This window comes from Burkholderia sp. MSMB1078WGS, from assembly GCF_001528895.1.
Classification (GTDB): domain Bacteria; phylum Pseudomonadota; class Gammaproteobacteria; order Burkholderiales; family Burkholderiaceae; genus Burkholderia.
Genome location: NZ_LPDI01000101.1, coordinates 1 through 230,686, shown reverse-complemented (window position 1 = coordinate 230,686; position 230,686 = coordinate 1). Strand labels below are relative to the sequence as shown.

The following is a 230,686-nucleotide window of genomic DNA, read 5'->3' as shown; positions in this document are numbered from 1 at the left end:
CGGATCGGACGCGTAGCTCGCGATCCGTTCGGGATCGTGCGTGAGGAATTTCGGCTTCACGTAGCTGTTCACGTAGAACAGCCCGCGCAGCTTGTGCATCAACCGCAGCCCCGGCCGCGCGAACGGCACGTAGAGCTTGATGTGGAACGCCGGCGACGCGACGACGAGCGCGCGGATCGGCGGCGCATAGTCGTGCGCCCAGGTTGCCGCGAGCACCGCGCCGACGCTCTGGCCGACCACGGCCATCTCCTCGATCGCGATGCCGTGCGTGTCGCGAATATGCTCGACGAAGGTCTGCAGGTCGCGCACCGACGCAGCCGCACTCGGACTGTAGCCGCGCGCGCCCGGCGAGCGGCCGTGGCCGCGCGCGTCCCATGCAAAAAATGCAAAATCCGGCAGGTCGAGCTCGTCGACGAGGTGCGCGACGCGCGCCGAGTGTTCGTGCCCGCGATGTAGCAGCACGATGGCGCCGCGGCAGCGTGCGCCCGTCGCGGGCCAGTGCCGATAGAACAGCGTTTCGCCGTCGTGCGTGACGAAGTCAGCCTCACGGGCCATGCGTGTGCTCATGCGATCTCTCTCGTTTCGTTGTTCGAATCGTGTGGCGCCGCCCTCCGGCGCCCGGCCCGTCAGCCGCCCGCTTCGGCAATGCCCGCCTGGACGCGCCGCACCGCCGTCACGATCGACAGCACGATCAGCAGCCGCCACAGCCACGCGGCGACACTGCCGACCGGCAAACCGAAGCCGATCCACAGCGCGAACGCGCCGAGGGCCAGCGCCCGGTCGCTCTTGCCGAACGGGCCGTCGTAGCGGCGCGTCGCGCCGACGAGCGGGCCGATCAGCCCCGCGCATTCGACGATCACCGCTGTCAGCGCGAACAGCCAGACGTCCGCCGGCGCAAACGCGGGAATGGCGAGGAACGGCAGTACGAGCGCGACATCGGACACGATGTCGCCCAGCTCGTTCAGGTACGCGCCGAGCGTGCTCTTCTGCCCGTGCTCGCGCGCGAGCATCCCGTCGATCGCATTGAGCGCCATCCGCGCGAACAGCCACAACGGAATCAGCAGGAACAGCACGCGGGCGAACACGCCGAGCCCCGCGAGCGCGCCGACGACGATCGAGCCGCCGGCCGCGAACAGCGTGACCTGGTTGGCGGTGACGCCGCGTTCGGCGAGCGAATTCGCGAACGGGCGCAGACGGTCCTGGAATTTGGGTTTGAGTGCGTAGAGGCTCATCGTTTCGTATTCGTATTATTCGCGCGGCACGATCGGATACGTTTCCCGCCGCCATGCCCCGGGCGGCGAAACGGCCGTCGCCGGCCTGGATTGAACGGCCCTCATCGTCGCCGAGCGGCCTCGCTGCGTCAAGCATGCGGCCCGGGCCCCGGCGGCGCCAATCTGGCGTTTTTCGTCGAAACTCGCGATAATCCGCTGGCCCGATCGCAGCGAGATCGATTCGAACTGCAAACGGGCACTCGTGCAACAGCCGATTATCACGCCGCCGACCGGCGCATTCGCCGCGACGCAACAGCGTGCAACGGCGAATCGTCCGATTATCGCGGACCTGCGACAGGCAGCCACGAACTTGAAAAAATCTAAACGAGAGCGATCCGGTGCGCATCCTGCCGCGCCGACATTCCGGGGTTCCGTCCGCCGCGCGTGCGCAGCGGGCCGGGCATGCATGCAGGAGCCGGCGCACCGATGAACATTCTCAACGTCTGGCAGCGCGACTTCCTGCTGTCCATCGTGCGGCTCGTCGCCGGCGCGTATCCCGTCTGGCATCAGGCGCCGCCATCGCCGACGCAGAAGATCTATTTCTCGAACCATACGAGCCACATCGACACGCTCGCGATCCTCGCCGCGCTGCCGCGCGACGTGCGTGCAGTCGTGCGGCCGGTCGCCGCGCGCGACTACTGGGACAGCAGCGACCTGAAGCGCCACATCGCGCAGAAGCTGCTGAACGTCGTGCTGATCGACCGTCATCGCGAAAGCGGCGGTGATCCACTCGACCCGGTGCGCGATGCGCTGCGGCAGGGTCACTCGATCATCATCTTCCCTGAAGGCACGCGCGGCGCCGACGTGCTGCCGCAGCCGTTCAAGAGCGGGCTGTTCCATCTCGCAACGGAGTTCCCGGACGTCGCGCTCGCGCCCGTCTATCTGGAGAACCTGCAGCGCATCATGCCGAAGGGTGCGATCTGGCCCGTGCCGCTGATCTGCAAGGTGCATTTCGGCGCGAACGAAGCGCTCGGCGCTCAGGAAGACAAGCCGACGTTCCTCGCCCGCATGCGCGACGCGGTCATCGCGCTCGCGCCGCCGCAGCGGCCGGCCGGCTGAACGCGGCGCCCCCTCCTCCCTTTTCCGGATATCAACCATGCGAACCCTCTTCTGGGAACTGGTCGCGGGCGTCACGGGCGTGCTCGTCGTCGCGACCGTGATCGGCGCGATCCTCGGCGCGCGCAGCGGCGGCACGAGCGCGACCATCGTCAACCTGAACCAGCGCATCCGCGCATGGTGGGCGATGATCGCGATCATGGCCATCGCGATCGGCCTCGGCAACAACGTCACGTATCTGGTGTTCGCGCTGCTGTCGTACCTGACGCTGCGCGAATTCATCACGCTCACGCCGACCACGGCGAGCGACCATACGACGCTCTTCATCGCGTTCTTCGTCGCGATCCCCGTGCAGTACCTGCTGCTCGGGATCAACTGGTACGGGATGTACTCGATCTTCGTGCCCGTGCACCTGTTCTTCGCGATGTCGCTCGTATCGGCGCTCACGCAGGACACGCGCGAATTCCTGAGCCGCAACGCGAAGATCAACTGGGCGCTGATGGTGTGCGTGTACGGGCTGAGCCACGCGCCGGCCGTGCTGATCCTCGACATTCCGCACTACGCGGGGCAGAACGCGCTGCTGCTGTTCTTCTTCCTGTTCGTCGTGCAGATCAGCGACGTGCTGCAGTACGTGGTCGGCAAACTGTTCGGACGCCGCAAGATCGCGCCGCAGTTGTCGCCGTCGAAGACGATCGAGGGTTTCGTCGGCGGCGGCCTGCTGGCCACGCTGTGCGGCGCGTCGCTGTATCGCGTGACGCCGTTCGGCTTCGGCGCGGCGTTCGGGATCTCGCTCGCGATCGTGATCGCCGGCTTCGTCGGCGGGCTCGTGCTGTCGGCCGTCAAGCGCTCGCTCGGCACGAAGGACTGGGGCTCGATGATCGCCGGCCACGGCGGCATGCTCGATCGCGTCGATTCGATCTGCTTCGCCGCGCCGGTGTTCTTCCACCTTGTACGCTACCTGTACGTGTGATGCGCGGGCGGCGTAACGCCGCCCGTTCCGGCGCGCGACGACTCAGTATCCGTCGCGCAGCGCCTTCGGCACGACTTGACGCCCGCACGCGTCGTCGAATTTCACTGTGTAGTGCGTATGAATGGTCTTGTCGCCGCGCGTGCCCGATTCCGTGAGCGCCCGGCCCCGTCCCGGCACTACGCCAGCGTTACGCCGGATCCGGCACCTCGATCGCGAGCAGCGCCGAACTGATCGACTTGCCGTGCGCATCGAGCGCGAGCGAGCGCGTCACCCCACCGCCGAGCGCATCGCGCAGCACGAAGTTGAATGCGCCGAGCGCCGGCAACTCGTAGCGCACGACGTCGCCGTGGACGATGCCCGCCAGCCATGCCTTGACCGCCTCCGCATCCAGATGCGTGCGCAGATGATCGTAATGACGCGGATCGCGGCAGATGACCGACACGTTCAGCGTATTGCCCTTGTCGCCGGTGCGCGCATGCGCGAGTTCACGCAGTTGCATCAGGCCTCCACGAATGAAAACGACGGCGTCACGGCCGCGCGCGGCAGCAGCACCGATTGCACGGCGATCACCTCGCGCGTCGACTTGAACGCGCCGCCGCCGCCGGCCGGCCCGTTCGTATAGAGCGTCTCGACTTCGTTGCCGATCCGCGCGGCTTCGGCGGCGTTCGCCGCCCGGCCGGCCACCCGCACGCGCACCTCGGCCGGCTCGCCGCGCGCGGCCGGCGTCGCGTCGCCATACAGCGCATCGACGCCGATCAGGTCGAAGCGCAATTCGCTCGCCGCGACGCCGGTCAGCGCGAGCCGCTCGCGAACGATGTCGAGTGCAAGACGCGCACGGGCGAGCGCGCCCGGGCCGCCGTACGAGATCTGGCCTTCGCCGATCCAGCCGTCGACATACGCGACCGACACCTTCAGCGTATCGGGCCGCGCGGTGCCGCGCCCGCCCGTCACGCGCACGCGATCGGCCGCTTCCTCGGCGACTGCCACGCGCGTGAAATCGGCCACGACGTCGGGCTGCAGATATCGCGACGGGTCGTGAATCTCGTAGAGCAGTTGTTCCTTGCAGGTCGCCGCGCTCACGCGGCCGCCCGCATGCGGCACCTTCGTGATCACGACCGAGCCGTCGGCCGCGACCTCGCCGATCGGGAAGCCGAGCCGCGCGAGATTCGGCACGTCCTTGTAGCCGGGATCGGCGAAATAGCCGCCCGTCACCTGCCCCGCGCATTCGAGCAGATGGCCGACGACGGTCGCCTGGCCGAGCGTGTCCCAGTCGTCCATCCGCCAGTCGAACGCATGGATCAGCGGCGCGGCGAACAGCGACGGGTCGGCGACGCGGCCGGTCAGCACGACGTCCGCGCCGGCCGCGAGCGCATCGACGATCGGCGCGGCGCCGAGATACGCGTTCGCGGACACGATGCGGTCGCGATACGCGGCGACTTCATCGCCCGATTCCTCGAAACGGAACGCGCCGCGCAGCACGACGTCGAGCACGTCGTCGCCTTCGACCGCCGCGACTTTCAGTCCCGCGATGCCGAGCGACTGCGCGATCTGCGCGGTACGCCGTGCGGCCGCGCGCGGGTTCGCCGCACCCATGTTCGATACGATCCGCACGCGCCTGGCCGCCGCGACCGGCAGCACCGCCTGCATCCGCGCGTCGAGCAGCGGATCGTAGCCAAGCGCGGGATCGTTGCGGCGCGCCTGCTGCGCGATCGCGATCGTGCGTTCGGCCAGGCACTCGAACACCAGATAGTCGAGCTGCCCGTGTTCGGCCAGTTCGACCGCGGGCTCGATCCGGTCGCCCGAGTAGCCGGCGCCCGCGCCGATTCGCACGCGTCGTTCAGTTTGCATGGCTGTCATGTCCGTACCGTCGTCCGGCGAAATGCGCCGCCGGGAAGAATCAAAAGATGCCGAGCGCGACGCTGGCGATCGTCATCACGATCGACGCGCCGAACAGCAGCGGAAACGTGAATTTCTGGTGCTCGGCCAGCTCGATCCCGCACAGGCCCACGACGAGGAACGTCGCGGGCGTGAGCGGGCTGACCGGGAACCCCGTCGTCATCTGGCCGAGCAGCGCCGCCTGCCCGACCTGCACGGCCGGCACGCCGAGCTGGCCGGCCACTTCCGCGATCACCGGCAGCACGCCGAAGTAGAACGAATCGGGATCGAACAGCATGCTGAGCGGCATCGACGCGAGACCGAGCGCCACCGGGATATGGCCCGCCATCGACGGCGGCACGAAGCCGACCGCCGCCTGCGCCATCGCCTTCAGCATCCCGCTGCCCTGCATGATCCCGGTGAACACGCCGGCCGCGAGCAGGATGCCGGCCATCATCAGCGCAGCGCGCGCATGCGCGTCGATGCGCTTTCGCTGCATGTCGACGTCGGGGTAATTCACCATCAGCGCGACGCACAGCCCGACCATGAACATGATCGCGGGCGGAATCTTCTCGCCCATCACGACCATCGTGCCGAGCACGACGAGCGTCAGCACGAGGTTGAACCAGAACAGGCGCGGCCGGCGCAGCGCCTGCTCGTCGGCCGTCAGCTCGCGTTTGGGCAACGGAATCGACGCATCGTTGCGCGACAGCCCGAGCCGTTTCTCCTCGCGCCGCCCGAGCCAGTACGCGACGCCGAACACGAACACGAGCCCGATCGCCTGCACCGGAATCAGCGGATTGAACAACGCCGACACCGGCAGGTGCAGCGACGCGGACGCGCGAATCATCGGCCCGGTCCACGGCAGGAAGTTGATGCCCGCGGCCATCGACACGGCGGCGGCCAGCACGCGCCGGTCCATCTTCAATCGGTCGTACAGCGGCAGCACGGCAGGAATCGTCACGAGAAAGCAGACGGCACCCGAGCCGTCGAGGTGGATCAGCAGCGCGAGCAGCGTCGTGCCCATCACGATGCGCGTCGGCCGCGTGCCGACCGCGCCGAGGATCCGGTCGATGATCGGATCGAGCGTGCCGGCGTCGGTGATCGTCCCGAAATACAGGATCGCGAACACGAACATCCCGACGACGGGCGCGAGCCCCTTCAGCCCGTCGATGACGAATTTGCTGGTGTGCAGCCCGAAGCCGCCGAGCAGCGACGCGGCGATCGGCACGACGATCAGCGCGACGAGCGGCGACATCCGCTTCGACAGAATCGCGGCCAGCAGCACGACGATCGTGCCCAGCCCGAGTAACGGCAGCATCGGTGTCTCCTACCTTGTCTTTTGTTGGAGACGAGCGTAAGGTCGGCGCAGCGATAGCACAATTGAAATGATTTGATCGCAGCAATCACGAAGCATTATGGATCTGAATCTTCGCGACATTCGCGCGTTCGTCACCGTCGCGCACGCCGGCAACTTCACGCGCGCCGCCGCGCGGCTGCATCTGTCGCAGCCGGCGCTGACGGTGCAGATTCGCCGGCTCGAGGACATCGTCGGCGCGCGCCTGTTCGACCGCAACAGCCGCAGCGTCGCCCTCACGCAGACCGGGCGCGAGTTACTGCCGCTGTTGCAGCGCTCGCTCGACGACATGGAGCGCGTGCTGCGCGATGCGCGCGCGCTCGGCGAAGGCACGAGCGGCACGGTGCGGCTCGCTTGCCTGCCGACCTTCGCGTCCAGCGTGCTGCCGGAGCTGATCCAGTCGTTCCGGCGCGACGTGCCGCGCGCGGGCTTCGAGATCCGCGACGGCGTCGCGAGCCTCGTCACCGCGCTGGTGCGCAACGAGGAAGCCGATCTCGGGCTGACCGGCGGCGACACGTTCGATGCGACGCTGGAGGTGCTGTACGCGGGCGCCGACCGGCTCGTCGCCGTATGCCCGAAGGATCATCCGCTCGCGCGCAAGCGCCGCGTGAGCACCGCCGACGTCGCCGGCGTGCCGCTCGTGCTCACCGCGCAGGGCACGAGCGTGCGCAGCGTCGTCGATGCCGCGCTGAAAGCGGTCGGCTGCACGCCCGATATCGCATGCGAGCCCACCTACATGATGACGGCCGTCGCGATGGTGCGCGGCGGCCTCGGCGTGACGATCCTGCCCGCGACCGCACGGGAGGTGCGCGCCGAGCCCGACCTGATCGCGAAGCCGATCGACGATCGCGCGTTCGTACGGCCGATCGCGCTCGTCGTGAAGCGCGGGCGCACGCTGCCGCGCGTCGCGCAGGCGTTCGCCAACCTCATGCTCGCGGAATTGAAAAAGCGCGCATGAAGCGCGCCCGATCCGCGACAGTGCGTCCGGCGCTTACTGCGCGTCCGGATCGACGTGCAGCGATTCGCCGATCGCATAGAAATTGCCGCCCGCGATGTAGTGCAGGCTGCGCAGCGCGGGGTCGGCCGATTCGAAATACCAGTGGCCGTCGCGGAACACGCGCGTGTCGGACCATGCGCCGACCACCTCGCCGATGAACAGATCGTAGGTCTGCTGATTGTGCGGCTCCGGAATCAACCGGCACGCGAGCCATCCCGAGCAGCCGGCGACGAACGGCAGGTCGTGACCGGCGACGTCGAACAGCGTGACGCCCGCTTCGCGCAGCTTGTCGGGCCGCTGCGCGAGGCTGTGGCTGCCGACCGCATGCGTGAGCTGCAGTTGCGCGGCCGTCGGCACCTGGATCACGAACGTGCCGCTGCGCTCGACGAGTTCGCGCGTCTTCGCGGACTTGTCGAGCACGACGGTCAGCTTCGGCGGCAGGAAATCGAGCGCGCACGCCCAGGCGGCGGCCATCACGTTGTCGACGCCGTCGTGGCGGGCCGACACGAGCACGGTCGGGCCGTGATTGAGGAGACGGTAGGCTTTCTTCAGCTCCACCGGAGCGATGTGACTGTCCATACGGGTTCCTTGGAGAACGGCGCGCACGGACGGATGCCGTGCGGCGCTGGCCGTCGCACCTGCGCGCTCGGGCCGCCGGCTGCATTCTCTCATCCGATTTCGATCGGCGCCGCGCCGCTGCCGGTTACTTCGCGAACAATTGGCCGATGTCGCGGAACGCCTTGAATTCGAGCGCATTGCCGCACGGATCGAACAGGAACATCGTCGCTTGTTCGCCGACCTGCCCCTGGAACCGTACATACGGCTCGATCGCGAACGTCACGCCGAACGTGCGCAAGCGTTCGGCCAGCGCTTCCCAGCTCGCCCAGTCGAGCACGATCCCGAAATGCGGCACCGGCACGTCGTGACCGTCGACCGCATTCGTATGCGCGCCTTCCTGAGATGCGGTTTTCGGATGCTCGTGGATCACGAGCTGATGCCCGTAAAAGTCGAAGTCGACCCACTGTGCACTCGAGCGCCCCTCCGCGAGCCCAAATACGCGACCGTAGAAATCGCGTGCGGCCGGCAGGTCGTAGACCGGAATCGCCAGGTGAAACGGGGAAAGACTCATGATGGCCTCGTGAAGAAATGCTCGCGTGGCGCGAGGACCGCACCATGTTAGACAAGGCCGAGCAAAAATTAAATCAATATATAATTTTGCGATTCACAAACGGAATCGATGAATGATCCGCGAGCTGAAAACCCTCGTCGCCGTCGCCCGGGAAGGCACCTTTGCCGCGGCCGGCAATCGTATCGGACTCACGCAAGCGGCCGTGAGCGCGCAAATGCAGCGTCTCGAAGCCGAACTCGGCTTCGCGCTGTTCGATCGGCAAGGGCGATCGGCGCGGCTCAACGAGCGGGGCCATCACGTGCTCGACCAGGCGCAGGCGCTGATCGGCCTGTACGAGAACCTGAGTTCGACCGCGCCCGGCTCGCCGGCCGCCGTGCGCGTGACCATCGGCGCGATCGCATCGGTGCAGAGCGCGCTGCTGCCTGCCGCGCTGGCCGAGTTTCATCGCCTGCATCCCGCGTGCCGGACACGCGTGATACCCGGGCTGTCGATCGAGCTGGTCAACCGGGTCGATGCGGGCGAAATCGACATGGCCGCAATCATCCGGCCGCCGTTCGCGCTGCAGAGCGACCTGCACTGGACGACGCTCGCGCAGGAGCCGTTCCGGCTGATCGTGCCGCGCGGCGTGAAAGGCAAGGACTGGGCCGCCCTGCTCGCGCGCGAGCCGTTCGTGCGCTACGACCGCGCGTCGTTCGGCGGCCGCCAGGTCGACCGCTTTCTGCGCAAGATGCACATCGCGGTGCGCGACACCTGCGAACTCGACGAGCTCGACGCGATCGTCAAGCTGGTCGAAAACGGCGTCGGCGTCGCGATCGTGCCGCAGACCGCCGGTTATCGCCGCTGGCCGGCCGGCGTGCGCGCGATCGACCTCGGGCATCACACGTTTCACCGCGACATCGGGCTCGTGCATCGCGCACGGCGCACGATGTCGGAACCCGCGCAGACGCTGGCGCAACTCATCGACGCAGCGTCGCGGCGGCGCCCGTTGCCGGCCGCGTGATCGACGCGTGGCGGCTCAGCGCCGCCCGGCCGCCCAATCCACCGCCGCGTCGAACAGCGCGATGCCGGCCGGCGACAGGTTCGTGAACGTGTCGTTGTCGAGGAAGAACATCACGCGGCGCGCCGGCGCGAGCGTTTCGTAGTCCATCGTCGCGCCCTTCTCGTATGCAAAGATCGCGGCCTTGTCGGGTTGCCCGTACACGGTCGCGATGGTGATCGCGCCGAGCCCCGGCTTGCCCCAGCTCATCGGCGCCTGCTTGCCGTACGCGTTCGTCGCGCCGGCCGGCAGCCCGGCCGCCATCGGATGCGGCGCATTGACGAGCCACAGGTAGCGCTCCTTGCCCGTTTCGCCGAAGTCGACGTCGTGCCGCTTGCCCGTCATCGCGAGATCGTCGAGCAGGTCGTTTTCCCACGTCACGAGCGGCTTGTCGAGCGTGCGCCAGCCGGGCCGCACGTTCTTCGACGATACCGTCGACGAGATCACCACCAGATCGGCGTCGCGCGCCGCATCGGGCGTGGCCGCCTCGTCGATCAGGCGCACCGCGTAGCCGCGTTCGCCGAGATGCTGGCCGATGCGTTCGTCGACCTTCAGGTTCGGGCCGTGCAACTGCACGAGCATCGCGACGCGCGTGACGGGCTGCGGCGCATCGGCGGCGAATGCGGGTGCCGACGCGCCAGCGCTGATGCCGAGGCCCACGGACAGCGCAAGCACCGCACCGGCGATCGTGCGCAACAAGCGGCGGCGCGCGCCGGTCTTCGTCTTCAGATTCATCTGGATTCCTGTCGAAGCCGCGCGCCGGCGTAACGGCCGCGGCGATTGTATGGTCGGACCTGCAGCGTGGTCAGCCGCGCAGCCACACGTGGCGGCCGGCATGGAGGGCGTCGATTTCTCGATGGAGGGACAGCTTGTCAGCGGACATGGCCGGGTTCCGGGGTGCGCAGGCGTCAACCATTTTGTAAATGAGAATGATTATTATATATAAAACGACATGGTGACCGCGGTTTCGGTACGCGAGCGACGCTGACGCAGCGACGGATGGCGAAGTCGATACCGCCGCCGGATGCGAATCGCGCGCGGTTATCACATTCGTTCCGGGCCGGCCAATTCGATTCGTTAAATAATGATTTGACGGATCGATAACAATATCGCGCCTGCGGGCATTCACCCGAATATCGCGCCGAATTATCGCGCCCCGCGCAAAACGCAATGGAAAAATCGAGAAACGGCAATCCATTGATACACACCGCTCAATAATCCAAATCCCTCAAAAGTGAGTTTCCGGGAATGTTCCTGTCGGCATCAGGCCACAACGAAGAATTTCATTTTTGCCGTTTTATTGCGGCTCTGTAGTCTCCTGCCATTCCGAATCACGAACCCACACCCATGCGCAAGGAGATGAAAATGAAACGCACGACCCTCTCGCTGATTTCGCTCGCGTCGATCACGGCGATGCCCGTCGCGCATGCGCAGTCGAGCGTCACGCTGTATGGCGTGATCGACACGTCGCTCACCTATGTGAACCATGCGCAAGGCAAGGACAACGCGTGGATGCTCGGCAACAGCAGCGCGGGCAATCTGGCCGGCAGCCGCTGGGGCGTGAAAGGCACCGAGGATCTCGGCGGCGGGCTGAAGGCGCTGTTCCAGTTGGAGAACGGCTTCGACCCGAGCAACGGCCGGCAGGGCCAGGGCGGCCGCCTCTTCGGCCGGCAAGCCTTCGTCGGCCTGACGAGCGACCGCTACGGCACGCTCACGTTCGGCCGCCAGTACGATCCGCTCGTCGATCTCGTGCAGGGCATCACCGCCGACAACTACCTCGGCAGCGTGTTCGCGACGCCGGGCGACGTCGACAACTACGACAACAGCTTTCGCGTCGACAACGCGGTGAAGTACACGTCGGCCGTCTATGCGGGCCTGCAGTTCTCGGCGATGTATTCGTTCGGCGGCATCGCCGGCAGCACCGGCGCCGCGCAATCGTACTCGGCTGCCGTGTCGTACAACAACGGGCCGTTCAGCGTCGCGGGCGGCTACTTCCACGCGACCAACAGCCCCGCGTCGAACGGCTTGCGCAACGGCTGGACCAGTTCGTCGGACGGCACGTTCGACGGCCCGATCAACAGCGGCTATGCCAGCGCGCACTCGCTCGGCATCGCCCGCATCGCGGGCCAGTACGTCGCCGGCCCGTTCACGTTCGGCCTCGGCTACAGCAACGCGCAGTACCGCCGCGACGCAAGTTCGGTGTTCGGCTCGAACGAGCACTACAACACGGGGCAAGGTTTCGTGAACTATCAGGCGACGAATGCGCTGCTCGTCGGCGTCGGCTACAGCTACACGCGCTCGGGCGGCGACACGTCGGCGACCTATCACCAGGTATCGGCCGGCGCCGACTACAGCCTGTCGAAGCGCACCGACGTCTACCTGACCGCCGCGTACCAGCACGCGAGCGGCCAGACCGGCGACGGCAACGGCGGCTCGATGGCCGCGCAGGCATCGATCGGATCGTACGGTTATGCGGGCACGAGTTCGCAGACGATGGTCAACCTCGGCCTGCGTCACCGCTTCTGACGGCATGCTCGAGACGGCCGGCTGCGCGCGGCGTGGCCGGCGCCTTCGCATCGCGCACACGGCGGCTTCGGCCGCCGTTTTTCATGCCGCTTTCCTTCGCTCCTGCAACGGCCGTTGGACGATTTCCCCTTTTCGCTCCGTTCATCGCCAGTTTCATCGCGCAACTGACGTAATACGTCAGGATCCAGTCGCTGCCGTTGTAATCGCATGCGCGCAAATGCCAGCCATATTTACCGACCGGCCATCGTCTCGACCCGTGATCCGGCGCGATAAAAATGCGCGGCGCATGCGTGGACAAATGCAAAGGAAAGTTTGACGCGAGCCATTTGCCCGCTTGCTATGGCACACTTCGCGTCTGCGTAATTTCCTTGCACCGGGCGGCCGGATTCCGCCCCATCCTGCCATGCCGCGTCATATCACTCGCCCGCTCAGCCGCGACACGCTGACAGTCGCCTCGACGATCGCGCTCTCGTGCGCGCTCTGCGGCGTCGCGCGGGCCGATTGCCTGGACGACGCGGCCGCGTTCCAGCACGTGAGCGTCAGCCTGATGCGCGGCATCGCGCAGGTCGAATCGGGGATGAATCCGAACGCGGTGAACACGAATACCAACGGCACGGTCGACATCGGGCTGATGCAGATCAACAGCACGTGGCTGCCGACGCTCGCGCGCGAAGGCATCACGCGGGAAAGCCTGTTCGATGCGTGCACCAACGCGTACGTCGGCGCGTGGATCCTGTCGCAGAACATCCGCCAGTTCGGCCCCAACTGGAACGCGATCGGCGCGTACAACTCCGCGTCGCCCGACAAGCGCCTCGCGTACGCGCGCAAGGTCTATGATGCAATCCGGACCATGCCGGATTCGCCGGATACTCCCATGCCCATCCTTCCACCGTCCTTCACGCCGCCGCAACAGGCGCAGACGTACAACCCGTTCGCGAGCCTGAGCGTGTCGGCGCCGCCCGTCACGCGTGCACGGTCGATATCGCCGGCCGCGCCGCCTCCGCCGCCGCAGGGCGGCCCCGCCGGGCCTGCCGGTACGTACAACTTCGGATGGACGGTGACCGGCGCCGACCAGGCCAAGCCGACCCAGGTGTTCGACGACGGCGCGCGGATCTACGTGCAGTTCAGCGACATGAAGCACGTACCGGCGATCTTCACCGAAACGTCGTCGGGACGCGTGCTGATGTCGTGGGAGCTGCAATTCCCGTATGCCGTTCTGACACGTCCCGCGCAAACGTTGATCTTCCAGCTCGGGCCGTTCGAAGCGCGCGCGCAGCGGGGTGCGGCAGGGATGACCGCTCAGGGCGGGGCTGGAACGGGAACGCAGCGTTCGGGCGCGACGACGGCAACGGCTGCAGCCACTGCGCCGGCGGCGAAACAACAGGCCGCGAATGCATCGACCAAGCGCACGGCGTCGGCCGACGCACTGTGGTATCTGAATACGCCGTCGACGTCGGGATCGGCATCGACAGCGAGCACGGCGAATGGCGCGCCCGCGTCGGCGCCATCGAACATGCCGGCCACGTGGCCCACCGCGGTAACGTCGAATACGCCGCCGCCGGCGATGCCCCAGGCGCCGGCTGCTGCAACGCCGGCTACGCGCGTCAGCACTGACGCGCTCTGGTATATCTCGAAGTAACGTACGGGCCGGTTGCGTCTCGGCAATCGGCGTGAGTCGGCAAGCGGCAGACTATCGAACGACCGTCGTGCCGGACGGTGCCGATACGGTCGATACCAGCGACTGGTACACGTCCGCGACTCGGTCCAGGAACGACTTGTCGGGTGCGGTCGCGATTTTCTGCATTGCCCGCGTGTTCATGTAGTTCTTGATCGACACGAGGTGGCTCCACACCGCCTCGACATCGCTCTCGGCCATGCTGTCGTGCACGTGCTTCACGAACAGCGGATACATCGCCTCGACCTGAGGCAGGCGTTCGCCCGGATTATTCCAGAGCCAGAACAGCGCTTGCGCCTGCGGATCGGTGTTGAATATCGACGGTGGCAGTTCGCCGCCGAGCTGCTTCATTGCCTGCTTGCCATCGAACCCGTATCCCGGGCGCGTACCGTGCTGCTTCTGGTAATCGATCTCGCGCACCAGCTTCTCGTAACGTCCGTACGCCAGCGGATTGGCCGCACCGCCGAGCCAGCCCGGCTTGCGCTGTGCCGCGGCCGTGCGATTCTCGGCCTGGTCGTACCACATGCGCAGCCACTGGATATATACGACCATGTGGCCCTTGAGTTCGCCCTGAATGTCCTTCGGCAGATCGGTCACGACGATCGGGCGCGGCGGCGCGGGATCGGGCACGCGGCAACCGTCCGTCATGTCAGGCACGGGCTTCGGATTGAGGAAATCGAGCGGCCCGATCGACGGTTTGAGCGTCGCCGACGGATAGCCGATGCCCGTGCCCAGTGGCGTCAGCGGCGGAATCTCGCGCGTCGTCGCCACGAGCTTCTTGACTGCCAGCCGGTAGTCGAGCTGGAAATTCTGGATCTCGAGCGGCGCGACGATCTGCTGATACAGCGCACCGTCCTCGTTCGCCAGCGCGGTCAGGCTCGGCATCGGAACGCCCGCGCCGTACGCGCGGTGGTACATCATCTCGAGCGGCACGCGCGCCAGCTTGTCGGAAATACCGTCCTCGCCTTCGATCGCGCCGCCGCCCACGTCCACCTGCGCGCCGGGAAACAAGCGTTCCTGCCGCCGACCGCGCATGTCGGACGGGTCGACACCGAGCATCGTCAGCGGCTTGTACACGCGCAGTTCGTGGGCGGCCGCGTAGTGCACGCATTTCTCGATGTCCGGCGACAGGATCAGATCCGACGACACCGCGTTGCTCAACGGGATGTAGCCCGTCAGCAGGTTGTCGTCGAAGCGGTTCGTCACGCAATCGAACAGCCCCATGAATTTGATCTTCACCGGTACGCCGTCGTATTTTCCGCCCTTGGCCACCTCGTCGAGCAATTGCTTGGCAAAGGCCAGTGCAAGGCCGCCGCCCATGTCGTAGCCGAAGATCGCGACATGGATCTTGTTCACCGTGCCGGCCTGCTTCGCGCCGGCCACCGCCGCCTTGAAATCCTCTTCGGCCGCCTTCAGGCGCGTATCCACGCCCGTATTGAACAGTGCGGCGCCCAGCTTCGTATCGCGCGTGAGCCGGAACGACTCGGCCCCCGCGCCCAGTGTTTCCTTGCCGACCTCCTTCAGCACGGTTTTCGGAATCCGGTACGGATACTTGACGACGTCGCGCCAGAAGCCCTTCCATTCGTGCCGCAGATAGCGCAGCGCGCGATTCTTTTCCGACCCGGGCCGCTCGATCACGCGCTCGATCCGCTTGCGCGCGTCGCCCAAGCCGTCCTTTGCCTTGCCGACCAGCGTATCGAACGTGTCGCTCACACGATTTCCGAACGTCGGATTGCTGATCTTGCCGCTCTGCTTCCACGCATCCTCGGCCGCCTTCTGCGCCTTTTCCTTGGCCTTGTCGACCGTCTGCTCCTTGAGCTTGTCGCCGGCCTTCTCGCTGACCGTATCCGTCGCCTTGTCCTTCAGGACCTCACGCAGCACACCGGCCTCGGGGTCGAAATCCGCGCCGAGTCCCGGATAGTAGAAGCGCCGCATGTTCTTGTTCTTCTTGTCGTACGCGGCGTTGAACAGCTTCAAGATATTGGTTCGCGGCCCGTCCTTCTCGCCGAAGCCGAATCCGTCGAAATAGAAACTGACCCACAGCATGTGTTCGCATGCGGGACACATCTGCTCGGCCTCCGCCTTGACGCGGTCCGTCTCTGCGGAGACGGCGTCCTTCTTCAGGTTGATTTCGGCCATGGCAGTTACTTCTCCTGCGTCGGTTTGAGCTCGGGTGCATTCATGTCGTCGACCCACTGCAGCTCGGCCGTGCCGTTCTTGCGGAAATACACACGCAAATAGCGCGACGTCGGCGATTCCGGCTGAGGAATGGTCACGTCGATCGTCTTGCGCTCGGGCTGGATACCGCGCTGAATGTCGTCCAGCGGCTGCGCGAATTCCCAGAACAGCTTCACCTTCTGCCCCGGCGTCACCTTGCAGCCGCAGGCGAAACCGCCGCCACCGCCGAATGCCTCACCGTCCTCGCGTGCCGACGGATTGCCGAAGCATCCTGACTTATGCTCGTTGTCGAGCCAGAATTCGTGGAGCTTGCGACCGTACTCGTTGTATCCGGTGACGCACACGTTATGCGGCTCCGCCGATACGTCGACGCCGTGCTTGCCGCATGCGGCAAGCACACCGAGCCCGACCAGCGCCAAAACGTGCATCCCTGCTCTGAATTTCATCGATACCCTCACACACTTCTGTCGTTGTTAGCTGCATCCGGCGATGGCGGACCGAACCGGTTGCGCGCGTCGTCCCCGCGATAGAACCCGTTCATCGCAATGGCGATGAACGCGCCTCCGACCGGGATCGCATGAAGAAGCGTCCACCATCCGGACTTGCCGATGTCGTGCCATCGCCGGACCGACACCGCCACGAGCATCCAGATCATCACGATCGCGAATGCCCAGCCGACGACATCGACGAACGTCTGGGCCCGCTGCGCGGTGGGTAAATCGGCGAGCGCATCGAGCGCGGAGCCGGCGAGCAACAACGGCACGGTCACGCACCACCATTGCAAGCGCCCGGCCCGGCCGCGCAGTGACAACAACGCCGGCACGCTCATCGCTGCGCCCCCTGTTTCGTCTCGGCATCCGCGGGGTCGCTCTGATCGATCAGGCGATCGAGCAATGCGTCGCACAACGCGTCGTGATCATGCCGATACGCAGCGATGCACTCGGCGACGACGCTCTCATCGCCAAGCTCCACGTGGCCAACCATCGCTAGCGTCGCACCGATCCGGTAAGCGAGTCGATCGTCACTCAACCCCTGCGCGTCCAGCACACCGATCAGACGGCGCATGCGCGCGTAAGTGTCGAACGGATCCGCGTCGACGGGGATCCGGCCGTTGCGTCGCAATTCGGCGAGTACGGCGTCGGGCCGGCTCTCGTGCCGCAAAGCGTCGAGTTCGCGGGCATCCACGCATGCGTAGAAGATTCGTTCGTGCCGGCGCGGATGCCGCACCGTACCGACGGCGCCATCGCGACGCACCCAGGTCCACGACACGCACGGCGACAACAGCGCCTGATAGCGCGACTCGGACAGCGCGCCCGCCAGTGTCTGGAACACCGCCGCGTCGTAGAACCGCAGCAGCCCGTCGCGATCGTCGGGCAGGGTCACGCGCGTCCTGACGCCGAGTTTCGGCACGAGTTCATCGAGCGGATATACGCTGACCAGCGACAGAAACGCGAACGGCCGCCGCACAAGTTGCCGTTCGAGCAACGCCGGCACGTGCGGCGCACGATAGTCGCACACCAGCGCGCAGACCTCCGGGTTGCTCGCCTCGGGCTGGCCAGCGAGCACGTTGTGAACCTGTCCTTGCGCAATCAACTCGCGCCAGGGCGCCGCGTTGATCGGCAACTGCGACGCATCGGTCAACAGATAGCGATGGGCATCCGGAAACGCCGCATGCTCGGCCGCCGCCGTCGTTTCCCATGCCTGGAGCAGCGCGGTCATCGTCGTCATCCGCGCGTGGCAATCGCTTCGTGGCGATGCGCGAGATCCCGCATGCATTCGACGCATGCGGGCTTGTTCATCGACGGCAACTGGACGTTCGCGGACCGCGGGCCGGTCAGCGTGTGCTGGGCCGCATGGAACGTCGCCTTGCCCGGCGCGCCGATCACGATATCGTTGCCTTCCATCTTCAGGAACGCGTTGGCCGCCGTGAGCAGCAGCCGTTTCGGCGACTGCAGCGCGACACTTGCCTGCGCGCTCGATACAGTCACCGTACGCTGCGCCCTGGCGTCGAGCGTCCCGGCATTCTGCGCCTGCACGGTGACGGCGCCCGTCGCAGCGTGAAGCGCAATCCCGGCGGCCGGCACGGGACGGCTGCCGCCCGGGATCCCGTGCGTGTACAGCGCGATGCCTTCCTTCGCGACGATGCTCGACTTGCCCTCGACCGTGAGCTGCACGTCGCGTCCGGCGCTCAGCACGGTTTGCGTGCCCGACGTCCACACGTGGCTTTGCGCCGTCAGCGCGGCGACGCCGGCCGCGCCGTGCGCGACGAGATGCGGATGCTGCCACGCAACCGCACCGCCGCCGCCGGCACCGCCCGCGCCGCCGCCTTCCCGCGTTGTGCCGATCGACACCTGGCTTTGCCGCAGGCCCTCGATCGCCGCGAGTTGCGATGTCGTGCCGTCGACGGTCGCGCCACGTGGCTGCGCCGTGCTCGTGCCCGGCTCCGCACCCTGCTTGCGCGCTGAATTCGCGAGCCCTTGCAGCATCTCGCGTTGCTGCGCGAGCAGCTGGCTCGCGGCACTCGCGTCCATCTGATTCACGCCAGGCGCCGTGCTGATCAGCAAGCCGGCGCCCGCGCGCAGCGCAGCGGCCGCCTGCGTCGACAGTTCGGCGCCGTAGCCGCGATCGGCCAAACGCCGGTTGTCCTCCACCTGCTTGATGTGCCCGAGCGTCAGGCTGCTGCCATGATCGGTCGTATAAAGGCGCGCACTCGACTGGCCGGCCGTATCGTCCAGCATGAATTGCCGCGAGCCGCCCGTGCCGGTCTGGCTCGCGCTCAGGTCCTGCGTCTTGAAGCCGGTCAGCACGGCCGCGTGGTCGTTACCGGCAAACCAGGATGCCGCATTGGCCGTGCTGCCGCTCGGGCCGCCCGCCAGCGCATTGTGCTGCGCGTCCATGTTGCCCTGTCCGTTGTACAGCGCAGCGACGGCGACCGGCCGGTCGGGCTGGCCTTCCAGCCATTCGGTCCAGACTTCCTGACCGACGCGCGGCACGCTCACCCCACCCCAATTGTCGCCGCCGACTGGCGTCACCATGCGCGTCCAGGTGCCCGCGCCGCGGTCGGCCGGCGCGTTCGACGCGCGCGGGTGTTCCTCGCGACTCGCGGAATTCTGCCCGCGCTGCGCATGATGTTGAATCCGGATCCGGTGATCGCGTTCGGTATGAACCGGATCGCCCCCGCCGACCACGATGCTCGTCTGGGCGCCCGGCATCACCGCGACCGGATGCACGCGTGCACCGTGCCCGCTCGGCGCCAACGGCCGGTAAGCCTGGTCGAACGGCAGCGCGGCGAAGCGGTTCCGGTACACCTCGTCGCCGTCTACCAACGCGCCGCCAGCATGCGTCGTGGCGTCGAATGCCGCGTGCAGCGCCTGCGCGCCGCCCGGCTCGCCGGGCGCGGCATCGAGCATCGGCGGAATCGCGCCGAGCCGTTGAGCGATCGCGCCGTGCACGTCGGCGCTCACGTTCGCACGCGCGTCGTGCTCGACGCGCAAGCACACGAACGCACGCGATGGATCGAGCGACGGATGCTGCGACATCGCAAAGTGCAGCCCCGGCCGCAAATCGCGACGCGTGCCGCTGCCTTCGGTCTGCAGCGCCGCCACGCGCTGCGCGTCGAGTTGCTGCTGCGCGCGCTGGTCGCCGATTGCAGCGGTCTGGAACGCGTACGGGCCTGCGACATCGCGATCCTCGCCCGGCGCGACCGCGCCGCTCGCGCGCACGCCGGACGGGCGGGTCGACAGGCTTCGATGATCCCAGCTGGCGCGCGCCACGCTGCCGATGCGCCAGCGGCGCGCGTTCAGGAATTGCCGAATGCCGCCGCGCGGGTCGCCGTCGCTCGTCTGGTGGAAACCGATGACTTCGGGTTCAGCGGGCGCGAAGCGCTGGTTCGTATCGGCCAGCACGAGCGTGTGCTTGCCAAGGTCCGTCGACTGCGCGTCGCCTTCGTGTTCGAACCAGTAGAAGATGCCCTCTTCCGCCCACAGTCGTTCGAGAAACGCGAAGTCCGATTCGCCGGCTTGTGCAGTCAGGCTGCGGTTCGCATATTTCGTCGGGTCGGCGAGCGCCCAGCGCCATGCCGGCGCGATCGCGCCACGCGCGTAGTGCGCGAAGATCTGCTCGCTGATCTCGACCACGCTCGCGTTCAGGAAGTTGTAGCTGTCGACCCGCTGATGCAGCAGCGCGAGCCATGGTTCGACGACGAGCCGCACGCGCGCAAGCCCGCCGTTGTAGCCGACGAGTTCCGCGGCCGTCACATGGCCGTGGAACGGGCGCCGCGTATCCTGCCCGTCCGCGCCCTGCCACTCGACGAGGATCGGCGCACCGATCAGCTTGTCGAGCGGCACGTCGGGCCGCTCGGTCAGCGCGGTGATCTGAAACCGGAAGCCGCCGCGATCGAGCGACTCCCATCCGCGCAGGCTCTCGGCGACGAGCTTGTCCACGCCGAGGGGCGTGGTCAGCCACAGGAACCGGTCGTGCTGCGACCAGCCGCGGAAGAATGTCTGGATGAGGTTAGATTCGGTCGACATGATGGGTGAGTTCAGGGTTCGCGGGGCTATGTCTCAAATCAGTTCTGCCGTGTATTTTTCGATGCCCGCATACTTCGCCGGCGGCATGATGTCCATATCCCGATCGGCACCACACACGACGAAACGTCAATCTGCATCACGCCGCTCCCGCGCTGTTGCTCTGCCAGCCTTCGACTCATTGCCGACTCGGGATCGCAAGATTGTTTGCCCACATATCCGGTCCATCGATGCGCATCTCATGCCGCTTTCGCTCCTGGATTCGAGTTCGACCGGCATGCGATTCGAATCGGAGCGAATCGACAATTCGGGGCGAAGATCCGCGTAGCCTGCATCACGTCAGGATCACTTCCCCGTCAGTTTCACGTTTTCCAGCCGGTCCATCGGCGTAAAAAACCGCCCGTCCATTTCCTGCGGACGAAGGATGTCGAGGTTCACCGTGCCGACGAAGAGGTAGTTCCCGGCATCGACACGCCGCATTGCCGAATGATCGGTAAAGGTCAGCGCTGCGTACGGCACGACAAATTCCACCCGCTCGGGCTGGCCCGGCTTGACGACGATTTCGTGGCGGTAACGGCGGGACGTGTCGCTCAGATATTTGCTGACGAGCCTGACGTCGAATTCCACATTGTCGCTGCCGCCACCGATCTGCACATATTGCAAATCGGGACGCGCCAAATCCGCCGACCAACGATCCGGACCGTCGACCGTCACGTCCTGCTTGCCATCGTTCGAGAACGTTACCTCGATCACAAGATGCTCTTGCGCGGGCCGCACCGAGAATGTCGGATGCAGATTGATTTCCGGGGTGCCGTGCGCCAGCAAATCATGGGCAAGATCGTAAAGTACCGAGAGCTTGTCGTTGAATTGATCGTCGAACTGGTAGTTGTACGTACCCTCGTAATGGTGGCCGCCCTTGTCAAACGAATAGACGAGCACGGCCCCCTTATTGACTGCATGGATCTGGGGAATCGCCCTACTGCTCAACGTCGCCTTCACCAGATCGACATGCTGGCGATAGGTTCCTGTGAGACTCGCCGTATATTTTCCGATTCCAAAGTAACTCGATGGCGGCATCGGGTCGATATCCCGACCCCGCGAAAAATACGACACCTTGTGGCCATCGGCTGTGAAGACCATCGACGGCGACGGATTCATCTGCCCCTGTCCACTACGAATCTCGAAATAATCCGCGCGATCTTGTGCAAGCGCCATGTCCAACACTCCGAAAGAAATCATCGACATCACAACGACGAGAAAAGAGCGCTTCATTTCAGCACTTCCCAGTCAATTCCGGTCTTTTCGTTGAACCAGTCACGGAAGCCGTACATGTAGTACTTCGGAATTTCCGGCTTTTGCTGGAACATTCCGCGGCCCATCAAGTTCGTTTCGGTGGAGCGTTGCCAGTTGTCGTCAAGCTGCGCCATCGTCACGTCGACCAGATGTCGCGAGTTGATGTACTTCCCGAACACGGCGCCACCGTCAGTAAAGTACTCATCCGGCCAGCCAAACAGATGCCCGCTCTCATGCGCGATCGCATTCTGGGTCGATACCGGGACATACCGTTGCTGCCGCGGGTTCCACTCGACTTGCACTTCCCCCCAATTCGCCGAGTTCGCCCGCGTCACCTTGGGAAAGAGATTGATCTCAGCATGGCATCTCCCGGTTTGAACGAGCTCGACTTCAAGTTTCACCTTGACCTTGCATGTACATGCCTTGCCGAGCGGACACGCCTTCGGCTGCATCGAGTAATTCCCCCGGTTCAGTCCTTCCTCGATGCGCTTCTTGAAGCCCGACACGGCAGCAAGACCACCGGGTCGATCCACTACCCTGATGATCAAGCCTTCTCGTATGCCGTCGCTGTTGTACGGCACCGAAAACGGCTTGCCCGTCGACGGATCCATATGGACGCGCCCCTGGTTGATCCAGTATTGATCTTTCAAATGAACCTTGATACGGACGGTAGCCGTCAACGTCGCCGTCGCAGGTGCATAGCCGATATCGTACGTCCCGGTCGATGCCGCATATTCAAGCCAGTTGGGTTTCCCATCCTTCAACTTCGGATTGCCGCCCTCGTCCGTCTCATAATAGTCCGCGGCCCCCATACTGACGGTGTGCTCTTCCTTCTTGATCGCGGGAACGTGAAGGTTGCACGGCCCACTGTGCGCAGCCGCACCTTTTTTCGGCATGCCCCCCAGTTCTCCTGACACAGGTGGCGGCGTCGAATAACCGAGCGAGGGACCCGATCCCCCATCCGCCACCGTGGGTGCGGCCGCGGAAGGCGCGGGCAGCGGTTGACCGGGCGCACGGGAAAATGCCTGCGCCGCGCCGACGGCACCGCGCGGTGTCGGTAGCGTCGCACCGGCGATCGAGCTCGCCGCACCCGCCGCACTTCCCCCCGCCACCGCCCCTCTCCCCGCCGGACTCGCCGCCAGCGCCTGCACGAGAAAGTCGCACGGATCGCCCTGCGGCAACACCGGCAGCGCCGGCAGCTTCACGCTCGTCGCGCGCGGCCCCGGGAATGGATGCCCACCTGCCTTCACCGCGAACTGCCCCGGCGTCTCGACGACGATGTCGCCACCTTTCAGCGTGATCCGGTTCGGCCCCTGCTGAAGCACGATCGCTTCCTGCGCGAGCACGTCGACGCGCTCGTCGGTCGACGTCACGCGCACGGTCTGGTCGGCGAGAATCTCCATCGTCGACGCATGCGCCTCGACGCTCACCGGCCCTTCCCCCGCGATCGCCTTGAGCCCGCCCGCCACGCTGTACAGGCTCATCGCATCGCCCGTCGCCGCGGCCACGGTGGCGCCAGCGCCCACGTGCGCGTCGCCTTGCGACGTCAGATGAACGTGCTGCGCCGCATACGACACCGCGCTGTCCGGCGTCGTCACCACGATGTTCTCCGGCGACTCCATCAGCACCGCGGGCGTCGCGAATCGCTCGACGGGATCGCCGCCGTCGCGCTGCGTCCCGGTCGGCTTGGTCGCGCTCTGACCGCCCACGCTGCCCGCATACTTGCCGTCCTGCGCAGGATCGATCGCCTTGAGGAAATCGGTCTGCACCTTGTTCGCGCTCAGGCCGACCGCCTGCGCACCGATCGCCGCCGTGTCGAGTTCCTGCGCCGTTTTCGCCGCGTCCTTCAATTGCTCCACGCGTTCGGCGACATCCATCTGCGTCGACGCGCCGAGCCGGCGCGCAGTACTCGACAGCAGCACGCCCGCGCCGGCCCGCACGGCACCCCAGCCCTGCGTCGCCAGTTCGAAGCCTTCACCGCGATAGGCGCCGCGCATCGTACCCTGCTGGTCGATCAGATAGCCCTGCGCGAGGCGCGTGTCGGCAGTCGAATTGCTCAACTCGTGACGCAGTTGTCCGGCCGCATCGTCCATCACCCAGCGACTGCCGGGTTGCCCGTCGAGGGTTTGCGTCTGCAGGCCCGTCAGCGTTCCCGAATGGTTCGCGTCGCTGCCCTCGCCGGCCGAGAACGGCGGACGCACGCGCCCGCCGTACACCTGGCCGAGCACGACCGGCGCATCGATGTTGCCCGACTCGAAGCCGACCACCACTTCCGCCCCCACACGCGGCGCAAACACATGACCGAAATTCGGCCCGGCCGCCTGTTCGGCGACGCGAGCCAGGATGCCCGAACGGTGATCGCCCGGCGCGTGGCCGGCCGGATTGGACCGGCTTGCCGTATCCGTCAAGCCGCCCGGCAGCGGCGCGACACCGCGCATCCACGGAAACTGGATGCGGACCTGGTGATCGCGCGTGCTGCTGACGCGCCCACCCGGCTCGCCGACCACGATTGCGGTCTGCACCCCGTACACAGTCGGCCGGTCGCGGAACGGCGGCACGATCGGCGTGCCTTCCGGCACCGCGACGAAGCGGTTGCGATACAGGCCCTTGTCGAGCTCGCCGCGTCCGAACAACTGCCCGATTTGCGCGCCGAGGTTGTTCACGGCCTCGTGCTCGATCGACAGCGGCACGAATCGCAGGGGGCCTCCCAGATAGTCGTTCAGCGTATGGACCTTGCCGGTCTCGAGCGTGCGCGACGAGCCGCCGCCACGGTAGATCCGCTTCGCGAGCTGCAGCGCGTCGAGACGCTGTTCGGCGTAACGCTGCGCATCGCCGCTCGTGTCGAAGCGGCCGGCGCGCTGGCCGTCGTAGATTTCCCGCACCGGCAATAGCGGCGCGCCGGCATCGGCGGGCTGCTGAGCATGGCCGGCAAGCGCATGAAGTTCCCTGGCTTTCCAGCTCGTCGCCACCACGCGATCCGGCACGAGCTGACGCCGATCGGAGAATTGCGTCATCACGCCGTCCGGATCGCCGACGTCCTGCGCATTGAATGCGATCGCGCTGCCGTCGGGCAGCCGTGCATGGCGGTCGAACACAACGACGGTATGGTCGCCCGACGGCGCCTTCCCCGCGTCCTGCCCGTGCTCGATGCGAAACGACAACCCGGCCTCGGACAACTGCCGCAACACGAAATCGAGATCGGTTTCGCGATACTGGCCACGCAAGCGATACGATCGCAGCGGTTCGACGCGTTCATAGCGCCAGTGCGCTTCCGGATAGTCGCCGAACACGCGCTCGCAGATCCCCTCGGCATCGAGGTCGACGAAATACAGGCAATTGCGGCGCAGTTGCAGCAGCGCGAGCCACGATTCCATCGTGAGCCGATAACGCGTGAACTCGCCGTCACTCTCCGCATAAGCGGCATGCGTGACGTAGCCGTTCCAGCATCGTTCGCCCGCCGCCGTCGCGAGACGCAGCCGCGAGGCGCTGCCGATCAGCGGCGCGAGATCGAGAAACGGCTCGCTCGACAGCACGTCGATCTCGAACCGGAACGATTCGCTGATCCCCTCACGACCGTGAAAGCGCTCGACCACGAAGGCGCCCGGCATCACGGTATCGATCTGGATATGACGGGTCGCTTGCCCGTACCCCGTTAATGCGGCAACTAGATCCATGTCGTTTCTCGGCAATCGCGCGCGAATGCGTGTCGCGCCGGCTGGTTCGTATCCAATCGGTTCATCGGAACAGCTTGCTCATGTCGACGTTGCGCTGCATCTGCTGACGCATCGCCTCCATGTCTTCCTGCACGCTCGGCACATGGGGCGCGTCCCAGCGTACGCCGTTCACGTAGACGGTGCGCCAGCGCAGATACCCCCAGACGAACGAAAACTCGCGCCCCGAATCCTGCAGCGCGAGGCCGCCGGTGACTTTCGGGTCGGTCAACACGGCGCTGTCGGTCGGCGCGGTGGCATCCCGGGCCGCGCGGGCTTTCCGTGCAGCCTGCTGCGCGGCGTCGTAACGTTTCAGGATGTCGGCCTGCTGCGCGGTCAGCGGCGAACGCGGTTCAGGCTCCGGCGCGACGTTGGCGGCCGGTCCGAGCCCGAGCGCACCCGCCCCCATCATCTGCATGATCTGCGACGGTCCCGGCATGCCGAGTTGCTGGCGCTTCTTCCATTCGGCGTGCTGGCGCTCGAACTCGGCCTGACGGGTTTTCAGCGCCTTGATCTGCTTGAGGTTCCACACATCGTCATCGTCGCCCAGCGGCTTGAACCACGCGCGCGAGTCATGCATGAAGTTGTCGTACAGCGCGCTGATCGGCGCTTGCGGCGGCCCCATGTTCCAGTCGCCCCGCACCTCGAGCCACTGCTTCCATTTCTCTTCGAGCTGCAACTGGAAGAAATCCTCGGCACGCTTGGCGCTCGCGCGCACCAGCGGGCCGACGAACGGAATCGCGGACTGCAGGCCTGCGGCGATCGGCAGGACGGCCGGCGAAATGACGGCCGCCGCCTTCGGGTTCTGCGTGATCTTCCGGCTGACCGTGTTGCCTGCGTACCGACTCACCGTCGGTCCGCCTTCCTTCTCGCACTCGAGCAGGTCGCGCCATTCGAGCCGCAGCTCCTCGTTCGCGCTGTCGAGATCGACGGCATCCTGCGGATAGGCAGCCTTGGCGGCGAGAAACGACGGTTGCGAACGCAAATTGTCGAGCCGCATCTTGCGCCAGCGCAGGTAAAGCCCGTAGTGCGCGCGCATCAGGCCCGGCGTGCCGTGCTCCTTCGCGTAGTAATAGTCGGCGCTCGTGCTCACATAGGCGGAAAACGCGCGCTTGAGCGCGGGAGAAATCGCGAACGCCGCCGCCGCTTCGGCAGCGACACCGGGCCCCTTGATATCGAGTGGCACACCGGCCTTGCGCGCTTCGCGATACATGTCGAGCAGCGGCACCTGCGACAGCTTGTCCGCATCGCTGGTGCCGCGCCCCTGCTCGCCCGGCCCGTAACCGCCGCCGACGTCCGAATGCACGCCCGGATAGACGATCTCCTCATGCCCGTCCCGCGACGCATCGATCAGGTCGAGCGGGAACGATCCGCGCGGCTCGTGGGCCGCGACCATATGGACGCAGCGGCGCACGTAGTGCGGCACGCCCATCAGTTCCTTGCGCCCCCAGCCGCCGTGCCCGTCGAACAGCGTCGCGGCCGTGCTTTGCGCGATGCCGACCGAAGCGACCGTATCGAAGATGCCGAGGAAGTCGTACGACACGGGCACGCCGCACAGGCTGAAATCGGGGTCCAGCGCGTCGGCCAGCCAGTTCGAGAACGTGCGGGCCTCAGCCGCCCCGCGCGAAAAACCGAACACGTACAGGCGAATGCGCTGCAGTTTCGGCTTGCCCTTCACCAGCAGATCTCCAACGCGCGCCTGCAGCTGCGCGCACCGGGCCCGCAATGCGACGCGGCGTTTCTCGTCCCACGCGCGCATCGTCGCGGTCCAGTTCGCCGTATCGACTTCGCCCTTGAGCTGCGCCCAGATCGTGTCGCGATCCCACGTCAGTTCGATCCCGTTCTGCTCGGCGGCCATCAGCTTGAGCGCACCGACGCTCGAACTGCCGCGCGCGTTGATGTCGCCGAGACTGCCCGGCTTGGGTGGGTTGCCGCCGAGATCGATGCCCTTGAAATTCAGGTCGACGCTGACGGCCTTCGCGAGTTCCTTGTCGCTCTTGCCGAGCGCCGCGGACAGCGAATTGCCGAACGCGTGCGCATGCACGACGTTGTGGATCTGCAGCAGCGCCCAGTTGATGCGCCCCTCGCCGGCCCATCCCGTCGCGGCGCCGGCGGCGGCCTGCAGCCCAACGCCCTGGTCGCCGATCTCGTCGACGAACGGCGTGCCGACGCCGGCCACGTAAATGGCACTGTGATACTTGTCGCGCGGAAACACGTCGAACAGCCGCGCGACGTTGCTGTGCTTGCCGCCCGCGCGATCGCGATCGGCGTTGTTGCGCGTGCCGTCGAAAAAGATACCGACATGCAGCGTCTTGCAGCAGCTCATCCCGTCGTCGTCGTGCAGCCGACGCATGATCGCGTCCTGCTCCTCGCGTGTGACGACGCCGACGTCAGGTCGGTCGGCGCTCGCGAAGCGGAAACTCATCGCGTGATCCTCTTGTCGGGATTCCGGCACTGCGGGTCGCTGTTGCGCAACGTGAAGTTCCCCGGGCACGCTTCGTCGGGCGCCTGGAGATTTTCAGGAAAGCCGCGGTAGCCGGGCATCCACTGAGACGCATAGACCTTGATTCGATCGTGCGGAAAGAACAGGACCCACAGGAAGCCGTCCGAGAATGTGTCGTAGCGCTCGACCGGTACGACCCGGCTCGCAAGCGCCTTCGGATCCTTCCTGTACAGGTCGTCGTCCCGCCACTGCAGGTTGACGGTCAGCCCCGGATGCCATTGTTTCGGCAACGCGACACAGCAGATGATCGCGCCGCCGCCGCTGCCGATACGCGCCGGTACCGTCCCGCCCCAGGTGCCGTCGACGTAGAACGTGCCGATCGGAACGTCGGTGTAGTTGAGGGCATTCAGCTTCAGCCCCAACGTGCCGGATGCGGCCACCGCGCTCGCGACGCTCGACGCCCCGGCTGCACTGGACTCGGCAGGCGATACGTCGGTCGCGCGCGAGCATCCGGCCGTCCCGAGCAGGATGGCCGTGAACATCAGCAGCCGAGCGGCAAACGTCGTGGAACCGGCATTCAAACTCATCTTTTCATCCTCTTCTCCGACGCCGTCCGGCGCGGATCGCTATCAACCACGTGCGCTGTCGCATGCACGCGAACCCGCATCGTTCTATGTGGACGACATCGCCGGCGCGAGCTCCGTCACCAGATACCCGGCCGCCACAAGTGCATCGAGCGCGGCTCGCGACGCCGCCGCCGGCGGACCGTCGTGCCGCGCCCATGCCGCACTCACACACGCATGGACTTGCGAGGGCGCAGCCACCAGACGGCCGAAACTCTCCGGACGCTGGCGAACATGAAAAATCAGCGTGTCGATCTTCGCAGCCTGTCGAAGCCGTTCGATCTGTTCGTCGTCGAGCAAGTATGGCTCGCCGTCGCGCCCGGCGCCCGCATCGCCGCCCGCCGCCTCGCCCACGGTGTCGAAATCGAGCGCAACGAGCGCCCCGGTGCGATCGAATACGTGCCACGCGTCGATGCCGTCCGTGAAGCGGCGGCGCTGTGCGGGCGTCAGCGCCGCGAGCCATGCGGGCAGGCAACGCGTATCGGCGAGACGCACCAGAAACGCTTCGCCGTCGGCCGCCGCACTCGCCTCCATCTGTCCGCGCAGATGCGCGGCGAGTGCGGCCGTATCGCGCGCGCCGCGCAGCAGGCTCACCATCGGTCGTCCGGACGTCTCGCGCAGCACGGTGTCCAGCATCGCCCGGCGCGCCGCCGCGTCGGCCGGCAACGGCACGAGGCACGGCGACATCGCCAGCAGGTCGTCGCCGTCGTACACACCTTCGTACAACACGACGACGGCATCGTCGCGCTCGACCGCGGGCATCCGGTCACGCAGCGCCGGCGCGAAACCCATGTCGAGCAGCAGGTGCCAGCGCCGGTCGGCCGGCACGCGCTCGAACAGCGCATTCAGCCGGTCCGGCGTGTCGTCGGGATAGTGGTCAATCCAGTCGGTCGTCTCGATCGTCATGCTCAGATCGCCTTGCCTGCGAGTGCGCTGCCCGACTGCATCGCGTGCAGCAGGCATTCGACACAAACCTTTTCGGGAAACTGCGGCAACGGCGTATTCAGTTGCTCAGGGCCCACGAATGCATGCTGCGCGGCATACACGACGAATTTGCCGGGGCAACCGAACGTGACGTCGCCACCTTCGATCGTCACGTGCGCCCCCCCGCTCACCGCGAGATGCACGGTCTTCTTCGCGGCGATCTCGACGTCCGCGCTCGCGGAGGCGAGCTTCAGATCGTCGCGCGCGCGCAGGCCCAGCACATCGCGCTGCGCCTGCAACGTCAGTCCGTCCTTGCCGGCGATCATGCCGATGCCGACACCCTGTGCATGGCTCGCGCCGGCCAGCCAGCCGATGCCCTGCCCGCTGTGAATGCGCAGCTGCTGCGCAGCGGCGAGATTGAAGTCGCCACCGCTGCCGAGCGACAGCGTTTCGCCGGCCGCCCATTGCAGCGCCTGCCCGGCAACCAGCCCGTACCCGCCCCGTGCCTCGATGCCGAGCACGGCGTCGCCCGTGTGCGGCAATGCGTTGCCCGTCGACCGCCGGGCGGCGTCGGCCGACGCCTGCGCGTAACCGTCCGCGCCGACCGTCGTCGCGAAACTCTGCGCAAGCGCATCGAGCGGCGCGGCGCTACCGTTCAGCGACGACTGGCCCGCCTGTTCCACGCCGCGCTGCGCGGCGAACGGCAGCGTCCCATGCGTATCGGCCGTCCGGTCGAATCGCCGAACCAATGCGGTGTGCCGCGCGAGCAGCCCCTGCAGCGCGGACGCATCGCCCACCGGCTGCGCGGCGCCAGCGGGCGCATAGCTCGACACCAGCAGGCCGCGCGTCGCACGCATCGCACCGTATGCGTCCGAACGCAATTCGACGCCCTGGCCACGGAAACTGCCGAGATAGTTGTCCGCCTGATGACGCAGATGACCGAGGTTCAATTGCGTGGCTGCGTGCGTGGTCGCCATCTGCAGGCGTCCCATGCCGTCGGAATCGTCGGCGACGAGCTGGTTGTGGCCTTGCCCGTCGAAACCCTGACTCTTGAAACCCGACAGCGCGCCGGCGTGATTGTGGCGATCCGTGCCGCCGCCGGCGCCATGCCACGCGGGGCTCAGCCCGCTTGCCAGATTGCCCTGCGCGCTCGGCGCATGATCGCCTGCCTGCGTGTAGATCGACGCGTCGAGCGGCTTGCCGGCCGCTCCGCCCGGCGAAGGCGACTCGCCGCCTTCGCCGCGGCCATTGAACAGACCGCCGAGCACGATTGGCCGGTGGATCAGCCCGTGGTGAAACTGCACGAGGACTTCATGGCCGATGCGCGGTACCTGCTGAAGGCCGTGCCCGTCGCTCGCGAGACGTTGTATGGCGCGCGTCGGATACGTACCCGCATCGTCTTGCGCCTGCCAGTGGAAGCGAACGCGTAACCGCCCCTGCGCATCGACGTGCACCGGTCCCGTCGAACCGGGCCGCGCGTCGCCTGCCGGCCCGACGACGATCGCCGTCTGCGCGCCCAGCGCCGTCGGAACCGGATTGAGTCGCTGCCCGGTTTCGTCGGCCAGCGTGGGCCGCCAGACCTGCGTTCGCGGCACCGCATCGAACCGGTTCGCATAGCCGCAAGCCTGCGCTTGCCGAACCACGCGCGGATCGAGCGCCGTCGCCGGCAACGGCCCGAGTTGCCGTTCGATGGCCTCCATGACGGTGGACGGCAGATTGTTGATCCCGACATGCTCGACGCGCGTCAGCAGAAAATCCTCGGGCGCCGCGACGCCGCGCACGGGCTGCCAACCGGCATCGACGAGTTTCAGCGCGCGTCCTGCGCGCGCCGTGCGCAGCGTGCCGTAGCCGGTCCAGAAACTGGCGCGCGACACGATCGCATCGGCCTGGCGCCGTACCGTATCTTCCGCTTGGCGCAAGCTGTCGAACGCCTCCGGCCCGACGTCGTCGTAGAGTTCCCGCGCGCCGCCCGGACGGCCGAGCGTCGTACTCGCGGTAGTCGCCCGGTTCACGCGATAGTCGCTGCTGATCAGCGTGATGCGATCGGCCGTCAGCGACAGCGACTGCCCGATTCCGAGGATCACGTCGTCGGTGCCGGTCGCCGTCCCGCTCGAGCGGCGCGGTACCCCGCCGCGTCGCGCGGACGTATCGTCCTCGGCCAGTTGCGCGCTGTCGTCGAAGACCAGCATCGTGTGCCCGCTAGGCGCGTCCTCGTCTTCGACGAAACAGAACCCGAGGCCAGCCTCGGCCAGCAGATGCTGCACGAATTCGTAGTGCGTATGGGTTCGATACTGCACGCGATACGCAACGGGCTCCAGCGCATCGAGGCGCCGGCTGGCATCCGGCGTGAGGCGCCACCGCGCGATCCCGGCGTACGGCGCGAACACCGTGTCGAGCACGTCGGCAAGCGTCTGGTTCACGAAGGTTCGCTCGTCGCGCGCATGCGTGAGTGCGGCGAGCCACGGCACGATCTGCAGATGATAGCGAGCGAGGCCTGCGTCGTAACCCCTGCACTCGGCCTCGGCGACGAGACCGCTGCGCAGCGTCGTCGTGCCGTTCGCGAGCGTGGTACGAATCGCGACACGTTGCCCGAGCATCGCGTCGAGATCCAGTGCGGGATCCGTCGACAGCGCATCGACGTTCCATTCGAAGAGATCGGAGAGCGATTCGCGGCCGGTCCAGCGCTCGATTTGAAACGCGGCCAGCGCGCCGGATCCGTCCAGCGAATACAAGCGATTGAATGCGCCAAAAAGAGACGCAAATTCCGTGATGACGCTCATGCGGTCCCGCTCTCTCAGGATTTGACGTTTTTAAATTAGATATTGGTGCGACCAACACGGGATGATGCACGATTGCCGGCCTCGCGATCGCCATGCCGAACCGGCAGGACACACGCGGCCCCGCAGCACCGTCCACTGTCTGGCTGAACGCACGCCAACTGGACCAGATGATGCGACCCCTATTTCAAGCTTACTATTTTAGATTACGTAGGCGGGCTGCACCATAGGCAAACGGACCTAGATTTAAAAAAGCAGCCCTTGACGTGCGGGCATCACGTCCGATAATGACGGCCTTCGGTTCGAAAGCTATATTACGGCTCAATCGGAAACAGGCAATTATTGCCGAAAGGTAATAAATGCCCGATTTAGCCGAAATCGATTCGAAAAACGTTGCCGATGACCGATGCGCTCCCGCACCCGGCGGCGAAAGTCGCGATGCATCGTCGATGATTCCAGCCAGGAGGCCTATCCGGATGACCCAACCCTTCATCGTCCTTGGGGACAAGCACAGCCATGGCGGCACCGTGACCAGTGCGTCGACGCTGTCGTCGGTCGACGGCCGGGGCATTGCGCGCCGCAACGACACGGTGACGTGTCCGATCCACGGCCCGAATTACATCGTCGACGGCGACGATACGATGATCGTACAGGGCGAAGGCGTCGCGCGCGACGGCTACAAGACGGCCTGCGGCGCCGTGCTGCTCGCAAGCCGGACGGCGGGCAGCGACGGCAATTGATACGCGACGCCGCATGTCACGGGGAGAATCGACGGAAATGATCACGCGCTTGCGCAAGACGGCATTCGTCGCCGCGCTGTTCATCGCAGTGTGGATCGCCGTATTCGTCTGGTGGAAAACGACCCGGCATGCACCCACCACCAGGGAACTGGTGTTGTGCGGGCTCGTGCTGCCGGCGGCCCTCGCCGTCTGCGTGGCATGGCTGCGCCGGGGGCTCGGCCCGCATCCGGCGCTCGCGGCCGCCGCACCGCCGAGTTCGTCCGCATCGACGGACGCCTCTGCCCCGCGGGATTCAACGTCGCACACGTGGTCGGCCCTGCTGCTCGACAGCAGCGTGAGGCTGCCGACGGGGGCGACGACCGCAGACATCGATGCGGCGGCCCGTGAAGAGCGTTCCGTCGCGCTTCATCCCGAACTGCAACGCCCGGACGGAACCGGCGTATTCGCGAGCACCGTCGAATCGGTGTCGCTCGACCGGTTCGATACGAGCCTGCTTGCGCCCGACGCGCAGGAAACGCTGCAGGACGAGCACTGGCGCGGGCTGCTGCTGGCCGCCGACGCACTCGACGAATTGCGCGAGCGTCATGCCGTGTTGTCCGGCGCGGCCGCCGACGCGCCGCCGCTCAGGCTCCATCTGCTGATGCCGGAGCGCTGGCAACCGGTCGCCACCACGCTCGCGGCATGGCTCGATGCACATGCAGCGCGGGAAGCCGTCGCGCCTGGCATCGTCCGTGCGCAACTGCGCACGGTCGCCGATCCCGTGCAAGCATGGGCAGTCGTCGACGAACTGATCCAGGCGTTGCACCTGCAATCGTCCGGCGAGCTGCACGTCGTCCTCGCGTTCGACTCCACCGCAAGCCAGGACGCAGTCGACGCGCTGGATCGCGCAGGCCGGCTCTACGGCCGCGATCGGCCGAACGGCATGATGCCCGGCGAAGGCGCATGTGCGTTGCTGCTCGGCCATCCCGACACACCGCATGCGATGTCCGTCCCGTCGATCCACCGGCTCGCGGCCGCGCGCCGCGCGGGTTCCGCCGATCACGGCAAGGCCGAAGCGACGACGCTCGAACAGTTGCTTGTTGCGGCGGGTACGCGCTTGTCGACGTTACGCCCCGACCTGTCGACACCCGGATTCGTCACCGACGCCGATCAACGCCGCAGCCGCCGCACCGAAGTCATGACGGTCAGCGAGCAGATCTGGGGCGATGATGCCGCCGAGCGCAGTCGCCACCTCGGGCTCGCCAACGGGACAAGCGGCGCGGCGCTCGCGCTCGCTGTGCTGGCCGTCGCCGCCGATCACGCGACAGAGGAAGGACAAGCGGTATTGACGGCATCGGTCAGCGACCCGCTCGCACGGGGCGTGATGCTCGTCACGCCGGCGACGACTGTCGACACCACTGCATCGGTGCCGCAATCCGGAACGGTCGCGGCGTGACGGGACGCGTCGTGCGTGCCCCGTCTACAACGGATGCGGCGCCCGACCGCCGCAGCCATCGATACCGCGCCCGCAGCGATGAATCGCGACGCGTGCTGCCGACCGATCGGCCGCGCGATGTGCATACCCGCAATAGCCGCACTCACGGAAGCGACATCAACCGCAACCGATTTTCGTCGGCGGCCGAATGCCTCACCCGCGCCGCACCCAGATCACTTTCCCGTCGCGAATGCCGAGATTGCGGCGCTCCTCCCGGTAATCCATCGTGCCCGGTAACGACTTCCCGTCACGCTCGAGCACGCGCCACAGACAGCCGTCGAGCAGCGCGGTCGCATCGGTCTCGGTCTTGCCGACCAGCGCATCGTCCGGCGCGGCATTCGCCTTGCATACCTGCGCGGCGCCCGGCGCCAAAGGAGGTCTGGCCGCGCCGCCCGCGGTAGCGTTGGGGTGCTTCGTGTCCATGTCCGCACATCCTGCAAAGGTTGCACCTGCAACGAGTGCAACGAGCATCGCGATCGTGTTCTTCATCGGTTTCTCCCTGTCGCGGCCCGGCGGTCCCTGTGCGGCATTCGTGCACGACCGGGCATCGCATGCGTGATCGGTTCCGCACGCTGCCGGCCGTTTCCTGATGGAGCCGGTCGGCGAACGGCGGCTTTTCGCGACCCGGCCGAGCCGCCTCGGCGCACCGGCGTCGCAGGGCCGGCCTGACGCCGAACCCGCCCGCATGTTACCGCACGCGGCTCGCAGCGACGGCGCGACGCAGCTGGATCCTGTGCACCTGCGCGCCGGCCCGCGCCGGCAATCCGCTCAGAACTTGTACGTCACGCCCGCGATGCCGTAGTAGGTGTTGCGCGACTGCACGATCGGGCTGTCGCCGGCGCGGCCGAGCAGCCGCGTCACGCCGCCGGTCGCGAGCACCGACCAGTGCCGCGTCAGCGTCCAGTTCCACGCCACCGCCATCGCCGCGCTGTCGATCCCGCCGCTCACCGAATACGGCCGGAACCGGCTCGTCATCGATTGCGCGTCGGTCACGCCGTAGAAGGTCTGCATGTAGCGTCCCGAGCCCGCATGCACGGTACCCGTCACGACGATCTGGTGCTGCGACGTCTTGAGTACCGGCACCGCAAGATCGACGTGCCCCGACACGCCGCGCGACGTGTGAGTCACCGGCGTGTCGACCGTGATGCTCAGTTCCGCCGCATCGAAGAGCGTCACGCCGGCGCGCACGCCGACGAGCACCGAGCCGGGAATCCGGCCCATCCCCTTCAGATAGTCGGAGCCCGGCAGGTCGAAGCGGTTCTCGTCCGCGCGGCCCGCGTCGTAGCTCACCGCCGCCGAAACGAACGCACCGTGCGGCAGGTTCAGCCGGTAGCCGGCGCCCTGCGTGCTGTCGACGAAGAAGCCGTTGCCGAACGTGGCGGAAAACGACGGCGCGACGACGCCGCGATACTGGTTGCTGCCCTGATAGCGCGGTGCGAATCCGCCGCCGAGCGACAACGAGTACTGGTTTTCCGCGTGGGCGGCGGCGGCGAGGGTCAGGCCGGCGAGCGGCATGCAATAGCGGTAGCGGCGAAGGGATGGGCGCACAATATCGAGATCCGAGTGACGAAGCCCGCAGTCTAGGGGCCGCCCTGCGCCGAGACTGTCCTGAATGTGCGGAGAATCTGTGCGCAATTGTGTTCGATTGTTCGAGATTGTCGCCCCGCTGCCCCGGCAGCCGGTCCGCCGGATAGAATTCGCGTGCCGCACCGTGCATCGGGCTGCCGGGAACGAGATGGCGCGCGCATCCTGAGGAGACCATGAACGAAGTTCCGCTCAAATACCGTGTGCTGCTGATCGAGGACGACGATCGCCTCGCGCAGCTCGTCCGCGAATACCTCGACGGCTATGAATTCGCGGTGACGGTCGTGCGGCGCGGCGACCTCGCCGTCGCTGCGGTGCGCGAGCACCAGCCGGCCCTCGTGATACTCGACCTGATGCTGCCGAATCTCGACGGCATGGAAGTCTGCCGGCGCATCCGCGCGTTCACCAATGTCCCCGTGCTGATCCTGACCGCGCGCGCGGACGTGTACGACCAGGTCGCCGGGCTCGAAACCGGCGCCGACGACTACGTGACGAAACCGATCGAGCCGCGCGTGCTCGTCGCGCGCGCCCGTGCGCTGTTGCGCCGCGCGCAGCCGGCCGCGGCGGAAGCGAGCGCCGTCGCGCCCGACGCGCTCGTATTCGGCGAACTGACGATCTCGCCGCCGAACCGCACCGTCACGTGGCGCGGCGAGCCTGTCGAGCTGAAGACCGCCGAATTCAACCTGCTGCTGATCCTCGCGCGCGCGGCCGGCACCGTGCTGAGCCGCGACGACATCCTCAAGCAATTGCGCGGCATCGAATTCGACGGGCTCGACCGCTCGGTCGATTCCGGCATCTCGAAGCTGCGCCGCCGCTTCGAGGACGCGTCATCGGAGCCGCACAAGATCAAGACGATCTGGGGCCGCGGCTACCTGTTCAGCCCTTCTGCGTGGGACGAGTAAATGCTGCGCCCGTTGCTCCGGTTGTACCTCGTCGTGATCCTGTGCGTCGGCGCGTCGATCGTCTTCATCCAGCTGTCGTTCGACCGGATCTTCTACGAGCGCGTCGCGCAGGCGCAGCGCGACTCGCTGACGACCTATGCGTTCGTGCTGAACGATTACCTCGAGCGCCATCCGGGCGCGCAGCGCGAGCTCGCCTTGCGCGAATTGGCGTTGCACGGCCGCGAAGGGTTCGGGTTCATGTCGATGGCCGACGCGCGTGCGCAACTGAGCGGCGCGCCGCTGCGCGATCTCGATGCCGGCCGAATCGCGATCAGCTACGACGGCAAGGATTACTACATGCCGCTCGCGGACGGCTCGGTGCTGCATGCGCGGCCGATCGAGGCGCCCGACCTCGACATCCGCATCTATGCGTACATGCTGCTCGCGCTCGCGACGCTGTTCGCGGTGGTGCTCTGGATTCACCATCACTGGCGCGACATTCGCCGGCTGCAGGACGCCGCGCGCGCATTCGGCGCCGGGATGCTGTCGACGCGCGTGAAGCTGTCGGGCAAGTCGAACATCTACGAGCTGTCGCAGCAGTTCAACGACATGGCCGCGCGCATCGAGGCGTCGATCAAGCAGCAGCGCGAAATGATGCACGGCATCTCGCATGAACTGAAAACGCCGCTCGCCCGGCTCGAATTCGGGCTCGCGCTGCTCGCCGATTCCGACGAAACGGGCCGGATGCGCGAGCGCCGCGACGCGCTGCGGCGCGACGTGCGCGAACTCGACGAGCTCGTCACCGAGCTGCTGACGATCGGCCGGCTCGAACAGGGTGCGAGCGAGCTCGCGCCGATGGAGGTCGTCGTCGACGCGCTGCTCGACAGCGTCGCCGGCAACGTCGCGGACGACATCGCCGATCGCGGCATCGCACTCGACGTGTCGACGCTCGACGCGCCCGCGACCCACGTATGCGATCCGAAGCTCGTCGCCCGTGCCCTGCTGAACCTGATCCGTAACGGCGCCCGCTATGCGTCGCGCAAGGTCGTGCTGGCCGCCACGCGAGATCGGTCCGGGGCGCTCGTGCTGAGCGTCGACGACGACGGGCCGGGCATCCCGGCCGCCGAGCGCGCCCGCGTGTTCGAGCCGTTCCAGCGGCTCGACTCGAGTCGCGACCGGCAAACCGGCGGCTTCGGGCTCGGGCTTGCAATCGTGCGGCGCGTCGCACAGGTGCACGGCGGCGACGTGCGGCTCGAGGATTCGGCGCTCGGCGGCGCACGCTTCGTGATCACGCTGCCCGTACGTGCGCTGCCGGACAGCCTCTTCGACGTCGCGCAGGACGTTGCGACCCCGCACGCCGATAGGCGCCGCCGCAGCGGCACGGACACGGTCATCCCGTTTCGATGAAGACAGGCCACGGGATTCGGCCCGCCCTCGCCTGACGGCGCCTGCGCTCAGCACCGACGCAGCCGCACGGCGAAGAACAGGCTGCCGAACAGTGCGGTCACGATGCCGATCGGCAGATCCTCCGGCGCCGCGAGCGTGCGTGCGGCGACATCGGCCCACACGAGCAGGATCGCGCCGGCCAGCGCGGCGGCCGGTTTGTCGCCCCCTTCGCGGCCGGTTGCGCACCCCGAACGCGCGCTTGCTGCGCGGCTCGTCGACGCTTCGCACGGCCTCGCGCGCAGGTTCCGCAGCGCAGCCGCGAGCCGGCTACGCCATAGCCCCACCCTGTTCAGCCGCCAGTCTTGAACGCCGGCAACTGCTGCCCGAGCCGCGCGCCCATTTCCGCGCCGAGCGCCTGCAGCGCATTGAACGGCCGGATCATGACCTCGAACTCGACGATCCGGCCGTCGTCGTCGAAGCGGATCATGTCGATTCCCTTCAACGCCTTGTCGCCGACGGTCGCGCCGAACTCCAGCACGACGCTCTTGCCGTCGTCGGACACGAACTGGCGGTGATACGTGAAATTCTCGAGAATCGTGATCACCGTGCGCAGCGCCATCAGCAGCGCGGGCGCCGGCCCGTACGGCTTGAACGCCATCGGCGAACGGAACACGGCGTCCGGATGGACGATCGATTCCAGCGCGCCGAAATCCTTGCGCTCGACCATCGCATGCCATGTCTCGAGCGATTTCGCGACAGCGGGATGAAGATGCAGCGGGGCGTGTGTCATCTGAGTCTCCAGCATCGAGGTTGGACGGAACGGAAACCGGGTCGCGGCTCTTTACAGCAGGTCGCACCGTGCCCGCTTTCATGAAGAACCCGCCGCGCGGCCTGCTTCGAATCGCCGCGCGGCGAAACCGGATCACGCGTCCGGAAAAATCACCACCTTGCCCTTCACCTGCCGGTTCGCCATCCGCGCGATCGCGTCGGCCGCGCCGGCCAGCGATACGCGTTCGGTGATCGCGGGCCGCACCTTGCCGGCCGCGAACCATTCGGCGAGCAGCCGCATGTTCGCGGCATGCTGCGCCGGATCGCGCCGCACCGCATCGCCCCAGAACACGCCGAGAATGTCGCGCTCCTTCAGCAGCGCGAGGTTCAGCGCGATCTTCGGGATCTCGCCGGCCGCGAAGCCGACCACGAGGAACCGGCCACGCCACGCGGTCGCACGCAGCGCCGCTTCGCTGCTGGCGCCGCCCACCGGATCGTAGACGACGTCGGCGCCGCGTCCGCCGGTCAGCTCGTCGACGCGGCGGCGCAGGTCTTCGGTCGTATAGTCGATCGTCTCGTCGGCGCCCGCTTCGCGACACAGCGCGAGTTTGTCCGCGCTCGACGCGGCCGCGATCACGCGTGCGCCGAGCGCTTTGGCGATCTCGATCGCGGCGATCCCGACGCCGCCGGCCGCGCCCAGCACGAGCAGCGTCTCGCCCGCCTGCAGGTGCGCGCGCTGCTGCAATGCGTGCAGCGACGTGCCGTAGGCGAGCACGAGCGCCGCGCCCTGCTCGAACGTCATTCCCGGCGGCAGGGCGGCGAGCTGGTGCGCATCGGCCACGCACTGCTCCGCGAACCCGCCGTGTCCGGTAAACGCCATCACCGAATCGCCGGGTCGCCACGCGGTGACACCCTCGCCGACCGCGTCGATCACGCCGGCAAACTCGGCGCCCGGCGAAAACGGCAGCGCCGGTTTCACCTGATACAGCCCCTGGACGATCAGCGCGTCGGGAAAATTGAGCGATGCCGCCTTCACCTGGATCCGGACCTGCCCGGCAGCCGGTTCGGGAATCGCGACGTCCTCGATGCGCAAGCGATCGATCGGGCCGAATGCGGTACACAACAGGGCTTTCATGCGCTTCTGTCTCCTTGCGCGGCGTGGCCGCGCATCGGTGCGGTGGGCGGGATCCCCCCGCGCGGCCGGTTCACGACGCGCATGCGATGGCCATCGGCATCGGCAAGATCGTCTGCATTCCGGAATATCGTCGAAACCACGTTCAGAACCACGCGTCGCGCATGTCGAGCGTCGTCGTGTCGACGCTCGACAGCAGGTCGAGCTGCGCATCCACCTTCGGCAGTTCCCAGCGGAAAAAGTACCGGGCCGCCGCACGTTTGCCGTCGTGGAAATCGCCGTCGTGCCCGTGCGCGGCGAGCGTCACGTCGAGCCACAGCCATGCGACGACGAGATGGCCGAACGCTTCGAGATACACGCTCGCGTTCGCCAGCCGCGTCTGCGGATCGCCGATCGCGCTCAACTGGCGCGTCACGTCGCACAGCCTCGTCCAACGCCGGGCCAATGCATCGGCCTGCTCGCGCGTGCCGGCATCCAGCGCTCGCGCGCGCTCGACGGTCGCGCCGATCCGCACATCGAGCGCGCGCAGCGACGCGCCGTCGTCCTGACTCACCTTGCGGCCCAGCAGGTCGAGCGCCTGGATCCCGTGCGTGCCTTCGTGAATCGGATTCAGGCGATTGTCGCGATAGAGCCGTTCGACCGCATAGTCGCGCGTGTAGCCATAACCGCCGTGCACCTGGATCGCGAGATCGTTCGCGGCAAGACACCACTGCGACGGCCAGCTCTTCGCGATCGGCGTCAGGATGTCGAGCAGGCGCGCGGCATCGGCGCGCACCGCCGCATCGTCGTGCGCGCGCGCTTCGTCGACCTGCCTCGCGCAATACAGGATCAGCGCGAGACCGCCTTCGACATAAGCCTTCTGCGCGAGCAGCATGCGCCGCACGTCCGGATGGCCGACGATCGGCGTCTGCGGCGCGGCCGCATCCTTGCCGCCCGGCCCGAGCGGGCGCCCTTGCGGACGGTTGCGCGCATAGTCGAGCGCGTGCAGATAACCGGTATAGCCGAGCGCCACCGCGCCCGCGCCGACCCCGATGCGCGCTTCGTTCATCATGTGGAACATGTACGCCAGCCCTTGATTCGGCTGGCCGACCAGATAGCCGATCGCGCCCGCACGCCCTTGCGGCCGATAACGCGTCCCTTCGCCGAAATTCAGCAGGCAATTGGTCGTGCCGCGATAGCCCATCTTGTGGTTCAGCCCGGCGAGCACGACGTCGTTGCGCTCGCCGTTCGCGCCGGCATCGGCGCCGGTCAGGAACTTCGGCACGATGAACAGCGAGATGCCGCGCGTGCCGGGCGGCAGCCGGCCGTGTTCGTCGGGAATCTTCGCGAGCACGAGGTGGACGATGTTCTCCGCCAGCTCGTGCTCGCCGCCGGAAATCCACATCTTGTTGCCGGTCAGCCGGTAGCGCGCGCCGAGCGGCGAATCGCGTTCGAAATCGGCGCGTGTCGCAATGTCGGACAGCGACGAACCGGCTTGCGGTTCGGATAGACACATCGTGCCGAGGAAACGCCCTTCCAGCTCCGGGCGGGCGAATGCGTCGATCTGCGCGGCGCTGCCGTGCGCGACGAGCAGGTTCGCATTGGCGACGGTCAGGAACGGGTACGCGGCCGTCGCGATGTTCGCGGCCTGGAAGAACAGGAACGACGCGGCTTCGACCAGCTTCGGCAAGCGCATGCCGCCGAGCGCTTCGTCGTGACCCGCGGCGATGAGCCCGGCGTCCGCGAACGCGCGCACGGCCGGTTCGACCTCCGGAATAAGCGTCACGCGTTCGCCGTCGAACCGCGGCTCCTCGCGGTCGCCGCGCGCCGCGTGCGGCGCGAACAGGTCTTCGGCAATCCGCTCGCTGGTGTCGAGCACCGCATCGAACGTCTCGCGACCGTGCTCCGCGTAGCGCGGCAGCGCGGCGAGCGCCTCGGCGTCGAGCCAGTCATACAGCAGGAACGCGAGATCGCGTCGCGACATCAACAGGCTCATCGTGCTGCCTCCCGGGGTGCCGGCCATGCCAGCCGAATGTAGGGTTGCGTGACTGCAAGTGCTGGCAGGAATTTAGCACGGTCGTTCGTAAACGACAACGCCGAGCATCGGGGCCGGTTCACGCCAATCATGGGTCCCGGTGTTCGGGGCTTCGAGAGGGGGCCGGGCCGCACGATGCGGCCCGGCGCGGGACAGATACCGCGTCAACCCGCCTGCGGTTTCGCCAGCTGGTCGGCAATCGGCAGGCTGCGGATGCGCGTGCCGGTCGCCGCGAAGATCGCGTTGGTCAGCGCCGGCGCAACGGGCGGCAGACCCGGCTCGCCGACCCCGCCGAGCGGCGTCGCGAAATCGTCCGGCGCAACGAGATGCACGCGGATTTCGCGCGGCGCCTCGTTCATTCTCAGCACCTGGAAGCCGTTGAAGTTGCTCTGCTCCGGATGGCCGTCCTTGAACGTGATCTCGCCGTGCAGCGCGATGCCGAGCCCCATCACCACCGCGCCCTCGAGCTGCGAGCGCACCCGCTCCGGATTGACCTGCGGCCCGCAATCGATCGCGATGTCGACGAGCGGCACCGAAATCCTGCCGTCCGCATCGACCTGCACCTCGCACACCGCGGCCGTGTACGACACGAAGCTGCGATGCGCGGCGATTCCGAGCCCGTGCCCCTTCGGGAGCTTGCGCCCCCACCCGGCTTCGCGCGCGACCGTCTCGATCACGCGCCGCAGGCGCCCGGTGTCGACCGGATACAGCGCGGGATCCTCGCCGTAGTTCACGTTCTTCACCGTGATGTGCGGCTCGAAACGCCGCGCAGGCCCGATCAGTTCGAGCAGGAAATCCTTCGGATCGCGACCGGCGGCATGCGCGAGTTCCGACACGAAACTCTGGATGCCGAACGCATGCGGGATGTTGTACACCGAGCGGAACCAGCCGATCCGCGTGTGCGCTTCCGCAGCCGGATTCTCGATCCGCACGTTCGGAATCGCGAACGGCAGATCCGCGATGCCTTGCGCGAGCTCGCCCGGCTGCTCGTGCACGACGCCGGCCCGGAACGTCGACTGGATCGACGGCGCGACCGTGCGATGCTGCCACGCGATCACCTTGCCCGACGCATCGATCCCGCCGTCGAACGCTTCGAGCGACACCGCGTGGAAGTAGTCGTGCGCGATGTCGTCCTCGCGCGTGAACGTCAGCTTCACGGGCGCGCCGACCGCCTTCGACAGCAGCGCGGCTTCCACCACGTAATCGGGCTTCGACTTGCGGCCGAAGCCGCCGCCGAGCAGCGTCACGTTGACCGTCACGCGCTCGGTCGGCAACGCGAGCGCCTTCGCGATCTCGTCGCGCGTGGTCTGCGGGGCCTGCGTGCAGGTCCACACTTCGCAGCGCCCGTCGGCCACCCGCGCGACGGCCGCTGGCGGTTCCATCGTCGCATGGGCGAGATGCGGAATGTAGTACGTCGCACGCACGCGTTTCGCGGCGCCGGCGAGCGCGGCGGCCGCGTCGCCGTCGTTGCGGATCACGTCGCCCGGCTGCGCGGCGGCCGCTTCGAGCGTCTTGCGATACGCAGCCGAGTCGTAGTCCGCATGCTGCCCGCGCTTCCAGTCGATCTTCAACTGCGCGCGTGCCTGGATGGCCGTCCACGTATCGCGCGCAATGACGGCCACCCCGCCGAGCGGCTGGAAGCCGGACGGCAGCGGCGCCGACGCCAACTGCACGACCTTGACGACACCCGGCAGCTTCTCGGCGGTCGATGCATCGAACGACGCCACCGTGTCGCCGTAGGCCGGCGGCCGTGCGACGACCGCATACAGCATGCCGTCGAGCCGCGTATCGATCCCGTACTGCGCACGGCCGCCGACGATGTCGCGTCCGTCTATCAACGCCGTCTTGCCCTTGCCGATATAGCGGAATTCGGCCGGCGCCTTCAGCGCGAGCGTCTTCGTATCCGGCACCGGCAGCGCGGCCGCTTTCGCCGCCAGCTCGCCGAAGCCGAGCTTGCGCCCGCTCCTGGTATCGACGACCTCGTGCACCGTCACCTTCACCTGACCCACGTCGACGCCCCACACGGCAGCCGCCGCCTGCGCGAGCATCGTGCGTGCGGCCGCGCCCGCGCGGCGCAGCGCGGCGAAGCTCTGGCGCAGGCTGCGCGATCCATCGGTGTTCTGGTTGCCGTAGCGCGGCTCGTCGCCGACCGCTTGCGCGACCTTCACGCGCGCCCAGTCCGCGCCCAGCTCGTCGGCCACCACGAGTGCGACGCTCGTGCGCACGCCCTGCCCCATCTCGGAGCGGATGCAGGTCACCGTGACGGTGCCGTCCGCTGCGATCGCAACGAACAGGTTCGGATCGTCGCGCAATCCGTGCGGCATCCCCGCGCCGCCATATTGCGGATTCGCGCTGACGGGCGGCTGCACCGGGGCAGCCGCGTGCGCCAGTGACGGCACGCCGAATGCGAGCAACAGCCCGCCGGACGCGAAACCGAGCAGCAGCGCACGACGGCTTTCGTTGCGGACGGAGAGTTCGGGCGCGCTCATGCGTCACCTCCGCGGCGCACGGCAAGCTTGATCGCCGCGCGAATGCGCGTATAGGTGCCGCAGCGGCAGATGTTGCCGGACATCGCATCGTCGATATCGGCGTCGGTCGGATGAGGATTCGTCTTCAGCAGCGACGCGGCCTGCATGATCTGCCCGGACTGGCAGTAGCCGCATTGCGCGACGTTCAACTCCTGCCACGCCTGCTGCAGCGGATGCGTGAGGTCCGTCGACAGCCCCTCGATCGTCGTCACGCGCTTGCCCGACGCCGCCGCGACCGGCGTGATGCACGACCGGATCGCCACGCCATCGAGATGCACGGTGCACGCACCGCACAGCGCCATCCCGCAGCCGAACTTGGTGCCGGTGTGGCCGAGAACATCGCGCAGATACCAGAGCAACGGCATGTCGGGATTGCCGTCGAAGTGCTGCTCGCTACCGTTGACGGTCAGCGTGATCATCGTTCACCTCCTGGTTGCGATGCCCGCCGGGCAGGCATCGGGTGGGGATTCGAACGGCGCGGCTCACGTTCCGGACGATCAGGCAGGCGTGGCGCCGTTTCGTCGACCGTGTCGCGTGCAGGCACGGTCGGGCAGATGCCGCGAACGCCGCTGTCGGCCGGTTGCCTGCGCAACCTTTCAATCTCACTCCGGCCAGCCGTTCGTCCGCATGGATCGCCGTCCGCATTATCGAGCCATTTCGGATTCGGCGTCGGATCGGCGCGATTCGGGCTTTTCAGGCAAACGGGGAGAAAGCACGCGCCGGAACGGGGCGTGTCGGTGGCGTGACTTTGAATGCGTCGGGGAAATTCGCTTCGGGTCGTCACGTGCGAGCATCGGCCCGACCTAACGGCCGGACCGGATGCGCGACGTCCACACCGAAGGCGCCCGAGCAGGCTACCGCGCGCTCCGTGTCACGGCGACCGCAACGCCTGCAACCCGAGCGTGAGCGCGTTGAACGGCATCTCCGTGGCGCCCATCGAGAAACTCGTCGTCTTCGTGGGCGCCCCGGGCGTACGCATCAGCGCATGAACGATCCGCTCGCTCGCATGGCCGTCGCCGTATGGATTGCTCGCATGCGACATTTCCTCGTACGCGCTCTCGCTGTCGAACAGCCGCGACGCCTCCCAGACGATCCTGTCCCGATCGGTGCCGACGAGCCGCGCGGTGCCGGCCTGAATCGCCTCGGGCCGCTCGGTCGTCTCGCGCGTGACGAGCACCGGCTTGCCGAGCGCCGGCCCTTCTTCCTGAATGCCACCCGAATCCGTGATGATGAAATAAGCACGCGACATCAGGAATACGAACGAAAGATATTCCTGCGGCTCGATCAGGTAAATATTGGGAATATCGCCGAGCCGTGCGCGCGCCGGCTCCCGCACGTTCGGGTTCAGGTGCAGCGGATAGACGAACTGCGCATCGCGATAGCGGTTCGCCAGCGTGCACAGTGCATCGCAGAAATGCCGGAACGGTTCGCCGAAACTTTCCCGGCGGTGGCCGGTGATCAGCACGACGCGCCGCGACGGTTCGAGAAACGGAAAGTACGCGGCAATCCTGTCCGACAGCGCGGCGGTGCGATCCAGCATGCGCTTGACCTCGTGCAACGCATCGATCACGGTATTGCCGGTCAGCGACACCGCGCCGCCCGGCACGCCCTCGCTCAACAGGTTGTCGCGCGCCAGCCCGGTCGGCGCGAAATGCCATGACGACACCGCATCGGTCACGCGGCGATTCAGCTCCTCCGGCCACGGCGACCAGATGTCGCCGCTGCGCAAGCCGGCCTCCACGTGACCGACCGGCAGATAACGATAGAACGCCGCCAGGCTCACGGCGAGCGTGGTCGTCGTATCGCCGTGTACCAATACGACGTCCGGCCGAAATTCGTCGAAGACCATGCCGATCGCCTGAAGAATGCCGGTCGTCACGTCGGTCAGCGTCTGGCCTTGCCGCATCAGGTTGAGATCGTAGTCGGGCTTGATGTCGAACAGCGTCAGCACCTGGTCGAGCATTTCCCGATGCTGCGCGGTCACGCATACCCGGGCGTCGACATCCGTCTGCGCCTTCAGCGCGCGCACCAGCGGTGCCATCTTGATGGCCTCCGGCCGGGTCCCGAACACAAGCAAGATCTTCTTCATCGTTATCCTCGTTTTAGCCGCTTCGTGCCCGGCGATCCTGCACACGGCGCGAAGCATGTATTCGGGCCGCGCATCCCGTACTCGCATGCGATCGACACGCGGCGGTGCTGCGGGGCGAGCGCGCTGCCTCGTCCGCGCGGTCCGGGCCGCGTGAATCGTCGTGCTACCGGGGCGTCCCGTCGTATCGAAGCGATCACGTCATGAGCCGTTCCTCGCTGTGTCGAGCGTCAAGTCCTCCCAATACAGCAATATTCAAACCAGCCGGCCCGCATCCCGGCTTGCTTCGTTCCACGGCCATCGCGTGCGGACGGCGCGATGCGGAATGTTTCACAACTGCTACGGACCCTCGCATCGCCGGTTCGACGCGACGACGACGAACGGCCGGACGCTCGCACGATCCGTCTGACGACGTCGTCCGATGAATCGCACGTGCATGTCGAGTACCCGTGACGAAGCGAATCGCGTATACCTTTCGACGCGCTTTGCGTCGCCTCGATTCGCCACTTTCGTCTGTGCAGTGCGCGGCACGCACCCGAGCGTCGACTACCGTCGCGCGCACTGGATTTCCTGCCACCCGACGGGGCTTGCGTCACACGAATCGCGGTTGTGGGAAATGTTGCGAATCTGTAACGCCGAGCCGAAACCGGCAAATACATCGGAGTCCGGTCCATTCGTCTCACGTGACGGCGGTTCCCGTTTCGACCGCTCGACCGACCCGCACACGATGCACGACGCACGGCGATCAATCACGCCAAGCCGCACCCGGCACGGCAACATCGACAGGCCGGACGACCCGGTCGCCGCGCGCCCTGCTCGCTGCGTGCGATCGGCCGTCGGGAGCGAACGCGACGCGCGCACGCTGATTCGTCGATGAATCAAAACGCGTCGACTGCACGTCTGCCGCATCCGTTCCCCGTGCGTGGCCCCTTGCTGCGCGGGGCATCGCGGCAGATGGCTCACGCCTTGCTTAACGTCAGACGGGTGGGTCCCGAAACACTCGCATGGCAGCAGACAGATGGGGACGCCACAGCAACGAAGCCGGGAGGCGACGCCACGCGTCCGTCCGGGGGCAACCGATCACCGCCCCAGTGCGACGAATGCGCGACCGCTTCCCATTGACATCCGCGCGATCCACGGAGCGCCTTCAGCTCTCATCGGTCGTCGTTGCGGGCACGGGGACCAGAACATGAAGCAAACGCGGATGGCGTCACTCTGCGAGCAAGGCATCCTGCTGCTGATCGTGCTTGCCTGCTCGCTGATCGCGCGCGACACCGCATCGCAGGCGATCGCCGAACCGGCCCGGCTCGACTTGCCCGCCGCGACCGCCACCAACGCCGCGACCGCCCGGATCGCGATGGAGCGCACCGCGCTCGGCAGCGCGACGCTCCCGTTCGCCGCACCGGCGTCGCCCGATCCCGATGCGTCGCGCGCGCCGCCGCCCGCCGCCACGCCAGACCTCGCGTTCGATCCCGAACTGCTGCTGATGCCGTGCGTCGCGTATCTGTGGCTGTTCACGCTGTTGACGTGCGGGTATGCCGCACGGCATTACGTATTCAGCCTCGACCGCCTGTTCAAGCCGCAGCGCGCGCCCTACCGGACGATGACGCACGGCGATTGGCCGCGGCTCACGGTCTTCGTCGCCGCCCACAACGAGGAAACCGTCATCGTCGATTGCCTGATGGCGCTGCTGGCCACGACCTATCCGCGCGACCGGCTGACGATCGTCCCGGTCAACGACCGCTCGACCGACAACACGCGCGCATTGATCGACGAAGTCCGGGCACTCGCGCCCGAGCTGATCCGGCCGTTTCACCGCGATACCGGCAAGCCGGGCAAGGCAGCCGCGCTGAAGGACGCGCTGCGCTTCATCCGCGGCGACATCATGGTGGTATTCGACGCCGACTACCTGCCGCGTCCGGGGCTGCTGAAGGAACTGGTCGCGCCGTTCTTCGATCCGGAAGTCGGCGCGGTGATGGGCCGCGTCGTGCCGCAGAACGCCGACAGCAACCTGCTCGCGCGGCTGCTCGATCTCGAGCGCGCGGGCGGCTACCAGGTCAATCAGCAAGCCCGCAACAATCTCAACCTGGTGCCGCAGTACGGCGGCACGGTCGGCGGCATTCGCAAGAGCGCGCTCGACGCCGTGGGCGGCTGGTGCGACGACACGCTCGCCGAAGATACCGACATGACCTACCGCCTGCTGCTGAGCGACTGGCGCACGGTCTATCTGAACCACGCCGAATGTTACGAGGAAGTGCCGGAGCGCTGGGCCGTCCGCGCCCGGCAACTGACGCGCTGGGCGAAGGGCCACAACCAGACGATGCTGCGCCATCTGGTCCCGGTACTGCGCAATCCGCTGATCTCGCGACGCTGCCGGCTCGACGGCGCGCTGCTGCTCGGCGTGTTCGCGATGCCGGCGCTGCTCGCGCTCGCATGGAGCGCCGCGCTCGCGCTCTACCTGTTCAACGGCGTCAACTCGACCGCCCTCGGCCTGCTCCTGTCGCTGTTCGCGCTGTTCTCGTTCAGCACCTTCGGCAACTTCGGCGTGTTCTTCGAGATCGTCGTCGCCGCACGGCTCGACGGCCGCTCGACGCGCCTGCGGCTCGTGCCGGTCAACGTCGTCGGCTTTTGCGTGACGATTGCGGCGGTCGTCTCCGCACTCTGGGGACTCGCGCTCGACGCCGCGTTCCGCCGCGAACTGAAATGGGACAAGACCGAGCGTTTTCGCCGGCAGTTGAAACCGGAGCGATGAGCGATGACGACCTTCAATGTGATGGTGCCGGTGGCCGGCGTGCTCACCCTGCCGTTCCTGCCGATGCTGCATGAACTGATCCGGCGCAGCGACGTCGCGGCGCTGCCGATCGGCGACGGGCCGTTCGTCGATCAGGCGCTGCTCGCCGCGCGCTGGCACGACGCGCTGCGCGCGCACGTGGCCGGCACGCCACCGGCGGATGCGTCCGTCGCGCCGCCGTGGCAAGCGCTCGGGCTGGCTGTCGAGCATGACGAGACGATCCATGTCGCACGCGACGCGCATCGCGACGACGTGCTCTACGCCAGCCGCGCGATCACGCTCGACGATGGCGCACGCGCGGCATACGCGTTCGCCGACGAGCACATCGACATCCGCGCCGGCGCGACGATCGGCACGCTCGCGCATGCGCCGCTGATCGACGTCGACGACGCGGTGCTCCGTGGCGTCGTGGTCGGCGACACATTGCGCCTGCGCGGCGCCGGCGGCTTCGCGTGCCTGTATGGCGAGCCGATCGTTTTCGGCGCGGCGCCCCGCGCGCGACCCGCGGACACGCCGCCCGCCCCGCGCCGCGCGGTCTCGCTCACCCGCCACTTCGCATCGCTGCCGCATCGCTTCCTGCACGGTCGTTACCTGCTGCCGTGCGACGTTCGCCTGCCCGCGCACACGGTCGTGCAAGGCAACCTGATCGTCGAAGGGACGCTCGTACTCGGCGAAGGCTGCGTGCTGCGCGGCAGCGTCAAGGCGCATCGCGTCGAACTCGAACGTCACGCGTTGCTGCATGGCGCGGTATTCGCGCGCGACGACGTGTTGCTCGCCAACGCGAGCTGCATCGACGGCGTCGTATCGGCCGGCGGCTTGCTTCGGCTGACGGGTGCGCGCATCGGCGTCGCCGGTCATCCGGTCAGTGCGTGTGCGCGCGACGTCTCGGTCGTCAATCATGCCTGCGTGCATGGCGATCTCGTTGCATGGCGCAGCGGTTGGTTCCACACATCCCGTTAAGGAGCGCCTCATGTCCGATCGCCCCAGCCATCGCGGCCCGCGCGTGCCGGTTGCCACCCTCGCGATGCTGTGCGGCGTCGCCTTCGGCGCGCCCGCGGCGCTGGCGGCGCAGCCGGACGATGAGGTCGCCATGCCGACCGTGCAACCTCCGCCCCCCACGACCGTCATCACGCCACGGCAGCGCGACGAATCGATGTTCGTGCGCGTGGACGCCGAAGGCCTGCCGGACGGTGTGCCGCTCGCCGAGTTCACGCCCGAGGATACGAACCGGCCGCCGCTGCCCGATGCAGTCGTCACACATGTGCAGGCGCCGCAGGCGTCCCACACCGAATTGTCGCTCGGCTATTCGAGCGCACACCTGACGCACGGCTACGGCGACTGGTACGGCGTGCACCTGCGCGGCGTCTATCAGGATGGCGGGCGCACCGTGCTCGGCGAACTGGCGCAATTGCACCGCTTCGACGAGAACACGCAGCTCGGTGCGCTGACCTACGTGCAGGACCTCGGCCCCGACTGGTTCGGCGGAATCGGCTTTTCCGGCACCACCTCGGGCACGATCCTGCCGAGTGCCCGCGTCGACGTGTCGATCAATCGCAAGCTATTGTCCGATCGTTCGCTGGTCGTGTCGCTCGGCGCCGGCTACGCATGGAACCGCAGCGGCCACCGCGATCAGCTCTATCACGCCGGCGTGATCTGGTATGCATTGCCGAAGTGGATTTTCGAGGCGGGCGCGAACTATACGGTCGATTCGCCCGGATCGGTGAAGGCGCCCGCCTACTACGGCGCCGTCACCTACGGCGAAGTCGGCAAGAGCGTGATCGTGCTGCGCGGCGGCGTCGGCCGCGAAGCGTACCAGGTCACCGGTTCAGGCACGCAGATCGCCGATTTCCGCAGCCACGAGATCACCGCGAAATGGCGCTACTGGTTCACGCGCAAGTGGGGGACACAACTCGAATTCGTCTATTACCACAACCCGTACTACTCACGAATCGGCGGCGAACTCAGCGTCTTCTATCGCTGGTAACCGGGCGGGCGCCATGCACACGCATCCCGTCCGTCCTCCCGTCGATCGTTCGCTGCGCACCCACGCGCACCCGCAACGCTGGCTCTTGTCGATCGCGCTGCTGACGCCCGCGCTGTACGCGTCGCTGTGGTTCGGATTGCCGCTCGCGTGGCGCTACTGGCGCGCGGTCATGGCGTGGGGCGCGCAGCAGATCGATCCGGCACTTCATGTGATCGTGATCGGCTATCCGCCCGATGCGCCGCGCGTGCCGCTGCTGTCGATCGACGTCGCCGCCCGCTGGCCGGGCGGCATCCTGCTCGCCGCCACCGCCGCGCTCTGTGCGACCGGCTTCGCCGCATCTTTCATCCGGCGGACGAACTGGTTGCCCGTTGCATATCTGTTACGTATCGCGAGCTTTACCCAACTGCTGATTTGCGCGTACTTCTGGCTCGCGCCCGGCACGTTCTCGTATGTCCCGCAACTGCATCTGCGCGACATGTTCGTGCTGCACGGCGCAGCGATCGCGCTGGTTCCGCTGGTCATGGCCGCGCTGTACTACCCGCTCGATTTCTCGCTGCCGCAAAAAGCCGTCGCATCGCTGCTGATGCTCGGCTACTTCGTGTTCGCGCTGCCATTCGTGATGCTGCTGCACGCGACGATCATCCATCACGGCTCGCTGCTGTTCCTGCCGTTCTGCTATTTCCTGCTCGGCGGCCCGCTGCTGATCGGCCTGCTGGTGACGCTCTATACCTACTGTGCAAGCTGGCCCGGCGCGCTGACGCGCGATCGCGATTCCGTCTGCTGATAGCGCGTCCAAACGCACCGTATCAGCGATGAAACGATTCCGCCGTGTTTCCGAACGCGCCGCGCGACGCGCATCGCAGGAAGCCAGCAGGACCGGGCTTCCTGCGCCAATGGCACGTTGTTCGCTTCTTCCAAAACGTCGCATCGAGTCCTCTCACCGGCGAAGGCTGCGCGGCAGACCGGCGCATTGGCGCAATCCGGCCGGCGTCTACACGCACCGCTCGATACCCGACGAACCGGACAGCCGCACACACCTACGGGGCTGGATTGGTCGACCTGGCGACACCGCATCCCGGCTGCCGCACGCCCCCATTCCTTGAGCGAGGAGCACACCATGTTGGCAAAGTCAGGCAAGTTCTTGCGGATCCTGTTCGCGCTGTTCGCGCTCGCGTTCGCATTCAGTCCAGGCGGCGCTCGGGCAGCCAGCAACCAGCTTCTCCTGTTGGTGCCCGACACGCTGACGCTGCCCGATTCGCGCGTGTCGGCATGGCTCGACAGTGCCCAGGAGGAAGGGTTGCAGATCAAGGTGATGACCGACAGCCAGTTCATGGCGGCCGGCGCGTCGCTGTCGCAGTATCCGGGCCTGATCCTGCCCGACCAGGTGCATACGACGGCCGACGACACGCTCGTGACGGCGATCCAGAACTATGCGCTGAACGGCGGCAAGGTGATGCTCGTCTACGATTTCGGCGTCCTGAACGCGGCCGGCTTCTACGTCAGCCCGAAATCGCGCTTCAGCAGCATGGTCGGTGTGGACTATGTGCTGTACGACCAATACGGCGGCAACATGATCGGCCTCGGCAACGTGACCGGCATGAGCAGCTGGCTGCGCACGCTCCAGGTGCCCCCCGGCAAGTCGATGGCATGGACCACGGCTTCGTCGTCCCCCACGACGGCGACCGCGCTCGCATCGACGAGCACCGCGGGCACGTCGACGAGTTCGACGTCGACGTCGGGCAGCGCCCTGTTTCTGGCCGCCAGTCCGTCGAATCCGGGTGGCCTCGTCAATTACAACCACGGGGCATGGTTCCAGTACACGACGCCGCCCACGGGCAGCGGCGTGTTGAGCCAATCGCTTCCGAAGCTTACCGGCACCGTGACCGGCAAGCTGAAGAAGACCACGACGTATACCGCCAGCTCGCTCCTGAGCACGTCGACCGGCAAGAAGGCCAACACGCTCGCGTCGACGCTGGCCACCAGCACCGACACGCTCGAAGGCATCTCCGGTTACGTATACGGCTTTCTCACCTATCCGAGTTTCGTCACGCAGGGGACGTATACCGGCACGACGATCCTGACTTCACCGACCTTCGGGCTGGTGTCCGGCTACAACACGTACGGCAACGGCGGCGTGCTGTTCGTCAACCTGCCGCTCGCCTACCTCGACGGCCAGACCGACGGCATGCTGATTCACGGCTACCTGCATTATTTCGGCACGCAGATGCTGAACCTGGCGTCGCTGTCGCCGCTGCCGAAGGCAATGCCGGGTCTCGTATTCAACTGGCACTTCTGCGCGGGCGACCAGATCCAGCCGGCGCTTTACCTGAAGAGCCTCGGCGTCTGGAACAACGGGCCGTTCTCGCTCGTCATCACGGCCGGCCCCGATGAAGCGACATTCGGCGACGGCAACGGCATCAACCTCGCCAACAACCCCACCGCGCAGAATCTCGTCAAGTATTTCGTGACCAAGGGCCAGCACGTCGGCAGCCACGGCGGCTGGATCCACGATTACTGGGGGGCGAATGCGAGCGAAACGAACGCGAGCACGTTCACGCAGTACCTGGTGATGAACCACCAGGCCGTTCAGGCCGCGACGGGCTTGCCCGATGTCGAGTATGCGGCGCCGGAAGGCAACACGCCGACCTGGTCGGTCAACTGGCTCGAAAGCAACGGCTTCAACGGCTACTACTTCACCGGCCACACCGGCTCGCCGCCGACCCGCGCATACCGCAACGGCGCACTGCTGAACCCGGGCCTGTGGGCATACCCGGTGATGCCGTTCGGCAAGTACGCGACGTTCGAGGAGTTCCAGCAGTACGCGGTGCCGACGAGCGACGTGAACAACTGGTACGCATCCTTGATGAACTTCGTCGTCGCGAACCGCACGAGCCGGCTGATCTACGCGCACCCGCTCGGTGCGTCGTCCTACACGTCGACGTTGTCCGCGATCTTCTCGCAAGCCAATACGCTGAAACTGATGGGTCAGTTCAGGTGGTACACGATGAGCGACATCACGATCTTCGACCGCGCGCGCCTGAACGTCACATGGTCGGCCACCGACACGGGCAGCGGCTGGACGTTCGCCGCCAGCCACCCGACCAGCCTCGCGAACATGACGTGGCTGCTGCCGAAGAAGGGCTTCGCACTGCCGTCGATCACGCAAGGCACCGGCAGCGTCGTCATCACCGACGCGACCTACTGGCTCGTGACCGCGAACGGCGGCACCAGTCTCACGTTCACCAGCGCCAAGGTGCACTGAGCCGCGACATCGACACACCCGCCGGCGCGCGACGCGGCCAACGCCGCACCCGGCGGGATTTGCGCAGGACCACCGCGCAGGAGCCCCCAGATCATGAACCGGCCCGCGCTTTTCCCGGCCGCACGCGCACGCGCGGCGGCCACCGCCCGGCTATGCCGCCGGTGGTGCGTCGCCTGCTGTGTTGCCGCATGCGGCGTCGCGCTGCATGCGAACGCTGCCGAACTCCAGCTCAACGGACTCTACCAGCGCCCCGACGGCGCGATCACCGTACGCCTGAACGGCTCCGGCATCGATCCTTATTTCGCGGCGAAGGCGCTGCTCGGCGCCGCCGATGCCGGGCTCGACGCCCATCAGGCCGCGCTCGCATGGATCGCATGGCTGTTGCCGCGCCAGCGTCCGGACGGCGGTTTCGATCGCTACTGCGTGAAGAGCGGCCAGTACAGCGCCTGTGCCGAAGCCGACGCCGACGACGCGATGATGGCGACCTGGATCGAACTCCTCGCCCGCTTCGCACCGCCCGACGGCCTGCCTGCCGCATGGGAACTCAGCCTCAATCGCGCAGGTGCGCATCTCGACACGCTGCTCGGCAAGCCCACCGGCGTTTATCAGATCTCGTCGACGCTGCACGTCGCGCTGCTGATGGACAACGTCGAGGTGCACAGCGCGTTCCGGGCGCTCGCGGCGTATTACGTCCGGCATGCCGATTACGCACGCGCCGGCCCGTGGAGCCAGCGCGCCGACCGGCTCGCGTCCGCGATCCTGAAGGTGTTCTGGCGCGGCATGCAGACCGGTTTTCGCGCGAGCACGCAGCGCATCAGCGACACGACGTTCTATCCAGCGAAAGTCGCACAAATCTTTCCGCTCCTGTCGGGTATTCAGGTTCCCGAACAATCGAACGAGACGATCTATGCGCAGTGGATGCAGAAGTACGGCAAGACCTGGCTTCAACTCGCCGGATCCGATTATCCGTGGGGCTTGATCGCACTGGTCGCATTCAAGATGAACGACAGGAGCACGGTCGCGTGCTGGCATGCGCGATCGGGCCCGTACCGGCACGGCGCGCACTGGAACGTACTGGAGGAGGCGCTTTACCTGGCATTCGAAAGCCGGATGGCCGACCCGGTCGCGCCCGCTCAATGCGGCTTCACGACGGCGGCGACGACGGAGACCGCGTCGCGCTGATCCACGCGTGCGCACGGTTCAGGGACATCTACAGGGAAGGAGACGAGTCATGTGTGGCATCGTCGGCGCGGTCGCGCAACGGGATATCGTCCCGATTCTGATCGAGGGTCTGCGCCGCCTCGAATATCGCGGCTACGACTCATGCGGGGTGGCGACGGTCGTCGACGGCCAGGCACGCCGCGAGCGCAGCATGTCGCGCGTCGCCGATCTCGACGCCCACGTACGCAGCGCCGGCCTGACCGGCAGCACCGGCATCGCCCACACGCGCTGGGCAACCCACGGCGCGCCCGCCACCTGCAATGCGCATCCGATCTTCTCGCGCGACGAAATCGCGCTGGTTCACAACGGCATCATCGAGAACCACGAAACGTTGCGCAAGCAACTTTCCGACGCACACTACGAGTTCGACGGTCAGACCGACACCGAAGTGGTCGCGCATCTGATCCACAGCAAGTATCGCGGCGACCTCCTCGCCGCCGTACGCGATGCGACCTCGCAACTGCACGGCGCCTATGCGATCGCGGTGTTCAGCAAGCACGAGCCGCAGCGGCTGATCGGCGCGCGAGCCGGCTCGCCGCTCGTCGTCGGCGTGAAGGACGGCGAATGCTTTCTCGCGTCCGACGCGCTTGCGCTCGCCGGCATCACCGACCGCTTCATCTTTCTCGAGGAAGGCGACATCGTCGAACTGACGCCGGGTGGCGTACGGGTGCTCGATCGCGCCGGCGCGCCGGTCGAACGCGCGATACAGACCGTTTCGTCCGCGCAAGGCGTGGTCGAACTCGGGCCATACCGGCACTTCATGCAGAAGGAAATCTTCGAGCAGCCGCAGGCCGTGGCCGCGACCATTCCCGATGCCGGGCTGTTCGATCCCGCAGTATTCGGCCCGGACGCCGCGCGCGCGTTCGAGCAGATCGACAACGTGCTGATCCTCGCGTGCGGCACGAGCCACTATTCCGGCCTGACTGCGCGCCGCTGGCTCGAGACGATCGCGCGCATCCCCGCGCAGGTCGAGATTGCGAGCGAATACCGCTACAGCGACGCGCTCGCGATGCCGAATACGCTGGTGGTCAGCGTGTCGCAATCCGGCGAGACCGCGGACACGCTCGCCGCGCTCAAGTATGCGCAGGCGCTCGGCCACATCGACACGCTGGCGATCTGCAACGTGCCGACCAGCGCGATGATGCGCCAGACCGGCTTGCGCTTCCTGACACGTGCCGGCCCGGAAATCGGCGTCGCGTCGACCAAAGCGTTCACGACGCAGCTCGTCGCGCTGTTCATTCTCGCCGTCACGCTCGGGCGGCTGCGCGGCTACGTCGACGACGCGCAGCTCGCGCGCTACACGATGCAGTTGCGGCGCCTGCCGGGCGCGCTCGAAGACGTGCTGGGGCTGGAGCCGCAGGTCGCGCGCTGGGCCGCGGAATTCTCGCGACATGAAAACGCGCTGTTTCTCGGGCGCGGGCTGCACTACCCGATCGCGCTCGAAGGTGCGCTGAAGCTGAAGGAAATCTCGTATATCCATGCGGAAGCGTATCCGGCCGGCGAGCTGAAACACGGGCCGCTCGCGCTCGTCACGCATACGATGCCCGTCGCCACGATCGCGCCGAACGACGCGCTGCTCGAAAAGCTCAAGTCGAACATGCAGGAAGTGCGTGCGCGTGGCGGGCAGCTTTATGTGTTCGCGGACGCCGATACGCGGATCGATAACGGCGAAGGCGTGTCGGTGCTGCGGATGCCGGACTACTATGGGTTGCTGTCGCCGATTCTGCACGTCGTGCCGTTGCAACTGCTCGCGTATCACGCGGCGTGCTTGCGGGGTGCGGATATCGACAAGCCGAGGAATCTGGCGAAATCGGTGACGGTGGAGTGATGGGCGGTTTGCCTCTCGCATTCGCTTCAACTGATCGAGTGACAACGTTGCTGCTCCGCTAAATTCTTTTCGTTGGCCTACCCGCGCATAGAGGCCAAGAAGCTGACCACCCCCAACGTATGATTCTCGCAACTTACTCTCGTGAGATCGAAGCAGCCTGCACCAGGCTCGGACCAGTCACACAGAGTTGCTAAACCCTATTTATCAGACTGAGAAATAATCTCGCTGAAATCGAACCCCTTTAGCCTATTTTGCTCTACAAGCTCTCTAAAACGCTCGGATACGAATACTGTAGCAGGACTTTCTTTTAGGCGAAATATATCAACCCCTTCAATTTGACTCTTCAGAAGAAATATTTTATTAAAAACCGTTGCCCGAGGATAGACTTTGAATTTTGATGCAGCCATATCGACAGCATTCTCTATCACCCGGGTTACATGAAATCCGGACATGTCTTTTATCGGGGCATCGACCTGCAATATCTCCCCGCTGTCACGAAGTACCGGCGCCAATACATCCAGCGCCCTCTCACTAAACACGAGAAACGGAGATAGCATCGTATGAACGTCGCTAGTCTTTTTTCTGCGCGAAGTGTCCCACGTAAGCTTAACGGGGTCGTAGTCGCGGCCAAACCCTCGCCCACATAGCGTGGTTGCTCGTATAGCTACGCTCTTGTCATATGCGATTTCACAGTCATCATCGACTTGAACGAGAGGCTGAAATGCTTCATCCTGCCTCAAACCGTAAACGTCACTCACGCATTGCCTCACATCCAAATCATAGCGCCCAGATAAATAGCGGCCTACGGTGCCTCACCCCAAGGGTCATAGGAATAGCTTTCATCGATCGGCGAAAAATCAATACCTTTCAATGCGCATCGCTCCACTTCCGACTTAAACCCCTGACTACATACCAGCTCCATTGTTTCGGTACATCTAAAAAGATTGCCAGCACAGTCGTCGCGCGGAATGAAGGTTTTGATCCAACTATACATTGGAGTCCCTGGAAACAACTTATTCTCGGCGACCTCTTTTGTTTCCAGATCCCGGTCCTCGGAATAGTCCGACTTTTGTCGATCAAGCAGAGACTCATGATCTGCCGGCAAGAAAATTGAATACGCCTTATTACCCACTGGCTTTCCACCCGCAACGATGCCAATGGGGACCGCCCTATATCTAACCCCCAATTTTTCACACGCAGCCAAAAACTCTTTTGACACGTAATTCGTTTGCGCTCCATAGAAATCGAAATCAATCGAAATCGATGGATCTGATAGCGTGAAAATATATTCATGCTTTACATCGACGCCAAACGGATCAGCCACATACATCGGCCACTCCCATTCATCACGGTTCAATTCTCCCGATAGGTATGGAGGGCAGCCTGGGTCTCCAGCGCGGTATTTAACAACAAAGAAACGTGCATTCATCAAAGTAACCTTCCCGTTATTGCATCAACCAAATATTTACCGGACTCCAATCCTTCTCTCGCCATATTTTGAATGCGCCCGACACCGAGCACAAGTTGCGTATCACTGAGACGGCCCGCCAGGAATTGTTGGTTAAGTTTCGTTAGCTCAGTTTCAATGGCCGCAGTGTATTGCCCGTGGTTCGACCAATGCCCAGGGAGCTCCAGCGTTTGGGCAAGCTTGGAGCTACCGGGCAGGAATATGCCATTAGACGCACCATCGCCATCGAATCCCATCCCGCGCAACCGGCTGAACATAGCCGCAAAGTCAGGGTGCTTCATGAGTTCTTCAGGAATCAGATGGTGGTTCGCCATACCATCATGCGGGCGAGCCCCCATATTTTCCCCGAGCTTTGTGGAACACCACCCCATCGGATCGATTCGGGTCAATGGGTTTGATGCGTACGCGTACAAATTGTCGCCGCCCACCAACCCAATCGGATCCTGATTGATGAACCGTCCCACGTCCGGATCATAGAACCGGAACGTGTTGTAGTGTAGCCCCGTACTTTCGTCGGCATACTGACCGGCATAGCGCAACGGCTGATCTGTCCGCGCGGTCGCGAGTTGCCGCTTGCTCGGCTCGACTTTGCCCCACGCCGTGTATTGCCCCGCCCAGGCGAGCTCGCCAGCCTCGTCGGTGACCTCTTGCGGCGCCCCTGCCAGATCCGTATGGAAGTGGTAGATCCGCGACGCGCGCTTCGCCGTATCGATCGCGGCCGCGGCCAGGGCCTCCGCGATCACCGCATCGACGCGGGCAGCCGGTGAGTACGCATCATCAGGGCTGTACACATAGCTGCTCACGCCTGTCTCGCGCACTTCCTGCGCGAGGCGCAAGCCTTCCCATACGAACCGTTTCGTCTCGCTGCGCAGTTTCACGCCACGCAGGTCGAAAGTGGTATCGGTCTTCGAAATACGCCGACCCAGCGAATCGTACTGGAAGCGCGTTTCGACCACGCCACGCGCGTCTTGCGTACGCACCGCGATCAGTCGATCCTGCCCATCGTAAGTGAAGCGCTGCTGCTGGTTGGCTCCGCGTAACTTCGTCGCCAGATTGCCGAACGGATCGTATTCGAAGCGCAGGTCCTGCCACATTCGCAGACGGTTGCCTTCGACGTATCCGCGACTCTTGCCCTGTGCGCCGTCGAGCATATTGCCCGCGGCATCCCAGGCAAATTCCTCGAGCTCACGATCCATGGTGTTCACACGACGTGTCAGCTGTCCGACCGGATCATAGCTGTACTGCGTGCTGCCACGCAGGCTGTCGCTGGTCTCGATCAGTTCGCCCGTCGCGTCGTACCCGTAGTTACGCCACAACTGGCCGCGTCCTCGGCCGAGTGCGTCCGGTTGGAAGCCGGCGGACTGCCAGACTCTTCGGCCAAGCGGATCGTAGGCAAAACGCTGAGTCAGCCTTCCCTGCGTTCTTGCGATCTCACGATGCAAGTCGTCACGCTCGAAGTCGCTCACCACCTGATCACCACAGCGGATCTGGTGAACGTGACCGGAGCCATAGCGCAGCATCTGTAGCGTCTGGTCGTTCGGTAGCTCGAGCGATATCACGTTGCCCAGTTCATCAAGGTTGTATTCGACGTCGCCATTCGCACCGTGCTCGGCGACAAGACGACCAACCTTGTCGTACTCGAAACGCACCACGTCCACCGTGATGCCGAGTGCTGCACCGGCGGCCGTCGGTGTACGTTCGACTCTCACCAGTTGGTCATTCTTGTTACGCTCGTAACGTGTAACGTCGGTCGGCGTATGCTGGACCTTCAGGTTACCCATCCGGTCGCGTTCGAATCGGATCGTACGGATCGGGCGATCCGCCGTCGCATGACCGTCCGGCGAGCCCACGATGTCCAGCCCCAGCAATTCACCACCTTCGCCATACTCGAATCGCCGCTGGACACCGTCGGGCCTCGTTTCGGTCAACAGACGGCCGCCGGCGCTGTACGTGAACACGTAGCGTGCGTGGCCCTGCTGGAGTTCGCGCAGGCGCCCCGCTACATCATAGTGATAGCGGGTCCGTCGTCCGGCAGGATCGATCGCTTCGACAAGTTGACCGCGGGCATTGCGCAGTGACTGTTGCATCCGGCCTCCGAGGCCGACATGCCGCACGACGAGCCCAGCCGCATCGTATTCGAAAGTCTCCGTGCTGCCATCGGGATACGTGATGCGACGTGGCTCGCCGGTCGGACGTATGTCATATACGACGCGCTGCCCCAGGGCATTCTCCCGTGCAAGCGGCAGTCCGAACGCGTCGAAACTGCTGCGCGTGGTTTTACCAGAGCAGTCCGTATAGGCAACCAACTCTCCGAGACGATTCCACTCGAGCGTCTTGCGTCCGCCACGCGCGTCGATATGTGCGATCGGCAACGCAGTCAATCCCTTCGGATACTCGTAGCGATTCTCGTGGCCAAGCGGATCCTTGGTCGACAGCAACCGGCCTTGCGGATCGTATTCCGCCCGCCAAGCGCCGCCGTCGGCCCCGACGACTTCCACGGGCCGCATGCTGTTGCCGTCGTAACGAGTCCGAGTCGTACGGCCCAGCGGATCAGTCTCGGCGACGATCCGGCCTGCGTCGTCGTACTCGAACTCGACCGTGCGCTCACCCGGCAGCATCAGCATCACCGGCATGCCTGCGTCGTTGTACTTGATCCGGTAGAGTCCTCCGTCGAAGTCGGTGTACTCGACAATCTGAAACTGTGCGTCGAAGCGCCAATGTGCGGTGCGGCCATCGGCGTTCCGAACACACGTCTGCCGCCCGCCGATGTCGTATTCGAACGACCAATCCTCGCCTTCGCTGGTGCGCGTCGCAACCACGCGCGGCTGCCCTTCGATCACCGACCATGCGTAGCTCGACGTAAAGCCCAATGCGTTCGTATGGCTGGTCATCAGGCCACTGGTATACATGAACTGGCGCACGACGGCCCCGTTTGCGTCCGTCACCGACGCCAGTTGGCCGTTCTCATCGTATCCGTAGGCGACGGCCAGTCGGCGCTCATCGCCATGAACGAGCGTGACCGCGCCAAGCCGCCCGTGCTCCTGCTCGTAATCGAGAACGGCATTCAATCCGCCGCACGTCAGAATCTCGGTGACGCGGCCGCGGCTATCGCGCTCAAACTGGCACCACTGCCCAGCCTGATCCTCGATGCGGCGCACCCAAGCGATGCGGCCGGAGTCCGGCTCGTATCGGCCGAAGTCGTAATACGTCTCGCCAATGTCATGCAGGATGTAGCGCCCGTCGGGCGTACAGGTAAGATACCGTTGCTCCGCCTCGCTGAATGCGGCTTGCCCGGCACGCAGCAACGGAAATCCGCTCTCGCGCCCTTGCGCGTCGGTGTACCAGAGGTGCCCGTCGCGGGCATGCAGACGAAGCTCCCACGGCGCCACCCAGCCGCGGCCAAGCGTCCCTGCATAGTCGATACTGCTCGAATAGAAACGCTTGATCGCGACCGGCATCGGGCTCGGGATCACGAAGTCCGTTTCCGATTCGGCCAACAGGATCTTTCTTCCGGTCGTGACGTCGACCGGGTTGCCGAACATCCCGCCGAGCGCCTTGTTAATCGCTGGCCCGGCAACGTACCGCCCGAACGCCTCACCGAGCACGTACCCGCCGATGAACTTCGCAGCGCACGGCAGGACCGCACGCGATAGCCCGCCCGCCTGCTTCAACAACCCGCCTAGCCCGCCGACCAGCCCCGCCAACACGAACGCCCATTCCGTCGCCGTTCGCAGCCACGGCGGCACCTCGTCGTCGACCGGCAGGTATGTCTGAGTGCCACCGTGAAAGAACGTGTCGTGCGAACCGTCACCGATCGTCGCGCCGCAGGTAATCTTGTCGTCCTTGCGCGCCGCAGGCCGCCCGTTGATGAAGATATTCGTCGATCCTTGCGCGACAAGCGGAATGGGATTGTGCTTGCTGCAGGCCACGCCGCTCAGCGTCGCATAGGCCGCCGAAAGGGAGTTGACGTAGACGTCCGGCGAACCAGTAATGATGTTGCCGGATTGCGAGCTGAACATCTTGCCAATCGACTCGCCTATTGATAGGAGAGCCTGCGCTCCGATACCGGCCATCATGCCCGCCAGCAACGCCACGCCGAATCCACATGTGAAAGTGGCGAAGGCGACTGCGGCGATCAGGGCAATGCCCAGCACGGCGCCGACCAGAAAGCCCGCCAGCGCGCTGGTGTGATCGATTGGATCGGTGACTCGTGCGGCTTCGTACACGATGATTGTCCTTTGCTGTTGTTATGCCGACTCTTGTTCTGCAGGACGGTAGCCGTCGAGCCAGTTGCGCCACAATGCATCGAGCGTTTCGCCGAAGCTCTTCGCGCTCGACGCGGTAAAGATCAGCACGCGTCCTGGGGCAACGATGAATGCGCCTTGCCGTTGAAAAACGGTCTTCGGACCGTTCCTATAGGCGGCGTCGATACGCTCCCCAGGCATTCCATCAGTTTCAGGCCCAAGCCGTTCAGCCTGGCGCGAAAGCACCCGATGTCCCTGCAACCTCGATTTGAGCAGCGCGATCTGCCGATCGATATACGGCGCAAGGGTCTCTCCGTCCTTCAGCCAGTCGCGTGCGACACTGAGGTTCGGCTGTGCGGCTGTATCGGCCGGCACGAACAGGTTGGTCGTGCGATCCTCGAAACCGTTCGGCAGAACGATGCTGCCTTCGTGAATCCGGATACGGTTTTCGGAATCCGTCATGCTGGTTCTCTCGTGATGTGTAGTTGTTGGAATGAGTGGAAATAAGCGCCCACTCGCGCCACCACTCATTTTCCTTGCAGCGCGACCGCGCTTTCCCGGCGCAAGTGCAAGCTGCCCGCTAGCAATACGACATGTGCGACGAGCCACGCGTAAAACGCAACGCCGTAGCCGGATATCGGCGTCGCGTCTGCTTCGTTGAAGTACCACTTCGTCGTGAGCAGTGAACAGAGCGCACACGCGAGCGCAGCGGCAGAAAGCTGGCTCGCGCGGGTATATCGGCTCCGAGCAAGCTGGACGGCCGCGGCAACGTAGAGCGGATTGGCCAGCCATGCTGGATTGAGCATGAACAGTCCCCACCAGCCCTGGGCCAAAACCGACAGCCCACTGAGCGACGCTTCCTTTTCGAAATGCATCGCAGGCAAAGTCAGCGAGAGGAGGTACAGCGCCCCGGATACGCCGAGAACCGTCTCTCGCCTGATACGCGGCGTCGAATCAAAAGCGTTCATCATTTCCCGAATCCATTGGACGTCGCTACAGCCATCACGCGTGCGTTCAATCCGTCTGGCCGGCCGGCGTCACAACCTTCTCGCCGCGAGCGCGCATCGCTGCGCGTTGCGCCTTCGGATCGAGCGGCGGCCACGGCGCGCCGGCCGTTACGATCTTGCGGCGAATCTCTTCGATGCGCGCACGCGCCGGCGAATCCGAGGTCGTATGATTCTTCAACTCGTTCTGCAGCACCCAGCCGTACGACACGCCGAGCTGGCTGGCAATCTTCGGATCCGCGCCGTGCGAGAGCAAGTAGTCGACGACATCCCACTGCTGAATCATCGTCGCCTCGAAGAGTGCCGTCTTTCCGAGCGAATCGCGGGCATTCACGTTCGCCTTGTGCTCGATCAGCAGCTTCAGCTGAGGCAGCAGCCGGTTCTCTGCAACCGCGAAGATCATCGGTGTGTCGCCGTTGTACTGCCAGTTGGGATCGAGCCCGCTGTTCAACAACACGCGCAGAAGGTTGGGCGTATCGGCCCGCAATGCGACGTCGACCACCGATCCGCCGCTGGCACCGACCGGCGCCTTGGGGTCCGCGCCGTTCTTCACGAGCACCGAGATGATCTGGTAGCGCGGATTGGACGCGTCATTCTTGACCGGAACGATTTCCTGCACGGCATACGACAGCAGCGTCGTATTCTTCGCGCCCGGCGCATTCAGATCTGTCTTCGGCGCGAGCTGCTGGACGCGGCTGAGATCGCCGTCATGAATGGCCTGCGCCAACGTGAGTTGCTGCCCCGAAAAGAAATCTTCAGGTGCGTATCGCTTGAAGCCAGTCATGTTCGTCCCTTGGGCTTGAGTGGGCCACCAGAGCGGCGAGGACACTCCAACGAGTGCAGCAATCGCGCCGGCGGTTATCGCTTTTTTATATCGCATCAGTGAGATGAATTCAGTTGGGAGACCAGGTCGAGTTGATCTTTCGCGACCTGCTGGTTGATCCCGTTCGTCACGTCACCCATCAGGTGACGGCCGACCGTGGTCACACTCTCACCGTCGAGCGTGACGGGGCTGCCAACCGCCTTGGGCATCAGCGCCGCCGTACCGTCGCTGATCGGCCCGAGCCGGCCTTCCTGCAGGCCGGTCAGGATATCGCCGTCGACGCGGTAGGCCGTGATGTTGGCCGGCTGGGCGGTCCCGCCGTATTGCGCGACGGTCTCCGGATTGAGGCCAGCCGCATTGAAGGTCACAGCCGAACCGCCGCTGGCCTCGGCTGCAGCGGACGCCAGGCCACCGCCGAGCGAATGCCCGGTGAAATCGACGCCGGCCGACGCGCCCGTGGTCTCGATGTTCTTGCCGATCGTGACCGCATTGCGGTAATACGGCGCATCGGCGCCGAGCCCCTGCGCCATATTGTTGCTCATGTCTTCGCCGAAGAGCTGCTGTGTCCCCTTGAACGCGACCGTCGGCTTCATGCTGTCGCCGAAGACATTCGGATCCGGGATGTACATCTGCGATCCGAAGTTACTACCGCTTTTCTCGAAGTCGCTCGGCTTGAGCCCGAAAGCCTTCAACGCTTCCGGATCGTTGGTCGCCATCTTCCACCCGGTTGGCGGCGGATCGTTCGGGTGATACACGTGATCCGCGAGTTTCGCGAGTTGCTGCGCCTTCAGCGAACTCGCCAGCTTGGCCGCCGCCGCGCGCGTCGCCGGATCGGGGCTCGCCAGCCCCTTCGCGATCGTCGCCTGCTCCGCCGCCCACTCGAGCGCGAGCGCCTGTTCCGCGGACTGCGCACTGCCGCGATTCAGATGGATGACCGGCCCGTCGAGATAGATGCCGTTCGCGTTGATGACGATCGTTGACGGACCGAAGGTCAGCTTGATGCTGTCCGGCGTCATCGTCACGACGCCATCGCCAACACGATGCTCGATGCCGTCGCTCGCCTGATGGCTTTGCATTCCGGGCCCGGCCTTGCTCGCGATGGCCTTGGTATTGATCACGTTCGCCGTCGTGTCGCGAGTCAGCGCAATGGTTTCCTTCAATCCACCCTGCGCGATCTGCTTCGTCTCGCTGCCCTTGAGCAGCGACACCGTGCGTCCGCCGGCTTCGACCGTATGCGTCTCCGAATCCTTGATGACCGTGTTCATGTCCTTCTGCGCGTGCAGAAAGACCTCTTGCGCGCCGTTCACGTCGGAGAACCGCAGTTCGTTAGAGCCGGTGCCCTTGTGCGTCTGGCTCTTGATCCCCATCGTCTGCCCGGCAGCCCCGTGATAAGGGTTGCCCTGCTCGCCGTTGTAGACGCGGCCCACGATGACCGGATTGTCGGGGTCCCCTTGATTAAACGCGACCAAGACTTCCTGATTGATCCGTGGGATGGCGGCCGCCCCCCACCCGTCGCCCGCCCAAGGTTGGGACACACGGATCCACATCGAATCCGATCCGTCCAACTTGCCGCGACGGTCCCACAGGAAGTGCACCTTCACGGCACTGCCGTTCGTGTGAATTTCTTCGCCCTTTGGGCCGACCACAATAGCCGACTGCGTGCCGTGAATGACGGGCTTTGGGGTATTCCTGGCCGAACGATACGGAAACTTCTTCGGGAGCAGAGAAAATGTGTTGCGGTACGGAAGTTTTGCGTTGTGTTCCGTGTAGTCGTTCACGGCCTCGTGACGAACGTGCAGGATGGCGTATTCCTGATTGTTGGCCATGACCGGATGGTTCGTCACCGTCACGCTGCCCGCAGTAGTCATCCGCCACGCGTAGCCGCTACCCGTATAGCGATGTGCACTCGCCTCTTCGGCCTGCATCGCGATGCGGGCGTAACGGTCGCCGTCATCGCCGTGGTCGAACAACGACTGGTGTTCGAACCGCTCCGTCGTCTCGAGACCCGCATGGCGGAGATTCTCCGGCTCGGCCTGCGCCAGCATCAGCGGCGACGAGGGGTTCTGGTGATTGAAGTCGCGAAAAGCGATCTTGCCGACACCGAAACGCCGGCCTTCATGCAACTGGTCGATACCGTTGTCTTCACTCGCCGCGCTGGCGGCATAAGGCAAGTTGGCCAGCCCGTCGATCGGGCGAAAAACGAAATTCGTATCGCCGATGACGAGGAAGTGCTTTTCCTTCTCGTAGCGGTGCGTCCAAATCAGGCCTTCCTGCTCCATCAGACGCGCACAGAAGTTGTAATAGGACTCTTGGTACATCACGATGTATTCGAGCGGCTTCTGCGCGGTCCGGATGTCGAACTCGAAATCGGTGAACCCGTGATCCTGGAAAATCTCGGTGAGGATGTCCTGAGCGGTCTTGTTCTGGAAAATCCGGCAGTCCGTCGAACGCGTCAGAAACCAGAACCACGGCGCCACCGTCATTTGATATTGCGTCACCTTGCCCGGGTTGCCCGCCCGGTCGAACGATGTGACGTATCCGTCGAAGTAGCGAATGCTGTCGGCCCCACCTGACGAGACGATGCGCTCGAGCGTGGATTGCCGGGCGCTTTGGTCGAATCGAATCTTGATCGGTTGCCCGATCAGCTGATCGGGCACCAGATCATGTTGGTGCGACAGCAAATCGAGGTGGATTTCCGGCAATCGATTGACGTGTTCATCAATGACCGCCGTGCTGACCAGCAGTACGTCCGGACCGAGCGGCGAGTCAATGGTCACGTATCGATTTAGCTGAGTCAGTCGAGCAATGCCGCCAGTCGCATTGTTGAGCGCGTCCGCAATCGCTGCCGGCGTTTTGTTCATCAGCGAAAAACCGGTCTGCGCAAGCTGAACCGCACGTTGCACGGTGTCGATATGACTCGCGACGCCGGCGAGCGGGCCAATCTGGCCTGCCACCGTGGATGCGACCGGCCCGGCAAGGCCGCCAAGCGCGCTCAGCGAGCCCAACAGATTCCCGCCGGAACTGGCCGGAATACCGCCATTCGGGGCGAAACTCATTTGAATTCCCTTTATTTTCGTCTCAGGTTCTGTCCTCAATTGGCTCACCAGCTTGAGGCCCCGCTACTGTAGGACAAAACGTTTGCCAACGAAAGATACCTGAAATTCCTTTGCAATTTCCCTACTGATACCCTTTCCACCCGCCAATCAAATTAGCGGTTGGGAACCATCGCACGGTTCACCGCGTCGCAGTACCGCACCGGTCTCTGCCGAGACCAATACGATTTGCACGAAGCTGGTGACTGGAACGTACGGGGAAAATAGTCGATCCATCACGCGCCCCAATCCGGCGAGACTGAATTGGACGAAACGCTGCTCGTCGATCACGAGCCTGACCTCCAATCCTTGGACGAACGCTGAAGCCGGCTTGCCTGGCATCCAGCGCCGCACCCATTCAGTCGAGAGCGACACGAGCGCGTCGAATCTCCGGCCGGCGTCGGGCGCGGACATGCCGAAGCGGGTGCACAAGCGCTTGAACTCATTGAGGCCTTCGGCGTTCAGCCGTGCTGCCTGCGGAACCAGGCACGACAGCAGTTCCCACTGGTCACCGCGGCGAAGAATCGGCGCGGGACTTGCACTGGGCTGAGCCAACATCTCGATCTCGTCACCAGAGTCCCCATCGCGCACGGCTAACTGGCGCTCGCGCATGTCCGCCAGGTTGCCATTTGTGCAAGACAGCACGATGTCGAGTTGGCGTTGCGCAGCCGGATCGACGGGCTCGCCGCGAGCGTTCACAAGCGCGAGTTCCAAGCCACGCAATCCGTCTGCGCGCGCTCCAGTTGCCTGTCCGCGCAGCGCTTCCTGTCCCGTCTTGCCGGGCTCGGAAGGCGGCTTCGGCGCACGCTGGGCTTCGTCGCGCAAAACAACCCAATACGGGCCTGGCGCTGCGCCAAGCGCGTGCTGCAAGGATTCGAATGGCGGCAGAAGCGCGGCACCCTGGGCGGTCGTTATACGGACCTGATCAACTGACCAGACTTCGGTCGTAGCTGCAGTCTTGAGCGAAAACGGTTTCAGCGCATAGTATGCGTGTCCAGCCTTCGTTTCGATTGGCTCCGCATTGCTCGAGAACAAGTTGACGACTGGTGTGCAAAACAGCCGGAGATTGTCGGCCGACGCTGCGCTCAGCCGTTGAGCGCGACGTGAGTCGGGGTGGACGCCGGCAAGGGCCAAATGCAACGTGATCCGGCGCGCACCGCCCGCCAACCGTTTCAACCGCGCCAAATCCAGATCGAGGTTGTCAAATCGAGCGGGAAACGCGCCGTACTCCATCAACAGATGAAACGGAGCAATCGCGTTGTCGCGAGGCGGCGGAAGCAGCGCGTCGGCATCGTCGAAACCTGCGGCCGCCAGCGGCATTTCCACACGACGCCAGCGCCCGTTGCCGTCCAGTTCAACGAAGGCACGCGTGGCGTGCATCAGCACGCCGTCGGCGAGCGCAGCCACCACCTCCCTCTCCCCCGCCAAATGTATCCGCAGCATATCGGGAGCGATGGAGAACTGGGCTGACGGTGCCGTGAGCTCAAGGGTGAAAGACAAAATCCCCGTCGCGTCGGAAGGCAGTGTCGTTTGCATCGGCGCGACGGTCGACGTCGCGTAACGTACAGCGGAAACGGTCAACGGCGCCAACGTGACGTCGGCGGCAGTGCGGAACACCAGGCGGCTATTCGGCGCCACCAATTGGGTGCCGCGTGGAACTATTCGCGGCTCGGTCTGCTTGCTGTCTCGATCCACGCGAAATTGGGCCATCGCACAAGACGGAAACGGCCGCAGCAACGGTCCGTGGATTGCGGCAATCAACGCGTGAGTAAACTCTGGCACCTCATCTTCGAGTCGGATGTCGTGCCGAGCGCACATCAACGCGAACGATTGCAGCAGCCGTTCGACGTGTGGGTCATCCGAGTGCTCACCGGACATCGCAAGACGAGCCGCGATTTTGGGGTAAAGCTCGGCGAACGCACGCGTCGAGCGGCGCAGCAGACCCAACTCACGCTCAAAATGCGGTAGAAGATCCTCGGGTTCCATGGCCATACGCGTTTCAGATGGTCACGCCGATCTTTCAATCGGTACCGTGCTCATGAGTAGACGCAGCGATTCTAACCGGGCGTCGCGCACGGTTATGAACGAATGCAACCTCAAACTAACGTTGGGTCGATTTCTCAGATTCTGATAGCACTCGACCTCTGCCTCGGCACAAGCCAACCGTTTACAGACAGCTCATCGCAAGAGCCATATTGCACACCTAGCCGAGACACCCGCTTACCACAAAGGCAATCGCAGGCTCGCCTGCATCGCTCGCGAGTGGCGTCAGCATGAGATTTGCCTCGGTTGACGTAGACGCAATCTGGTTACACAGCGGTTACACAAAGAATTTTGGGCGAGATGAAGACTGGCGAACAGGCACGCAAGCACTTGATTTGACTGGCCCGCCCTACACGATTCGAACGTGTGACCTACGGCTTAGAAGGCCGTTGCTCTATCCAACTGAGCTAAGGGCGGTCGAGGGAGAAAAGACACGGCCTGACGCGGACCGCATTGGAGCATCGGGCTTTTGAGCGACGAGCAGCGGCAACACCGCCCGCAACCACAACCACTCAAACCCCCGAAACAAAACGGGCCCGACACGAAGCCGAGCCCGAAATTATACCCGATCATTGCGCCGGATCACGCGAGACCGGCGCCCGCGGCGTCAAACCGGCTGCGGATGCAGCATGAACCAGCCGAGGCAGAACACGCCGGCGATCACACAATACACGCCGAACGACGCGAGCCGGCCGCGCCCTTCGAAATAGCGCATCAGGAACCGCACGCTCAGGTACGCGGCGATCGCCGTCAGCACGCCGCCGAGCAGCGCATCGGCGAGCTGATCGCGCGCATGGAACAGCTTCGGCAATTCGAGCACGCCCGCGGCGAAGATGATCGGCGTGCCGAGCAGGAACGAGAATTCCGCCGCCTTCTCCGCCGTCAGCCCGGCCGCGTTGCCGGCGATCATCGTCAACCCGCTGCGCGAGAAGCCCGGAATCAGTGCGCCGATCTGCGCGAGGCCCACGAAGAACGCCTGCTTGAACGTCATCTTCTCGGGCGGCCGATGCGCGCGGCTGCGCTGAATACGATCGCCGAGCCACAGCAACACGCCATTGACGATCAGCGCGATCGCGACGATCCGCAGATCGTGAAACACGCGTTCGATGCGCTTCTCGAGCAGCAGCCCGACGATGCCGGTCGGAATCGTGCCGATGATCAGCGCCCACATCAGGTGCCCGTCGTCGTTCTTGCGGCCGCCGAGCTGCGCGAAGAAGCCGCCGATCAGCGCGATCCAGCGCGCGCGGAAGTACCACAGCAGCGCCAGCGCGGTGCCGAGGTGGAGCGCGACGAGAAAGGGCAGCAGTTGCGGCGCGTGCTTGTCGATGTGCATGCCGAACAGCGCCGGCACGAGCAGCGTATGGCCAAGACTGCTGACGGGGAAGAGTTCGGTAACGCCCTGCAGGACGCTCAGGAATACCAGAAACCAGAGGCTCACGCGTCGGTCCTTTTAGTGAAGATTAAGCGGGAAGGAAGGCGGACGACGCGATGCGCGTCCTGAAAAACGCGCCCCGATTATGCCGAGGCAGGATTACTGCGCCAAGGCATTTGGCAGGATATTGCGGCAATGCACACAAACGCTTGCAATTTGTAAGCGCTCAGAAAGCAAAAAGCCCGCCATTTGCATGGCGGGCTTGTAGGCTTCGGCAGAAATTGCCGTCAGCGGCCGAGCTGATAGAAAAATAATACCGTGCTGCCAGTAAACATGCCGAACAGTGCGATTCCCATTGCCATTGCCAGATCCATGGCCCCCTCCGCGAAGTGTCATGACCCGGCAACATCACCGGTTTAGAGGCATTATCCAGACCGTCGACAGCGTTAAAAACTCGCAATTTCCCGAGAAGGGTTTTCCCCGACCGCCCGCGGCCCGATAATGGAACGCACGTTGCTCCAGTCACTTCCAACCCGATTCGCCATGCCCACCTTCCAGCAACACGACATTCACGAACTTCACGCCGGCCCGTCGCTCGCCCGGGTCGCTCCGCAATTCGGCGGCCGTCTGCTGTCCTGGCACGTCGATGGCGAACCGGTGATCTTCTGGCCGGAAACCGCCGATTGGAACAACCTCGCCCGCGTGCGCGGCGGCAATCCGCTGCTGTTTCCGTTCCTCGGCCGCCACCGCGTCGACGGTGAAATCGGTCGCTGGCGCGACGCCGCCGGCGTGGTTCGCGATCTGCCGATGCACGGTTTTGCGCGCGACCTGCCGTTCGACGCGCACCCGTCGGCCGACGGCGCCGCGCTGACGATGACGCTCGACGCAAACGACGCGCTGCACGCGAGCTACCCGTTCGATTTCCGGTTCGAAACGACCTACCGGCTGGCCGACGCGCATACGCTGGAAGTCGCGCTGACGACCGCCAATCGCGGCGACACGCCACTACCCTATTACGCCGGCCACCATTTCTACTTCGCGCTGCCGCACGACGAGCGGGCCGACACCCTCCTCGAGCTACCGCCGACCCGCCGTTGCCAACAGCGCGCGGACGGCTCGATCAGCCCGCTCGAACCAGGCGAAGCCCGTTACCGCCTCGACAATCCGGACATCCTCGATCGTTTCCACTGTCTCGACGGCGAGCCGTCCGCGCCGGTGCGCATCGTGATGCCGGGCCGCCGTCGCACGATCGAGATCGCGCTGGACGTGCCGGGCTCGATCCCATGGTATGCGGTCACGACTTGGACCGAAAAGCCGGATTCGGACTTCTATTGCGTCGAGCCGTGGCTCGGCCTGCCCGATGCGATCCACAACGGCCTCGGGCTGCGCATGCTCGCACCGGGCGCGACCGAAACGGCCACGCTGCGGATCCGCGTCGCCCCGCTCGCCGGCTGATTCGGCACGCATCGAACCGGGGCGCGGCGGCCCGCCTGCGACCGAAACTGCGGTGCGCGGGTCGAACCCGTTAAAATCGGACGTTTTGTGTTGCCTGCCGCGTCACGCGCGGCAGGGTTTTGCGAGGTTCAATGTTCGGAACAACAACGAAGCGACTCTTCGCAGCCGCCTGCGCCGCCCTGCTCGTCGCGTGCGGCTCCGCGCCCGTCGGCCCCGGGTTCTATCGCGTCGAGCGTGGCGACACGCTCTACAAGATCGCGCGTGAAAACCGCACGTCGGTACAGAGCATCGTGCGCTGGAACCAGATGACGAACCCCGATGCGATCGAAGTCGGCCAGGTGCTGCGCGTCGCACCGCCGCCCGGCACGGCCACCGCATCGACGCCATCGACCACCGGCACCGGCAGCGCGGGCCGCGCGCGGCCGGCCCCTTCCGCGCCAGTCGAATCGGCCGTGAAACCGGCCACGAGCATTGCGCTGATCTGGCCGGCGGCCGGCAACGTGGTGCGCACGTTCGACGGTTCGAAATCGAAGGGCATCGACATCGCGAATTCGCCGGGCACGCCCGTGGTCGCGGCCGCACCGGGTGTCGTGGTCTATGCCGGTAACGGGTTGCGCGGCTACGGCAACCTGATCATCCTGAAGCACAACGCCGATTACCTGACGGCCTACGCGCACAACCGCGCGTTGCTGGTGAAGGAAGGCCAGTCGGTCACGCAAGGGCAATCGATTGCCGAGATGGGCAACAGCGACAGCGATCGCGTCGCGCTGCATTTCGAGCTGCGCTATGGCGGCCGCTCGATCGATCCGTCACGCTACCTGCCGGCGCGCTGAGCGCGCGATGGACGACACGCGACGCCGGCGCGCATCGCGTGCCGTCACGGCGAAAACGGAAAAAATCGAGTCAGCGCTTGCGCAGACGTCCGGTGAAACGGCCGGACAACGGATCGACATGACGAGCAAACGCCACCAGCACACCGATTCCGATCAGGCTGAACCCCGCAGCTATCAGAAGCAAATCCATGGTCACACCACTGTTTTGTCTTGATCTTATGCGTCATTGTGGAATCGTGCACTGAGCCGTAACTGTTGGACGAGTCAGAACATTCCCTATCAGCGAACACCATTGTGAATTCGTCTGCGTGAAATCCTGATGTAAGCCGTTCACCCGACGCCACGCCGACATCCGGGAGACCATGCGATGCTGCCCGCCGCCGACCGCTACGACCACCTCCTCTCCCGCTTCCACTGGGACATTCCGACGCATTACAACATCGGCGTGGACGTGTGCGACAAATGGGCCGACGGCAGCGGACGCCTCGCGCTGATCCACGAAACGGCGCAAGGCGACGTCTCCCGCATCACGTTCGACGACCTGAAGAATGCTTCTAACCGGCTCGCGAACAGTTTTGCGCGCGCCGGCCTGCGGCGCGGCGACCGGATCGGCATCTTTCTCGCGCAGGGCCCCGAAACGGCGATCGCCCATCTCGCCGCGTACAAGTTCGGCGCGATCGCCGTGCCGCTCTTCACGCTGTTCGGCGTCGATGCGCTCGAGTACCGGCTCGCGAACAGCGAAGCCGCCACGCTCGTCACCGACGCGGCCGGCTACGCGAAGATCGCACCGCTGCGCGCACGGCTGCCGGCACTGCAAACCGTCTACTGCATCGGCGACGATGCGCCCGATGCGCCGGGCGTGCTTCGCTATGACGCGGCGCTCGCCGCCGAATCGCCGGACTTCGTGCCGGCCGATACGGCCGCCGACGATCCGGCCGTGATCATCTATACGTCCGGCACGACGGGCAAGCCGAAAGGCGCGCTACACGCGCATCGCGTGCTGCTCGGCCACCTGCCGGGCGTCGAGATGTCGCAGCAGTGCTTCCCGCGCGACGCACGCCTGTTCTGGACGCCCGCCGACTGGGCATGGATCGGCGGGCTGCTCGACGTGCTGCTGCCGTCATGGCATCACGGCGTGCCGGTACTCGCGCGCCGCTTCGAGAAATTCGACGGCGACGCGGCGTTCGCGCTGATGGCGCGGCACGGCGTCACCCACGCGTTTCTGCCGCCCACCGCGCTGAAGCTGATGCGCGCCGTCGCGGCGCCGCGCGAACGCTACGCGTTGTCGCTGAAATCGGTCGCAAGCGGCGGCGAATCGCTCGGCACCGAATTGACGGCGTGGGGCCGCGACGCGCTCGGCGTGACGATCAACGAGTTCTACGGGCAGACCGAGTGCAACATGGTGCTGTCGTCGTGCGCGGCGCTGTTCGATGCGCAGCCCGGCGCGATCGGCAAGGCGGTGCCCGGCCATGCGGTCGCGATCGTCGACGCTGAGGGCGCGCCGCTGCCGCCCGGCGTCGAAGGCCGCATCGCGGTGCGCCGCCCCGATCCGGTGATGTTTCTCGAATACTGGCGCAACCCCGGCGCGACGCGCGACAAGTTCGCGGGCGACTACCTGCTCACCGGCGATACGGGCACGATCGATGCCGACGGTTTCGTGCGCTTCGTCGGCCGCGACGACGACGTAATCACGAGCGCCGGTTACCGGATCGGCCCGGGCCCGATCGAGGATTGCCTGCTCACGCATCCGGCGGTGCGAATGGCGGCCGTCGTCGGCGTGCCCGACGCGACGCGCACCGAAATCGTCAAGGCGTTCGTCGTGCTGAACCCCGGCCACGCCGGCGACGCTGCGCTCGTGAGCGCGCTGCAGGAACACGTGCGCAAGCGACTCGCCGCGCACGAGTATCCGCGCGCGATCGCGTTCGTCGACAGCCTGCCGATGACCGCCACCGGCAAGATCGTGCGCCGCGCGCTGCGCGACGCGTGAGCGGCCCGCTCGCTCGGCCCGCCCGGCCGGATGGTTTATAGTGGCGCCACGCAGTTTTTCCAAGAAACCGATGTCCTCTGATCAACACTCCGCCACGGGCGCGCCGCACAGCCCGCTCTACGCCAAACTCCTCGGCGAGACCGCCAAGATCGACTGGTGCGATCTCGAGCGCTTCTTCGCGCAGGGCAAGCTGCTGTCGGTTGCGCGCGACCTCGATCTCGTCAGCGTCGCGGAAGCGGTCGCCAGCGACGATACCGAACAGGTCACGCGCTGGCTGTCGTCCGGCCTCGTCGCGCGCATGCCGGCCGAGACCGCAGCCGACTACGCGGCGCGCAATCCGGAACTGTGGGCGGTCGTCGTCTCGCCGTGGGTCTGCGTACAGGAACGCGCCTGACGCGTCCGCCATGTCCGAATCCGCCTTACCTCACGGGGCCGGCGGCGCTGCGGCCGCCGTCACGCATCGGCACGTCCTCGCGCTCGCGTTCCCGATCGTCGTCGCGAACCTGACCCAGCCGATCCTCGGCGCCGTCGACACGGCCGTCGCCGGCCACCTCGACGGGGCGCAATATCTCGGCGGCGTCGCGCTCGGCGGGCTGTTCTTCAATTTCGTGTTCTGGGGCTTCGGCTTCCTTCGGATGGGAACCACCGGCCTCGTCGCGCAGGCGCATGGCGCCGGCAACGCCGCCGGGATCCGCCTGAATCTGCTGCGCGCGCTGATCGTCGCGTTCGCGCTCGGCGCCGCGGTGCTCGCGCTGCAGGCGCCGCTGCTGTCGTTCGCGCTGTCCGCGCTCGGCGGCAGCGACGCCGTCCACACGACGGCGCTCGCATACAGCCACGCACGGATCTGGAGCGCGCCGTTCGCGCTCGCGAACTACGTGGTGCTCGGTTACCTGCTCGGCGTGCAGCGCGTTCGGCTCGCACTCGTCGCACAGGTGTTCATCAATGCGGTGAACATCGGCGCCGTGCTGCTCTACGTGTACGGTTTCGGTTGGGGCATCGCCGGCATCGGCGCCGCGACCGCCACCGCGGACGCGTGCGGCTTCGCGCTCGGCGCGTGGATGCTGTGGCGGCTGCGGCCGCGCGGCCTTGCACCGCTCGCGGTACGCGCGCTTGCCGATCGGGTCGCGCTCAAGCGGCTGATCGTGCTCAATCGCGACATCTTCCTGCGCACCCTGTGCCTGCTCGGCGCATTCGGGTGGTTCGCGCATCTCGGCGCAAAACAAGGCGACGCGACACTCGCCGCGAATGCGCTGCTGCTGAATTTTCAGACCTTCATGGCGTACGGCCTCGACGGCTTCGCGCATGCGGCCGAGGCGCTCGTCGGCGCGGCGGCCGGCGCGCGCGATCGCCACGCATTCCGGCAAGCCGTGCGCGTCACGCTGCTCTGGTCGGCGCTCGGTGCGCTGCTGTTCGCGCTCGTTTACTGGGCCGCGGGCGGCTGGATCGTCGCGCGTCTGACCGATCAGGCCGAGATCCGCGCCGTCGCGCTGCGCTACCTGCCGTGGGCCGCGATTTCGCCGATCGTGTCGGTCTGGGGCTTCCTTCTCGACGGCGTGTTCATCGGCGCGACACAGACGCAGTCGCTGATGCGCGCGATGGTCGTGTCGTTGTCGATCTTCATCGCGGCCACGCTCGCCGCCGTCGACACGTTCGGCAATCACGGTCTCTGGTTCTCGCTACTGCTGTTCATGGCGGCGCGCGGCGCGACGCTCGCGCGCTACCTGCCGGCGCTGTTGCAGCGCATTGGCGCGGACCCGCAAGCCGCATCCGCGGCCCGCGCGTGACAGCGGGGCCGAGCGACCGTTACTGCACGGGTTTCGGCGACGGCGCGTCGAGCATCGACGGCGGCGTCATGTCGGTCGGCACGCCGCGATAGTCAGCCGGATCCTCGGGCGGGTGACCGCGGCGCGCCTGGCGGGGATCGCTGCTGCAGGCGGCAAGAAGGGATGCGACCAGCACGGCCAGCATGATACGGCTCATCAGGTAGGGCTCCAGAAAACGGCGCGCCCATCGCACGCCGGGACCGCGCCGAGTCTAGCGGAAATCCGGTTTCGGGGTTGCGCCGTCCATGTCCTACTATGTACGCATGGCGCTGTGCCGTTGAAAGGAGGCTGCCATGTCGTCTGAGGAAATTGCGGGCCTGATCGGTCTGTTCATCGGTGTGATGGTACTGGTCGCGCTGTCGTACTTCGAGTCGCGCGAATACAAGCGCAGCCACGAAGGCGAAGGGATGATCCACCACTGGATGGCGGAACACCACCTGCTCGACTGGCGGCGCAAGCACTGAGCGCGCGCCGCTGCCGTACGGCCCTCCTCCGGGCCGCCGCGAACGTGCCGCCCCGCGGCACGGTGATCGCTGCGTATCGCTGAAATTATCAGGGGCCAGGTACGCACACGTTAACCGCATACACGAACGCCGTCGCGCGGCACAGGCCACGCGACGGCGTTCGCTTGCGCGCGCCGCACCTCGGAAGGTGCGACGCGATTCGACCCGCTCAGCCCAGGAAGTGGCGGGCGTAGCGCGCGTTGATGTCCGACAGGCGGAACAGCGTCAGGAAATCCGCGCAGTTGAAGTCGGGATCCCAGGCCGGTGCGCCGCAAATCTTCGCACCGAGACGCAGGTAACCCTTGATCAGCGGCGGCGGCGCGACCACGGTGCCCGTCTGCAGTTCGTCGACCGGCAGCGCCGTGTGCGGGAACGCGCGATACTCGGGCGCCGTCAGCGAGCCTGCCGACAGCGACTGGTACAGGTTCGCCGCATAGTGACCGCCATCGGCCATCGACACGCTCGCGCAGCCGAGCATCGTTTCGTAGCCGTTCTGCATCATGTACGCGCCGAGGCCGCCCCACAGCGCCATGATGACGGCGCCGCTGCGGTAGTCGCTGTGCACGCACGAGCGGCCGACCTCGACCATCTTGCCGCGCAGGTGCGTGAGCCGCGACAGGTCGAATTCGCCTTCGGCGTACAGGCGGCCGACACGCGCCGCCTGGTGCGGCGGCAGCACGCGGTACGTGCCGACGACTTTCAACGTGTCGAGATCGCGGACCAGGAGGTGGTCGCAATACGCGTCGAACGGATCGACGTCGAGCCCGGAAGGGCCGCTGACCTGCGCGCCCATCTCTTCGGCGAACACGCTGTAGCGCAGGCGCTGGGCTTCGCGCAATTCGTCTTCCGTACGCGCCCATGCGGCGCGCAGGCGATACTCCGATGTGACGGTTTCACTGGCGCGCGGCAGGTGACGCCGCGACGTGTCGAGGGGCAGCGAGGCAAAAGGGAGCGTAGGCGTCGGCAGTTCTCGCATTAGGCTTTCCTGGTCGTAAGGAATAGGACGACATGCCCGCCAATGTAGTAATCGGCCGTGACCGTTATGTGGCACGACCGTGTCCTTTCAATGACGTGTCGCCGATTTGACTTTAGCAGAAAGCTCGCGAAACGGTATGATCAATCCCTTCAAACCAATTCAGACGGGCCTTACACCAGTTCGGGCGTCAGGACCGCCCGCAACACGGCCTGCCGGCTGCCGTCGCGCGTGCGGCTCGCCAGCCACACGATTCCGCCCTTCTTGATGCTCCAGCTGTCGTCGCCGCCGGCGATCAATTGCGCGGCGACGCTGCCGAGCGTCGGCTGATGGCCGACGATCACGACCGTCGGGGCGATGCCTTCCGGCCAGCCGGCCGCTGCCAGCACGTCGTCGACGCCGCCGCCTGGGGCAAGCGCGTCGACGGTACGGTACTGGTCGGTCAGTGCCTCGACGGTCTGTACGGTGCGCGCCGCCGGGCTCGCGAGGATCACGGTATTCGTCTCGAGACGGCCGCGCAGCCATTTGGCCATTGCCTGCGCATCCTTGCGGCCGCGCACGGTCAACTGGCGCGCGAGATCGCTCGTCGCGTAATCTTCGGCCTCGGCGTGGCGCCACAGGATCAGGTTCATCATGATGTTCTCCTTGCTTCGGCGCGCGGGGCGGCCGATCTCACGAGAATTGTCGCAAATCGCGGCCGGTTCGCGGTCGGGGCATTTACCCGCATATCGTGATTGACCGAATCGGTCATTCGACGTTATTATCTTTGGCTCGTCGGAGCGTAGCGCAGCCTGGTAGCGCATCTGATTTGGGATCAGAGGGTCGAAGGTTCGAATCCTTTCGCTCCGACCAAAGGAATCAAGGGATTACGGTTGAACACCGTAATCCCTTTTTCCGTTTACGGGCGATTTTTGCCGGCATCTTGGATGCTCACCCGTTTTCGGCACGCGCGGCGCGCGGTCCGGGCACGGATCAACCACCGCATCGACGCGCCCGCGCATACACCGCCAAGCCCGCGCACGAAACTTGCTGGAACACGCGATAATACGAATGAACAACCCGCAACCGCGCATGAAAAACAACGTTCTCAAGCCAGCCCTCTGCGCGTCGCTGCTCGTGCTCGCCACCGCCGGCTCTGCGTCGGCGAAAGCGCTCGACGACGCGCTCGACTGCCATTCGACCGGCCACAAGTTCGTCGCGCCGCTGCTCGCCGCCGGCGACATCCAGTCGGAGCCGATGCACGTCGAATCCAACTCGGTCAATGCGTTCCGCACGAACCGCCCGCTGACGGCCTACGGCTTCGGCGTCTATGTCGTGCTCGGCTACCAGGCGAATGACCCGATCTTCCGTCCTGGCGACGGCACGCCGATCGGCGACTGGGCTTACGGCGTCGTCGTGCGCGGCACCAAGAGCTCGGTCGAGGAAGCCGTGCGCAAGGCCGGCAGCGACGCAACCGTCAAGCAGGCGTTCCCGTTCCTGACCGCGATCGTCTGCTCGTCGGACTGAGCGGACCGCCGGCACGCTGGGGCGGCCGCGCCTGACGGGTGCGCGCCGCCGGCATCGCTCCACCCGGAGCCCACGCGCCTTCCGGCCCGCTATCGCCCCGTCACGCGCCGGTATACACCACGCGATACGGGATACCGACCTTCTCCCACTCCGCCGCCTCCTGGCTGAGGCTGTAGTCGGTCAACGGGTTCTGCTCGACCCAGGCGTTCGGCAGACGCACCTCATAGCCGCCCTTCTTCATCTGCGAAACGGAAATGTCGGGCAGCCCCGCGTCGGTCCGGCGCCGGCACAGCAGCGCCGCGAGCCGCAAGCAGAACAGCAGCGGCCACTCGACCTCGCGCGCCTGCGACAATTTCCCGAGCTTGCCTGCATGGCCGAGCACGAGCGCGGCAAGTCGCGCCTGGTCGGTGCGCGAAAAACCCGGCATGTCCGCGTTGCTCGCGATATAGGCCGAATGCTTGTGATACGCGCTGTGCGAGATCGACAGACCGATCTCGTGCAACGCGGCCGCCCAGCCGAGGAACATCCGCCCTTCCTCGCGCGCTTCCTCGTCGTCTTCCTCGAGCTCGTCGTAGAAACGCCCCGCGAGCGCGCCGATCCGCTCGGCCTGCGCACGATCGACCCCGTAGCGGCGCATGAAACCCTCGACGGTCACCGCACGCATGTCCTCGTGCTGCGTCCGGCCGAGCAGGTCGTACAGCACCCCGAGGCGCAGCGCGCCGTCGGTCGTATCGACGTAGTCGACGCCCAGTTCCTCGAACACCGCGAGCATGATCGCCAGACCGCCCGCGAGCACCGGCACGCGGTCGGGCTTCAGCGCGATCAGCTTCAGCCGGTTGACGTTCTCCGCCTTGATCAGCGCACGCTTGAGCCGCTCGAGGCCGCCGCGCGAAATGCCGTGCGTGATGCCCGGATCGTTGAAGCCGTTCGCCTCGACGAGTTCCGCGAGCGCGCGCGCGGTGCCGGACGACCCGATCGCCTGGTCCCAGCCAGCCTTCTTGTATTCGCTCGAAATGATCTGGATCTCGCGCTTGGCCGCGAGTTCGGCCTGCCGCATCGTGTATTCGTCGACGTTGCCGGCCGGAAAGAAGGCGCGGCTATGGCTCACGCAGCCGATATATAGGCTCTCCATCACGATCGGCGTGTAGTGCGAACCGATGATGAATTCGGTCGAGCCGCCGCCGATGTCGACGACGAGCCGCTTGCCGGCGCTCGCCGGCACCGAGTGCGCGGCGCCCGCATAGATGAGGCGCGCCTCTTCGCGGCCCGCGATCACTTCGATCGGGAACCCGAGCGCCGCCTCGGCCTCGCCGAGGAATTCGGCGGCGTTCTTCGCGACGCGCAGCGTGTTGGTCGCCACCGCGCGCACATGATCGGGATGGAAATCGCGCAGGCGCTCGCCGAACCGCTTGAGCGCCTCCCAGCCACGCTCCTGCGACGCGCGATCGAGCATCTTGTCGCTCGACAGGCCGGCGGCCAGCCGGACCGGCTCGCGCAGCGCGTCGACGGGATAGATCTGGCTGCCCGCCGGCGTTTCCTCGACGCGCCCGACGATCAGCCGGAAGCTGTTCGAGCCGAGATCCACGGCAGCCAGCAAGTGGGGAGTTGTAACCATCAGAAGGGGGCTCCGTGCGCGTTCTTCCGCGGCAGCCGTTCCGGCAACCGCGGGCGATCAATCAAAGGCGACATTTTAAGCGTGGAACGCTTGCCGTTGCCACGCTTCACGGGCATGCACACGGCTCGATTCCATATAGCCGAAACATTTATGCGACGAAACGGTTACGGCGTAGAATTTCCCGATATAAAACCATTGTTGTCATCAGCACGTCATCGTACCGTGAGAGTTTCCGAGCGTCCTTTCGATTCATCGCCTGAATTCCCCCCTACTCTGCCGATGTCCGTCCGTTACCCGCTTCTCAATCGTGAACTCGGCATCCTCGGTTTCAACGAGCGCGTGCTGGCCCAGGCGGCCGATCCGCAAGTGCCGTTGCTCGAGCGCCTGCGCTTCATCTGCATCACCAGCAGCAACCTCGACGAATTCTTCGAAGTCCGGATGGCCGGCCTGCAGGAACAAATCCGCGACAACCCCGGCGCGCTGACGCCCGACGGCATGTCGTTACAGCACGCTTACGATCTCGTCGTCGAACGCGCGCAGCGGCTCGTTCATCGACAGTACACGATGCTGCACGAAACCGTGCTGCCGGCGCTCGAACAGGAAGGCATCTACTTCCATGCGAGCGACTCGTGGAACGACGAGCAGCTCGAATGGGCGCGCCACTACTTCCTCGACGAGCTGCTGCCCGTGCTGACGCCGATCGGCCTCGATCCCGCCCATCCGTTCCCGCGCGTGCTGAACAAGAGCCTGAACTTCGTCGTCGAGCTCGAAGGCCGCGACGCGTTCGGTCGCCAGGCCGTGATGGGCATCGTGCAGGCGCCGCGCGCGCTGCCGCGCGTAGTGCGCATGCCGCATGCGCTGTCGGGTTTCGAGCACGGCTTCGTGCTGTTGAGCTCGTTCATGCAGCGCTTCGTCGGCGAACTCTTCCCGCAACTCGTCGTGAAGAGCTGCAACCAGTTCCGCATCACGCGCAACAGCGAGCTGTTCGTCGACGAAGACGAAATCACGAACCTGCGTGTCGCGCTGCAGGGCGAACTGCCCGCGCGCCACCTCGGCAACGCGGTACGCCTCGAAGTGTCGGCCGACACGCCGCTGCACATCGTGCGACGCCTGCTCGAGGAAAGCGAACTCGGCGACAAGGACTGCTATCGCGTGGCCGGGTCCGTGAACCTCGTGCGCCTGATGCAGATTCCCGATCTCGTCGACCGACCCGACCTGAAGTTCACGCCGTTTACCGCATCGACGCCTGCCGCCATCACCAACGCGCCGACGATGTTCGACGCGATCGACGCCGGCGACATCCTGCTGCACCACCCGTACGAGAGTTTCCAGCCGGTGCTCGAACTGCTGCAGCAGGCCGCGAGAGACCCGAGCGTCGTCGCGATCAAGCAGACGATCTACCGCACCGGCACCGACTCGCCGCTGATGGACGCGCTGATGGAAGCCGCGCGCAACGGCAAGGAAGTGACCGTCGTCGTCGAGCTGCTCGCGCGCTTCGACGAGGAAACCAACATCAACTGGGCGTCGCAGCTCGAAGCCGTCGGGGCGCATGTCGTGTACGGCGTGGTCGGCCACAAGTGCCACGCGAAGATGATGCTGATCGTGCGACGCGTGGTGCAGGCCGGCAAGGCGTCGCTGCGCCGCTACGTGCATCTCGGCACCGGCAACTACCATCCTCGCACCGCGCGCCTCTACACCGACTTCGGGTTGATGACGGCCGACCAGAAGATCTGCGAGGACGTTCATCACGTATTCCAGCAACTGACCGGGATCGGCGGCGAACTGACGCTGCACGAGCTGTGGCAGTCGCCGTTCACGCTGCATCCGCGCATCATCGATTCGATCCGCGCGGAGATCGTCAATGCGCAGGCCGGCAAGCGCGCGCGCATCGTCGCGAAAATGAACGCGCTGCTGGAGCCGTCGGTGATCGCCGCGCTGTACGAAGCGTCGCAGGCCGGCGTCAAGGTCGACCTGATCGTGCGCGGCGTCTGCGCGCTGAAGCCCGGCGTGCCGGGGCTGTCGGAAAACATCACGGTGCGCTCGATCGTCGGCCGCTTCCTCGAACACCACCGCATCTACTATTTCCACGCGGGCGGCGCCGAGGACGTCTATCTGTCGAGTGCCGACTGGATGGACCGCAACCTGTTCCGCCGCGTCGAAGTCGCGTTCCCGATCCGCGAGCGCAAGCTCAAGCGGCGCGTGATCGCCGAAGGGCTGTCGGTGTGCCTCGGCGACAATCAGTCGGCATGGCAGATGCACAGCGACGGCCACTATCGCCGCCGTCGCACCGGCAAGACGATCCGCAACGCGCAGCTCGGGTTACTCGCGAAATTCTGCTCGTGAGCCCTCGGCGCGATGCGGGTCGAGCGCCGCTTCGCCAAAAAAAAGCAGCCCGCGGGCTGCTTTTTTTACGCCGGCCGCTACGCGATCATGCCTCGTAAGCGGCCGGTCGGATCGCAATGATGCGCGAGCCCGGGAACCGTGCGGTGAACGTACTGCCGCGCCCTTCCTCGCTCTGCACGTACAGATGCGCGTCGTGCCGCTGCAGCACGTGCTTGACGATCGCGAGCCCGAGGCCCGTGCCGCCCGTATCGCGCGAACGGCTGCGATCGACGCGGTAGAAGCGCTCGGTGAGCCGCGGCAGGTCCGCGGCCGGAATCCCGAAGCCGCTGTCCGTGACGGAAAACACGCCCTGCGCGCCTTCGCGCCGCCACGACACGACGATCTTGCCGCCGTCCGGCGTATAGCGGATCGCGTTCGTGACAAGATTCGCGAACGCGCTGAACAGTTCCGTCTGCGCGCCCGTGACGCCGAGCGTCTCGTCGATCGAGAACGCGATGTCGTGATGCCCGTTCGACAGCGTGTGCGCATCCTCCTTCAGATGATCGAACACCGCACGCATGTCGATCGCGTGATCGACCGGCGGCTTGCTCTCGCCTTCCAGCTTCGCGAGCACCAGCAGGTCGGTCACGATGTGCCGCATCCGCGATGCCTGCTGCTCCATCATGTCGAGATAGCGCGCGCGATCCTCCTCGTTCAGCGGCAGCTCGCGCATCGTCTCGAGAAAGCCCGACAGCACGGTGAGCGGCGTCTTCAATTCGTGCGACACGTTCGCGACGAAGTCGCGCCGCATCGCGTCGGTGCGCTCGAGCTCGGTGATGTCCTGCGTGAGCAGCAGCTTGCGGTTCTCGCCGTACGGAAACACCTGCACGGCCAGCACGTTCTGCCGCGAGTCGCCCATGCCGCGCATCACGAGCGTCTCGTCGTAATGCTGCGCATTCAGGTAGCGGACGAAATCGGGATGGCGCACCAGGTTCGTGATGTGCTGGCGCAGGTCGCGCTTCGCATCGAGCCCGAAATGGACTTCGGCGATCGCGTTGCACCACTCGATCTGGTCGTGGTCGTCGAGCATCGCGACGCCGTTCGGCGATGCCTGGATCGCCTGGATGAAGCGCGAGTGCTGCTGTTCGACCTGTCGCACCTGCGCATGCCACTGCTTCGCGAGCTTGTGCAGCCGATAATAGATTTCGCCCCAGATGCCCGGCGCGCTCGGCACTTCGCCGTAGACCGGCGCATCGAGCAGGCGCCACAAACGTTGCGTATGGAAAGTGCTGAAAAAGCCCTGCGCGACCAGCATCACGACCACGAACGCAAGACCCGCGGTCGGGCCGGCGAAGACGCCGACCAATACGCCGATCAGCACGAGCAGCACGAGCGACACCAGAAAGCGCGCCCAGATGATGTTCATGATTCAGCGTCCGAAAGAATGAACGGCATGCCGCGGCACACGGCATGCCCGAATACGTTACGCGTGCTTGGCGAGGCGGTAGCCGCTGCCGCGCACGGTTTCGATCATCGCATCGCAGCCGGCCGGTTTCAAGGCCGCGCGCAATCGTTTGATGTGCACGTCGACGGTACGCTCCTCGACGAACACATGGTCGCCCCACACCTGATCGAGCAGTTGCGTGCGGCTGTGCACGCGCTCCGGATGCGTCATGAAGAAATGCAGCAGGCGGAACTCGGTCGGGCCGAGATCGAGCTTGATCTCGCTGCCGTCGCCGTGTGCGGCGACGCGATGCGTGGCCGGATCGAGGCGCAGCCCATTGATCGACACGACGTCCTCGGTCAGCTGCGGCGCGCGGCGGCGCAGCACGGCCTTGATGCGCGCCATCAGTTCCTTCGGCGAGAACGGCTTCGTCACGTAGTCGTCCGCGCCGATCTCGAGGCCGAGCACCTTGTCCTGCTCGTCGCCGCGGGCGGTGAGCATGATGATCGGGATGTGCTTGGTCCGTTCGTTGTTGCGCAAGTCGCGCGCGAACGCGATACCGGACTTGCCCGGCAGCATCCAGTCGAGCAGCACGAGATCGGGCAGCACGTCGCTGATCAGGTTCTGCGCCTGTTCGGCGTTGTACGCACGGATCGGGCAGTGACCGGCGTGCTGGAGATTCACCGAGATCAGTTCGGAAATCGCGGGCTCATCTTCAACGACGAGAATGTTGCTGGGCATCGGCACCTCTGTTCTTCCTATACGGAGTCGATTAACTGTTGGCTTCGCGATCGAGCGTGTCGCGCGGCTGGTGCCGCACGTCGGTGCCCTTCACGATGTAGATGATGAATTCGGCGATGTTCTTCGCGTGGTCGCCGATCCGTTCGATCGCTTTCGCGATGAACAGGTAATCGAGGCCGACCGAGATCGTGCGCGGATCTTCCTGCATGTACGACACGAGCTTGCGCACGAACGCGCGAAACTCCATGTCGATCTCCTTGTCGTCCTTGACGATCTGCGCGGCGGCCACCGTATCGAGACGCGCGAACGCGTCGAGCGCGCGGCGCAGGATCGTCACGGCCATCTCGCCCGACACCTTGATCTCGGCGATGTTGACCGCGCGCGCGGCCGGCTCGTCGACCAGGCGGCGCACGCGCTTCGCGATCTTCTCGGCCTCGTCGCCGGCGCGTTCGAGGTTCGTAATCGTTTTCGAAATCGACATCAAAAGACGCAGGTCGCGCGCTGCGGGCTGCCTCCGCGCGATGATGTTGCCGCACTCCTGGTCGATGTCCACTTCCATCGCGTTCAGCGTTTCCTCGGCCGCGATCACCTTCTCGGCCGCACCGCGATCGAATTCGTTCAGCGCGTGCATCGCGCCGACGATCTGCGACTCCACGAGGCCGCCCATTTCCAGCACTTTCGACGACACGGCATTCAGGTCCGCATCGAACTGGCTCGACAGATGTTTATCCGACATGACTGTTGTTCTCCGTCATCAACCGAAGCGGCCGGTGATGTAGTCTTCCGTTTCCTTGCGCACCGGCTTGATGAAGATCTTTTCGGTCTCGCCGAACTCGATCAGCTCGCCCAGGTACATGTAGGCCGTGTAATCCGAGCAGCGTGCGGCCTGCTGCATGTTGTGCGTGACGATCACGACCGTGTAGTCGCTCTTCAGCTCCGCGATCAGCTCTTCGATGCGGCCCGTCGAGATCGGGTCGAGCGCCGAGCACGGTTCGTCGAGCAGCAACACTTCCGGACGGATCGCAATGCCGCGCGCGATGCACAGACGCTGCTGCTGGCCGCCCGACAGCCCGTAGCCGCTCTGGCTCAGCTTGTCCTTCACTTCGTTCCACAGCGCGGCCTTCGTGAGCGCCCACTCGACGCGGTCGTCCATTTCCGAACGCGTGAGCTTTTCGAACATCTTCACGCCGAACGCGATGTTGTCGTAGATCGACATCGGGAACGGGGTCGGCTTCTGGAACACCATGCCGATCCGCGCGCGCAGCAGCGAGATGTCGCGCTTCGTCGTCAGCAGGTTCTCGCCGTCCATCAGGATTTCGCCTTCGGCGCGCTGCTCCGGATAGAGCGCGAACATCTTGTTGAACGTGCGCAAGAGCGTCGACTTGCCGCAGCCCGACGGGCCGATGAACGCCGTCACCTTCCCTTCGGGAATGCGCAGGTTGATGTTCTTCAGCGCGTGGAACTTGTTGTAGAAGAAGTTGAGGTTGTTGACCTCGATCTTCGCGTTCAGCGGCGCGAGCGGACGGCCGTTCGCCGCATCTTGCGTGCCGGTGGGCGCAGCGTTGCGCTCGACGGGATTCAGGTGGCTTTCTGCCATATTCATCGGATTGCTCCGCCGTTACTTTTTCGAGAAGATCGAGCGCGCCAGGACGTTCAGTCCGAGCACCCCGAGCGTAATCAGGAACACGCCCGCCCATGCGAGCGACTGCCATTCCGCGAACGGGCTCATCGCGAACTTGTAGATCGTGACCGGCAGGTTCGCCATCGGCTGGCTCATGTCCCACGAGAAGAACTGGTTCGACAGTGCGGTGAACAGCAGCGGCGCCGTTTCGCCGGCGATCCGCGCGACCGCGAGCAGCACGCCCGTCACGATCCCGCCGACCGACGCGCGCAGCGTGATCTTCAGCACCATGCGCCACTTCGGCGTGCCGAGCGCGACGGCCGCTTCGCGCAGCGCATTCGGCACGAGCTTCAGCATGTTCTCGGTCGTGCGGATCACGATCGGGATCTGCAGCAGCGCGAGCGCGATCACGCCGGCCCAGCCCGAGAAGCGCCCCGACTTCGCGACGACGATCGCGTACACGAACAGGCCGATGACGATCGACGGCGCCGAGAGCAGGATGTCGTTGATGAAGCGGATCGTGCTCGCCAGCAGGTTCTTCTGGCCATATTCGGCGAGATAGACGCCCGCGAGGATGCCGATCGGCGTGCCGACCAGCGTGCCGAAGCCGCAGAGCAGGAGGCTGCCGACGATCGCGTTCGCGAGACCGCCGCCTTCCGTGTTCGGTGCCGGCGTCGATTCGGTGAACAGTTGCAGCGACAGGCCGCCGACGCCGAGGTGCACCGTCGTGTAGAGAATCCACACGAGCCACACCAGGCCGAAGGCCATCGCGCCGAGCGACGCGGCGAGCGCGATCGCGTTGACGGCCTTGCGCTTGCGCTGCAGGCGGTTGCGCATCGCGTCGAGCGCGGCGCCGTCCGGCCCCGGGAAATTCATGATGGGCTCGCTCATTTCTTGCCCTCTCCCTTCTCGAGACGAAGCAGCAGCAGTTTGGAGATGGACAGCACGATGAACGTGATCACGAACAGGATCAGGCCCAGTTCCATCAGCGCCGACGTATGCAGGCCCGGCTGCGCTTCCGCGAATTCGTTCGCGAGCGCCGACGTGATGCTGTTGCCCGGCGCGAACAGCGACACGCTGTCGAGCAGGTTGGTGTTGCCGATCACGAAGGTCACGGCCATCGTTTCGCCGAGTGCGCGGCCGAGGCCGAGCATCACGCCGCCGATCACACCGGTCTTCGTATAGGGCAGCACCACCTTCCACATCACTTCCCAGGTCGTGCAACCGATTCCGTATGCCGATTCCTTCAGCAGCACCGGCGTGACCTCGAACACGTCGCGCATCACCGATGCGATGTACGGGATGATCATGATCGCGAGGATCACGCCGGCCGCGAGGATGCCGATGCCGATCGGCGCGCCGGACGTCAGCGGGCCGAGCACCCACACGTCCTTGAACAGGCGGCCGATCGGTTTCTGGAAGTATTCGGCGAAGATCGGTGCGAACACGAGCAGCCCCCACATGCCGTACACGATCGACGGAATCGCGGCGAGCAGCTCGATCGCGATGCCGAGCGGACGGCGCAGCCACACGGGTGCGAGCTCGGTGAGGAACAACGCGATGCCGAAACTGACCGGCACTGCAATGACGAGCGCAATGATCGACGTCACGATGGTGCCGTAGATCGGCACGAGTGCGCCGTAGATGTCCGAGTTGGGATCCCACTCGGATTGCCACAGAAAGCCGAGGCCGAACTTCTGGATGGTCGGCATCGACGCAAAGATCAGGGAAACGATGATCCCGCCCAGCAACAGCAGGGTCACGATCGCGGCGAGCCGCGCAAGGCCGCCGAACAGGACATCCCCGAGACGGCTCGGCGCGCGCTGTGCACTGTCGGGCGATCGGGAGGACGTGTATGAAATATCAGACATGGGTGCCTGCTTTTGATCGCCGGGCGCCGTAACGCCCGGCTTTACCGCACACACTGCCCGACCGGCACGGCCGGGCAGCGAACCGCTGGATGGCTTACTCGGCGGCGACCGGCTTGCCCGAAGCGTCCGTCACCTTCGTCTTCCACTGCTTGCGGATTTCCGTCTCGACCGACGCCGGCAGCGAGATGTAGTCGAGGCTGTCGGCAGCCTTCTCGCCGTTCTTGAACGCCCAGCTGAAGAACTTCAGCGTTTCCGCGCCCTGCTCCGGCTTGTCCTGCTTCGCGTGCAGCAGCACGAACGTCGCGCCGACGACCGGCCACGCTTCCTTGCCCGGCTGGTTCGTCAGGATCTGGTAGAACGACTTCGACCAGTTCGCGCCTGCTGCTGCGGCCTTGAACGTTTCCGTCTTCGGCTCGACCACCGTGCCCGTCGAATTCTTCAGGGCCGTGTAGGTCATGTTGTTCTTCTTCGCGTACGCCCACTCGACGTAGCCGATCGCGCCCGGCAGGCGCTGCACGAAGGCCGCGACGCCGTCGTTGCCCTTGCCGCCCGTGCCCGTCGGCCAGTTGACCGTCGTGCCTTCGCCGATCTTCGACTTCCACTCGTCGTTGACCTTCGACAGGTAGTTCGTCCAGATGAAGCTCGTACCCGAACCGTCAGCGCGGCGGACCACGGCGATGTCCGTATCCGGCAGCTTGACCTTCGGGTTCAGCGCGACGATCGCCGGGTCGTTCCACTTCTTGATCTTGCCGAGGTAGATGTCGCCGAGCACCGGGCCCGACAGCGTCAGTTCGCCGGCCTTCACGCCCGGCACGTTGACGACCGGCACCACGCCGCCGACCACCGTCGGGAACTGGAACAGGCCTTCCTTCGCGAGCTCTTCGTCCTTCAGCGGTGCGTCCGAACCGGCAAAATCGACCGTCTTCGCGACGATCTGCTTCAGGCCGCCCGACGAGCCGATGCCCTGGTAGTTGACCTTCGAACCGCCGGACTGCTGATAGTCCGCAGCCCATTTCGTATAGATCGGCATCGCGAACGTGCTACCTGCGCCCGTGATGTCGGCAGCGTGGGCGGCGACGGCGAAAAGCGCGCCAGCCAGGCCGGCAATCGCGGTTTGCATCAATTTCATGAGACCTCCAGTGTGTGAGCGGATGACTACGGCACCGCGAAGGTTAGGGGCTCCTCATGACGGTAATGTGACAATCGATGAAACTGGCGTGACAGTAACATGACTGGTTGAAAGGGAGTATCGGGTGGCGCGGCGAGGCGCGGGAACGGCGCTGGCGCAAGAATTGCCTGACTCGGAAGGGAAGATGGACCGCCCTTTTCCCAGGGCGTGCGGGCGCATCGTAGCGCAGCATCGGCCGGACGGGAAGCCCGGGCCGGCAGCAGGTTTGATTGTGGGGTCGGATACCTGATTCGATCCGAAAAGCGCGTTTGTCGAATGTTGCCTCATCAGGCAATGGCAAACCTTTGCGTCAGACGAAACGACGGCGCCCGAGGGCGCCGCACGCATATTCACCGGCAGCCGGCGCGCGGGCCGGTCGGATCGCCGCGCGCCCCAGCCCCCGGTCAGGTCGTCGCCGCGCGCACCGCGTCGGCGATCGTCTCCGCATGGCGCACCGCATCGGCCGCCTGCTGCGCTTCGACCATCACGCGCAGCACGGGCTCCGTGCCCGATGCGCGGATCAGCACGCGGCCGCTGCCGGCGAGCGCGGCTTCGGCTGCATCGATCGCGGCGCGAATCGACGCGCTGCCCTTCCAGTCGGCGCCCGGCTTCATCCGCACGTTGATCAGCTTCTGCGGGAACAGCGTGACGCCGTCGAGCATCTGCGCGAGGGTGCGGCCGCTGCGCTTCAGCGCGGCCAGCACGAGCAGCGCCGACACGATGCCGTCGCCGGTCGAGTGCCGGTCGAGCGACAGGATGTGGCCCGACCCTTCCGCGCCGAGCTGCCAGCCGCGCTCGCGCAACTGCTCGAGCACGTAGCGATCGCCGACCGCCGCCCGCACGAATTTCACGCCCTCGCGCTGCAGCGCGACTTCGACGGCGAGGTTCGTCATCAGCGTGCCGACCGCGCCATCGACCTTGCCGTCGGTCGCGATCCGGTCCTTCACGAGCACGTAGAGCAGCTCGTCGCCGTTGTACAGGCGGCCGGTCGCGTCCACGACCTGCAGGCGATCGGCGTCGCCGTCGAGCGCGATGCCGAGATCGGCGTGGTTCGCCCGCACCGCGCGCACCAGCGCGTCCGGTGCGGTCGCGCCGACGCCGTCGTTGATGTTGAAGCCGTTCGGCGCGACGCCGATCGGAATGACGTCCGCGCCGAGTTCGTGGAATACGTGCGGCGCAACCTGGTACGCGGCGCCGTGCGCGCAATCGATCACGAGCTTCAGCCCGCGCAGGTCGAACGCGGCCGGGAACGTGCTCTTGCAGAATTCGATGTAGCGGCCGCCTGCGTCGTCGAGGCGGCGCGCCTTGCCGAGCCCGTCCGACGGCGCGCATTCGAGCGGCTTGTCGAGCCATGCTTCGATCTCGGCTTCGGTGTCGTCGGGCAGCTTGTTGCCGTCAGCCGAGAAAAACTTGATCCCGTTGTCGTGATACGGGTTGTGCGACGCGCTGATCACGACACCGGCCGACAGACGCAGCGCACGCGTCAGGTACGCGACGCCGGGCGTCGGCATCGGGCCGGCCAGCATCACGTCGACGCCGGCCGCCGAGAATCCGGCCTCGAGCGCGGCTTCGAGCATGTAGCCCGACACGCGCGTGTCCTTGCCGATCAGCACGGTCGGACGCGAGCCTGCCGCGACGTCGGCCGAGCTGGCCAGTACCTTGCCGGCCGCATAGCCGAGACGCAATACGAAATCCGGCGTGATGGGCGCGTCGCCCACCGTGCCGCGAATGCCGTCCGTGCCGAAATATCGACGTCCCATGGGATCCTTCCTCCTTCGTCTTTCTGACTTGCTTATCGTTGCCGCGCGGCTGCGCGCACGGCATTCCATACTTTCAGCGCGTCGACCGTCGCCGCGACGTCGTGCACGCGCACGATCGCGGCGCCGCGCTCGACCGCACACACCGCGGCCGCCACGCTCGCCGCGACGCGCTCCATCGGCGGCTTGCCGCCGATCACAGCGCCGAGCATCGATTTGCGCGACATGCCCGCGAGAATCGGATAGGCGCGCCCGTCGGGCCGCGCAGGCGCCGTGTCCGGCAATGCGGCCAACAGCGCATAGTTGTCGTCGACGACCGCCTTGCCGAACCCGAAGCCGGGATCGACGCAGATGCGCTCCGCCGCCACCCCCGCGTCGCGCAGCGCCTGGGCGCGGGCCGCGAGAAAATCGCGCACGTCGGTCACGACGTCGCCGTAGTCGGGTTCGCCGACCTGCATCGTCTGCGGCTCGCCGAGCATGTGCATCGCGCACAGGCCGCTATTGCCGTCGCGCACCGCGTCGATCGCGCCCGGCTGGCGGAACCCCCAGATGTCGTTGATCAGGTCCGCGCCGGCGGCCAGCGCCGCGCGCATCACGGCCGGCTTGTAGGTATCGATCGACAGCGGCACATTCAGCGGCCGCAGCGCCTCGACGAGCGGAATCACGCGCGCGAGCTCGTCGTCGAGCGGCACGGGGGGCGCGCCGGGGCGCGTCGATTCGCCGCCGATGTCGAGCAGATCCGCGCCGTCGGCGATCATCCGCTCGGCCTGGCGCAGCGCATCGTCGCGCGCAAAGAAGCGGCCGCCGTCGGAAAACGAATCGGGTGTGGCGTTGAGGATGCCCATCACGAGCGGACGTTCGAACGTCAGTTCGAAGCGGCCGCACCGGAGCGGCGCGGGAATGAACGGGGACACTGCGGAATCGGACACGAGCAACGGGCGTGGATGAATGCAAAACGGGCCGGTGTGAAGCCACACCAGCCCGTGAACGGTGCTAAAGCGGAGATTATGCCGCCGGCGTAGCCGGCGCCGGCGCGCTGCCGGGCTTGACCTCGGCGCTGCCGCCGCCCGACGAATCGCCGCCGACAGCCGGCGAGCTCTTCGGCGAGCGCGGCGGACGGCCTTCCATGATGTCGTTGATCTGATCGGCGTCGATCGTCTCCCACTCCATCAGCGCGGCCGTCATCGCCTCGACCTTGTCGCGGTTCTCTTCGAGCAGGCGGCGCGCGAGGTTGTACTGCTCGTCGAGCACGCGGCGGATTTCCGAGTCGACCTTCTGCTGCGTCGCTTCCGAAATCGTGCGCGTGAAGCCGCGGCCGAACGGCGACGCATCGTTCTCGTCGTCGACGTAGACCATCGGCCCGAGTGCGTCGGTCATGCCGAAACGCGCAACCATCGCACGCGCCGTCTGCGTGGCCTTGTTGAAGTCGTCCGATGCGCCGGTGCTGACGAGATTCATGAACAGCTCTTCGGCCACCCGCCCACCGAACAGGATCGCGAGGCGGTCCAGCAGGTAATCCTTCGAATACGTCTCGTTGTCATGCTCCGGCAACTGCCAGGTGACGCCCAGCGCGCGACCGCGCGGAATGATCGTGACCTTGTGCACCGGGTCGGCCTTCGGCAGCAGCTTCGCGATCACCGCGTGGCCCGACTCGTGATACGCGGTTGCGCGCTTCGCTTCCTCGCGGATCACGGCCGACTTGCGCTCCGGACCCATGAAGATCTTGTCCTTCGCGTCCTCGAAATCCTGCATCTCGACGATGCGCTTGCCGCGACGTGCGGCGAACAACGCCGCCTCGTTCACGAGGTTCGCGAGATCGGCGCCCGAGAAGCCCGGCGTGCCGCGCGCGATCACCGCCGCGTCGACGTCGTTCGCGATCGGCACCTTGCGCAGGTGCACGCGCATGATCTGCTCGCGGCCGCGGATGTCCGGCAGGCCCACATACACCTGACGGTCGAAACGGCCCGGACGCAGCAGCGCCTTGTCGAGCACGTCGGAACGGTTGGTCGCGGCGATCACGATCACGCCCGAGTTCGCCTCGAAGCCGTCCATCTCGACGAGCATCTGGTTCAGCGTCTGCTCGCGTTCGTCGTTGCCGCCGCCCATGCCGGCGCCGCGATGACGGCCGACCGCGTCGATTTCGTCGATGAACACGATGCACGGCGCATGCTTCTTCGCCTGCTCGAACATGTCGCGCACACGGGCCGCGCCGACGCCGACGAACATTTCGACGAAGTCCGAACCCGAGATGCTGAAGAACGGCACCTTCGCTTCACCCGCGATCGCGCGAGCGAGCAGCGTCTTGCCGGTACCCGGGGGCCCGACCAGCAGCACGCCGCGCGGAATGCGGCCGCCCAGTTTCTGGAATTTCTGCGGATCGCGCAGGAAGTCGACGAGCTCGGACACTTCCTCCTTCGCTTCGTCGCAGCCCGCGACGTCGGAGAAGTTCACCGCGTTGTTGTTCTCGTCGATCAGCCGCGCACGCGATTTCCCGAACGAGAATGCGCCGCCTTTGCCGCCCCCCTGCATCTGCCTCATCATGTAGAACCAGAACACGATGATCAGGATCGTCGGCCCGAGGTAGTACAGCGCGGACATCAGCGCGTTCGGCTCGTCGTCGGCCTTGCCGCTGACCTGCACGCCGTACTTCATCAGATCGCCGACCATCCAGATGTCGCCGGGCGACACGATCTGGTATTTCTGGCCATCAGCCGGAGTGACGGTGAGGTTGCGCCCCTGAACGATGACGTTCTTGACCTTGCCGTTCTTGGCGTCGTCCATGAACTGCGAATAGGACACGCCTTCCTGGACGCGGGGCTTGTCGAACTGCTTGAACACCGTAAACAGCACCAGTGCGATCACCAGCCACACCGCTGCCTTCGAAAACATATTGTTGTTCAAAGCACCACTCCTTCACTCGTAGACGAGCGCCTACATTTTCCTTGCGGCGCCCCTCGGTCATTCTAATCCAGTCCGACCACCCCTGCCATAAGCATTGACAACCGCCGCGATAGCGCTTCGCTTGTCTGGCAAGGGCCGGAGCCCGTTTGCGCATCAGCGCGGGTGCTTCAGTTGCCGACCCAAAATGAACGTTTCGGACGATTTGTCGCGGGATGCCTTGGGCTTGCGCGGCGCGACGACCTTAAACTGCTGTTTGAACTTCTCGACGATCTGGCTGTAGCCGCTGCCGTGAAAACACTTCACGAGCAGCGCACCGTCCGGCCTCAGATGATTCTGCGCGAATTCGAGCGCCAGATCGCAGAGATGCTCGATGCGCGCCGCGTCCGCCGAGGCCACCCCGGACAGGTTGGGGGCCATGTCGGAAATAACAAGGTCCACCGCGCGGCCTTCGAGCACCTCCTCGAGCTGGTGGAGGACATCGTCCTCGCGGAAGTCGCCCTGCAGGAAGTGGACGTCGGCGATCGGCTCCATCGGCAGGATGTCGAGCGCAACGATCGTGCCGTCGATGCCGCCTTCGCGCTCCGCGTCACGCTTCTTGCCCTGCGCGAGCTTGTTGCGGGCATACTGGCTCCAGCTGCCCGGCGTGGCGCCGAGATCGACGATCACCTGGCCCGGACGGATCAGCTTGTCCTGCTCGTCGATTTCCTTCAGCTTGTACGCGGCGCGCGCGCGATAGCCCTCCCGCTGCGCCATTTTGACGTACGGGTCGTTGATGTGGTCGTGCAGCCAGTGCTGGTTGAAGCGGTTTTTTGCCATTCGAGAGAGAGATTGCTGCCAATTGCTTCGTGAAGCCGCGCTTTTAGCGGATAATACGCGTCTTCTTCGCGCGGCTGCGGCCCCTTTTCAGGCCCAAGCCGCGATTTTACGTGGTTTCGGCGCACGGCTGACGCGGTAACGTTCCGCGATCGCTATCCAGTCGGCGCGCCCTTATTAAGATTTCGACATTTCCATGCCCGCCCTTTCGCTTTCTCCCGCCGAGCGCTCCGCGCTGCGCTCCCAGGCCCATGCGCTCAAGCCCGTCGTGCTGATCGGCGCCGAAGGGCTGACCGACGCCGTACTGAAGGAAATCAAGGTGCACCTCGACGCGCACCAACTGATCAAGATCCGCGTGTTCGGCGACGAACGCGACACGCGCGTCTCGATCTACGACGAGATCTGCGACCGCCTGAACGCCGCGCCGATCCAGCACATCGGCAAGCTGCTGGTGATCTGGAAGCCCGAGGCGGCGGTTGCGGCCCCGACCCGCGGCCGCCGTGCCGGCGCGCTGCCGAGCGCGGCCGAAGCCGCCGACGACCGCAAGGGTCGTGCGCCGCGCACCGTCAAGGTCGTCAAGGTGTCGCCGAACGCGAGCCCCGTGCGCCGTCCGCGCCCGGTCAAGGTCACCGTGCGCGGCAACGAACGCGTGACCGCAGGCGGCACCGTGAAGCGTGCGAAAAAGCGCCAGGCCAGCACCAAGCGGCCGTTCCAGGACAAGTAACACGCCGGTGCGGCACGGATTCCCGTGCCGCCCTGCCCCGGCGCGCCGCTCAGGCGTCGCGCGCCGGCAGACGCCAGATCAGCATCAGCCCCAGCACGCTCTCGACGAGATAGAACACGCTCGAGACGCCGTGCAGCAGCCCGAAGCGGCTCGCATACGGCGAATTCGCGATATCGGTGCCCGCATCCATCGCGGCCACCCGCAGCGCGTTCATGAACGGCTGCAACGCGAAATACCCGACCAGCACGCACACGACCATCGCGGCGACGATCCAGCGCACGCGGCGATATTCGCTGCTGCCGCGCCGCACCTGCTGGTTCGACAACGCGAGCAGCAGCACGCCGCACACGACGCCGAGGATCGCCTCGATGCGGAACAGCTGGGCGGCGACCGAACCGGCCGTCATCCGCTCCAGCGTCTTGAACAACACGGGCGCGACCGCATACCCGATCGTCAGCAGGCTGCCGACCCACACGGCCGACAGCAGACGGAACACGCGATGCGGCATCACGTCGCCCCGCTTCAGATGTAGCTGACCGAGATGATTTCGTACTCGCGCACGCCGCTCGGCGCCTGCACGGCGGCGACGTCGCCTTCGGACTTGCCGATCAGCGCGCGCGCGATCGGCGAGCTGACCGAGATCAGGCCGTGATCGATATCGGCTTCGTCGTCGCCGACGATCTGGTACTTGACGGTATCGCCCGACTCGAGATCCTCGAGCTCGACCGTCGCGGCGAACACCACGCGGCCATCGGCGTCGAGCACCGTGGGATCGATGACCTGCGCGGCGGACAGCTTCGATTCGAGTTCGGCGATGCGCCCCTCGATGAAGCCCTGTTTTTCCTTCGCGGCATCGTATTCGGCGTTTTCGGACAGGTCGCCCTGTGCGCGGGCCTCCGCGATCGCGTTGATCACGGCCGGCCGCTCGACGGACTTGAGGCGCTGCAATTCATCGCGCAGTTGCTCCGCGCCACGCTTTGTCAACGGAATGGTGCTCATAAACGGCTCAATCGCTAAAAACGGCTATAAAAAAAATCACCGCGATTAAGCGCGCTTCCGATGCACTGGAAACACCGCCTAATCGCGGCACGTGTTGCTTCGACAGGTAACTGACCGCTTAGTTTAGGCGAGCGTGAAGACCTTGTAAATCATAGACTTCCAGATCCTTCAGGTAGCGCAAGCCCTCGACGGCCGCGCGCGCGCCCGACATCGTCGTGTAGTACGTGACCTTGTGCGCCTGCGCGCTCATGCGGATCGAACGCGAATCGGCGATCGCCTGGCGCGTCTCGTCGACCGTCGTGAACACGAGTGCGATCTCGCCGTTCTTGATCATGTCGACGATGTGCGGACGGCCGTCCTTCACCTTGTTCACGACCTTCACCGGCACGCCGGCCGCTTCGATCGCGGCAGCCGTGCCCTTGGTCGCGACGATCGGGTAGCCGAGGTCGTGCAGCATGCGCGCGACTTCGACGGCCTTCGGCTTGTCGGCATCCATCACGGTCAGCAGCACCGTGCCCGACTCCGGCAGGCGCGAACCGGCCGCGAGCTGCGACTTGAACAGCGCTTCGCCGAACGTCCGGCCGACGCCCATCACTTCGCCGGTCGAACGCATTTCGGGCCCGAGGACCGGATCGACGGTCGGGAACTTGACGAACGGGAACACCGCTTCCTTCACGCTGAAGTACGGCGGCTCGACTTCCTTCGTCACGCCCTGCTGCGCGAGCTTCTGGCCGACCATCGCGCGCGCCGCGATCTTCGCGAGCGGCAGGCTGGTCGCCTTCGACACGTACGGCACCGTGCGCGACGCGCGCGGGTTCACTTCCAGCACGTAGATGATGTCCTGCTTCGAACCATCCGCCTGCGGCACCTGCTGGATCGCGAACTGCACGTTCATCAGGCCGACCACGTTCAGCGCCTTCGCCATCGCGCCCGTCTGGCGCTTCAGCTCGGCCACGGTCTCCTTCGACAGCGAATACGGCGGCAGCGAGCACGCCGAGTCGCCCGAGTGAACGCCCGCCTGCTCGATGTGCTCCATCACGCCGCCGATGAACACGGCTTCGCCGTCGCAGATGCAGTCGACGTCGCACTCGATCGCGTCGTTCAGGAAGCGGTCGAGCAGCACCGGCGAATCGTTCGACACCTTCACGGCCTCGCGCATGTAGCGCTCGAGGTCGCGCGGCTCGTGGACGATTTCCATCGCGCGGCCGCCGAGCACGTACGACGGACGCACGACCAGCGGATAGCCGATTTCGTCGGCCAGCGCGAGCGCTTCGTCTTCGGCGCGGGCGGTGCGGTTCGGCGGCTGGCGCAGGCCGAGGTCCTGCAGCAGCTTCTGGAAGCGTTCGCGGTCTTCGGCCGCGTCGATCATGTCCGGCGACGTGCCGACGATCGGCACGCCGTGCGCCTCGAGGTCGAGCGCGAGCTTCAGCGGCGTCTGGCCGCCGTACTGGACGATCACGCCGACCGGCTTTTCCTTGTCGACGATCTCGAGCACGTCCTCGAGCGTCAGCGGCTCGAAGTACAGGCGATCGGACGTGTCGTAGTCGGTCGACACCGTTTCCGGGTTGCAGTTGACCATGATCGTTTCATAGCCGTCCTCGCGCATCGCGAGCGCCGCGTGCACGCAGCAGTAGTCGAACTCGATGCCCTGGCCGATCCGGTTCGGGCCGCCGCCCAGCACCATGATCTTCTTGTTCGTGGTCGGCTGCGCCTCGCACTCTTCCTCGTAGGTCGAGTACATGTAGGCCGTCTTCGTCGCGAACTCGGCCGCGCACGTGTCGACGCGCTTGTAGACCGGGCGCACGTTCAGTTCCACGCGGCGCTTGCGGACGTCTTCCGGCGTCGCGCCAAGCAACTTCGCGAGGCGGCGGTCGGAGAAGCCGCTCTGCTTCAGGTAGCGCAGCTCGTCGAACGTCAGCGACGCGAGCGTGCGGCCCCCGAGCGCCTTTTCCTTCAGGATGATCTGCTCGATCTGCTCGAGGAACCACGGGTCGATCGCGGTTTCCGCGAAGATTTCCTCGGCCGTCATGCCGATGCGGAACGCATCGCCGACGTACCAGATGCGATCCGGGCCCGGCTCGTGGATCTCGATCGCGATCTCGTCGCGGTTGGTCGACTTCTCGTCGAGGCCGTCGACCCCGACTTCGAGGCCGCGCAGCGCCTTCTGGAACGATTCCTGGAACGTGCGGCCGATCGCCATCACTTCGCCGACCGACTTCATCTGCGTGGTCAGGCGCGAATCGGCTTCGCGGAACTTCTCGAACGCGAAACGCGGAATCTTCGTGACGACGTAGTCGATCGTCGGCTCGAACGACGCCGGCGTCTGGCCGCCGGTGATTTCGTTCTTCAGCTCGTCGAGCGTGTAGCCGACCGCCAGCTTCGCGGCGACCTTCGCGATCGGGAAGCCGGTTGCCTTCGACGCGAGCGCCGACGAACGCGACACGCGCGGGTTCATCTCGATGACGACCATGCGGCCGTCCCTCGGGTTGATCGAGAACTGCACGTTCGAGCCGCCCGTGTCGACGCCGATCTCGCGCAGCACCGCGAGCGATGCGTTACGCAGGATCTGGTACTCCTTGTCGGTGAGCGTCTGCGCGGGCGCGACCGTGATCGAGTCGCCGGTGTGCACGCCCATCGGGTCGAGGTTTTCGATCGAGCAGACGATGATGCAGTTGTCGGCGCGGTCGCGCACGACTTCCATCTCGTATTCCTTCCAGCCGAGCAGCGACTCTTCGATCAGCAGCTCGCGCGTGGGCGACAGGTCGAGACCGCGCTTGCAGATCTCTTCGAACTCTTCGCGGTTGTACGCGATGCCGCCGCCCGAGCCGCCGAGCGTGAACGACGGGCGGATCACGACCGGGTAGCCGCTGCCGCCCGTCTCCGCCATGATCTCGGCGTGCACCTTGGACGCTTCTTCCATCGAATGCGCGATACCCGACTTCGCGGAGCCGAGACCGATCTTGGTCATCGCTTCCTTGAACTTCTGGCGGTCTTCCGCCTTGTCGATCGCTTCCGGCGACGCGCCGATCAGCTCGACGCCGAACTTCTCGAGCACGCCGTGGTGGTGCAGGTCGAGTGCGCAGTTCAACGCGGTCTGGCCGCCCATCGTCGGCAGGATCGCGTCCGGGCGCTCCTTCTCGATGATGCGCGCGACGACTTCCCACGTGATCGGCTCGATGTAGGTCACGTCGGCCGTGTTCGGGTCGGTCATGATCGTCGCCGGGTTGCTGTTGACGAGAACGACCTTGTAGCCCTCCTCACGCAACGCCTTGCAAGCCTGCGCGCCCGAATAGTCGAACTCGCACGCCTGGCCGATGATGATCGGGCCGGCGCCGATGATGAGGATGCTCTTGATGTCTGTGCGTTTTGGCATGGCTTGTGAATTCAATAAGTAATCGTTGTCGTGGGTCGGCCGGCGGCGCTCAGCTCATGGTCGCGAGCGCAAGCTTCACCGAGAAACCGATGAACAGGCCGCCCACGCTGCTCGCCGCGCCTGCCGCGAGCTTGCGGCGGCGACGGAAGTGCTCGGCGAGCCGCGCCCCCGCGAAGATCAGCGTGCTCAGGTACAGGAAGCTCGCGCATTGCGCGATCGCCCCGAGCACGACGAACGACAGCGCGGGATGCGGGAATGCCGGGTCGACGAACTGGATGAAGAACGAGATGAAGAACAGGATCGCCTTCGGATTCAGCAGGCTCACGATCAGCGCCTTGCGTAACGGCCTGTCGAAAGACCGCTCGCCGTCGTCCGCCTGCGGCGCCTCGATCGGCGCGTCGTCGCTGCGCGCGCGCAGCTTGCTCCATGCGCTGCGCAGCATCCCCGTGCCGATGTACAGCAGGTACGCGGCGCCGCCGTACTTGACGACGGAAAACAGCAGCGGGTTCGCCTTCAGCAGCGACGCGACGCCCGCGGCGGACAGCACCATCAGCACGGTATCGCCGACGAACACGCCGCAGGCCGCGCGATAGCCGGCCTTCACGCCGCGCTGCGCGGCGAGCGACAGCACGTACATCGAGTTCGGCCCCGGCAGCAGGATGATGAAGATCACGCCGAACACGTAGGTCCAGATATCCGTGATGCCGAGTGCGTGGCCGAACATGATGCGAATCTCCCGTCCTTCGGTTGCGTCGATGACGTTAAGCGTTGCGCTGCTTCGCCGCGTCCATCAGCGCGGTGAAACGGTCGAACAGGTAGCCGATGTCGTGCGGGCCGGGCGACGCTTCCGGGTGACCCTGGAAGCAGAACGCCGGCTTGTCGGTCAGCTCGAAGCCCTGCAGCGTGCCGTCGAACAGCGATACGTGCGTCACGCGCGCATTGGCCGGCAGCGAATCGGCGTCGACCGCGAAGCCGTGGTTCTGCGACGTGATCACGACACGGCCGTCGCCGAGATCCTTCACCGGATGGTTCGCGCCGTGGTGGCCCGTTTTCATCTTGAGCGTCTTCGCGCCCACCGCGAGGCCCATGATCTGGTGGCCGAGGCAGATGCCGAAGGTCGGCACGCCGCGCTCGATGAATTCCTTCGTGGCCGCGATCGCGTAATCGCACGGCTCCGGATCGCCGGGGCCGTTCGACAGGAACACGCCGTCCGGATTCAGCGCGAGCGCATCGGCCGCGCTCGCCTGGGCCGGCAGCACCGTCACGTGGCAGCCGCGCTCCGCGAGCATGCGCAGAATGTTGTACTTGACGCCGAAGTCGTACGCGACGACGCGATACTTCGGCGCTTCCTGCATGCCGTAGCCGCCTTCGAGACGCCACTCCGTCTGCTTCCACTCGAACGGCTTCGCGGTCGACACGACCTTCGCGAGATCCATGCCGGCGAGGCCCTCGAACGAGCGCGCGAGCTCGATCGCCTTCGCTGCGTCGTCGGAACCCGTCAGGATGCAGCCGCTCTGCGCGCCCTTGTCGCGCAGGATGCGGGTCAGCTTGCGGGTGTCGATGCCGGCAATCGCGACGACGCCTTCGTCGCGCAGGTAGTCGCCGAGCGTGCGGTCCATGCGGAAGTTCGATGCGAGCGTCGGCAGATCGCGGATGATCAGGCCGGCGGCATGGACTTTCGTGGCTTCGACGTCTTCGGCGTTCACGCCGACGTTGCCGATATGCGGATAGGTGAGCGTGACGATCTGGCGCGAGTAGCTCGGATCAGTCAGGATTTCCTGATAGCCGGTGATCGCGGTATTGAACACGACTTCGCCGATCGTATGGCCTTCGGCCCCGATCGAATAACCACGAAAGACCGTGCCGTCGGCGAGTGCAAGCAAGGCGGGAGAAAAAGACGGCAACACGGGAGGCTCCTTGGGGAACACCCTGCTGCCGACCTGTTTACCCTGCCGCGCGAGCGCCGCGCTGCGTGGGCGCGCGCGGTCGCTAGCTGGACGCGGCCTGCGTTGTCGAGACGCGAACCCGGCGCATGGCGCACGAGGCTTCGCGGCATCGCCCGACAGGCGGCGTGCGGCGGATGAACGGGATGTATGAGGTAGGCGCTAGGGTGCGAGGTTGATCAGCACAAACTTTCAAATTATAGCCTGAAAATGGGCCTATCTTCAATTGATATGGCCGTCCGATCGAGGTTGCGCCGCGCCCCGCGGCGCCGCGCGACGTGCTGCGGCCCCGTTTCCGGGGCTGCCCTACCCGCCAGCGTACCGCCGGATCAGTGCGCTTGGCCAGTGCCGCGCGCGGGCCACGCGTACCAGACCGCACTCGCGAGCTGCAGCGCGAGCAGCACGCCCCAGGCGGTGAAGTGCGCAGCCGCCGGATAACGGCCGTCGACCGCCGGCCAGTGCGACAGCACGGCGCCGACGCCGATCTGGAACGCGAAGATCAGCAGGAAGATCACGAGCGTGAGCGTCGTGTTCGCGCGGCCGATCAGATGGGCGGGAAAATGGCCGGCCATCACCGCGTAGGTCAGGATGCCCACGCCGCCGAACATGCCGTAGGCGGCCCACAGCAGGGCCGGCGGCAACGGCACGCGCGCGACGATCGCGAGTTGCGTCGCGACGAACAGCGCCATGCCGATACCGCACGTTGCGTAGACCGACACGCCGCGCCGCTCGAGCACGCGCGCCGCCGCGCCGAAGCCGACGCAGCCGGCCATCATCGCGAAGCCGAGCACCGACACGAGGCGCGCGGCATGCGGCGCATCGAACCCGCCGACATCGCGCAGATACGGGCCGACCCACAGCGATTGCATCGCATAGAACACGCCCTGCGTGACGACGGAAAACGACGCGATCTTCCAGAACGCGCGGCTGCTCAGGATGTGCCACGTGCCCTTGAACTGGCTGACGAGCCCGCCCTGATGGCGTGCCTGCTGCGCGTCGGGCGCGCCGACACCGATCGACGCCGCCACGACCACCGTCAGCGCCGCGAGGCCGAAACAGATCGTGCGCCAGCTCGTCCAGCCGAGCAGCCAGGTCAGCGGCGAGCCGACCATTACGCCGCCGAGGCCGCCCACGGCCATCACGAGGCCGTTGACGAGCGGCAGCCGGCCGACCGGAAAATGCTGCGCGAGCGCCTTGAACGCCGCGCCGAGACACACCGACACGCCGACGCCGATCAGCAGGCGGCCGACCATCATCGTGCCGATGCCGTGCGCCGCGCCGAACACGGCCGCGCCGGCCGCCGCGAACAGCAGCATGCCGGCCGTCACGCGGCGCGGGCCGAAGTGGTCGAGCATCACGCCGGCCGGAATCTGCGCCCCGGCGAAGCCGAGGAAATAGAGGCTGGTGAGCAGGCCGAGATCGGCGGCCGACAGCCCGAGCTCATGCGTGACGAACGGCGCGAAGCCCAGATTGACGCCGCGAAACACGTACGACACGAAATACCCGACCGAAAACAGCGCGAGCACCCTCACCTGCACCGACGACATCGCTTCCCCTTGTCATATGAAGACGCACGACGCCACGCTGCCGCGCCGCGCACAAACGAAAACGCCGTCACCTCGGTGACGGCGTTTCGTCGAATTCGTCGGATGATAGCGCAATCGTGCGGGCCTTACCGGCCGCCACGCTGCGCGCACCCGCCGCGCTTACTTCTTCTTGCCCTTGTGCGCGGTGGTCTTGGCCGGCGCGGCTTTCGCGGCAGCGGCTTTCGCGGGAGCGGCCTTCGCCGGCTTCGCCGACGACTTGGCGGCGCCGCGCTTGCCGTGCGACTTGCCGCCCACCGCCAGGCTCGCGCGCTCGATGTGCGCACCGCCCGTCGACGTCGCGATCCGCTCCGGGCCGGGTTCCGCCGGCACCGCACGGCCGACCGGCACGTGCAGCACGAGCGCCTGGCCCGGCATCGCGAGATCGCGGTGCGTACGGTTCCACGCCTTCAACTGACCGACCGACACGCCGTAGCGGCCGGCGATCGCCGCCATCGACTGCTTGCGGCGCACGCGGATCAGCATCTTGCGCGTATCGGGTACGTCCGGCTCCATTGCGAGCGCGCCGTTTTCGGCGACGTCGGCGCTGATGTCCTCGTCGTCGTCGTCGCCGCGCGGCACGACGATCGTCGAGCCCGGCTTCAGGCGCATGCCGGCTGGAATCTTGTTGACCGACATCAGCGTATCGGCGTCGACGCCGATCTTCTCGGCGATCGCGGCCGGGCGTGCACGCTCGCTGACCGTGTAGGTGGTCCACGACGACAGCTGGCCGCTGTAGGCTTTCAGGCTCTTCTCGAACGCGGACGCGTTGTCGAACGGCAGCAGGATCTGCGGCTCGGTCGCGCCGAGGATCACCGGTTTCGAGAACGACGGGTTCAGCGAGCGGAACTCGTCGAGCGGCAGGTTCGCGAGCTTCGCGGCCACCGCCACGTCGATGTCGCGCGACGTCGTGACCGTCACGAAATACGGGTGGTTCGGGATGTCGGGCAGCGTCAGGCCGTACTGCTGCGGGCTCGCGATGATGTTCTTCACCGCCTGCAGCTTCGGCACGTAGTTACGCGTCTCGTTCGGCATCCGCAGGCTCTGGTAGTCGGTCGGCAGGCCGGCCGCCTGGTTGCGCGCGATCGCGCGCTGCACGTTGCCTTCGCCCCAGTTGTACGCGGCCAGCGCCAGATACCAGTCGCCGAACATGTCGTGCAGGCGGGACAGGTAGTCGAGCGCGGCGCTCGTCGAGGCGAGCACGTCACGGCGCTCGTCCTGCCACATGTTGCGCTTCAGGTTGTACGTGCGGCCGGTGCCGGGCATGAACTGCCACATGCCGGCCGCTTTCGCGACCGACAGCGCCTGCGGGTTGTACGCGGACTCGATGAACGGCAGCAGCGCGAGCTCGGTCGGCATGTGACGCGCCTCGAGCTCCTCGACGATGTGATACAGGTACTTCTGCGAGCGCTCGGTCATGCGTTGCACGTAATCGGGCCGCTGCGTGTACCAGGTCGTCTGCATGTCGACGAGATCGCTCTGCAGGTCGGGCATCTGGAAGCCGCGGCGGATGCGCGCCCAGAGATCGGAGTCTGCACTGGTCAAGTCGCCGACGGATTGCTTGTCGACGTCGACAGTTTCTTTGGCGGTGGCTGATTTACGGAGGTAGTTGGACGTCGCCTGCGAATCGGCGGCGTTGTTGGCGACAGGGGGCTGGCTCGCACACGCGGCGAGTAGTAGCACCACCATCGCACTCAATATAAGTCGCATGAAAATCTCGGCTTCCGACGGCTGGAAATTGCAGGCGATACTACGGAAGTGCGTGCTTCACGTCAATAAAAACACCGAAAACTCAGCGAAATCCTACATTTGGAGCAATTTTTACAGACACCGCTTGAGCTTTGGAGTCCTCCGGAAAACGTCATCGAAACCGGTTTTTCCATTCGCGCATCAGCGTGAACGCCGCCAGACGATCCGTCACCGTTTCGTGCAGCTCGGCCTCGAGCGTCGCACGGATCGCCGCGCTGTCCGCCCGCATGAACGGGTTAACGGCACGCTCGTGAGCGATCGTAGTGGGCAGCGTGGGCACGCCGCGCGCACGCAGCGCCTGCGCGTCGTCGCGCCACGCGGCGAGTGCCGCATTGCCGGGCTCGCACGCGAGCGCGAAGCGGATGTTCGACAGCGTGTATTCGTGTGCACAATGCACGCGGGTGTCGCCCGGCAGTGCCGCAAGCGCATCGAGCGACGCGAGCATCTGCGCGGGCGTGCCTTCGAACAGGCGGCCGCAGCCGCACGAGAACAGCGTGTCGCCGCAAAACACGTGCGGCACCGCATTGCCCTGCCCGACCCGCTGGAAATACGCAATATGGCCGCGCGTATGACCCGGCACGTCGAGCACGTCGAATGCGACGGCCAGTGCGTCGAGCGTCACGCGATCGCCGCCCGAGAGCGGCCGCGTGACCACGTCGATCGCCTCGGCCGCGGGGCCGTAAACGGCGAGCGGAGCATCGGCCGGTTGGCTATTGCGCAGCGCCTCGACACCGCCGACGTGGTCGGCGTGGTGGTGCGTGAGTAAAATAGCGGACAACCGCCAGCCTCGTTCGGCAAGAACCCGGCGTACGGGCGCGGCTTCACCCGGGTCGACGGCGATCGCATCGCGGCCGTCCGAGACGAGCCAGATATAGTTGTCTTCGAATGCCGGAACCGGCACGTATTCCAGCTCGTTCATGGGCGCGCAATCATCGTTATGTCTGACCGTCAAATTATAGACTGGCCCGCCTGGACCGACTCGCCGCCCGGCCGCTACGTGCTGGGCTGGGAACAGGCGCAGCTCGACCGGATCGTGTCCGACGTCTTCGGCTTCCACGCGCTGCAGCTCGGCTTGCCGCAGCTCGACGCGCTGCGCGAGAACCGCATGCCGTGTCGCGGCCTGGTGCTCGACCCGGCGAGCGGCGCGAGCGCGCCGTATCAGTATCCGCGGGCGCGCGAAGCGCACACGGCGGCCCACGCACCTGCCGATCGCAGCACGATCTGGTGCGACCTGCTCGACCTGCCGTTCGAGTCGCAGAGCGTCGACCTGATCGTGATGCCGCACACGCTCGAATTCACGTCCGATCCGCACCGCCTGCTGCGCGAGGCCGAGCGTGTGCTGATGCCGGAAGGCCAGCTCGTGATCACCGGCTTCAACTCGCTCAGCCTGTGGGGCATGCGGCAGTCGTTCGGGCGCATGGCGAACCGCCCGTTCGTGCCGGCCACGCGCGACCAGATCGCGTTCATCCGGCTCAAGGACTGGATCAAGCTGCTCGGCTTCGACCTCGAACGCGGCCGCTTCGGCTGCTACCGGCCGCCGCTCGCCACCGACCAGTGGCTGGCCCGCTACGGCTTCATGGAGGCCGCCGGCGACCGCTGGTGGCCGATCTTCGGCGCCGTCTACATGGTGACGGCCGTCAAGCGCGTGCGCGGCATGCGTCTCGTCGGCCCGATCAGGATGAAGAAGCCCGTGCTCGCACCGGGCCTGACGCCGGCGGCCTCCCCGACCACCCATCAAGAACGTTCATGACAACCGACACCATCGACATCTATACCGACGGCGCCTGCAAGGGCAACCCCGGCCCCGGCGGCTGGGGCGCGCTGCTGCGCTACGGCGCCCAAGAAAAGGAACTGTTCGGCGGCGAGCCGAACACGACCAACAACCGCATGGAGCTGATGGGCGTGATCGCCGCGCTCGAGGCGCTCAAGCGGCCGTGCCGGGTAATCGTGCATACCGACTCGCAATACGTGCAGAAAGGCATCAGCGAGTGGATCCACGGGTGGAAGAAGAAAGGCTGGGTCACCGCGGCGAAGACGCCCGTGAAGAACGCCGACCTGTGGAAGCGGCTCGACGCGCTCGTCGTGCAGCACGACGTCGAATGGCGTTGGGTGAAGGGCCACGCGGGCCACCCCGAAAACGAACGCGCCGACGCGCTCGCGAATCGCGGCGTCGAATCGCTCGCGGCCTGAATCCGGGCCACCCCCCTCTCTTTCCCGATTTATCCGCCGATTTATCCGACATGCGCCAGATCATTCTCGATACCGAAACCACCGGCCTGAACGCCCGCACGGGCGACCGCCTGATCGAAATCGGCTGCGTCGAGCTGCTGAACCGACGGCTCACCGGCAACAATCTCCACATCTATGTGAACCCCGAGCGCGACAGCGATCCGGGCGCACTGGCCGTGCACGGCCTCACGACCGAGTTCCTCAGCGACAAGCCGAAGTTCGCGGAAGTCGTCGACCAGATCCGCGACTTCGTGAAGGGCGCCGAGCTGATCATCCACAACGCGCCGTTCGACCTTGGCTTCCTCGACGCCGAATTCGCGCGGCTCGGCCTGCCGCCGTTCACCGAGCATTGCGGCGGCGTGATCGACACGCTGGTGCAGGCCAAGCAGATGTTCCCCGGCAAGCGCAATTCGCTCGACGCGCTGTGCGACCGCTTCGGCATCAGCAACGCGCACCGCACGCTGCACGGCGCACTGCTCGACTCGGAGCTGCTCGCCGAGGTGTATCTCGCGATGACGCGCGGCCAGGACAGCCTCGTGATCGACATGCTCGACGACACGGGCGCCGACGGCGGCACCGCGAACGGCCAGCGCGTGTCGCTCGCCGCGCTCGACCTGCCGGTCATCGCGGCAAGCGACGACGAGTTGGCCGCGCACCAGACGCAGCTCGACGAACTCGACAAGTCGGTCAAGGGCGCCTGCGTGTGGCGCCAGTCCGCCGACACGGAAGCAGCGGACGCCGCCCAGGCCGCCTGACGCGGCACCCACCCCGCCGCGCGTGCGGCCGCGCCTACGCGCGCGGCTGCAGCGCGATCACCGCCATCCCGCCGAGCGCGAGCACCGCGCCGGCCACGTCCCAGCGGGTCAGCGCGACGCCGTCGACCACCCGCAGCCAGATCAGCGCCACCGCGATATACACGCCGCCGTACGCGGCATAAGTGCGCCCCGCCGCGCTCGGGTGCAGCGTCAGCAGCCACGCGAACAGCGCGAGCGACAGGGCGGCCGGCACCAGCAGCCACGCCGGGCGCCCGGCCTTCAGCACGAGCCACGGCAGATAGCAGCCGACGATTTCGGCCAGCGCAGTAGCGGCGAACAGCGCCGCGATCCTCATCAGTTCGGTCATCCGGTTCCTCGCGAATTCAGCCCCGTCGCGACGGGCGGCGCGGCCGCGCCGCGCGCCGCCGATCATACCCGAGCGGGCCGCGCCGGATCCCCCGCCAGACGGGCGACTCCGGTCAATTTGCACGATCGTCCGTCATCGTGCTATCATGTTGCCTGTTTCAACATTCAATCTCTTTCTTTTCGATTTTGAGAGAAGTCCGTCCGCCCGCTGCGGGCCGGTGCCTCGATCGAAATTGCATCCACAGGAAAGCCCGCCCGACAGGCCCGCTTTTCTCGTTTCGCTGCCCCTCCGGGGCGTTGCCGGAACGCCGGACCACCGTCCGCACCGGCATCTGCCGCCTGCATCACGCGGCCCTTTCTTCATGAGCGCACTGTCGCGACGGCCCATCGGGCCCGCGTCGAAGCAGCCCCTTGGCCCTTTGCTGCGCCTTGCGCAGTCAGTGCTTGATGGTCTGCCCCGACGCGCAGCACACGACCCCGCGCTCGCCGGCAAACCGTGTCGGACGGCCTGCCCGTTCCGGCGCTGTCAAAGGAGTGCATGACCTTGACCGCAACACACGTCAGCCCGACCGCTGTCTCTTCCCCCGCTTCGTCGTCCGCCGAAGCCCCGCTCGCCGTGGACGACATCACCGTCGTCGACCAGAGCCTGCTCAAGCGCGCCGTCAGCGCGATGGCCATCGGCAATGCGATGGAATGGTTCGACTTCGGCGTCTACAGCTATATCGCCGTCACGCTCGGCAAGGTGTTCTTCCCGTCCAGCAGCCCGTCCGCGCAGTTGCTCGCCACCTTCGGCACGTTCGCGGCCGCGTTCCTCGTGCGCCCGCTCGGCGGCATGGTCTTCGGCCCGCTCGGCGACCGCATCGGCCGCCAGCGCGTGCTCGCCGCCACGATGATCATGATGGCCGTCGGCACCTTCGCGATCGGCCTGATCCCGAGCTATGCGTCCATCGGCATCATGGCGCCCGTGCTGCTGCTCGTCGCCCGCCTGGTGCAAGGCTTCTCGACCGGCGGCGAGTACGGCGGCGCCGCCACCTTCATCGCCGAGTTCTCGACCGACAAGCGCCGCGGCTTCATGGGCAGCTTCCTCGAATTCGGCACGCTGATCGGCTATGTGCTGGGCGCGGGCGTCGTCGCGCTGCTCACCGCGTCGCTGTCGCAGGAGGCGCTGCTGTCGTGGGGCTGGCGCGTGCCGTTCCTGATCGCCGGCCCGCTCGGCCTGATCGGTCTCTACATCCGGATGAAGCTCGAGGAAACGCCCGCGTTCAAGCGCCAGGCCGAAGAGCGCGAAGCGCAGGACAAGGCCGTGCCGAAGGCGCGCTTTCGCGAAACGCTGCTGCGCAACTGGCGTGCGCTGCTGCTGTGCGTCGGCCTCGTGCTGATCTTCAACGTGACCGACTACATGGTGCTGTCGTACTTGCCGAGCTTCATGTCGTCGACGCTGCATTTCGACGAATCGCACAGCCTCGTGCTGGTGCTGATCGTGATGGTGCTGATGATGCCGATGACGCTGTACGCCGGCCGCCTGTCGGACAAGGTCGGCCGCAAGCCGGTGATGCTCGCCGGCTGCGTCGGCCTGCTGGTGCTGTCGATCCCGTCGCTGATGCTGATCCATGCGGGCACCACGGCGTCGGTGTTCGGCGGCCTGCTGATCCTCGGCGTGCTGCTGTCGTGCTTCACCGGCGTGATGCCGTCGGCGCTGCCCGCGCTGTTCCCGACCGAGATCCGTTACGGCGCGCTCGCGATCGGCTTCAACGTGTCGGTGTCGCTGTTCGGCGGCACGACGCCGCTCGTCACCGCGTGGCTCGTCGACGTGACGCACAACCTGATGATGCCCGCGTACTACATGATGGGCGCCGCGCTGATCGGCGTCGTGTCGGTCGTCGCGCTCGCCGAAACCGCGCGCCAGCCGCTGAAGGGCTCGCCGCCGGCCGTCGCGACGCGCCACGAAGCGCACCAGCTCGCGCGCCAGTTGCGCGAGGAGAACGACGAGGCGGACATCTACGGCATCGCGACGCCCGCACGCGCATGAGCGTCACCCAATGAAAAAGCCCCGGCCGAAGCCGGGGCCCGATCGAACCCGATCCGCCCGACCGGCTTGCGCCGGCCGGGCTTTTTTTCATTCGCGCGCCGCGAACGTGCTCATGCGTGCGCTTCGCAGTGACGGCAGAAGATCAGCGCGCGCGAGCGCGACACGGCCGCCTGCGCGCCGCGCGCCGCGACGATCAGCCCGACCTGGCCGAGATTGAAATCGCGCTCGACCATCAGCTGCGCCAGCGCGGCAAGCGGCAACACGACGGACGGGTGGTACAGACTCGATTCGATCAGGGCTTTCATCATCGGCTCCATCTGGCAACGCGTAATTCGATGGAGTGGATTCTAGGGATCGGTCGCCTCCGGATAAACAGCGCGAATGCGAAGTCACTTGTCAGCCGCCGAGAACAATCGGCCGCGACTGGCCGGACAAGGGCCGGCGGCGTTCAACGTCGTTATGCGACGGCCCGGCGCGCGAATCCTAGACGAGCGGCGTTTCGACGAAGGCCGGCAGCGCTTCCGCCCGCGCGGAATGCTCGGCGAGCGCCGGATAACGGGCCGGATCGATCCGCGCGAGCACCGGGTAATCGGCGGCCATGAATTGCGTGAAACGCCACGCCACCGCCACCGTCACGTCGGACTGCAGCAGCCGCGCGCCGCCGAACCAGCCGTTGGTGGCCGCGACCAGCGGCTCCAGTGCGCCGTATGCGGCTTCGAGCTGGCTCAGCACGCGCTCGACCCACGGTTCGTGCTGCTTGTCCGACGGCCGCAGCGCCTGCTCGTAGACGACCTGCACGGTTTTCTCGGCGGCGGCCAGCGCGAACCCGATCGGCACCAGCGCGCGCAGCCGGGCATCGACGGCGTCGGGCAGCAGGCGCCGCTCCGGCGCGGCCAGGTGGTCGAGATAGTCGACGATCAGCGACGAATCGATCAGCGTCGCGCCGCCGTCGGTCACGAGCGTCGGCGCCTTGACGACCGGGTTGATCGTCCTGAATTGCTCGACATGACGAAACACCGAGATCGACTCGTGTTCGAACGGCAGGTCGAGCAGCTTCGCCGAAATGGCGACACGGCGCACGAACGGGGAATCCAGCATGCCGATCAGCTTCATCGCAAACGCTCCGCTTCGAGGAAATGGGACCGACGACTGTAGCAGCGTCGCGCGGCAGTGCCTAGCGTGCCGTTCGCTCGACACGCATCGGCCGGCCGCGCATCGGGCTCGCGTTGCCCGTCCACAGTGACCATAATGCAGGTTCACGCTCCTTCCGCCCCAGGGTCCGCCATGTGGTATGCCGTCGTCGAGCAGCAGCGGGAATGGATGCGCGCATGGCGCGCGGCGACGCGATACGCGTTCGATGCGTGGCCCGCGGCGTCGCTGCCGCATGCCGCGTCGTCGTGCTACGACGACCTGTTCGAACCGCTGCTCGGGCCGCAGGCCGCGCCGCCGGGCTTCGACCTCGCGTGGCCGGACGTCGGCGAGCAAGTCGTCGAGCACACGCCGTTTTGCGATTTGCGGCGCTTCGCGCACGCCGATGCGCGCCGCACGGTATTGCTGTGCGCGCCGCTCGTCGGGCACGCGGCCGTGATGATGCGGGAAACCGCCGAAACGCTGCTCGCCGATGGCGACGTCTGCGTGACCGACTGGCGCAATGCGCGCGACGTGCCGCTCGCGGCAGGCCGTTTCGGGCTCGACGAGTACGTCGCGATGCTCGACGGCTTCGTCGGCACCCTCCAGCGCGACGATCGGCCGCTGCACGTCGTCGCCGTGTGCCAGGCGACCGTCCCGGCGCTCGGCGCACTCGCGCTGCGTGCCGCGCGCGGCCTCGCGCCGCCCGCCAGTATCACGCTGATCGGCGGCCCGCTCGACGCGCGGCTGAACCCCAGCGCGCTTGGCGCCGCAGCCGCCGCCCATTCGCTCGACTGGTGCCGGCGCCACCTGATCGACATCGTGCCGCCCGGCTTCGCGGGGCACGGCCGCGCCGTGTTCCCGACCTATCTGCAACAGGGCGAGATCGCGCTCCTGTATCCGCAACGCTTTCTGACGCTGATCGAAGCCTACGCGCTGGCGGCGTCGCGTTTCGACATGAACGGGCTTGCCGACGCCCGGCGGGCGCTGCACGAATACACGGCGCTGCTCGACATGCCGGCCGACTATTTTCTCGACACGATCGACGTCGTGTTCCAGCGCATGCTGCTCGCGACCGGCGCGTGGCGCGTGCGCGGCCGGCGCGTCGAACCCGCCGCGCTGCGCGACGTCATGCTGCTGACCGTCGAAGGCGCCCGCGACGCGGTCACGGGCGCCGGGCAGACGCATGCGGCGCTCGGCCTGTGCAGCGGCCTGTCGGCCGACGAGCGTCATCGCGTCGACATCGACGATTGCGATCACTACGGGCTGTTTACGGGGCCACGCTGGCACGGCAACGTCCATCCGGCGCTGCAGCGCGTGTTCGCGCTGGCGGAAGCCGGCCGAGCGCGCCCGCGCCGGAGCCGTCGGACGTGACGCCGCGTCAGGGGCGCGCCGCGTCGAGCAGCGCACGCACCTCGTCGTCGCTCGTCTGCTCGAAGCGCACGTAGAACTGGCTGATCCCGAAGAACCGCAGCGGCTGCGACACCGTGACGAACGCGTCGGCCAGGCCGTCGAACGCGTGCGCCGCACCCGCCGGCGCGACCGGCACCGCCGCGACGATGCGCGCCGGGTGGCGCTCGCGCAGCGCCTGCAGCGCGACGCGCATCGACGCGCCGGTCGCGACGCCGTCGTCGACGACGATCGCAATGCGTCCGTCCACCGCCTGCGGCGGCACCGCGCCGCGATACAGCGCTTCGCGGCGCTGCAGTTCGGCCGTCTCGCGCGCGATCACGTCGGCGAGTTGCGTATCGGATACGTCCATCGCGCGGATCACCGAACGTTGCAGATGGGTCGCGCCGCCCGTCGCGATCGCGCCCATCGCGAACTCGGGGTCGGACGGCACGCCGAGCTTGCGCACGACCAGCACGTCGAGCGGCGCGTGCAGCGCGCACGCGACCGGATACGCGACGGGCACGCCGCCGCGCGGTAACGCGAGCACGACCACATCGCTTCGCCCCGCGTATTCGCGCAACGCGTCCGCCAGTTGGCGGCCGGCATCGGCGCGATCGGCAAAACTGCTTTCGGTCACGATCGACTCCCTGCCGTTGCGCCGGGTGCGCACAACCCGCGCCGGCGCCTGTCAACGAGGATGGTTCATCGCTCGCGCCGATGCAAGCAGGGTCATACCGGCGCGCGATGCGCCGCGGAAAGGGTCAGAGGCCGCCGGCCTGCCGGTACAGCCGCCAGAACGACTGCGCGTAGGACTGTGCGAGTTCGGGCGCGCGCCGGAACACGTTCACCGTGTCGGCGTGCTCGGCCGCACCGTCGGACAGGGTCGTCAACGCGACGCTGTCGTCGACGATCGCGAAGCGCGACGCGGGGCCGCCGTGCCGGGAATCGATCGCGACGTCGATGCCCGCGGATTTCAGATAGCCGGCGCCGCTGTACCGGCCCGCACGCGGCGGGCGCACCAGCACGACGCGCACTTCGATCCCGCGCGCGCGGGCCGAGCGCAGCGCGCTCGCGACAGCCGGCGGCACCTGCGTATAGCCGGCCAGCAGCACGCGGCGCTGCGCCTGTTCGATCAGATCGACGGTCGCGTCGGCCGCCGCGCTGTCATACGAAAAGTACGTGCCGACCGATGCGGCGTCGGACGGAATGTGGCTGGCGTGGACGCTCGTCGCGCAGCAGAACGCGGCGAGAAAGAAGGCGGCTGGTCTCATGGCGGGCGCCATTGTAGCGACGCCAATTCGCGTGGCAAGGGGGCGGCTGCGACGCTGCTGCGCCGGCGCAACACACGGTGCGAAACAGGTGCCCGGCGGCGGGTTTCAGCCGGGTTTCAACCCGCCGATCAGCCGGCCGCGACGCGCGCGAGCCAGCTCGTCACGCCTTCGACGGAACGGAAATCCGCGAGGCTGCGTGCCGGCAGCGCAGGATACGCGCCGGCGGCCATCTCGGCCAGCGCGCGTCCGGGGCCGAGTTCGAGAAACGCGGTTGCGCCGGCCTCCACGCACGCGGCGAGACAGGCCGCCCACTCGACCGGCTCGTCGATCTGCCGCGCGAGTTTGTCGAGGCCCGTGTCGACATCGAGCACCGACGCGCCGTCGATCCCCGAAAACAGCCGCGTGCCGGGCACCGGCCGGCGCACGGGCGTCGCGGCCAGCGTCGCGCGGAATGCGGGTACGGCCGCCGCGAGCCGGCGTGTGTGCGACGCGATCCGCACGCAGACGGGCGCGACGCGTAGCGCGCCGGCGCGCGTCGCGTCGTCGGCCACGGCATCGACGTCGGCGCGTCGCCCCGCGACCACGAACGCATCGCCGGGATTCGCGATCGCGATGGCCGCGTCGCGACCGTCGCATAGCTGCGCGAGTTGCGGGCGCGTCAGACCGCGCACGAACACCATCCGCTCGTCGCCGCCGCTCGCGGCATCCATCTCGCGGGCCCGCGCGGCGGCCAGATCGAGCGCATCGCGCGGGTCGATCATCCCCGCGACGCTCCACGAGCCGACCTCGCCGACGCTGTAGCCCGCGACGCAGCGCCGGCGCGGCCACACCGCATCGAGCAGCGCCGCCGCCGCGAGCGCCTGGACCGTGCAGAGAATCTGAGCAGCGCGGTTTTCCGACAGCGCGTCGGGCCCGGCGTGCCGGACCCACGCACGTGGATCGTCGCCGAGCAGGCGGCCCGCATGCACGAACAGTGCGTCGGCCTGCGGCGCCGAACCGGTCAGGTCGAACATGTCGGCGCGTTGCGCGCCCTGCCCCGAGCACAGGATGGCCAGCGTCATCGCGCGTCCCCTTCGGCTTCGAGCGCATCGACGAATACGCTCATCGCGAGCAGGTCGGCCGCGCCGCCCGGGCTCAGCCGGCGCGCGACGAACGCACGATGCGCGGCCGCCGCGCGCAGCCGCCAGTCGCACGCCCGCACACCGCCGCGCGCGACGAACGCGCGGGCGGTCGCGCGGGCGAAATCGAGGCCGCCCTGCCCGCCCCGATGCAGAAGATTCGTGTCGTCGAGCACGGCGATCAGCGCGAAGCACGCGGCGACCCGCGCGGCTTCCGGATCGTCCGGCAGGTCGCGCCGTGCGCGGCGCAGCGCGGGCAGCCCGACCGCGTACACGGACGGGAAGCCCTCGGCCGCCTCGCGACGCGCTCCGCCGACACCGTAGCGGCGGCTGGCGCGCTCGCCATGGCTGTCCGGCAAACGCGGGCCGCCGAGGATCTCGGCGCCCCAGCGACCGGCCACGAACGCACCGAGCGTGGTGCCATCCGGCATCGCGTCCGGCCGCGCACGCCGGCCGGCGGCCGCGCACAGCAGCCCGAGCCCGAAGATCGCGCCGCGATGCGTGTTGACGCCGCCGGTCACGGCGAGCATCGCGTGTTCGGCACGCAGGCCGATCTTGCGCAGCACGGCGATGTCCGCGTCGCGCGCGCCCGCGTCGGCGAGTTCCGCGAAATACGGCCGCAGCACGGCCGCGCTGCGCGCGAACGTCGCCGCGTCCATGTCCGCGTGACTGCCGGTGTCGACGTGACTGACGAGGCCCGGCTTCGGATAGGTCTCGATCTCGAGCACGAGGCTGCGCTCGGCCAGCGCGGCGATGCGCTCGGCATCGGACGGCGCCGCCAGGCGGCAGGCACCCCGTGCGCTCATCGCGTACCTCCGGCAAATGCATCGGCGCGCATCAGCTCGACGGCCAGCGCGGTCTTCACCGCGACTTCGGGCAACCGCGCGTGCAGTTCGCGCCAGTTGACGCCCGCGCCGTCGTCGCGCAGCAGTTCGCCGTCGATGCGCATCGGCGCGCGCGCGTCGATCGCCGCGAGACCGTCGAGCAACGGCGCGAGCGATGCGGGATCGGGCAGCGGGAATACGATGTCGAGATCGGATGAGGCGCTCAGGTAAGGCTCCCCCGTCAGCGCCTGCCATGCGAGGCTGCCGAACACGCGGCCCTGCACGCCGCAGCGCGCGCCGAGCGCATCGAGATCGCGCAACGGCGCCTGCCATGCGGCGGGCGCGGCGGCGCGCACGTCCGTCAACGTCGGCAGCGGACCGACCGTCGCGAGCGCATCGGCGGCCACGTTCAGCGCGATGCGCCGCTTGCCCGCCGACGGCGGCAGCGGCAGACCGAGCGGCACGCGGCCGGCATCGGCTTCATCCGGCGACGCGCGACGCACGATCAGCGGCCAGCCGCGTGCGGCCCATGCGCGTACGAGCGGGTCGCCCGCGAGCGCGGGGTCGCGGGCAAATGCCGCGCCCCACCCGGCCGCCGTCAGCGTGACCAGCGTGTGGCGGCGCAGCGGCAGCTCAGCGGGCGGCACGCGCGAGTGCCTCGACGCGGGCGGCGACGTCGGTCGCGACCGGCCGGCCGCGCGCCGCGCGCCGGTCGATGCGCTCGGCCGGCTTGCCGAGCCATTCGCCGACCTGCGCGTCGAGCGCGCGGGACGGATCGAGCACGGCGTCGACGGCGCCCATCTTCACGAGATTGTCGAGCCCCGGCGCGAACACCGGTGTCGAACGCGCCATCTCCTTCAGCACGTCGATCGGCAGCTTGGTCACGCGCGACATCGACGGCAGATCCATCACCTCCGGCTCGGCGCCCGGCACGGCGAGCAGCGTGCGCGTCGCGAGCGCGGTCGCGATGAACGCGCCGGCGGCCGTGTGGCCGTACAGCACGCCGATCGTCCGGTGCCCGGCAAGATCCGCGTGCATCAGGCACTTCGCGAGATGCGACAGCCCTTCGTTCAGGCCGAGCAATTCGTCGCGCTTGCTCATCCGCTGGCTGTCGCTGTCGACCAGCACGAGGATCGGCGTGTCGCCGCCGCGCGCGACCGTATCGAGCACGTGCGACGCGAGCGTCAGCGCCTCGTCGATGCCGAACGGCAAGCGCTCGGCAACGCCGATCACGTCAACGCGCACGCCGGCCAGTTCCGCGTGGCCCGTCAGCAAGCCGCCGTTGCGCGCAATCGCATGGCCCGCGGGAAACAGCGCGTTCAGTACTTCATCGAGCGTCATGCTGCCTCCCGACGGGCCGCGCCAACGGAGGCAGGCGCCCCTTCGGGGGGCAGCGAACGAAGTGAGCGTGGGGGTCGTTTCATTTCTGCTCCTGTAACTGGTCGGCGAGCGTGGCGAATTCGTCGTCGGGCATGCCGGGAATCGCTTCCGGCCGATCCGCGCCGAGCATGCGCCACACGTCGAGCGCATCCTGGCAGGCGCCGAACCGCTCGACCCGTGCTTCGAGGCGCGCCTGCTCCGCGCGCAGCATCGCCGCATCGAACGCCGGCGCTCGGTCGATCAGCTCGAGCGCGGCCGCGCGGAACGCGTCCGGCGTATCGGCCACGTAACGATCGGCGCCGCCGATCAGCCGCCGGTGCTTGCCGCCCATCGTGCGCCAGATCAGCGCGCGATCCTTCGAGTCGAATTCCTCGACGCCGCGATTGGTCTCGATCACTTCGGGGCCCGACACGCTGATGCGCCCCTGCTCGGACACCGCGAGCGCCGAACAGCACGCGGCGAGCAACCCGCCGCCGCCGTAGCAGCCCGCCCGCCCGCCGATCAGCCCGATCACGGGCACGCCGGCCGCACGCGCTTCGACGAGCGCGCGCATGATCTCGGCGATCGCGAGCTCGCCCGCGTTCGCTTCCTGCAGCCGCACGCCGCCCGTATCGAACAGGATCAGCACCGGCTTGCCGACTTCGCGCGCGGCGCGCAGCAACCCGACGAGCTTCGCGCCGTGCACTTCGCCGAACGCACCGCCCATGAAGCGGCCCTCCTGCGCGGCGACCAACACCGGCCGGCCGTCGAGCCGGCCGTGGCCGACCACCATCCCGTCGTCGAACTGCTGCGGCAGATCGAACAGCGGCAGGTGCGGGCTCGTCACGCGCTCGGCCGGCCCCAGGAATTCGCCGAAGCTGCCTGCGTCGAGCAGCCCGTCGATACGCTGCCGCGCCGACGCTTCGTACCAGCTCGCCGCGTTCGCGACGAACGCCGGCGCGTCGTGAATCACGTCGCTCATCATGCGTCTCCCTCGATCGCGCGCACGGCCTGCGCGAGCCGCAGCGACACCATGTCGGGGCGCGCGCCGCCGTCGTTGATCGACAGCCTCAGGCCGCCCGGCGTGCGCCGTTCGACGAAATCCGACACGACCGCCTGCCAGACCGCGCCGAAACCGACGGCCGCGGTGCGGATGTCGATCTCGCATTCGTTGCCGGGCAGCACGCGCTCGACCAGCACCTCGAGGTTGCCGGACGCGACCACGCCGACGAGCGCCGCGGGCTGCTCGCCCTTCGCGCGTTCGCGCGCGGTGAAGCGATAGTTCAACTGTTCCATGCCCTCTTCCTCACCAGTTGCGGAACCGGGCCGGCGGCGCATAGAGCCCGCCCGACCAGTGCACGAGATCCTTGATCGAACGCGCGGCAAGCCAGCGGCGGTCGGCGTCGAGCGGATCGATGCCGAGATCTTCCGGGCGGCGGATCACGCCGCGCTCGCGCAGCCGCTCGACCAGCTTCCGGTCGCGGCCGCGGCCGACGTCCGTATAGCCGGCGACGCCGCGGATCGCGTGCTCGCGTTCGTCCTTGTCGCGGCACATCAGCAGGTTCGCGATCCCTTCCTCGGTGACGATGTGCGTGACGTCGTCGCCATACACCATGATCGGCGCGAGGTCGAGCTGCAGCTTGTCGGCGAGCTTCAGCGCGTCGAGCTTCTCGACGAACATCGGCACGTTCTTGTCGCCGAACGTCTCGCCGATCTGCACGACCAGCTTGCGGCCACGCCGCAGCGCGGCCGGCGTGTCGGGGTCGGCTTGCGCGCCGGCCTTCAGCCACGGCTCGCTCGGATGGCGGCGGCCGCGCGCGTCGCTGCCCATGTTCGGCGCGCCGCCGAAGCCGGCGATCCGCTCGGCCGTGACCGTCGACGAATGGCCTGCCAGGTCGATCTGCAACGTCGAGCCGATGAACATGTCGCATGCATAGAGGCCGGCCGTCTGGCAGAACGCGCGGTTCGAGCGCAGCGAACCGTCGGGGCCCGTGAACCACACGTCGGAGCGCGCACGGATGTAGTCGTCCATCCCGACTTCGGAGCCGAAGCAGTGGATCTGCTCGACCCAACCCGATTCGATCGCGGGAATCAGCGTCGGGTGCGGATTGAGCGCCCAGTGCGTGCAGACCTTGCCCTTCAGCCCGAGCTTCTCGCCGTAGGTCGGCAGCAGCAGCTCGATCGCGGCCGTGTTGAAGCCGATCCCGTGATTCAGGCGGCGAATGCCGTAGGGCTCGTAGATGCCCTTGATCGCGAGCATCGCGGTCAGGATCTGCGTTTCGGTGATCGCGGCCGGATCGCGCGTAAACAGCGGCTCGACGTAGAACGGCCGGCCGGCCTCGACGACGAAATGCACGCGATCGCCCGGGATGTCGACGCGCGGCACCTTGTCGACGATGCGGTCGACCTGCGCGATCACGATGCCGTCCTTGAACGCGGTGGCCTCGACGACGGTCGGCGTGTCCTCCGTGTTCGGGCCGGTATACAGGTTACCGTCGGCATCGGCGCTCACGGCCGCGATCAGCGCGACCTGCGGCGTGAGGTCGATGAAGTAGCGGGCGAACAGTTCGAGATACGTATGCACCGCGCCGAGCGCGATCTTGCCGCCGAACAGCAGCTTCGCAATGCGCTGCGACTGCGGGCCCGAATACGCGAAGTCGAGACGCTTCGCGATCCCGCGCTCGAACACGTCGAGATGCTCGGGCAGCACGACGCCCGACTGCACCATGTGCAGGCCGTGGATCTTCGCGCTGTCGACGTCGGCGAGCGCGGTGGCGAGCAGATCGGCCTGCTTCTGGTTGTCGCCTTCGAGGCAGACGCGGTCGCCGGGCCGCAGCACCGCTTCGAGCAACGCGACGGCGTCGCGCGCATCGACCCGCTTGCCCTGCGCGTAGGCCGCACCGGCCGCGAGGCGTGCATCGCGCGCCTGCCGCGCGTGATTCCATCCCGTCATGAACAGTTCTCCGCTTCGATGGTTCAGCGGCATTCTAAGCCTGGCGCCGCCGCCGATTGATGATGATGCAGAATGCGACTCAGAGGGCGCCGCGATGGATGCGGCCCGCGCGCGGGTCGCATCCATCGCCCTAGGGCCTGTTCACGCTAATAACGGGCTTGCGAACGTGCCTTTCCGCCCGCAGGGCAAGGAGAAAGGAGGCGCAATAGCCGTAGCTATTGCAACGACGAACGACGCCGCCATGCGGGCGGAAAGGCACGTTCCCCTGTTTGGAAAAAATTCGTTCGCGGGGCTGGCCCCCAGAAGGGCCGAGCGCCGCGTCACGCTCCTCGCGAATACGTCGAGTATTCGCTTCGTCGCAATCCTTGCGCTCGGCCCTTCTGGGAGCCAGCGCAAGCCCGTTATTAGCGTGAACAGGCCCTAGGCACCGACCAGCGCGCGCGTCGTGAAGAACAGCAGCGAAGGCCCGAGCAGGCAGCCGACGCCGGTATGGAACGTCGCGACCAGCGCGCCGTACGGAACGAGCCGGCGGTCGGTCGCGGCGAGCCCCGCGCTCACGCCGCTGACGGTGCCGGCCAGCCCGCCGAAGATCATCGCGGAGCGCGGCGTCTTCAGGCCCATGAAGTTGGCCGCAACCGGCGTGCCGACCATCACGATGATCGCCTTGACGAGCCCCGTCGCGATGCTGAGCGCGATCACGTCGGAGCTCGCGCCGATCGCCGCACCCGTGACGGGCCCGACGATGTAGGTGACGGCGCCCGCGCCGATGGTCGTCATGCTGACCGCATCGGTATAGCCGAACGCGCGCGCGACGCACGCGCCGACGATGAACGGCAGCACGGTGCCGAGCAGCAGCGACACGACGCCGACGAGCCCGGCCTTGCGCGCCTCGGCCGGCTGCACTTCGAACGCGGTCGCGACGATCGCGAAATCGCGCAGCATCGCGCCGCCCATCAGGCCGATGCCGGCGAACAGCTTGACGTCGGCCAATCCCTTCTCGCCGCCGGTGAATGCGCCGCCGACGTACGCGAGCACGAGACCGATGACGATCGCGATCGCCGAGCCGTGCACGCGGCCGAACGTGAGCTTGCGCGACGCGATCGACGACAGCCACATGATCAGGCCGACCAGCGCGAACGACGCGACGAGCCCGTTGTGGGCGACGGTTTTTTCGAGCATCTGCAGCATGGCGGCCTCCGTTACTGTTCTTCGAATTGCGGCACGCCCGCGAAGGCCGTGTCGTCGCGCCCCATGCGCGCGAGTACCGCGATGCAGCATGCGCAGATCGCGACCGCGCCGACGGCGGCCAGCAACGCGACCGGGCCGCCCTTGAGCGCGGCGACGACGTTCTGGTTCGCGGCCATCGCGACGACGACCGGGATGTACATCGCGCCCCAGAAACCGACGCCGGCCTCGGTCTCCTTCGGCAGCCAGCCGCGCCGGTGCAGCCACAGGCGCAGGCAGATCAGCAGCAGCATCGCGATGCCGACGCCGCCGACGTTGGTCTTCACGCCGATGGCTGCGCCGAGCAGGTCGCCGAGAAACAGTCCGGCCAGGTGGCAGAACGCCAGCAGCGCGGTTCCGTAGATGATCATGAGTCGTCTCCAGTCTCTTCGTGACGGGCGCCTGACGCGTGCGGGAGCCAGGCCCGCACGCCGATCCCGGGCGGACTGTTTGTCTCCTGCGGCGGGGCGCCGCGGCCCGGCGGCTCGTCGTGCGAGCGCGTTCTCGGGGTCGATGGGATGATGCGGGTTCGGGCCGGACGCCGGATGGCTTAGACTGACCGATGCAGCCGGCGGCGCGACACGGGCTACGCGTCCGATGCCCCCTTCGCAGAGGCCGCACTGGCGCGTGATCCGATACTAGCGCCGCAAAATCCGGCCATTTATGAAGTTGTCGAAACCGATTCAGTGGATTTAGCAATGCGTCCGTTACCGCCCGAGTTGCTGCGCAGCTTCGTCGCCGTCGCCCAGTCCGGCAGCTTCACCGCCGCGTCCGAGCGCGTGAACCTGTCGCAGTCGACCGTCAGCCAGCATATCCGCCGCCTCGAGGAGCTGCTCGACCGGCCGCTGTTCGAGCGCGACACGCGCAACGTGCACCTGTCGCAGCACGGCGACGCGCTGTTCCGCTACGCGGTGCGCATCCTCGAACTGATGGACGAGGCCGTCACGTCGGTATGCGGGCCGCCGCTGTCGGGCAAGGTGCGGCTCGCGATGTCGGAGGATTTCGCGTCGGCGCACCTGACGGCCGCGCTCGCGAGCTTCGTGCAGCGCAACCCGGACGTCGAACTCGCGATTTCGACCGGGCTGTCGGGCGACCTGTTCGACGCGCTCGACGAAGGCCGGCACGATCTCGTGTTCGCGAAACGCATCGCCGGCAGCCGGCGCGGCCGCGTGATCCGCAGCGAACCGCTGTACTGGTGCACCGGCCCCGATTCGCGGATCACCGGCCACGAAGCCGTGCTGCCGCTCGCGATGCATCCGGAGCCGAGCGTGTCGCGCCGCCGCGTGCTCGAATCGCTCGAAGCCGTCGGGCGCCCGTACCGGATCGCCGTCGTGAGCAGCAGCATCGCGGTGTTGCGGGCGGCCGCGAGCGCGGGGCTCGGCGTCAGTGCGTTCGCCGGCTACGTGATCCCGGCCGGGCTCGCACGGCTCGAGGCGGGACTGCCGGAACTCGGCGAACTCGAATACGTGATCGATCGCCCGGCGGCCGCGTCGCGCTCGACGCTCGCGCTGGAAGCCACGCTGATCGCGGCGGCGGCCGAGCTGTAACGGCGCCGTGCGCGGTCGCGCCCGCACCTGACAGCTTTGCCCGGCACGCGTCATCGTCCGCGCAGCACCCGCTCGCGACAATGGGACCCATCGGAGGCGCACCGCACATCGCCGCGCGCCTCCGGTACCCCGTCCCCTTGATCGGAGCCCGCCATGAAGACCGTCCTGCGATTCGCCGTCGCGACCGCCGCAGCCGCGCTGCTGTCCCCAGCCTTTGCCCAGACCGACGCGTCGGCTCCCGCTCCGGGCCTGACGCGCGCGGAAGTCGTCGACCAGCTCAAGCAGGCCTATCTCGACGGCGAACTGCCGACGAACGACGGCAATTACCCGCCGGACGCCGCGACCCGCGCGCGCAACCGCGAACTCGTGCAGGCCGCGAGCCCCGCGTGGCTGGCCCATGTGCCGCCCGCGCCTCAGGCGGCGTCGCAGCAGTGACCGGCGCCGCCGCCGCGCGCGATTCAATCGGGATCAGGGCAGGAAGCTGCGGCGCCGCGCGTCGATCAGCTCGACGAGCAACCGGTCGCGCTCCGCCGCCAGCTCCTGCATCGAGCGCTCGCCCTGGATCGCGCGCAGCGCGTCGTTCAGTTTGCGATCGACTTCCGGATCGAACGAAGGCGTGCCGAGGTCGTCCCACCAGCTCGTGATCGGCCCCGACAGGTGTTCGAGAAAGTGCGCGATTCCGCCCGCGCCGCCGCCGAGGTGATAGGTCAGGCACTGCCCCATCAGCCCCCAGCGCAGGCCGGGGCCCCACGCGACAGCCTTGTCCGCGTCGGCGACGCTCACGACGCCTTCGCCGACGAGGTGATACACCTCGCGAAACAGCGCGGCCGCGAGCCGATTCGCGACGTGGCCGGTCATCTCCTTGTTCAGGACGATCGTCTGCTTGCCGAGCCCGTCGTAGAAATGCTTCACGCGCGCGATCACGTCCTGGCCGGTCGCATCGCCGCCGACCAGCTCGACGAGCGGGATCAGGTGCGGCGGATTGAACGGATGCGCGATCAGGCAGCGTTCCGGGTGCTTCGCGCACGCGGTCTGGATATCGGACATCTTCAGGCCCGACGAGCTCGACGCGATCGGCACGTGCGCGGGCAGCACGTCGTCCATCTGACGATAGAGCGCGCGCTTCAGGTCGAGTCGCTCGGGGCCGCTCTCCTGCACGAAGTCGACGCCGTCCAGCGCACGCACGAGATCCGCGTCGAACGACAGCCGCGCGGCAAGTTCGGCGGCCCGCTCGCCGAGAAACGCGGCCAGCGCGTCGTGCAGCCGCGCATCGGCCTGCGGGGCCGGGTCGGTCGCGACGACGTCGAAACCCTGCGTCAGGTAGAAAGCGGCCCAGCTCGCGCCGATCACGCCGGCGCCGATGATCGCGATACGTCGAATGTCCATGGTTGTCCCGTGTGGTTGGTCTGCGGATATGCCGCGCCGATTGTCGCATCGAATCCCGCGCGCACGCGTCGGCGCAGATCGCGCAATCCCTCTTGAAATGCGCGACGGCGGCCACTAATTAAGCGTCGTCGGGCAGTGCCTCATGCAACGCACCGCCCCCGTATCGATCCAGTGGAGCCACCCGTCGCGCCCGCCGCAGGCGTCGCGCCGTCACGTCTCCCGCGTTCCCTGTTCAGGAGGACCAACATGAGCGGTATCCATTTCGGCAACGACCTGTTCGACGAATTCGCCCGTGTGCAACGGCAGATGGCGAGCCTGCTCGGCGAGCGCCCGTCCGGCATCCGCGCGGTGCGCCCCGGCGCCTTTCCCGCACTCAACGTCGGCGCCACCGACGATGCGATCGAGATCGTCGCATTCGCGCCCGGCATGGCCGCGGCCGACTTCGACGTATCGATCGACAAGGATCTGCTGACGATCAGCGGCGAGCGCAAACCGGCGCCGCGCACCGAAGGCGACGACGTGCGCACGTATGCGCAGGAGCGCTTTCACGGCGCGTTCCGCCGCGTGGTCGAACTGCCGCGCGATTCGGACCCCGACCAGGTCAGCGCCCGCTACGAAAACGGCTGCCTGCTGATTCGCGTCGGCCGGCGCGAAGCATCGAAGCCGCGTGCGATCACCATTCAGTAACCTTCAGGATACCGACATGAACACGAATCCGACTCTGGCCGAACGCCACCCGGGCACCGTTCACGCTGCCGCCGCCGAAGCCGCCCGTCGGCCCGCGATCGCCCCGTCCGTCGACATCGCCGAGGATCCGCGCGGCGTCACGCTGCGGGCCGACCTGCCCGGCGTGCCGCGCGAGAACCTCGACGTGAAGGTGCACGACAACACGCTGACGATCGAAGCCGCGACGCACATCGATGCGCCGTCCGACCTGCGCGTACGGCACGCGGAAATGCGCGCGACGCGCTATGCGCGATCCTTCGTGCTGAGCGCCGATCTCGACACGTCGCGGATCGACGCGAACCTGCGCGACGGCGTGCTGACGCTGACGATTCCGCGCCGCGAGGAAACGCGTCCGCGCCGCATCGACGTGACGGCCGGCAATGCGTAAAGGTCGATGCGTGTCCTGACGCGACGCGCGTGAAAAAGCCCCGCACCGGCGCGATGCCGGGCGGGGCTTCATTGCATCGGGCCGCGCGCATTCAGGCGCGCGGACGGCAGATTCAATCGAAATCGAACAGGTCGAACACCGACTTCTTGCGACGCCGGCCGTCGTGCCGGTATCGCTCGTCGTGCGAGCGGCCGTCGCGCCCCCAGCCGTCGTCGCGGCCGTGCTGCGCGTGCGCGTGCGCGTCGCGTTGCGCCGGCGCGGCGTCGCGGCGAGCCGGCGCGTCACCGGTTTCGCGGGCGATCAGCTTGTCGAGTTCGCCGCGATCGAGCCACACGCCGCGGCAAGTCGGGCAGTAGTCGATCTCGATCGACTGGCGCTCGGCCATCAGCAGGTCGGGCGTCTTGCAGACAGGACATTTCATCGCATTTCTCCTTTCCGTTCGAATCTCATTCGGATTCCGTATGAGGTGCGCGAGCCGGCCGCCGCGGCGGCCGGCGTCACGCATGCCGCGTCAGTCGCGCGCCACGTGCGCCGCCCGCTTCGCCTTCGCGCGCCGCGCCAGCATGTTCATGCCCTCGACGAACGCCGAGAACGCCATCGCCGCATAGATGTACCCCTTCGGCACGTGCGAACCGAATCCTTCGGCTATCAGCGTCATGCCGATCACGACCAGGAACGACAGCGCGAGCATCACGATCGTCGGGTTGCGGTCGATGAAGCGGGCGAGCGGCTGCGCGGCGAACAGCATCACGGCGACGGCGACGATCACGGCGACGAACATGATCGGAACGTGCTCGGTCATGCCGATCGCGGTCACGATGCTGTCGATCGAGAACACGATGTCGAGCATCACGATCTGGCCGATCGCGGCCCACACCGTCAGGCCAGCCGCACCGACAGCCCCGCCCGCGCCGTTACCGTCGTGCGACACGTGGTGATGGATCTCGGTGGTCGCCTTCCACACGAGGAACAGGCCGCCCGACAGCAGGATCATGTCGCGCCACGAGAACGCATGGTCGAACAGCGTGAACACGGGTTCGGTGAGGCTCGCGATCCACGCGACGCTGCCGAGCAACGCGAGGCGCATCACCAGCGCGAGCGCGATGCCGAGGCGTTGGGTACGCGCGCGCTGCGCCTCGGGCAGCTTGTTGCTGAGGATCGAGATGAAGATCAGGTTGTCGATGCCGAGCACGACTTCCATCACGACGAGCGTCAGGAGCGCGGCCCAGACGGCGGGGTCGGTGGCAAGCGTCAGCAGGTAGTCCATGGGATGGGCCGATACGAAAGTGGAAAACCCGATGATATGCCGCCCCACACTTCGGAAAAATCAGAGAGAATCTGATCTTAGGTTCGGTTTTTACGATATATCCTGCTCCGATGCTGAATTTTCGACATCTGTACTATTTCTGGGTCGTCGTAAAGGAAGGCGGCTTCGCGCGTGCGGCCGCCCGACTGGACATGGCCGTGCAGACGATCAGCGCGCAGGTGCGCGAACTGGAGAAATCGCTCGGGCACCAGTTGCTGCGGCCGGCCGGGCGCGGCGTCGCGATGACCGACGCGGGGCAAGCCGCCTTCGCGCGCGCGGAGGTCATCTTCGAGATGGGCCGGCTGATTCCCGACGACGTGCGCGCGGCGGCCAGCCAGCCGACCGTGCGGCTCGCGGTCGGCCTCGCGGACGGCATCTCCAAGCTCGCCGCGCACGCGATCCTGGCCCCGGTGCTCGACACGCCCACACTGCGGCTGCTGTGCCACGAGGGCGAGCACGACGCGCTGCTCGCGGAACTCGCGCTGCATCATCTGGATCTCGTGCTGGCCGGTCAAGGCGCGCCGTCCGGGTCGAACCTGCGCGTGACGAGCGAGCGCCTCGTCGCGTCGCAGGTCGACTGGTACGGGCCTGCGGTGCTCGTCACGCCGGCCGCCCGGCAGCGCTTTCCGCAGTGCCTGACCGGCCTGCCGATGCTGCTGCCGACCGCGCATTCGGCATTGCGCGCGCGTCTCGACCTGTGGCTGGAAAGCGAGCGGATCGTGCCGCGGGTGGCCGGGGAATTCGAGGACAGCGCGCTGATGGCCGTGTTCGCGGCGCGCGGCCTCGGCGTGTTTCCGCTGAGCGAACTCGGCGCGAACGATGCGTCGCTGTTGCGCGGGCTCAGGCGGCTCGGCCGGGCGGGCGACGTGACCGAGGAAATCCACGCGATCCGCTCGCGGCGCGGTGAACATCACCCGCTGACGTCGCGATTGCTGGCCGCGGCGCACGGCGCGCCGGCCGTCTGAAGCGAGCGCGACATCAAACGAAACTATAATGTCGCCCCGGCCACACGAGACGTGTGTGCACGCCCATCCGGGCACCACCCTTGCGCCGCCTCTCGCCGAGCCTTCTGAAAGACGCCATGCACAACCGATTTCGCCTGTTTTCCGTTTCGTGCGCGCTCGCGGCCGCGACCGTGCTGGCGGCATGCTCGTCGCAGCCCAAGCCGATCTACCAGCAGGAACAGTTCGACGCGACCAGCAGCCCGTATGCGCATACGTTCCCCTCGAAATCCGACGCGGCCTGCGAGGCCGCGCGGCGCGCACTGCTGAGCCAGGGCTACGTGGTGTCGTCGTCGCGCAACGACGCCGTCGACGGCAGCAAGAATTTCCAGCCGAGCAACGACATGCACGTCGTGATCGAGTTTCACGTCGTGTGCGCGGATGCGAATGCGGATGGCTCGTCGAGCATCGCGTACGTGAACGCGGTGCAGGACCGCTATACGCTGAAGAAATCGAATACGTCGGCCAGCGTCGGCCTCAGCGTGTTCGGTTCGCTGTCGCTGCCGATCGGGTCGAGCGACGATGCGCTCGTCAAGACCGCGAGCGAGACGATTCCCGCCGGCGTGTTCTACGAGCGCTTCTTCAATCTCGTCGACCATTTCCTGAAGATCGACCCGGCGCGCCGCGACCGCGCGACCGTGAAGGCCGCCGAGAAGGAGCCCGTCGCGCCGCTGCCCGAGCCCGCGCCGACACCGCAAGGCGAGCCGATGAAGATGACGACGCCGGTCGTGCCGACGCCGCCCGCGGCGCCCGTGCCGCTTTCGGCGCCGGGCGTCGCGCCGGGGTCGGGCGCGAATGCCGTGCCGTCGGCGGCATCGGCCGTCGCGGCGCCTGCAACGCGCGCTGCCGCGCCGGCGGCGGCGTCCGGGTCGGTGCCGGCTTCGGGAGCGGCGCCCGCAGCGGCGTCCGCACCTGCGCCCGCTTCGGCGGCCGGTCCGGCGCCTGCGTCGGTGCCTGCTCCCGCGTCGGCGCCTGTGCCGGCTTCCGGTCCGGCAACCGCGCCCGCCCCTTCGTCGACTTCCGGTTCGACGGCCGCACCGGCTTCCGCGCCCGCGTCTGCTCCACGTCCGGCAGCGCCGACCGCCGCCGCTCCGTCGTCGGCCGCGCCCGCGCCTTCGTCGGCAGCATCGGCACCTGCGTCGGCATCGGCGCCGTCGAGCGCATCGCCTGCGCCGGCTGCCGCCGGTCCGGTCGCATCGTCCGCGTCGTCCGGCGCGAGCGCGCCAACCGCGCACTGATCGCGCTCCCGTATCGTCGCGCCCGCGCGGATGCACCGTAGCGCGACGGTACGCCTCCCTTCCGCGTCATCCCCGAAACCGTTCATGCCCATGCGGCCGTACGCCCGCCGCGCATGGCCGCGCGGGATTGAAGGGATGACAAGGACAACGCCGACGCATCGCCGCTGGCTGCACGCGGTCCAAGCCCGCAGTACACCACACACGACGATCGCAGGCGGCCCGTCGTCTCGCGACTGTGCTGTCTGCCGGCGCCCTCGCCTACCGCAACGTCGCGCGCAGCGTCTGCAAATGCTCGACGGTCGTGGTCACGCCGCCGCAGACGATCACCGCGATCTCCGCTGCCGACGCGAGCACCGGCACCGGCCGCTCCAGCGCGGCCAGCGCAGCGCCGCACGCAGGCTCGACGACGATCCTGTGTTCGTCGAGAAACCGCAGCGACGCGGCCACCGCGTCGGCATCGGACACGACGACCGGATGGATCGCGTGGCGGGTCGCCCATTCGACTGCCGCGTCGCACGGCCGCTTCGCACCGAGCGTCGTCGCGATGCTCGCGATGGCCGCCAGTTCGACCGGATGCCCCTGCGCGAGCGAGCGCGCGTAGCAGTCGGCGCCTTCCGTCTCGGCCGCGACGACCGGCACGTCGTGCCAGCCGTTGCGCGCCAGCCCTTCGAGCACGCCGCACAGCAGACCGCCGCCGCCGACCGCGAGCACGATCGCGTCGGGCTTCGGGCCTGCCGCCGCCATCTCGTCGATCATCGTCGCGTGCCCCTGCCACAGGATGCGATCGTCGAACGGATGCACGAACGCGTCGTGCTCGCCGAGCGCCGACTGCGCAAACGCATTCGCCTCCGCCCAGCTCGCGCCGTGCACCACGAGTTCCGCGCCTTCGACGCGGATCAGCTCGCGCGCCCGGGCCGACGTGCTTTCCGGCACGACGACGCGCACCGGCACGCCAAGCTCGCGGCCGCAATACGCGACCGCGATGCCCGCGTTGCCGCCCGACGACGACACGAACCGCCGGGCCCCGTCTGCATGGCGCGCTTCGCAGACGGCGCCGATGCCGCGCAGCTTGAACGAGCCTGACGGCTGCAGCGCATCGAGCTTCAGCCGGATGGCCCTGCCGAGCCGACGGGACGCGATGGGCGAGCGGATATAGGGAGTCGGGATATGAAGCGGCATGGGACGGAACGCAATGAGGACGGTGGAAAACGCACGCGACGCGCGACGAGCGAAGGCGGCAACGACGGCCATCGTACGGCACGCTCGTCATGCTTTCCAATACCATCGAATGGCGTTTGCTATGCTTCACAGGCATATCCACTCACCGACCGGACACCGCATGCGCCAGATCGAGCTGCGTCACCTGCGCTACTTCGTCGCCGTCGCCGAGGCCGGTAGCGTGATGGCCGGCGCCCGCGCGGCCGGCATCGTGCAGCCCGCGCTGTCGCGGCAGATCCGCGAGCTCGAGGACGCGATCGGCACGCCGCTGCTGATCCGGCGCGCGACGGGCGTCACGCTCACCGCGGCCGGCACGAGCTTCCTGCACGATGCGACCGGCCTGCTCGCCATGCTGCAGGACAGCCGCGAGCGCGCGTTGCGCAGCGCGGCCGGCCAGCTCGGCGAACTGCGGCTCGGCGCGCTGCCGAACTGCCTGCCGTTGCCGGTCGTCGCGAACGTCCTGAAGGCGTTTCGCGATGCGTGCCCGGACGTGAAACTGTCGATCGCGCCGATGCTGTCGGCCGAGCAGGCGAACGCGCTGATGCGCGGCCAGCTCGATGCCGGGATCATGGCGTGGCGTCGCGACGAAGCGCCGCATCTGACGGGCGTACGGCTGTTGAGCGATCGCTTCGTGCTGGCGATGCCCGCGCCGCCGGGCGGCCGCTTCGTCGCGCCACGCACGCTGGCCGACGTCGCGAACGAGCCGTTCGTCTGGTTCGATGCGCAGCGCTCCGCCGCGCACCACCGGTTCCTGATGACCCAGTGCCAGCAGGCCGGCTTCACGCCGCGCATCGCGCAGGTCGGCAGCGACATCCCGACGCTGATCGGTCTCGTCGCGGCCGGGATGGGCTGCGCGTTCGTGCCGGAAAGCGCGTCGCCGACCTGCCCGCGCACGGTCCGGCTCGTCGCGCTCGACGAACTCGCGAGCCGCTTCGACATCGAGTTCGTGTTCGACGGCGCGGCGGCGGCGCCGTCGCCCGTCGTCGCGCGTTTCCTGGCGGCGGTCCGCGCGGCGGCCGGCGAATCGGGCTGAACGAATGCGGATGCGGATGCATCGGCGCGCGGTCGGACGATGCACGTTGCCGCCCCGACGGACGGAATGCCCATTTCCGCGATCCCGGCGTTTCTGCGGTTTTTGTGGACTAAACGACACCATCGCGTCATCGAAAAATCTTTCGGAACGCCGACGGACGACGCCACGACACCGCAATTTTCAAATTGACACCAAAAACAGTCGTTTAACGCCGATTCGAATCGTCATGGCCCGAAATATACTGCGCGCGCATCCCACCCCTCGTGCCAAAGAGAGGATGCGTTTCCGCCCCGGCCACGGTCCCCCTGTGGTCGGGGCTTTTTTGCCGTCGAGCCCGGCGGTGAAAGGCTTTCCGGCCATTGCGCGACGCCGGCCATCGGCGATCGCCTCTCCCGCCGAAGCACGGCTCCCGGGCCACGCCGTGCACGTTGCCCGCACGCTGCATTGTTGACATGAAATCAAGATAATTTCGCCCGAATGCGGCTTTTTCCGCAAAAGTAATGCAGGCATACTTCACGCTGTCCTCAACGGCCTCATGCCGTCGTTCCCCGCTTACAGGAGCTCACCGCGTGAACCCCACGACTTCCTCCCCGTCCCGCGGCGGCGCCGCACTGCCGCTGCTCGCACTCGCCGCCGGCGCGTTCGGCATCGGCACGACCGAGTTCTCGCCGATGGGTCTGCTGCCCGTGATCGCCGACGGCGTGCACGTGTCGATACCGCAAGCCGGCATGCTGATCAGCGCGTATGCGATCGGCGTGATGGTCGGCGCGCCGCTGATGACGCTGCTGCTCGCGCGCTGGTCGCGCCGCGCCGCGCTGATCGCGCTGATGTCGATCTTCACGATCGGCAACCTGCTGTCGGCGGTCGCACCCGACTACACGACGCTGCTGCTCGCGCGGCTCGTGACGAGTCTCAACCACGGCGCGTTCTTCGGGCTCGGCTCGGTGGTCGCGGCAAGCCTCGTGCCGCGCGACAAGCAGGCCAGCGCGGTCGCGACGATGTTCATGGGCCTGACGATCGCGAACGTCGGCGGCGTGCCGGCCGCGACCTGGCTCGGCCACATCATCGGCTGGCGCATGTCGTTCGCGGCGACGGCCGGCCTCGGCGTGATCGCGATCGCCGGCCTGTTCGCCGCGCTGCCGAAGGGCGAAGCCGGCACGATGCCCGACCTGCGCGCCGAACTCTCCGTGCTGACGCGGCCCGTCGTGCTCGGCGCGCTCGGGACGACCGTGCTCGGCGCCGGCGCGATGTTCACGCTCTATACGTACGTCGCACCGACGCTCGAACACCTGACGGGCGCAACGCCCGGCTTCGTGACCGCGATGCTCGTGCTGATCGGCGTCGGCTTCTCGATCGGCAACGTCGCGGGCGGCCGGCTGGCCGACCGCTCGCTCGACGGCACGCTGATCGGCTTCCTGGTACTGCTGATCGCGACGATGGCGGCGTTCCCGCTGCTCGCCGCCACGCATGCGGGCGCCGGCGTCACGCTGCTGGTCTGGGGAATCGCGACGTTCGCGGTCGTGCCGCCGCTGCAGATGCGCGTGATGCGCGCGGCCCACGAAGCGCCGGGCCTCGCGTCGGCCGTCAACATCGGCGCGTTCAACCTCGGCAACGCGCTGGGCGCCGCCGCTGGCGGTGCGGCGATCTCGGCCGGGTTCGGCTACGCGGCAGTGCCGCTCGTCGGCGCGCTGATCGCCGCCGCCGGACTCGCGCTCGTCATGCTGCAGGTCACGCAGCGCCGCCGCACGCCGGCCGCCGCGAATTCGTGAGCGCGAGCGCGCCCCGCCTGCCCCCTTTCCGCACGCATTTTCACGGCCGCGCCATTGAACCGGCCCATGAAGCCGGACGGTTGACGTCCAGGCTGTTCAGAAAGACCGAACACTAACGCTCGGCACTGTCCAGGAAATCCAAGCGGTTCAATCATGAAAAACACCCCAAAGGTGGGTTGTCCAACCTTTGGGGTGCAGTTCACATGCGGCCGTTTTCACTGTCGGCGTACGGTCCGATTCCGCCGGCCCGGTCAGCGCCTCGTGGCAAACCCGCCGAAGAACGCGCGCGCGTTCGCATCGAGACTCTCGAGGTGATAGCCGCCCTCCTGCACGATCACCGTCGGCAATCCGAGCGCGCCGAGCGCGCCGCCGAGCCGCCCGAACCCGTCGGTCGTGACCGCGACCTGCGATTGCGGATCGTCCTTGTAGATGTCGAAGCCGAGCGCGAGCACGAGCGCGTCGGGCTCGAACCGCGCGAGCGCGCGCAGCGCGTCGTCGAGCCGCTCGAAGAACGCCGACTCCGGCGCGCCGTGCGGCATCGGCAGGTTGAGGTTGAAGCCGGCGCCGGCGCCCGCCCCCGTCTCTTCCTCGTAGCCCGCGACGACCGGGTAGAAGTTGGTCGGGTCGCCGTGGATCGACACGTACAGCACATCGTCGCGGCCGTAGAAAATCTCCTGCACGCCCTGCCCGTGATGCATGTCGGTATCGAGAATCGCGACGCGGCGATGCCGGCCGAGCAGCGCCTGCGCGGCGATCGCCGCGTTGTTCAGGTAGCAGAAGCCGCCGGCCGCGTCGCGGCGCGCATGATGACCGGGCGGCCGGCACAGCGCGTAGGCCTCGCGTGCGCCGTCGTTGACGTCGGCGGCCGCGGCCAGCGCGTCCTGCGCCGACCAGTACGCCGAGCGCCATGTATTCGCGCCCACCGGGCAACTGCCGTCGGCGAGATAGCGCGCGGCTTTCGCGAGCACGCCGCGCAGCGGGTTCGGATCGCGCACGAACACGTTCGACATCACTTCGTCGCCCCAGTCGTCGGGCATCCGCTTCCAGTCGCGGTGCGCATCCTCGAGAAAGCGCAGGTAGTTCATGTCGTGCACGGCCGCGATCGGCGCGGCGCCGCGGTCGGCCGGCTCGCGCACGTCGAAGTCGAGCGACCGGACGGCCGCAACGAGGCGCGCCGCGCGTTCGGGCACTTCCTGCGGCTCGCGCATCTGGCCGCGCGACAGGTAGCTGCGCGGATGGTGCAGCAGTTGTTCGGGATGGAAATAGGTTTTCATGGTGGTCCTCGTCGATTCGCCGTATCAGGCGCCGTGCGTCGCGGCCGGCGCTTCGACGCGCGTTGCGATGCCCGCGCGCGCCAGCACCGCATGGAGCAGCACGTTCGTGCCGCGCGTCACGTCGTCGGGCAACGCATCCTCGGCTTCGTTGTGCGACAGGCCGTCGACGCACGGAATGAACACCATCGCGGTCGGGAAGCGGCGTGCGAGCAGGATCGCGTCGTGGCCGGCGCCGCTCACGATGCGCTCGTGCGTGTAGCCGAATGCGGCAGCCGCCTGCGCGACCAGCCCGACGCAATCGCGGTCGAACGGCGTCGCCGGGCTGCGCCAGCAGGTATCGATCGCCACCTGCACGCCGCGCGCGGCGGCGACGCGGGCGCATGCGTCGCGCAGGTCGCGCTCCATCGCATCGACTTCGGCATCGTCGTGATGACGCAGGTCGACCGTGAACGTCAGGTCGCCGGCAATCGTGTTGCGCGATGCGTGGCGAATCCCGACCTGCCCGATCGTCGCGAGCCCGCGCGGCGCGTAGGCGGCGACGATCCGTTCGAGTTCGAGCGCGATCTGCGCGCTCGCGAAATACGCATCCTTGCGATACGGCATCGGCGTCGTGCCCGCGTGCGCGGCCACGCCCGTCACCGTCACGTCGAGCCAGCGGATCGCCTGGCCGCCCGTGACGACGCCGATCGTCGTGCCGTTCGCCTCGAGCACCGGCCCCTGTTCGATGTGTGCCTCGAAATACGCGTCGACCGCGCCGCCCGTTGCGCGCGTGCCGCGATAACCGCACGCGTCGAGCGCCGCGCCGAGCGTGACGCCGTCGGCATCCTGCTTCGCGAGCGCGTCGTCGAGCGGCAACGCGCCCGTGAACACGGCCGAGCCGAGCATCGCCGGCGCGAAACGCGCGCCTTCCTCGTTGGTCCACGACACGATCTCGAGCGGCTTGTCGGTCGCGATGCCCGCGTCGTTCAGCGTGCGCACGAGTTCGAGCGCGGCGAGCACGCCGTAGACGCCGTCGAAGCGGCCGCCTTCGGGCTGCGTGTCGAGATGGCTGCCGACCAGCACCGGCGCGGCGTGCGCATCGGCGCCGTCGCGCCGGGCGAACAGGTTGCCGACGGCATCGACGCTCACCGTCAGCCCCGCGTCGCGGCACCATTGCGCGAACAGGTCGCGCCCGCGCCGGTCGTCATCGGTGAGCGCGAGGCGCCGCACGCCGCCGCGCGGTGTCGCGCCGACGCGCGCCATGTCGGCCAGGCTGCGCCACAGGCGGGCGCCGTCGATTTCCAGCAGGTCGTTCATATGCATTCCGGATCGATTCGTTCGTGGAGGTTCAATGCGAGCCGAGCGCTTCGGCGGCGGCCGGCCGCGCGGCGCGGCGCGCATCGAGCGCGACGATGCAGAGCAGCGAAATGCCGGCGAGACACGTGTAGAACACCGCGAGCGGCAACCACTGGCCCGTGAAGCGATGCGCGAGCCACGTGCCGACGAGCGGCGTCAGGCCGCCCGCGATCGCGCCGCAAATCTGGTAAGCGAGCGAGATCGCCGAATAACGCACGTGTGCGGGAAACACGTCGCTGACGAAGCCCGCGATCACCGAGTAGAAGCCGGCCATGCAGACGACGGCGAGCGCGATGCCCGCGATCAGCGACGCGGACGTGCCGCCCTGCACGAGCATGAACATCGGATACGGCGACAGCATCGCGAGCAGCGCCGCGAGTTTCAGGAAGCGCGCCCCGCCGATGCGCTCGGCGATCCAAGCGGCGAGCGGCTGCGCGAAGAACTGGATGATCGCGACCGCGAACAGGCTGTCGAGGATCAGCGAGCGCGATACGCCGACGTACTGGGTCGTGTACGCGATCATGAACGTGTTCGTGAAATAGACGCCCGCGATGCCGATCGTGTTCGCGCCGATACAGAGCAGCACGAGCCCCGACGCGGAGCGGAACACTTCCGCGACCGGCAGCTTCACCGTGCGGTTGGCTTCCTTGACCCGCGCGAATTCCGGCGACTCGTTCACGCCGAGCCGGATCAGGATACCGACCACGAGCAGCACCGAACTCGCGAGAAACGGCAGGCGCCAGCCCCATGCGAGGAAATCGGCCTTGTCCATCGACGTGACCGCGCGGAACGCGATCAGCGACAGGATCAGCCCGGCCGGGCTGCCGAGCTGCGCGAACGACGCGAAGAACGTGCGGCGCCCCTGCGGCGCATGCTCGCCCGCCATCAGCACCGCGCCGCCCCATTCGCCGCCGACCGCGATCCCCTGCACGATGCGCAGCGCGACGAGCAGCACCGGCGCGAGGATGCCGACCTTCGAATAATCGGGCAGCAGCCCAACGCAGACGGTCGCGACACCCATCATCATCAGCGTCGTCATCAACGCCTTCTTGCGGCCGATGCGGTCGCCGAGATGGCCGAAGATCACGCCGCCGAGCGGACGCGCGAAGAAGCCGACCGCGAACGTCGCAAACGACGCCATCGTGCTGACGAACGGGTCGTGCGACGGGAAATAGAGTTCGCCGAACACGAGCGCGGCAGCGGTCGCGTAGATGTAGAAGTCGTACCACTCGATCATCGTGCCGATGAACGCGGCCGTCGCGGCGCGCCCCGGCTGGCGGGCGGAAGGAAGGGACTGGGTCATGCGGGCTCCTGATGCACGCCGCGGCGGGGCGACGCGCAATATCGTGACGACGGCCGTCTGTCGCGGCCTCGCGCCGCACGCTGCGGCGCCCCTCCTTTATCGGCGACCGCAAATCATTAGTCAAATTTCAAGTTATTATTCGCGATATAAATCGAACTAATGCCCGCCTCCGGAGACCCGATGCGCCCCGATCTCGCCCCGTTCCTGAACGACCGCCTCGACTGGAACCTGTTGCGCACCTATCTGGTGATCATGCAGGAGCGCAGCGTGAGCCGCGCGGCCGCCCGCCTGCACGTCACGCAGCCGGCCGTCAGCCAGGCGCTGCGGCGGCTCGAGGAGACGCTCGAGCGCCGGCTGATCGAGCGGCGCGGCGCGCACTTCGCGCCGACACCGGCCGGCGAAGCCGTGTACCGGATCGCGAGCGACATCTACGGCGGCATCTCGCGCCTCGAGACCGAAATCGACGACAGCACGGCCGACCTGACCGGCTCGATCCGGCTGCTGACGGTGAGCCGCATCGAATCGCCCGTCTACGACGAATTCCTCGCGGATTTCCATCGCGCGTATCCGCGTATCGATCTGCAGATCGAAGTGATGCGCTCGTCGGACATCCTGTCGTCGCTGCTGCAGAAAACGGCCACGGCCGGGCTCGGCCTGTGCCGCACGCCGCACGACAAGCTGGAGATGCGCTGCTTCCTGCGCCAGCGTTATGCAATCTACTGCGGCCGCCATCACCGGCTGTTCGGGCAGACGCAGTTGCGGATGGACGACCTGCTCGCGGAGAATTTCGTGTCGTTCACGAGCGACCAGATCGGCGACAGCCTGTCGCCGCTCACCGTGTTCCGCGACCAGAGAGGCTTCACGGGACGCATCGTCGCGTCGTCGCCGAGCCTCGAGGAAGTGCGGCGGCTGATCTTCGCGGGCTACGGGATCGGCTGCCTGCCCGAGCACATCGTACGCGACGACATCGCGCAGCAACGGCTGTGGCGACTACCGCCCGACGACGGGCTCGTCGATGTCGACGTGTTCCTGCTGTGGCATCGCGACCGCAAGATGAATGCGGCCGAGCACGCGTTTCTCGACGCGATGGAGCGCTGCATGCAGCGCTACTCGCTCGCGGAGCGGCTCGGGAAATGACGGCGCGCATGCGCCCGGAGCACGCGCCGGGCGCCCATGCCCCGGCGCGTCGCGTCGCGTCGCGTCGTGCGTCAGAAGCGATGCACGATACCGAGTTGCACGCCGCGCGCATTCGCGCCCGGGTACGCGAGCGGCAGGCCGGGGTTCGCCGCACCGGCGAGCGTGTAGCCGGCCTGATTGCGGTTGCGCAGGTACGACAGCGCACCGTAGAAGCTCGTGCGCTTCGACAGATCGTACTCGTACATCAGCCCGAGCTGATCCGCATTGTTGCCTTGCGACGACTGATCGTGCAGGTACGCGTAACCGAGCGCGACGTAGTTGGCAGGATTGAACTGGTATTTGACCGACAACCCGTATACGCGCGAATCGATGCCGAGGTCAGCCCACTTCACTGCGGAAAAACCGCCGTACACGGTCGCCTTGCCGATCGAGTAAGACGCACCGGCCATGAGCGTGCGATCGGTCGTGATCGCCGCGGCGCTCTTCAACCACTGGCCCGCGACGAATGCGCCGAACGGGCCGTGTTCGTAGGTCAGGTCGAACTGCTGGCTGGAACCGGCCGAGCGCAAGCCGCCCGCGTCGCCGAACCCGAAGTACAGCCCGCCCTGGAAACCGGCGATCTGCGGGCTCTGGTACGACAGCGTGTTGCTCGTGCGGAACGCGAACACGGTCAGGTTGTCCATGCCGGATGCCTGCGTGACGCCGCCGAACGCATCCTGCCCGCCCTGGTCGTTGAATAGCGGCGAATTCTGCCGGCCCGCACGCACCTTGCCCCACTGTCCCGCGATGCCGACCCATGCCTGCCGGTTGAACATGCTGCCGGTGCTCGCGAGCGAGCCGTCGTTCGGATTGAAGCCGTTTTCCAGCGCGAACTCGATCTTCTGGCCGCCGCCGATATCCTCACCGCCCTTCAATCCGAATCGACTGCCCCACTGGCCGCCCGAATTGATCGCGGCCGTATAGCCGTTGCCCGTATTCACGTACTGCGCGAATTCGTCGATCACGCCGTACAGCGTGACGCCGTCCTGCGCGAGCGCAGCGCCCGAACCGGCGACGCAGGCGATCGCCACCGCGACGCGAACACCGGCGTGCACCGGCCGCGCGCGGCAATCGATGCCGCGCGCTTCAATATACTTAGTCATACTATTCAATGGATCGAGATTGAAACGATGCTTGGCGCGGCGTGAATGCCGCACCGCCATCGCGGGATATGGGATTGCGTCGACAGCGCCCGGCGCTGGCCGCACCTGGCTCCGCACCCGGGCCGGCGGCTTGCCGGCCCGATGCATGGGACGTGTCGTCAGTGGGGAACTTCGCCGCGTTCGAGCGGCAGGATCAGGCGTTCTGGAATGCTGCGTCGCGACGCGCGGGCGCCGACGTAATACAGCACGGCCGGCACGACGAGGCCGAGGATCCACGAGATGTCGGTGCCGCCAAGCGCATCGACGAGCGGCCCCGTGTAGATGTGCGTCGACATGAACGGCAACTGCACCAGGATGCCGACCACATAGATCGTGATGGCCATCGCGTTCCAGCGGCCGTAGCGGCCATCCGGATCGGACAGCGCCGGCACGTCGTAGCGCGACCGCGTGAAGCAGTAGTAGTCGACGAGGTTGATCGCGCTCCACGGCGTGAAGAACGCGAGCAGGAACAGGATGAACGCGGTGAACTCCTTCAGGAACGAATGACGGCCCGCGAGCGCGATCAGCGTCGACACGCAGATCATCCCGAAGATGTAGACGAGACGGCTCTTCGACGATACCGCATGCTTGCCGCGAAAGCCGCTGACGATCGTGGCCATCGACATGAAGCTGCCGTACGCGTTGAGCGCCGTGACCGTCACCTTGCCGAACGCGATGCTGAGATACAGCAGCGCGGCCACCGCGCCCGTCGAGCCCAGGCCGACGATGTACGATACTTCGTGGTGCGCGAACTGGCTGCCGGCGAGCGCGGCTGCGAACACGCCGAACACCATCGCCGCCTGTGCGCCGATCACCGAGCCCAGGCCGACCGCGAGAAACGTCGCGACCGACGACGTCGAGCGCGGCAGATAGCGCGAATAGTCGGCGACGTACGGGCCGAACGCGATCTGCCACGACGCGGACAGCGACATCGCGAGCAGGAAGCTCGGCAGCGAGAAATGCCGGTTCGCGAGCAGCGCGCCGATGTCGTGGTTCGCGAACAGTTGGGCGAACATGTAGACGAACGCGACGATGCCGACCACGCTCGCGATCCGGCCGACGAAGTGGATCGCACGATAGCCGAACACGGTCAGCACCACGATCACGGCCGCGAACAGCAGGATGCCGGCCGCGTCGTCGACGTGCAGCAGCTGCGCGACGGCCTGCCCGGCCAGCACCGAGCCGCTCGCGGAAAAGCCGATGTACATCAGGCACACGAGCACGATCGGGATCATCGCGCCGTACACGCCGAACTGCACGCGGCTCGAGATCATCTGCGGCAGGCCGAGCTGCGGCCCCTGCGCGCCGTGCAGCGCCATCACCGCGCCGCCGACGAGTTGGCCGAGCAGCAGCGCGACCAGCGACCAGAACACGTCGCCGCCGAGCACGACCGCGAGCGCGCCCGTGACGATGGCCGTGATCTGCATGTTGGCCGACAGCCACAGCGTGAACTGGCTCAGCAGGCCGCCGTGGCGCTCGGCATCGGGAATGAAGTCGATCGAGCGAACCTCGATCAGGCCGCCGGCTTTTCCACTGGAATTCGTTGACACGGGTCAATCTCCAAAATACTCAGGACCACACATGGTTTGAACGAGACAGGAAGCTGCGAGCCGCCCTTTCGGCTCGGCGAATGCGGGGCGCCGTGGATCGCCGGCATGCGCCACGCGCGCAGGGTCTGCACGCTGGCCCGCAAGCGGCACGACGTGTGCCGACATTGCCAGCGGATGATCTTGTATATACAACTTGCGAGATATCGGTGATTACCCGAAGTTCATCGACTTTCGAAATTGTCCGATCAATGAGACAAAAACGAATCGATCTTGGTACAAGCCCAAAAACTACCTTCCTGTCCAATATCTTCCCGGCCGATGAATCTTCTCGCCAATCAAATTTCTAGCTTTCCTCACCTCCTCCCATTACATTGAATCGACCGCCGCCCATCTAATAAAAATAGGTATCCAATTCTAAATTCGGAGATCACCGTCATGAACGGCCCTTGGCAGCACTCACCCGGTCAATATTTTCCTTTTTTCAAATCCCTGGACTTACCAACCTGTCCCGAGGGCAGCGGCCCGCCGGAAGAGGTCAGATGTGTTTATTGCAAAATATTGATGGACGAATTTTGCAACGTCGATCTCTGGAATAAATCATTTCAAGACTTCAAGGAAGCCTATGTTCCAACAATGAAAGCATTTATTCGAGATAGAATTGCCCCGAGTAAATTACATGTCAGATTGAGCGGAGACGTGCTCGCGCAACGTTCAACTCTTTATATATGTCCTACGTGCGGATGGTGGGTCGCCATGGAACAAGCGGTTTTACCAGCACTACAATGGCAACATTGGTGCCTCACCCTCTACAGCATGGCAGTTATCAAGGATCTTGAATTATCGTGCATTGATACTCCAATAACTCAAGTCCGAAATTATCTTATGCGACGCTTTGAATCCAGAGGCACCTTGCATCCAAGACTATTTGAAGAAACGGTTGCCAGTGTATTCCGAGATCACGGATATGACACAACACTAACAACATATTCGCGAGATGGCGGAATTGATATTATTTTGTTAGAGAATGATGGCAAAAAAATTGGTGTTCAAGTAAAGAGATTGAGCCGCTCAATAGAAGTCGAACAGATTCGCTCCTTTCTTGGAGCGCTAATGCTGGGAGGATACGCTCGCGGCATCTTCGTTTCCTCTACAAAATTTCAGCAAGGAGCAGTTGACGCGGCCAGAGCATCCACCGAACAATACATACCTATTGAACTGGTAGATTCAGCCTCTTTCTTTGACATGCTCGGCATCGCCCAACTGAACAAGCGTCCCGATCCAAGCCTGTGTGGAATAGAAAAATCGTCTCCACTTTCATTCGATATCTATTCACTCTACCACCTGAATACCCTTTAGAAAATATTCCGCTTTCAAGGAAAATCACTTGTCGGACTACTGAGGCCCGACCTGAAGTGTCGAGATCTCGTCCCCCACCTCATCTAGCTTTCCAATCGGTATCCAGCCGAGATGGCGATAAAACCCGTACGAGCGCGACGCGGGATCGGTCGAGCAGCCGAGAAACAGCGAAGTGAAGCCGTTCGCCGCGAAATCGTCGATCACGCGCCGCAGCAACCGCTTACCGATCCCAGCGCCTTCATACTCGGGCAGCATCGCGAGCACGACGATCTCGCCCGAGCCGGTGTCGCCTAAGCAGTAGTCGACCATGCGTCCGGACGCGCAGCAGACATGGCCCGAGAACAGGCCGCCGCGGATACCGTCGCCCCAGCTTTCGAGGTGATGCCGAGCGCGCGCAACCGCGCTTCGGGGAACGCGTTCTCGCGCGTGCGTGCCCGCAGCGCGATACACTCGGCCGCGTCGCCGGGAATGGCCTCGCGCCAGGTGAAATCGTCCATCGATTGAGGCTTCCTTTTTCTGCCGCCGGCGCGACGCATGCAGGCAGATCAGTCCCAGCGCGATCGTCGCACCGGCAAGCGACGTGATTTCCGCATGATCGTACGGCGGCGACACTTCGATCACGTCCACGCCGACTGGGTTGATGCCGTCGAGGTGACGCGGGATCTCGAGCACCTGATGGCTCGATAGACCGTCCGAAACCGGCGTACTGGGGCCCGGCGAGAACGCCGGATCGAGACAGTCGATGTCGGACGCACCCGCCCGCACCGCATCAGACCAGTTGGTCGGATGCGACGACCTGCACGCCCGGCCTTGCGTCGATCGCCGCGTCGAGCATCGCGCGCGCAATCCGCGACGCGGGATTCACGCGCCACTTCGCCGGCAGCACCGGCCCGACGGCGCCCAACGCGAACACGAACAGCCGCTCGACGAACCTGAACTCGTCGCGGCTGCCGCCGATCAGGCCCGGTCGCACGTACGTGAGCGAATCGAACCCGACGCCGGCGAGCGCCTGTTCGACCTCGCCCTTCACGCGGTTGTAGAAGATGCGCGATGCAGCGTCCGCGCCGAGTGCGGAATTCAGCACGTAGGTCGGCGTGCCGTGCCGGTGCGCAAGACGCGCGACCGCGAGCGGATAGTCGTGATCGACGCGGCGGAATGCGGCCTGCGTGCCCGCGACGCGCATCGTGGTGCCGAGCGTGCAGATCACCGCGTCGGCCCGCCACCAGTCGGCCGCGTCCGGCAGTCGATCGAAGTCGACCTCCAGCGCGCGCATCTTCGGATGCGGCGACAACGGCCGGCGCGCGAGCACGACGACCTGGTCCACCCGCGCGTCGGCGAGCGCGACTTCGAGGACGTGGCGCCCGACGAGCCCGGTCGCGCCGATGAGCAACAGTTTCATGTCCGGTCGTTCCGTGAGGCGCACGTGTGCGCCAATCGGCAGAAAAAGCCGCGTGCACGCGGCGTTTCGCCATGCCGCACCGCGGCGAACCCGCCGATGCGCGGCCAATCAATCAGGCGGGATAGCGACACGATGAACGGTTCGCGCGGGACGGTCAACCGCGACCGCCGCCTCGCCCGCGCCCCGCTATGAACCGGACGCCGCCTGCCGCGACACGCTCGGCGCCACGCCCGTCCAGCGCTTGTACGCCTGCGAGAACGACGAGATGTCGCTGAACCCCAGTTCGTCCGCGATTTCCTTGATCGACAGCCGCCCTTCGGCGATCAGCGCCTGCGCGCGCGCCTTGCGCACCGCATTCGAGATGTCGCGGAAGCTCGCGCCCTCCTCCCGCAGCCGGCGCTTGAGCGTGCGCTCGCTCGTGTTCAGCAGCGTCGCGATGTCCTTCAGTTGCGGCGGCCGGTCGAACGGCCGCGTGGACAGGTATTCGTTCAGGAACGACACGAGGTCGACCCGCGTGCGCCGGCGCGCGATCAGCTCCGCGCACATGCGCTCGCACATCGCGGCCGTCGCGGCATTGGCCTGCGGCAACGGCCGTTCGAGGTGCGCATGCTCGAACGTGATCGCATTGGCCGGCCGCCGGTAGCGGACCGGCGTGCCGAGCACGTGCCGGCCACCGGGTTCGGCGTCGTACGCGAGGTCGAACGTCGCGAGGGTGAACGCGCTGCCGATCACGTCGCGCAGCACGCGGCACGCGGCGCCCATCGCGCGCTCGACGAAGAAGCGCTGCAGCGGCGCGGACAATTCCGGCGCCGCGTCGAACACGATCGTGCCGTGCCGCCCGGTGCGACGGTACGTCATCCCGACGAACGTATACGTCAAGGCGAGATAGCGGCCCGCGAGCGCGACCGCATCCATCCCGGTCGCGCTGCTCAGCAGCCCGTATCCGAGCAATCCGTAGGCGGAAAGCTGGTACGACAGGCCGACCGTCAAGCCCACCCCCGGCTCGTCGCCGGCCAGTGCAAGCAGGTTCGACGCGACGGCCCGCTCCTGCGCGGCCAGCACCGTGAAATCCGGATCGGCGAGTTGCTTCAGCGTGAGTTGCGAGCCCTTCAGCAGGGCCGCCGGCGCGATCCCGCGGTCTCGCCCGAACGCGATCATCAGCAGGACGGAAGCCGGGCTGCGGACAAAGTTCCAGACGTTCATCGGGCGCCTCGTGACGTGGGTTGGCCTAGATTCTAAAGCGGTTGGCCCGCGCCAGCATGGGCGCGGGCCGCGTGCCGCGCGATGATGGGCGCCATCGCAACCGCCCTTTCACTCGACCGACCGGAGTCCGATGCCATGTCCAGAACCTATGCAGATCAGCCCGTCTGGCGCGCCATGCAGGCGTTCCTGCCGCCCGACTTCCAGTGGGCGGCCGATCGCCAGCCCGACGAGCAATGGTGGCACTGGCGGGGCCATCGCCTCCATCTCGATACGTATCGCAATCCCCGCGCGCAGGTGAAGGTGATCCTGTTCCATGGCGTCGGCACGAACGGACGGCAAATGTCGATGATCGTCGGCGAGCAACTGGCACGCCGCGGCTACGAGACGATCGCGGTCGACATGCCCGAATACGGGATGACCGAAGTGGCGCGCGGCGCGCTGGTGCGCTACGACGACTGGGTGCGCGCCGGCAGCGACCTGATCGACGCGGAGCGCGCGAAGGACGATCGGCCGATCGTGCTGTACGGATTGAGCGCGGGCGGCATGCTGACGTACCACGTCGCCGCGCTGAACGGGAAAGTCGACGGCATCGTCGGCATGACCTTTCTCGACCAGCGCCTGCAGCAGGTGCGCGACGAAACCGCGCGCAACCTGTTCATGAGCCGCGTCGGCGGCCCGATGACGCACTTCGCCGCGAAGACGCCGCTGCGCGCCATGCGCATCCCGATGTCGCTCGCGAGCAAGATGCACGCGCTCGTGAACCGCGACGATGCGCTGAAGGTATGGATGTCCGACCGGACCTCGGCCGGCAACGCGATGACGATGGCGTTCCTCGATTCCTACATGTCGTACCGGCCGGTGGTCGAGCCGGAGGATTTCTCCGTGTGCCCGATCCTGCTCACGCAGCCGGCCGCGGACCGCTGGACGCCGCTGCATCTGAGCGAGCCGTTCCTCGCGCGGATCCGCCACGTGCCGGTCAAGGTCGAGATGCTGGAAAACGCCGGTCACTATCCGCTCGAACAGCCGGGGCTGTCGCAGATGGTCGAAGCGATAGACGCGTTCTATCGTGACGTGACGACGCGGCACGCCGATCGGAGCGCGCTTGCCTGACACCCGGCGCATACGCGGCCAGCCGTTTCGGAGCGGTTCCGACACGGCGGCCGGCCGCGCATGCCCGATGCATGCCCGATGCATGCCCGATGCATGCCCGATGCAGGCCCGATGCAGGCCCGATGCACGCCGAGGCGCGCGCGGCGCTCCGGCGCCTGCGTTCGGCGAACAGGTCACACGTGCAGCGCGTGCCCGAGCGCGCGCAGCGCCGCTTCCTGAAGCGCCTCGCCGAGCGTCGGATGCGCGTGAATCGTGCCGCCGATGTCTTCGAGCCGCGCGCCCATCTCCAGCGACTGCGAGAACGCCGCGGCCAGCTCCGACACCCCGCGCCCGACCGCCTGCCAGCCGACGATCACGTGATCGTCGCGGCGCGCGACGACGCGCACGAACCCGTCGGTCGCCTGCAACGTCATCGCGCGCCCGTTCGCGGCGAACGGGAACGATGCGCTCAGACAATCGGCGCCAGCCGCGTGCGCGTCGTCCGGCGACCAGCCGGCCGTCACGATCTCGGGATCGGTGAAGCACACGGCCGGAATCGACGCGGGCGTGAACCGACGACGCCGACCGGCGATCAGCTCGGCCACCATCTCGCCTTGCGCCATCGCGCGATGCGCGAGCATCGGTTCGCCCGCGACGTCGCCGATCGCCCACACGTTGCGCATCGAGGTCCGGCATGCGTCGTCGATCCGCAGCGCGCGGCCGTTGCGATCGAGCAGCAACGACTCGAGCCCGAACCCGTCGACGCGCGGCCGGCGGCCGACGGCGACCAGCACGCGATCGGCCGGCAGCGTGTGCTCGGCACCGTCCGCCGCCCGCACGCGCACCGCGCCGTGCGCGTCCAGCCCGAGCACCGTGTGGCCGAGCCGCAGCCGCACGCCGAGGCGCGCGAGCGAATCGGCGACCGGCCGCACGAGTTCGGCATCGTACGCAGGCAGCACGCGCTCGGCCGCCTCGACGACGCTGACGTCGACGCCGAGCTTGCGATAGACGATCCCGAGTTCGAGCCCGATATAGCCGGCCCCGACGACGACCAGCCGCTTCGGCAGCGTCGCGGGCGACAGCGCTTCAGTGGACGACACGACATGCCCGCCGAACGGCATCGACGGCAGTTCGACCGGCTCGGAACCGGTCGCGAGCAGCAGGTGTTCGCAACCGATCCGCACTGCATGGCCGCCGCCGACGACTTCGACGGTCTTGCCGTCGATCACGCGCGCTTCGCCGTGCAGCACGCGCACGCCGTTCTTCTTGAGCAGCGCGCCGACGCCGCGCGTCAGCCGGTCGACGATGCCGTCCTTCCACGCGACGCTTTTCGCGATGTCGATCTCGGGCGTGCGCACGCGGATCCCCAGCGCGCCCTCGCCGGCATGACCGCACGCCTGTTCGAACGCGTCGGCCACGTGGATCAATGCCTTCGACGGAATGCAGCCGATGTTCAGGCAGGTGCCGCCGAGCCGCTCGCGTTCGACGAGCATGGTCGGAATGCCGAGCTGGCCGGCGCGGATCGCGGCGACGTAACCGCCCGGGCCGCCGCCGATGACGAGCAGTGTGGTGTGTTCGTTCTTCATCGGCTCACTCCACGAACAGCAGTGCCGGGCGTTCGAGCACCGCGCGCACCGCCTGGATGAATGCGGCCGCGTCCGCGCCGTCGACGACGCGATGGTCGAACGACGACGACAGGTTCATCATCTTGCGCGCGACGACCGCGCCGTCGCGGATCATCGGCCGCTCGACGATCCGGTTCACGCCGACGATGCCGACTTCCGGATGATTGATCACCGGCGTCGACACGATGCCGCCGAGCGCGCCGAGGCTCGAGATCGTGATCGTCGAGCCGCTCAGCTCGTCGCGTTGCGCGCGGTTCGCGCGCACCGCATCGGCGAGCCGCGCGATTTCCGCCGCGATCGACCACACGTCGCGCGCTTCCGCATGCCGCAGCACCGGCACCGTGAGGCCACCGTCCGTCTGCGTCGCGACGCCCATGTGCACCGCGCCGTAGCGCGTGACGACGCCCGCTTCGTCGTCGAAACGCGCGTTGATCTGCGGGAAGTCGCGCAGCGCGATCACCATCGCGCGGATCAGCAGCGGCAGCGGCGTGAGCTTGCCGCGCGTGTCGCCGTGGCGGCGGTTCAGTTCCGTGCGCAACGATTCGAGCTCGGTGACGTCGATCTCCTCGACGTAGCTGAAATGCGGGATGCGGCGCTTCGCTTCCTGCATCTTGCGCGCGATCGCCCGCCGCAAACCGATCACCGGCACTTCGGTTTCGTCGTGGCGTTCGTCGTAGCCGCGCGGTTGCGATCCGTGCGCCGAGCTGCCGCCGGTGCGCGCATACGCGTCGAGATCCGCATGCAGGATCCGCCCGGCTTCGCCGGTGCCGCGCACGTAGCGCAACTCGATGCCCATGTCCCACGCGCGCTGACGCACGGCCGGCGACGCGAGCGGCCGCTCTCCGGGCGCAAGCGCCGCGCGCGGCTGCGCGGCTCGTTCGTCGCGGCGCGGTTTCGCCGGTGCGCGCGGCGCCGCGGGCTGCGCAGGCGGCTCGGCCGGCGCGTCGGCCGCCGGCTTCGACGGCGCCGCCGCCGCGACCGGTGCGGTTGCTACCTTTGTTTCCCGCACCGGTGGCGCGGCCTTCAGATTGCCGTCGCCTTCGACTTCCAGCCGAATCAGCTCGCTGCCGACCGCCATCATCTCGCCGATCCGGCCGCCCAGCTCGATCACCTTGCCCGCCACCGGCGACGGAATCTCGACTGCCGCCTTGTCGGTCATCACGTCGGCGAGCGGCTGGTCTTCCTTGATCGTCTGCCCGACTTCCACATGCCAGGCCACCAACTCGACCTCGGCGATCCCTTCGCCGATATCCGGCATCTTGATGACATGAATCCCCATCTCACGCCTCCATCACGCGTCGCAACGCTTCACCGACCCGGGCTGGGCCCGGAAAGTACGCCCACTCCTGCGCATGCGGATACGGCGTGTCCCAGCCCGTCGTGCGCTCGACCGGCGCTTCGAGGTGGTAGAAGCAGTGCTCCTGGACCAACGCCACGAGCTCCGCGCCATAGCCGCAGGTGCGCGTCGCTTCGTGCACCACGACGCAGCGCCCGGTCTTGCGCACCGACGCGACGACCGTGTCGAGATCGAGCGGCCACAGCGTGCGCAGGTCGATCACTTCCGCGTCGATGCCCGTCTCCTCGGCCGCGGCGAGCGACACGTGCACCGTCGTGCCGTACGTGAGCACCGTCACGTCGTTGCCGGGGCGCACGACGGCGGCCGTATCGAGCGGCACCGTGTAGTAGCCTTCGGGCACCGCGCTCGCCGGATGCTTGAGCCACGACGTGACGGGCCGTTCGTGATGGCCGTCGAACGGGCCGTTGTACAGCCGTTTCGGTTCGAGGAAGATCACCGGATCGTCGTTCTCGATCGACGCGATCAGCAACCCTTTCGCGTCGTACGGATTCGACGGCATCACCGTGCGCAGCCCGCATACCTGCGTGAACATCGCCTCCGGGCTCTGACTGTGCGTCTGCCCGCCGTAGATGCCGCCGCCGCACGGCATCCGGATCGTCATCGGCGCGGTGAACTGGCCGGCCGAGCGGTAGCGCAGCCGCGCGCCTTCCGACACGATCTGGTCGGACGCCGGATAGAAATAGTCGGCGAACTGGATCTCGCAGACGGGGCGCAACCCGTACGCGCCCATCCCCACCGCCGCGCCGACGATCCCGCCTTCCGAGATCGGCGCATCGAACACGCGCGACTTGCCGTATTTGTTCTGCAGTCCTTCGGTACAGCGGAACACGCCGCCGAAGTAGCCGACGTCCTGCCCGAACACGACCACGTCGCTGTCGCGCCCGAGCATCACGTCCATCGCGGAGCGCAGCGCCTGGATCATCGTCATCGGCTGCGTCGCAGTTTCTGTCTCGTGTTGCGCCATGATCACGCTCCCAGTTCCTGGCGCTGGCGGCGCAGGTGCGCGGGCAGCTCCTTGTATACGTCGTCGAACATCGAGGCCGGCGACGGAATCCGGTCGTCGGCCAGCGTCCCGAATTTCTCCGCCTCCTTCTGCGCGGCGAGCACCTCGGCCTCGAGCTCGGCCGTCAGCGCATCGTGCGCGCCGTCCGACCAGATGCCCTTCGCGATCAGGTGGCGCTTGAAGCGCTCGATCGGATCGCCGAGCGGGAAATGCGACCAGTCGTCGCTCGGCCGGTACTTGGTCGGATCGTCCGACGTCGAATGCGCGCCCGCGCGGTAGGTCACCCACTCGATCAGCGTCGGGCCGAGGTTGCGGCGCGCGCGTTCGGCCGCCCAGCTCGACGCCGCGTAGATCGCGAGGAAGTCGTTGCCGTCGACGCGCAGCGACGCGATCCCGCAGCCGACGCCGCGTCCGGCGAAGGTCGTGCCCTCGCCGCCCGCGATCGCCTGGAACGTCGAGATCGCCCACTGGTTGTTGACCACGTTCAATACGACCGGCGCGCGGTACACGTGCGCGAACGTGAGCGCGGTATGGAAATCGGCTTCGGCCGTCGCGCCGTCGCCGATCCACGCGGACGCGATCTTCGTGTCGCCCTTGATCGCCGACGCCATCGCCCAGCCGACCGCCTGGATGAACTGCGTCGCGAGGTTGCCGGAAATGGAGAAGAAACCGGCCTCGCGATCCGAGTACATCACCGGGAGTTGGCGGCCCTTCAGCGGATCGCCCTCGTTCGACATCAGTTGGCAGATCATCCGTTCGAGCGGCACGTCGCGCGCGATCAGGATGCTCTGCTGCCGGTACGTCGGAAAGCACATGTCGCCGTCGCGCAGCGCCATCGCGTGCGCTGTGCCGATCGCCTCCTCGCCGAGGCTCAACATGTAGAAGGAGATTTTCTTCTGGCGCTGCGCGATCATCATGCGCGCGTCGAAAATGCGGGTCTTGAGCATCGCGCGCAGCCCGGCGATCAGGCGCGCATCGTCGAGATCGGGCGCCCACGGGCCGACGGCCTTGCCGTTGTCGTCGAGCACGCGCACGAGGCTGCGGGCGAGATCGGCGGTGTCCGCCGCGGCTACGTCGATCGGCGGGCGGCGGACGGCGCCGGCCGGCGATAGATGCAGATAGGAAAAGTCCGTCTTGCAGCCCGGGCGCCCGGTGGGCTCCGGCACATGCAGACGCAATGGCTCTGACAGGCTCATCGTGTCGTCTCCACGCTCGATTGTGTCTCACGCTGTTTGGGAACGCGCAGGCCGGTTGCCGGCCTGCGCGCGAGCTGACGCGCGGATAAGCACGTCAACCTTGGAAATCTATGCCTTGCAGCGGCGGACGTCGATGCCCAAGCCGCTCGTTCGCGGTGAGCAGATTTGCCATGGCGGATCGCCGCAGTGCGTGAGGTGCGGCCGGCGGAGTCGGCGCAGCACGGGTTTTGCGGTGCAGGGTCGTCGGGCGGGCGACGATCGGGCGTCGCCGACGGATCGGCGCGTCCCGATCATGTGAGGGTACGAAGCAAAAGACCCCGCGAAATCCTCGATCTCTGCGGGGTCTTTCAGGTTTGGGCGCGCGTGCGCCCGCTTGCCAGCTTACTGCGACGCGCGATCGATCACGCGTCGGGACGGAACAGGTCGAAGCGGCTGTCGGGCGTCACGTGCACGTAGGCCGACGGGCCGCCCGCACGAAGAATGATGCCCGCGCCAAACGTGTCAAAAATGCCGTCCTTCAGCAGGTCATGGCGGATATGAACGGCGACGACCTCGCCCAGCACCAGCGTGGCCGGCGTCTCGACACCGCGATGATCGCGCAGCCGGATCACGTCGGTCACCTTGCATTCGAAGTTCACGCCGCTTTCCGCGACGCGCGGCACGTCGACGAGGCGCGACGGCACCGCGGTCAAGCCGCCCAGTTCGAATTCGTTCACGTCGTACGGCACGGCGGCGCAGGTCTGGTTCATCTGCTCGGCGAGATCGCGTGTCGCGAGGTTCCACACGAACTCGCCGGTCTCCTGCACGTTGCGCACGCTGTCCTTCGCGGCGGTGCTCGAAAAACCGATGATCGGCGGGCGATAGTTGAACGCGTTGAAGAAGCTGTACGGCGCGAGATTGAGCGTGCCGTCGCTGCCGCGGGAGGAGATCCAGCCGATCGGGCGCGGGCCCACGATCGCGTTCAACGGATCGTGCGGCAGACCGTGGCCTTGCGACGGTTCGTAATAGTGATGGGTCGAGTCGGTCATGACGGATGGGATTGCGAGAGGCGAACTGCGTTGGAATGCGTCGGTAAGAAGCGCGTGCCAAGTATCACATGGCGTCGCTTTCGTCGCATCGACGCGCAGCCCGAGCCGCACGCGCGTGGCGCTGCATGCATCCGCACCAAACAAAAAACCCCGCGAGCGCTGCATTTCTCGCGGGTTTTTCACACCTCCATCGAATCGGCGCAATCGATGGTGCGGGGACCGGACTTGCACTGATCCGCCGCACCCAATATTCATCAGCTTTTTGCGGATTCGTATTTTCTGCATGCCCCCACATATGCCCCCGGACACTTTGACTGCAATTTGGGACAGAGATCCGGCACAACCGGAGGGGCAAGCATATGAAGAACATAAAACAATGTGGCGGCGAACCAACATGTAGCGTCAAGCCGATTCGGACTGACGTCTCGGCTGTCATTCTCCTCGGCAAGTTCGTTCGCGAGGTGGTCGCAAACCAGCGAATCCCGATCGAGGTCCGCCGTGACGCCGCAATGCTTGTCCGCAGCTTGCAGCGCGAGTCGATTTAACGAGGGCGCACGTGCGATACCTCGCGACCACCGACGTCGGCCAGTCTATCCGAAAAGCTTTCAGCGACTACACGCACATCCTCGTCAATCGTGGGTACACGACGATCAAGCCGGTCTTCTTCAAGAGTGCATCGATCGCCGATCTCCCTGTCTACGTGTGGGCGTGGTGGGATAGCGATGCGTCACCGAAGCGTCAAGGGGGAATTTGTAAACTCAGGCAGTAGCTGCCGACACGCTTGGCCTAAGTGCCGCAGTCGTCGGCGAGATGGTGCGGTCCGGCGCGCTCAAGCTCAACGGCTGCGGCCGGATTCCCATCGGGCAGATCAACATGTTTCTTGCCAGCCCAAAAAATGAAGTGACGACTCCACCGCTCCGACGTTCTGTCTATCGAGCAACCACCCGAAAAAAGAAGCACTGCTTCTCGTCTTCACATCGTCGATGGCGTGACAAACGTTTAGGACACTATACGAAGATGTATAGATTCTCTGTCGCTCCGTATAGCGTTCTGTACTTTCTGCCGCGTGCACCCGACCGCCACCGCACTGACTGATGCGCAAATTGATTCTTCTGATCAACACGAAGATTCCGACGAGCAATTTCCATCACCTACCGATTTTTTGCACGGCAGGATACGCGCTCGACAGAACGTTTTCGACTCAGCGAGGATGCCGACATGGACTCGGACGTACAAGCTGCGCTTGCATTGATCATCGATCAACCAGGCATTGATTCTGTGACGATCGAGAAGCTACTGAATGTACCTGTTGGCTTCATCACTCGACGGACGTACGGTTACGTTCAGCGCGGCCTGATCCGCGTGGAAAAAAGGCCCTTGTACAGCCGAACTGTCAATGTGTATTTCCCTACGCCGGATCTCGTGTCGAACTTCTCGCATATGAAATTCAAGCGGAGAGATCGGAACGCGCCCAAGGTCTGGAGCGACGCTGAAATCGAGATGCTCGTACGCGACTATCCAAGTCGCGATACAGCCGACATGGCTCAGGAATTGGGGGTATCCATTCGAGCCGTCTGGGCTATGGCGGCCGATCACGGCGTCACGAAAACCAAAGAGTACATGCAGGAAAAATCTCGGAAAGTGGCAATGCTGACCAAATCACTTCCACCTGAGCTTCGTGACGTAATTCGTTTGCATAACAAACTGAAGAGGAAAATTCATGAAAAACATTGACGCACTGCGCAATCATTTGTTCAACGCTCTTGAGGCCCTGACTGACAAAGAGAAACCGATGGAAATCGAACGTGCGAAGGCCATCGCAGACGTAGCCCAAGTCATCATCAATTCTGCGAAGGTCGAGGTCGAGCACCTCAAAGTCGCCGGCGGCAAGGGAACGGGGTTCATCAATGCACCTGGCAACGTTACTCACCGGCTTGGCGGTTGATTCATCGGGCGGCCGTGATCGCCCGCCTTCGATCTCGGAGCGCCCGCTCAATGAATACAGTCTTCATGCTCATGGCACAGTATGGTGTTCGCGCGATCATTCCGATCGAGGATGTCTGCCGCGACTTCTTTGAACCACTGACGTTGCCGAACCTGATGCGCAAGATCTCGTCCGGTGAGATTGCGCTGCCCGTGATCAGGATGGAACGATCGCAGAAGTGCGCCAAAGGAGTCCACATAACCGACCTGGCTGCATTCATCGACAAACAGCTCGCCGCTGCCCTTAAGGGGTATGACCAGCGCCGTGGTCGCACTGACAGGGTCTAGCGGGTCCCGCTCCCCTTCTTCCTTTCTGAAATTTCCTCAAGGGCGAGACGTTCTGTCAATCTCAACGGCCGATTACCTACGTGTTCTGAACAGTCCCGTGTTCGTCGCCACCTCGGCCATCTCAGCACATAGAGATAAATTGCCTTTCATAATCTTTCACATCGCGACTTGCGCCCCAGGAATATTTCGAAAGACATCGGCGGACCCCCTCGGTATAAGCAACGTCGTTCGATAGAACTCACAATCCTCAACCGTGCAATTTAAGAGCATGGTTACGCCCGTAATGACAGTGTTTTCCGGGACCGTGAGAATATGACCGGAATCATGGAAGTTATTTCGCACAAACGTGCCTCCACCCAATGCTATGGCGCCTGGACCAACAAATTTACAGTTACGAAACTGTTTGTGCTCATGCAGTTGCTTGCCAGGTAGATGCAAGTCCGCAATATGAATCACTTCGTCCGAAAAATTGGCACGGAGAGGGTTGATACGTGTTGATTTGGCAGCAATCGCGGATGCAACCGACGCCTCCGCTGCCGCTCGCTGTGACGCCCGAACGAGATAGATGATCACGGCAGTCAATAAAGCAGCGATCAAACCCGTCCCGTACCAACCGAGCATACCGAGGCCTTGAAACATCTGGGCGGCACTTGCCAGTACGCCGGCTGTGGTCCCTCCAGCCGCAACAATTCCGAACGTTACTAGCTTCCATGCGAACTCAGCGGTCCACACAGTTAGTCTGAGCGAGTTGAGAAGATTTTTCATACGCCCTTGTTCAAGTTAAAATCGGCAGCATTGTATGACGGTGATAATCGCAATCTCGATGGAACGATAAGATATTTTATTAGTTAGCCAATCGTCGACTACAAAGGTTCGGCTACCATGTCCTCAGCCGGGTATAACTGCAGCATCGCACGCGCTGCCTCGACGTTCGACGTCGTCGGCCATTTCCCCCGTCATCAGATCGCAGGTCGACGACCGGACTTTTTCCCCCGCTTGACCAGTACATGTGCTCAGAAGCTAGTGCACGAAGTTCCTAGTCGCAGCACTAGGCGTTATCCCCTATACAACAAAAACCTTTCCATAACGTTACACTCCCCATACCAAAAAAACTAGGCTGGAGACCAACATGTCGCAGATATTCGAAAACCCGCTGCCGGGTGTCCCATCTGTCGAGTCGCCATTTTTCAGACAAATATTCGAAGCTGAAGGAGTCGATCTAGAAATACAGAGAATCGCCCATGATTTGCACCACAACGGCTTCGCGATCATCGATTTCCCGGACATCGAGTTCGATCAGCTCGCCGAACGTATTAAGAACGATTTGCGTGATCAATACAAATGGGACTACTGGTTTGACGAGGGTTACGAAGTCGGGGATGGCCTTCGGATTCAAGATGCGTGGAAGTTCAACGACGACGTGAAGCGGATCGCAACGAACTCGCATATCCTCGATCTGCTAACGAAACTCTTCGGGCGCCGCGCATGGCCGTTCCAAACGCTCAATTTCCCAGTCGGAACGCAGCAGCACATGCATACGGATGCAGTGCACTTTAGTTCGGCTCCCGAGCGTTTCATGTGCGGCGTCTGGACGGCCTTCGAAGACATCGGTGAGGACGCAGGCCCGTTGCTCTACTACCCTGGCAGCCACAAATGGCCGATCTTCACGAACGAGCACATTGGCATTTGCGCGACTCACCTCGAACGCAAGCCGACGCAGTCGGTTTACGAATCGATGTGGCGGGCACTTGTTGAGGCTCACGAGATAAAACCGCAGACATTTCGCGCCAAAAAGGGCCAAGCTCTGATCTGGCTTGCCAATCTATTGCACGGTGGGACGAAGCAGCTCGACAAGACAAAAACCCGCTGGTCGCAGGTGACTCACTACTATTTCGAAGACTGTGCCTACTACACGCCGATGTGGTCCGATCCGTTCTACGGGAATATCGCGTTCCGCGAGCTACCGAACATCGTAACGGGCGAGATCACGAGAAATGCGTACCTCGGGCGACAAATCCCTATCGAGCGAGTGGGATCAGCACATGTGACTCGCGGGCTCCCTGCCGATTTCGACGCTGAACTTTACCTCGCTGCCAATCCAGACGTGCGCGCTGCCGGCGTTGGCGCTGAGGAGCACTATCTTGCTCACGGTTGGCGGGAAATGCGCAGTCTCAGACCATGATCGTGCGCGACCCTGAGAGTTGGGGCGTGGTTTCTCTGCTTAGTTCTGTGAAGATCCCGCACTTCGGGCACAAAATCTGAGAGTGCCCGGATAGCGCAGCGCACCGATATATGCCCGCTCACGCATGCGGCAGGAGTTAGTATCAAATCAGACTACCTCGTACCCTCATGCGTCCCTTGGGCGGTCGTTGTACAAGTGGGACGCCCTCTCGAGATAGCCGCCCCACCACTGCATCATCCTCCGGCGCTCGGGTAGGTACTCCGCATGGTTATACGCTGCCCGGACTCCGTCCCGCTCGCTGTGAGCCAGTTGACGCTCGATCCAGTCCCGGTTGAAATTGTGCTCGTTCAGGATGGTCGACGCACGGCCGCGGAAACCGTGCCCCGTCATCCGCGAGTGGTAACCCATCCGGTACAGCGCGAAAATTATTGTGTTCTCGCTCATTGGCTTCTTGGAGCTCGAACGATTCTGGAACAGATACTGGCCGTTGCCGTTCAGCTCCCGTAGCTTCGCGATCACCTCGAGCGCCTGTTTCGACAACGGCACGAGGTGCGGCGTGCGCATCTTCATTTTCTCGGCCGGGATGCGCCATTCCTTCTTCTCATCGATCTCGGTCCATTCCGCAAACCGAAGTTCGCTCGTACGGACGAACGTCAGCGCCATGAACTGCAGTGCCAAACGAGTCTGGTAGTCACCCTCGTACGCACTGATCTTTTGCATGAGTTCAGGCAGTTCAGCCTCGCTGACGCGCTTCATGTGCACGACGGTACGTGTCTTCAGCGCGCCCCGGAGATCCGGCGCAGGGTCACGCTCGGCCCGGCCCGTGGCAATGGCGTACCGAAAGATCTGGCTCGTTGCCTGGATTGCCTTGTGCGCGAGCTCGATGGCATCGCGCACCTCGATTTTTCGAATCACTGCAAGCAACTCCGGCGCGGTGATCTCGGCAATCGGTCGCGCGCCGAGCACCGGAAACAGCTCTCGCTCAAGCAGCTTCATGACCCGTATTGCGTGCCCCTCGCTCCACGATCCCTTCCGCTGCTCATGCCACTCGCGAGCGATAGGCTCGAAGGAGTTCTCGCGATCGACACTCCGCTGCAGCTTTACACGCTTCTTTTCGTGTGACGGATCAAGGCCCCTGCGCAACTGATCCTTGATGCCGTCGCGGGCCTTACGCGCAGCCAGCAGCGTCACGGCCGGATAGACCCCGAGGGCCATCCGTTTCTCCTTACCGTCGATGCGATACTTTAATCGCCAGTACTTCGACCCGTTCGGCATGATCTCCAAGTACATGCCTTGGCCGTCGGCCAGTTTGTAGGACTTTTCACGAGGCTTGGCCGCACGGACAGCGACATCGGCAAGGGGCATTTGAGCATGGGGGCATTTCGATGCCCCTGATCAGGAAAACTGCCCCCAACGATGCCCCCAGATTTCGTGGGTGTCAATGGGAAACGATTGGCAACCATGGCATCAAAAATCCCCGCAAGTCCTTGACTAAAAGGGATTTTTGGCCAACCGTGGAGATACTTGGGAGTATATGTGGTGCCGGGGACCGGACTTGAACCGGCAAGCCAATTAAGGCGGCGGATTTTCGTCACACTGCTTCTTTCGAAGCCGGCGTCGCATGCGCGAACCGTTCGTGCGCTGGACTATGCCTTCACCATCGCGCGCGGGCGTGACCGCTGCCCGTGCGCCTTAGGTGCCCCCCGTCTAGTCTCTACACCTTCCTCGCGAGTGCCGCGAGGCTTGGCTCGGCGTTGCCTCGATGCGTACATCAGGGGTTTCGCCGAATTTGAAGGGTTCTGCACCGACCGTTTCCGGCCGGGCACTCAATCGTTTAAGTCCGCTATGTTTACCAATTTCATCACCCCGGCAAGAGGGCGGACGCGATTCTACCATTGCTTGGCGCATGCGTTCCCTCATTCCGCCGCGCCGCAGCGCGACACCGGCCATCGTCGCACCGTTTCCTCCCGCGCATTCGACACCGATACGACACCGATACCACACGGCCGACGATTTCGTCCCGCGCCGCACCTTCGTGCCGATACAATCGACCGCGCGTGTCCGACGGCCTCAACCGTCTGACGTTTGTATCGTGCTTGTCGCGAAACAACGTCGCATGCGTCATCGCGAAGTCACAAACGTTTTCGATAATTCCCCGGCCGAAAACGTTTACATCGCATGACTTCATGACCTCGACCATCAAGGACGTCGCCGCCCTCGCGGGCTTCTCGATCGCCACCGTTTCGCGTGCGATCAACGCGCCGCATACCGTCAGCCCCGCCACGCTGCAGACGATCCGCACCGCCATCGACACGCTGCAGTTCCGCCCGAGCCCGCTCGGCCGGCAACTGCGCGGCGAGCGCACGCGGCTCGTCGGCGTCGTCGTGCCAACGCTGTCGAACCCGGTGTTCGCCGACTGCCTGCAAGGCATCGACGCGCTCGCGACCGCGGCCGGTTTCAAGCTGATCCTGATGACGACCGAATACGACGCGGCGCGCGAACGTCATGCGATCGAGACGCTGCGCGAGCAGCGCGTCGAAGGGCTGATCCTCACCGTCGCGGACGCGGACACGCATCCGCTGCTCGACATGCTCGACCGCGACGGTCCACATTACGTGCTGATGCACAACGACACGCAGCGCCGCCCGTCGGTGTCGGTCGACAACCGCCGCGCCGCCTATGACGGCGTGCGGCTGCTGACCGCGCGCGGCCACCGCCGCGTGCTGATGCTGGCCGGTTCGCTCGCGGCGTCGGATCGCGCACGCCAGCGTCATCTCGGTTATGCGCAAGCGCTCGACGAAGCCGGCGTCGCACCGCTGCCGCCCGTCGAAGTCGACTTCACCGCGCCCGAGCTACCCGATGCGGTGCTCGCGCATCTCACCGCGCACGCCACGCGTCCGACCGCCCTCTTCTGCAGCAACGACCTGCTCGCGATGGTCGTGATGCGCGGCCTGCGCCGCGCGGGTTTCTCGATCCCCGACGACCTGTCGGTGCTCGGCTTCGACGGGATCGCGATCGGCGAGCTGCTCGCGCCGCCGCTCGCGAGCGTCGCGACGCCGAACCGCGACATCGGCCGCCAAGCGTGGCAGCGTCTCGTCGAATGCATCGGCGGCGCGGCGATCGAGCGCACGTCGATGATCCTGCCGCATGCGGTGCGCGACGGCGCGACGGTCGCACCGCCGGCTGCCGAGCTGCACTTGCGCGAGGCGTGATCGCAGGCCGCCGCCACGCATACCGATATCCCCCCAGCGCTACACCCACTCGCCCGGAGACTCACCGTGTCCTTTCGCCTGACCTTGCTGCTGCGCACGCTTGCCGCGCCGCTCGCCCTTGCCGCGCTCGTCGCCGGCGCCCCTGCGGCCCACGCCGACGAAACGGCAATCTGTTACAACTGCCCGCCCGAATGGGCTGACTGGGCCGCGCAGATCGCCGCGATCAAGCAGAAGACCGGCATCCGCGTGCCGTTCGACAACAAGAACTCGGGCCAGTCGATCGCGCAGTTGATCGCCGAGCAGAAGAGCCCGGTGGCCGACGTCGTCTACCTCGGCGTGTCGTCTGCGTTCCAGGCGAAGGACAAGGGCGTGATCGCGCCGTACAAGCCCGCACACTGGAACGACATTCCCGCGAACCTGAAGGACCCGCAAGGCTACTGGTTCGCGATCCACTCGGGCACGCTCGGCTTCTTCGTGAACAAGGACGCGCTCGACGGCAAGCCGGTGCCGCGTTCGTGGGCCGATCTGCTGAAGCCCGAATACAAGGGCATGGTCGGCTATCTCGATCCGTCGAGCGCGTTCGTCGGCTATGCGGGCGCGGTCGCCGTCAACCAGGCGCTCGGCGGCAGCCTCGACGACTTCAAGCCCGGCCTCGACTGGTTCCGCAAGCTGAAGGCGAACGCGCCGATCGTGCCGAAGCAGACCGCGTATGCACGCGTGCTGTCCGGCGAGATTCCGATCCTGCTCGACTACGACTTCGATGCGTATCGCGCGAAATACAAGGACAACGCGAACGTCGAGTTCGTGATCCCGAAGGAAGGCACGATCGCGGTGCCGTACGTGATGAGCCTCGTGAAGGGTGCGCCGCACGACGCGAACGGCAAGAAAGTGCTCGACTTCGTGCTGTCCGACGAAGGCCAGAAGCTGTGGGCCAACGCGTACCTGCGCCCGGTGCGCGCGCAGGCGCTCGGCGCCGACGTCGCCGCGAAGTTCCTGCCGGCGAGCGAATACGCGCGGGCGAAGTCGGTCGACTTCGGCAAGATGGCGGCCGGCCAGCAGGCGTTCGGCCAGCAGTACCTGCAGGTGATGCAGTAAGCGGCCGGTCCCACGTCATGCTCGACCTGACTTTCCCGCTGCGCTGGCGCGTCGCCCTCGTCGCGCCGGCGCTGGCGGTATTCGCCGCGTTCTGGCTGCTGCCGATGGCTGCGCTCGTGCAGGTGTCCGCCGACGGCGCCTTCTTCTCGCACTACGCGGCGCTGCTCGGCAACGCGCGTTACATGAAGAGCCTCGGCGAGACGGTTGCGCTGTCCGCGGGCGTCACGCTCGCGACGCTCGCGCTGTCGACCGTTTCCGGCCTGCTGCTCGCGCGCCGCGAATTCGCCGGCAAGCGCGTGCTGCTCGCGTTGCTCACGTTTCCGCTCGCGTTCCCGGGCGTCGTCGTCGGCTTCATGGTGATCATGCTCGCGGGGCGCCAGGGGTTGATCGGCATGCTGTCGGCGAAGCTCGTCGGCGACAAATGGGTGTTCGCCTATTCGGTGGCGGGCCTGTTCGTCGGCTACCTGTACTTCTCGATTCCGCGCGTGGTCGTCACCGTGATCGCGGCCGCGTCGAAGCTCGACGCGTCGCTCGAGGAAGCCGCGCGTTCGCTCGGCGCGTCGCCGTGGCGCATCTTCGTCGACATCGTGCTGCCCGCGCTCGCGCCGGGGCTGATCGCGGCCGGCGCGATCTGCTTCGCGACCGCGATGGGCGCGTTCGGCACCGCGTTCACGCTCGCCACCGATCTGAACGTGCTGCCGATGACGATCTACACCGAATTCACGCTGAACGCGAACATCGCGACGGCGGCCGGCCTGTCGATCGTGCTCGGCATCGTCACCTGGGCCGTGCTCGCGCTCGCGCGCCGCTTCACCGGTCACACCGCCGCTGCCGCGGCCTGAGGATTCCCGCATGCAATCGCTTTCCGGCTCTTCCACGCCGTCGCCGGCCCCCGCCCCCGCCCCGGCTCCGTTGCAAACGACGCGCGCCGCGCGGCATGCGCCGCGCGTCGCCGGCGCGCGTGCGATCGCCGCGCTGCAATGGGGCGTCACGCTGCTGCTGTGCGCGTTCCTGATCGTGCCCGTCGTGATGTCGGTGCTCGCAGGGCTGACCGTCAACTATTTCCGCGGCCTGTCGAGCGGCCTCACGCTGCGCTGGCTCGAACAAGTGTGGCAGCAGTATCACGGCTCGGTCGCGCTGTCGCTCTACGTCGCGTTCGCGACGCTCGCGATCGTGCTCGTCGTCGGCGTGCCGGCCGGCTATGCGCTCGCGCGCAGCAAGAGCCGCATCGCGCGTGCGATCGAGGAAGCGCTCGTGCTGCCGGTCGCGCTGCCGGGGCTGGCTTCGGCGCTCGCGCTGCTGGTCGTGTACGGCGGCTTCACCGCATTCCGGATGAGCCTGTGGTTCATCGTCGTCGGCCACGTCGTGTTCACGCTGCCGTTCATGGTGCGCGCGGTGGCGGCCATCGCGGCCGGCGCCGACCTGCGCACGCTCGAGGAAGGCGCGGCGAGCCTCGGTGCGTCGTTCGTCACGCGTTTCGTCACGATCGTGCTGCCGAACCTGCGGCCCGGGATCGTCGCCGGCGCGCTCGCGGTGCTCACGCTGTCGATCGGCGAATTCAATCTCACGTGGATGCTGCACACGCCCGACACCAAGACGCTGCCGGTCGGGCTCGCCGATACGTATGCGTCGCTGCGCCTCGAAGTCGGCAGCGCGTACACGATCCTGTTCCTGCTGATGACGCTGCCGCTGCTCGTCGCGATGCAGTGGCTCGGCGTCGATCCGTCCGGTACGCGCGCGCCGAAGAAGCGCCCGCGCTGATTTCTTGCAGACATGAAACTCGATTCCACCCCCATTACCCTGACCGGCTGCGCGAAGACGTTCCGCGGCACCCGCGTGCTCGAACCGCTCGACCTGTCGATCGGCGCCGGCGAAACGCTCGTGCTGCTCGGGCCATCGGGCTGCGGCAAGACGACCACGCTGCGCCTGATCGCGGGCCTCGACACGCCGGACGCCGGCGGCAAGATCGCATTCGGCCACGACGACGTCACCCTGCTGCCGATCGAGCGCCGGCAGGTCGGCATGGTGTTCCAGAACTACGCGCTGTTTCCGAACCTGACGGTGCGCGGCAACGTCGGCTACGGGCTGAAGATCCGCAAGACCGAACCGCGCGCGTTGCGCGAACGCGTCGACGAGCTGCTCGCGATGATGCGGCTCGATGCGCATGCGGACAAACCGGTCGATCAACTGTCGGGCGGCCAGCGTCAGCGCGTCGCGCTGGCGCGCGCGCTCGCGGTGCGCCCGCGCGTGCTGCTGCTCGACGAACCGCTGACCGCGCTCGACGCGAAGCTGCGCGATGTGCTGCGCCGCGACATGAACACGCTGCTGCGCGCGCTCGGCGTAACGACCGTCTACGTGACGCACGATCAGGCCGAAGCGATGGAGCTCGGCGACCGGATCGTCGTGATGGGCGCGGGCCGCATCGAGCAGATCGGTACGCCGCGCGAGATCTACTACCACCCCGCGAACCGGACGGTCGCGCAGTTCATCGGCACGCTGAACCGGCTGGCGGGCCAGTGGCGCGACGGCGCGCTCGCAACGACGGGCGGCGCGATCGTCACGCCGCATGCGGCCGACGAATGGTTCTTCCGCCCCGAGGATGCGCAGCTCGCCGATCCCGCCCATGCGCCGCTGCGCGGCGCCGTCGGCGCGTGCGCGTTCCTCGGCGAGCGCACGCGGCTCACGATCGAGCATGCGGCGCCCGACGCGCTCGTGATCGACGTGCCGGGCCGTATCGCGCTCGCACGCGGTACGGCGGTCGGCCTCACGATCGCGCCGGAAGGCCTGATCGCGCTCGGCGCGTAAGCCTTCGATCGGGCATCATTCACGCAATACCCCACGGCGGCGCACGCCGCCGGGACAACAACCAGACGATTCCGAGGAACGACGATGCTGCTTGCTCAAATCAGCGATCTCCACATCAAGCGCCCGGGCCAGCTCGCGTACCGGCGCGTCGATACGGCGGCCGCGCTCGCCCGCTGCATCGCGAAGCTGAACGCGCTCGTGCCGCGCCCCGACGCCGTGCTCGTCACCGGCGACCTGACCGACTTCGGCCACGATGAAGAGTACGGCAACCTGCGCGGGCTGCTCGCGGCGCTCGAGATTCCGTACTACCTGATGATCGGTAATCACGACGATCGCGCCGGATTGCGCCGCGCGTTCGCCGATCGCGCCGAGCTGCAGGACGGCGAATTCGTGCAGTACGCGCTCGACGTCGGTGCGGTGCGCGTGCTCGCGCTCGATTCGCAAGTGCCGGGCGCGAGCCACGGCGACCTCTGCGACGCGCGGCTCGCGTGGCTCGCCGCGCAGCTCGACGCCGCGCGCGACCGGCCCGCGATCGTCGCGCTGCATCACCCGCCGTTCGCGTCGGGCATCGGCCACATGGACAAGCTGCGTCTCGCGCCCGCCGCCGCCGCGAAACTCGATGCGCTGCTGCGCGGTCATCCGAACGTCGAGCGCGTGCTGTGCGGCCACGTGCACCGCACGATGTTCACGCGCTTCGGCGGCACGCTCGCGTGCGCGGTGCCGTCGCCCGCGCACCAGGTCGCCTTCGACCTGCGAGCCGATGCGCCGTCCGCATTCCGGCTCGAACCGCCGGCGTTCGCGGTCCATCGCCATGCACCCGAGACGGGTATGACGTCGCATCACGTCTACGTGGACGAAGGGGCGGGACCGTATCCGTTCTATGAGCCGACCGGCGAGTTGGTCGACTGAACGACGTGAAGCGCGTGCCGTGACAGGCGGCGGCCGGTCCGTTGGGGTTGGGCCGTTGGGCCGGTTCGCCGCCGGCAGGATTCACGTCGCTCCGGTATGATCGGCAACCTCGACCGGCGCCCGGCCCGCCTGCGCACCCGACGCGTGCGCCGCCTGCCGCGCCGCCCCACTCCGTGCCTGCCGCCATGTCCACCGCCTCCACCGACCGCCCGACCGACGCCGCCTCGCCCCACTACTCGCGCAGCCTGCTGTTGCTGCTCGCGACGATCGCGGGCGTGTCGGTCGCGAACATCTACTACAACCAGCCGCTGCTCGACAGCTTCCGCTCGGCCTTTCCGGACGGCGCATCGTGGATCGGCGCGGTACCGACCGCGACGCAGCTCGGCTATGCGGCCGGCATGTTCCTGCTCGCGCCGCTCGGCGACCGCTTCGATCGCCGCGGGCTGATCCTGCTGCAGATCGCGGGGCTGTCGATCGCACTGATCGTGGCGGCCACCGCGCCGTCGCTGGCCGTGCTCGCGGCCGCGAGCCTCGCGATCGGCATCCTCGCGACCATCGCGCAGCAGGCCGTGCCGTTCGCCGCCGAGATCGCGCCGCCGGCCGAGCGCGGCCACGCGGTCGGCACCGTGATGAGCGGCCTGCTGCTCGGCATCCTGCTCGCGCGCACCGCCGCCGGTTTCGTCGCCGAGTATTTCGGCTGGCGCGCGGTGTTCGCCGCATCGGTCGCGGCGCTCGTCGCGCTCGCCGTCGTGATCGTGCTGCGGCTGCCGCGCAGCTCGCCGACGTCGACGCTGTCGTACGGCAAGTTGCTCGGCTCGATGTGGCACCTGGCCGTCGAACTGCGCGGGCTGCGCGAGGCGTCGCTCACAGGCGCCGCGCTGTTCGCGGCGTTCAGCGCGTTCTGGCCGGTGCTCACGCTGCTGCTCGCCGGCGCGCCGTTCCATCTCGGCCCGCAGGCGGCCGGCCTGTTCGGGATCGTCGGCGCCGCGGGCGCACTCGCCGCGCCGTATGCGGGCCGCTTCGCGGACACGCGCGGCCCGCGGGCGATCATCTCGCTCGCGATCGCACTGCTCGCGCTGTCGTTCGTGATCTTCGCGCTGTCGGGGTCGAGCCTCGTCGGGCTCGTAATCGGCGTGGTCGTGCTCGACGTGGGCGTACAGGCCGCGCAGATCTCGAACCAGTCGCGCATCTATGCGCTGAAGCCCGACGCGCGCAGCCGCGTCAACACGGTGTACATGGTGTGCTATTTCATCGGCGGCGCGCTCGGCTCGTCGGCCGGCGTCGCCGCATGGCGCGCGTTCGGCTGGACCGGCATGTGCGCGGCCGGCCTGCTGTTTACCGCGCTCGCCGGGTGGTTCCACCATCGCGGCGGCCGGCGCGGCTGAGCGCGGCCGGCCACCGCGGCGTCACGCGTCGGTGCGCGAGGCGGCCGGCTCGGCCGCGGGCGGCGGCGCGAACGCCGGAGCCGGGTCGATCACCGCGCCGGGATCCATCACCGCCGCGGGTGCCGGCACCGCGAGCGGGACAGCGGAAGGCGCGAGGATCGGCGCCGCATCCGGCGTGGCGATCTGCTCGGCGACGGCGGAAGCGTCCGCCGCACCCGCCTGCTCGGCCGCGACGGCCGGCGAGCCTGTGGCCGTGGCCGCCGCCGCGGGCCGGCGCGCCGGATCGAACACGAACGACAACCCGACGCTGCCGAGGATCGCGACGGTCGCGACCACGGTCGCCATCGTCACCGGTTCGCCCAGCAGCAACGCACCGAGCGCGACCGCGACGATCGGATTCACGTACATGCAACTGCTCGCGATGATCGGGCTCGTGTGGCGGATCAGATAGCCGTACGCGACGTACGCGGCCATCGTGCAGAACACCATCAGGTACACGAACGCGAACACGGACCCGACGGCCAGCTGTTCGACGCGTTCGCCGAGCAGCCACGCGACGATCGTCGACATCAGCCCACCGAGGCCGATCTGCAGCGACGTCGACAGAAACAGGTCGGACGGCAGCTTGAGCCGCGTCGCGAGATGCGCACCGCCTGCCCAGAACAGTGCGCCGGCCAGCACGCAGATCGTGCCGAGCGCCGAGTTCGCGGCGGCCGCGCCGCCCGAATTCAGCACGACGATGCCGACCATCCCCAGCGCGACGGCCGCCCATTCGCCCTTCGTCACCGGCCGCCCGGCGACCGCCGCGATCACGGTCGCGAACAACGGCACCGTGGCCACCATCACCGCGGCCGAACCGCTGCTGACCGTGCGCATGCCGAGCGCGATCGTGCCGGACGACAACGCGACGAGCATCGTGCCGACGATCGCCGCGTTGCGGATTTCCAGCAGCGTCGGCCATTCGGGCTTGCGCCGCAGCGCGAAGATGAAGAGGCCAACCCCGCCGAGCAGGTTGCGCAGCCCCGACAGCAACAGCGGCGGGAACGACTGCAGCGCGAAATGCAGCCCGCTGTAGGTCGAGCCCCAGACGAAATAGATGAAGACGAGCGCGAGCGCCACGCGGCCGCCGCGGCTTTGCGGCAGGCGGATCCGGAACGAAAAGCGGGCGAGGAAATCGAGGAGGCGGTCGAGCGGCGTCATCGTGCGGCCCGCCCGCACGTCACGCCGCGCGCTCCGCTGAAAGACGCCGGCGATGCCGGCAAACGGCCCACGCGGGACCTGGAAGGCAGAGCGAACGTGCGGAACGACATGGCAGTGCGAACGGCGACGAAAGAGAACCGGCGAGCGGCGGCAAAAGGCAAAAAAAACGTGCGCAACCGTATCGGCTGCACACGCTCGGCATTATGGCATTAAGGATTCGAAAGCATCGTCGGACCTGTCTGAAAGCATATCGACTGATGTTTCGGCGCGACATTTTTCGCGCGACGCCGGATGAAAGCGGCGGCTGAAAAATGGGGCTCGACATTGCCGCCCGTGCCGCGTTCGGCCCATCGCACGCGAGCCGTCGGCCGAACGGCCAGTTGTACATGGCCGTCGCCGTTTCGCCCTTATCGTGACGGGGCGACGCGTGCTGCGCGCCGCGCGCTCCGTTCGAACTGCACCTTCACGCCATACAAAATTTTGTATAATCTTCCCATTCTCCCGCCGAAGCCGGTCGTTTTCATCGGCAGCGCCCTCGACGCGCTTCGCGATTTCCCGCCTGCCGTACGACGCGAAGCCGGTCATCAGATCGACCAGGTGCAGCGCGGCCTGGCGCCCGACGACTGGAAACCGATGCGCACCATCGGCGTCGGCGTTCGGGAGATTCGCCTGCGCGACGCGAGCGGCGCATTCCGGATCGTCTATGTCGCGACGTTCGCCGACGCGGTCTATGTGCTGCATTGCTTCCGGAAGCAATCGGCGCGCACGAGCAAGGCCGATATCGAACTGGCCGCCCGGCGCTATCGCGCCCTGTTGACGGAGTGGAAACGATGACCAACGAACGCTACAAGAGCATCTGGGACGCGCTCGAAGAGCAGCCCGCCGAGGCCGAGAACATGAAGCTGCGGTCCGAACTGATGATCGCGCTCAAGCAACGCCTCGCGCAGCTCGAACTCAGCCAGGCACAGGCCGCGAAACTGCTGGGCGTCACGCAGCCCCGCGTGTCCGACCTGATGCGCGGCAAGATCAACCTGTTCGCGCTCGACGCGCTCGTCAACATGGCGGCGGCGGCCGACCTGCACGTCGAGCTTCAGGTGCGGGAATCCGCATGACGCCGATGCGCGATGCATCTCGGCGCGCATGCGCCGGTCACGAGCCGCCGAACCAGTTGTACCCTTGATCGACCCAGTAGCCGCCCGGAAACGTATCGGTCACGAAGATTTCCATGATGTGCTTCGGGTTCTTGTAGCCGAGCTTGGTCGGCATCCGCAGCTTCATCGGGAAACCGTATTCCGGCGGCAGCCGGCGGCCGTCGTAGTCGAACGCGAGCAGCGTCTGCGGATGCAGCGCGGTCGACATGTCGATGCTTTCGTAATAATCGTCCGCACATTTGAAGCCGACGTATTTCGCACCGGTATCGGCACCCGCGCGTGCGAGAAACGCGCCGAACGGCGTGCCGCCCCAGCGGCCGATCGCACTCCACCCTTCCACGCAGATATGCCGCGTGATCTGTTCCGCGTGCGGCAGCGCCCGAAGCTCGTCGAGCGTCCACACGCGCTTGCCCGTCACGCGGCCGGACAGCACGAGCCGATACGTCGATTCGTCGACGTGCGGCACGTCGTCGATCCCGTAGTACGCATTGAACGGGAACGGCCGCGTGATGTCGGCTTCGGTGTAGGTCGGCGCGAGCCGGTCGGGGCTGAACAGCCACGCCTGCACGCAATCGTTCATGCGCGACACTTTCTCGAGGAACGTGTTGACCGACGCGTCGTCCTGCAACGTGCAGCCGGTCAGCATCGCGAGGCCGCCGAGCGTCAGCACGCGCCGGTTGAAGAGCCGTCGCGACGGCATCTCGAGCGTGCGGCGCACGTCGAGTTCGAGCGACTGCCGGTCGAGCGTCCAGCGCGGCTCGCCGCGGTTTTTTTCGGATTCCGACATGATGATTTCCTTCGCCCGCCACGCGCGGGTCAGTGGCCGCGCAGCATCGCGAGCAGCGAGCGCGGCACCAGCAACGCCATCGCGACGTGAACGACGACGAAGGCGACCAGCAGCGACATCGCCCAGAAGTGCACGATGCGCGCGTCGTCGTAACCGCCGAACAGCTCGCGCAACAGCGGAAATTGCACGGATTTCCAGATCGTCAGGCCCGACAGCACCAACACGACGAGATCGACGATCGCGGTCAGGTACGCGGCACGCTGCACCGCGTTGTAGACGCTCAGGTCGTCGTGCGACAGCCGGCCGCCGAGCGCGGCGCGCACGTCGCGCCACACCGACGCAGGCGTCACCGGCAGCAACTTGCGCGCGAAGCGCCCCGTCGCGATCGACATCGCGAGGTAGAACAGCCCGTTGCCGACCAGCAGCCACATCGCCGCGAAATGCCATTGCAGCGCGCCACCGAGCCAGCCGCCGAGCGTGATGCCGTGCGCGAACGTGAACGACGGATAGATCGGCGACGCGTCGTAGATGCGCCAGCCGGACAACACCATGAGGATCGCCGCGAGCGCGTTGAGCCAGTGGCTCGCGCGCACCCAGCGCGGATGGATCGTCGGCGCGGGCGGCGGCACGCCCGCGCGATCCGTGACAGGAACCGTTTGCATGATGATGACTCCGGGGATGAAGCGGCGGGACGCGGTGCGCACCGGCAACCGGCCGGCCGCGCCCCGCGCACGCATTCGTCAGTTCGACGGGCTCATCGCGTCTTTCTTCATCGCGTCGTCCTTCTTCATCGCGTCGTGGCCCATCGCGTCCTTCTTCATCGCATGCTTCTTCATGCCGTCCTTCTTCATCGCGCCGTCCTTCGCCATCGCGTCGTGACCCATCGCGTCCTTCGACATCGACATGCCGTCCTTCGACATTGCGTCGTTCTGCGCGTAGGCGCCCGTTGCGATCGTGGCAAGCGCGGCGACACAGGCGGCGAGGAATACGTTTTTCATGACATCTCTCCGATACATGGGTTTGGGAGCCGAATAGACGGAGGACGCCGCCGGAAATGACAGCGATGTCGAAAAATTTTTTGAAACCGGAAACACGGGATGGAAATGCTGCACTGCCCGCCCCTTCCGTCCCGGACGACATGGCGGATCGACGGCAGCGCTTGCTGCGGCGCACCGTGCGCGCACCGGCGGCCGCGATCCGCCGGCCGCCCGGCGCCATCGGCTTCGCACCCGGTTGAAACCGCCGGCAAGCCGGTGTATCGTGTGCCCTTGCTAACGCGGGGGTCCTGCAATGCGTTCGGTCGAACGACCGGCATTGCGGGTGAGAAATACCCTTTGAACCTGATCTGGATAATGCCAGCGCAGGGAAGCGTACGGGTTTCGCCGCCATCCCTCTGACGAAATCCGCCGCCTCACCAAGCCTCGTCTCCTGCTTAGCTCGAGCCCCACATTCGTCAAGGGCTCCGGGCAAGCGCCGAAGCGCCTGTCCGGCGCTCACACAGGAGATTGCATGAACGCCAATCCGAAGTTTCTGTCCGCCGACGCCCACGTCGACGCCGCTGCCGTCGCGCCGCTGCCCAATTCGCGAAAGGTGTATGTAACCGGCTCGCAGCCCGACATCCGCGTGCCGATGCGTGAAATCACGCAGGCCGACACCCCGACCGGCTTCGGCGGCGAAAAGAATCCGCCGATCTACGTGTACGACACGTCGGGCCCCTACACCGATCCGGACGCGAAGATCGACATCCGCGCGGGCCTGCCCGCGCTGCGCCAGCGCTGGATCGAAGCGCGCGGCGACACCGAGGTGCTCCCCGGCCTGTCGAGCCGGTACGGCCTCGAGCGCGCGGCCGACCCGGCCACCGCCGACCTGCGCTTTCCGGGCCTGCACCGCAACCCGCGCCGCGCGCAGGCCGGCAAGAACGTCACGCAGATGCACTACGCGCGCCAGGGCATCATCACGCCGGAAATGGAATACATCGCGATCCGCGAGAACCAGCGCCGCGCCGAGTACATCGAGAGCCTGAAGTCGAGCGGCCCGAACGGTGCGAAGCTCGCCGCGATGATGGGCCGCCAGCACCCCGGCCAGGCGTTCGGCGCCGCGGCCTTCGGCGCGAACGCGCTCGCCGAGATCACGCCCGAATTCGTGCGCGACGAAGTCGCACGCGGCCGCGCGATCATTCCCGCGAACATCAACCACCCGGAATCCGAGCCGATGATCATCGGCCGCAACTTCCTCGTGAAGATCAACGCGAACATCGGCAACTCGGCCGTCACGTCGTCGATCGGCGAGGAAGTCGACAAGATGACGTGGGCGATCCGCTGGGGCGGCGACACGGTGATGGATCTGTCGACCGGCAAGCACATTCATGAAACGCGCGAGTGGATCATTCGCAACAGCCCGGTGCCGATCGGCACGGTGCCGATCTATCAGGCGCTCGAGAAGGTCAACGGCAAGGCCGAGGACCTGACGTGGGAAATCTTCCGCGACACGCTGATCGAACAGGCCGAGCAAGGCGTCGACTACTTCACGATCCACGCGGGCGTGCGCCTGCAGTACGTGCCGCTCACCGCGAACCGGATGACGGGCATCGTGTCGCGCGGCGGCTCGATCATGGCGAAGTGGTGCCTCGCGCATCACAAGGAAAGCTTCCTGTACGAACACTTCGAAGAGATCTGCGAGATCATGAAGGCGTACGATGTGAGCTTCTCGCTCGGCGACGGCCTGCGCCCCGGCTCGATCTACGACGCGAACGACGAAGCGCAGCTCGGCGAGCTGAAGACGCTCGGCGAGCTCACGCAGATCGCGTGGAAGCACGACGTGCAGGTGATGATCGAAGGCCCCGGCCACGTGCCGATGCAGTTGATCAAGGAGAACATGGATCTGCAGCTCGACTGGTGCAAGGAAGCGCCGTTCTACACGCTCGGGCCGCTGACCACCGACATCGCGCCGGGTTACGACCACATCACGTCGGGCATCGGCGCCGCGATGATCGGCTGGTTCGGCACCGCGATGCTGTGCTACGTGACGCCGAAGGAGCACCTTGGCCTGCCGAACAAGGACGACGTGAAGGAAGGCATCATCACGTACAAGCTCGCCGCGCACGCAGCCGACCTCGCCAAGGGTCACCCGGGCGCGCAGGTGCGCGACAACGCGCTGTCGAAAGCGCGTTTCGAGTTCCGCTGGGAAGACCAGTTCAACATCGGTCTCGACCCGGACAAGGCGCGCGAATTCCACGACGAGACGCTGCCGAAGGATTCGGCCAAGGTCGCGCACTTCTGCTCGATGTGCGGCCCGCATTTCTGCTCGATGAAGATCACGCAGGACGTGCGCGAATTCGCGGCCCAGCAGGGCGTGTCGGAAACCGAGGCGCTGAAGAAAGGGATGGAGGTCAAGGCGGTCGAGTTCGTGAAGACCGGCGCCGAAATCTACCACCGTCAGTAAGCGCGCCGCGAGCCGCATCGGCTCGCATCGCGATGCACGCAGCCCGCTTTCGAGCGGGCTTTTTTGCGCATGTCGCGTGCCTGCCGGCCCATACGAAACAATTGATTACGAAACCGCGCGAGCCTTAACAAGTCCTTACAGCAGCGTCGCGGGACGGCGCGTAGATTGGGGACATGCGCGGCCGCCAGCCGGCCGTGTGCCTTCCGTTCACTACCACAAGGACAACGATCATGAACTCGATTCGGCGTTTTGGGGTATGCGCGCTCCTCGTCGCGACGGTGGCCAGCCTGTCGGCCTGCGATTCGATGTCGCGACGCCAGCGCGATACGGCAATCGGTGCGGGTGTCGGCGGCGTCGCCGGCGCGGCGATCGGCGGCAACGCGCTGTCGACGCTGGGCGGCGCGGCGGCCGGCGGCATCATCGGTAACCAGGTCGGCAAGTAAAGCACTCGCATCGGCCGGTTGGGCGTCGCCCAGCCATCGGCCGGTCGGTTCAAACGGCGTTTCCGCACTGCGGAAGCGCCGTTTTCGCATGCGGCATCGCAGCCGGCCCGGCCGCGACCCGGAAATGATCGGTTACCGTTTCTCATACCGTGTCATCGGTACTCGGCCTAAGCTTCAAGCATCTGCCGATGGCCGGCTTTCGCCGGAGACACATCATGAACAGGACCTTCGTCGCCGCGGCGCTCGCCTGCACGACGCTCGCCGGCTGCTATTACCCGTACGGCTACTATCCGGGCGGCTATTACACGGCGGCGCCGGTGCCGGTACAGCCCGCGCCCGTGTATGTCGATCCCGGCCCCGCCTACTACTATCCGGCCCCGGCGTATGCGCCCGCGTGGGGCAGTTATTGGGGCCCCGCGCTGTCGCTCAATTTCGGCTTCGGCGGACGCGGCGGCTGGCGTCATCACTGATCGACCGCGCCGCGTACGTGTGGCCGTCCGCCGCCGGTGCCAAACGGCGGAATTCCCGTTTCTTGTCGTTTCATTCGATCGTGAAACGACGGTGCGGTAACGCGGTGTAAGATTCGTCGCATCCCGTCCCCACCCTCGCCGATCGATGTCGCCCAAGAACGCTTTCCTGCTGACCGTGCTCGCCGCCCTGTGGGGCGCATCCTTCCTGTTCATCCGGATCGGCGTGGTCGATTTCGGCGTCGCGCCGCTGATGGCGCTGCGTGTAGGCATCGGCGCGCTGTTTCTCGCGGGCTTCGCGCTGACGCGCTTCAAACCCGCCGATCTCGGCGCCCGGCTGCGCCGTCATGCGTGGCCGCTGTTCGTCGTCGGCGCGCTGAATTCGGGCATCCCGTTCTGCCTGTTCGCGTTCGCCGAGCTGACGCTGTCGGCCGGCGTGACGTCGGTGATCAACGCGACGACGCCGCTGTGGGGCGCACTCGTCGCTTACCTGTGGCTGAAGGACAAGCTGTCGCTGCCGCGCGCGCTCGGCCTCGTCATCGGGTTTGCCGGCGTGCTCACGCTCGTGTGGAACCAGATCGCGAACGCGCACGGCGACACGGGCGCCAGCGCGACCGCGCTCGCTGCGGCGGCCGCGCTCGGCGCGACGCTGCTGTACGGCATCGCGGCCAACTATACGAAACGCAAGCTCGGCGGCGTCGATCCGCTCGTCAACGCAACCGGCAGCATGATCGGCTCGACCGTCCTGCTGCTGCCGTTCGCGATCGCGACGTGGCCAGCCGCGCCGGTCGGCGCGCACGCATGGGGCGCGGTGCTCGCCCTCGGCATCGCGTGCACGGGCATCGCGTATTTCATCTTCTTCTACCTGATCGCGCATATCGGGCCCGCCCGCGCGATTACCGTGACGTTCGTGATCCCGGTGTTCGGGCTGCTGTGGGGCGCGCTGTTCCTCGGCGAACACGTGTCGGCCGTGATGATCGGAGGCTGTGCGATCGTGCTCGTCGGCACCGCGCTCGCAACCGGCGTGATCAAGCGGATTCCCGGCGTCCGACCGCGCGGCGGCGAAGCGGCGTGACGATCGGCGCGCCCGGCGCGCAGAAATCGCCGGCCGCCGCGCGGCCATGCCGATGGCGACGCGACGCGGGTGCGCTAACGCGCCGCCGGTCGCACCGCGGCGCGCGGGCATTCGACTCATTCGTCTGACGGCAGCGGCCGGCCGCCGGGATTTCCCGCATCGGCCTGCGCATCGGGCGGCAGCGACGCACGGTCATGCCGCCGCCGCCCTGTCGCGGGATCGTCATCCGCCGCCGCGGCGCACTTCGTTTCGCGACGGTCATGCACCGTACGCTTGCACGCGGGGCCGCTCGCCGCGCCGCAGCGCGCGGGCCGCAATCGCGGTGTACCGTTTGCGTCTGGAGTTACCCTGATACGCGCGCCGCGGCAATCCCGTTACACTCGAAACACTCATCCGCAGAAGGCGGTCTCGATGCCTCCCGTTCTTTCGCGTCCGCCAGCGCATGCGGCTGCATCGGCGTGGCGGTACGCCGCCGCCCGCTCCCGGGCACCGTTGACATGAAGTCCTCCCGCGACCTGTCGCTCGACGCCCTGCTCGAACGTCTCACGCCGACGCCCCACGGCTGGCTCGCCACCTACCGCACCACGACATTGCGCAGCGTGTTCCAGCCCGTGCTGTCGATCACGCACAAGCGCGTCGTCGGCTACGAGGCGCTGCTGCGCGTCGTCGACGGGAACGGTGCGCTGGTGTCGCCCACCGCCCTGTTCGACAAGACGCGCGGCGACGCCGACGCGCTGCTGCTCGACCGGCTCGCGCGCTGCCTCCACACGGCCAACTTCGTCACACAAGGAATCGGCGACGGCTGGCTATTCCTGAACGTGACGCCGCGCGTGCTCGACACGGGCCTCGTGCAGCGCGAGTTCGTCGAGGCGCTGTGCCGGCATTTCGCCCTGCCGCCGAACCGCATCGTGCTGGAAGTGGTCGAGCAGCCGGCACGCGACGAAGCCGCGCTTGCCCGCACGATCGACATGATCCAGCATCGCGATTTCCTGATTGCGATCGACGATTTCGGCACGGGGTTCTCGAACTTCGACCGCGTGTGGCGAGCGCGACCCGACATCGTGAAGCTCGACCGCTCGCTCGTCGAGCGTTCGACCGCCTCGGCCGACGATCGCCGCATCATGCATCACCTCGTGTCGATGCTGCACCAGGCCGGCGCGATGGTGCTGGCCGAAGGCGTCGAAAGCGACGACGCACTTCAGGCGCTGATGGAAGCCGACATCGATTTCGTGCAGGGTTTCCAGTTCGGCCAGCCCGATGCATCGATCGCGCACGCGAGCGCGGCGGCGCCCGCGATGCTCGATGCCGCGTGGCGGCGCTTCATCGCCCGCCGGCACACGCCGGTGATCGCCCAGCAGCCGGGCTTCGACGCGATCGAACGGCTCGTGCTCACCGGTGCGGCCGCGTTTTCGGCGAGCGGCAACCTGCAGGACGCCGCGCAACGCGTGTTCGCGGTGCCGGCCGCGCGACGCGTGTTCGTCACGGACGAGACCGGCGAACAGTTCCTGCCTTCGATCGGCGCACCGCCCGACGACAGCCAGGCGAGCGTGACCCGCCTCGCGCCGCTATTCCCGGAAACCCACAGCAACTGGTCGCGGCGCCCGTATTTCCAGCGCGCGATCGCCGCCCCCGGGCGCGTCGCACTGATGGGCCCTCACTTCTCGCTGACGGAAGGCCGCGACTGCTATACGGCCGCCGTCGCGATCCGCGCGCAGAGCCGGCTCGTCGTGTTCTGCGTCGACTTCGTGCTCGACAGTGCGGGAACCGTGATGCGTTAGCCGCCGCGCGCGGCGGACGATCGCATGCGACGCGCGTCTGCGATCATTGGTCAGTCGACCACCTTCCCGCGCCCCGACTTCACCACGCTGCGGCGCGACTTGTGCTCGAGCCGCCGCTCCTTCGACGCGCGCGTCGGCCGCGTCGCGACCCGGACACGCGGCGTGTGCGCGACGCTGCCGATCAGCGCATCGAGCCGCGCGAGCGCGGCCTCGCGGTTTTTCTCCTGCGTCCGATATTCCTGCGACTTGATCACGACGATGCCGTCGCGCGTGATGCGCTGGTCGGACAACGCGAGAAGCCGCTCCTTGATGACCGGCGGCAGCGACGACGCGCGGATGTCGAAGCGCAGATGAATCGCGCTCGACACCTTGTTCACGTTCTGCCCGCCCGCGCCCTGCGCGCGCACGGCCGTCCATTCGACCTCGGCCGGATCGAGCGTGTAGCGAATCATCATCGCGAAGCCTCCGTACGGCGCCGGGCGAGCGCCTCGTCGACGCGGGCCGCGAGCCCCGAATCGCGCTGCGTGCGCGTCGCGACCGCCTGCGCCAGCACGCGCCGCGGCCCGATCACCTGCACGCGCGTGCGTGCGCGCGTGACGGCCGTATAGACGAGCTCGCGCGTGAGCACCCGGCCGAACGACGCAGGCAGCACGAGCGCGGCTTCGTCGAATTCCGAGCCCTGCGATTTGTGCACCGTCAGCGCGAACGCCGTTTCGTGCGGCGGCAGCGCGGCCGGCGACACCGCACGCGCGGCGCCGTCCGCACGCCGGAACCACACGCGCAGCACACCGTGCGCGTCGGGCAGCGCAATGCCGATGTCGCCGTTGAACAGCCCGAGCGCATAGTCGTTGCGCGTGACCATGATCGGCCGCCCGGTGAACCAGTGCGCGCCGACCGCGAGCGGCACGCGTGCCGCATGCCGCACGTGCGCGGCCACCAGCGCATTGACGTGTTCCGCCCCGCGCGAGCCGCTGCGGGTCGCGCACAGGATCCGGAACCGGTTGAGCGCGTCGAACAGCGGTAGCGGATCGGGCGCCGGCGCGGCCAGCGCGTCGCGCAATGCATCGAGGTATGCGCCGAAACGCCGCGCGAGCCGCTCGACCGTCGACGACGCCAGCGTGTCGCCCGCATCGTCGTGAAACGATGCGGCTGCCGAGTCGTCGGCGGGCAGCGCATCGAGCGCCGCCTGCACGTCGCCGCGGCGGATCGCGAGCGACAGCCGGCCGATCGGCGAATCGAGACCGAAGCGGTAATTGCGTTCGAGCCACACGACGCAGTCCGCGAGCGGTGCCGGAGCGGGCGTGCCGGCGGACGCGGCAGCGGCTTCGCCGGCCAATGGCGATGCGGCCGCCATCGCCGACGCCAGCGCCGCATCGTCTGCGTGGAACGGCGCCAGCTCGACGGTGTCGAGCCAAGCGAGTTCGTCGGCCTCGATCCAGGCCGGCGCATTGCCCGGTGCGCCGGCATCGGCCGGTGCCGACTCGGATGACGGCGACGGCGCGATGTCGGCCGACGACGCTTCGGTATCCTGCGGTTCGTCGTCGAAGAGCGACGCCTGTCGCGCATCGACTTTCGGCCGAGGTGCCGATTTGCGCGCAACAGGCGCGGATGCCGATGGCAACGCCGAAGCCTGTGCGAAAGCGGATGCCGGATGCGCGCGCGCGTCCGCTGCCGGCGCGGCTTCGTCCGGCACCGGCAACGCCGCGACGAACGCCGCCTCGTCGATGTCCAGCGCCTGCGCGATGCGCTTGCGGGCCGCGGCAGTGAACGCCGGCCGTGCGCTCAGCTCCGCGAACACGGCGCCGGCCTCGACCGCGGCCAGTTGATCCTTGTCGCCCAGCAACACGAGCCGGGCGCCCGGTGCGAGCGCGTCGAGCAGATGCGCGGCGAGCGCGACGTCGATCATCGACGCCTCGTCGACGACGATCAGATCGTACGGCAACGGATTGTCGCGATGATGCCGGAAGCCGGCCGTCCCGCCGCCGCCCAGCAGCCGATGCAGCGTATAAGACGTGTCGGGCAGGCGCGCCGCGAGTTCGGGCGGCAAATCGCCGGCGCGTGCGTGCAGCGCCTCCTGCATCCGCTGCGCGGCCTTGCCGGTCGGTGCGGCCAGCGCGATGCGCAGCCCCGGATGCGCATCGAGCAGGCAGGCCAGCACGCCGACGACGGTCGTCGTCTTGCCCGTGCCCGGCCCACCGCTGACGATCGTCACGCGGCCGGTCAGCGCGACGATCGCCGCCACGCGCTGCCAGTCGACTTCGCCGGTGGCCGGCCCGAAGTAACGGGCGAGACTGTCGCGCAACCGGTCGGGCGACAGGCTTTCGTCCGGCGCGGCGACACCGGCCTGCGCGACGAGCGCATCGGCGAGCCGCCGTTCGTAATCGAAATAGCGCGACAGGTACAGATGATCGAGCCGGTCGACGATCAGCGGCCGCTCGTCGCCGCGTGCGAGCGTGCCGAACGCGACCACGCCGCTCGCGGCCAGCGCCGCGCGCACCTCGTCGAGCGACGCTTCGTAGCGCTGCGCGAGCGCACCAAGCGCGACGCACACGTGGCCGCCGGCGGTCGCACGGCTCGTCGCGAACGCGGCGCGCGCGGCCCAGCGCGCCGCCGCGGCCGGCGCACCGGCACCGCGCGCGAGGTCGCCGATGCGGCGTGCGAAGCCTTCCGCGAGCGCGATGCCGAAATCGGCCGGCTCGGGCAGCCGCGCGACGAGGCCGCCGGTGAATTCGAGCATGTCGTCTGACGCGGTCATGCGCGGCCCCCTTCCATCATCCGGTCGAGTGCGTCGACGAGTGCACGCGCGGGCCGCCGCGCGTGCACGCCGGCCGGCTCGCCGCCGCTGCGCCAGCCGGGCCGCACGCCGCGCACGAACAGGTACAGGTAACCGGCGATGTGCGTGTCGTAGTCGTAATCGGGCAGCCGGCCGCGCAGGTAGCGATGCAGCGCGACCGTATAGAGCAGCGCCTGCAGGTGATACGCGTGATCGGCCATCGCGACATCGAGCGCGCGCGGGCCATAGGCATCCGGCGTCGTGCCGAGGTGGTTCGACTTCCAGTCGACGATCCAGAAACGGCCGTCGTGTTCGACGATCATGTCGATGAAACCCTTGATGAAACCGGCGAGCGTGCCCGCCTCCAGTGCAACGTCCGGATAGCCGTGCGCGACCAGCAGCCGGCGCAGCGCCGTCAGGTCGAGCGACGGCGCCGGGAACAGGAAACCCATTTCGTCGAGCCGCCTGGCCGGATCGAGATCGGCGAGCCGCATGCCCGGCACGAGCTCGGTGTGCACGACCTCGTCGACGAGCCGCGCCATCATCGCCGGCAGGCGTGCCGCAAGCGCCGGCTCGGCCTCGACCGGACGGTCGTGCAGCGCGCCGAGCGCGGCCTTGTGCCACGATTCGGGCTCCGCGAACCGGCTGAGTTCGAACAGGCGGTGCAAGCATTCGCCGGCCGCCGCACCGCGCGGGAACATGAGGATGTCGTCGTCAGGCGGGGCCGTCACCGTGTCGGCCAGTATCGGTTCGCCGTCCGGCGCCACCGCGGCAAGCGCATCGTGATCGGGCCGCAATTCGTCGTCGGGCACGGCCGCGACGCCCGCCTCCTCGCGCGCCATCGACGCGGTCAACGAGCTGAAGCTCGCCATCCGCCACGCATCGCGCAGGATGCGCGTCGCATGGCGCGCCGCGAGCGTCTGCGACGCATCGTGCCCGGCCGCGAGACGCTCGCGGCGCGCAGGCACGGGCAGCGGCGCGATGCTCACGGGGCCGCCCGCGAGCGCGCGCCATGCCGCATCGAGCGCGGCCTCGTCGGGCGGCTCGTCGAGCCACGCGTCGAACGCATGGCCGGCACCCGCGACGAGCCAGTTGAGCACGCTGCGCCGCGCTTCGCGCGTCGAGCGCGACGACAGGTAGGGCCCGGCGACGACATAGCAGCGATACACCGCGCGCGTGAGCGCCACGTAGACGAGCCGCGCGCGTTCCGCGGCCTGCTCGCGCAGCGCCTGCCGCGCCGCGTGTGCAGCCGCCTCGTCGTCGCATCCGTAATGCAGCACCGCATCGCCCGCGTCGTCGTGATACTCGCGCGCATCGGGCAGCGCGGACGACGGCGGCTCGCGCAACCCGCCATCGTTCAGGAACGGACAGAACACGATCGCGTATTCGAGCCCCTTCGACTTGTGCACCGTGACGATCTGCACCAGGTTGCGATCGGATTCGAGCCGCAGTTGCGCTTCCTCGCCGCCGCCGTCGAGCCGTTGCGCGGCGAGCCAGCGCAGCGTCGGCGCGATGCCGGGCTGGGCGGATGCCCGCGCTTGCGTCAACTCGGCCAGATGGTTGATGTCGGTCACGCGGCGCTCACCGTCCGCCCCCGCCATCAGCCGTTCGGCGATCCGCAGCTCGCGCGTGAACGTGCGCCACATCACCGCGAAACCGCGTTCGCGCCACAGCAGCCGATACCGCGAGAAACGCTCGACCCAGCTCATCGCATCGGCGCTGTCGGCCGCCGACGCGCCGGGTGGCGCATCGCCGTCGCCCTGCTCCATGCGCCACAGCGCGCCGGCGTCGAGCCCGAACCAGTCGGACGCGAGCGCCGCGCGCAAACGCCGCAGGTCGCCTGGCGCATCGATCGCCGCCAGCACGCGTTCGAGCTGCTCGGCGTCGCCGGTCGAGAACACCGATGCCTGCGCCAGCTCGACGCTGCCGATGCCCCACGTCGCGAGCACGCGCTTCACGAGGCTACCCTGCCGGTGCGTTTGCACGAGCACCGCGATGTCGCCAGGCGACAACGGCGTGTCCCCCAGCCGCACGCGCCCTTCACGTGCGCCGCGCATCAGCCGCGCGATCTCCGCCGCGCAGGCCTGGGCAGCCTGCGCTTGCGCGTCGCGCTTGAGCAACGTGCCTTCGCCGCCCGGCAGCGCCCATATCCGGAAATCGCCGACCGGCCCCGGATCGGTCTCGTCGACGAACGGCGCCCGCACGCGCGTGCCGGCGCGCACCGCGTAATAGTCGAGCCCGTCGAGCACGAATGCGCGCGGATTCGACATGAAGAAGCGGTTGCACGCATCGACGATCGCGGGCGTCGAGCGCTGATTGACCGCGAGCGTGTAGCACGCGCTCGCCCGTGCGCGCGCGGCGAGATAGGTATGCAGATCGGCCGCGCGAAAACTGTAGATCGCCTGTTTCGGATCGCCGACGAGGAACAGCGGGCCGCCCGGCGCGAAGATCCGGTCGAAGATCGCGAACTGCAGCGGATCGGTATCCTGAAACTCGTCGATCAGCGCGGCCGGATAGCGTGCGCGCAGCGTGTCGGCGAGCCACGGATGCGCGTGCAGCGCGTGATACAGGTTCGCGAGCAAATCGTCGAACGACACGACGCGCCGCGTGCGCTTGCGCTCGGCCAATTCGCCCGGAGCCATGTCGAGCCATTCGGCGATCAACGCGAGCCAGCGCGCGCGCTGCGCGGCCTCGGCCGCGGCCACGGCCGCTTCGAGCGCGTCGGCCACCTCGAAGAACGCGTGTGCGGGCGTCGCACCGCCTTTTTTCGTCGCCTTCGTCAGCGCGGTTTGCGTGAGCTTCAGTGCAGCTTTCGGCAGCGCGGCCGTCGCATCGCCCTGCTCGAAATGCACCCCCCACGCGGCGAGCGCATCGGCGAGCGCGTCGGGCTTGTGCGAGCGTTGATTGAGCGCGGGCTGCGCGGCGCGCAGCAGCGCATCGATCGCGTCGCGCTCGGCAGCCCACATGCGCGCGGCTTCCGCGAAGCATTCGGCTGCGGCCGCTTCGGCCGATTCGTCCGGCTCGGTCACGCCGTCCCAGCGCAACGCGGCAAGCGGCTTCTTCAGCCGGCGTGCGAGCTGCGCATCGAGCGCGGCCGGGCCGGCCCCCGATTCGACGAGCCAGGTCGCGAAGCCCGGCCAGCGCGCGGCTGCCGGTTCGACGCGCGTGCGCCAGAAATCCGCGGCGAGTTCGAAGCGCAGCGACGCATCGTCGGCCTCCATGTCGAACGCGAACGGCATCGCCGCCGCGAACGGCGCCTCCTGCAGCGCGCGCTGGCAGAACGCGTGGATCGTATGGATCGCGGCCTGGTCGAACGCGCGCAGCGCGCGCCGGATCCGCTTCGCAGCCGTCTCGGGATCGAGCGCGCCGTCGACGCCGAGCGTGGTCTCCCACAGACGCGCGATGAACGGATCGCCGCCGTCGTCGCCCGTGTCGAGCGCATGCGCAAGCTGCGCGAGCCGGCTGCGAATCCGCTCGTGCAGTTCGGCCGTCGCCGCTTTCGTGAAGGTCACCACGAGGATTTCGTCCGCGCCGAGATCCTTTTCGAGCAGCAGGCGCACATACAGCGCGCAGATGTTCCACGTCTTGCCGGTGCCGGCCGACGCCTCGATCTGGTTGACACCGTCGAGCGGGCACGCGAACACGTCGAGTTCGAGCGCCTGCGGCTGCGACACGGCGCTCATGCGACCTCCTTCAGATGCTCGACGAGCGGCTCGAACACGAGCCGTGCGAGCGTGCCGAACGGCTCGTCGAGCGACGGATGCGCGCCGCGCCATGCGATCGCGATGGCCGGATCGTCGGCTTCGCTGACCACCCGCTCGTTGATCCACACGCTCGCGGCCTTGGCCTCGCCGTCGGACACCCGCGCCCACGCGCTGCGCGGGAAAAACCTCAGCGGCATGCGCCGCCCCGCGCGAAACAGCGCGGCCAGCGGCGCGAGCCGTTCGAGCGGCGCCGCGACGGGCGTCAGCTCGAACGCACCGCCGCTGCCGAACCACAGCGTGCGGCGTGGGCCGCCGGGCTCGACCGCACAGTAGACGAGATGCGCGAGCCAAGCGGACAGGTAATCGCGCGCACTGGGCCGCGCATAGCGATAGATGACCTGCCCGGCCGGCGTCAGCCGATTCAGCGTGCCATGCAATTCGAGCGGCGCGCCTACCGCGTCGGCCGCCAGCATTGCGTCGTCGGCGCCGAACAGCGCCTGCTCGGTATCGGGCCACGCCGGCACGACGGTGAGCGAGAACGGCCGCCGCTCGATGCCGTCGGCCAGTGCACGGCGCACGTTCGACGCAAGCTGCGTCATCGAACCGAGCGCCTGATCGCGCCACACCGCGCCCGTCGCGCCGCCGGGCAGTTCGGGGCTCGCGTCCGCAATGCGCAGCGCATGATCGTGCACGCCGCCGTCGCCCGCTTCGATCAGGAGCGGCAGCACGCGCTCGGCAAGCGCGTCGCTGCCGGCGAAGTCCAGCGCGAACGGCTCGGTATCGAGCAGTTCGGCCTGCGCATCGGCCAGCACGATGCCGAGCCGGCCGCGCAGCAACGCGCGCGCCGGATGGCGCCAGAAACGTTCGAATTCGCTGAACGCGACGGGCTCGACCGGCTCCGCCGGCAGCGGCTGCGCGAAGAATGGCTGCTCGCGCGGCCCGTCGCGCGACGCCTCGGCGGCCAGCAGCGACGCGAGCGCCGCCCGCTCGGCGTCATACGAAACGAGGCCGCTGCCCGGCTGGAAATACGCGGCCGCGAACGGTTGCAGCGGATGCTCGACGATGAACGCGCGACGCGCGGCATCGACCGCGTCCGGTGCGGCGCCGGGCCCGGCCGTGACGTCCGCGAGATGATCGAGCAGTTCGTCGACCAGCGCCGCGGGCGGCAACGGCGCGTTGTCGCGAATGCTGCGGCCCGTATAGGCGATCAGCAACCGGTCGCGGGCGGCGAGCAACAGGTCGAGAAACAGATTGCGCTCGTCGTCGCGGCGCTGCCTATCGCCCAGCTTCGGCAGCACGGCCATCAGGTCGAACTCGTCCGCGCGCGCGAGGCTCGGCAGCACGCCGTCATCCATTCCGAGCAGGCAGACGACGCGATACGGCAGCCCGCGCAAGCTCGTCAACGACGAGAACGTGACGCCGCCCCACGGCACGCCGCCGCGGGCCGGATCGTCGAGCGCCGCGGTGAGCCCCGCGCGGACGACGGCCGCCGGCAACGCCTCGTCGGGCGCGCCCTCCGTCATCGCGGCCAGCATCGCGTCGAGCGCGTCGCGCACGCCGGCCAGCGCGTCCGCATACGCGGCGCCCGAGTCGAAGAAGCGCGCGAGCGTGTCCGCAAACAGTTCGCTCCAGCCGCGCGGCGTGTGCGACTCCGCGAGCCGCCGCGCGAAGCCGTCGAGATCGTCGGTAAACCGTGCGAGCCGGCCGAGCAGTTCGGCCTCGCTGCCCGTGGCCGCCTCGATCGGCAGCCACGCACCGATCGGCGCCGCCCCTTCGGGCATCGCATAGCCGAGAAAGAGCCGCGCGAGCGCATCGGAGAACGTATGGCGCGGCGCAGGCACGGCCGCGTCGTCGCTCGCGAGCGGCGACAGCCCGCGCCGCGCGCCGGCGGCCGCGAGCCAGGTCTGCACCGTTTCGAGCGCGGCCGCGTCGATGTCGTAGCGCGCGGCCACCGCATCCACGCGCAGCCATTCGACCAGCTCCGGCGCGCCGACCTGCCGCTCCGGCAACGCGAGCCAGTCGAGCAGCACGCGCGCGACCGGATTCGCCTGCGACGGCGGCAGGCCGGTGATCCGGTAAGGCACCCGCGCACCGCCGGCGCCGGCCGTGCCGAACACCGCGTCGATCAACGGCCCGGCCGCAGCGAGATCGGCCACCGCGACGAGCACGTCGGACGGCTGCAGGCTCGCATCGGCGTCGAACCACGCGAGCAGCCGGTCGTGCAGCACCTCGAGCTGGCGCGCGAGGCTGTGGCACACGTGCACCTCGATCCCGCGCTCGACCGGCGTGTCGCCGAGCTCGGCCTCCGGTTGCAGTTCGAGGATCGCGTTCTGCACGCGCGCCAGCCAGGTAGGCGCAGGATTCTCGACGAAACGCGACGCATCGCCTGACGCGGCGCTTTCGGTCAGTTCATGCAGCATGTGCAATTGCGCCTGCGTCTGCCTGCCCCATTCGGCGAGCAGCGGATGGCCGACCTCCTGGTAATCGCGCCGCCCGGCCGCATCGAGCGCCTCGGCGTGCGCGGCGGTCACGATGTCGAACCAGAATTCGCGGCACGGATTCAGCGCGTAGACGCGCACGTCGATCCAGCGCGACAGTTCGCGCAACAGCGCGACGTGCAGCGGCGGCATCGTCGGCAATGCGAACACGCTGACCGATTCGGGCCAGTCGGCGCGCGCGAGCGCATCGGCATCGAGATGGCGCGCTTCGACGAGGAAGCGGTGCGCCGGCGGCGTACCGCTGTCGCTCAGCTCGGCGAGCAGCGCGCGCCACAGCGCGGCCTGCCAGCGCTCGTCGTCGCGTGCGGCGTCGCTGATCCCGCGCGGCGCGCCGTCGCCCGCGAGCACCGATTCGCCGGCCTGCCACGCGGCCAGCCATTCGGGGCGATAGGTCAGGTAATGATCGAGCACGGCCGCGACGCGATGAGCCAGTTCGTAGCGCATCGCATCGTCGGAGGCCGACAGATACGCGGCCAGCCGCGGCGACGCGAGCCACGGCGCGCCGTCGGCCGCCTGCGCGAACAGCCGGTAGCAGCGCCACACGAGCCGGTCTGGCGCGAACGGCGAGCGCGCGGGCACCGTCAGCACACGGCCGATCTGCGCCCACAGCCACTGCGCGAGATACGTGAATTCGACGTTCGCGCACACGCCGTTGCGCGCGGCGATGTCGAGCTCGAGGCGGCGGCGCAGCGCCGCGCTCGGCACGATGACCTGTTGCGGCGCCCACGGGCCGTTGCGGGCCGGAAACGCGGCCAGATCTTCGAGCAGCGCGTCGGCCAGCGTTTCGTGACGGTTCGAATAGAAAAGATGGAGCATGAAGCGGGCGTCGGAACCTCGCACCGGCGAGATCGGGCGAACAGGATCACCAAGGATAGCAAATGGGCCGCCGCCGCGAACCTCGGCCGGAAAGCCAGCTTTTGCGAGCGGCGAAATACGATAGACTCGTCGCCAGTCAATACGCCGCCCCCGGGCGTCTTCGTCTGCCATTCAGCCCATCGATGCGCTATTCGGTCGAAATCAGAAAGTTTTTCTACAGCCAGTACTTTTTCGGCGGCCTGCGGATCGCGGTCGGCGTGTCACTGCCGGCCGTGTTGTGCCTGATCGTGTTTCATAACCGGGAGCTCGGCTTCACGATCTCGACCGGCGCGCTCGGCGCGTGCGTCGTCGACATGCCGGGCCCGCTCAAGTACAAGCACAACGAAATGCTCGCATGCAGCGTGATCGGCTTCCTGGCCGCGCTCGCCACCGGCCTCGCGACACCGAACATCTTCGCGCTGTGGCTCACGATCGTGCCGCTCACGTTCGTGCTGTCGCTGATCGTCGTCTACGGCAACCGCTGGCCGCAGATCAGCTTCGCGACGCTGTTCATGATGGTGATGACGCTCGAGGAGAAATTCACGCCGCTGCAGGCGTTCGTCAACGCGGGCTGGATTCTCGCGGGCGGCCTCTGGTACACGTACTGGGCCACGCTCGTGTCGCAATGGCAGGCGCGCCGGATCGAGCAGCAGGCGCTGGCCGAAAGCCTGTTCGCCTGTGCCGACTACCTGCTCGCGCGCGCGCAGTTCTACGATCTCGACGCCGATCTCGACGAGTGCTACCGCAATCTCGTCGCCCGGCAGATCACCGCGGTCGAAACGCAGGAAACCGCGCGCGACATCGTGCTGCGCAACCTGCCGAAGCTGCGGCGCGGCAAGCTCGACCCCGGCCGCACGACGATGTACAACCTGTTCATCAACAGCGTCGACCTGCACGAGCTGTTCGTCGGCGCGCACACCGATTACCCGCTCGTGCGCAACACGTTCGGCGGCTCGGATCTCATCATTTTCTACCGCGACCTGATCCGCAAGGCCGCCGCCGATCTCGAGCAGATCGGCCTCGCGGTGCTCGAGAACCGCGCGCCGCATTCACGCATCAGCGTGAAGGCCGAGCTGCGCGCGATCGAGTACGAGATCGAGCTGATGCGCAAGAAGAACTTCGCGGCCACCAACGCGGAAGCGTATGCGGCCGTGCTCGCGACGTTCCGGCGCATCTGGAGCGCGACGCGCCTGATCGACCGGATGCGCCGCAACCTGTCGGGCCACGCCGATCCGCAGCAAACCGAACTGAAGATCGACAAGGCGCTCACGCGTTTCCTGCAGCGCCGCCGCATGTCGCCGCTGCTGATCTTCTCGAACCTGAACATGCGTTCGCCGAGCTTCCGCCATGCACTGCGCGTGACGATCGCCGTGGCGGTCGGCTTCTGGATCGGCCGGCTGCTGCCGCTCACGAACGCGTACTGGATCGTGATGACCACCATCATCATCCTGAAGCCCGGCTACTCGTTGACCAAGCAGCGCAACGCACAGCGGATCATCGGCACGCTGATCGGCTGCGCGGCGAGCATCGCGCTGATCTACACGGTGAAGGAGCCGCACCTGCTGATCGTGATCATGTTCGGGTCGATGGTGATGAGCTACAGCCTGCTGCTGTTCAACTATGCGGCAAGCGTCGTGTTCACGTCGTCGTACGTGCTGCTGATGTTTCACTTGCTCGCGCCGGGCAGCATGCGGATCATCGGCGAGCGCGCGATCGACACGGTGGTCGGCTGCATGATCGCGATCGCCGCGAGCCGGCTGTTCCCGTACTGGGAATACCGGCTGATGGGCAAGCTCGTCACCGACATGCTGACGTCCACCCGCAAGTATTTCGAGGCCGTGTGGCGCGCCGGGCGCGGCATGTCGCCGCCGCCGGTGCCGACCGCCGACGGCGCGGCCGTCGTACCCGTCGTCGCCGCGGCGATCGAAACGCCGGCCAGCACGCTCGACGACGACTACCGCTACCGCCTCGCCCGCAAGGACGTGCACATCGCGTTCGCGAACCTCGGGCAGGCGTTCCAGCGGATGATGATCGAGCCGAAGGCGCACCAGCGCTTCGTGCCCGAACTGAACGACCTGCTCGTGCAGACGCACGTGCTCGGCGCGCAGATCACGGCTGCCGCACCGCTGATTCGCAGCGCATGCGCGGCCGATGGCGGCCTCGTCCACGACGACGCACTGCAGCGCGGCCTCGCCGCCGTGCTCGAGAATCTCGAGAAAGCCGAAGCCGGCGAGCCGCCGCCTGCCGACCAGCTCGAAACGTCGAAGCAGATCACGCGCGATCTCGATGCGATGGTCGTGTCCGCGGAGAAATCCGACGCGGTCGGCGCCGAGCTCACGCACGACCTGAAGGTGCTCGCGCACCAGTGCAAGCAGATGCTCGCGTCGTCGCTGCTGATCCGCAAGGATGCGAGCGTGATCCGCCTGCCCGCCTGACCGCGCATGTCCGCGCCGGCAGGCCGGCCCGCGCACGTCGCGGCTCCGCTATCGGCGCGCTCCGGCTTGACGATTGCCCCGAAGCAAGCCCCACCCGCGCCACGCGGCCCGCGCCTGCGGGCGCACGAATGCCCCAAGCGCCGTTCCGCTCGCCGCGCCAGTCAGGGAATACCCGATTCCGGTCACCGGGCCCGGCTTGTTATCATTCGTTCACATTCAAGTTGTATAGACAACTTGAGCCAATCGGGCCGGCCCCGCTCGCCCGGTTCGTCGCATAACGATATCGGAGACTCGATGAAAAACTTGCAGCGCCACCTGAGCGCGCGGCACATCCGCTTTCTCGCGCTGGGCTCGGCGATCGGCACGGGCCTGTTCTACGGGTCGGCGTCCGCGATTCAGCTCGCGGGTCCGGCGGTGATCCTCGCGTACCTCCTGGGCGGCGCGGCCGTCTACATGGTGATGCGCGCGCTCGGCGAGATGGCCGTGCGCGAACCCGTCGCGGGCTCGTTCGGCCACTACGCGACCGAGAACCTCGGCCCGTTCGCGGGCTTCGTCACCGGCTGGACCTACACGCTCGAAATGGTGATCGTCGCGATCGCCGACATCACCGCGTTCGGCATCTACATGGGCTTCTGGTTTCCGGATGTCCCGCAATGGATCTGGGTGCTCGGCGTCGTCGCGATCATCTGCGGGCTGAACCTGTGCCACGTGAAGGTGTTCGGCGAGCTCGAATTCTGGCTGTCGATCATCAAGGTCGGCGCGATCGTCGCGATGATCGGCGGCGGCGTCGCGATCCTGCTGACCGGCATGCACCTCGGTCATTCCGCCGACGTGCCGACGTTCGCGAACCTGTGGAACCACGGCGGCTTCTTGCCGAACGGAATCGGCGGGCTGATCGCGTCGCTGTCGGTCGTGATCTTCGCGTACGGCGGGATCGAGGTGATCGGGATGAGCGCCGGCGAGGCGAAGGACCCGGAGCGCGTGATTCCGCGCGCGATCAACGCGGTGCCCGCGCGCATCCTGCTGTTCTACGTGCTGACGATGGTGGTGCTGATGTCGATCGGCCCGTGGACCGGCGTCGGCAGCGACGGCAGCCCGTTCGTGCAGATCTTCTCGGCGCTCGGCGTGAAATCCGCCGCGACGATCCTGAACCTCGTCGTGATCAGCGCGGCGATCTCGGCGATCAACAGCGACATCTTCGGCGCGGGCCGGATGATGTTCGGGATGGCGCGGCAGGGTCAGGCGCCGCGCGTGCTGATGACGACGTCGCGCCACGGCGTGCCGTGGGTCACGGTGCTCGTGATGGCCGCCGCGCTGCTGGTCGGCGTGCTGCTCAACTACCTGATGCCGAAGGACGTGTTCCTGGTGGTCGCCGCGATCGCGACGTTCGCGACCGTGTGGGTCTGGCTGATGATCCTGCTGTCGCAGGTGGCGATGCGTCGCCGCCTGTCGGGTGCGGAAGTCGCGGCGCTGAAGTTCAAGGTGCCGCTGTGGCCCGTGGCGCCCGCGCTGACGATTGCATTCATGGGCTTCGTGATCGTGATGCTCGGCTGGTTCGACGATACGCGCGTCGCGCTGTATGTCGGCGCGGCGTGGCTCGCGCTGCTCGCGGCCGTGTTCTACGCACGGATCCGCCCGAAGTTCGCCCCTGCGTCACGATGACGCTCGACTGATTGTTCCATGCGGCGCGCCGGCCTCGGCGCCTGCGTCTGTCCGGCGCGATGCGATGGATCACGCGTCGCGCCGCCCCCGTCTCCTCCTGCCCCCTGCGTCTCGCCCACGGCTCCATCGCGCCGCGCAGCGATCATGCACGCCGGCGTTCAGTGCGACGCGGCGCTCGCGGCCTCGGCCGGATGGGCCTCGTCGTACGCGTGCTTCTGCGAAATCGCGTTGTACAGGATCGTCCCGATCACGAGCAGCACGGCCACGACGATCAGGATGCTCACGTTGCGGACAGGGTTCTTCTTGCGCTGATCGTTCATGGTCGGTGCGGCTCCGTCAAATTCGTCGAAGCGGGCATTCTACGCGCTTGCGCCCGCGCTGCGCCGCCCCGTTCGCCGATCCCCGCCCCGTGCATCTCCGCCGCTTTCCGCAAGCTTTCGTTTGTTAATCATTCCCATTTCGATTTAGAATCGCTAATCTTTCATTTTGTAATGTTCCGGGTCGTTCGGGCGGCAGGCGCGCTCCGGAACGCTTCCTCGTCCACCTGCCCCACCGGAGTTCTCCATGTCGAATCCGCGCACCCGCCTGCTGCCGCTCGCCGGCGCCCTCGCCCTGGCTGCGGCCGCCTTCGCGCCGCTTGCCCATGCGGCCGAGGAAGTGAGCCTGTACACCACCCGCGAGCCGAAGCTGATCCAGCCGCTCATCGATGCGTTCACGAAGCAGAGCGGCGTCAAGGTCAACACGGTGTTCGTGAAGGACGGCCTGCTCGAGCGCGTGAAGGCGGAAGGCGCGCAGTCGCCGGCCGACGTGCTGATGACGGTCGACGTCGGCAACCTGCTCGACCTCGTCGACGGCGGCGTCACGCAACCGGTGCGCTCGAAGGCGCTCGACGACGCGATTCCCGCGAACCTGCGCGGCGCGAACGGCGACTGGTACGCGCTGTCGCTGCGCGACCGCGTGCTGTACGTCGAAAAGGACCTGAAGGTCGATGCGTTCCGCTACGAGGATCTCGCCGATCCGAAATGGAAGGGCAAGGTCTGCATCCGGTCGGGCCAGCATCCGTACAACACGGCGCTCGTCGCGGCGATGATCGCGCACGACGGCGAGGCCGCGACCGAGCAATGGCTGCGCGGCGTGAAGGCGAACCTCGCGCGCAAGGCGACGGGCGGCGATCGCGACGTCGCGCGCGACATCCTCGGCGGGATCTGCGACGTCGGGCTCGCGAACGCGTACTACGTCGGCCACATGAAGCATGCCGAAGCCGGCAGCGATGCGCGTAAATGGGGCGACGCGATCAAGGTCGTGCGCCCGACGTTCGCGAACGCGAAGAGCGGCGGCACGCACGTGAACATCAGCGGCGCGACGGTGGCGAAGCATGCGCCGCACAAGGCCAATGCGGTGAAGCTGCTCGAATACCTGGTGTCGCCGGAAGCGCAGGCGCTGTATGCGCAGGCGAACTACGAATACCCGGTGCGCGCGAACGTGAAGCTCGACCCGGTGATCGCGAGCTTCGGCACGCTGAAGATCGACCCGCTGCCGCTGGCGGATATCGCGAAGCATCGCAAGCAGGCGAGCCAGCTCGTCGACAAGGTCGGCTTTGACAACTGACGCATCGCCTGCCCGCGTCTATCGAGAGCCGCGCGCGGGCAGCTTGTGGCTGCTCGCGGCGCTGACGATCGCCGCGGCGGTCGCGGCGCCGCTCGCGGTGCTCGTGGCCGCCGCGTTCGACGCCGATCTCGCGCACTGGCGGCATCTCGCCGAATTCGTGCTGCCGCAGGCGCTCGTCAATACGCTGCTGCTGCTCGCGGGCGTCGGCACGATCGTGTCGATCGTCGGCACCGGCTGCGCATGGCTCGTCACCGCGTACGAATTTCCCGGCCGCCGGATCCTGACCTGGGCGCTGTTGCTGCCGCTCGCGGTGCCCACCTACATTGTCGCGTTCGCGTATCTCGACCTGCTGCATCCGATCGGCCCCGTGCAGGGCGCGATCCGCTGGCTGCTCGGCTTCGACAGCCCGCGCCAGTTCCGCCTGCCCGATCTGCGCTCGCTGCCCGGCGCGATCTTCGTGCTGGGCTTCGTACTGTATCCGTACGTCTATCTGAGTACGCGCGCGATGTTCGTCACGCAGTCCGCGAGCCTGCTCGAGGCCGCGCGCACACTCGGCGCCGGCCGCGTCGCGACATTCTGGCGCGTCGTCGTGCCGCTTGCCCGGCCGGCGATCGCGGTCGGCATGAGCCTCGCGCTGCTCGAAACGCTGAACGATATCGGCGCGTCGGAATTTCTCGGCGTGCAGACGCTGACCGTGTCCGTCTATACGACGTGGATCACGCGCTCCGATCTCGCCGGCGCCGCGCAGATCGCCCTTGCGATGCTCGCGATCGTCGTCGGCATGATCGCGCTCGAACGCTACGGGCGCCGCCGCCAGCGCTACGCGCACGGTCGGCGCATGCGGCCGATCGCGCCGCGCCGCCTGGCCGGCACGGCCGCGCTGGGCGCCGCGGCGCTCGGCTGGCTGCCAGTCCTGCTCGGCTTCGGCGCGCCGGCCGCCTATCTCGCGGTCGAGACCGGCAAGCGGCTGCACCTCGTCGGCGGCGTATCCGCGCAACTGATGACGGGGCTCGCGAACACGCTGACGATCGCGACCGCCGCCACCGCCGCGACGCTCGCATGCGGGCTCGTCGTCGCATGGGCCGCGCGCGCGCAGCGCGACAGCGCGCGTGCGGGCCCTGCCCGCCTGTGCACGCGGATCGCGAGCCTCGGGTACGCGGTGCCGGGCACCGTGCTCGCGATCGGCCTGCTGATTCCGTTCGCGGCGGCCGACCGGCTGTTCGGCGTGGCGCTCGGCCGCGACGGACTGCTGCTGATGGGCTCCGCGACCGCGCTCGTGATCGCCTACACCGTGCGCTTCCTCGCGATTCCGGCCGGCGGCATCGAGGCCGGCCTCGCGCGCATTCCGCCATCGCTCGAACAGGCCGCGCGCTCGCTCGGCGAAACGGCCGGCGGCACGTTGCGCCGCGTCCATCTGCCGCTGTTGCGGCCCGCGCTCACAACGAGCGCGCTGCTGGTGTTCGTCGACGCGATGAAGGAACTGCCGGCCACGCTGCTGCTGCGCCCGCTGAACTTCGACACGCTCGCGACGTGGCTGTATGCGGAAGCCGCGCGCGGCACCTATGAAGAAGGCGCGGTCGCCGCGCTCGCGATCGTGCTGGCCGGGCTCGTGCCCGTGATCCTGCTCGCACGCACCCGCCACAAGATCGGAGGCTGATACCGTGAACCTGCTCGAACTCGACGACCTCTGCATCGCCTACGACACGCCGCACGGCCGCCGCACCGTCGTCGACGGCCTGAGCCTCGCGCTACCGCGCGGCGACATCGGCTGCCTGCTCGGCGCGTCCGGCTGCGGCAAGACCACCGTGCTGCGCGCGATCGCCGGCTTCGAACCCGTGCGCATGGGGCGCATCGTGCTGGACGGCACGCCGGTCGCGGCGCCGTCGCTCGACGTGCCGCCCGAGCGGCGGCGCATCGGCATGATGTTCCAGGATTACGCGCTGTTCCCGCACCTGAGCGCGGCCGACAACGTCGCGTTCGGCCTGCGGCGCTGGCCGAAGGCCGAACGGCGCCTGCGCGTCGCGCAGATGCTCGAGCTCGTCGGCCTCGCCGATTCCGGCGACGCGTATCCGCACGAACTGTCGGGCGGCCAGCAGCAGCGCGTCGCCCTCGCGCGCGCACTCGCGCCGTCGCCGGAATTGCTGCTGCTCGACGAACCGTTCTCCAATCTCGACGTCGATACGCGCGAGCGGCTCGCGTTCGAGCTGCGCGACATCCTGAAGCACACGGGGCACACCGCGATCCTCGTCACGCACAATCAGGCGGAAGCGTTCGCGATCGCCGACCGGATCGGCGTGATGAAGGACGGCCGGCTCGCGCAATGGGATACGCCGTACGCGCTGCACCATCATCCGGCCAGCCCGTTCGTCGCGGATTTCGTGCGCCGCGACGCACTGGCCGACGAGCGCGCACGCGCACTCGCGCGCGGCCGCTGACACCGCGCCGCCGGCGCGGCGGCGTGTCCGTCAGGCGGGCTCGGCCAGATCGCGCACGGGCAGCGCGGTCGAATACTTGATCTGCTCCATCGCGAACGACGAACTGACGTCGAACAGCGGCACCGTGCGAATCAGTTGCTTGTAGACGCGGTCGTAGTCGTCGATCCCGGCCACGACGACGCGCAGCAGATAATCGGTCTCGCCGCTCATCCGGTAGACCTCGACCACTTCCGGCATGTCGCGCACCGCTTGCGTGAAACGCTGCGCCCATTCCTCGGTGTGCTGGTTCGTGCGGATCGCGACGAACACGGTCGTGCCGACCCCGAGCTTGCGCGGATCGCACAGCGCGACCTGCGCGCGAATCGCGCCGGTTTCCTTCAGCCGCTGCACGCGCTTCCAGCACGGCGTCTGCGACAGGTTCACGCGCTGCGCGAGCTCGGCGATCGGCAGCGTGGCATCCGCCTGCAGCAGCTCCAGCAGCTTGCGATCGATGGCGTCCATTTCTCCATTCCCTCGTCGATAGAAATTTATTCTATTCATCCTGCCCGACGGGGAACAATATGAAAACTGCTTCGTTGCGTCGACCGGTGTAAATACCGATCCGTCATGCATGCGACGCTTTCGCGCGCCAAATGAAACAGGCGACGCCACCCGCGAGGGCGGAATCGCCTGAAATGGCTGCGCGTCGCCGCTTGCACGTCGCACCCGGGCCGGCGCTTACCCGCCGCCGGCCGTCACGCCGCTCAATACGCGACCGTCGCGATCTCGCGCACGAAGCTGTCCTGCTCCAGCGCGTCGACGAACGCGACCGCGTAATCTTCCGCCGAGATCTTGCTGTTGCCTTGCGCGTCCACGATCAGCTTGCCGATGCCGGTGCGGAACGTGCCCGTGCGCTCGCCCGGCGCGATCAGCGCAGCCGGTGCGAAGAAGGTCCAGTCGAGATCGGTGACCGTCTTCAGGTAGCCGAGCGCGTCGCGGTGCGCGAGCGCCTGCGGCTTGTACGCGTCCGGGAAACCTTCGGTGTCGACGAGTTGCTTGCCCGGCGCGACTTCGAGCGAACCGGCGCCGCCCACCACGACGAGCCGCTTCAACCCGGCCTGACGCGTGCCGGCGACCAGCGCCTTCGCAACCGCGACGACCTGCGCCGCATCTTCCTGCTTCGGGCCGTACGCGCTTGCGACGACGTCATGGCCCGGCAGCGCGGCCGCGATGCTGGCGGCGTCGAACAGGTCGGCCGCCTTCGCGGTGATGCCGTCGCCGGATGCGCCCGGATGGCGCGAAAGCGCCGTGACGCGGTGGCCGCGCCGCACGGCTTCCGCCGCGATGCGCGAGCCGATCATGCCGGTGGCGCCGAACAGCGCGATATTCAACGAACGTTGCGTCATATCGATTCTCCAGAAATAAAAATATGTAACACAATTAATTACATATAAGACCGAAAAAAAACGGGGCGAAGCCCCCGTTGCGCCGATCGTCGCGCGTCCGCGCCGTCCGGCTTCCTGCCTGCCCTGCCGCCGGGCACCCGTCGTCGGTTGTCCGCCGCAAGTTGCCCCGCTGCCGGTCGCCCGCCGCCGTTTACCCGCCGGCGCGCGCCGCTCGTTGCGTGCGCTGTTCCAGATCCAGCATGTCGGCCGTCACGTCGACCAACGTGCGCGTGGCGAGCGAAGCCTCCATCGCGCGCTGCGCGTCGCCGATATAGCCGGTCAGCACGCCCTGGATGTGCCGCCCGACGAGACACGCCGGATTCGGCGCCTCGCGGTGCAGCGCGAATAGTTGCGCATCGTCGACCGCACGATACACGTCGAGCAGCGTGATCTCGCCGGGCTCGCGCGCGAGCAGCGCACCGCCGCCCGCACCGAGCTGCGACGTGGTCAGCCCGGCTGCTGCCAGCATCGACAGCAACCGGCGAATCAGCGCCGGATTCGTATTCACGCTGCCCGCGATGACGTCGGACGACAACGGCACGCCTTCCTGCATCGACAGCAAGGCGAGCACGTGAACGGCGAACGCGAACCGGCTGCTGGTATTCATTCCTGACTCACTCGGCGACACCGGCCCGACCCGCGGCCGGCGACATGTGTAACCATCATAATTACATTTTGCGGATCGTGCAAGCCCGCGTCATTCGCCGCTCGCGGGTTTCGCCCCCGCGGCGTTCTGCTGGCTCCACTGCTGGAGTTTCTTGCCGGCTTCGGCGATCTTCGCGCCCGCTTCTGAAGCCGCATGCGCGACGACGGCGGACGCCGCCGCGTCGATCTGCGCCTGCGCGGCCGACGCGAGGCCGCTTGCGGACAACGGCGGCACGGCCGACGCCGCGGATGCGAGGCCCGCCTTCGCCGCATTGATCTGCTGGTTGACGGTGCTCGCCATCTGGTCGAGCGCCTTGGCCGCATTGTTCGCCGCATCGGCGGCCGCGCTCGCGGCCGTATCGGGTTGCGCGGCCGGCGTGCCGGACTTCTCGCAGCCCGCGAGCAACAGCAACGCGCCGGCGGCCACGGCCGCCAGCACGGACCCGGGCACGCGACGCGCCCGCGATGTCTTCATGTTCATCAGCAATCTCCGGCCGCGCGTTGCACGACCTCGTGGTTGGACCGGTGTCGATGATACCGCCTGTGGAACAGGCTCAATGACGACCCGCCATTAAAAATCCCTTTCAATTTCGGATTCGTCTGATTCAATCGCGGGCGCCGCACCTCTAAAGTGGGCACGCTTCAATTCGCTTCTTCCGTGCCCCCTTTTTCTCGTTATGGCTTTCCTCGTCGACTGGCTCATCGCCCTGGCCGCACTGCTCGCCGCCACCCTGTTCATGAGCCTGCGCGCGCCGTCGGCGCGCCGCCTCGCCGAATCCGGGCGTCCGCGCCGCATCGCCTGCGCGCGCCTGCTCACGCAGGCCGTGATCGGTTTCTGGACGGCCGCGCTGATCGTCGCGCAAGGCATCCTCGGCGCCGACGGCGACGGCCAGTCCGTCGCCGGCTTCGCGGCGCTCGCGTTGGCCGCGCTCGGGCTGGCGACCGTCGCCGGCTACTGGTCGGCGTGCGCGCTGCGGCTGCGTCGGCCGCCCACGCTGTTCGCGCGCCACTGACGCGCCAGATCGGTGCACGGCGACGCAGGATCGCGCACCGCTTCAATCGTCGCACGCACCGATTCGGCACGTACCGCACCACACGCGTGCAGAGAACCGGGCGCTCCTTCGGCATCCGCCCCGCCCCGATCGCGTGCACGATTCACCGGAATACCGCATCGTGCGGTATCCGGGCACCAATTCCACGCAGCCGTTCACCAGGTTGGCTCGATACTTGCATTCCTTGCCCGTTTTTTGCGCAAGGAAGCCAGGGCATGGATGGTCTGAAATCCGGCGTCGACACACTGTTCCTGTTGATCGGCGCCGTCATGGTGCTCGCGATGCACGCGGGCTTCGCATTTCTCGAACTCGGCACGGTCCGCAAGAAGAACCAGGTCAACGCGCTCGTGAAGATCCTGGTCGACTTCTCGGTGTCGACGCTCGCGTATTTCTTCATCGGCTACACGATCGCGTACGGCGTCGAATTCTTCGACGACATCGGCACGCTGTCGCAGCACAACGGCTACGCGCTCGTGCGCTTCTTCTTCCTGCTGACGTTCGCCGCGGCGATCCCGGCGATCGTGTCCGGCGGCATCGCCGAGCGCGCGAAGTTCAACCCGCAGCTCGTCGCGACGCTGATCATCGTCGGTTTCATCTATCCGTTCTTCGAAGGAATCGCCTGGAACGAGCGCTACGGCGTGCAGGCGTGGCTCGTGCACGCGTTCGGTGCGCCGTTCCACGACTTCGCGGGCTCGGTCGTCGTACATGCGTTCGGCGGCTGGGTCGCGCTGCCGGCCGTGCTGCTGCTCGGCGCGCGCCACGGCCGCTATGCGAAGGACGGCCGCATCGCCGCGCATCCGCCGTCGAACATCCCGTTCCTCGCACTCGGCGCCTGGGTGCTCGCGGTCGGCTGGTTCGGCTTCAACGTGATGAGCGCGCAGACGCTCGACAAGATCAGCGGCCTCGTCGCGGTGAACTCGCTGATGGCGATGGTCGGCGGCACGCTCGCGGCGTGGATGGCCGGCCGCAACGACCCGGGCTTCACCTACAACGGGCCGCTCGCGGGCCTCGTCGCAGTATGCGCGGGCTCCGACGTGATGCATCCGATCGGCGCGCTCGTCACGGGCGCGGCGGCCGGTGCGCTGTTCGTCGCGATGTTCACCTGCGTGCAGAACCGCTGGCGCATCGACGACGTGCTCGGCGTCTGGCCGCTGCACGGGATGTGCGGCGCGCTCGGCGGCCTCGCGGCCGGCGTGTTCGGACTGCCGGCGCTCGGCGGTCTCGGCGGCGTGTCGTTCCTGTCACAGCTCGTCGGCACGCTCGGCGGCATCGCGATCGCGACCGCGGGCGGCACGCTCGTCTACGGCGCGCTGAAGGCGACCGTCGGCCTGCGTCTCGATCGCGAAGCCGAATTCGACGGCGCCGACCTGTCGATTCACCGTATCTCGGCCACGCCCGAGCGCGATTGAGCGCGAGCAAGCATCCGATGGGCATCCCGCAGCATGCCTGACGGATGCCCGACACATCATTACGTTTCCAATTCAAAAAACTTTCATCTAGCGTCCCTACACTTCGGTCCAGATTTCAACTTGCCTTCGCGAAGCTTGCCGCTCGCCTGCTTCGCGAAGGCCATTCTTCCAACAACCGAAACTGGACTCCACATGCCCGCGTTGCCCAATGCTTCCCGTCGTCAGGCCCTGAAGATCCTCGCCGGCGCGCCCATGCTTCCCCTTTCCGGCCTCGCGCTGCCGGCCCTGCTGACGGGTTGCGGCGGCGACGACGATCCCGCGTCGACGCCGGCCCCGGTCGCCGCTGCCTATACGTCGGCGGCATTCTCGACGATGGCCGCGCCTACGCTCGACAACGCGGCCGCGATGGCCACGACGACGGTCGGCTCGACGCTGTCGGTGTCGTTCTCGGACGGCTCGTCGCGCAACTTCAAGCTCGCATACCGGCCGTTCTTCGTGACGGGCGACATGGTGCCGGACGGCAACGGCGGCACGACGCTCGCGGGCGGCTACTACGACATCAACAACCAGCCGATCATCGATCGCTCGGTGGCCGGCAAGGAGCGCCAGTTCTATTCGGACTGCCCGGACGGCAGCTCGCTGCTGACGCTGAAGAACGCGAACGTGCCCGGCGTGAAGGGCAACACCGTGTTCGCGGTCGTGCAGTTCGAATACGCGACGCGCGACCAGGCCAGCGCGTCGCAGTACGGCCAGTTGCCGTCGCCGATCGCCGTGCTCACGCTCGACCAGGATCCGGCCACCGGCGCGCTGAAGGTCGTGAAGTACCACAACGTCGACACGTCGAAGGCGCACGGCCTGTGGATCACCTGCGGCGCCAGCCTGTCGCCGTGGGGCACGCACCTGTCGAGCGAGGAATACGAGCCGGATGCGACCAAGGCCGCGACCGACGCGCAGTTCAAGGCGTTCAGCAAGAACACGTTCGGCGACGAGACGAAGGCGAATCCGTATCACTACGGCCATCTGCCGGAGATCACCGTGAATCCGGACGGCACCGGCACGGTGAAGAAGCACTACTGCCTCGGCCGCATCTCGCACGAGCTGATCCAGGTGATGCCGGACCAGCGCACGGTGATGATGGGCGACGATGCGACCAACGGCGGCCTGTTCATGTTCGTCGCGGACAAGGCGGCCGACCTGTCGGCCGGCACGCTGTACGTCGCGAAGTGGACGCAGACGTCGTCCGCGGGCGCGGGCACCGCGACGCTCACGTGGATCAAGATCGGCCATGCGACCAGCAGCGAAATCGAAACGCTCGCGAACACGCTGAAGGCGTCGGACATCATGGACCTGGTGACCGCCGATCCGAACGATGCGAGCTACACGAAGATCCACTTCGGCGGCAAGTTCAACTGGATGCGCGTGAAGCCGGGGATGGAAAAGGCCGCCGCGTTCCTCGAGACGCACCGCTACGCGGCGCTGCTCGGCGGCAGCATGGCGTTCACGAAGCTCGAAGGCACGACCGTGAACGCGAAGGACAAGATCGTCTACACGGCGATGTCGCGGATCGAAACGTCGATGGTCAAGGGCAACGCGGTGTCGCGCGACGTCGCGGTCGACAAGAAGATCGCCGCGGGCGCCGTCTATGCGCTGAACCTGAAGGCCGGCCAGCGCGACACGACGGGCGGCGCGATCGACAGCGAATGGGTGCCGGTCGACATGGGCGCGCCCGCCGCGCTCGTCGGCGAGGATCTCGCCGCGGCCGACGCGCTCGGCAACCTCGCGAACCCGGACAAGATCGCGAACCCGGACAACCTGAAGTTCTCCGAAAAGCTGCGCACGCTGTTCATCGGCGAAGACTCGGGCATGCACGTGAACAACTTCCTGTGGGCCTACAACGTCGACACGAAGTCGCTCGCGCGCGTGCTGTCGTGCCCGGCGGGCGCCGAATCGACAGGCCTGCACGCGGTCGACGAGATCAACGGCTGGACTTACATCATGAGCAACTTCCAGCACGCGGGCGACTGGGAATCGCCGCTGCACGACAAGGTCAAGCCGACCCTCGACCCGCTCGTGCGCGCGAACTACAAGGATCGCTTCGGCGCGAGCGTCGGCTACCTGACTGCGGAGCAGACCAGCATCAAGCTCGCGAAGGGCTGACGGGCCGCGCGCGAGGGGCGTTGCTCCTTGCAGGGCGCCTGGCCAGGCTTCTTTTCTTCATCACCGTTCATTCGTCGGCGCTCCACGCCGTTTCACGCGCGATGCCCATTGCGGGCATCGCGCTTTTTTTTGCGCGTGGGGATCTCGTGCAAGCGACGTCCATCCCGCGTGCAAGCAGCCACGAAATTGGCCCAGACGGGCGTTTACGGCGATCGGGGGATAATACGGGCCTGACGCGTCCGGGCGGACAGTCGGAAACGGGCAAAAAAAAGCGCCACGGAGACCGTGGCGCTAAAAAAGTTCTAGCCATTCCGAGGGCCGTGCTAGAACCTGAGAGACTGCGCGAAACATCGTTGCCGGTTAAACTCTTGAAACGATGTTTCGAAAACGTGAGACATTCTTTCCGTTTCCGCCCGACAAGTCAAGCGGTATTTGCACCGGTTCATGCACTTTCCGACAACGCTCATTTGAGTGTTTTCCCAATAAACCAAGGGTGAACCCGTAAAATCTCATCCAATGACCGATTCACCCGCGGAACATGCATCTTTTGGCAATAGTCCTACAATACCAACAAAATTGAAATCGAGTTTCGGAATTAGAGAGAATCCCTCGTGTCGACCACTGTAACCTCTCCCGCGTCGCGGGACCGTGAATCGTCGCCCGACGAGATCACCGCCCTCGCCCGCGGTCTCGCCGTGCTGCGCCGCATCGCGGCTGCCGACGCCCCCGTCAGCAACCGCGAACTGACCGAATTGACCGGCATCCCGAAGCCGACCGTCTCGCGCATCACCGCGACGCTCGTCAGCGCCGGCTTCCTGTTCCAGTTGCCCGACAGCGAGCGCTTCGTGCTGACCGCGTCGGTGCTCGAACTCAGCCACGGCTTCCTGCGCAACTTCGACATCCGCGCGCGTTCCCGGCCGTTCATGATCGAGCTGGCCGAACGCACGTCGCTGTCCGTGCACCTCGCGGTGCGCGACCGGCTCGACATGGTCGCGATCGACGTGATCCGCCCGCGTTCGGCCGTGCTCGTCACGCGCCTCGAAATCGGCTCGCGGATGGACATCGCACGTACGGCCGTGGGCCGCGCGTATCTCGCCGCGCTCGAGGACGACGAGCGCCGCCAGTTGCTCGAGTCGCTGCGCACCACCGCCGGCGACGACTGGCCGCACGTGTCCGCCCGCCTGACACCCGCGCTCGACGATGCGATGCGCGACGGCCACGCGATCGCGATCGGCGAATGGCGCGAAGGCCTGAACGCGGTCGCGGCCGGTTTCGTCGGCCCGTCGGGCCAGCGCTATTCGGTGAATTGCGGCGGTGCGTCGCACCAGTGTCCGCCCGAATGGCTGCAGGAACACGTCGTGCCCGCGCTGCACGAATGCATCGCGAAAATCACCCGCGAAATCGGCGGCGCGCCGGCCCGGCGTGTCGGCTCGTAATCGTTTCGTCATCGGCGTGTCGCGTTGTGTAACGACCGTAACCCGTTGAAAGATAGACCGCTGGACTGTAACGGGGACGGCACGTAGGATCATGCCCATCGTCGCACCGCATTCGCGGTGTGCACCGCTCTTTTCCCGCGCGGATCGGCGGGGCCCCGGACCGAGCCGGGCCGCCCCGCCGCGTCGCCCCACGCGCAGCCGAGCAGCCCGATTTCCGGGCCGCCGCGCCGTCTTCCTGACAGAACACGATGGATAACGAACAAAAGCCCACGCCCCCTTCGAAAGACCCCGCACCCACCGTCGCACGCCGCCCGCGCCGCACGCTGCTGCTCGGGACCGTCGCGGTCGTCGTCATCGGCGGCCTGTTGTGGTGGCACCCGTGGAACCGCACGCCGGCGGCAGGCAACACCGCGAAAGGCGCGGGCGCCAGCGCCGCTGCGGGCAGCCATCGCGGCCGCGGCGGCCCTGCTGCGATGGCGAACGTGCCGCAGCCGGTGCAGGTCGCCACCGCGACGCAGGGCGAGATGCCGATCGTGTTGTCCGCGCTCGGCACCGTCACGCCGCTCGCGAACGTGACGGTGAAGACGCAACTGTCGGGCTACCTGCAGTCGGTGTCGTTCCAGGAAGGCCAGATCGTCAGGAAGGGCGACGTGCTCGCGCAGATCGATCCGCGCCCGTACCAGGTCGCGCTCGAGAACGCCGAAGGCACGCATGCCCGCGACGCGGCGCTGCTCGCGACGGCCCGCCTCGACCTGAAGCGCTACCAGACGCTGCTGTCGCAGGACTCGATCGCGTCGCAAACCGTCGATACGCAGGCGTCGCTCGTCAAGCAGTACGAAGGCGCGGTGAAAACCGACCAGGCCGCGATCGATTCCGCGAAACTCAATCTCACGTATGCGCGCATCACGGCGCCCGTCTCCGGTCGCGTCGGCCTGCGCCAGGTCGACCCGGGCAACTACGTGACGCCGGGCGACACCAACGGTATCGTCGTGATCACGCAGTTGCAGCCGATGAGCGTGATCTTCACGACGTCGGAAGACAATCTGCCGCAGATTCTCAAGCAGGTGAACGCGGGCCGGAAGCTGTCGGTCACCGCCTACAACCGCAACAACACGGTGCCGCTCGAGACGGGCTCGCTCGCGACGCTCGACAACCAGATCGACACGAGCACCGGCACGGTCAAGCTGCGCGCGAACTTCGATAACAAGGAAGGCATGCTGTTCCCGAATCAGTTCGTGAACACGCGGCTGCTCGTCGACGTGATACGCAACGCGACGATCGTGCCGACCTCCGCCGTGCTGACGGGCTCGATCGGCCAGTTCGTCTACGTCGTGAAACCCGACAACACGGTGACCGTGCGCAAGGTCACGGTCGGCCCGGTCGACGGCGAACGCACGAGCATCGTCAGCGGCGTCGCGCTCGGCGAGCGCGTGGTGACCGACGGCTCGGATCGCCTGCGCGAAGGCGCGAAGATCTCGATTCCGGCCGACAAGCCGAAAGGCGCGTCGGGCGCGCACGGCGCAGGTGCGGCATCGGGCGCCGGCGGTCATCGCGGCGGACACCGGCACGGCGCGTCGCAGGCAGCGGCCCCCGCGGCCCAGTAACGCGCGGGCCGCTCGATGAATCCATCCCGCCTCTTCATTCTCCGGCCGGTCGGCACCGCTCTCCTGATGGCGGCGATCATGCTGGCCGGTCTCGTCGCGCTGCGGTTCCTGCCGCTCGCCGCGCTGCCCGAGGTCGACTACCCGACGATCCAGGTTCAGACCTTCTATCCGGGCGCGAGCCCGGAAGTGATGACGTCGTCGGTCACCGCGCCGCTCGAACGCCAGTTCGGACAGATGCCGTCGCTGAACCAGATGTCGTCGCAAAGCTCGGCCGGTGCATCGGTGATCACGCTGCAGTTCTCGCTCGACCTGCCGCTCGACATCGCCGAACAAGAAGTGCAGGCCGCGATCAACGCGGCCGGCAACCTGCTGCCGTCCGATCTGCCGGCCCCGCCGATCTACGCGAAGGTGAACCCGGCCGATGCGCCGGTGCTGACGCTCGCCGTCAAGTCGAAGACGCTGCCGCTCACGCAGGTGCAGGACCTGGCCGACACGCGCCTCGCGATGAAGATCTCGCAGATCGCCGGCGTCGGCCTCGTCAGCCTGTCGGGCGGCAACCGGCCGGCCGTGCGGATCCAGGCGAACCCGACCGCGCTCGCGAAGTACGGGATGAACCTCGACGACCTGCGCACGACGATCTCGAACCTGAACGTCAACACGCCGAAGGGCAACTTCGACGGCCCGACGCGCGCGTACACGATCAACGCGAACGACCAGTTGACGAGCGCCGACCAGTACAACAGCGCGGTCGTCGCGTACAAGAACGGCCGCCCGGTGATGTTGACCGACGTCGCGACGGTCGTCGCCGGCTCGGAGAACACCAAGCTCGGCGCGTGGGTGAATTCGGACCCCGCGATCATCCTGAACGTGCAGCGCCAGCCGGGCGCGAACGTGATCGCGACCGTCGACGCGATCAAGGCGCAGTTGCCGAAGCTGCAGGAGACGCTGCCGGCCGCGCTCGACGTCGAGATCGTCACCGATCGCACGACGATGATCCGCGCGGCCGTGCGCGACGTGCAGTTCGAGCTGCTGCTCGCGGTCGCGCTCGTCGTGCTGGTGATGTATCTGTTCCTCGCGAACGTCTACGCGACGATCATCCCGAGCCTGTCGGTGCCGCTGTCGCTGATCGGCACGCTCGCGGTGATGTACATGGCCGGCTTCTCGCTGAACAACCTGTCGCTGATGGCGCTCACCATCGCGACCGGCTTCGTCGTCGACGATGCGATCGTGATGATCGAGAACATCGCGCGCTACGTCGAGGAAGGCGAATCGGGGCTCGAGGCCGCGCTGAAGGGCTCGCGGCAGATCGGCTTCACGATCATCTCGCTGACGGTCTCGCTGATCGCGGTGCTGATCCCGCTGCTGTTCATGGGTGACGTGGTCGGGCGCCTCTTCCACGAATTCGCGATCACGCTCGCGGTGACGATCGTGATCTCGGCGATCGTGTCGCTCACGCTCGTGCCGATGATGTGCGCGAAGCTGCTGCGCCATTCGCCGCCGCCGGAGAGCCATCGCTTCGAGGCGCGCGTGCACCGCGCGATCGACTGGGTGATCGCGCGCTACGCGGTGGCGCTCGAATGGGTGCTGAACCGGCAGCGCTCGACGCTCGTCGTCGCACTGCTGACGCTCGGGCTGACCGCCCTGCTCTATGTCTACGTGCCGAAGGGCTTCTTCCCCGCGCAGGACACCGGCGTGATCCAGGCGATCACGCAGGCGCCGCAGTCGATCTCGTACGGCGCGATGGCCGAACGCCAGCAGGCGCTCGCGGCCGAGATCCTGAAGGATCCGAACGTCGACAGCCTCACGTCGTTCATCGGCGTCGACGGCAGCAACATCACGCTGAACAGCGGCCGGATGCTGATCAACCTGAAGGCACGCGACGAACGCAACGAAACCGCCGCGCAGATCATCCGCGACCTGCAGCAGCGCGTGTCGAACATCACCGGCATTTCGCTGTTCATGCAGCCGGTGCAGGATCTGACGATCGACTCGACGGTCAGCCCCACGCAGTACCAGTTCATGCTGACGAGCCCGAACGCCGACGAATTCGCGACCTGGGTGCCGAAACTCGTCGCGCGGCTGCAGCAGGAGCCGTCGCTCGCCGACGTCGCGACCGACCTGCAGAGCAACGGGCAGTCGGTGTACATCGAGATCGACCGCGCGAGCGCCGCGCGCTTCGGCATCACGCCGGCGACCGTCGACAACGCGCTGTACGACGCGTTCGGCCAGCGCATCGTGTCGACGATCTTCACGCAATCGAACCAGTACCGCGTGATTCTCGAGTCGGAGCCGAAGGAGCAGCACTACGCGCAATCGCTGAACGACATCTACCTGCCGTCGGCCGGCGGCGGCCAGGTGCCGCTGTCGTCGATCGCGTCGTTCCACGAGCGGCCGTCGCCGCTGCTGGTCGCGCACCTGTCGCAGTTCCCGTCGACGACGATCTCGTTCAACCTCGCGCCAGGCGCGTCGCTCGGCGAAGCGGTCAAGGCGATCGAGGCCGCCGAGAAGGACATCGGCCTGCCCGGCTCATTCCAGACGCGCTTCCAGGGCGCGGCGCTCGCGTTCCAGGCGTCGCTGTCGAACCAGCTGTTCCTGATCCTCGCGGCGGTCGTCACGATGTACATCGTGCTCGGCGTGCTGTACGAGAGCTACATCCATCCGATCACGATCCTGTCGACGCTGCCGTCGGCCGGCGTCGGCGCGCTGCTCGCGCTGATGATCACCGGGCACGACCTCGACATCATCGGGATCATCGGCATCGTGCTGCTGATCGGCATCGTGAAGAAGAACGCGATCATGATGATCGACTTCGCGCTCGAGGCTGAACGCGTCGAAGGCAAGCCGCCGCGCGAGGCGATCTACCAGGCGTGCCTGCTGCGGTTCCGGCCGATCCTGATGACGACGCTCGCCGCGCTGCTCGGCGCGGTGCCGCTGATCGTCGGCTCGGGCGCGGGCTCCGAGCTGCGCCAGCCGCTCGGGATCGCGATCGCCGGCGGCTTGATCGTGTCGCAGGTGCTGACGCTGTTCACGACGCCGGTGATCTACCTCGGCTTCGACTCGCTCGCGCGCCGCGTGCGCGGCTGGTTCGAACGCCACGGGCCGGGCGCCGATGCAGGCAAGCACACGGGTGCGTAAATGAAACAACCCCCACGCTCACTTCGTTCGCGTGGGGGGGCGCAGCCCCCCCATCTCCCGAAAACGCATCCGTCGGAACACGCGGCGGCCCAGCGAGTGCCGACATGAACCTGTCGCGCCCCTTCATCAACCGCCCCGTCGCGACGACGCTGCTCGCGCTCGGCGTCGCGCTCGCGGGCCTGTTCGCGTTCATCAAGCTGCCGGTGTCGCCGCTGCCGCAGGTCGACTTCCCGACGATCTCGGTGCAGGCGTCGCTGCCGGGCGCGAGCCCGGAAACGGTCGCGACCAGCGTGACGAGCCCGCTCGAACGGCACCTCGGATCGATCGCGGACGTCTCCGAAATGACGTCGACGAGCACGGTCGGCAACGCACGGATCATCCTGCAGTTCGGCCTGAACCGCGACATCGACGGCGCCGCGCGCGACGTGCAGGCCGCGATCAACGCGGCGCGCGCCGACCTGCCCGCCGCGCTGAAGAGCAATCCGACCTACCGCAAGGTCAACCCGGCCGATTCGCCGATCATGGTCGTGTCGCTGACGTCGGAGACGGCGTCGCCGGCGAAGGTGTACGACGCGGCGTCGACGGTGCTGCAGCAGTCGCTGTCGCAGATCGACGGGATCGGCCAGGTCACCGTGAGCGGCTCCGCGAACCCGGCCGTGCGCGTCGAGCTCGAACCGCAATCGCTGTTCCACTACGGGATCGGCCTCGAGGACGTGCGCGCGGCGCTGGCTTCCGCGAACGCCAACGCGCCGAAGGGCGCGATCGAGTTCGGCCCGCAGCGCTTCCAGCTCTATACGAACGACCAGGCGTCCCAGGCGTCGCAATACCGCGACCTCGTCGTCGCGTACCGCAACGGCTCGGCCGTGCGGCTGTCCGATCTGTCCGACGTCGTCGATTCGGTCGAGGACCTGCGCAACCTCGGCCTGTCGAACGGCAAGCGCGCGGTGCTCGTGATCCTCTACCGTTCGCCCGGCGCGAACATCATCGAGACGCTCGATCGCGTGCGCGCGGCGCTGCCGCAGCTCACCGCGTCGCTGCCGGCCGACATCACGGTCACGCCGGTGCTCGACCGCTCGACCACCATCCGCGCGTCGCTGAAGGACACCGAACACACGCTGCTGATCGCGATCAGCCTCGTCGTGATGGTCGTGTTCCTGTTCCTGCGCAACTGGCGCGCGACGCTGATCCCGAGCGTCGCGGTGCCGATCTCGATCGTCGGCACGTTCGGCGCGATGTACCTGCTCGGCTTTTCCATCGACAACCTGTCGCTGATGGCGCTGATCGTCGCAACCGGCTTCGTCGTCGACGACGCGATCGTCGTGCTCGAGAACATCGCGCGGCACATCGAGAACGGCAAGTCGCGGATGCAGGCGGCGCTCGACGGCGCGCGCGAAGTCGGCTTCACGGTGCTGTCGATGAGCATCTCGCTCGTCGCGGTATTCCTGCCGATCCTGCTGATGGGCGGGATCGTCGGGCGGCTGTTCCGCGAGTTCGCGCTGACGCTGTCGCTCGCGATCGCCGTGTCGCTCGCGGTGTCGCTCACGGTCACGCCGATGATGTGCGCGCGCCTGCTGCCCGACAAGCACGACCCGCGCGACGAGGGCCGCTTCGGGCGCTTCCTCGAACGCGGCTTCGCGCGCATGCAGCGCGGCTACGAGCGCTCGCTGTCGTGGGCGCTGCGCCGGCCGCTGCTGATCCTGCTGACGCTGTTCGCGACGATCGGGCTGAACGTCTACCTGTACGTCGTCGTGCCGAAGGGCTTCTTCCCGCAGCAGGACACCGGGTTGATGATCGGCGGCATTCGGGCCGACCAGTCGACGTCGTTCCAGGCGATGAAGCTGAAGTTCTCCGAGATGATGCGGATCGTGCAGGCCAACCCGAACGTGAAGAGCGTCGCGGGCTTCACCGGCGGCACGCAGACCAACTCCGGCTTCATGTTCGTCACGCTGAAGGACCGCACCGAGCGCAAGCTGTCGGCCGACCAGGTGATCCAGCAACTGCGCCCGCGGCTGGCGGACGTGGCAGGCGCGAGCACGTTCCTGCAGGCCGCGCAGGACATTCGCGTGGGCGGCCGGCAGAGCAACGCGCAGTACCAGTTCACGCTGCTCGGCGATTCGAGCGCCGACCTGTACAAGTGGGGGCCGATCCTGACCGAGGCGCTGCAGAAGCGCCCCGAGCTGACCGACGTGAACTCCGACCAGCAGCAAGGCGGCATGGAGGCCATGGTGACGATCGACCGCGCGACGGCCGCACGGTTCGGCATCAAGCCTGCACAGATCGACAACACACTGTACGACGCGTTCGGCCAGCGCCAGGTCTCGACGATCTACAACCCGCTGAACCAGTACCACGTCGTGATGGAAGTCGCGCCGAAGTACTGGCAGAGCCCGGAGATGCTGAACCAGGTGTGGATCAGCACGTCGGGCGGCAGCGCGAATGGCTCGCAGACCACCAACGCGGCCGCCGGCACCTTCGTCGCGACCTCGGCCGGCACGTCGAGCGCGGGCACGGCCACGCAGAGCGCCGCGGCGATCGCATCCGATTCCGCGCGCAATCAGGCGCTCAACGCGATCGCGGCGAGCGGCAAGTCGAGCGCGTCGTCGGGCGCGTCGGTGTCGACGTCGAAGTCGACGATGATCCCGCTGTCGGCGATCGCGACGTTCGGGCCGAGCACGACGCCGCTGTCGGTCAACCACCAGGGGCTGTTCGTCGCGACCACGATCTCGTTCAACCTGCCGCCGGGCGTGTCGCTGTCGCAGGCGACCCAGGTGATCTATCAGACGATGGCGCAGATCGGCGTGCCGCCGACGATCGTCGGCAGCTTCCAGGGCACCGCGCAGGCGTTCCAGCAATCGATGAACGATCAGCCGATCCTGATCCTCGCGGCACTCCTGGCCGTCTACATCGTGCTCGGGATCCTGTACGAGAGCTACATCCACCCGATCACGATCCTGTCGACGCTGCCGTCGGCCGGCGTCGGCGCGCTGCTCGCGCTGCTGCTGTTCAAGACCGAGTTCAGCATCATCGCGCTGATCGGTGTGATCCTGCTGATCGGCATCGTGAAGAAGAACGCGATCATGATGGTCGACTTCGCGATCGACCAGACGCGCAACAACCGGAAGTCGTCGTTCGATGCGATCCACGAGGCGTGCCTGCTGCGCTTCCGGCCGATCATGATGACGACGATGGCGGCGCTGCTCGGCGCGCTGCCGCTCGCGTTCGGCAGCGGCGACGGCGCCGAGCTGCGCGCGCCGCTCGGGATCGCGATCGCCGGCGGCCTGATCGTGTCGCAGGTGCTGACGCTCTATACGACGCCGGTCGTCTACCTGTACATGGACCGGCTGCGCGTGTGGGCCGAGAAGCGCCGCAACCGCCGCGGCAATACCGGCGGGCCGGCGGTCGCCGGCGAGTGATGGAAAGCGGCCGCCGCCCAGGCGGGCGCTTTCCGCGCTTGAACACGGGCAGCAATCAGCTATCGTGTGTGCATGCCCACGGCCGCGCCCTTCCCGGGAACCCGCCATGAACGTCCAGCTCAACCACACGATCGTCTGGTGCCGCGACAAGCGCGCATCGAGCCGCTTCCTCACCGACCTGCTGGAACTGCCGCCGCCGACGCCGTTTGGCGCGATGCTGGTCGTCGCGCTCGACAATGGCGTGTCGCTCGATTTTTACGAACAGGCGGGGGAAATCCGGTCGCAGCATTACGCGTTCCTGATCGACGAAGCCGGCTTCGATCGCGTGCTCGCACGCATCCGCGAACGCGGGTTGCCGCACTGGGCCGATCCGGCGAAGCGGCAAGCCGATGACATCTACCGCCACAACGGCGGACGCGGCGTGTACTTCGACGATCCGGACGGTCACTTCCTCGAAGTGATGACGCAGCCGTACGTGCTGAACGGCTAGCGCGGCAGGCCGGCGTGGCGCCGGCCCGGACAGCGCGGCGCGGGTGTCGCCCGGTTGCGGACGAAACCCGGCCGATCGCGCGACTGCCGCCGGCCGCCGTTACCCCGCCGTTACCCGTTACTCGGCGGCAGCCGTCGTCTTGCGCGGCCGACGCGCACGCGGCGCCGCCTTGCGGGCCGGCTCCTTCGGCTTGGCGGCGGCCGGTGCTTCGGCAGTCCCTTCGGGCGGCGCTTCGGCCGGCGCCACGTCGTGCGACGGTTGCGCGGCCTCGTCCCGGGCGCCGGAAGCGCGAGACGCCGGCTCGGCGGGCGCCGCCACCGCGTGCCCCTCGTCATGCGCCGCGTCGCGATGCGGTTCGTCCGCATGCTGGCCGTGCGCGTGCGCATCGCCACCCTGCGTCGCGTCGCCCTGCGCGGCGGCGTCCGGCTTGCCGGCCGCGTGGCGACCGGCGCCCTTCGCGGCCGCGCCCTTCTTCGCGCCGGTCTTCTTTGCCGCGCTCTTGCGCGCACGCTTGCGGCCATCCTTCGCGTCACCCTGAGCGTCGGCCACCTCGGCCACGTCGGACGTGTCGCGCGTTTCGGCCGGCGCCGCGTCGGCGACCTCGGCAAGCGCCGCGTCTTCCGTGTCGACCTGCACGCTTTCGTGAATGACCGCTTCCGCCCGCTCCTCGCGCCGGCGCGCCCCGCGACCGGCCGGCGCCGGCTCCGCCGCGCGCGTGCCGCGCTGGGCGCCGTGGTACGCCGCGCCGCCCTCACCGCCTGCCGCGACGGGCTCGGCTGCAGCCGACTGGCGAGCCCGCGACACGAACGCACCCGATTTGTCGTCGCGCCCCACTTCGAGCAGGCCGCGCGCCTGCGCCTCGTCGAGCAGGTTGCCGAACGCGCGGAATCCGTAGTACGACTCGTTGAAGTCCGGCTTGCGGCGCTTGATCGCGCTCTTGAGCACCGACGCCCAGATCTTGCCGACGTCGTCGCGCTCCGACGCGAGCGCGTCGAACGTCTCGACCGCCAGCGCGATCGCCTCGGCCTTGCGCGCGTCCATGTCGTGCTTGCGCGACGGCTCGTCGGGTCGCTTCGCGCCGCCGTTGCTCGCGCGCTGCTGCTGTTCGCGCTTCGCGAGCGCACGCTGCTGCTCGCGCACCAGATCGTCGTAGAAGATGAATTCGTCGCAGTTCGCGACCAGCAGATCCGACGTCGATTTCTTCACGCCGACGCCGATCACCTTCTTCGCGTTCTCGCGCAGCTTCGACACGAGCGGCGAAAAATCCGAATCGCCGCTGATGATCACGAACGTATCGACGTGCGACTTCGTGTAGCAGAGATCGAGCGCGTCCACGACGAGCCGGATGTCGGCCGAATTCTTGCCCGACTGGCGCACGTGCGGAATCTCGATCAGCTCGAAGCTGGCTTCGTGCATCGACGCCTTGAAACCCTTGTAGCGATCCCAGTCGCAATAGGCTTTCTTCACGACGATGCTGCCTTTCAGCAGCAGCCGCTCCAGCACGGGCTTGATGTCGAATTTCTCGTACTTCGCGTCGCGCACGCCGAGCGCGACGTTCTCGAAGTCGCAGAATACGGCCATGCTCACGTTGTCCAGGGGTAATGCCATGTGTACTCCAACCGGTGGGCCGACGCGTTATTCACACGTAGCGGCGAAAAATGCATCGCGCACATGATAGCCGGTCGGCGCGTCATTCCCGCATCCGTGTGAACGAACGCCGCCACCCGTGGGGGTATGCGCTCGCCGGTACGCCCGCGCGGTATGCCCCTTATTACGCGCCCGCCGCCGGGCCGATTCGACATTACACTTGAGTTATCGGTCGTCCGTCCCTATCTGGGTGGATGACGCATCGAGCAAGGAGCGGTTTCATGACGACGAAGGTACTGCTGATTGGCGCGACCGGCCGGACGGGCCGGGCCTGCGCGGATCTGCTGCTCGAGCAGCCGGAGTTCGAGCTCACGGCGCTCGTGCGCCGGCACGGCTATGCGCTGCCGGGCGCGCGGGTCGTCGAGGCCGATCTGACGAACGATTTCTCGCACGCGTTCCAGGGCATCACGCACGTGATCTACGCGGCAGGCTCGGCCGAATCGGAGGGCGCGACCGAAGAGGAACAGGTCGACCGCGACGCGGTCGCCCGCGCGGCCGAGTACGCGCTCGCCTACAACGCGCAGAAGCTCGTGGTGGTCAGCTCGCTGTCCGCATACCGGCCCGAGCAGGGGCCGGACGCGCTGCACCACTATTCGCAGATGAAGCGCGAAGGCGACGATCGCGTGATCGCGTCGGGCGTCGATTACGTGATCCTGCGCCCGGGCCCGCTCACGGACGACCCGGGCGTCGGCAAGATCGCGCTGACCGACACGTGGCTCGAGCCCGCGCCGCCCGTCTCGCGCCAGGACGTGGCATGGGCCGCGATCGAGGCGATCAAGCTCGGCATCTCGCGCAAGGTCGTCGGCTTCGTCGGCGGCAGCGTGCCGATCGAACAGGCCTTGCGCGCGTAACGGCCCGTTGCGCGCCGCCGGCAGGCGGCGCATGCCCGTGCCCGCGGCCCGCACGACGGGCCGTTTTCACGCGCGGGGCAGCCGCTTACTGCTTCGGATGCGCGTCGGCCCACGCCTTCACGGCGGCGAGCGTGTTCTCGACGTGCTTGTCGGGCGACAGGCTCGTGTATTCGTAGAGAATCTTCCCTTCCGGCGAAATCACGTAGGACACGCGGTTCGCGCGGTCGAGCGCCGGCAGCTTCGCGTCGTATTCGCGGATGATCTTCGCATCCGGATCGGCCGCCACAGGGAACTTGCTCCGGCACTCGCTCACCGAGAACTTCGTCAGCGTGTCGATGTTGTCGGCCGATACGCCGATCACCGTCGCGCCGTAAGCCTTGTAACGGTCGACCGCGTCCGCGAACGCATGCGCCTCGATCGTGCAGCCCTTCGTGAACGCCGCCGGATAGAAATACAGCACGACCGGCCCCTGCTTCAGTGCGTCCGCGAGCGAGTACGTGTAAGTCTTGCCGCCCAGCGACGCCTGCGTCGTGAAATCGGGCGCCGCCGCGCCCGGCTTCAGTTCCGCCTGCGCCAGCAGCGCATGGCCGGCCACCAGCGCCGCCACGGCGCCCAGCAACAGTTTTCGCTTCATCTGCGTCCTCATTTCTTATAAAGTCAGCCCGATGTAGGCCACGTGAGCGTTCGCCTGCCGAACACCCGTGTCGATGATCCGGATCCGCGGCAGCGCCGCCCGCGGCCGGCCCGTTAAAGATTCCGCACAGTCTGCCGTTATTCCTTCCGGACAACCGGTTCCAGCCCTTCACGTCAGCGAGAAACATGGAAGCCAACAGGAAACAGACGTCACGCAAGGGCTCCTGGCGCAGCGCCTTGCATACGCTGCGCCGCTTCGCCCGGTCGGGCGGCGCGCTGATGCCCGCGCGCGCCGTCGCGCCGCGCCGCGACGATTCCGTGCGCAACTGGCTGGAACAGACGGTCGGCACGGTGGATTTCCTCGCCCATGTGGACCGCGAACTGCGCTTTCTGTATGTGTCCGACGCCAGCCTGCGCTTCATCGGCTACCACCGCGACTACCTGCATACGCTGACGCTGCGCGACCTGATCGCCGAACAGGATACCCCGGCGCTCGAAGGGCTGCTCGCCCGCGCCGCACGTTCCGGCCAGGTCGAGAAGGCGACGATGTGCATCGTCAAGTCGCTCACCTACCCGCTGGACGTCGAGGTTCGCGCGTTCAAGAGCCGCCACCACGGCGTCGACGGCTTCGCGATCGCGGCCTTCGACGTATCGTCGTGGCGCGCGCTCGAGGCACGCCTGACGTACGAAATGCACCACGACCCGATGACGGGGCTCGACAACCTGTCCGCGCTCGTGCCGGCGCTGATGCGCGCGCAACAGACCGCCGACGAGGACGGCACCTGCGCGGCGCTGCTGCTGCTCGACCTCGACGACTACCAGCGGATCAACCGCGCGCTCGGCTACGACGCGGGCGACATGCTGCTGCGCGAGACCGCGCAGCGGCTGCAGGCGCTCGTCACGCCGAACGAGCGGCTCGCACGCGTCGCGAGCGACAAGTTCGCGGTCGTGCTGAGCGCACCGGACCGCACGCAGGCGAGCCAGACCGCCGATGCGCTCGCGCGCCGGCTGCAGGCCGCGGTGCGCGAGCCCTACGTGTACCAGGGGCAAACCGTGCACCTGTCCGCGAGCATCGGCATCGCGCTCTACCCCGACGAACGTGCCGCGCCGCATCGGGCGCAGCACCACAGCCCGCTGCTGCGCCGCGCCGACCACGCGCTCGCGCAGGCAAAGGCATCGGGCGGCAACGCGCTCGCGTTCCATGCACCCGTCGACGACCCGGCCGACGCCGAACGGCTCAAGCTCGAAGCCGACCTGTACGACGGCGTGCGCAACGGCGAGTTTTCGCTGCATTTCCAGCCGATCACGCGCAGCCAGTCGGGCGCGGTGGTCGGCGTCGAGGCGCTGATCCGCTGGCGCCATCCGGTGCACGGCCTCGTGCCGCCGGCCACCTTCATCCCGCTCGCCGAATCGATTGGCCTGATCAACTACCTCGGCAACTGGGTGCTCAAGGCCGCGTGCATGCAGCTCGTCGCGTGGGACGGCCAGGGGCTCGCGCTGCAATACGTGGCGGTCAACGTGTCGCCGCAGCAGTTCCGCGACCCGCGCTTCACGCAAAGCGTGCGCGAGGCGATCGCGCTGACCGGCATCGACCCGCGCCGTATCGTGCTCGAAATCACCGAGAGCCTGCTGATGCACGATCCCGCGCACGCGAAAATGCTGCTCGAGGAGCTGACCGGCCTCGGCATCCGCTTTGCGATCGACGATTTCGGCACCGGCTATTCGAGCCTCACCTATCTGCAGCGCTTCCCGCTCGCGAAGCTGAAGATCGATCGCAGTTTCGTCGAGAACCTGCTGACGTCGCGCAACGACCGCGCGATCGTGTCGGCGGTGGTCGGCCTCGCGCAAACACTGGATCTCGAGCTCGTCGCCGAAGGCGTCGAGACCGAGGCGCAGCGCGAGCTGCTGACGGAGATGGGCTGCAATCACATCCAGGGCTGGCTCGTCTGCCAGGCGCTGCCGTCCGAGGAGCTCGCGCGGCGCTTCGAGGCGCAGCAGCTGCACCTGCACGCCGCCGCCTGACGCGCGCGGCGAACCGAACAGATCCGTATGTCAATCACCGAACACCTGCCCCGCACCGCGTTGCTCGACAAGCTGTGGGCCCGGATGAACGAGCGGGGCGATTTCCCGCTGCTGTCGGAATCGCTGCGCGCGACGATGGCCGCGATGAAGAACGACGACCTCGACTTCACCGCGCTCGTGCGCGTCGTGCTGTCGGACTTCGCACTCACGCAGAAAGTGCTGCGCCTCGCGAACTCCGCGATGTACATGGCGTTCGGCGGCAACATTACCACCGTGACCCGCGCGCTGATGGTGCTCGGCATGGACGCCGTCGGCCATCTCGTCGTCGGGCTCAAGCTCGTCGACCATTTCCATCAGAGCACGCCGCGGCGCATCGACGCGAAGCTGGAGCTGAACCGCGCGCTGCTGTCCGGCTGCGTCGCGCGCAAGCTCACCGAGCGCGTCGAACTGCGCGCGGGCGAGGAAGCCGTCGTCTGCACGCTGATGCGCCAGGTCGGCAAGCTGCTGGTGGTCTGCTATCTCGACAGCGAATGGGACCGCATCCGCCGCCGCGCGGCCGAGCTGAACGGCGACGAATCGGCCGCCTGCGCCGACGTGCTCGGCGTCGGCTTCGACGAGATCGGCCTCGAGGCGGCCGCGCGGTGGCGGCTGCCCGACGTGATCCGCGCGGGGATGGCCAACGACGACGGCCACGCGACCTGTGCCGACGCATTCGACGATGACGGCGTGGGCGGCTGTTGCCCGGCGGTCGCCGCCGACGACGGCCCGGCCGATCGCGGCCCGGCCGACCGTATCCACTGGCTGCGCGCGGTGAGCCGCTGCTCGACCGACGTCGCAAGTGCGCTCGCGCTGCCGGCCGGCCCGCAGCGCGACGCGCGCGTCGCGGCGCTCGCGCTGCACTGCAGCCCGGCACTCGGCATGGAACCCGCAGCGCTCGTCGACATCGCCGAGCGCCTCGCGCGCGAGGAAGCGAGCGACACCGTGATGCGCGAGATCGTCGAGCTGCGCGCGAACGCCGATGCGATCGCGCGCGCGCAGGCCGAGCCCGAGGCATGCCTCGAAGCCGGCCTCGCGGACCTGCGCGCGCTGCCGTCCGAGCACGTGCTGACGCCGGTGCTCGCGCTCGCGTCGGAAAGCCTGCTGGCCGGCCTCGCCTTCACGCGCACCGTGATGTTCGTGCGTCACGACGACGGCACGTTCGCCGCGCGTCTGGGCTTCGGCCCCGGCGTCGATACGGCGCTCGACCGGCTGCGCTTCGACGAGCGCTTCGAGCCGGACGTGTTTCATCTCGCGATCTCGAACTCGGTCGGGATCTTCATCGAGCAGGCGCAGGAGCCGAAGATGATGAAGCGCCTGCCCGCGTGGTATCTCGACGTGTTCGACGACACGCGCGCGTTCGTGCTGCTGCCCGTGCGCGTCGGCGCAACGAGCGTCGCGCTGCTGTACGGCGACTGGGCCGGCGGGCAGCCCGCGCGCAAGATCTCGCAGCAGGAGATGGCCGTGCTCAACGAACTCGCGCGCGAGCTCGGGCGGTTCTTTCCCGCGCCGCCCGGCTGACGCTCGGCCCCGCCGTTTGCGCTCCACCAAAGCAAACCGGCCGCATCGGCGGCCGGTTTTTTACCATCGTGCGATCGAACGAAACGCTTACTTGAGCGTGACGGGTACGCTGAAGTACTTCTTCGCGAGGTTGTCGATCGTGCCGTCGGCCTTCAACTCCTTCAGCGCCTGATCGAGCGCGATCTTCAGCGCCGCGTCGTTCTTGCGCAGGCCGAAGCCGACGCCCGAGCCGAGAATCTCGGTGTCGCTGACCGTGCCGCCCGCGAACGCGAAGCCCTGGCCTTGCGGCTTCGTCAGGAAGCCCTTCGAGCCGGCTTCCGAATCCTGGAAGGTCGCATCGAGACGGCCCGACTTCAGGTCGGCATACGCCAGATCCTGCGTCTGGTACGGCACGACTTCAACGCCGGCCGGCGCCCACTTCTTCTTCGCGTACGCTTCCTGGATCGTGCCCTGCAGCACGCCGACGCGCTTGCCCTTCAGCGATTGCGGGGTCGGCAGCAGGCCGCTGCCCTGCTTCGCGATCAGCTGGTTCGGAATCGTGTAGATCGGGTCGGTGAACGCGATCGCGTGCTTGCGCTGGTCGGTGATCGTCATGTCCGAATTGATCGCGTCGAACTTGCGCGCCTGCAGCGCCGGGATCAGGCCGTCGAAGTCGTTCTCGACCCACACGCACTTCGTCTTCAGCTTCGCGCACACCGCGTTGCCGATATCGATGTCGAAGCCGGTCAGCTTGCCGTCGGGCGTCTTGTATTCGAACGGTGCGTACGAGGCCTCGACGCCGAACCGGATCTCCTTCAGATCCGCGGCAAACGCGCTGCCTGCCGCCACCGCCGATGCCGCCACCACCGCATGCGCGGCCACTTTACGCCAATCCAACTTCATCAGGTGTTCTCCTCGATACTCGAATGTTCCGGAACGACGGGCGCATGCATCATCGCAGGGTCGGATGACACCGGCAATGTCGACGCCGCGTCGTGATGCGGCGCAACAGCCGCAAGGCCGCGATTGTACCAATCCGCGCGGCCCCATATGGCAAAGCGGCCACCGATACGCGATGCTGCGCTGCGTGCGCGGCGGCCGCCACGCGACCTGTCGAACTTGCAAGACGGTGTCGCAAATATGCAAGCGCGGCCCGCTCACCGTGTGCGCGGCGTACGGGCGTCGTCGCAAAAATGAATGGACCGCAGAACGATGCGCGGGCCGCGAGCGCCGCGGTCCGCCCGATGGCGCATCGATCAGACGAGCGCGGCCAGCGTGTCGCGCGTCGTATCGACGACGAGCAGGCCCGCGCGCAACCCCGGCTTCACGGTCGGGTTCGGGAACACGATGCGTTCCTCGTCGTGCTGCACCGTATAGCGATAGTCGCCGTCCTGCGCGAGCACGGTGCCGCGCGGGAACGCGGTGAAATTCGCGACGTCGGCCGCGACGAACAGCTTGAGCGCGTCGCTCTGCTTCGTGATCTGATCGATCACAGTGAAAACGCGCGGCAGCGACGGATGGCCGCCCCCGGCATCGCCATCCGTCGGCCCCCCCGACACGAGCTTGCGCACCGCGCGATCGGCCGGCGCGAAGCGCGTCAGGTCGTTCTGGCCGAACGGCCGCACCTTGCCGAGTTCCAGCGTGCACGCAAGCGCGCCGCAATGCTCGGCCGTGAAATGCGAATACGTATTGCCTTTCGCCGTATGCAGCAGCACGGCCGCGATGCGGGCGTCGCCGAGCCATTCGACCATTGTGCGCGTGGGCGGCGTGCCCGTGTACGGCAGCAGCGCGAATTGCTCGAACACCGAGGCGCGAATCGCCGTGTGCATGTCGATGTGCCAGCGTGCGCCGGCCGCCGGCGCCGCCGCGAAGAATGCGGACGCCGCCGCTTCGAGTTGCGCGGCGCGCGGCGCTTCGCGGCTCGCGGGCGCCTGTGCGTGACGACCGCTGAACAGCCGGTTCAGGTCGTCGTCGAAATAGCGTTCGCCCGCGCGCATCGCCGGCACGTTGCCGAGCACGACGAGCAGCCGGCACGCGAGCGGCAGCGCGCCCGACGCCAGATCGCGCACCAGCATCGACAGCAACTCGATCGGCGCGGTCTCGTCGCCGTGCACGCCGGCCGACACGAGCACGCTCGCGCGCGCCGCGGCGTCGGCCGCTGCCGGTTCGAGCGCGAGCAGCCCGTCGCCGAGCCATCGCCAGCGCACCGCGCCGCCCGCGCAGGCGCCGTCCTTGACGGCCGGCGCATCACCGGCCAGCGTGAACGCGAGAAAATCGTCTAGCAGCGCGACGGCCGGCATCCGTGCCTCAGCGCTGGAAGTCATACAGCGAGCCGACGCGCAGGATCTGCGTGAGCTCGTCGAGCGCCGTGCGCGACTCGTCGAGCAGCGCCGGATCCGCGAGGTCTTCCGGTGCGAGGCGATCGCGATAGTGCTTGTCGATCCACGCGTCGAGCGACGCGAACAGCGTATCGTTGATCCACACGTTCGACGTGACGGCCGCGCGCTCTGCCTCGGTCAGCACGACGCGCAGGCGCAGGCACGCGGGGCCGCCGCCGTTCTTCATGCTTTCGCGCAGGTCGAACACGAGCACGTCGCGAATCGGGCCGTTGCCGGCCGCGAGCTGGTCGAGATAGGCGGCGACCCTCGCGTTCTCGCGGCATTCCTGCGGCACGACGAGCACCTGCGACCCATCCGCGCGCGACAGCAGTTGGCTGTTGAACAGATACGACGTCACCGCGTCGTTGACGCTCACGGCCGCGTCCGGCACCTCGATTACGTTCAGGCGCGCACCGCGTGCGTCGAGCGCGGCGGTCAACGTGTCGTAGATCGCCTGCTTGTTGACGAACGCGCGCTCGTGCGTGAACAGCGTATCGCGGTTGCCGACCGAGATCACGTCGTTGTGGAACACGCCCGCATCGATCACGTCCGGATCCTGCTGCGCGTAGACCGTCGCTTCCTCGGCGAGCCCGTGACGATGCGCGACCGCGCGGCTCGCCTCGAAGGTCTGGCGCGCCGGGAAGCGCTTCGGCTCCGGGCCGCGGCGGTATTCGGCACGGCCGTACACGAAGAACTCGATACCCGGCTTGCCGTATTCGGCGCAGAAGCGCGTGTGGTTCGCCGCGCCTTCGTCGCCGAGCGCCGGCGTGCCCGTCAGCGCTTCATGCACCGCGAAGTGCGCGGGGTCCGCGAACAGCGTCGACAGCGTGCGGCGCGTCGCTTCGTGTTCGATCGCTCGATGCAGCTTGCTGCACAGGTTCGCCGGCGTGAAGTGCACGCGGCCGTCGCTCGTATCCGCCGACGGGCTGACGGTGGCCGCGTTCGCGGTCCACATCGCCGACGCCGAACTCGCCGCGGCGAGCAGCTCGGGCGCCTGTTTCGCGGCCTTCGCGATCACGTCGGCGTCCTTGCCCGAGAAGCCGAGCTCGCGCAGCAGGCGCAGCGACGGCCGCTCCTGCGGCGGCAGCACGCCTTGCGCGAAGCCGAGATCCGCGAGCTGCTTCATCTTGCGCAGCCCTTGCTTCGCGGCGGCCTTCGGGTTCGCGGCCGACTTCTCGTTGTTCAGCGACGCCACGTTGCCGAACGACAGCCCGGCGTAGTTGTGGGTCGGGCCGACGAGCCCGTCGAAATTGGCTTCTTGTGCGTTCATCGTCGTTCCCTCGATCAGAAATGCAGGCCCGGCGACAGGCTCGCGGGCAAAGTCAGTTGCGTGCTTTCCACCGACGCCATCGGATACGCGCAATAGTCGGCCGCGTAGTACGCGCTCGGGCGATGGTTGCCCGAGCGGCCCGTGCCGCCGAACGGCGCGGCGGACGACGCACCGTTGGTCGGCCGGTTCCAGTTGACGATCCCGGCGCGGATCGTGCGGCGGAAGTGCTCCCACACCTTCGCGTCGTCGGCCAGCAGGCCTGCCGACAGGCCGAACGCCGTGTCGTTCGCGCGCTCGAGCGCGTCGTCGAACGTCGCATAGCGGACGATCTGCGCGAGCGGGCCGAAATGTTCTTCGTCGGGCAGGTTCGCGACGCCCGTCACGTCGACGATCGCCGCGTTCACGAAGCCGAGGCGCGGATCGCGCTGCGTCATCGCGACGATCGGCTTCGCGCCCTGCTCGATCAGGCGCGACTGCGCGTCGACCAGCTTCGCGGCCGCGCGCGCCGAGATCACCGCGCCCATGAACGGCTGCGGATCGGCGTCGAACACGTCGGCGGTGATCTTCGACGTGACGTCGGCAAAGCGCGCGAGGAAGCGGTCGCCGAACGCGCCCTGCGGCACGAAGATGCGGCGCGCGCACGTGCAGCGCTGGCCGGCCGACAGGAACGCCGACTGGATCGTGTGATGCACGGCCGCGTCGATGTCCTCGACTTCGCCGATCACGAGCGGGTTGTTCCCGCCCATCTCGAGCGCGAGCACGATTTCCGGACGGCCGCCGAACTGCTTGTGCAGCAGCGTGCCGGTATCCGAGCTGCCGGTGAAGAACAGCCCGTCGATCTGCCGATGGTTCGCGAGCGCGATGCCGGTGTCCTTCTCGCCCTGCACGAGGTTCAGCACGCCAGCGGGCAGCCCGGCTTCCTTCCATACCTCGACCGTTGCGCGCGCAACGCCTGGCGCGAGTTCGGACGGCTTGAACACGACCGTGTTGCCGGCAATCAGCGCCGGCACGATATGACCGTTCGGCAAGTGGCCGGGGAAGTTGTACGGGCCGAACACCGCGACGACGCCGTGCGGCCGGTGACGCAGCACCGCGACGCCGTCGGCCATGTCCTGGCGCTTCTCGCCGGTGCGTTCCTGGTAGGCCTGGATCGAGATGCCGACCTTCGCGGCCATCGCCGCGACTTCGGTGCGTGCTTCCCACAGCGGCTTGCCCGTTTCGCGGCCGATCGCGGTCGCGATCGCTTCCTTGCGTTCGGCAAGCAAGGCGGCGAAGCGCTTGACGATCTCGCAGCGTGCTTCGAAGTCGAGCGCCGACCAGCCGGCGAACGCGCGGCGCGCGCTCGCGACCGCACGGTCGACGTCGGCGGCCGACGCGCTTGCGCCCTGCCATGCGATCTCGTCGGTACCGGGGTTGCGCGAAGCGAAGACGGGGCCCGAGCCTGCGACCCAGGCGCCGTCGATGAAGAGTTCCGTCATGATTCGTTTATCCCTGTTTGACTTTGAGCGGCAGCACGCGGACCGGATCGCCGGCCTTCACGTCGAGCGCGACGGCATCGTCGGCCGACAGCACGAACGAGCCGTTCGCGACCACGCCTGGCGCGACGCCGACGCGGAAATCCCCGAGCGACGTGTTCGACACGAGCGACTTCGGCGCGTCGTCACGCGCATCGGGCACGCCGATCGCGACCGGCACGACGACGCTCTCGCGCACCGTGCGCAGGTCGTTGACGTGGCATTCGAGCACGGGGCCCGCATCGAAGATGTCGACGTGGTTCTGGTAACGCAGCCCTTCCGCTTCGAGCATCTTGCGGGCCGGCAGCGTGTCGCGGTGCGTGAGGCCGACCGCGTCCTGCGCGTCCTGCGGCAGCAGGTCGACGTACACCGGGTAGCGCGGCATCAGTTCCGCGAGGAACGACTTGCGGCCGTGCGAGCTGAGGTAGTCGGCCGCGTTGAAATCGATCTGGTAGAAGTGCGAACCGACCGCGCGCCAGAACGGCGACGTGCCGTCCTCGTCGAAGTGGCCGCGCAGTTCCGCGCAGATGCGTTCCGGAAAGCGGTCGCGGAACTGCGCGATGAACATGAAGCGCGAGCGCGACAGCAGACCGCCGACGCCGCCCGTGCGATAGCGCGGGCTCAGGAACAGCGAGCAGACTTCCGCGTAGCCCGTCAGGTCGTGCGAGATGTTCAGCGCGGACATCCGCGTCCACACGCCGAGCTCCTGGCTCGCGTGCACGACCGTGCTCACGCGATAGTTGTAGAACGGTTGCTCGAGGCCGACCTGCGTTTCGATTCCGCACACGCCTGCGATGTCGCCCGTCTTCGAGTCTTCCATCACGAAGAAGTAGCCGGCTTCACCCGGTGCGGCCCGGCCTTCGAGCGTGCGGCGCGAGCGCTCGATGCGCGCGGCGAGCGCGTCGCGGTCGGGCTTGAACGTGGTCAGGCCCGGCCCGGTTTCCTGCGCGAGCGACACGAGCGCGTCGACGTCGCCCGTTTGTACGACCCGAACGACGATCATGCTGCGTCTCCCGTCAAATCTTCATCGCTGCGGCGATGCAGCGGCACGCAGCGCACCACATCGCCTTCCTTCACATCGAGCGCCGCGCGCACGTCGCCGGCCAGCGGCGCATCGTGCGCGTCGCCCGGCAGGTCTGCCAGCACGCAGCGGAACGATTCGCCGCTGCCCGTCGACACCATGTACGCGACGTCGCCCTGCTGATGCGCGGCCTCGCGCACGACGCGCTCCGAGCCGTGCTTCACGCACGCGGTGCGGTCGACCTGCGCGGTCAGCACCGGGCCGGCGTCGAAGATGTCGACGAAGCGATCGGGCTCGAAACCTTCCTCGAGATGGATGTCGTACGCGAGCAACGCCGTTTCGTTCGGCTCGCCGAGCACGCGCTGCGCGGCTTCCGGCAGCAGCGGCACGTAGAGCGGATAGGCCGGCATCACTTCCGCGATGAACGTGCGGCTGCGGCCGCCCGACGCGATATCGACGTCGGTGAAGTCGCGGCCGAAGAACTTGCGGCCCACCGCTTCCCAGAACGGCGACGCGCCCGTGGCGTCGCTCACGCCGAGCAGCAGCGTGAAGACTTCCGGCGTGAAGCGGCGACGGTTAGCGGCGATATACATCATCCGGGCGCGCGAGATCAGATGCGCGGCCGCGTCGCCGCGCAGCGACGGATCGACGTAAAAGCCCGCGAGCCGGCTCTTGCCGGTCAGCTCGTGCGACATCGTGAGCGCGTGGATCTTGCGATTCACGTGCAGCTCGCGCGACGCGTGGATCAGTGCGTCGTTGCGGAACGCGTAGAACGGTTCCGAGTAGCCGGCCGCGGCCACGATGCTCGCCGTGCCGAGCAGCTTGCCGGTCGACGAATCCTCGAGCACGAAGAGATAGAACTCCTCGCCGGCGAAGTCGACGTCCGCGCGAAACGAATCCTCGGAGAGCGCCACACGCGCTTCGAGCGCCGCGCGGTCGTGCGGCAGCGAGTGCAGGACCGGCTGCGCGGTGCGCGCCATGTGCGCGAGCGCATCGAGATCCGTGAGTTTGCCGGGGCGAACAAATAGCATCGTCGTTCCTGTCTGCGATGGGCGCGCCGATCAGCGCGCGGTGGCTTCCTGTGCGGCGAGCACTTGTTCGACTGCCTTCTCGAAGCGCTTCATGCCTTCGTCGAGCAGGTCGAACGGGATCACCAGCGACGGGACGAAGCGCAGCACGTTCGGCCCGGCGATCAGCATGATCAGGCCGTTCTCGGCGGCGGCGGTGACGAAGTCCTTCGCGCGGCCGTCGAATGCGGCGGTGAGTTCCGCGCCGACCAGCAGGCCCTTGCCGCGGACGTCCTTGAAGATGCCGAAACGCGCGTTGATGCGTTCGAGCGCGCCCTTCAGGCGCACGCTGCGTTCGCGCACGCCTTCGAGCAGGGCCGGATCGCCGATCAGTTCGACAACCTTGTCCGCGATCGCCGACGCGAGCGGGTTGCCGCCGTACGTCGTGCCGTGCACGCCGACCTTGAAGTGCGCGGCCAGTTCGTTCGTCGTCAGCATCGCGCCGATCGGGAAGCCGTTGCCGAGCGCTTTCGCGGTCGTGAGGATGTCCGGCGTGACGCCCGTGTCCATGTAAGCGTAGAACTGGCCCGTACGGCCCACGCCCGTTTGCACTTCGTCGAAGATCAGCAGTGCGTCGTTGGCGTCGCATGCTTCGCGCAGCGCCTTCAGGAACGCCGGATCGGCCGGGATCACGCCGCCCTCGCCCTGCACCGGCTCGACGATCACGGCACAGGTTTTCGGGCCGATCGCGGCCTTCGCGGCTTCGATGTCGTTGAACGGCAGGTGCTTGATGCCTTCCGGCACGGGGCCGAAGCCTTCCGAGTATTTCGGTTGGCCGCCGACGCTGACCGTGAAGAACGTGCGGCCATGGAACGACTGGACGAACGACACGATTTCGAATTTGTCGGCGCCGTGGCGATCGAATGCGACGCGGCGCGCGAGCTTCAGCGCGGCTTCGTTCGCTTCCGCGCCCGAGTTCGCGAAGAATGCGCGATCGGCGAAGGTCAGCGATTCGAGGCGCTTCGCGAGGCGCAGCACGGGCTCGTTCGTGTAGCCGTTGCCGATGTGCCAGAGCTTGCGGCTTTGCTCGTCGAGCACCTTCAGCAGTTCCGGGTGGCCGTGGCCCAGCGACGTCACCGCGATGCCGCACGCGAAATCGATGTATTCACGGCCGGCCGTGTCCCACACGCGGGAGCCCTCTGCGCGATCCGGCACGAACGGGGCGGGGGAAAATACCGGCACCATCACTTCGTCGAATGTCTGGCGGGTCACGGTCGAGGTCGTCATGGTCGTTCCTTTCGGTTTCGTAAGAGGGTTCAACAGGATCAAGTTTAGGTAAGGGTGACGCAAGCGTCTTGCGGAATTGCGACGGGTTCTATCGGAAGGTTTTGGTTTTTTTCCCCTCTCGGGAAGGGGCAGCTGCCGTTTGGCGGTATTTTGGGGCTTTTGCCGGTTGGCGGGTTGCTTGCGGTTTTCGTGAAATGCCCGTGATCGTGTCGGTCCATTAGCGTCGCCCCTGCGCGGGGCGGCGGTCACTTTTCTTTGTCTTGCCAAAGAAAAGTAACCAAAAGAAAGGCGCTCGAAATCGCATGACTTCCCGGTGCCATGGCCAGCAGAGTGGTCCGCACAAAAGTGTCCGCGCCAGTCAGAACAACGGAGTGGTTCGAGCAATGGTTCTGACACCTCTCACTACCCAACAGAGCGGTATACCCTCCGCTAGCTCCGTCCTCGCTTCGCTCGGCCGACAGGTCCATCCCCACCATGCCGACATTGCCCGTCCTCAGCAGGGACCCACTGTATTTTCGATACGCAGGAAAGCCTTGCGAGAAAATGGGGGCCGCAAACACGTGCTATCGGAGACACCGATAGTCAAATGACCTGGTCATATAAATGCCGAGAGCGGGAAGAGTGCCGGCACTGACAGTTCGTGGAGAAGCGCGAACGCAACCGCACGCCCTGAAGTACCTTGCAGCCGAGCGTAGCGAGGATGGAGCTAGCGGAGGGTATACCGCTCTGTTGGGTAGTGAGAGGTGTCAGAACCATTGCTCGAACCACTCCGTTGTTCTGACTGGCGCGGACACTTTTGTGCGGACCACTCTGCTGGCCATGGCACCGGGAAGTCATGCGATTTCGAGCGCCTTTCTTTTGGTTACTTTTCTTTGGCAAGACAAAGAAAAGTGACCGCGGGGGTGTCAGGATTTCCGTGTTCAAGGCAGGTTGAGTAATTACACGGAAGGCCGAACGAATCGATCTGCGTAAAGGATAGCGAACTGGTTCATGGCCGTCTTCCAGTCATGCGCGGCACTTCCCCAATTCGCGGTGATGTTGCGCAAGGCCAGCCAGATGAGTTTGGTCGCGGCCTCGTCGCTCGGGAAGTGGCCACGGGTCTTGATGATCTTGCGCAGCTGCGAGTTGATATTTTCAATCGCGTTCGTCGTGTAGATGATCTTGCGCACACCCGGAGGGAACGCAAAGAACGGGATCACGCGATCCCAGGCGTTGCGCCACGCGCTACTGACAGTCGGGAATTTCTGGCCCCACGGCCCATCCGCAAACGCATCGAGTTCGGCCTGAGCGGCTTCCGCGCTGGGCGCGGCGTAGATCGGTTTGATCGCCGCGGCCAGTCCCCGGCGGTCTTTCCAACTGGCGTAATCGAGGCTGTTGCGGATGAGGTGGACGATGCAGGTCTGCAGCGTGGTGGCGGGGAATACGGCGGCCAGCGCTTCGGGCATGCCCTTGAGCCCGTCAGTGACGGCAATCAGGATGTCGTGAACGCCGCG

The 230,686-nt window shown here is 66.8% G+C and carries 192 protein-coding genes, 2 tRNA genes, 4 pseudogenes and 1 riboswitch (1 of these 199 cut by a window edge); of the genes and pseudogenes, 79 read left to right on the top strand and 119 right to left on the bottom strand.

Features of this window, described 5'->3' with window-relative positions:
- Both WT24_RS27580 and WT24_RS27575 read right to left on the bottom strand, forming a co-directional pair.
- A protein-coding gene (locus tag WT24_RS27580) for a bifunctional alpha/beta hydrolase/class I SAM-dependent methyltransferase (protein ID WP_060036402.1) crosses the window boundary here: on the bottom strand, positions 1 to 567 show its 5' end (the start). Its footprint begins 1,203 nt before the window's first position; 567 of the gene's 1,770 nt are visible here — the first part of the coding sequence; the start codon lies at positions 565 to 567; the stop codon falls past the left edge of the window.
- Between the two features lie 59 nt (positions 568 to 626).
- The gene (locus tag WT24_RS27575) at positions 627 to 1,232 is read right to left on the bottom strand and encodes a CDP-alcohol phosphatidyltransferase family protein (protein WP_060036401.1); all 606 of its coding nucleotides are present in this window, start codon (positions 1,230 to 1,232) and stop codon (positions 627 to 629) included.
- Between the two features lie 465 nt (positions 1,233 to 1,697).
- Here WT24_RS27575 and WT24_RS27565 point away from each other — a divergent pair, with 465 nt between their 5' ends.
- Both WT24_RS27565 and WT24_RS27560 read left to right on the top strand, forming a co-directional pair.
- On the top strand, positions 1,698 to 2,330 hold the full coding sequence (locus WT24_RS27565; RefSeq protein WP_006481857.1) for a lysophospholipid acyltransferase family protein: 633 nt from the start codon (positions 1,698 to 1,700) through the stop codon (positions 2,328 to 2,330).
- Between the two features lie 37 nt (positions 2,331 to 2,367).
- Positions 2,368 to 3,297, top strand: coding sequence for a phosphatidate cytidylyltransferase (locus WT24_RS27560; RefSeq protein ID WP_059502067.1), 930 nt, complete (start codon positions 2,368 to 2,370; stop codon positions 3,295 to 3,297).
- A gap of 187 nt (positions 3,298 to 3,484) precedes the next feature.
- Here WT24_RS27560 and WT24_RS27555 read toward each other — a convergent pair whose 3' ends face one another.
- From WT24_RS27555 to WT24_RS27545, 3 genes are read right to left on the bottom strand one after another with little or no spacing between them, the layout of a single operon-like run.
- A complete protein-coding gene (locus WT24_RS27555; RefSeq protein WP_060036399.1) occupies positions 3,485 to 3,796 on the bottom strand; it encodes a hypothetical protein in 312 nt (103 codons plus the stop codon).
- Entirely contained in the window at positions 3,796 to 5,154 is a 1,359-nt protein-coding gene (locus WT24_RS27550; protein ID WP_060036398.1) for an acyclic terpene utilization AtuA family protein, read from the bottom strand. The genes WT24_RS27555 and WT24_RS27550 overlap by 1 nt, the downstream gene beginning before the upstream one ends.
- Positions 5,155 to 5,194: 40 nt before the next feature.
- A complete protein-coding gene (locus WT24_RS27545; protein ID WP_060036397.1) occupies positions 5,195 to 6,493 on the bottom strand; it encodes a CitMHS family transporter in 1,299 nt (432 codons plus the stop codon).
- A 97-nt stretch (positions 6,494 to 6,590) separates the two neighbouring features.
- Here WT24_RS27545 and WT24_RS27540 point away from each other — a divergent pair, with 97 nt between their 5' ends.
- The gene (locus tag WT24_RS27540; protein WP_060036396.1) at positions 6,591 to 7,487 is read left to right on the top strand and encodes a LysR family transcriptional regulator; all 897 of its coding nucleotides are present in this window, start codon (positions 6,591 to 6,593) and stop codon (positions 7,485 to 7,487) included.
- A 33-nt stretch (positions 7,488 to 7,520) separates the two neighbouring features.
- Here the strand turns inward: WT24_RS27540 and WT24_RS27535 are convergent, their stop codons facing one another.
- Complete coding sequence (locus WT24_RS27535; protein ID WP_059502057.1) at positions 7,521 to 8,105, bottom strand: flavin reductase family protein; 585 nt, start codon at positions 8,103 to 8,105, stop codon at positions 7,521 to 7,523.
- A 124-nt stretch (positions 8,106 to 8,229) separates the two neighbouring features.
- A complete protein-coding gene (locus WT24_RS27530) occupies positions 8,230 to 8,655 on the bottom strand; it encodes a VOC family protein (protein WP_059502055.1) in 426 nt (141 codons plus the stop codon).
- A 112-nt stretch (positions 8,656 to 8,767) separates the two neighbouring features.
- Between WT24_RS27530 and WT24_RS27525 the strand changes: the two genes are divergently transcribed.
- A complete protein-coding gene (locus WT24_RS27525; RefSeq protein WP_059502053.1) occupies positions 8,768 to 9,655 on the top strand; it encodes a LysR family transcriptional regulator in 888 nt (295 codons plus the stop codon).
- Between the two features lie 15 nt (positions 9,656 to 9,670).
- Here WT24_RS27525 and WT24_RS27520 read toward each other — a convergent pair whose 3' ends face one another.
- Positions 9,671 to 10,426 carry a hypothetical protein gene (locus WT24_RS27520; RefSeq protein WP_060036395.1) on the bottom strand — a complete coding sequence of 252 codons (756 nt, stop codon included), beginning with the start codon at positions 10,424 to 10,426 and terminating at the stop codon, positions 9,671 to 9,673.
- 630 nt (positions 10,427 to 11,056) lie between these two features.
- On the opposite strand from WT24_RS27520, the gene WT24_RS27515 reads away from it, so the two are divergent.
- Together WT24_RS27515 and WT24_RS27510 are read left to right on the top strand one after the other, a co-directional pair.
- On the top strand, positions 11,057 to 12,217 hold the full coding sequence (locus tag WT24_RS27515) for a porin (protein WP_059502127.1): 1,161 nt from the start codon (positions 11,057 to 11,059) through the stop codon (positions 12,215 to 12,217).
- A gap of 403 nt (positions 12,218 to 12,620) precedes the next feature.
- Complete coding sequence (locus WT24_RS27510) at positions 12,621 to 13,856, top strand: transglycosylase SLT domain-containing protein (protein ID WP_060036394.1); 1,236 nt, start codon at positions 12,621 to 12,623, stop codon at positions 13,854 to 13,856.
- A 51-nt stretch (positions 13,857 to 13,907) separates the two neighbouring features.
- Here WT24_RS27510 and WT24_RS27505 read toward each other — a convergent pair whose 3' ends face one another.
- The 11 genes from WT24_RS27505 to WT24_RS27455 all read right to left on the bottom strand — a co-directional run bounded on the left by WT24_RS27505 (position 13,908) and on the right by WT24_RS27455 (position 32,369).
- Positions 13,908 to 16,031, bottom strand: coding sequence for a phospholipase effector Tle1 domain-containing protein (locus WT24_RS27505; RefSeq protein WP_060036393.1), 2,124 nt, complete (start codon positions 16,029 to 16,031; stop codon positions 13,908 to 13,910).
- Between the two features lie 5 nt (positions 16,032 to 16,036).
- A complete protein-coding gene (locus tag WT24_RS27500; RefSeq protein ID WP_059792494.1) occupies positions 16,037 to 16,516 on the bottom strand; it encodes a DUF3304 domain-containing protein in 480 nt (159 codons plus the stop codon).
- Between the two features lie 8 nt (positions 16,517 to 16,524).
- A complete protein-coding gene (locus WT24_RS27495; RefSeq protein WP_059792492.1) occupies positions 16,525 to 16,899 on the bottom strand; it encodes a DUF805 domain-containing protein in 375 nt (124 codons plus the stop codon).
- Complete coding sequence (locus tag WT24_RS27490; protein ID WP_257127568.1) at positions 16,896 to 17,789, bottom strand: DUF4123 domain-containing protein; 894 nt, start codon at positions 17,787 to 17,789, stop codon at positions 16,896 to 16,898. The genes WT24_RS27495 and WT24_RS27490 overlap by 4 nt, the downstream gene beginning before the upstream one ends.
- A 5-nt stretch (positions 17,790 to 17,794) precedes the next feature.
- Positions 17,795 to 20,599 carry a type VI secretion system Vgr family protein gene (locus WT24_RS27485; RefSeq protein ID WP_060036391.1) on the bottom strand — a complete coding sequence of 935 codons (2,805 nt, stop codon included), beginning with the start codon at positions 20,597 to 20,599 and terminating at the stop codon, positions 17,795 to 17,797.
- Positions 20,600 to 20,941: 342 nt separating this feature from the next.
- Positions 20,942 to 21,868, bottom strand: coding sequence for a hypothetical protein (locus WT24_RS27480; protein ID WP_059792486.1), 927 nt, complete (start codon positions 21,866 to 21,868; stop codon positions 20,942 to 20,944).
- Positions 21,865 to 25,563: a type VI secretion system Vgr family protein gene (locus tag WT24_RS27475; RefSeq protein WP_060036390.1), complete on the bottom strand. Its 3,699-nt coding sequence runs from the start codon at positions 25,561 to 25,563 to the stop codon at positions 21,865 to 21,867. Before WT24_RS27475 ends, WT24_RS27480 begins: the two co-directional genes overlap by 4 nt.
- Positions 25,564 to 25,624: 61 nt before the next feature.
- Positions 25,625 to 28,024, bottom strand: coding sequence for a DUF2235 domain-containing protein (locus tag WT24_RS27470; protein ID WP_060036389.1), 2,400 nt, complete (start codon positions 28,022 to 28,024; stop codon positions 25,625 to 25,627).
- Positions 28,021 to 28,629, bottom strand: coding sequence for a DUF3304 domain-containing protein (locus tag WT24_RS27465; protein WP_059792479.1), 609 nt, complete (start codon positions 28,627 to 28,629; stop codon positions 28,021 to 28,023). The genes WT24_RS27470 and WT24_RS27465 overlap by 4 nt, the downstream gene beginning before the upstream one ends.
- A gap of 84 nt (positions 28,630 to 28,713) precedes the next feature.
- On the bottom strand, positions 28,714 to 29,571 hold the full coding sequence (locus WT24_RS27460) for a DUF4123 domain-containing protein (RefSeq protein ID WP_060036388.1): 858 nt from the start codon (positions 29,569 to 29,571) through the stop codon (positions 28,714 to 28,716).
- A gap of 2 nt (positions 29,572 to 29,573) precedes the next feature.
- Positions 29,574 to 32,369: a type VI secretion system Vgr family protein gene (locus tag WT24_RS27455; protein WP_060036387.1), complete on the bottom strand. Its 2,796-nt coding sequence runs from the start codon at positions 32,367 to 32,369 to the stop codon at positions 29,574 to 29,576.
- 473 nt (positions 32,370 to 32,842) lie between these two features.
- Between WT24_RS27455 and WT24_RS27450 the strand changes: the two genes are divergently transcribed.
- Both WT24_RS27450 and WT24_RS27445 read left to right on the top strand, forming a co-directional pair.
- A complete protein-coding gene (locus WT24_RS27450; protein ID WP_059792473.1) occupies positions 32,843 to 33,106 on the top strand; it encodes a PAAR domain-containing protein in 264 nt (87 codons plus the stop codon).
- Positions 33,107 to 33,143: 37 nt separating this feature from the next.
- The gene (locus WT24_RS27445) at positions 33,144 to 34,541 is read left to right on the top strand and encodes a hypothetical protein (protein ID WP_060036386.1); all 1,398 of its coding nucleotides are present in this window, start codon (positions 33,144 to 33,146) and stop codon (positions 34,539 to 34,541) included.
- Positions 34,542 to 34,733: 192 nt separating this feature from the next.
- Here WT24_RS27445 and WT24_RS27440 read toward each other — a convergent pair whose 3' ends face one another.
- Both WT24_RS27440 and WT24_RS27435 read right to left on the bottom strand, forming a co-directional pair.
- Complete coding sequence (locus WT24_RS27440; protein ID WP_059502048.1) at positions 34,734 to 35,069, bottom strand: hypothetical protein; 336 nt, start codon at positions 35,067 to 35,069, stop codon at positions 34,734 to 34,736.
- Positions 35,070 to 35,348: 279 nt separating this feature from the next.
- A complete protein-coding gene (locus WT24_RS27435) occupies positions 35,349 to 36,095 on the bottom strand; it encodes a MipA/OmpV family protein (RefSeq protein WP_059502046.1) in 747 nt (248 codons plus the stop codon).
- A 245-nt stretch (positions 36,096 to 36,340) separates the two neighbouring features.
- On the opposite strand from WT24_RS27435, the gene WT24_RS27430 reads away from it, so the two are divergent.
- Positions 36,341 to 37,066, top strand: a complete 726-nt coding sequence (locus WT24_RS27430) for a response regulator (protein ID WP_034207003.1) — start codon at positions 36,341 to 36,343, stop codon at positions 37,064 to 37,066.
- Positions 37,067 to 38,452 carry an ATP-binding protein gene (locus WT24_RS27425; protein WP_060036385.1) on the top strand — a complete coding sequence of 462 codons (1,386 nt, stop codon included), beginning with the start codon at positions 37,067 to 37,069 and terminating at the stop codon, positions 38,450 to 38,452.
- 47 nt (positions 38,453 to 38,499) lie between these two features.
- Here the strand turns inward: WT24_RS27425 and WT24_RS33735 are convergent.
- From WT24_RS33735 to wecB, 7 genes and pseudogenes are all read right to left on the bottom strand, one after another.
- A pseudogene (locus tag WT24_RS33735) lies at positions 38,500 to 38,646 on the bottom strand (iron chelate uptake ABC transporter family permease subunit); the annotation flags it as partial.
- Positions 38,647 to 38,780: 134 nt separating this feature from the next.
- Positions 38,781 to 39,221: a nuclear transport factor 2 family protein gene (locus WT24_RS27415; protein WP_059792463.1), complete on the bottom strand. Its 441-nt coding sequence runs from the start codon at positions 39,219 to 39,221 to the stop codon at positions 38,781 to 38,783.
- Between the two features lie 132 nt (positions 39,222 to 39,353).
- Positions 39,354 to 40,334 carry an NADPH:quinone oxidoreductase family protein gene (locus WT24_RS27410; protein ID WP_059502035.1) on the bottom strand — a complete coding sequence of 327 codons (981 nt, stop codon included), beginning with the start codon at positions 40,332 to 40,334 and terminating at the stop codon, positions 39,354 to 39,356.
- Positions 40,335 to 40,476: 142 nt separating this feature from the next.
- Positions 40,477 to 42,306 carry an acyl-CoA dehydrogenase gene (locus tag WT24_RS27405; protein ID WP_060036383.1) on the bottom strand — a complete coding sequence of 610 codons (1,830 nt, stop codon included), beginning with the start codon at positions 42,304 to 42,306 and terminating at the stop codon, positions 40,477 to 40,479.
- A gap of 203 nt (positions 42,307 to 42,509) precedes the next feature.
- Positions 42,510 to 44,834: a xanthine dehydrogenase family protein molybdopterin-binding subunit gene (locus WT24_RS27400; RefSeq protein WP_060036382.1), complete on the bottom strand. Its 2,325-nt coding sequence runs from the start codon at positions 44,832 to 44,834 to the stop codon at positions 42,510 to 42,512.
- Complete coding sequence (locus WT24_RS27395) at positions 44,831 to 45,292, bottom strand: (2Fe-2S)-binding protein (protein ID WP_060036381.1); 462 nt, start codon at positions 45,290 to 45,292, stop codon at positions 44,831 to 44,833. Before WT24_RS27395 ends, WT24_RS27400 begins: the two co-directional genes overlap by 4 nt.
- Positions 45,293 to 45,744: 452 nt before the next feature.
- Positions 45,745 to 46,962 carry a non-hydrolyzing UDP-N-acetylglucosamine 2-epimerase gene (wecB, locus tag WT24_RS27390; protein WP_059502028.1) on the bottom strand — a complete coding sequence of 406 codons (1,218 nt, stop codon included), beginning with the start codon at positions 46,960 to 46,962 and terminating at the stop codon, positions 45,745 to 45,747.
- A 1,186-nt stretch (positions 46,963 to 48,148) separates the two neighbouring features.
- On the opposite strand from wecB, the gene WT24_RS27385 reads away from it, so the two are divergent.
- From WT24_RS27385 to glmS, 7 genes are all read left to right on the top strand, one after another.
- Positions 48,149 to 49,711 (top strand): glycosyltransferase family 2 protein, encoded by a 1,563-nt coding sequence (locus WT24_RS27385; protein WP_060036380.1) that lies wholly within the window; start codon positions 48,149 to 48,151, stop codon positions 49,709 to 49,711.
- A 3-nt stretch (positions 49,712 to 49,714) separates the two neighbouring features.
- Positions 49,715 to 50,710: a polymer-forming cytoskeletal protein gene (locus WT24_RS27380; protein ID WP_059502024.1), complete on the top strand. Its 996-nt coding sequence runs from the start codon at positions 49,715 to 49,717 to the stop codon at positions 50,708 to 50,710.
- 10 nt (positions 50,711 to 50,720) lie between these two features.
- A complete protein-coding gene (locus WT24_RS27375) occupies positions 50,721 to 51,734 on the top strand; it encodes a YaiO family outer membrane beta-barrel protein (protein ID WP_060036379.1) in 1,014 nt (337 codons plus the stop codon).
- A gap of 13 nt (positions 51,735 to 51,747) precedes the next feature.
- Positions 51,748 to 52,518 carry a hypothetical protein gene (locus tag WT24_RS27370; protein ID WP_060036378.1) on the top strand — a complete coding sequence of 257 codons (771 nt, stop codon included), beginning with the start codon at positions 51,748 to 51,750 and terminating at the stop codon, positions 52,516 to 52,518.
- 333 nt (positions 52,519 to 52,851) lie between these two features.
- Positions 52,852 to 54,996: a hypothetical protein gene (locus WT24_RS27365; protein ID WP_059792446.1), complete on the top strand. Its 2,145-nt coding sequence runs from the start codon at positions 52,852 to 52,854 to the stop codon at positions 54,994 to 54,996.
- A 93-nt stretch (positions 54,997 to 55,089) separates the two neighbouring features.
- Complete coding sequence (locus WT24_RS27360; RefSeq protein WP_060036377.1) at positions 55,090 to 56,178, top strand: hypothetical protein; 1,089 nt, start codon at positions 55,090 to 55,092, stop codon at positions 56,176 to 56,178.
- A 49-nt stretch (positions 56,179 to 56,227) separates the two neighbouring features.
- Positions 56,228 to 58,045, top strand: coding sequence for a glutamine--fructose-6-phosphate transaminase (isomerizing) (gene glmS, locus WT24_RS27355; protein ID WP_059502013.1), 1,818 nt, complete (start codon positions 56,228 to 56,230; stop codon positions 58,043 to 58,045).
- Between the two features lie 197 nt (positions 58,046 to 58,242).
- Here the strand turns inward: glmS and WT24_RS33725 are convergent, their stop codons facing one another.
- From WT24_RS33725 to WT24_RS27315, 10 genes are all read right to left on the bottom strand, one after another.
- Entirely contained in the window at positions 58,243 to 58,803 is a 561-nt protein-coding gene (locus WT24_RS33725; protein ID WP_082742301.1) for an imm11 family protein, read from the bottom strand.
- A 44-nt stretch (positions 58,804 to 58,847) separates the two neighbouring features.
- Positions 58,848 to 59,474: a hypothetical protein gene (locus WT24_RS34705; protein WP_156441873.1), complete on the bottom strand. Its 627-nt coding sequence runs from the start codon at positions 59,472 to 59,474 to the stop codon at positions 58,848 to 58,850.
- Positions 59,474 to 63,739: an RHS repeat-associated core domain-containing protein gene (locus WT24_RS27350; RefSeq protein ID WP_060036376.1), complete on the bottom strand. Its 4,266-nt coding sequence runs from the start codon at positions 63,737 to 63,739 to the stop codon at positions 59,474 to 59,476. Before WT24_RS27350 ends, WT24_RS34705 begins: the two co-directional genes overlap by 1 nt.
- Positions 63,740 to 63,760: 21 nt before the next feature.
- The gene (locus WT24_RS27345) at positions 63,761 to 64,219 is read right to left on the bottom strand and encodes a DUF1795 domain-containing protein (protein ID WP_006482386.1); all 459 of its coding nucleotides are present in this window, start codon (positions 64,217 to 64,219) and stop codon (positions 63,761 to 63,763) included.
- Between the two features lie 65 nt (positions 64,220 to 64,284).
- Positions 64,285 to 64,728, bottom strand: coding sequence for a hypothetical protein (locus tag WT24_RS27340; protein WP_059498774.1), 444 nt, complete (start codon positions 64,726 to 64,728; stop codon positions 64,285 to 64,287).
- A 43-nt stretch (positions 64,729 to 64,771) separates the two neighbouring features.
- Positions 64,772 to 65,641 (bottom strand): ankyrin repeat domain-containing protein, encoded by an 870-nt coding sequence (locus WT24_RS27335; RefSeq protein WP_059498775.1) that lies wholly within the window; start codon positions 65,639 to 65,641, stop codon positions 64,772 to 64,774.
- Entirely contained in the window at positions 65,641 to 68,640 is a 3,000-nt protein-coding gene (locus tag WT24_RS27330) for a type VI secretion system Vgr family protein (RefSeq protein ID WP_060036375.1), read from the bottom strand. Before WT24_RS27330 ends, WT24_RS27335 begins: the two co-directional genes overlap by 1 nt.
- Positions 68,641 to 68,787: 147 nt before the next feature.
- Positions 68,788 to 70,662, bottom strand: coding sequence for a type VI secretion system baseplate subunit TssF (gene tssF / locus WT24_RS27325; protein ID WP_257127567.1), 1,875 nt, complete (start codon positions 70,660 to 70,662; stop codon positions 68,788 to 68,790).
- A gap of 397 nt (positions 70,663 to 71,059) precedes the next feature.
- Positions 71,060 to 71,136, bottom strand: a tRNA-Arg gene (locus WT24_RS27320).
- Positions 71,137 to 71,326: 190 nt separating this feature from the next.
- Entirely contained in the window at positions 71,327 to 72,157 is an 831-nt protein-coding gene (locus WT24_RS27315) for an undecaprenyl-diphosphate phosphatase (protein ID WP_034206973.1), read from the bottom strand.
- 477 nt (positions 72,158 to 72,634) lie between these two features.
- Here WT24_RS27315 and WT24_RS27310 point away from each other — a divergent pair, with 477 nt between their 5' ends.
- The 5 genes from WT24_RS27310 (at position 72,635) to WT24_RS27290 (ending at position 78,150) form a co-directional block, all read left to right on the top strand.
- Positions 72,635 to 73,546: an aldose epimerase gene (locus WT24_RS27310; RefSeq protein WP_059502007.1), complete on the top strand. Its 912-nt coding sequence runs from the start codon at positions 72,635 to 72,637 to the stop codon at positions 73,544 to 73,546.
- A 131-nt stretch (positions 73,547 to 73,677) separates the two neighbouring features.
- The gene (locus WT24_RS27305; RefSeq protein ID WP_059502006.1) at positions 73,678 to 74,379 is read left to right on the top strand and encodes a peptidoglycan DD-metalloendopeptidase family protein; all 702 of its coding nucleotides are present in this window, start codon (positions 73,678 to 73,680) and stop codon (positions 74,377 to 74,379) included.
- Between the two features lie 367 nt (positions 74,380 to 74,746).
- A complete protein-coding gene (locus tag WT24_RS27300) occupies positions 74,747 to 76,366 on the top strand; it encodes an acyl-CoA synthetase (RefSeq protein WP_060036373.1) in 1,620 nt (539 codons plus the stop codon).
- A 70-nt stretch (positions 76,367 to 76,436) separates the two neighbouring features.
- Positions 76,437 to 76,760 carry a DUF2288 domain-containing protein gene (locus tag WT24_RS27295; protein WP_059792427.1) on the top strand — a complete coding sequence of 108 codons (324 nt, stop codon included), beginning with the start codon at positions 76,437 to 76,439 and terminating at the stop codon, positions 76,758 to 76,760.
- A 10-nt stretch (positions 76,761 to 76,770) separates the two neighbouring features.
- The gene (locus WT24_RS27290; RefSeq protein WP_060036372.1) at positions 76,771 to 78,150 is read left to right on the top strand and encodes an MATE family efflux transporter; all 1,380 of its coding nucleotides are present in this window, start codon (positions 76,771 to 76,773) and stop codon (positions 78,148 to 78,150) included.
- 19 nt (positions 78,151 to 78,169) lie between these two features.
- Here the strand turns inward: WT24_RS27290 and WT24_RS35015 are convergent, their stop codons facing one another.
- Positions 78,170 to 78,346, bottom strand: a complete 177-nt coding sequence (locus WT24_RS35015) for a hypothetical protein (protein WP_095211771.1) — start codon at positions 78,344 to 78,346, stop codon at positions 78,170 to 78,172.
- A gap of 136 nt (positions 78,347 to 78,482) precedes the next feature.
- On the opposite strand from WT24_RS35015, the gene WT24_RS35010 reads away from it, so the two are divergent.
- Positions 78,483 to 78,653, top strand: a complete 171-nt coding sequence (locus WT24_RS35010; RefSeq protein WP_175888554.1) for a hypothetical protein — start codon at positions 78,483 to 78,485, stop codon at positions 78,651 to 78,653.
- Positions 78,654 to 78,861: 208 nt separating this feature from the next.
- Here WT24_RS35010 and WT24_RS27285 read toward each other — a convergent pair whose 3' ends face one another.
- The gene (locus WT24_RS27285) at positions 78,862 to 79,668 is read right to left on the bottom strand and encodes a GNAT family N-acetyltransferase (RefSeq protein ID WP_034206968.1); all 807 of its coding nucleotides are present in this window, start codon (positions 79,666 to 79,668) and stop codon (positions 78,862 to 78,864) included.
- Between the two features lie 170 nt (positions 79,669 to 79,838).
- Positions 79,839 to 80,300 carry a phosphohistidine phosphatase SixA gene (gene sixA, locus WT24_RS27280; protein WP_059501998.1) on the bottom strand — a complete coding sequence of 154 codons (462 nt, stop codon included), beginning with the start codon at positions 80,298 to 80,300 and terminating at the stop codon, positions 79,839 to 79,841.
- A gap of 140 nt (positions 80,301 to 80,440) precedes the next feature.
- On the opposite strand from sixA, the gene WT24_RS27275 reads away from it, so the two are divergent.
- Positions 80,441 to 80,517 (top strand) — tRNA-Pro (locus WT24_RS27275).
- 219 nt (positions 80,518 to 80,736) lie between these two features.
- Positions 80,737 to 81,171: a hypothetical protein gene (locus WT24_RS27270; protein ID WP_059502123.1), complete on the top strand. Its 435-nt coding sequence runs from the start codon at positions 80,737 to 80,739 to the stop codon at positions 81,169 to 81,171.
- 100 nt (positions 81,172 to 81,271) lie between these two features.
- On the opposite strand, the gene ppx is transcribed toward WT24_RS27270, so the two are convergent.
- Positions 81,272 to 82,786, bottom strand: a complete 1,515-nt coding sequence (ppx, locus tag WT24_RS27265; RefSeq protein ID WP_059501996.1) for an exopolyphosphatase — start codon at positions 82,784 to 82,786, stop codon at positions 81,272 to 81,274.
- Between the two features lie 279 nt (positions 82,787 to 83,065).
- On the opposite strand from ppx, the gene ppk1 reads away from it, so the two are divergent.
- A complete protein-coding gene (ppk1, locus tag WT24_RS27260) occupies positions 83,066 to 85,129 on the top strand; it encodes a polyphosphate kinase 1 (RefSeq protein ID WP_059501994.1) in 2,064 nt (687 codons plus the stop codon).
- Positions 85,130 to 85,214: 85 nt separating this feature from the next.
- On the opposite strand, the gene phoR is transcribed toward ppk1, so the two are convergent.
- The 11 genes from phoR to WT24_RS27205 all read right to left on the bottom strand — a co-directional run bounded on the left by phoR (position 85,215) and on the right by WT24_RS27205 (position 97,427).
- The gene (phoR, locus tag WT24_RS27255; protein ID WP_059501992.1) at positions 85,215 to 86,534 is read right to left on the bottom strand and encodes a phosphate regulon sensor histidine kinase PhoR; all 1,320 of its coding nucleotides are present in this window, start codon (positions 86,532 to 86,534) and stop codon (positions 85,215 to 85,217) included.
- Positions 86,535 to 86,591: 57 nt separating this feature from the next.
- Positions 86,592 to 87,293: a phosphate regulon transcriptional regulator PhoB gene (gene phoB / locus WT24_RS27250; RefSeq protein ID WP_006750313.1), complete on the bottom strand. Its 702-nt coding sequence runs from the start codon at positions 87,291 to 87,293 to the stop codon at positions 86,592 to 86,594.
- 31 nt (positions 87,294 to 87,324) lie between these two features.
- Positions 87,325 to 88,029, bottom strand: a complete 705-nt coding sequence (phoU, locus tag WT24_RS27245) for a phosphate signaling complex protein PhoU (RefSeq protein ID WP_059792414.1) — start codon at positions 88,027 to 88,029, stop codon at positions 87,325 to 87,327.
- Positions 88,030 to 88,047: 18 nt separating this feature from the next.
- The gene (pstB, locus tag WT24_RS27240; RefSeq protein ID WP_059501988.1) at positions 88,048 to 88,896 is read right to left on the bottom strand and encodes a phosphate ABC transporter ATP-binding protein PstB; all 849 of its coding nucleotides are present in this window, start codon (positions 88,894 to 88,896) and stop codon (positions 88,048 to 88,050) included.
- Between the two features lie 15 nt (positions 88,897 to 88,911).
- Positions 88,912 to 89,805: a phosphate ABC transporter permease PstA gene (pstA, locus tag WT24_RS27235; protein ID WP_059501986.1), complete on the bottom strand. Its 894-nt coding sequence runs from the start codon at positions 89,803 to 89,805 to the stop codon at positions 88,912 to 88,914.
- Entirely contained in the window at positions 89,802 to 90,785 is a 984-nt protein-coding gene (gene pstC, locus WT24_RS27230) for a phosphate ABC transporter permease PstC (protein ID WP_059501984.1), read from the bottom strand. The genes pstA and pstC overlap by 4 nt, the downstream gene beginning before the upstream one ends.
- 94 nt (positions 90,786 to 90,879) lie before the next feature.
- Positions 90,880 to 91,914 carry a phosphate ABC transporter substrate-binding protein PstS gene (gene pstS / locus WT24_RS27225; RefSeq protein WP_034206955.1) on the bottom strand — a complete coding sequence of 345 codons (1,035 nt, stop codon included), beginning with the start codon at positions 91,912 to 91,914 and terminating at the stop codon, positions 90,880 to 90,882.
- A gap of 443 nt (positions 91,915 to 92,357) precedes the next feature.
- Entirely contained in the window at positions 92,358 to 93,713 is a 1,356-nt protein-coding gene (gene glmM / locus WT24_RS27220; protein ID WP_060036371.1) for a phosphoglucosamine mutase, read from the bottom strand.
- A 32-nt stretch (positions 93,714 to 93,745) separates the two neighbouring features.
- Entirely contained in the window at positions 93,746 to 94,687 is a 942-nt protein-coding gene (gene folP, locus WT24_RS27215; protein ID WP_060036370.1) for a dihydropteroate synthase, read from the bottom strand.
- Positions 94,688 to 94,715: 28 nt separating this feature from the next.
- Positions 94,716 to 96,611, bottom strand: a complete 1,896-nt coding sequence (ftsH, locus tag WT24_RS27210) for an ATP-dependent zinc metalloprotease FtsH (RefSeq protein ID WP_034206953.1) — start codon at positions 96,609 to 96,611, stop codon at positions 94,716 to 94,718.
- Positions 96,612 to 96,764: 153 nt separating this feature from the next.
- The gene (locus tag WT24_RS27205; RefSeq protein WP_060036369.1) at positions 96,765 to 97,427 is read right to left on the bottom strand and encodes an RlmE family RNA methyltransferase; all 663 of its coding nucleotides are present in this window, start codon (positions 97,425 to 97,427) and stop codon (positions 96,765 to 96,767) included.
- A gap of 193 nt (positions 97,428 to 97,620) precedes the next feature.
- Between WT24_RS27205 and WT24_RS27200 the strand changes: the two genes are divergently transcribed.
- Positions 97,621 to 98,148 (top strand): YhbY family RNA-binding protein, encoded by a 528-nt coding sequence (locus WT24_RS27200; RefSeq protein WP_059501978.1) that lies wholly within the window; start codon positions 97,621 to 97,623, stop codon positions 98,146 to 98,148.
- 49 nt (positions 98,149 to 98,197) lie between these two features.
- On the opposite strand, the gene WT24_RS27195 is transcribed toward WT24_RS27200, so the two are convergent.
- From WT24_RS27195 to gloB, 8 genes are all read right to left on the bottom strand, one after another.
- Positions 98,198 to 98,656, bottom strand: coding sequence for a DUF4149 domain-containing protein (locus WT24_RS27195; protein ID WP_060036368.1), 459 nt, complete (start codon positions 98,654 to 98,656; stop codon positions 98,198 to 98,200).
- Positions 98,657 to 98,670: 14 nt separating this feature from the next.
- On the bottom strand, positions 98,671 to 99,147 hold the full coding sequence (greA, locus tag WT24_RS27190) for a transcription elongation factor GreA (protein WP_034206950.1): 477 nt from the start codon (positions 99,145 to 99,147) through the stop codon (positions 98,671 to 98,673).
- A gap of 118 nt (positions 99,148 to 99,265) precedes the next feature.
- The gene (gene carB / locus WT24_RS27185; protein WP_060036367.1) at positions 99,266 to 102,520 is read right to left on the bottom strand and encodes a carbamoyl-phosphate synthase large subunit; all 3,255 of its coding nucleotides are present in this window, start codon (positions 102,518 to 102,520) and stop codon (positions 99,266 to 99,268) included.
- Positions 102,521 to 102,569: 49 nt separating this feature from the next.
- Entirely contained in the window at positions 102,570 to 103,244 is a 675-nt protein-coding gene (leuE, locus tag WT24_RS27180; RefSeq protein ID WP_060036366.1) for a leucine efflux protein LeuE, read from the bottom strand.
- A 37-nt stretch (positions 103,245 to 103,281) separates the two neighbouring features.
- Positions 103,282 to 104,427 (bottom strand): glutamine-hydrolyzing carbamoyl-phosphate synthase small subunit, encoded by a 1,146-nt coding sequence (gene carA, locus WT24_RS27175; RefSeq protein WP_059501972.1) that lies wholly within the window; start codon positions 104,425 to 104,427, stop codon positions 103,282 to 103,284.
- Between the two features lie 365 nt (positions 104,428 to 104,792).
- Entirely contained in the window at positions 104,793 to 106,010 is a 1,218-nt protein-coding gene (locus WT24_RS27170) for a nitrate/nitrite transporter (protein WP_082742299.1), read from the bottom strand.
- A gap of 159 nt (positions 106,011 to 106,169) precedes the next feature.
- Positions 106,170 to 107,756 (bottom strand): transglycosylase SLT domain-containing protein, encoded by a 1,587-nt coding sequence (locus WT24_RS27165; RefSeq protein WP_060036365.1) that lies wholly within the window; start codon positions 107,754 to 107,756, stop codon positions 106,170 to 106,172.
- A 151-nt stretch (positions 107,757 to 107,907) separates the two neighbouring features.
- A complete protein-coding gene (gene gloB / locus WT24_RS27160) occupies positions 107,908 to 108,714 on the bottom strand; it encodes a hydroxyacylglutathione hydrolase (RefSeq protein ID WP_060036364.1) in 807 nt (268 codons plus the stop codon).
- Between the two features lie 18 nt (positions 108,715 to 108,732).
- On the opposite strand from gloB, the gene WT24_RS27155 reads away from it, so the two are divergent.
- The 3 genes from WT24_RS27155 to dnaQ are packed head-to-tail and all read left to right on the top strand — an operon-like array spanning position 108,733 to position 110,779.
- Positions 108,733 to 109,545, top strand: coding sequence for a class I SAM-dependent methyltransferase (locus tag WT24_RS27155; RefSeq protein WP_059501965.1), 813 nt, complete (start codon positions 108,733 to 108,735; stop codon positions 109,543 to 109,545).
- Positions 109,542 to 109,985: a ribonuclease HI gene (gene rnhA / locus WT24_RS27150; protein WP_059501963.1), complete on the top strand. Its 444-nt coding sequence runs from the start codon at positions 109,542 to 109,544 to the stop codon at positions 109,983 to 109,985. The genes WT24_RS27155 and rnhA overlap by 4 nt, the downstream gene beginning before the upstream one ends.
- Positions 109,986 to 110,035: 50 nt before the next feature.
- Positions 110,036 to 110,779, top strand: a complete 744-nt coding sequence (gene dnaQ, locus WT24_RS27145) for a DNA polymerase III subunit epsilon (protein WP_060036363.1) — start codon at positions 110,036 to 110,038, stop codon at positions 110,777 to 110,779.
- Between the two features lie 34 nt (positions 110,780 to 110,813).
- On the opposite strand, the gene WT24_RS27140 is transcribed toward dnaQ, so the two are convergent.
- The gene (locus tag WT24_RS27140; protein ID WP_011545077.1) at positions 110,814 to 111,146 is read right to left on the bottom strand and encodes a YnfA family protein; all 333 of its coding nucleotides are present in this window, start codon (positions 111,144 to 111,146) and stop codon (positions 110,814 to 110,816) included.
- Positions 111,147 to 111,683: 537 nt separating this feature from the next.
- Between WT24_RS27140 and proP the strand changes: the two genes are divergently transcribed.
- Positions 111,684 to 113,174 (top strand): glycine betaine/L-proline transporter ProP, encoded by a 1,491-nt coding sequence (gene proP / locus WT24_RS27135; protein ID WP_060036362.1) that lies wholly within the window; start codon positions 111,684 to 111,686, stop codon positions 113,172 to 113,174.
- Positions 113,175 to 113,284: 110 nt separating this feature from the next.
- Here proP and WT24_RS27130 read toward each other — a convergent pair whose 3' ends face one another.
- A complete protein-coding gene (locus WT24_RS27130; RefSeq protein WP_034207872.1) occupies positions 113,285 to 113,482 on the bottom strand; it encodes a hypothetical protein in 198 nt (65 codons plus the stop codon).
- A gap of 175 nt (positions 113,483 to 113,657) precedes the next feature.
- The gene (locus WT24_RS27125; RefSeq protein ID WP_059792394.1) at positions 113,658 to 114,287 is read right to left on the bottom strand and encodes a glutathione S-transferase family protein; all 630 of its coding nucleotides are present in this window, start codon (positions 114,285 to 114,287) and stop codon (positions 113,658 to 113,660) included.
- A 171-nt stretch (positions 114,288 to 114,458) separates the two neighbouring features.
- Here WT24_RS27125 and WT24_RS27120 point away from each other — a divergent pair, with 171 nt between their 5' ends.
- A complete protein-coding gene (locus WT24_RS27120) occupies positions 114,459 to 115,676 on the top strand; it encodes a polyhydroxyalkanoate depolymerase (protein ID WP_060036361.1) in 1,218 nt (405 codons plus the stop codon).
- 7 nt (positions 115,677 to 115,683) lie between these two features.
- Here WT24_RS27120 and WT24_RS27115 read toward each other — a convergent pair whose 3' ends face one another.
- The 9 genes from WT24_RS27115 to mdcA form a co-directional block, all read right to left on the bottom strand.
- Positions 115,684 to 116,331, bottom strand: coding sequence for a phosphoribosyltransferase (locus WT24_RS27115; protein WP_060036417.1), 648 nt, complete (start codon positions 116,329 to 116,331; stop codon positions 115,684 to 115,686).
- Positions 116,332 to 116,455: 124 nt separating this feature from the next.
- On the bottom strand, positions 116,456 to 116,977 hold the full coding sequence (locus WT24_RS27110; protein ID WP_059501953.1) for a phospholipase D-like domain-containing protein: 522 nt from the start codon (positions 116,975 to 116,977) through the stop codon (positions 116,456 to 116,458).
- 116 nt (positions 116,978 to 117,093) lie between these two features.
- Positions 117,094 to 118,026 carry an acyltransferase domain-containing protein gene (locus WT24_RS27105; RefSeq protein ID WP_060036360.1) on the bottom strand — a complete coding sequence of 311 codons (933 nt, stop codon included), beginning with the start codon at positions 118,024 to 118,026 and terminating at the stop codon, positions 117,094 to 117,096.
- On the bottom strand, positions 118,023 to 118,889 hold the full coding sequence (gene mdcB, locus WT24_RS27100; RefSeq protein WP_060036359.1) for a triphosphoribosyl-dephospho-CoA synthase MdcB: 867 nt from the start codon (positions 118,887 to 118,889) through the stop codon (positions 118,023 to 118,025). Before mdcB ends, WT24_RS27105 begins: the two co-directional genes overlap by 4 nt.
- Entirely contained in the window at positions 118,886 to 119,554 is a 669-nt protein-coding gene (gene mdcG, locus WT24_RS27095; protein ID WP_060036358.1) for a malonate decarboxylase holo-[acyl-carrier-protein] synthase, read from the bottom strand. Before mdcG ends, mdcB begins: the two co-directional genes overlap by 4 nt.
- On the bottom strand, positions 119,541 to 120,248 hold the full coding sequence (gene mdcE, locus WT24_RS27090; RefSeq protein WP_059501942.1) for a biotin-independent malonate decarboxylase subunit gamma: 708 nt from the start codon (positions 120,246 to 120,248) through the stop codon (positions 119,541 to 119,543). The genes mdcG and mdcE overlap by 14 nt, the downstream gene beginning before the upstream one ends.
- Before the next feature lie 79 nt (positions 120,249 to 120,327).
- A complete protein-coding gene (locus WT24_RS27085; RefSeq protein ID WP_059501940.1) occupies positions 120,328 to 121,251 on the bottom strand; it encodes a biotin-independent malonate decarboxylase subunit beta in 924 nt (307 codons plus the stop codon).
- Positions 121,248 to 121,562, bottom strand: a complete 315-nt coding sequence (gene mdcC, locus WT24_RS27080) for a malonate decarboxylase acyl carrier protein (protein ID WP_059792383.1) — start codon at positions 121,560 to 121,562, stop codon at positions 121,248 to 121,250. The genes WT24_RS27085 and mdcC overlap by 4 nt, the downstream gene beginning before the upstream one ends.
- Before the next feature lie 10 nt (positions 121,563 to 121,572).
- Positions 121,573 to 123,219, bottom strand: a complete 1,647-nt coding sequence (mdcA, locus tag WT24_RS27075) for a malonate decarboxylase subunit alpha (protein WP_060036416.1) — start codon at positions 123,217 to 123,219, stop codon at positions 121,573 to 121,575.
- Between mdcA and WT24_RS34695 the strand changes: the two genes are divergently transcribed.
- On the top strand, positions 123,218 to 123,643 hold the full coding sequence (locus tag WT24_RS34695) for a hypothetical protein (RefSeq protein ID WP_156441872.1): 426 nt from the start codon (positions 123,218 to 123,220) through the stop codon (positions 123,641 to 123,643). The two genes, mdcA and WT24_RS34695, sit on opposite strands and share 2 nt — an antisense overlap.
- On the opposite strand, the gene madM is transcribed toward WT24_RS34695, so the two are convergent.
- Both madM and madL read right to left on the bottom strand, forming a co-directional pair.
- Positions 123,640 to 124,407: a malonate transporter subunit MadM gene (madM, locus tag WT24_RS27070; RefSeq protein WP_059501937.1), complete on the bottom strand. Its 768-nt coding sequence runs from the start codon at positions 124,405 to 124,407 to the stop codon at positions 123,640 to 123,642. The two genes, WT24_RS34695 and madM, sit on opposite strands and share 4 nt — an antisense overlap.
- An 11-nt stretch (positions 124,408 to 124,418) precedes the next feature.
- Positions 124,419 to 124,814, bottom strand: coding sequence for a malonate transporter subunit MadL (madL, locus tag WT24_RS27065; protein ID WP_059501935.1), 396 nt, complete (start codon positions 124,812 to 124,814; stop codon positions 124,419 to 124,421).
- A 327-nt stretch (positions 124,815 to 125,141) separates the two neighbouring features.
- Here madL and WT24_RS27060 point away from each other — a divergent pair, with 327 nt between their 5' ends.
- Together WT24_RS27060 and WT24_RS27055 are read left to right on the top strand one after the other, a co-directional pair.
- Positions 125,142 to 125,990 (top strand): LysR substrate-binding domain-containing protein, encoded by an 849-nt coding sequence (locus WT24_RS27060; RefSeq protein WP_059501933.1) that lies wholly within the window; start codon positions 125,142 to 125,144, stop codon positions 125,988 to 125,990.
- Positions 125,991 to 126,143: 153 nt separating this feature from the next.
- Positions 126,144 to 126,425: a DUF4148 domain-containing protein gene (locus WT24_RS27055; protein WP_059501931.1), complete on the top strand. Its 282-nt coding sequence runs from the start codon at positions 126,144 to 126,146 to the stop codon at positions 126,423 to 126,425.
- A gap of 33 nt (positions 126,426 to 126,458) precedes the next feature.
- Here WT24_RS27055 and WT24_RS27050 read toward each other — a convergent pair whose 3' ends face one another.
- Complete coding sequence (locus tag WT24_RS27050; RefSeq protein WP_060036357.1) at positions 126,459 to 127,376, bottom strand: 3-hydroxyacyl-CoA dehydrogenase NAD-binding domain-containing protein; 918 nt, start codon at positions 127,374 to 127,376, stop codon at positions 126,459 to 126,461.
- A gap of 246 nt (positions 127,377 to 127,622) precedes the next feature.
- On the opposite strand from WT24_RS27050, the gene WT24_RS27045 reads away from it, so the two are divergent.
- The gene (locus WT24_RS27045; protein WP_060036356.1) at positions 127,623 to 128,063 is read left to right on the top strand and encodes an Hsp20/alpha crystallin family protein; all 441 of its coding nucleotides are present in this window, start codon (positions 127,623 to 127,625) and stop codon (positions 128,061 to 128,063) included.
- A 16-nt stretch (positions 128,064 to 128,079) separates the two neighbouring features.
- On the top strand, positions 128,080 to 128,490 hold the full coding sequence (locus WT24_RS27040; RefSeq protein WP_059792377.1) for an Hsp20/alpha crystallin family protein: 411 nt from the start codon (positions 128,080 to 128,082) through the stop codon (positions 128,488 to 128,490).
- A 112-nt stretch (positions 128,491 to 128,602) separates the two neighbouring features.
- Here WT24_RS27040 and WT24_RS27035 read toward each other — a convergent pair whose 3' ends face one another.
- Positions 128,603 to 128,911, bottom strand: coding sequence for a zf-TFIIB domain-containing protein (locus WT24_RS27035; protein WP_060036355.1), 309 nt, complete (start codon positions 128,909 to 128,911; stop codon positions 128,603 to 128,605).
- 90 nt (positions 128,912 to 129,001) lie between these two features.
- Complete coding sequence (locus WT24_RS27030; protein ID WP_059501923.1) at positions 129,002 to 129,757, bottom strand: TerC family protein; 756 nt, start codon at positions 129,755 to 129,757, stop codon at positions 129,002 to 129,004.
- Between the two features lie 110 nt (positions 129,758 to 129,867).
- Here WT24_RS27030 and WT24_RS27025 point away from each other — a divergent pair, with 110 nt between their 5' ends.
- The gene (locus tag WT24_RS27025) at positions 129,868 to 130,761 is read left to right on the top strand and encodes a LysR family transcriptional regulator (protein WP_060036354.1); all 894 of its coding nucleotides are present in this window, start codon (positions 129,868 to 129,870) and stop codon (positions 130,759 to 130,761) included.
- Between the two features lie 116 nt (positions 130,762 to 130,877).
- Complete coding sequence (locus WT24_RS27020) at positions 130,878 to 132,035, top strand: DUF2242 domain-containing protein (protein WP_060036353.1); 1,158 nt, start codon at positions 130,878 to 130,880, stop codon at positions 132,033 to 132,035.
- Positions 132,036 to 132,293: 258 nt separating this feature from the next.
- Here the strand turns inward: WT24_RS27020 and WT24_RS27015 are convergent, their stop codons facing one another.
- Positions 132,294 to 133,214: a pyridoxal-phosphate dependent enzyme gene (locus WT24_RS27015; protein ID WP_060036415.1), complete on the bottom strand. Its 921-nt coding sequence runs from the start codon at positions 133,212 to 133,214 to the stop codon at positions 132,294 to 132,296.
- A gap of 160 nt (positions 133,215 to 133,374) precedes the next feature.
- On the opposite strand from WT24_RS27015, the gene WT24_RS27010 reads away from it, so the two are divergent.
- Entirely contained in the window at positions 133,375 to 134,286 is a 912-nt protein-coding gene (locus tag WT24_RS27010) for a LysR family transcriptional regulator (RefSeq protein ID WP_059792369.1), read from the top strand.
- Positions 134,287 to 134,855: 569 nt separating this feature from the next.
- Positions 134,856 to 136,055 (top strand): MFS transporter, encoded by a 1,200-nt coding sequence (locus WT24_RS27005; protein WP_060036352.1) that lies wholly within the window; start codon positions 134,856 to 134,858, stop codon positions 136,053 to 136,055.
- Between the two features lie 251 nt (positions 136,056 to 136,306).
- Here the strand turns inward: WT24_RS27005 and WT24_RS27000 are convergent, their stop codons facing one another.
- The 3 genes from WT24_RS27000 to WT24_RS26990 are packed head-to-tail and all read right to left on the bottom strand — an operon-like array spanning position 136,307 to position 139,967.
- Entirely contained in the window at positions 136,307 to 137,329 is a 1,023-nt protein-coding gene (locus WT24_RS27000) for a histone deacetylase family protein (RefSeq protein WP_059501912.1), read from the bottom strand.
- A gap of 24 nt (positions 137,330 to 137,353) precedes the next feature.
- Positions 137,354 to 138,625 (bottom strand): Zn-dependent hydrolase, encoded by a 1,272-nt coding sequence (locus tag WT24_RS26995; RefSeq protein WP_060036351.1) that lies wholly within the window; start codon positions 138,623 to 138,625, stop codon positions 137,354 to 137,356.
- 31 nt (positions 138,626 to 138,656) lie between these two features.
- Positions 138,657 to 139,967 (bottom strand): MFS transporter, encoded by a 1,311-nt coding sequence (locus WT24_RS26990; protein WP_060036350.1) that lies wholly within the window; start codon positions 139,965 to 139,967, stop codon positions 138,657 to 138,659.
- Between the two features lie 180 nt (positions 139,968 to 140,147).
- Here WT24_RS26990 and WT24_RS26985 point away from each other — a divergent pair, with 180 nt between their 5' ends.
- Positions 140,148 to 141,104, top strand: a complete 957-nt coding sequence (locus tag WT24_RS26985) for a LysR family transcriptional regulator (protein WP_034206911.1) — start codon at positions 140,148 to 140,150, stop codon at positions 141,102 to 141,104.
- A 71-nt stretch (positions 141,105 to 141,175) separates the two neighbouring features.
- On the opposite strand, the gene WT24_RS26980 is transcribed toward WT24_RS26985, so the two are convergent.
- A complete protein-coding gene (locus WT24_RS26980) occupies positions 141,176 to 142,246 on the bottom strand; it encodes a porin (RefSeq protein WP_060036349.1) in 1,071 nt (356 codons plus the stop codon).
- A gap of 158 nt (positions 142,247 to 142,404) precedes the next feature.
- Entirely contained in the window at positions 142,405 to 143,835 is a 1,431-nt protein-coding gene (locus tag WT24_RS26975; protein WP_059501903.1) for a cytosine permease, read from the bottom strand.
- A gap of 435 nt (positions 143,836 to 144,270) precedes the next feature.
- Here WT24_RS26975 and WT24_RS33695 point away from each other — a divergent pair, with 435 nt between their 5' ends.
- Entirely contained in the window at positions 144,271 to 145,191 is a 921-nt protein-coding gene (locus WT24_RS33695; RefSeq protein WP_082742298.1) for a restriction endonuclease, read from the top strand.
- A 36-nt stretch (positions 145,192 to 145,227) separates the two neighbouring features.
- Here WT24_RS33695 and WT24_RS26970 read toward each other — a convergent pair.
- The 4 genes and pseudogenes from WT24_RS26970 to WT24_RS26960 form a co-directional block, all read right to left on the bottom strand.
- A pseudogene (locus tag WT24_RS26970) lies at positions 145,228 to 145,688 on the bottom strand (GNAT family N-acetyltransferase).
- A 7-nt stretch (positions 145,689 to 145,695) separates the two neighbouring features.
- Positions 145,696 to 145,938: pseudogene (locus WT24_RS33690) on the bottom strand (arginase family protein); the annotation flags it as partial.
- Between the two features lie 22 nt (positions 145,939 to 145,960).
- Positions 145,961 to 146,590 carry an NAD(P)H-binding protein gene (locus WT24_RS26965; protein WP_059501901.1) on the bottom strand — a complete coding sequence of 210 codons (630 nt, stop codon included), beginning with the start codon at positions 146,588 to 146,590 and terminating at the stop codon, positions 145,961 to 145,963.
- A gap of 186 nt (positions 146,591 to 146,776) precedes the next feature.
- Positions 146,777 to 147,793 carry an AraC family transcriptional regulator gene (locus WT24_RS26960; RefSeq protein ID WP_060036348.1) on the bottom strand — a complete coding sequence of 339 codons (1,017 nt, stop codon included), beginning with the start codon at positions 147,791 to 147,793 and terminating at the stop codon, positions 146,777 to 146,779.
- Between the two features lie 135 nt (positions 147,794 to 147,928).
- Here WT24_RS26960 and WT24_RS26955 point away from each other — a divergent pair, with 135 nt between their 5' ends.
- Positions 147,929 to 148,903: an alpha/beta hydrolase gene (locus WT24_RS26955; protein ID WP_060036347.1), complete on the top strand. Its 975-nt coding sequence runs from the start codon at positions 147,929 to 147,931 to the stop codon at positions 148,901 to 148,903.
- 173 nt (positions 148,904 to 149,076) lie between these two features.
- On the opposite strand, the gene lpdA is transcribed toward WT24_RS26955, so the two are convergent.
- The 5 genes from lpdA to WT24_RS26930 form a co-directional block, all read right to left on the bottom strand.
- Complete coding sequence (gene lpdA, locus WT24_RS26950) at positions 149,077 to 150,468, bottom strand: dihydrolipoyl dehydrogenase (protein ID WP_060036346.1); 1,392 nt, start codon at positions 150,466 to 150,468, stop codon at positions 149,077 to 149,079.
- A 4-nt stretch (positions 150,469 to 150,472) separates the two neighbouring features.
- Positions 150,473 to 151,786 carry a dihydrolipoamide acetyltransferase family protein gene (locus WT24_RS26945; RefSeq protein WP_060036345.1) on the bottom strand — a complete coding sequence of 438 codons (1,314 nt, stop codon included), beginning with the start codon at positions 151,784 to 151,786 and terminating at the stop codon, positions 150,473 to 150,475.
- 1 nt (position 151,787) lies between these two features.
- A complete protein-coding gene (locus WT24_RS26940; RefSeq protein WP_059501892.1) occupies positions 151,788 to 152,828 on the bottom strand; it encodes an alpha-ketoacid dehydrogenase subunit beta in 1,041 nt (346 codons plus the stop codon).
- Positions 152,829 to 152,830: 2 nt separating this feature from the next.
- Entirely contained in the window at positions 152,831 to 154,063 is a 1,233-nt protein-coding gene (locus tag WT24_RS26935; RefSeq protein ID WP_059501890.1) for a 3-methyl-2-oxobutanoate dehydrogenase (2-methylpropanoyl-transferring) subunit alpha, read from the bottom strand.
- Between the two features lie 401 nt (positions 154,064 to 154,464).
- Complete coding sequence (locus WT24_RS26930; RefSeq protein ID WP_059501889.1) at positions 154,465 to 155,091, bottom strand: flavin reductase family protein; 627 nt, start codon at positions 155,089 to 155,091, stop codon at positions 154,465 to 154,467.
- 1,218 nt (positions 155,092 to 156,309) lie between these two features.
- Between WT24_RS26930 and WT24_RS34690 the strand changes: the two genes are divergently transcribed.
- The 3 genes from WT24_RS34690 to WT24_RS26910 are packed head-to-tail and all read left to right on the top strand — an operon-like array spanning position 156,310 to position 157,362.
- Positions 156,310 to 156,825 (top strand): hypothetical protein, encoded by a 516-nt coding sequence (locus tag WT24_RS34690; RefSeq protein WP_156441871.1) that lies wholly within the window; start codon positions 156,310 to 156,312, stop codon positions 156,823 to 156,825.
- Positions 156,812 to 157,036, top strand: coding sequence for a hypothetical protein (locus tag WT24_RS26915; protein ID WP_060036342.1), 225 nt, complete (start codon positions 156,812 to 156,814; stop codon positions 157,034 to 157,036). Before WT24_RS34690 ends, WT24_RS26915 begins: the two co-directional genes overlap by 14 nt.
- Before the next feature lie 50 nt (positions 157,037 to 157,086).
- Complete coding sequence (locus tag WT24_RS26910) at positions 157,087 to 157,362, top strand: pyocin activator PrtN family protein (protein ID WP_060036341.1); 276 nt, start codon at positions 157,087 to 157,089, stop codon at positions 157,360 to 157,362.
- Between the two features lie 156 nt (positions 157,363 to 157,518).
- Here WT24_RS26910 and WT24_RS34685 read toward each other — a convergent pair whose 3' ends face one another.
- Positions 157,519 to 158,127, bottom strand: a complete 609-nt coding sequence (locus WT24_RS34685; protein WP_156441870.1) for a hypothetical protein — start codon at positions 158,125 to 158,127, stop codon at positions 157,519 to 157,521.
- Positions 158,128 to 158,225: 98 nt separating this feature from the next.
- Positions 158,226 to 158,350: pseudogene (locus tag WT24_RS35490) on the bottom strand (DUF159 family protein); the annotation flags it as partial.
- 141 nt (positions 158,351 to 158,491) lie between these two features.
- Here WT24_RS35490 and WT24_RS26905 point away from each other — a divergent pair.
- Entirely contained in the window at positions 158,492 to 159,544 is a 1,053-nt protein-coding gene (locus tag WT24_RS26905) for a phytanoyl-CoA dioxygenase family protein (RefSeq protein ID WP_060036340.1), read from the top strand.
- 165 nt (positions 159,545 to 159,709) lie between these two features.
- Here WT24_RS26905 and WT24_RS26900 read toward each other — a convergent pair whose 3' ends face one another.
- Complete coding sequence (locus WT24_RS26900) at positions 159,710 to 160,909, bottom strand: integrase arm-type DNA-binding domain-containing protein (protein ID WP_060036339.1); 1,200 nt, start codon at positions 160,907 to 160,909, stop codon at positions 159,710 to 159,712.
- A gap of 821 nt (positions 160,910 to 161,730) precedes the next feature.
- Between WT24_RS26900 and WT24_RS26895 the strand changes: the two genes are divergently transcribed.
- The 7 genes from WT24_RS26895 to WT24_RS26865 all read left to right on the top strand — a co-directional run bounded on the left by WT24_RS26895 (position 161,731) and on the right by WT24_RS26865 (position 168,950).
- Positions 161,731 to 162,756, top strand: a complete 1,026-nt coding sequence (locus WT24_RS26895) for a substrate-binding domain-containing protein (RefSeq protein WP_059501887.1) — start codon at positions 161,731 to 161,733, stop codon at positions 162,754 to 162,756.
- A gap of 66 nt (positions 162,757 to 162,822) precedes the next feature.
- Positions 162,823 to 163,851 (top strand): ABC transporter substrate-binding protein, encoded by a 1,029-nt coding sequence (locus WT24_RS26890; protein WP_060036338.1) that lies wholly within the window; start codon positions 162,823 to 162,825, stop codon positions 163,849 to 163,851.
- Between the two features lie 17 nt (positions 163,852 to 163,868).
- Positions 163,869 to 164,693, top strand: coding sequence for an ABC transporter permease (locus tag WT24_RS26885; protein ID WP_060036337.1), 825 nt, complete (start codon positions 163,869 to 163,871; stop codon positions 164,691 to 164,693).
- Positions 164,694 to 164,703: 10 nt separating this feature from the next.
- Positions 164,704 to 165,612, top strand: coding sequence for an ABC transporter permease (locus WT24_RS26880; protein WP_060036336.1), 909 nt, complete (start codon positions 164,704 to 164,706; stop codon positions 165,610 to 165,612).
- Between the two features lie 12 nt (positions 165,613 to 165,624).
- A complete protein-coding gene (locus tag WT24_RS26875; protein WP_060036335.1) occupies positions 165,625 to 166,656 on the top strand; it encodes an ABC transporter ATP-binding protein in 1,032 nt (343 codons plus the stop codon).
- A gap of 84 nt (positions 166,657 to 166,740) precedes the next feature.
- Positions 166,741 to 167,565: a phosphodiesterase gene (locus WT24_RS26870; protein ID WP_059501879.1), complete on the top strand. Its 825-nt coding sequence runs from the start codon at positions 166,741 to 166,743 to the stop codon at positions 167,563 to 167,565.
- A gap of 185 nt (positions 167,566 to 167,750) precedes the next feature.
- Complete coding sequence (locus WT24_RS26865; protein ID WP_059501877.1) at positions 167,751 to 168,950, top strand: MFS transporter; 1,200 nt, start codon at positions 167,751 to 167,753, stop codon at positions 168,948 to 168,950.
- A gap of 21 nt (positions 168,951 to 168,971) precedes the next feature.
- On the opposite strand, the gene WT24_RS26860 is transcribed toward WT24_RS26865, so the two are convergent.
- Entirely contained in the window at positions 168,972 to 170,150 is a 1,179-nt protein-coding gene (locus tag WT24_RS26860; protein ID WP_059502113.1) for an EamA family transporter, read from the bottom strand.
- A 480-nt stretch (positions 170,151 to 170,630) separates the two neighbouring features.
- On the opposite strand from WT24_RS26860, the gene WT24_RS26855 reads away from it, so the two are divergent.
- Both WT24_RS26855 and WT24_RS26850 read left to right on the top strand, forming a co-directional pair.
- Complete coding sequence (locus WT24_RS26855; RefSeq protein WP_059501875.1) at positions 170,631 to 170,984, top strand: type II toxin-antitoxin system RelE/ParE family toxin; 354 nt, start codon at positions 170,631 to 170,633, stop codon at positions 170,982 to 170,984.
- Positions 170,981 to 171,262 carry a helix-turn-helix domain-containing protein gene (locus WT24_RS26850; RefSeq protein ID WP_060036334.1) on the top strand — a complete coding sequence of 94 codons (282 nt, stop codon included), beginning with the start codon at positions 170,981 to 170,983 and terminating at the stop codon, positions 171,260 to 171,262. Before WT24_RS26855 ends, WT24_RS26850 begins: the two co-directional genes overlap by 4 nt.
- 37 nt (positions 171,263 to 171,299) lie before the next feature.
- On the opposite strand, the gene WT24_RS26845 is transcribed toward WT24_RS26850, so the two are convergent.
- From WT24_RS26845 to WT24_RS26835, 3 genes are all read right to left on the bottom strand, one after another.
- Positions 171,300 to 172,088, bottom strand: coding sequence for a molybdopterin-dependent oxidoreductase (locus tag WT24_RS26845; RefSeq protein ID WP_060036333.1), 789 nt, complete (start codon positions 172,086 to 172,088; stop codon positions 171,300 to 171,302).
- A 29-nt stretch (positions 172,089 to 172,117) separates the two neighbouring features.
- Positions 172,118 to 172,750: a cytochrome b/b6 domain-containing protein gene (locus WT24_RS26840; protein ID WP_059502106.1), complete on the bottom strand. Its 633-nt coding sequence runs from the start codon at positions 172,748 to 172,750 to the stop codon at positions 172,118 to 172,120.
- A 78-nt stretch (positions 172,751 to 172,828) separates the two neighbouring features.
- Positions 172,829 to 173,086 (bottom strand): pentapeptide MXKDX repeat protein, encoded by a 258-nt coding sequence (locus WT24_RS26835; RefSeq protein WP_059792334.1) that lies wholly within the window; start codon positions 173,084 to 173,086, stop codon positions 172,829 to 172,831.
- 65 nt (positions 173,087 to 173,151) lie between these two features.
- Here WT24_RS26835 and WT24_RS34680 point away from each other — a divergent pair, with 65 nt between their 5' ends.
- The 6 genes from WT24_RS34680 to WT24_RS26805 all read left to right on the top strand — a co-directional run bounded on the left by WT24_RS34680 (position 173,152) and on the right by WT24_RS26805 (position 179,292).
- Positions 173,152 to 173,325 carry a hypothetical protein gene (locus tag WT24_RS34680; RefSeq protein WP_156441869.1) on the top strand — a complete coding sequence of 58 codons (174 nt, stop codon included), beginning with the start codon at positions 173,152 to 173,154 and terminating at the stop codon, positions 173,323 to 173,325.
- Positions 173,326 to 173,356: 31 nt separating this feature from the next.
- Positions 173,357 to 173,473, top strand: a riboswitch (TPP riboswitch).
- Between the two features lie 124 nt (positions 173,474 to 173,597).
- Positions 173,598 to 175,529: a phosphomethylpyrimidine synthase ThiC gene (gene thiC, locus WT24_RS26830; protein ID WP_059792333.1), complete on the top strand. Its 1,932-nt coding sequence runs from the start codon at positions 173,598 to 173,600 to the stop codon at positions 175,527 to 175,529.
- Positions 175,530 to 175,759: 230 nt separating this feature from the next.
- A complete protein-coding gene (locus WT24_RS26825; protein ID WP_011545020.1) occupies positions 175,760 to 175,972 on the top strand; it encodes a glycine zipper 2TM domain-containing protein in 213 nt (70 codons plus the stop codon).
- A 215-nt stretch (positions 175,973 to 176,187) separates the two neighbouring features.
- Positions 176,188 to 176,442 (top strand): hypothetical protein, encoded by a 255-nt coding sequence (locus WT24_RS26820; protein ID WP_027784015.1) that lies wholly within the window; start codon positions 176,188 to 176,190, stop codon positions 176,440 to 176,442.
- Between the two features lie 145 nt (positions 176,443 to 176,587).
- Positions 176,588 to 177,514, top strand: coding sequence for a DMT family transporter (locus WT24_RS26815; protein ID WP_059501871.1), 927 nt, complete (start codon positions 176,588 to 176,590; stop codon positions 177,512 to 177,514).
- 497 nt (positions 177,515 to 178,011) lie between these two features.
- On the top strand, positions 178,012 to 179,292 hold the full coding sequence (locus WT24_RS26805; RefSeq protein ID WP_059502103.1) for an EAL domain-containing protein: 1,281 nt from the start codon (positions 178,012 to 178,014) through the stop codon (positions 179,290 to 179,292).
- Positions 179,293 to 179,342: 50 nt separating this feature from the next.
- Here WT24_RS26805 and arfB read toward each other — a convergent pair whose 3' ends face one another.
- Genes arfB through recC form a run of 4 tightly spaced genes read right to left on the bottom strand, consistent with a single transcriptional unit; the run spans position 179,343 to position 189,083 of the window.
- Entirely contained in the window at positions 179,343 to 179,747 is a 405-nt protein-coding gene (gene arfB / locus WT24_RS26800) for an alternative ribosome rescue aminoacyl-tRNA hydrolase ArfB (protein WP_059501869.1), read from the bottom strand.
- Positions 179,744 to 182,047, bottom strand: a complete 2,304-nt coding sequence (locus WT24_RS26795; protein WP_060036331.1) for an AAA family ATPase — start codon at positions 182,045 to 182,047, stop codon at positions 179,744 to 179,746. Before WT24_RS26795 ends, arfB begins: the two co-directional genes overlap by 4 nt.
- Positions 182,044 to 185,748 (bottom strand): exodeoxyribonuclease V subunit beta, encoded by a 3,705-nt coding sequence (recB, locus tag WT24_RS26790; RefSeq protein ID WP_060036330.1) that lies wholly within the window; start codon positions 185,746 to 185,748, stop codon positions 182,044 to 182,046. Before recB ends, WT24_RS26795 begins: the two co-directional genes overlap by 4 nt.
- Positions 185,745 to 189,083 carry an exodeoxyribonuclease V subunit gamma gene (gene recC / locus WT24_RS26785; protein WP_060036329.1) on the bottom strand — a complete coding sequence of 1,113 codons (3,339 nt, stop codon included), beginning with the start codon at positions 189,081 to 189,083 and terminating at the stop codon, positions 185,745 to 185,747. The genes recB and recC overlap by 4 nt, the downstream gene beginning before the upstream one ends.
- A gap of 182 nt (positions 189,084 to 189,265) precedes the next feature.
- On the opposite strand from recC, the gene WT24_RS26780 reads away from it, so the two are divergent.
- Entirely contained in the window at positions 189,266 to 191,557 is a 2,292-nt protein-coding gene (locus tag WT24_RS26780) for an FUSC family membrane protein (RefSeq protein ID WP_060036328.1), read from the top strand.
- A gap of 294 nt (positions 191,558 to 191,851) precedes the next feature.
- On the top strand, positions 191,852 to 193,219 hold the full coding sequence (locus WT24_RS26775) for an amino acid permease (RefSeq protein WP_059792322.1): 1,368 nt from the start codon (positions 191,852 to 191,854) through the stop codon (positions 193,217 to 193,219).
- A gap of 158 nt (positions 193,220 to 193,377) precedes the next feature.
- Here the strand turns inward: WT24_RS26775 and WT24_RS34675 are convergent, their stop codons facing one another.
- Complete coding sequence (locus tag WT24_RS34675) at positions 193,378 to 193,539, bottom strand: hypothetical protein (protein WP_006476417.1); 162 nt, start codon at positions 193,537 to 193,539, stop codon at positions 193,378 to 193,380.
- A 244-nt stretch (positions 193,540 to 193,783) separates the two neighbouring features.
- On the opposite strand from WT24_RS34675, the gene WT24_RS26770 reads away from it, so the two are divergent.
- Genes WT24_RS26770 through WT24_RS26760 form a run of 3 tightly spaced genes read left to right on the top strand, consistent with a single transcriptional unit; the run spans position 193,784 to position 197,262 of the window.
- The gene (locus WT24_RS26770) at positions 193,784 to 194,827 is read left to right on the top strand and encodes a Fe(3+) ABC transporter substrate-binding protein (RefSeq protein ID WP_060036327.1); all 1,044 of its coding nucleotides are present in this window, start codon (positions 193,784 to 193,786) and stop codon (positions 194,825 to 194,827) included.
- Positions 194,817 to 196,484, top strand: a complete 1,668-nt coding sequence (locus WT24_RS26765; RefSeq protein WP_060036326.1) for an iron ABC transporter permease — start codon at positions 194,817 to 194,819, stop codon at positions 196,482 to 196,484. The genes WT24_RS26770 and WT24_RS26765 overlap by 11 nt, the downstream gene beginning before the upstream one ends.
- Positions 196,485 to 196,488: 4 nt before the next feature.
- Positions 196,489 to 197,262: an ABC transporter ATP-binding protein gene (locus WT24_RS26760; RefSeq protein ID WP_060036325.1), complete on the top strand. Its 774-nt coding sequence runs from the start codon at positions 196,489 to 196,491 to the stop codon at positions 197,260 to 197,262.
- A 30-nt stretch (positions 197,263 to 197,292) separates the two neighbouring features.
- Here WT24_RS26760 and WT24_RS26755 read toward each other — a convergent pair whose 3' ends face one another.
- From WT24_RS26755 to WT24_RS26740, 4 genes are all read right to left on the bottom strand, one after another.
- On the bottom strand, positions 197,293 to 197,763 hold the full coding sequence (locus tag WT24_RS26755; protein WP_006484401.1) for an Lrp/AsnC family transcriptional regulator: 471 nt from the start codon (positions 197,761 to 197,763) through the stop codon (positions 197,293 to 197,295).
- A gap of 242 nt (positions 197,764 to 198,005) precedes the next feature.
- On the bottom strand, positions 198,006 to 198,647 hold the full coding sequence (locus tag WT24_RS26750; RefSeq protein ID WP_060036324.1) for an NAD(P)-dependent oxidoreductase: 642 nt from the start codon (positions 198,645 to 198,647) through the stop codon (positions 198,006 to 198,008).
- 190 nt (positions 198,648 to 198,837) lie between these two features.
- On the bottom strand, positions 198,838 to 199,293 hold the full coding sequence (locus WT24_RS26745; protein ID WP_059501849.1) for an Rrf2 family transcriptional regulator: 456 nt from the start codon (positions 199,291 to 199,293) through the stop codon (positions 198,838 to 198,840).
- A 90-nt stretch (positions 199,294 to 199,383) separates the two neighbouring features.
- Positions 199,384 to 199,812: a hypothetical protein gene (locus WT24_RS26740; RefSeq protein ID WP_060036323.1), complete on the bottom strand. Its 429-nt coding sequence runs from the start codon at positions 199,810 to 199,812 to the stop codon at positions 199,384 to 199,386.
- A gap of 196 nt (positions 199,813 to 200,008) precedes the next feature.
- Between WT24_RS26740 and WT24_RS26735 the strand changes: the two genes are divergently transcribed.
- From WT24_RS26735 to WT24_RS26700, 8 genes are all read left to right on the top strand, one after another.
- Positions 200,009 to 200,344 carry a hypothetical protein gene (locus WT24_RS26735; RefSeq protein ID WP_060036322.1) on the top strand — a complete coding sequence of 112 codons (336 nt, stop codon included), beginning with the start codon at positions 200,009 to 200,011 and terminating at the stop codon, positions 200,342 to 200,344.
- 254 nt (positions 200,345 to 200,598) lie between these two features.
- Positions 200,599 to 201,792, top strand: coding sequence for an ammonium transporter (locus tag WT24_RS26730; RefSeq protein WP_060036321.1), 1,194 nt, complete (start codon positions 200,599 to 200,601; stop codon positions 201,790 to 201,792).
- A 192-nt stretch (positions 201,793 to 201,984) separates the two neighbouring features.
- On the top strand, positions 201,985 to 203,949 hold the full coding sequence (locus tag WT24_RS26725) for a PhoX family phosphatase (RefSeq protein ID WP_060036320.1): 1,965 nt from the start codon (positions 201,985 to 201,987) through the stop codon (positions 203,947 to 203,949).
- A 611-nt stretch (positions 203,950 to 204,560) separates the two neighbouring features.
- Entirely contained in the window at positions 204,561 to 205,385 is an 825-nt protein-coding gene (locus tag WT24_RS26720; RefSeq protein WP_059501840.1) for an IclR family transcriptional regulator, read from the top strand.
- 248 nt (positions 205,386 to 205,633) lie between these two features.
- Positions 205,634 to 206,989 carry an MdtA/MuxA family multidrug efflux RND transporter periplasmic adaptor subunit gene (locus WT24_RS26715; protein WP_060036319.1) on the top strand — a complete coding sequence of 452 codons (1,356 nt, stop codon included), beginning with the start codon at positions 205,634 to 205,636 and terminating at the stop codon, positions 206,987 to 206,989.
- 15 nt (positions 206,990 to 207,004) lie between these two features.
- Entirely contained in the window at positions 207,005 to 210,124 is a 3,120-nt protein-coding gene (locus WT24_RS26710) for an MdtB/MuxB family multidrug efflux RND transporter permease subunit (RefSeq protein WP_060036318.1), read from the top strand.
- A gap of 104 nt (positions 210,125 to 210,228) precedes the next feature.
- A complete protein-coding gene (locus tag WT24_RS26705; protein WP_059501834.1) occupies positions 210,229 to 213,537 on the top strand; it encodes an efflux RND transporter permease subunit in 3,309 nt (1,102 codons plus the stop codon).
- Positions 213,538 to 213,643: 106 nt separating this feature from the next.
- Positions 213,644 to 214,027, top strand: coding sequence for a VOC family protein (locus WT24_RS26700; RefSeq protein WP_059501832.1), 384 nt, complete (start codon positions 213,644 to 213,646; stop codon positions 214,025 to 214,027).
- A gap of 117 nt (positions 214,028 to 214,144) precedes the next feature.
- Here the strand turns inward: WT24_RS26700 and WT24_RS26695 are convergent, their stop codons facing one another.
- Positions 214,145 to 215,635: an NYN domain-containing protein gene (locus WT24_RS26695; RefSeq protein ID WP_060036317.1), complete on the bottom strand. Its 1,491-nt coding sequence runs from the start codon at positions 215,633 to 215,635 to the stop codon at positions 214,145 to 214,147.
- Positions 215,636 to 215,895: 260 nt separating this feature from the next.
- Between WT24_RS26695 and WT24_RS26690 the strand changes: the two genes are divergently transcribed.
- Positions 215,896 to 216,525 carry an SDR family oxidoreductase gene (locus tag WT24_RS26690; protein WP_034206834.1) on the top strand — a complete coding sequence of 210 codons (630 nt, stop codon included), beginning with the start codon at positions 215,896 to 215,898 and terminating at the stop codon, positions 216,523 to 216,525.
- Positions 216,526 to 216,610: 85 nt separating this feature from the next.
- Here the strand turns inward: WT24_RS26690 and WT24_RS26685 are convergent, their stop codons facing one another.
- On the bottom strand, positions 216,611 to 217,159 hold the full coding sequence (locus WT24_RS26685) for a peroxiredoxin (protein ID WP_059791418.1): 549 nt from the start codon (positions 217,157 to 217,159) through the stop codon (positions 216,611 to 216,613).
- A gap of 278 nt (positions 217,160 to 217,437) precedes the next feature.
- Here WT24_RS26685 and cdpA point away from each other — a divergent pair, with 278 nt between their 5' ends.
- On the top strand, positions 217,438 to 219,180 hold the full coding sequence (cdpA, locus tag WT24_RS26680; RefSeq protein ID WP_218921581.1) for a cyclic di-GMP phosphodiesterase CdpA: 1,743 nt from the start codon (positions 217,438 to 217,440) through the stop codon (positions 219,178 to 219,180).
- Positions 219,181 to 219,207: 27 nt separating this feature from the next.
- Positions 219,208 to 220,737 carry an HDOD domain-containing protein gene (locus WT24_RS26675; RefSeq protein WP_060036315.1) on the top strand — a complete coding sequence of 510 codons (1,530 nt, stop codon included), beginning with the start codon at positions 219,208 to 219,210 and terminating at the stop codon, positions 220,735 to 220,737.
- Between the two features lie 87 nt (positions 220,738 to 220,824).
- Here the strand turns inward: WT24_RS26675 and WT24_RS26670 are convergent, their stop codons facing one another.
- The 8 genes from WT24_RS26670 to WT24_RS26635 form a co-directional block, all read right to left on the bottom strand.
- Positions 220,825 to 221,619 carry an ABC transporter substrate-binding protein gene (locus WT24_RS26670; protein ID WP_060036314.1) on the bottom strand — a complete coding sequence of 265 codons (795 nt, stop codon included), beginning with the start codon at positions 221,617 to 221,619 and terminating at the stop codon, positions 220,825 to 220,827.
- 353 nt (positions 221,620 to 221,972) lie between these two features.
- Positions 221,973 to 223,016 (bottom strand): succinylglutamate desuccinylase, encoded by a 1,044-nt coding sequence (gene astE, locus WT24_RS26665; RefSeq protein ID WP_179949400.1) that lies wholly within the window; start codon positions 223,014 to 223,016, stop codon positions 221,973 to 221,975.
- 7 nt (positions 223,017 to 223,023) lie between these two features.
- Positions 223,024 to 224,364 (bottom strand): N-succinylarginine dihydrolase, encoded by a 1,341-nt coding sequence (astB, locus tag WT24_RS26660; protein ID WP_059501819.1) that lies wholly within the window; start codon positions 224,362 to 224,364, stop codon positions 223,024 to 223,026.
- 14 nt (positions 224,365 to 224,378) lie between these two features.
- The gene (gene astD / locus WT24_RS26655; RefSeq protein ID WP_060036312.1) at positions 224,379 to 225,842 is read right to left on the bottom strand and encodes a succinylglutamate-semialdehyde dehydrogenase; all 1,464 of its coding nucleotides are present in this window, start codon (positions 225,840 to 225,842) and stop codon (positions 224,379 to 224,381) included.
- Positions 225,843 to 225,849: 7 nt separating this feature from the next.
- Positions 225,850 to 226,881, bottom strand: coding sequence for an arginine N-succinyltransferase (gene astA, locus WT24_RS26650; protein ID WP_059501816.1), 1,032 nt, complete (start codon positions 226,879 to 226,881; stop codon positions 225,850 to 225,852).
- Positions 226,878 to 227,930, bottom strand: a complete 1,053-nt coding sequence (gene aruF, locus WT24_RS26645) for an arginine/ornithine succinyltransferase subunit alpha (RefSeq protein ID WP_059791431.1) — start codon at positions 227,928 to 227,930, stop codon at positions 226,878 to 226,880. The genes astA and aruF overlap by 4 nt, the downstream gene beginning before the upstream one ends.
- Positions 227,931 to 227,960: 30 nt before the next feature.
- Complete coding sequence (locus WT24_RS26640; RefSeq protein ID WP_059501812.1) at positions 227,961 to 229,193, bottom strand: aspartate aminotransferase family protein; 1,233 nt, start codon at positions 229,191 to 229,193, stop codon at positions 227,961 to 227,963.
- 938 nt (positions 229,194 to 230,131) lie between these two features.
- On the bottom strand, positions 230,132 to 230,686 hold a 555-nt coding region (locus WT24_RS26635), incomplete at its 5' end, for an IS256 family transposase (RefSeq protein ID WP_156441729.1).

Excerpts from the sequence above, each read along its gene's own strand:
- WT24_RS26895 (WP_059501887.1), top strand. The coding sequence starts at position 161,731 with ATGACCTCGACCATCAAGGACGTCGCCGCCCTCGCGGGCTTCTCGATC.
- WT24_RS27105 (WP_060036360.1), bottom strand. The coding sequence starts at position 118,026 with ATGACGCTGGCCATCCTGTGCTCGGGGCAGGGCGCGCAACGCGCCGAC.
- WT24_RS27480 (WP_059792486.1), bottom strand. The coding sequence starts at position 21,868 with ATGAAGCGCTCTTTTCTCGTCGTTGTGATGTCGATGATTTCTTTCGGA.
- pstC (WP_059501984.1), bottom strand. The coding sequence starts at position 90,785 with ATGTCTGATATTTCATACACGTCCTCCCGATCGCCCGACAGTGCACAG.
- WT24_RS27545 (WP_060036397.1), bottom strand. The coding sequence starts at position 6,493 with ATGCTGCCGTTACTCGGGCTGGGCACGATCGTCGTGCTGCTGGCCGCG.
- WT24_RS26825 (WP_011545020.1), top strand. The coding sequence starts at position 175,760 with ATGAACTCGATTCGGCGTTTTGGGGTATGCGCGCTCCTCGTCGCGACG.
- tssF (WP_257127567.1), bottom strand. The coding sequence starts at position 70,662 with ATGGAACCCGAGGATCTTCTACCGCATTTTGAGCGTGAGTTGGGTCTG.
- WT24_RS27415 (WP_059792463.1), bottom strand. The coding sequence starts at position 39,221 with ATGACACACGCCCCGCTGCATCTTCATCCCGCTGTCGCGAAATCGCTC.
- WT24_RS27395 (WP_060036381.1), bottom strand. The coding sequence starts at position 45,292 with ATGATCACGCTGACCGTCAACGGTAGCGAGCAGCACTTCGACGGCAAT.
- pstS (WP_034206955.1), bottom strand. The coding sequence starts at position 91,914 with ATGAAATTGATGCAAACCGCGATTGCCGGCCTGGCTGGCGCGCTTTTC.
- thiC (WP_059792333.1), top strand. The coding sequence starts at position 173,598 with ATGAACGCCAATCCGAAGTTTCTGTCCGCCGACGCCCACGTCGACGCC.
- WT24_RS27010 (WP_059792369.1), top strand. The coding sequence starts at position 133,375 with ATGCGCCAGATCGAGCTGCGTCACCTGCGCTACTTCGTCGCCGTCGCC.
- WT24_RS27330 (WP_060036375.1), bottom strand. The coding sequence starts at position 68,640 with ATGAGTTTCGCCCCGAATGGCGGTATTCCGGCCAGTTCCGGCGGGAAT.
- WT24_RS27450 (WP_059792473.1), top strand. The coding sequence starts at position 32,843 with ATGACCCAACCCTTCATCGTCCTTGGGGACAAGCACAGCCATGGCGGC.
- WT24_RS26880 (WP_060036336.1), top strand. The coding sequence starts at position 164,704 with ATGCAATCGCTTTCCGGCTCTTCCACGCCGTCGCCGGCCCCCGCCCCC.
- WT24_RS26995 (WP_060036351.1), bottom strand. The coding sequence starts at position 138,625 with ATGAACGACCTGCTGGAAATCGACGGCGCCCGCCTGTGGCGCAGCCTG.
- WT24_RS27520 (WP_060036395.1), bottom strand. The coding sequence starts at position 10,426 with ATGAATCTGAAGACGAAGACCGGCGCGCGCCGCCGCTTGTTGCGCACG.
- WT24_RS26900 (WP_060036339.1), bottom strand. The coding sequence starts at position 160,909 with ATGCCCCTTGCCGATGTCGCTGTCCGTGCGGCCAAGCCTCGTGAAAAG.
- WT24_RS26820 (WP_027784015.1), top strand. The coding sequence starts at position 176,188 with ATGAACAGGACCTTCGTCGCCGCGGCGCTCGCCTGCACGACGCTCGCC.
- WT24_RS27430 (WP_034207003.1), top strand. The coding sequence starts at position 36,341 with ATGAACGAAGTTCCGCTCAAATACCGTGTGCTGCTGATCGAGGACGAC.
- WT24_RS27440 (WP_059502048.1), bottom strand. The coding sequence starts at position 35,069 with ATGAAGAACACGATCGCGATGCTCGTTGCACTCGTTGCAGGTGCAACC.
- WT24_RS27380 (WP_059502024.1), top strand. The coding sequence starts at position 49,715 with ATGACGACCTTCAATGTGATGGTGCCGGTGGCCGGCGTGCTCACCCTG.
- WT24_RS26980 (WP_060036349.1), bottom strand. The coding sequence starts at position 142,246 with ATGACTAAGTATATTGAAGCGCGCGGCATCGATTGCCGCGCGCGGCCG.
- WT24_RS27030 (WP_059501923.1), bottom strand. The coding sequence starts at position 129,757 with ATGGACTACCTGCTGACGCTTGCCACCGACCCCGCCGTCTGGGCCGCG.
- WT24_RS26745 (WP_059501849.1), bottom strand. The coding sequence starts at position 199,293 with ATGAATACCAGCAGCCGGTTCGCGTTCGCCGTTCACGTGCTCGCCTTG.
- proP (WP_060036362.1), top strand. The coding sequence starts at position 111,684 with ATGACCTTGACCGCAACACACGTCAGCCCGACCGCTGTCTCTTCCCCC.
- WT24_RS26775 (WP_059792322.1), top strand. The coding sequence starts at position 191,852 with ATGAAAAACTTGCAGCGCCACCTGAGCGCGCGGCACATCCGCTTTCTC.
- WT24_RS26640 (WP_059501812.1), bottom strand. The coding sequence starts at position 229,193 with ATGACGACCTCGACCGTGACCCGCCAGACATTCGACGAAGTGATGGTG.
- WT24_RS27515 (WP_059502127.1), top strand. The coding sequence starts at position 11,057 with ATGAAACGCACGACCCTCTCGCTGATTTCGCTCGCGTCGATCACGGCG.
- WT24_RS27535 (WP_059502057.1), bottom strand. The coding sequence starts at position 8,105 with ATGGACAGTCACATCGCTCCGGTGGAGCTGAAGAAAGCCTACCGTCTC.
- WT24_RS26905 (WP_060036340.1), top strand. The coding sequence starts at position 158,492 with ATGTCGCAGATATTCGAAAACCCGCTGCCGGGTGTCCCATCTGTCGAG.
- WT24_RS27040 (WP_059792377.1), top strand. The coding sequence starts at position 128,080 with ATGAACACGAATCCGACTCTGGCCGAACGCCACCCGGGCACCGTTCAC.
- WT24_RS27290 (WP_060036372.1), top strand. The coding sequence starts at position 76,771 with ATGTCCGAATCCGCCTTACCTCACGGGGCCGGCGGCGCTGCGGCCGCC.
- WT24_RS33695 (WP_082742298.1), top strand. The coding sequence starts at position 144,271 with ATGAACGGCCCTTGGCAGCACTCACCCGGTCAATATTTTCCTTTTTTC.
- WT24_RS27130 (WP_034207872.1), bottom strand. The coding sequence starts at position 113,482 with ATGATGAAAGCCCTGATCGAATCGAGTCTGTACCACCCGTCCGTCGTG.
- recB (WP_060036330.1), bottom strand. The coding sequence starts at position 185,748 with ATGAGCGCCGTGTCGCAGCCGCAGGCGCTCGAACTCGACGTGTTCGCG.
- WT24_RS27300 (WP_060036373.1), top strand. The coding sequence starts at position 74,747 with ATGCTGCCCGCCGCCGACCGCTACGACCACCTCCTCTCCCGCTTCCAC.
- WT24_RS27120 (WP_060036361.1), top strand. The coding sequence starts at position 114,459 with ATGTGGTATGCCGTCGTCGAGCAGCAGCGGGAATGGATGCGCGCATGG.
- WT24_RS26715 (WP_060036319.1), top strand. The coding sequence starts at position 205,634 with ATGGATAACGAACAAAAGCCCACGCCCCCTTCGAAAGACCCCGCACCC.
- WT24_RS26915 (WP_060036342.1), top strand. The coding sequence starts at position 156,812 with ATGAAAAACATTGACGCACTGCGCAATCATTTGTTCAACGCTCTTGAG.
- WT24_RS26735 (WP_060036322.1), top strand. The coding sequence starts at position 200,009 with ATGGCTTTCCTCGTCGACTGGCTCATCGCCCTGGCCGCACTGCTCGCC.
- phoU (WP_059792414.1), bottom strand. The coding sequence starts at position 88,029 with ATGTCGGATAAACATCTGTCGAGCCAGTTCGATGCGGACCTGAATGCC.
- WT24_RS26695 (WP_060036317.1), bottom strand. The coding sequence starts at position 215,635 with ATGGCATTACCCCTGGACAACGTGAGCATGGCCGTATTCTGCGACTTC.
- lpdA (WP_060036346.1), bottom strand. The coding sequence starts at position 150,468 with ATGAAGAACGAACACACCACACTGCTCGTCATCGGCGGCGGCCCGGGC.
- WT24_RS27345 (WP_006482386.1), bottom strand. The coding sequence starts at position 64,219 with ATGACGGATTCCGAAAACCGTATCCGGATTCACGAAGGCAGCATCGTT.
- WT24_RS27565 (WP_006481857.1), top strand. The coding sequence starts at position 1,698 with ATGAACATTCTCAACGTCTGGCAGCGCGACTTCCTGCTGTCCATCGTG.
- WT24_RS27470 (WP_060036389.1), bottom strand. The coding sequence starts at position 28,024 with ATGAGTTTCCGCTTCGCGAGCGCCGACCGACCTGACGTCGGCGTCGTC.
- WT24_RS27310 (WP_059502007.1), top strand. The coding sequence starts at position 72,635 with ATGCCCACCTTCCAGCAACACGACATTCACGAACTTCACGCCGGCCCG.
- WT24_RS27015 (WP_060036415.1), bottom strand. The coding sequence starts at position 133,214 with ATGCCGCTTCATATCCCGACTCCCTATATCCGCTCGCCCATCGCGTCC.
- WT24_RS26685 (WP_059791418.1), bottom strand. The coding sequence starts at position 217,159 with ATGAAGCGAAAACTGTTGCTGGGCGCCGTGGCGGCGCTGGTGGCCGGC.
- WT24_RS27140 (WP_011545077.1), bottom strand. The coding sequence starts at position 111,146 with ATGACCGAACTGATGAGGATCGCGGCGCTGTTCGCCGCTACTGCGCTG.
- WT24_RS27020 (WP_060036353.1), top strand. The coding sequence starts at position 130,878 with ATGCACAACCGATTTCGCCTGTTTTCCGTTTCGTGCGCGCTCGCGGCC.
- WT24_RS34680 (WP_156441869.1), top strand. The coding sequence starts at position 173,152 with ATGTCGAAAAATTTTTTGAAACCGGAAACACGGGATGGAAATGCTGCA.
- glmS (WP_059502013.1), top strand. The coding sequence starts at position 56,228 with ATGTGTGGCATCGTCGGCGCGGTCGCGCAACGGGATATCGTCCCGATT.
- WT24_RS27540 (WP_060036396.1), top strand. The coding sequence starts at position 6,591 with ATGGATCTGAATCTTCGCGACATTCGCGCGTTCGTCACCGTCGCGCAC.
- WT24_RS27060 (WP_059501933.1), top strand. The coding sequence starts at position 125,142 with ATGCGTCCGTTACCGCCCGAGTTGCTGCGCAGCTTCGTCGCCGTCGCC.
- WT24_RS34695 (WP_156441872.1), top strand. The coding sequence starts at position 123,218 with ATGAACAGTTCTCCGCTTCGATGGTTCAGCGGCATTCTAAGCCTGGCG.
- WT24_RS26815 (WP_059501871.1), top strand. The coding sequence starts at position 176,588 with ATGTCGCCCAAGAACGCTTTCCTGCTGACCGTGCTCGCCGCCCTGTGG.
- WT24_RS27385 (WP_060036380.1), top strand. The coding sequence starts at position 48,149 with ATGAAGCAAACGCGGATGGCGTCACTCTGCGAGCAAGGCATCCTGCTG.
- WT24_RS35015 (WP_095211771.1), bottom strand. The coding sequence starts at position 78,346 with ATGAGCCGTATCATGCTGGCCGTGCTGGTCGCATCCCTTCTTGCCGCC.
- mdcC (WP_059792383.1), bottom strand. The coding sequence starts at position 121,562 with ATGGAACAGTTGAACTATCGCTTCACCGCGCGCGAACGCGCGAAGGGC.
- WT24_RS26955 (WP_060036347.1), top strand. The coding sequence starts at position 147,929 with ATGTCCAGAACCTATGCAGATCAGCCCGTCTGGCGCGCCATGCAGGCG.
- WT24_RS27050 (WP_060036357.1), bottom strand. The coding sequence starts at position 127,376 with ATGGACATTCGACGTATCGCGATCATCGGCGCCGGCGTGATCGGCGCG.
- WT24_RS26755 (WP_006484401.1), bottom strand. The coding sequence starts at position 197,763 with ATGGACGCCATCGATCGCAAGCTGCTGGAGCTGCTGCAGGCGGATGCC.
- WT24_RS27370 (WP_060036378.1), top strand. The coding sequence starts at position 51,748 with ATGCACACGCATCCCGTCCGTCCTCCCGTCGATCGTTCGCTGCGCACC.
- WT24_RS27435 (WP_059502046.1), bottom strand. The coding sequence starts at position 36,095 with ATGCCGCTCGCCGGCCTGACCCTCGCCGCCGCCGCCCACGCGGAAAAC.
- WT24_RS26960 (WP_060036348.1), bottom strand. The coding sequence starts at position 147,793 with ATGAACGTCTGGAACTTTGTCCGCAGCCCGGCTTCCGTCCTGCTGATG.
- WT24_RS26850 (WP_060036334.1), top strand. The coding sequence starts at position 170,981 with ATGACCAACGAACGCTACAAGAGCATCTGGGACGCGCTCGAAGAGCAG.
- WT24_RS26705 (WP_059501834.1), top strand. The coding sequence starts at position 210,229 with ATGAACCTGTCGCGCCCCTTCATCAACCGCCCCGTCGCGACGACGCTG.
- WT24_RS26840 (WP_059502106.1), bottom strand. The coding sequence starts at position 172,750 with ATGCAAACGGTTCCTGTCACGGATCGCGCGGGCGTGCCGCCGCCCGCG.
- pstA (WP_059501986.1), bottom strand. The coding sequence starts at position 89,805 with ATGAGCGAGCCCATCATGAATTTCCCGGGGCCGGACGGCGCCGCGCTC.
- WT24_RS27335 (WP_059498775.1), bottom strand. The coding sequence starts at position 65,641 with ATGCGATATAAAAAAGCGATAACCGCCGGCGCGATTGCTGCACTCGTT.
- WT24_RS26930 (WP_059501889.1), bottom strand. The coding sequence starts at position 155,091 with ATGACCGACTCGACCCATCACTATTACGAACCGTCGCAAGGCCACGGT.
- WT24_RS34685 (WP_156441870.1), bottom strand. The coding sequence starts at position 158,127 with ATGAAAAATCTTCTCAACTCGCTCAGACTAACTGTGTGGACCGCTGAG.
- WT24_RS27295 (WP_059792427.1), top strand. The coding sequence starts at position 76,437 with ATGTCCTCTGATCAACACTCCGCCACGGGCGCGCCGCACAGCCCGCTC.
- mdcE (WP_059501942.1), bottom strand. The coding sequence starts at position 120,248 with ATGACGCTCGATGAAGTACTGAACGCGCTGTTTCCCGCGGGCCATGCG.
- WT24_RS27305 (WP_059502006.1), top strand. The coding sequence starts at position 73,678 with ATGTTCGGAACAACAACGAAGCGACTCTTCGCAGCCGCCTGCGCCGCC.
- WT24_RS27200 (WP_059501978.1), top strand. The coding sequence starts at position 97,621 with ATGCCCGCCCTTTCGCTTTCTCCCGCCGAGCGCTCCGCGCTGCGCTCC.
- WT24_RS26675 (WP_060036315.1), top strand. The coding sequence starts at position 219,208 with ATGTCAATCACCGAACACCTGCCCCGCACCGCGTTGCTCGACAAGCTG.
- WT24_RS26805 (WP_059502103.1), top strand. The coding sequence starts at position 178,012 with ATGAAGTCCTCCCGCGACCTGTCGCTCGACGCCCTGCTCGAACGTCTC.
- WT24_RS27550 (WP_060036398.1), bottom strand. The coding sequence starts at position 5,154 with ATGACAGCCATGCAAACTGAACGACGCGTGCGAATCGGCGCGGGCGCC.
- WT24_RS27455 (WP_060036387.1), bottom strand. The coding sequence starts at position 32,369 with ATGAGCGTCATCACGGAATTTGCGTCTCTTTTTGGCGCATTCAATCGC.
- WT24_RS27000 (WP_059501912.1), bottom strand. The coding sequence starts at position 137,329 with ATGAAAACCTATTTCCATCCCGAACAACTGCTGCACCATCCGCGCAGC.
- astB (WP_059501819.1), bottom strand. The coding sequence starts at position 224,364 with ATGAACGCACAAGAAGCCAATTTCGACGGGCTCGTCGGCCCGACCCAC.
- WT24_RS34705 (WP_156441873.1), bottom strand. The coding sequence starts at position 59,474 with ATGAATGCACGTTTCTTTGTTGTTAAATACCGCGCTGGAGACCCAGGC.
- WT24_RS27285 (WP_034206968.1), bottom strand. The coding sequence starts at position 79,668 with ATGCGAGAACTGCCGACGCCTACGCTCCCTTTTGCCTCGCTGCCCCTC.
- WT24_RS27525 (WP_059502053.1), top strand. The coding sequence starts at position 8,768 with ATGATCCGCGAGCTGAAAACCCTCGTCGCCGTCGCCCGGGAAGGCACC.
- astD (WP_060036312.1), bottom strand. The coding sequence starts at position 225,842 with ATGACGGAACTCTTCATCGACGGCGCCTGGGTCGCAGGCTCGGGCCCC.
- madL (WP_059501935.1), bottom strand. The coding sequence starts at position 124,814 with ATGATCATCTACGGAACCGCGCTGCTGGCGTTCTGCCACCTGGCCGGA.
- WT24_RS27400 (WP_060036382.1), bottom strand. The coding sequence starts at position 44,834 with ATGAGCGCGCCCGAACTCTCCGTCCGCAACGAAAGCCGTCGTGCGCTG.
- madM (WP_059501937.1), bottom strand. The coding sequence starts at position 124,407 with ATGCTGCAGATGCTCGAAAAAACCGTCGCCCACAACGGGCTCGTCGCG.
- WT24_RS27495 (WP_059792492.1), bottom strand. The coding sequence starts at position 16,899 with ATGAGCGTGCCGGCGTTGTTGTCACTGCGCGGCCGGGCCGGGCGCTTG.
- WT24_RS27155 (WP_059501965.1), top strand. The coding sequence starts at position 108,733 with ATGTCTGACCGTCAAATTATAGACTGGCCCGCCTGGACCGACTCGCCG.
- wecB (WP_059502028.1), bottom strand. The coding sequence starts at position 46,962 with ATGAAGAAGATCTTGCTTGTGTTCGGGACCCGGCCGGAGGCCATCAAG.
- WT24_RS27205 (WP_060036369.1), bottom strand. The coding sequence starts at position 97,427 with ATGGCAAAAAACCGCTTCAACCAGCACTGGCTGCACGACCACATCAAC.
- WT24_RS27465 (WP_059792479.1), bottom strand. The coding sequence starts at position 28,629 with ATGAGTTTGAATGCCGGTTCCACGACGTTTGCCGCTCGGCTGCTGATG.
- WT24_RS27425 (WP_060036385.1), top strand. The coding sequence starts at position 37,067 with ATGCTGCGCCCGTTGCTCCGGTTGTACCTCGTCGTGATCCTGTGCGTC.
- WT24_RS34690 (WP_156441871.1), top strand. The coding sequence starts at position 156,310 with ATGGACTCGGACGTACAAGCTGCGCTTGCATTGATCATCGATCAACCA.
- phoR (WP_059501992.1), bottom strand. The coding sequence starts at position 86,534 with ATGAACATCATCTGGGCGCGCTTTCTGGTGTCGCTCGTGCTGCTCGTG.
- WT24_RS26935 (WP_059501890.1), bottom strand. The coding sequence starts at position 154,063 with ATGAGCCTGTCAGAGCCATTGCGTCTGCATGTGCCGGAGCCCACCGGG.
- WT24_RS26780 (WP_060036328.1), top strand. The coding sequence starts at position 189,266 with ATGCGCTATTCGGTCGAAATCAGAAAGTTTTTCTACAGCCAGTACTTT.
- dnaQ (WP_060036363.1), top strand. The coding sequence starts at position 110,036 with ATGCGCCAGATCATTCTCGATACCGAAACCACCGGCCTGAACGCCCGC.
- WT24_RS26730 (WP_060036321.1), top strand. The coding sequence starts at position 200,599 with ATGGATGGTCTGAAATCCGGCGTCGACACACTGTTCCTGTTGATCGGC.
- WT24_RS27045 (WP_060036356.1), top strand. The coding sequence starts at position 127,623 with ATGAGCGGTATCCATTTCGGCAACGACCTGTTCGACGAATTCGCCCGT.
- aruF (WP_059791431.1), bottom strand. The coding sequence starts at position 227,930 with ATGCTATTTGTTCGCCCCGGCAAACTCACGGATCTCGATGCGCTCGCG.
- WT24_RS26945 (WP_060036345.1), bottom strand. The coding sequence starts at position 151,786 with ATGGGGATTCATGTCATCAAGATGCCGGATATCGGCGAAGGGATCGCC.
- WT24_RS26865 (WP_059501877.1), top strand. The coding sequence starts at position 167,751 with ATGTCCACCGCCTCCACCGACCGCCCGACCGACGCCGCCTCGCCCCAC.
- WT24_RS26835 (WP_059792334.1), bottom strand. The coding sequence starts at position 173,086 with ATGAAAAACGTATTCCTCGCCGCCTGTGTCGCCGCGCTTGCCACGATC.
- WT24_RS26875 (WP_060036335.1), top strand. The coding sequence starts at position 165,625 with ATGAAACTCGATTCCACCCCCATTACCCTGACCGGCTGCGCGAAGACG.
- WT24_RS27025 (WP_060036354.1), top strand. The coding sequence starts at position 129,868 with ATGCTGAATTTTCGACATCTGTACTATTTCTGGGTCGTCGTAAAGGAA.
- greA (WP_034206950.1), bottom strand. The coding sequence starts at position 99,147 with ATGAGCACCATTCCGTTGACAAAGCGTGGCGCGGAGCAACTGCGCGAT.
- WT24_RS26670 (WP_060036314.1), bottom strand. The coding sequence starts at position 221,619 with ATGAAGTTGGATTGGCGTAAAGTGGCCGCGCATGCGGTGGTGGCGGCA.
- WT24_RS26740 (WP_060036323.1), bottom strand. The coding sequence starts at position 199,812 with ATGAACATGAAGACATCGCGGGCGCGTCGCGTGCCCGGGTCCGTGCTG.
- WT24_RS27505 (WP_060036393.1), bottom strand. The coding sequence starts at position 16,031 with ATGGCCGAAATCAACCTGAAGAAGGACGCCGTCTCCGCAGAGACGGAC.
- WT24_RS27085 (WP_059501940.1), bottom strand. The coding sequence starts at position 121,251 with ATGATGAGCGACGTGATTCACGACGCGCCGGCGTTCGTCGCGAACGCG.
- WT24_RS27475 (WP_060036390.1), bottom strand. The coding sequence starts at position 25,563 with ATGGATCTAGTTGCCGCATTAACGGGGTACGGGCAAGCGACCCGTCAT.
- mdcA (WP_060036416.1), bottom strand. The coding sequence starts at position 123,219 with ATGACGGGATGGAATCACGCGCGGCAGGCGCGCGATGCACGCCTCGCG.
- WT24_RS26750 (WP_060036324.1), bottom strand. The coding sequence starts at position 198,647 with ATGACGCAACGTTCGTTGAATATCGCGCTGTTCGGCGCCACCGGCATG.
- WT24_RS27405 (WP_060036383.1), bottom strand. The coding sequence starts at position 42,306 with ATGAGCCTGTTGATGTCGCGACGCGATCTCGCGTTCCTGCTGTATGAC.
- recC (WP_060036329.1), bottom strand. The coding sequence starts at position 189,083 with ATGCTCCATCTTTTCTATTCGAACCGTCACGAAACGCTGGCCGACGCG.
- gloB (WP_060036364.1), bottom strand. The coding sequence starts at position 108,714 with ATGAACGAGCTGGAATACGTGCCGGTTCCGGCATTCGAAGACAACTAT.
- WT24_RS26940 (WP_059501892.1), bottom strand. The coding sequence starts at position 152,828 with ATGGCGCAACACGAGACAGAAACTGCGACGCAGCCGATGACGATGATC.
- WT24_RS26885 (WP_060036337.1), top strand. The coding sequence starts at position 163,869 with ATGCTCGACCTGACTTTCCCGCTGCGCTGGCGCGTCGCCCTCGTCGCG.
- WT24_RS27445 (WP_060036386.1), top strand. The coding sequence starts at position 33,144 with ATGATCACGCGCTTGCGCAAGACGGCATTCGTCGCCGCGCTGTTCATC.
- WT24_RS35010 (WP_175888554.1), top strand. The coding sequence starts at position 78,483 with ATGTCGTCTGAGGAAATTGCGGGCCTGATCGGTCTGTTCATCGGTGTG.
- WT24_RS27195 (WP_060036368.1), bottom strand. The coding sequence starts at position 98,656 with ATGCCGCATCGCGTGTTCCGTCTGCTGTCGGCCGTGTGGGTCGGCAGC.
- WT24_RS26870 (WP_059501879.1), top strand. The coding sequence starts at position 166,741 with ATGCTGCTTGCTCAAATCAGCGATCTCCACATCAAGCGCCCGGGCCAG.
- WT24_RS26770 (WP_060036327.1), top strand. The coding sequence starts at position 193,784 with ATGTCGAATCCGCGCACCCGCCTGCTGCCGCTCGCCGGCGCCCTCGCC.
- WT24_RS27035 (WP_060036355.1), bottom strand. The coding sequence starts at position 128,911 with ATGAAATGTCCTGTCTGCAAGACGCCCGACCTGCTGATGGCCGAGCGC.
- WT24_RS27110 (WP_059501953.1), bottom strand. The coding sequence starts at position 116,977 with ATGGCGCCCGCCATGAGACCAGCCGCCTTCTTTCTCGCCGCGTTCTGC.
- WT24_RS26700 (WP_059501832.1), top strand. The coding sequence starts at position 213,644 with ATGAACGTCCAGCTCAACCACACGATCGTCTGGTGCCGCGACAAGCGC.
- WT24_RS27485 (WP_060036391.1), bottom strand. The coding sequence starts at position 20,599 with ATGTCGACCGAATCTAACCTCATCCAGACATTCTTCCGCGGCTGGTCG.
- WT24_RS26845 (WP_060036333.1), bottom strand. The coding sequence starts at position 172,088 with ATGTCGGAATCCGAAAAAAACCGCGGCGAGCCGCGCTGGACGCTCGAC.
- carB (WP_060036367.1), bottom strand. The coding sequence starts at position 102,520 with ATGCCAAAACGCACAGACATCAAGAGCATCCTCATCATCGGCGCCGGC.
- astA (WP_059501816.1), bottom strand. The coding sequence starts at position 226,881 with ATGATCGTCGTTCGGGTCGTACAAACGGGCGACGTCGACGCGCTCGTG.
- WT24_RS26910 (WP_060036341.1), top strand. The coding sequence starts at position 157,087 with ATGAATACAGTCTTCATGCTCATGGCACAGTATGGTGTTCGCGCGATC.
- WT24_RS27500 (WP_059792494.1), bottom strand. The coding sequence starts at position 16,516 with ATGAAATTCAGAGCAGGGATGCACGTTTTGGCGCTGGTCGGGCTCGGT.
- WT24_RS27460 (WP_060036388.1), bottom strand. The coding sequence starts at position 29,571 with ATGACGATCGAGACGACCGACTGGATTGACCACTATCCCGACGACACG.
- WT24_RS27365 (WP_059792446.1), top strand. The coding sequence starts at position 52,852 with ATGTTGGCAAAGTCAGGCAAGTTCTTGCGGATCCTGTTCGCGCTGTTC.
- WT24_RS27165 (WP_060036365.1), bottom strand. The coding sequence starts at position 107,756 with ATGCGACTTATATTGAGTGCGATGGTGGTGCTACTACTCGCCGCGTGT.
- WT24_RS27360 (WP_060036377.1), top strand. The coding sequence starts at position 55,090 with ATGAACCGGCCCGCGCTTTTCCCGGCCGCACGCGCACGCGCGGCGGCC.
- WT24_RS27170 (WP_082742299.1), bottom strand. The coding sequence starts at position 106,010 with ATGTCGTCGGTGCAGGTGAGGGTGCTCGCGCTGTTTTCGGTCGGGTAT.
- glmM (WP_060036371.1), bottom strand. The coding sequence starts at position 93,713 with ATGGGACGTCGATATTTCGGCACGGACGGCATTCGCGGCACGGTGGGC.
- WT24_RS27530 (WP_059502055.1), bottom strand. The coding sequence starts at position 8,655 with ATGAGTCTTTCCCCGTTTCACCTGGCGATTCCGGTCTACGACCTGCCG.
- WT24_RS26710 (WP_060036318.1), top strand. The coding sequence starts at position 207,005 with ATGAATCCATCCCGCCTCTTCATTCTCCGGCCGGTCGGCACCGCTCTC.
- phoB (WP_006750313.1), bottom strand. The coding sequence starts at position 87,293 with ATGCCCAGCAACATTCTCGTCGTTGAAGATGAGCCCGCGATTTCCGAA.
- WT24_RS27510 (WP_060036394.1), top strand. The coding sequence starts at position 12,621 with ATGCCGCGTCATATCACTCGCCCGCTCAGCCGCGACACGCTGACAGTC.
- WT24_RS27375 (WP_060036379.1), top strand. The coding sequence starts at position 50,721 with ATGTCCGATCGCCCCAGCCATCGCGGCCCGCGCGTGCCGGTTGCCACC.
- WT24_RS26860 (WP_059502113.1), bottom strand. The coding sequence starts at position 170,150 with ATGACGCCGCTCGACCGCCTCCTCGATTTCCTCGCCCGCTTTTCGTTC.
- ppx (WP_059501996.1), bottom strand. The coding sequence starts at position 82,786 with ATGGTTACAACTCCCCACTTGCTGGCTGCCGTGGATCTCGGCTCGAAC.
- WT24_RS26795 (WP_060036331.1), bottom strand. The coding sequence starts at position 182,047 with ATGACCGCGTCAGACGACATGCTCGAATTCACCGGCGGCCTCGTCGCG.
- WT24_RS27560 (WP_059502067.1), top strand. The coding sequence starts at position 2,368 with ATGCGAACCCTCTTCTGGGAACTGGTCGCGGGCGTCACGGGCGTGCTC.
- WT24_RS26965 (WP_059501901.1), bottom strand. The coding sequence starts at position 146,590 with ATGAAACTGTTGCTCATCGGCGCGACCGGGCTCGTCGGGCGCCACGTC.
- pstB (WP_059501988.1), bottom strand. The coding sequence starts at position 88,896 with ATGAATATGGCAGAAAGCCACCTGAATCCCGTCGAGCGCAACGCTGCG.
- mdcB (WP_060036359.1), bottom strand. The coding sequence starts at position 118,889 with ATGAGCGCACGGGGTGCCTGCCGCCTGGCGGCGCCGTCCGATGCCGAG.
- WT24_RS26725 (WP_060036320.1), top strand. The coding sequence starts at position 201,985 with ATGCCCGCGTTGCCCAATGCTTCCCGTCGTCAGGCCCTGAAGATCCTC.
- astE (WP_179949400.1), bottom strand. The coding sequence starts at position 223,016 with ATGCCGGCCGTCGCGCTGCTAGACGATTTTCTCGCGTTCACGCTGGCC.
- WT24_RS26690 (WP_034206834.1), top strand. The coding sequence starts at position 215,896 with ATGACGACGAAGGTACTGCTGATTGGCGCGACCGGCCGGACGGGCCGG.
- WT24_RS27410 (WP_059502035.1), bottom strand. The coding sequence starts at position 40,334 with ATGAAAGCCCTGTTGTGTACCGCATTCGGCCCGATCGATCGCTTGCGC.
- WT24_RS26985 (WP_034206911.1), top strand. The coding sequence starts at position 140,148 with ATGCGCCCCGATCTCGCCCCGTTCCTGAACGACCGCCTCGACTGGAAC.
- WT24_RS27055 (WP_059501931.1), top strand. The coding sequence starts at position 126,144 with ATGAAGACCGTCCTGCGATTCGCCGTCGCGACCGCCGCAGCCGCGCTG.
- arfB (WP_059501869.1), bottom strand. The coding sequence starts at position 179,747 with ATGATGATTCGCTACACGCTCGATCCGGCCGAGGTCGAATGGACGGCC.
- WT24_RS27490 (WP_257127568.1), bottom strand. The coding sequence starts at position 17,789 with ATGACCGCGCTGCTCCAGGCATGGGAAACGACGGCGGCGGCCGAGCAT.
- WT24_RS27125 (WP_059792394.1), bottom strand. The coding sequence starts at position 114,287 with ATGAAGCTGATCGGCATGCTGGATTCCCCGTTCGTGCGCCGTGTCGCC.
- leuE (WP_060036366.1), bottom strand. The coding sequence starts at position 103,244 with ATGTTCGGCCACGCACTCGGCATCACGGATATCTGGACCTACGTGTTC.
- cdpA (WP_218921581.1), top strand. The coding sequence starts at position 217,438 with ATGCCCGCGCGCGCCGTCGCGCCGCGCCGCGACGATTCCGTGCGCAAC.
- rnhA (WP_059501963.1), top strand. The coding sequence starts at position 109,542 with ATGACAACCGACACCATCGACATCTATACCGACGGCGCCTGCAAGGGC.
- sixA (WP_059501998.1), bottom strand. The coding sequence starts at position 80,300 with ATGATGAACCTGATCCTGTGGCGCCACGCCGAGGCCGAAGATTACGCG.
- WT24_RS27575 (WP_060036401.1), bottom strand. The coding sequence starts at position 1,232 with ATGAGCCTCTACGCACTCAAACCCAAATTCCAGGACCGTCTGCGCCCG.
- WT24_RS27555 (WP_060036399.1), bottom strand. The coding sequence starts at position 3,796 with ATGCAACTGCGTGAACTCGCGCATGCGCGCACCGGCGACAAGGGCAAT.
- WT24_RS34675 (WP_006476417.1), bottom strand. The coding sequence starts at position 193,539 with ATGAACGATCAGCGCAAGAAGAACCCTGTCCGCAACGTGAGCATCCTG.
- WT24_RS27270 (WP_059502123.1), top strand. The coding sequence starts at position 80,737 with ATGAAAAACAACGTTCTCAAGCCAGCCCTCTGCGCGTCGCTGCTCGTG.
- ppk1 (WP_059501994.1), top strand. The coding sequence starts at position 83,066 with ATGTCCGTCCGTTACCCGCTTCTCAATCGTGAACTCGGCATCCTCGGT.
- WT24_RS26990 (WP_060036350.1), bottom strand. The coding sequence starts at position 139,967 with ATGACCCAGTCCCTTCCTTCCGCCCGCCAGCCGGGGCGCGCCGCGACG.
- WT24_RS27340 (WP_059498774.1), bottom strand. The coding sequence starts at position 64,728 with ATGATGAACGCTTTTGATTCGACGCCGCGTATCAGGCGAGAGACGGTT.